Origin of the sequence: Sphingobacterium sp. LRF_L2, assembly GCF_965644235.1 — a bacterium.
Taxonomy (GTDB): Bacteria; Bacteroidota; Bacteroidia; order Sphingobacteriales; family Sphingobacteriaceae; genus Sphingobacterium.
Map to the genome: position 1 here is coordinate 1 of NZ_CBFFRI010000006.1, position 230,686 is coordinate 230,686.

At 40.2% G+C, this 230,686-nt stretch carries 171 protein-coding genes, 1 tRNA gene and 1 pseudogene; 118 read left to right on the forward strand and 55 right to left on the reverse strand.

The features are described 5' to 3' along the window. From ACSZOX_RS12985 to ACSZOX_RS13020, 8 genes are all read right to left on the reverse strand, one after another. Positions 1-222: hypothetical protein (locus ACSZOX_RS12985; RefSeq protein WP_437920432.1), on the reverse strand; the 222-nt coding region annotated here is incomplete at its 3' end. 47 nt (positions 223-269) lie between these two features. Then, on the reverse strand, positions 270-1,625 hold the full coding sequence (locus tag ACSZOX_RS12990) for an HTTM domain-containing protein (protein WP_437920434.1): 1,356 nt from the start codon (positions 1,623-1,625) through the stop codon (positions 270-272). Between the two features lie 554 nt (positions 1,626-2,179). Beyond that, positions 2,180-2,770 carry a sigma-70 family RNA polymerase sigma factor gene (locus ACSZOX_RS12995; RefSeq protein WP_437920436.1) on the reverse strand — a complete coding sequence of 197 codons (591 nt, stop codon included), beginning with the start codon at positions 2,768-2,770 and terminating at the stop codon, positions 2,180-2,182. A gap of 620 nt (positions 2,771-3,390) precedes the next feature. Continuing rightward, on the reverse strand, positions 3,391-4,224 hold the full coding sequence (locus ACSZOX_RS13000; protein ID WP_437920437.1) for a hypothetical protein: 834 nt from the start codon (positions 4,222-4,224) through the stop codon (positions 3,391-3,393). Positions 4,225-4,240: 16 nt separating this feature from the next. Further along, positions 4,241-5,932 carry a RagB/SusD family nutrient uptake outer membrane protein gene (locus ACSZOX_RS13005; RefSeq protein ID WP_437920439.1) on the reverse strand — a complete coding sequence of 564 codons (1,692 nt, stop codon included), beginning with the start codon at positions 5,930-5,932 and terminating at the stop codon, positions 4,241-4,243. 8 nt (positions 5,933-5,940) lie between these two features. Continuing rightward, a complete protein-coding gene (locus ACSZOX_RS13010) occupies positions 5,941-9,420 on the reverse strand; it encodes a TonB-dependent receptor (RefSeq protein WP_437920440.1) in 3,480 nt (1,159 codons plus the stop codon). Positions 9,421-9,605: 185 nt separating this feature from the next. After that, entirely contained in the window at positions 9,606-10,799 is a 1,194-nt protein-coding gene (locus ACSZOX_RS13015) for a FecR family protein (protein WP_437920441.1), read from the reverse strand. Between the two features lie 334 nt (positions 10,800-11,133). Further along, positions 11,134-11,760: a Crp/Fnr family transcriptional regulator gene (locus ACSZOX_RS13020; protein ID WP_437920442.1), complete on the reverse strand. Its 627-nt coding sequence runs from the start codon at positions 11,758-11,760 to the stop codon at positions 11,134-11,136. A 598-nt stretch (positions 11,761-12,358) separates the two neighbouring features. Here ACSZOX_RS13020 and ACSZOX_RS13025 point away from each other — a divergent pair. The 13 genes from ACSZOX_RS13025 (at position 12,359) to ACSZOX_RS13085 (ending at position 26,903) form a co-directional block, all read left to right on the forward strand. Next, on the forward strand, positions 12,359-13,318 hold the full coding sequence (locus ACSZOX_RS13025) for a DUF5106 domain-containing protein (RefSeq protein WP_437920443.1): 960 nt from the start codon (positions 12,359-12,361) through the stop codon (positions 13,316-13,318). 220 nt (positions 13,319-13,538) lie between these two features. Then, the gene (locus ACSZOX_RS13030; protein WP_437920444.1) at positions 13,539-14,666 is read left to right on the forward strand and encodes an MraY family glycosyltransferase; all 1,128 of its coding nucleotides are present in this window, start codon (positions 13,539-13,541) and stop codon (positions 14,664-14,666) included. A 997-nt stretch (positions 14,667-15,663) separates the two neighbouring features. Then, the gene (locus ACSZOX_RS13035; protein WP_437920445.1) at positions 15,664-15,861 is read left to right on the forward strand and encodes a hypothetical protein; all 198 of its coding nucleotides are present in this window, start codon (positions 15,664-15,666) and stop codon (positions 15,859-15,861) included. A gap of 12 nt (positions 15,862-15,873) precedes the next feature. Continuing rightward, positions 15,874-17,481 carry a hypothetical protein gene (locus ACSZOX_RS13040; protein ID WP_437920446.1) on the forward strand — a complete coding sequence of 536 codons (1,608 nt, stop codon included), beginning with the start codon at positions 15,874-15,876 and terminating at the stop codon, positions 17,479-17,481. Positions 17,482-17,937: 456 nt separating this feature from the next. Next, complete coding sequence (locus ACSZOX_RS13045; RefSeq protein ID WP_437920448.1) at positions 17,938-19,146, forward strand: MraY family glycosyltransferase; 1,209 nt, start codon at positions 17,938-17,940, stop codon at positions 19,144-19,146. Positions 19,147-19,170: 24 nt separating this feature from the next. After that, positions 19,171-20,130 carry an NAD-dependent epimerase/dehydratase family protein gene (locus ACSZOX_RS13050; protein WP_437920449.1) on the forward strand — a complete coding sequence of 320 codons (960 nt, stop codon included), beginning with the start codon at positions 19,171-19,173 and terminating at the stop codon, positions 20,128-20,130. Positions 20,131-20,132: 2 nt separating this feature from the next. Then, positions 20,133-21,671 (forward strand): hypothetical protein, encoded by a 1,539-nt coding sequence (locus tag ACSZOX_RS13055; protein WP_437920451.1) that lies wholly within the window; start codon positions 20,133-20,135, stop codon positions 21,669-21,671. 13 nt (positions 21,672-21,684) lie between these two features. After that, a complete protein-coding gene (locus ACSZOX_RS13060; RefSeq protein ID WP_437920452.1) occupies positions 21,685-22,593 on the forward strand; it encodes a polysaccharide pyruvyl transferase family protein in 909 nt (302 codons plus the stop codon). Between the two features lie 113 nt (positions 22,594-22,706). Then, on the forward strand, positions 22,707-23,294 hold the full coding sequence (locus ACSZOX_RS13065) for a serine O-acetyltransferase (protein WP_437920454.1): 588 nt from the start codon (positions 22,707-22,709) through the stop codon (positions 23,292-23,294). A 7-nt stretch (positions 23,295-23,301) separates the two neighbouring features. Continuing rightward, on the forward strand, positions 23,302-24,237 hold the full coding sequence (locus ACSZOX_RS13070; protein ID WP_437920455.1) for a glycosyltransferase family 2 protein: 936 nt from the start codon (positions 23,302-23,304) through the stop codon (positions 24,235-24,237). A gap of 4 nt (positions 24,238-24,241) precedes the next feature. After that, a complete protein-coding gene (locus ACSZOX_RS13075) occupies positions 24,242-25,186 on the forward strand; it encodes a glycosyltransferase family 8 protein (protein ID WP_437920456.1) in 945 nt (314 codons plus the stop codon). Next, positions 25,183-26,031 carry a beta-1,6-N-acetylglucosaminyltransferase gene (locus tag ACSZOX_RS13080; protein ID WP_437920457.1) on the forward strand — a complete coding sequence of 283 codons (849 nt, stop codon included), beginning with the start codon at positions 25,183-25,185 and terminating at the stop codon, positions 26,029-26,031. Before ACSZOX_RS13075 ends, ACSZOX_RS13080 begins: the two co-directional genes overlap by 4 nt. 5 nt (positions 26,032-26,036) lie before the next feature. After that, positions 26,037-26,903, forward strand: a complete 867-nt coding sequence (locus tag ACSZOX_RS13085) for a beta-1,6-N-acetylglucosaminyltransferase (RefSeq protein WP_437920458.1) — start codon at positions 26,037-26,039, stop codon at positions 26,901-26,903. Between the two features lie 768 nt (positions 26,904-27,671). Here ACSZOX_RS13085 and ACSZOX_RS13090 read toward each other — a convergent pair. After that, entirely contained in the window at positions 27,672-28,607 is a 936-nt protein-coding gene (locus tag ACSZOX_RS13090; protein WP_437920459.1) for an Rpn family recombination-promoting nuclease/putative transposase, read from the reverse strand. Between the two features lie 749 nt (positions 28,608-29,356). On the opposite strand from ACSZOX_RS13090, the gene ACSZOX_RS13095 reads away from it, so the two are divergent. The 13 genes from ACSZOX_RS13095 to ACSZOX_RS13155 all read left to right on the forward strand — a co-directional run bounded on the left by ACSZOX_RS13095 (position 29,357) and on the right by ACSZOX_RS13155 (position 44,948). Beyond that, a complete protein-coding gene (locus ACSZOX_RS13095; RefSeq protein ID WP_437920460.1) occupies positions 29,357-30,358 on the forward strand; it encodes a glycosyltransferase family 2 protein in 1,002 nt (333 codons plus the stop codon). A gap of 5 nt (positions 30,359-30,363) precedes the next feature. Continuing rightward, entirely contained in the window at positions 30,364-31,647 is a 1,284-nt protein-coding gene (locus ACSZOX_RS13100; protein ID WP_437920461.1) for a hypothetical protein, read from the forward strand. Further along, the gene (locus ACSZOX_RS13105) at positions 31,644-32,801 is read left to right on the forward strand and encodes a glycosyltransferase family 4 protein (RefSeq protein WP_437920462.1); all 1,158 of its coding nucleotides are present in this window, start codon (positions 31,644-31,646) and stop codon (positions 32,799-32,801) included. The genes ACSZOX_RS13100 and ACSZOX_RS13105 overlap by 4 nt, the downstream gene beginning before the upstream one ends. A 28-nt stretch (positions 32,802-32,829) precedes the next feature. After that, positions 32,830-33,945 carry a glycosyltransferase gene (locus ACSZOX_RS13110; protein ID WP_437920463.1) on the forward strand — a complete coding sequence of 372 codons (1,116 nt, stop codon included), beginning with the start codon at positions 32,830-32,832 and terminating at the stop codon, positions 33,943-33,945. A 412-nt stretch (positions 33,946-34,357) separates the two neighbouring features. After that, positions 34,358-35,476 carry a glycosyltransferase gene (locus ACSZOX_RS13115; RefSeq protein WP_437920464.1) on the forward strand — a complete coding sequence of 373 codons (1,119 nt, stop codon included), beginning with the start codon at positions 34,358-34,360 and terminating at the stop codon, positions 35,474-35,476. A 115-nt stretch (positions 35,477-35,591) separates the two neighbouring features. Further along, the gene (locus ACSZOX_RS13120; protein WP_437920465.1) at positions 35,592-36,041 is read left to right on the forward strand and encodes a S24/S26 family peptidase; all 450 of its coding nucleotides are present in this window, start codon (positions 35,592-35,594) and stop codon (positions 36,039-36,041) included. A gap of 4 nt (positions 36,042-36,045) precedes the next feature. Beyond that, entirely contained in the window at positions 36,046-36,315 is a 270-nt protein-coding gene (locus ACSZOX_RS13125) for a PqqD family protein (RefSeq protein WP_437920466.1), read from the forward strand. Continuing rightward, the gene (locus ACSZOX_RS13130; protein ID WP_437920467.1) at positions 36,315-37,415 is read left to right on the forward strand and encodes a nucleotidyltransferase family protein; all 1,101 of its coding nucleotides are present in this window, start codon (positions 36,315-36,317) and stop codon (positions 37,413-37,415) included. Before ACSZOX_RS13125 ends, ACSZOX_RS13130 begins: the two co-directional genes overlap by 1 nt. A gap of 3 nt (positions 37,416-37,418) precedes the next feature. Next, on the forward strand, positions 37,419-39,047 hold the full coding sequence (locus ACSZOX_RS13135) for an ABC transporter ATP-binding protein (protein WP_437920468.1): 1,629 nt from the start codon (positions 37,419-37,421) through the stop codon (positions 39,045-39,047). Next, positions 39,048-39,986, forward strand: a complete 939-nt coding sequence (locus ACSZOX_RS13140; protein ID WP_437920470.1) for a hypothetical protein — start codon at positions 39,048-39,050, stop codon at positions 39,984-39,986. A gap of 175 nt (positions 39,987-40,161) precedes the next feature. Beyond that, positions 40,162-40,959 (forward strand): polysaccharide biosynthesis/export family protein, encoded by a 798-nt coding sequence (locus ACSZOX_RS13145; RefSeq protein WP_437920471.1) that lies wholly within the window; start codon positions 40,162-40,164, stop codon positions 40,957-40,959. Positions 40,960-40,967: 8 nt separating this feature from the next. Then, positions 40,968-43,367, forward strand: a complete 2,400-nt coding sequence (locus ACSZOX_RS13150; protein ID WP_437920472.1) for a GumC family protein — start codon at positions 40,968-40,970, stop codon at positions 43,365-43,367. 372 nt (positions 43,368-43,739) lie between these two features. Beyond that, on the forward strand, positions 43,740-44,948 hold the full coding sequence (locus ACSZOX_RS13155; RefSeq protein WP_437920473.1) for an OmpA family protein: 1,209 nt from the start codon (positions 43,740-43,742) through the stop codon (positions 44,946-44,948). Between the two features lie 387 nt (positions 44,949-45,335). On the opposite strand, the gene ACSZOX_RS13160 is transcribed toward ACSZOX_RS13155, so the two are convergent. Both ACSZOX_RS13160 and ACSZOX_RS13165 read right to left on the reverse strand, forming a co-directional pair. Then, positions 45,336-47,090 (reverse strand): hypothetical protein, encoded by a 1,755-nt coding sequence (locus tag ACSZOX_RS13160; protein WP_437920475.1) that lies wholly within the window; start codon positions 47,088-47,090, stop codon positions 45,336-45,338. 32 nt (positions 47,091-47,122) lie between these two features. Beyond that, positions 47,123-47,311, reverse strand: coding sequence for a hypothetical protein (locus ACSZOX_RS13165; RefSeq protein ID WP_437920476.1), 189 nt, complete (start codon positions 47,309-47,311; stop codon positions 47,123-47,125). Between the two features lie 1,450 nt (positions 47,312-48,761). On the opposite strand from ACSZOX_RS13165, the gene ACSZOX_RS13170 reads away from it, so the two are divergent. From ACSZOX_RS13170 to ACSZOX_RS13185, 4 genes are all read left to right on the forward strand, one after another. Beyond that, on the forward strand, positions 48,762-49,952 hold the full coding sequence (locus ACSZOX_RS13170; RefSeq protein WP_437920477.1) for an OmpA family protein: 1,191 nt from the start codon (positions 48,762-48,764) through the stop codon (positions 49,950-49,952). A 527-nt stretch (positions 49,953-50,479) separates the two neighbouring features. Beyond that, positions 50,480-53,455, forward strand: coding sequence for a sensor histidine kinase (locus ACSZOX_RS13175; RefSeq protein WP_437920478.1), 2,976 nt, complete (start codon positions 50,480-50,482; stop codon positions 53,453-53,455). Positions 53,456-53,462: 7 nt separating this feature from the next. Continuing rightward, entirely contained in the window at positions 53,463-54,257 is a 795-nt protein-coding gene (locus tag ACSZOX_RS13180) for a hypothetical protein (protein ID WP_437920479.1), read from the forward strand. 6 nt (positions 54,258-54,263) lie between these two features. Then, a complete protein-coding gene (locus ACSZOX_RS13185; RefSeq protein ID WP_437920480.1) occupies positions 54,264-54,923 on the forward strand; it encodes a response regulator transcription factor in 660 nt (219 codons plus the stop codon). A 19-nt stretch (positions 54,924-54,942) separates the two neighbouring features. Here ACSZOX_RS13185 and ACSZOX_RS13190 read toward each other — a convergent pair whose 3' ends face one another. After that, positions 54,943-56,034 carry an ATP-binding protein gene (locus ACSZOX_RS13190; protein ID WP_437920481.1) on the reverse strand — a complete coding sequence of 364 codons (1,092 nt, stop codon included), beginning with the start codon at positions 56,032-56,034 and terminating at the stop codon, positions 54,943-54,945. Positions 56,035-56,753: 719 nt separating this feature from the next. Here ACSZOX_RS13190 and ACSZOX_RS13195 point away from each other — a divergent pair. After that, positions 56,754-57,536: an SDR family oxidoreductase gene (locus tag ACSZOX_RS13195; RefSeq protein WP_437920482.1), complete on the forward strand. Its 783-nt coding sequence runs from the start codon at positions 56,754-56,756 to the stop codon at positions 57,534-57,536. Positions 57,537-57,842: 306 nt separating this feature from the next. Then, on the forward strand, positions 57,843-59,147 hold the full coding sequence (locus ACSZOX_RS13200) for a rhamnogalacturonan acetylesterase (RefSeq protein ID WP_437920483.1): 1,305 nt from the start codon (positions 57,843-57,845) through the stop codon (positions 59,145-59,147). A gap of 165 nt (positions 59,148-59,312) precedes the next feature. Here the strand turns inward: ACSZOX_RS13200 and ACSZOX_RS13205 are convergent, their stop codons facing one another. Continuing rightward, entirely contained in the window at positions 59,313-60,701 is a 1,389-nt protein-coding gene (locus ACSZOX_RS13205) for a Gfo/Idh/MocA family protein (protein ID WP_437920484.1), read from the reverse strand. Positions 60,702-61,420: 719 nt separating this feature from the next. Between ACSZOX_RS13205 and ACSZOX_RS13210 the strand changes: the two genes are divergently transcribed. From ACSZOX_RS13210 to ACSZOX_RS13305, 20 genes are all read left to right on the forward strand, one after another. Continuing rightward, on the forward strand, positions 61,421-65,956 hold the full coding sequence (locus ACSZOX_RS13210; protein WP_437920485.1) for a gliding motility-associated C-terminal domain-containing protein: 4,536 nt from the start codon (positions 61,421-61,423) through the stop codon (positions 65,954-65,956). A 28-nt stretch (positions 65,957-65,984) separates the two neighbouring features. Beyond that, a complete protein-coding gene (locus ACSZOX_RS13215) occupies positions 65,985-66,893 on the forward strand; it encodes a PorP/SprF family type IX secretion system membrane protein (RefSeq protein WP_437920486.1) in 909 nt (302 codons plus the stop codon). Positions 66,894-66,936: 43 nt separating this feature from the next. Further along, complete coding sequence (locus ACSZOX_RS13220) at positions 66,937-69,153, forward strand: fasciclin domain-containing protein (RefSeq protein WP_437920487.1); 2,217 nt, start codon at positions 66,937-66,939, stop codon at positions 69,151-69,153. A 22-nt stretch (positions 69,154-69,175) separates the two neighbouring features. Then, positions 69,176-72,448 carry a SusC/RagA family TonB-linked outer membrane protein gene (locus tag ACSZOX_RS13225; RefSeq protein ID WP_437920489.1) on the forward strand — a complete coding sequence of 1,091 codons (3,273 nt, stop codon included), beginning with the start codon at positions 69,176-69,178 and terminating at the stop codon, positions 72,446-72,448. 10 nt (positions 72,449-72,458) lie between these two features. Then, positions 72,459-73,925, forward strand: coding sequence for a RagB/SusD family nutrient uptake outer membrane protein (locus ACSZOX_RS13230; protein ID WP_437920490.1), 1,467 nt, complete (start codon positions 72,459-72,461; stop codon positions 73,923-73,925). A gap of 7 nt (positions 73,926-73,932) precedes the next feature. After that, positions 73,933-75,744, forward strand: a complete 1,812-nt coding sequence (locus ACSZOX_RS13235) for a fasciclin domain-containing protein (RefSeq protein ID WP_437920492.1) — start codon at positions 73,933-73,935, stop codon at positions 75,742-75,744. A gap of 17 nt (positions 75,745-75,761) precedes the next feature. Beyond that, positions 75,762-77,219 carry a fasciclin domain-containing protein gene (locus ACSZOX_RS13240; RefSeq protein ID WP_437920493.1) on the forward strand — a complete coding sequence of 486 codons (1,458 nt, stop codon included), beginning with the start codon at positions 75,762-75,764 and terminating at the stop codon, positions 77,217-77,219. A gap of 12 nt (positions 77,220-77,231) precedes the next feature. After that, entirely contained in the window at positions 77,232-80,408 is a 3,177-nt protein-coding gene (locus tag ACSZOX_RS13245; RefSeq protein ID WP_437920494.1) for a SusC/RagA family TonB-linked outer membrane protein, read from the forward strand. 10 nt (positions 80,409-80,418) lie between these two features. After that, positions 80,419-82,254: a RagB/SusD family nutrient uptake outer membrane protein gene (locus tag ACSZOX_RS13250; RefSeq protein WP_437920495.1), complete on the forward strand. Its 1,836-nt coding sequence runs from the start codon at positions 80,419-80,421 to the stop codon at positions 82,252-82,254. Positions 82,255-82,523: 269 nt separating this feature from the next. Continuing rightward, positions 82,524-83,873, forward strand: a complete 1,350-nt coding sequence (locus tag ACSZOX_RS13255; protein WP_437920496.1) for a glycoside hydrolase family 88/105 protein — start codon at positions 82,524-82,526, stop codon at positions 83,871-83,873. An 818-nt stretch (positions 83,874-84,691) separates the two neighbouring features. After that, positions 84,692-86,236, forward strand: a complete 1,545-nt coding sequence (locus tag ACSZOX_RS13260) for a carbohydrate-binding domain-containing protein (protein ID WP_437920497.1) — start codon at positions 84,692-84,694, stop codon at positions 86,234-86,236. Between the two features lie 213 nt (positions 86,237-86,449). Next, positions 86,450-87,430, forward strand: coding sequence for an aldo/keto reductase (locus ACSZOX_RS13265; RefSeq protein WP_437920498.1), 981 nt, complete (start codon positions 86,450-86,452; stop codon positions 87,428-87,430). A gap of 12 nt (positions 87,431-87,442) precedes the next feature. Continuing rightward, positions 87,443-87,592 (forward strand): hypothetical protein, encoded by a 150-nt coding sequence (locus tag ACSZOX_RS13270; RefSeq protein ID WP_437920499.1) that lies wholly within the window; start codon positions 87,443-87,445, stop codon positions 87,590-87,592. 58 nt (positions 87,593-87,650) lie between these two features. Next, positions 87,651-88,004 (forward strand): VOC family protein, encoded by a 354-nt coding sequence (locus ACSZOX_RS13275; protein WP_437920500.1) that lies wholly within the window; start codon positions 87,651-87,653, stop codon positions 88,002-88,004. A gap of 326 nt (positions 88,005-88,330) precedes the next feature. Continuing rightward, the gene (locus ACSZOX_RS13280) at positions 88,331-91,021 is read left to right on the forward strand and encodes a hypothetical protein (protein WP_437920501.1); all 2,691 of its coding nucleotides are present in this window, start codon (positions 88,331-88,333) and stop codon (positions 91,019-91,021) included. A 348-nt stretch (positions 91,022-91,369) separates the two neighbouring features. Next, entirely contained in the window at positions 91,370-94,483 is a 3,114-nt protein-coding gene (locus ACSZOX_RS13285; protein ID WP_437920503.1) for a SusC/RagA family TonB-linked outer membrane protein, read from the forward strand. A 15-nt stretch (positions 94,484-94,498) separates the two neighbouring features. Then, positions 94,499-95,890, forward strand: coding sequence for a RagB/SusD family nutrient uptake outer membrane protein (locus ACSZOX_RS13290; RefSeq protein ID WP_437920504.1), 1,392 nt, complete (start codon positions 94,499-94,501; stop codon positions 95,888-95,890). Between the two features lie 42 nt (positions 95,891-95,932). Further along, complete coding sequence (locus tag ACSZOX_RS13295; protein ID WP_437920506.1) at positions 95,933-97,342, forward strand: sulfatase family protein; 1,410 nt, start codon at positions 95,933-95,935, stop codon at positions 97,340-97,342. Between the two features lie 11 nt (positions 97,343-97,353). Then, the gene (locus ACSZOX_RS13300; RefSeq protein WP_437920507.1) at positions 97,354-98,781 is read left to right on the forward strand and encodes a sulfatase; all 1,428 of its coding nucleotides are present in this window, start codon (positions 97,354-97,356) and stop codon (positions 98,779-98,781) included. Positions 98,782-98,973: 192 nt separating this feature from the next. Further along, on the forward strand, positions 98,974-100,350 hold the full coding sequence (locus tag ACSZOX_RS13305) for a sulfatase-like hydrolase/transferase (protein ID WP_437920509.1): 1,377 nt from the start codon (positions 98,974-98,976) through the stop codon (positions 100,348-100,350). Between the two features lie 42 nt (positions 100,351-100,392). Here ACSZOX_RS13305 and ACSZOX_RS13310 read toward each other — a convergent pair whose 3' ends face one another. Further along, complete coding sequence (locus tag ACSZOX_RS13310; protein ID WP_437920510.1) at positions 100,393-103,557, reverse strand: hypothetical protein; 3,165 nt, start codon at positions 103,555-103,557, stop codon at positions 100,393-100,395. Between the two features lie 158 nt (positions 103,558-103,715). Further along, complete coding sequence (locus ACSZOX_RS13315) at positions 103,716-104,261, reverse strand: hypothetical protein (RefSeq protein WP_437920511.1); 546 nt, start codon at positions 104,259-104,261, stop codon at positions 103,716-103,718. A 176-nt stretch (positions 104,262-104,437) separates the two neighbouring features. On the opposite strand from ACSZOX_RS13315, the gene ACSZOX_RS13320 reads away from it, so the two are divergent. Both ACSZOX_RS13320 and ACSZOX_RS13325 read left to right on the forward strand, forming a co-directional pair. Continuing rightward, positions 104,438-105,310 carry a helix-turn-helix domain-containing protein gene (locus ACSZOX_RS13320; RefSeq protein ID WP_437920512.1) on the forward strand — a complete coding sequence of 291 codons (873 nt, stop codon included), beginning with the start codon at positions 104,438-104,440 and terminating at the stop codon, positions 105,308-105,310. 77 nt (positions 105,311-105,387) lie between these two features. Further along, a complete protein-coding gene (locus ACSZOX_RS13325; RefSeq protein ID WP_437920513.1) occupies positions 105,388-105,831 on the forward strand; it encodes a DUF983 domain-containing protein in 444 nt (147 codons plus the stop codon). Positions 105,832-105,983: 152 nt separating this feature from the next. On the opposite strand, the gene galE is transcribed toward ACSZOX_RS13325, so the two are convergent. Both galE and ACSZOX_RS13335 read right to left on the reverse strand, forming a co-directional pair. After that, positions 105,984-107,012: a UDP-glucose 4-epimerase GalE gene (gene galE, locus ACSZOX_RS13330; protein ID WP_437920514.1), complete on the reverse strand. Its 1,029-nt coding sequence runs from the start codon at positions 107,010-107,012 to the stop codon at positions 105,984-105,986. Then, positions 107,012-108,004, reverse strand: a complete 993-nt coding sequence (locus ACSZOX_RS13335) for a UDP-glucuronic acid decarboxylase family protein (RefSeq protein ID WP_437920515.1) — start codon at positions 108,002-108,004, stop codon at positions 107,012-107,014. Before ACSZOX_RS13335 ends, galE begins: the two co-directional genes overlap by 1 nt. Positions 108,005-108,063: 59 nt before the next feature. Here ACSZOX_RS13335 and ACSZOX_RS13340 point away from each other — a divergent pair, with 59 nt between their 5' ends. The 3 genes from ACSZOX_RS13340 (at position 108,064) to ACSZOX_RS13350 (ending at position 113,144) form a co-directional block, all read left to right on the forward strand. Further along, positions 108,064-109,311 carry a 3-deoxy-D-manno-octulosonic acid transferase gene (locus ACSZOX_RS13340; RefSeq protein WP_437920516.1) on the forward strand — a complete coding sequence of 416 codons (1,248 nt, stop codon included), beginning with the start codon at positions 108,064-108,066 and terminating at the stop codon, positions 109,309-109,311. 173 nt (positions 109,312-109,484) lie between these two features. Further along, entirely contained in the window at positions 109,485-110,561 is a 1,077-nt protein-coding gene (locus ACSZOX_RS13345) for a glycoside hydrolase family 76 protein (protein WP_437920517.1), read from the forward strand. A 120-nt stretch (positions 110,562-110,681) separates the two neighbouring features. Further along, complete coding sequence (locus tag ACSZOX_RS13350) at positions 110,682-113,144, forward strand: glutaminase domain-containing protein (RefSeq protein WP_437920518.1); 2,463 nt, start codon at positions 110,682-110,684, stop codon at positions 113,142-113,144. 94 nt (positions 113,145-113,238) lie between these two features. Here ACSZOX_RS13350 and ACSZOX_RS13355 read toward each other — a convergent pair whose 3' ends face one another. The 8 genes from ACSZOX_RS13355 to ACSZOX_RS13390 all read right to left on the reverse strand — a co-directional run bounded on the left by ACSZOX_RS13355 (position 113,239) and on the right by ACSZOX_RS13390 (position 126,011). Further along, complete coding sequence (locus ACSZOX_RS13355) at positions 113,239-114,687, reverse strand: glyceraldehyde-3-phosphate dehydrogenase (protein WP_437920519.1); 1,449 nt, start codon at positions 114,685-114,687, stop codon at positions 113,239-113,241. A gap of 143 nt (positions 114,688-114,830) precedes the next feature. Next, positions 114,831-115,967, reverse strand: coding sequence for a radical SAM family heme chaperone HemW (gene hemW / locus ACSZOX_RS13360; RefSeq protein WP_437920520.1), 1,137 nt, complete (start codon positions 115,965-115,967; stop codon positions 114,831-114,833). Between the two features lie 90 nt (positions 115,968-116,057). Beyond that, positions 116,058-116,630 carry a hypothetical protein gene (locus ACSZOX_RS13365; RefSeq protein WP_437920521.1) on the reverse strand — a complete coding sequence of 191 codons (573 nt, stop codon included), beginning with the start codon at positions 116,628-116,630 and terminating at the stop codon, positions 116,058-116,060. Between the two features lie 4 nt (positions 116,631-116,634). Beyond that, positions 116,635-119,058, reverse strand: a complete 2,424-nt coding sequence (locus ACSZOX_RS13370; RefSeq protein ID WP_437920523.1) for a zinc-dependent metalloprotease — start codon at positions 119,056-119,058, stop codon at positions 116,635-116,637. A 22-nt stretch (positions 119,059-119,080) separates the two neighbouring features. Further along, a complete protein-coding gene (locus ACSZOX_RS13375) occupies positions 119,081-120,508 on the reverse strand; it encodes a RagB/SusD family nutrient uptake outer membrane protein (RefSeq protein WP_437920524.1) in 1,428 nt (475 codons plus the stop codon). An 11-nt stretch (positions 120,509-120,519) separates the two neighbouring features. Next, positions 120,520-124,128, reverse strand: coding sequence for a SusC/RagA family TonB-linked outer membrane protein (locus ACSZOX_RS13380; protein WP_437920525.1), 3,609 nt, complete (start codon positions 124,126-124,128; stop codon positions 120,520-120,522). Positions 124,129-124,185: 57 nt separating this feature from the next. Continuing rightward, positions 124,186-125,337 carry a FecR family protein gene (locus ACSZOX_RS13385; protein ID WP_437920526.1) on the reverse strand — a complete coding sequence of 384 codons (1,152 nt, stop codon included), beginning with the start codon at positions 125,335-125,337 and terminating at the stop codon, positions 124,186-124,188. 77 nt (positions 125,338-125,414) lie between these two features. Continuing rightward, positions 125,415-126,011 (reverse strand): RNA polymerase sigma factor, encoded by a 597-nt coding sequence (locus ACSZOX_RS13390; protein WP_437920527.1) that lies wholly within the window; start codon positions 126,009-126,011, stop codon positions 125,415-125,417. 222 nt (positions 126,012-126,233) lie between these two features. On the opposite strand from ACSZOX_RS13390, the gene ACSZOX_RS13395 reads away from it, so the two are divergent. From ACSZOX_RS13395 to ACSZOX_RS13420, 6 genes are all read left to right on the forward strand, one after another. After that, positions 126,234-126,836, forward strand: a complete 603-nt coding sequence (locus ACSZOX_RS13395; protein ID WP_437920528.1) for an RNA polymerase sigma factor — start codon at positions 126,234-126,236, stop codon at positions 126,834-126,836. Positions 126,837-126,907: 71 nt separating this feature from the next. Beyond that, a complete protein-coding gene (locus ACSZOX_RS13400; protein WP_437920530.1) occupies positions 126,908-127,885 on the forward strand; it encodes a FecR family protein in 978 nt (325 codons plus the stop codon). Between the two features lie 112 nt (positions 127,886-127,997). After that, on the forward strand, positions 127,998-131,489 hold the full coding sequence (locus ACSZOX_RS13405; protein WP_437920532.1) for a SusC/RagA family TonB-linked outer membrane protein: 3,492 nt from the start codon (positions 127,998-128,000) through the stop codon (positions 131,487-131,489). Positions 131,490-131,500: 11 nt separating this feature from the next. Then, positions 131,501-133,021 (forward strand): SusD/RagB family nutrient-binding outer membrane lipoprotein, encoded by a 1,521-nt coding sequence (locus ACSZOX_RS13410; RefSeq protein WP_437920533.1) that lies wholly within the window; start codon positions 131,501-131,503, stop codon positions 133,019-133,021. A gap of 17 nt (positions 133,022-133,038) precedes the next feature. Then, entirely contained in the window at positions 133,039-134,559 is a 1,521-nt protein-coding gene (locus ACSZOX_RS13415; protein WP_437920534.1) for a DUF5689 domain-containing protein, read from the forward strand. Then, on the forward strand, positions 134,559-135,422 hold the full coding sequence (locus ACSZOX_RS13420) for a glycerophosphodiester phosphodiesterase family protein (protein WP_437920535.1): 864 nt from the start codon (positions 134,559-134,561) through the stop codon (positions 135,420-135,422). The genes ACSZOX_RS13415 and ACSZOX_RS13420 overlap by 1 nt, the downstream gene beginning before the upstream one ends. A gap of 61 nt (positions 135,423-135,483) precedes the next feature. On the opposite strand, the gene ACSZOX_RS13425 is transcribed toward ACSZOX_RS13420, so the two are convergent. The 4 genes from ACSZOX_RS13425 to ACSZOX_RS13440 form a co-directional block, all read right to left on the reverse strand. Then, positions 135,484-137,349 (reverse strand): M1 family metallopeptidase, encoded by a 1,866-nt coding sequence (locus ACSZOX_RS13425; RefSeq protein WP_437920536.1) that lies wholly within the window; start codon positions 137,347-137,349, stop codon positions 135,484-135,486. A gap of 15 nt (positions 137,350-137,364) precedes the next feature. Continuing rightward, positions 137,365-137,805, reverse strand: a complete 441-nt coding sequence (locus tag ACSZOX_RS13430; RefSeq protein ID WP_437920537.1) for a hypothetical protein — start codon at positions 137,803-137,805, stop codon at positions 137,365-137,367. Between the two features lie 67 nt (positions 137,806-137,872). Continuing rightward, complete coding sequence (locus ACSZOX_RS13435) at positions 137,873-139,315, reverse strand: WG repeat-containing protein (RefSeq protein ID WP_437920539.1); 1,443 nt, start codon at positions 139,313-139,315, stop codon at positions 137,873-137,875. A 140-nt stretch (positions 139,316-139,455) separates the two neighbouring features. Continuing rightward, on the reverse strand, positions 139,456-140,304 hold the full coding sequence (locus ACSZOX_RS13440) for a M23 family metallopeptidase (RefSeq protein WP_437920540.1): 849 nt from the start codon (positions 140,302-140,304) through the stop codon (positions 139,456-139,458). Positions 140,305-140,437: 133 nt separating this feature from the next. Here ACSZOX_RS13440 and mutY point away from each other — a divergent pair, with 133 nt between their 5' ends. The 16 genes from mutY to groL all read left to right on the forward strand — a co-directional run bounded on the left by mutY (position 140,438) and on the right by groL (position 155,241). Next, a complete protein-coding gene (mutY, locus tag ACSZOX_RS13445) occupies positions 140,438-141,499 on the forward strand; it encodes an A/G-specific adenine glycosylase (protein WP_437920541.1) in 1,062 nt (353 codons plus the stop codon). A gap of 9 nt (positions 141,500-141,508) precedes the next feature. After that, on the forward strand, positions 141,509-141,955 hold the full coding sequence (gene ssb, locus ACSZOX_RS13450) for a single-stranded DNA-binding protein (protein WP_437920543.1): 447 nt from the start codon (positions 141,509-141,511) through the stop codon (positions 141,953-141,955). Positions 141,956-142,031: 76 nt separating this feature from the next. Continuing rightward, on the forward strand, positions 142,032-143,069 hold the full coding sequence (gene pheS / locus ACSZOX_RS13455) for a phenylalanine--tRNA ligase subunit alpha (protein WP_437920544.1): 1,038 nt from the start codon (positions 142,032-142,034) through the stop codon (positions 143,067-143,069). A gap of 2 nt (positions 143,070-143,071) precedes the next feature. Beyond that, the gene (locus tag ACSZOX_RS13460; RefSeq protein WP_437920546.1) at positions 143,072-143,488 is read left to right on the forward strand and encodes a hypothetical protein; all 417 of its coding nucleotides are present in this window, start codon (positions 143,072-143,074) and stop codon (positions 143,486-143,488) included. Positions 143,489-143,491: 3 nt separating this feature from the next. After that, positions 143,492-144,073 (forward strand): TetR/AcrR family transcriptional regulator, encoded by a 582-nt coding sequence (locus ACSZOX_RS13465; RefSeq protein ID WP_437920547.1) that lies wholly within the window; start codon positions 143,492-143,494, stop codon positions 144,071-144,073. 155 nt (positions 144,074-144,228) lie between these two features. After that, a complete protein-coding gene (gene rlmD, locus ACSZOX_RS13470) occupies positions 144,229-145,638 on the forward strand; it encodes a 23S rRNA (uracil(1939)-C(5))-methyltransferase RlmD (RefSeq protein WP_437920549.1) in 1,410 nt (469 codons plus the stop codon). 11 nt (positions 145,639-145,649) lie between these two features. Continuing rightward, positions 145,650-146,042 carry a hypothetical protein gene (locus tag ACSZOX_RS13475; RefSeq protein WP_437920550.1) on the forward strand — a complete coding sequence of 131 codons (393 nt, stop codon included), beginning with the start codon at positions 145,650-145,652 and terminating at the stop codon, positions 146,040-146,042. Positions 146,043-146,132: 90 nt separating this feature from the next. After that, positions 146,133-146,867 (forward strand): hypothetical protein, encoded by a 735-nt coding sequence (locus tag ACSZOX_RS13480; RefSeq protein ID WP_437920551.1) that lies wholly within the window; start codon positions 146,133-146,135, stop codon positions 146,865-146,867. A gap of 95 nt (positions 146,868-146,962) precedes the next feature. After that, positions 146,963-147,652, forward strand: coding sequence for an OmpA family protein (locus ACSZOX_RS13485; RefSeq protein ID WP_437920552.1), 690 nt, complete (start codon positions 146,963-146,965; stop codon positions 147,650-147,652). Positions 147,653-147,987: 335 nt separating this feature from the next. Beyond that, positions 147,988-149,421 (forward strand): tRNA (N6-isopentenyl adenosine(37)-C2)-methylthiotransferase MiaB, encoded by a 1,434-nt coding sequence (gene miaB / locus ACSZOX_RS13490; protein ID WP_437920553.1) that lies wholly within the window; start codon positions 147,988-147,990, stop codon positions 149,419-149,421. A 21-nt stretch (positions 149,422-149,442) separates the two neighbouring features. Beyond that, a complete protein-coding gene (locus ACSZOX_RS13495; protein WP_437920554.1) occupies positions 149,443-150,702 on the forward strand; it encodes a sigma 54-interacting transcriptional regulator in 1,260 nt (419 codons plus the stop codon). A 14-nt stretch (positions 150,703-150,716) separates the two neighbouring features. Further along, positions 150,717-151,235, forward strand: a complete 519-nt coding sequence (locus ACSZOX_RS13500; RefSeq protein WP_437920556.1) for an LptE family protein — start codon at positions 150,717-150,719, stop codon at positions 151,233-151,235. Between the two features lie 5 nt (positions 151,236-151,240). Beyond that, complete coding sequence (locus tag ACSZOX_RS13505) at positions 151,241-152,653, forward strand: hypothetical protein (protein WP_437920557.1); 1,413 nt, start codon at positions 151,241-151,243, stop codon at positions 152,651-152,653. A 12-nt stretch (positions 152,654-152,665) separates the two neighbouring features. Next, entirely contained in the window at positions 152,666-153,025 is a 360-nt protein-coding gene (gene secG / locus ACSZOX_RS13510) for a preprotein translocase subunit SecG (RefSeq protein WP_437920558.1), read from the forward strand. 210 nt (positions 153,026-153,235) lie between these two features. Continuing rightward, positions 153,236-153,511, forward strand: a complete 276-nt coding sequence (locus ACSZOX_RS13515; RefSeq protein ID WP_380906188.1) for a co-chaperone GroES — start codon at positions 153,236-153,238, stop codon at positions 153,509-153,511. Positions 153,512-153,603: 92 nt separating this feature from the next. Continuing rightward, positions 153,604-155,241, forward strand: a complete 1,638-nt coding sequence (groL, locus tag ACSZOX_RS13520; protein ID WP_437920559.1) for a chaperonin GroEL — start codon at positions 153,604-153,606, stop codon at positions 155,239-155,241. Between the two features lie 140 nt (positions 155,242-155,381). On the opposite strand, the gene ACSZOX_RS13525 is transcribed toward groL, so the two are convergent. After that, the gene (locus ACSZOX_RS13525; protein WP_437920560.1) at positions 155,382-156,194 is read right to left on the reverse strand and encodes a zinc-dependent peptidase; all 813 of its coding nucleotides are present in this window, start codon (positions 156,192-156,194) and stop codon (positions 155,382-155,384) included. 88 nt (positions 156,195-156,282) lie between these two features. Between ACSZOX_RS13525 and ACSZOX_RS13530 the strand changes: the two genes are divergently transcribed. From ACSZOX_RS13530 to ACSZOX_RS13595, 14 genes are all read left to right on the forward strand, one after another. Further along, on the forward strand, positions 156,283-156,801 hold the full coding sequence (locus ACSZOX_RS13530; RefSeq protein ID WP_437920561.1) for a CD225/dispanin family protein: 519 nt from the start codon (positions 156,283-156,285) through the stop codon (positions 156,799-156,801). Then, a complete protein-coding gene (locus tag ACSZOX_RS13535) occupies positions 156,802-157,191 on the forward strand; it encodes a DUF2752 domain-containing protein (protein WP_437920562.1) in 390 nt (129 codons plus the stop codon). A gap of 94 nt (positions 157,192-157,285) precedes the next feature. Beyond that, on the forward strand, positions 157,286-157,675 hold the full coding sequence (locus ACSZOX_RS13540; protein ID WP_437920564.1) for a hypothetical protein: 390 nt from the start codon (positions 157,286-157,288) through the stop codon (positions 157,673-157,675). A gap of 154 nt (positions 157,676-157,829) precedes the next feature. After that, positions 157,830-158,924: an efflux RND transporter periplasmic adaptor subunit gene (locus ACSZOX_RS13545; protein WP_437920565.1), complete on the forward strand. Its 1,095-nt coding sequence runs from the start codon at positions 157,830-157,832 to the stop codon at positions 158,922-158,924. Between the two features lie 24 nt (positions 158,925-158,948). Further along, on the forward strand, positions 158,949-162,116 hold the full coding sequence (locus tag ACSZOX_RS13550) for an efflux RND transporter permease subunit (protein WP_437920566.1): 3,168 nt from the start codon (positions 158,949-158,951) through the stop codon (positions 162,114-162,116). Continuing rightward, positions 162,109-163,548: a TolC family protein gene (locus tag ACSZOX_RS13555; protein WP_437920567.1), complete on the forward strand. Its 1,440-nt coding sequence runs from the start codon at positions 162,109-162,111 to the stop codon at positions 163,546-163,548. Before ACSZOX_RS13550 ends, ACSZOX_RS13555 begins: the two co-directional genes overlap by 8 nt. A 232-nt stretch (positions 163,549-163,780) precedes the next feature. Further along, entirely contained in the window at positions 163,781-164,527 is a 747-nt protein-coding gene (locus ACSZOX_RS13560; protein WP_437920568.1) for a LytR/AlgR family response regulator transcription factor, read from the forward strand. After that, positions 164,524-166,452, forward strand: a complete 1,929-nt coding sequence (locus tag ACSZOX_RS13565) for a sensor histidine kinase (protein WP_437920570.1) — start codon at positions 164,524-164,526, stop codon at positions 166,450-166,452. The genes ACSZOX_RS13560 and ACSZOX_RS13565 overlap by 4 nt, the downstream gene beginning before the upstream one ends. Before the next feature lie 1,018 nt (positions 166,453-167,470). Further along, positions 167,471-168,847: an IPT/TIG domain-containing protein gene (locus ACSZOX_RS13570; RefSeq protein WP_437920571.1), complete on the forward strand. Its 1,377-nt coding sequence runs from the start codon at positions 167,471-167,473 to the stop codon at positions 168,845-168,847. 17 nt (positions 168,848-168,864) lie between these two features. After that, positions 168,865-171,933: a SusC/RagA family TonB-linked outer membrane protein gene (locus tag ACSZOX_RS13575; RefSeq protein ID WP_437920572.1), complete on the forward strand. Its 3,069-nt coding sequence runs from the start codon at positions 168,865-168,867 to the stop codon at positions 171,931-171,933. Between the two features lie 5 nt (positions 171,934-171,938). Beyond that, the gene (locus ACSZOX_RS13580) at positions 171,939-174,017 is read left to right on the forward strand and encodes a RagB/SusD family nutrient uptake outer membrane protein (RefSeq protein ID WP_437920574.1); all 2,079 of its coding nucleotides are present in this window, start codon (positions 171,939-171,941) and stop codon (positions 174,015-174,017) included. Between the two features lie 27 nt (positions 174,018-174,044). Beyond that, a complete protein-coding gene (locus tag ACSZOX_RS13585) occupies positions 174,045-175,046 on the forward strand; it encodes a DUF4973 domain-containing protein (RefSeq protein ID WP_437920575.1) in 1,002 nt (333 codons plus the stop codon). A gap of 171 nt (positions 175,047-175,217) precedes the next feature. Next, on the forward strand, positions 175,218-175,673 hold the full coding sequence (locus ACSZOX_RS13590) for a hypothetical protein (protein ID WP_437920576.1): 456 nt from the start codon (positions 175,218-175,220) through the stop codon (positions 175,671-175,673). A 24-nt stretch (positions 175,674-175,697) separates the two neighbouring features. Next, positions 175,698-176,255 carry a hypothetical protein gene (locus tag ACSZOX_RS13595; protein WP_437920577.1) on the forward strand — a complete coding sequence of 186 codons (558 nt, stop codon included), beginning with the start codon at positions 175,698-175,700 and terminating at the stop codon, positions 176,253-176,255. Positions 176,256-176,396: 141 nt separating this feature from the next. On the opposite strand, the gene ACSZOX_RS13600 is transcribed toward ACSZOX_RS13595, so the two are convergent. Then, a tRNA-Glu gene (locus ACSZOX_RS13600) sits at positions 176,397-176,468 on the reverse strand. A gap of 118 nt (positions 176,469-176,586) precedes the next feature. Between ACSZOX_RS13600 and ACSZOX_RS13605 the strand changes: the two genes are divergently transcribed. After that, positions 176,587-179,067: a family 20 glycosylhydrolase gene (locus tag ACSZOX_RS13605; RefSeq protein WP_437920578.1), complete on the forward strand. Its 2,481-nt coding sequence runs from the start codon at positions 176,587-176,589 to the stop codon at positions 179,065-179,067. On the opposite strand, the gene ytxJ is transcribed toward ACSZOX_RS13605, so the two are convergent. The 4 genes from ytxJ to ACSZOX_RS13625 all read right to left on the reverse strand — a co-directional run bounded on the left by ytxJ (position 179,054) and on the right by ACSZOX_RS13625 (position 181,769). After that, positions 179,054-179,386, reverse strand: coding sequence for a bacillithiol system redox-active protein YtxJ (gene ytxJ, locus ACSZOX_RS13610; RefSeq protein WP_437920580.1), 333 nt, complete (start codon positions 179,384-179,386; stop codon positions 179,054-179,056). The genes ACSZOX_RS13605 and ytxJ overlap by 14 nt on opposite strands. Before the next feature lie 3 nt (positions 179,387-179,389). After that, positions 179,390-180,118 (reverse strand): hypothetical protein, encoded by a 729-nt coding sequence (locus tag ACSZOX_RS13615; protein WP_437920581.1) that lies wholly within the window; start codon positions 180,116-180,118, stop codon positions 179,390-179,392. 345 nt (positions 180,119-180,463) lie between these two features. After that, positions 180,464-180,952, reverse strand: a complete 489-nt coding sequence (ribH, locus tag ACSZOX_RS13620; RefSeq protein WP_437920808.1) for a 6,7-dimethyl-8-ribityllumazine synthase — start codon at positions 180,950-180,952, stop codon at positions 180,464-180,466. A gap of 148 nt (positions 180,953-181,100) precedes the next feature. Beyond that, complete coding sequence (locus ACSZOX_RS13625; RefSeq protein WP_437920583.1) at positions 181,101-181,769, reverse strand: tetratricopeptide repeat protein; 669 nt, start codon at positions 181,767-181,769, stop codon at positions 181,101-181,103. 183 nt (positions 181,770-181,952) lie between these two features. Between ACSZOX_RS13625 and ACSZOX_RS13630 the strand changes: the two genes are divergently transcribed. Continuing rightward, positions 181,953-183,164, forward strand: a complete 1,212-nt coding sequence (locus tag ACSZOX_RS13630) for an alanine dehydrogenase (protein WP_437920585.1) — start codon at positions 181,953-181,955, stop codon at positions 183,162-183,164. A gap of 7 nt (positions 183,165-183,171) precedes the next feature. Beyond that, a complete protein-coding gene (locus tag ACSZOX_RS13635) occupies positions 183,172-184,020 on the forward strand; it encodes an alpha/beta hydrolase (RefSeq protein WP_437920586.1) in 849 nt (282 codons plus the stop codon). Between the two features lie 11 nt (positions 184,021-184,031). On the opposite strand, the gene ACSZOX_RS13640 is transcribed toward ACSZOX_RS13635, so the two are convergent. The 6 genes from ACSZOX_RS13640 to ACSZOX_RS13665 all read right to left on the reverse strand — a co-directional run bounded on the left by ACSZOX_RS13640 (position 184,032) and on the right by ACSZOX_RS13665 (position 189,368). After that, positions 184,032-185,084: an ABC transporter ATP-binding protein gene (locus ACSZOX_RS13640; protein ID WP_437920587.1), complete on the reverse strand. Its 1,053-nt coding sequence runs from the start codon at positions 185,082-185,084 to the stop codon at positions 184,032-184,034. Positions 185,085-185,187: 103 nt separating this feature from the next. Continuing rightward, positions 185,188-185,982, reverse strand: coding sequence for an outer membrane beta-barrel protein (locus tag ACSZOX_RS13645; protein WP_437920588.1), 795 nt, complete (start codon positions 185,980-185,982; stop codon positions 185,188-185,190). 55 nt (positions 185,983-186,037) lie between these two features. Then, on the reverse strand, positions 186,038-186,784 hold the full coding sequence (locus ACSZOX_RS13650; RefSeq protein ID WP_437920589.1) for a hypothetical protein: 747 nt from the start codon (positions 186,782-186,784) through the stop codon (positions 186,038-186,040). After that, positions 186,781-187,314, reverse strand: coding sequence for an RNA polymerase sigma factor (locus ACSZOX_RS13655; RefSeq protein ID WP_437920590.1), 534 nt, complete (start codon positions 187,312-187,314; stop codon positions 186,781-186,783). Before ACSZOX_RS13655 ends, ACSZOX_RS13650 begins: the two co-directional genes overlap by 4 nt. A 74-nt stretch (positions 187,315-187,388) precedes the next feature. Next, a complete protein-coding gene (tsaE, locus tag ACSZOX_RS13660; protein ID WP_437920591.1) occupies positions 187,389-187,799 on the reverse strand; it encodes a tRNA (adenosine(37)-N6)-threonylcarbamoyltransferase complex ATPase subunit type 1 TsaE in 411 nt (136 codons plus the stop codon). A gap of 12 nt (positions 187,800-187,811) precedes the next feature. Next, on the reverse strand, positions 187,812-189,368 hold the full coding sequence (locus ACSZOX_RS13665) for a PglZ domain-containing protein (protein WP_437920809.1): 1,557 nt from the start codon (positions 189,366-189,368) through the stop codon (positions 187,812-187,814). Positions 189,369-189,666: 298 nt separating this feature from the next. Between ACSZOX_RS13665 and ACSZOX_RS13670 the strand changes: the two genes are divergently transcribed. The 7 genes from ACSZOX_RS13670 to ACSZOX_RS13700 all read left to right on the forward strand — a co-directional run bounded on the left by ACSZOX_RS13670 (position 189,667) and on the right by ACSZOX_RS13700 (position 196,136). Beyond that, a complete protein-coding gene (locus ACSZOX_RS13670; protein WP_437920592.1) occupies positions 189,667-190,905 on the forward strand; it encodes an HD domain-containing protein in 1,239 nt (412 codons plus the stop codon). 49 nt (positions 190,906-190,954) lie between these two features. Beyond that, positions 190,955-191,998, forward strand: a complete 1,044-nt coding sequence (gene lpxD / locus ACSZOX_RS13675; protein ID WP_437920593.1) for a UDP-3-O-(3-hydroxymyristoyl)glucosamine N-acyltransferase — start codon at positions 190,955-190,957, stop codon at positions 191,996-191,998. A gap of 23 nt (positions 191,999-192,021) precedes the next feature. Next, on the forward strand, positions 192,022-193,419 hold the full coding sequence (locus ACSZOX_RS13680; protein ID WP_437920594.1) for a bifunctional UDP-3-O-[3-hydroxymyristoyl] N-acetylglucosamine deacetylase/3-hydroxyacyl-ACP dehydratase: 1,398 nt from the start codon (positions 192,022-192,024) through the stop codon (positions 193,417-193,419). Between the two features lies 1 nt (position 193,420). After that, positions 193,421-194,218, forward strand: coding sequence for an acyl-ACP--UDP-N-acetylglucosamine O-acyltransferase (lpxA, locus tag ACSZOX_RS13685; RefSeq protein ID WP_437920595.1), 798 nt, complete (start codon positions 193,421-193,423; stop codon positions 194,216-194,218). A gap of 14 nt (positions 194,219-194,232) precedes the next feature. Next, positions 194,233-194,856, forward strand: a complete 624-nt coding sequence (locus ACSZOX_RS13690; RefSeq protein WP_437920596.1) for an ABC transporter ATP-binding protein — start codon at positions 194,233-194,235, stop codon at positions 194,854-194,856. Between the two features lie 71 nt (positions 194,857-194,927). Next, the gene (gene efp, locus ACSZOX_RS13695; protein ID WP_437920597.1) at positions 194,928-195,488 is read left to right on the forward strand and encodes an elongation factor P; all 561 of its coding nucleotides are present in this window, start codon (positions 194,928-194,930) and stop codon (positions 195,486-195,488) included. Between the two features lie 66 nt (positions 195,489-195,554). Beyond that, entirely contained in the window at positions 195,555-196,136 is a 582-nt protein-coding gene (locus ACSZOX_RS13700; protein ID WP_437920598.1) for a 5-formyltetrahydrofolate cyclo-ligase, read from the forward strand. 57 nt (positions 196,137-196,193) lie between these two features. On the opposite strand, the gene ACSZOX_RS13705 is transcribed toward ACSZOX_RS13700, so the two are convergent. Both ACSZOX_RS13705 and ACSZOX_RS13710 read right to left on the reverse strand, forming a co-directional pair. After that, on the reverse strand, positions 196,194-197,489 hold the full coding sequence (locus ACSZOX_RS13705; RefSeq protein WP_437920600.1) for an HAD-IB family phosphatase: 1,296 nt from the start codon (positions 197,487-197,489) through the stop codon (positions 196,194-196,196). Between the two features lie 24 nt (positions 197,490-197,513). Beyond that, positions 197,514-198,482 carry an SDR family NAD(P)-dependent oxidoreductase gene (locus tag ACSZOX_RS13710; protein WP_437920601.1) on the reverse strand — a complete coding sequence of 323 codons (969 nt, stop codon included), beginning with the start codon at positions 198,480-198,482 and terminating at the stop codon, positions 197,514-197,516. Between the two features lie 113 nt (positions 198,483-198,595). Here ACSZOX_RS13710 and ACSZOX_RS13715 point away from each other — a divergent pair, with 113 nt between their 5' ends. Then, positions 198,596-199,783, forward strand: a complete 1,188-nt coding sequence (locus tag ACSZOX_RS13715; protein WP_437920602.1) for a formimidoylglutamase — start codon at positions 198,596-198,598, stop codon at positions 199,781-199,783. A gap of 27 nt (positions 199,784-199,810) precedes the next feature. Beyond that, on the forward strand, positions 199,811-201,127 hold the full coding sequence (locus ACSZOX_RS13720) for a DNA recombination protein RmuC (protein WP_437920603.1): 1,317 nt from the start codon (positions 199,811-199,813) through the stop codon (positions 201,125-201,127). Between the two features lie 13 nt (positions 201,128-201,140). Here ACSZOX_RS13720 and ggt read toward each other — a convergent pair whose 3' ends face one another. Continuing rightward, positions 201,141-202,835: a gamma-glutamyltransferase gene (gene ggt / locus ACSZOX_RS13725; protein ID WP_437920604.1), complete on the reverse strand. Its 1,695-nt coding sequence runs from the start codon at positions 202,833-202,835 to the stop codon at positions 201,141-201,143. 260 nt (positions 202,836-203,095) lie between these two features. Between ggt and ACSZOX_RS13730 the strand changes: the two genes are divergently transcribed. Next, a complete protein-coding gene (locus ACSZOX_RS13730) occupies positions 203,096-203,857 on the forward strand; it encodes an endonuclease/exonuclease/phosphatase family protein (protein ID WP_437920605.1) in 762 nt (253 codons plus the stop codon). A 60-nt stretch (positions 203,858-203,917) separates the two neighbouring features. Here ACSZOX_RS13730 and ACSZOX_RS13735 read toward each other — a convergent pair whose 3' ends face one another. The 3 genes from ACSZOX_RS13735 to ACSZOX_RS13745 form a co-directional block, all read right to left on the reverse strand. Then, positions 203,918-204,244 carry a nucleotide pyrophosphohydrolase gene (locus ACSZOX_RS13735; RefSeq protein WP_437920606.1) on the reverse strand — a complete coding sequence of 109 codons (327 nt, stop codon included), beginning with the start codon at positions 204,242-204,244 and terminating at the stop codon, positions 203,918-203,920. A gap of 29 nt (positions 204,245-204,273) precedes the next feature. Then, complete coding sequence (dtd, locus tag ACSZOX_RS13740) at positions 204,274-204,732, reverse strand: D-aminoacyl-tRNA deacylase (RefSeq protein WP_437920607.1); 459 nt, start codon at positions 204,730-204,732, stop codon at positions 204,274-204,276. 173 nt (positions 204,733-204,905) lie between these two features. Further along, complete coding sequence (locus ACSZOX_RS13745) at positions 204,906-207,368, reverse strand: TonB-dependent receptor (RefSeq protein ID WP_437920608.1); 2,463 nt, start codon at positions 207,366-207,368, stop codon at positions 204,906-204,908. Between the two features lie 382 nt (positions 207,369-207,750). On the opposite strand from ACSZOX_RS13745, the gene ACSZOX_RS13750 reads away from it, so the two are divergent. From ACSZOX_RS13750 to ACSZOX_RS13760, 3 genes are read left to right on the forward strand one after another with little or no spacing between them, the layout of a single operon-like run. Continuing rightward, the gene (locus tag ACSZOX_RS13750; RefSeq protein WP_437920609.1) at positions 207,751-208,920 is read left to right on the forward strand and encodes an amidohydrolase family protein; all 1,170 of its coding nucleotides are present in this window, start codon (positions 207,751-207,753) and stop codon (positions 208,918-208,920) included. A gap of 34 nt (positions 208,921-208,954) precedes the next feature. Further along, the gene (locus ACSZOX_RS13755) at positions 208,955-209,233 is read left to right on the forward strand and encodes an acylphosphatase (RefSeq protein WP_437920610.1); all 279 of its coding nucleotides are present in this window, start codon (positions 208,955-208,957) and stop codon (positions 209,231-209,233) included. A gap of 6 nt (positions 209,234-209,239) precedes the next feature. After that, positions 209,240-210,742, forward strand: coding sequence for an MATE family efflux transporter (locus ACSZOX_RS13760; RefSeq protein ID WP_437920611.1), 1,503 nt, complete (start codon positions 209,240-209,242; stop codon positions 210,740-210,742). Between the two features lie 13 nt (positions 210,743-210,755). On the opposite strand, the gene dusB is transcribed toward ACSZOX_RS13760, so the two are convergent. Both dusB and ACSZOX_RS13770 read right to left on the reverse strand, forming a co-directional pair. Further along, positions 210,756-211,751, reverse strand: a complete 996-nt coding sequence (gene dusB / locus ACSZOX_RS13765) for a tRNA dihydrouridine synthase DusB (RefSeq protein WP_437920612.1) — start codon at positions 211,749-211,751, stop codon at positions 210,756-210,758. 118 nt (positions 211,752-211,869) lie between these two features. Then, the gene (locus ACSZOX_RS13770; protein ID WP_437920614.1) at positions 211,870-212,439 is read right to left on the reverse strand and encodes a DNA-3-methyladenine glycosylase I; all 570 of its coding nucleotides are present in this window, start codon (positions 212,437-212,439) and stop codon (positions 211,870-211,872) included. 61 nt (positions 212,440-212,500) lie between these two features. Here ACSZOX_RS13770 and ACSZOX_RS13775 point away from each other — a divergent pair, with 61 nt between their 5' ends. The 7 genes from ACSZOX_RS13775 to ACSZOX_RS13805 all read left to right on the forward strand — a co-directional run bounded on the left by ACSZOX_RS13775 (position 212,501) and on the right by ACSZOX_RS13805 (position 220,108). Next, entirely contained in the window at positions 212,501-213,421 is a 921-nt protein-coding gene (locus tag ACSZOX_RS13775) for a DUF4271 domain-containing protein (protein WP_437920615.1), read from the forward strand. 11 nt (positions 213,422-213,432) lie between these two features. After that, entirely contained in the window at positions 213,433-214,200 is a 768-nt protein-coding gene (locus tag ACSZOX_RS13780; protein WP_437920616.1) for a uroporphyrinogen-III synthase, read from the forward strand. Positions 214,201-214,515: 315 nt separating this feature from the next. Then, on the forward strand, positions 214,516-215,799 hold the full coding sequence (locus ACSZOX_RS13785) for an SUMF1/EgtB/PvdO family nonheme iron enzyme (protein WP_437920617.1): 1,284 nt from the start codon (positions 214,516-214,518) through the stop codon (positions 215,797-215,799). A 33-nt stretch (positions 215,800-215,832) separates the two neighbouring features. After that, positions 215,833-216,477: a gliding motility protein GldL gene (gldL, locus tag ACSZOX_RS13790; protein WP_437920618.1), complete on the forward strand. Its 645-nt coding sequence runs from the start codon at positions 215,833-215,835 to the stop codon at positions 216,475-216,477. Positions 216,478-216,512: 35 nt separating this feature from the next. Further along, the gene (gldM, locus tag ACSZOX_RS13795) at positions 216,513-218,036 is read left to right on the forward strand and encodes a gliding motility protein GldM (protein ID WP_437920619.1); all 1,524 of its coding nucleotides are present in this window, start codon (positions 216,513-216,515) and stop codon (positions 218,034-218,036) included. 18 nt (positions 218,037-218,054) lie between these two features. Further along, a complete protein-coding gene (gene gldN, locus ACSZOX_RS13800; RefSeq protein WP_437920620.1) occupies positions 218,055-219,089 on the forward strand; it encodes a gliding motility protein GldN in 1,035 nt (344 codons plus the stop codon). Positions 219,090-219,235: 146 nt separating this feature from the next. Continuing rightward, positions 219,236-220,108 (forward strand): cupin-like domain-containing protein, encoded by an 873-nt coding sequence (locus ACSZOX_RS13805; protein ID WP_437920622.1) that lies wholly within the window; start codon positions 219,236-219,238, stop codon positions 220,106-220,108. A 105-nt stretch (positions 220,109-220,213) separates the two neighbouring features. Here the strand turns inward: ACSZOX_RS13805 and trpC are convergent, their stop codons facing one another. The 5 genes from trpC to trmD form a co-directional block, all read right to left on the reverse strand. Then, positions 220,214-220,999 (reverse strand): indole-3-glycerol phosphate synthase TrpC, encoded by a 786-nt coding sequence (gene trpC / locus ACSZOX_RS13810; RefSeq protein WP_437920624.1) that lies wholly within the window; start codon positions 220,997-220,999, stop codon positions 220,214-220,216. 19 nt (positions 221,000-221,018) lie between these two features. Then, positions 221,019-221,594 carry an anthranilate synthase component II gene (locus tag ACSZOX_RS13815; RefSeq protein ID WP_437920625.1) on the reverse strand — a complete coding sequence of 192 codons (576 nt, stop codon included), beginning with the start codon at positions 221,592-221,594 and terminating at the stop codon, positions 221,019-221,021. 40 nt (positions 221,595-221,634) lie between these two features. Then, on the reverse strand, positions 221,635-221,820 hold the full coding sequence (locus ACSZOX_RS13820; RefSeq protein WP_437920627.1) for a hypothetical protein: 186 nt from the start codon (positions 221,818-221,820) through the stop codon (positions 221,635-221,637). Next, a complete protein-coding gene (locus ACSZOX_RS13825; RefSeq protein WP_437920628.1) occupies positions 221,817-223,220 on the reverse strand; it encodes an anthranilate synthase component I family protein in 1,404 nt (467 codons plus the stop codon). The genes ACSZOX_RS13820 and ACSZOX_RS13825 overlap by 4 nt, the downstream gene beginning before the upstream one ends. 444 nt (positions 223,221-223,664) lie before the next feature. Beyond that, a complete protein-coding gene (gene trmD, locus ACSZOX_RS13830) occupies positions 223,665-224,342 on the reverse strand; it encodes a tRNA (guanosine(37)-N1)-methyltransferase TrmD (protein ID WP_437920629.1) in 678 nt (225 codons plus the stop codon). A gap of 701 nt (positions 224,343-225,043) precedes the next feature. Between trmD and ACSZOX_RS13835 the strand changes: the two genes are divergently transcribed. Together ACSZOX_RS13835 and ACSZOX_RS13840 are read left to right on the forward strand one after the other, a co-directional pair. Beyond that, positions 225,044-228,136 carry a SusC/RagA family TonB-linked outer membrane protein gene (locus tag ACSZOX_RS13835; RefSeq protein WP_437920630.1) on the forward strand — a complete coding sequence of 1,031 codons (3,093 nt, stop codon included), beginning with the start codon at positions 225,044-225,046 and terminating at the stop codon, positions 228,134-228,136. 11 nt (positions 228,137-228,147) lie between these two features. Continuing rightward, positions 228,148-229,563 (forward strand): RagB/SusD family nutrient uptake outer membrane protein, encoded by a 1,416-nt coding sequence (locus tag ACSZOX_RS13840; RefSeq protein ID WP_437920631.1) that lies wholly within the window; start codon positions 228,148-228,150, stop codon positions 229,561-229,563. A gap of 530 nt (positions 229,564-230,093) precedes the next feature. Here ACSZOX_RS13840 and ACSZOX_RS13845 read toward each other — a convergent pair. After that, positions 230,094-230,390 (reverse strand): annotated as a pseudogene (locus tag ACSZOX_RS13845) (TonB-dependent receptor); the annotation flags it as partial. Positions 230,391-230,686: the final 296 nt, after the last annotated feature.

Genomic DNA, 230,686 nt, shown 5'->3' on the forward strand with positions numbered 1-230,686 from the left:
TTTCTTTTTTCGAAATAGAAAGATCTTTTGCGAGGAGATGATCTCATCGTTGGTCACCCGTGTAGACTGTTCGCGAATAAGTATCCAGTTTGATACATGTTTTTTTAATAGTTCATATAATCTTCCAGATTCAAGATGAAGGCAGTAATCCGCAACAAAACGTGCAGACATCTGGGAAATAGATCTGTTGATATAAAGAAAGCAGAAATTTATACGACTCATATAGAGAACAGGATTAGAGCGGAAAATGGATTGCTATTAAGGGTTTCCTATGGGTTGGCTGGTTCTGGGAGAATCCACCCCTGATGGCCAAAATAATTCCATTTGGTATTCGCAAGGTCAACTTCTTTGTTTATATAATCACGAAATGGCCCTCTGTTGATGGAGACTTGTGACTCCACATACACTTCGACATCTTTTCCTTTCTCCGCCTGGGTCTTCCTCAGATATTGAGCAAACTGCCATATAGCGTCTGGTCGGGTAACAATCCGTTTCCTTTGGAGAGGAGTAAGGTATGTGCTTAGATCAACAGCTGTGTATTCTTGTGTTGTCCGGTCAAGCATATAAAATGAAGTTTTTGCTGACTTTGAACGCAACATCATTCTCCACGAAAGCCTATGCCCCTCCTCCGTCCAAAGCACATCACCGGGAATAAGCCAGTGCCGTAAGGGCAGGTAAATTTGCCATGCTATATAAAATGAAAAGATGATAGTAAAAAAAAGTCGACTTACTTTATCCGCTTGCGGCAAGTTGCCTGGTTCCGTTGTCATAAGTACTTGTTTTCCGGGAAAAAAAACTCTACGGATGGTTTCGGGCGGAAAACAGAATAAGCCCAGGGAAAGTGCGAAAAAAGGGAAGATGCCGATATGTAAGGTAATCGAATTAAAAAGATGGAAAAATACCGCTGCTACAAAAGCATATATCCGCGTTCTTTTCCACAAAAGTAGAGGGACAATAAGAAGGTCAAATCCGAATCCCAACCAAGAAAAAATCTGTGAAAATTTATGTGAACGCAAGCATTCCGTTAGGGAGTTCCATCCGATCCTATTTTCGAGCCATGCCGCCATACGACTATATCGTATCATTAAAAAGTCCCCGTTCAACCATCCCGGGTATAGCTTGGCAAACGCGGCAAAGGTGTAGACAATGAACATCTGAAGGATAAAGATCAAACGTGTCCAAAAATAGGTATACGTGGATTTTATAGAAGGCCATAGGCGTGCGTCAAAAGCATAATATCGGTTTGCAGGAATGAACACCATGAACCAGGCAACAAGCATGATGAGGTAGTAATGGTTATTGTAGTGTTCTTTCTGCATAAGGTAGACCAAGGACCAACCGAGAGCGAAGAGAATAGTGGAGACCCGATAAAAAGCTCCCAGAGAAATGAACAGTCCCAAAAGTCCGATAAATCCGTAAATATAATACATGGTTTCGCCCAACAAAAAATTAGTCCATTCAAAGCCGATGAAGGTAAATGTGAACCTAGGGGCAACTAAAGTTTCAGTCACCCAGCCTGTGGCGAGTGCACCCCAGCATTCGACAGTCATCAATAAGCCGAAAAATATCCGGAAAACAATGATCTGGGCATTGTCAATTTTATGGAACAGAATGTTGCTAACCATATCTATGTGTAAGTCTAAGACTCCATATGAGTCAAAAGCGATTCGAAAAAGATCTTCATATAGAAGATCTGCTAAAGCTATTGAGATTTACGATATAGACCAAAGGAAGCTGCTTATTTTAATGTTTTTTCACAATTGATCGTCATCTTGCTTTGTATGTCGTGTTTATTGTTTTTAATTGCAAACTAGGCTTTATGAATGGCCTTGTATGGCCAACCGTTAAAGTTATGTTAAAGACTGTTCGCTAGACAACTTTATCGTTCCAATAGCGTTATATTTGTATATTCATAATTTAGGTTAATAATTGGTTAGTTAGTTAAAAATCCTGAAGCTCCCCGCTTCAGGATTTTTTTATTTTGGGGCAGAAATAACGCTACTAATTTCTTGATACTTGGCAGGATCTTTTTGTATTAGATGCAGTCAGAAATGTATGTACTAATCTCTATTTCAATTTTTTTACTAAAACCTTCTTGTCCATTTTATAATGGAAATAGTACGAAAATGTCTCATTAATTTCTCAGGGGATCGATCGATGTTAATCGACAAATGTATTTTTAAAACTGATGGATATCCAAAAAGAGAAGAATAGTAAGGTGGTGCAAAGAGAGTTTCTTTTGTATAAACACTTTTTTGAGTGCCGCAATTGCTTTGGATCGTGCAAAATATACGGTATTGCTTGTCGTACCTAGTTCTTCACAGATTTCTTGTGTATCCTTACCTTCGATAATTGACAATTGAAAGATAGCTGCTTGTTGTTTGGGAAGCTTTCGGACTTCCTTGACAATGAGTTCAATCAATTCCGTGTAAATAATTTTCTTTAAGATATCCTGATCAGAGGAAGCGATATCCATCGTGGCGGCTTCTTCGTGTTTGTATTTTTGCCTGCTGTGTTTCAGGTGATCCAAGCAATCGTTTTTAACAACTAAATATAAGAAAGATCGGAGGCTCTCACTACGTTGAAATTGTGTCCTTCGTTCCCAAAGTTTGACAAACGCTTCTGAAACAATGTCGGAACTCGCAGCACTGTCTTTGATTATTTTATAGGCAAAGAAATGTAACGCTTGGCCGTACTGATCCATAAAAAAACATAAAGCCGTTTCTCTGCCAGCATGTAAATCAGAAATCTGTTTGTCGAATGTATCCATTTACCGAGAGGTTTATAGCACATGGTTATACACAAACTTAATGTAAATTGTGTAAAATAAAAAATGCTTTTTCGATTTATTAGGTATTGGTTACGAAGTGATAGGAGAGTTACAAGGTTACGTTTGTTGTAAAGTCGTTAAATTGTAAAGTTGTGAAGTCGTTGGTTGGTATAGGTTACGAAGTTATGGAAGAGTTACAAGGTTACATTTCTTGTAAATGCGTAAAGTCGTGAATTCGTAAAGGATGAATAATTGCACAAACTATCCTTAACGATCAATGTCGCCTTGAAACCTTTGCAATATGTAGAATTTTGCCTTCGCACGGACTTATCCTGCAAAGGTTCCCAGCGACGAGTTTTATGAATTCGTGTTTGTTTTTTTTTGTATTCATGAGCTCCCTTCGGTCGGTTTGGTTCTTTTTTTAAAAAAAGAACTGGGCTGTCCGCCCATAGAGGACAAAAAGAAACCTTGCTCCGGCTTGAGGGGCAAAAGAAAAGAACTTTGATGTTTATGAACTCGTGTTTATTCATGATCTCCCTACTGTCGGTTGGGATCTTTTTGTAACAAAAAAGGCGCCGACAATACATCGGACGCCTCAAACCAACTAGTAAAACAATAGATTATTCTGCACGGAACACCCAAAACCACGATTCATTTCCTGCCTCAGTAGATGTACTAGCAGAGTAGGAAAGAACCATTTGTTCTTCGTTTATGATCATAAAATCGTACTCATAAACAAGTGCGTTGCCTTCATTCGGTGATATTCCACATAGCATCGTAACGTTTTTAGTCGTTAATTTTCCGATAGTCCAGTTTGTGCCATCCTTTAATGTTATTTTTTTTGTCATATCAAAAGCGAAAGTGCCATTTTCGGTATCCCCTGTTGATTTGATCTTTGACAATTTTGCGCCACGCAAAGAAAATACCATTTTTGCACCAACACCTTCTCCAGGCGCTTGTCCATCAACATCGGAAGCTGTGAGTGTCCACCATGCAGGAGCTGTACTTTGAAGATAGCCACCGTTGCCCCAAACGGCAGGTTTACTCGTGTCCCAAACCCAGGTCTTATCGGTTCCATCTGTCAAGAGTCCCCATTCGAGCGGTACCTCAAAAGTGAGTTCATCCACCTCGACTTGTAAGGTTTTAGTGATTTTGGTTCCATCGGGATTCAAACCCGTGAAAATAATCTCATTGTTGCCGGTAGAGACAAGGAGAACGGTATCTGTTTTCTTTTGTGTTAACCCTGTTCCGTAATCCCAGGTAGAAAGTACAGGGCTTTTATTGTCCAAAATGACTTTATTGCTCTTTTTACCATCGACAACCAAAGATGTTGCGGTGATATTTAATTGCTCTGCCGTAATGGCTGAACCAAGTTCCAATCGGTCTTCGATGGGATTACATCCTGCAAACAGTAGGATAAAAAAGACCGTTGTTATATGCTGTAAATTTTTCATGTTCAATACAATTTAGTTACCAGCCTGGAAATTCATGAGTTGATTCGCCCCAACCTTTGTTCTGCGTTAACACACCGTCAGATAGTGAGATTTGCGATGTCGGAATCGGCCAAAATCCCCCGGTGGCTTCATAGCGGGCACTGTATCCACCGCCGAAAGCACGCATTTGGGTGTCAATACCTTTGTTTTTGATGGCGACTCCTTCTTGGCGTGCCAGTGCGGTTGAAGCGTCATGCCAGCGCATCAAATCGAAGTATCGAAGTCCTTCAAAAGCAAGTTCCCAACGACGCTCGCGTTTTAAAGCCGCTAATGTATAGGCCACAGGTGATAGGTTAACACGAGCTCTCACACGATTCAGATTCGTGTTTGTTTCGCTCAGTTCAGCATGCATCAGCAAGACATCTGCAAAACGGATCAGTACCAAATCTTGCGTATGCGCCCGCTGATAATCAGACAACGCTGCATCAGCCAAAACGGCATAGGAAGGAATCAAAGTCCCTTCACTATAAGCTGTCACTGCAATATATTTCTTTTGCCAGTAACCCGTTTCCTCCATTTGATTGTCCGCGCCATAGATGTAGGAGTCTAAGTCATTTTCTACATCAATGATAGAGCCTGTCCGCCGAATGTCTGTGGGTTCTGCAGTCCGCCATTCGTTCCAGAGTACCGTATTTACTGGTCCTGCACCCCATCCTTGACCAAAAGGAAAGGTGTTGGCTTGTCCATTGTTGGAACGCAAGCTTGAATGTAGGTTCATTTGGTTGGAATAGCCCAACATATAAGTATCACCCCAGTCTACGAGTGTTCCAAACTTTACAGCAAAAACAGTTTCTTTGTTACCATCGCCCGCATAGAGCAGATTGTTTTCCTGTGCATAAGGATAGTCAACCTTTGTATATTGATTGGTGTAAGGCCAAAGGTTTCGAAAATCACCGACGAGGTCATGTCCCGAGTTGGTAATACAATCTTCAAGCCAGCTGATTACTTCCGACTTACTTACAGTACCTCCGGAAGCCAAAGGAAGCTCCGTCTTGTTGTAGTAACCTGTATAAAACAGAAATACCCGTGCGAGCAAGGCCTCAGCGGCCCATTTTGTAGCATGCCCAGAAGCGACACTGCTATAAACGCTCGAAGGCATAAGTTCAATAGCCATTTTGAGATCCTCGGCGATAACGGCATAGGTTTCGTCGGCACTCGATTTTGGAATATTGCTTACCGCAGTGGAGGTGACAAGTGGAACCTCACCAAACAATTGGGAGAGTTCGAAGTAATAAAGTGCGCGTAAAAAGTACACTTCGCCGAATGCTTGGTTTTTCTGTTCGTCATTTGTCCAGCCGCTCACCTGATCCAAGGTTTCCAAAGCTGTGTTGGCCCGAAATATTCCCTGATAGCGTGCGGTCCAAAACGTTAGAAAGCGATCCGGTTGTGTATTCATCAGGTGATCCAGTCCTTGCATATCGCGGTCATTTTCTCCGCCCCCACCAAAGCGGTCATCCGAAGCGAGTTCGGCCATATAAAAATGAGAATGCTGAACATTCGTGATAGCAGCATTTAAACTGGAATAAATACCCGTAAGCATACTATTCGCATCTGCGACCGTAACGGGGAAGTTGCCGGTATTTTTTTTGTCGTAGCTTTCTGAGTCCAAGAATTTTTCACAGGATGTCAATAATCCCACAAAAAATATAAGTATGATGATCTTCTTCATGTCTTCCATTAAAATTTAAGGTTTAAACCAAACATTACGGTTCTTGGCTGCGGATAGAATCCGAGGTCAATACCGCTCACCCACGATTCATCATAACCGTAACCAATCTCAGGGTCCATTCCACTGTATTTTGTGAAGGTAATTAAGTTCTGTACAGTCGCATAGAACCGAAGTTGGCTGAATGGCATATTTTTCCAAATCGTCTTCAAATCGTAACCCAAAGTAACATTCTGAATTTTTACGAAATCACCGTTTTCAACATAGATGTCCGAAATATACTGGCTGTTGGTATGGCTGCCGCTGGTTAATCGCGGAAGTTTATTCGAAGTTCCTTCACCATGCCACCTATCGAAGATCTCCGTTGTATAGTTCTGTAGGGGACTATCTGCGAATGATCGGTAGGACTTTGCAATTTGATGACCGAAAGAACCAATAGCTGTTACCGATAAATCGATGCCTTTATATCCCGCATTTAAGTTTAAGCCTCCGCTAAAATCCGGATGTGGATTACCGATCATCACTTTGTCATCATCGGTAATTGCGCCATCGCCGTTCGTATCCCTAAAAATTACATCGCCAGGCTGTGCATTGCTTAGTACCCCCAACCCCGATGCACGTAATGCATCGATCTGTTCCTGTGTCTGAAAGATTCCATCGGTTTTAAATCCATAAAAATAGCCAATAGGATAGCCCTCTTGTGCGCGGTACATTTCTTTTGTTCCCTGGCTTAATACGTCGGTCGCTCCATGTATAATACCCTCGTCATTGGCTATGCGGAGCACTTTATTTTTATTGTATGCGCCATTGATACCAATGCCATAGCGAAAGTTACCTTTGGTGTCGTTCCAATTCACGCCAAATTCAATCCCCTTATTTTCTACATCGCCACCGTTAATGTAAGGTGCTGAGGTTCCGTATATTGCTAGGACAGGAGCCTGAACAAGCCAATCTTTGGTCGTCTTTCTATACCAGTCGAACACCACCGATAGTTTATTGTCGACAAAGCGAGAATCGAAACCGATATTTAATTGTTCGGAGGTTTCCCAACTGATATCTGGATTAGCGAGAATATCAGGGTAAGCACCACGTATCAACGTATTTTTATTGTTGCCGAAATAATAACCGTTTTTTACATCAATAGCTACTGTAGCCAAATATTGAAAAGGATCAATATTTGCGTTACCATTTTGCCCCCAGCTTCCCCGCAATTTCATAAAGTTCAGCCAACCGTTATCTTTCAAGAATTCCTCATTCGTCATGATCCATCCGGCAGAGGCCGAAGGAAAGTAACCCCAACGATTCCCTTTCGCAAAGTTGGACGATCCATCAGCACGCAAAGTAAAGGAAGCGATATAGGTCTCGTTGATGTTGTAGTTGGCCCTTCCGAAAAAAGAGGCAATGGAAAACAGTGGTAAGTGGGAACCTCCTACTGTAGGAATATAGCCTTCATAGCCTTGGCCGTTCCCTACCCAAGCTTTATCCCATTCTCCGGGAAACGAAGAGTTTGCGGTGGTCACACTGAGATTCTCACCTAAGCCATTTTTTTCGATCGACTGCCCAATAACCATATCCAATTGGTGACCGCTTGCGGGAGCCAATTTGTAGCTCAAGGTATTTTCCCAAAGTAGACTATGTCCCAACTCTTGGTTCTGCGAGATTTCATCGACAGCGTTTGCCACGGTAGTCGATAGATTGTACACGGGTGTATATTGTCGATAAGACGAAGCATTCAGCCTGTATCCGAAATTCGTCTTAAAAACGAGGTCTCGCAGAGGTTGGATTTCCAAATAAGCGTTTACAGATAAATTATGAGCCTTGCTCAGATTCTGGCCACGGCGATAATACATCTCTGCAATAGGATTGGCCGTTGCCCCATCAAAATTCCATTGATCCGCAGTTTTGCTCGCCCGGTCATAAAATTCGCCATTTTCATTATAAACAGGTAACAGCGGATTTCCCACCAGCATGTTGTGAATATCATTCCAGTAAATATTGCCGATGCCAATCCCCGAACGTTTGGTGGTGCCATAGTTTACATTTTCGCCAAATTTGATGATATTGTATTCATCGTTTTTCAGGAGGATATGTTCTGAATTAATCCGAGCAGTATGGCGTTTGAAGTTGGGCTCTGCAGGAACGCCCATGATACCATCACGGTCCGTGATCGAGTAACCGATCGAGAAACGTGACATTTCTGTTCCCCCCATCATATTGATGGATGTGTTTTGTAGGATAGCATTGTCGTTATGAATTTCTTTGAGCCAGTTGGTACCGTTCCATGTGCCGTTCATGATTTGTTCATACTGTTTTGGGATTAAGTTGGCCCAATCGTAAGGTTCGGCACCTTCATTGAATCGTCGTTCGTCCTGTATGGCCATGTACTCCTTTGCCGTTAGGAGTGACGGAAGTTTATATGCGTTTTGAAAACCTAGATAGCTATCCAGATGTACCGCCATTTTTCCTTCCTTTCCTTGTTTGGTAGTAATGAGGACGACCCCGTTTGCTGCCCGCGATCCATAGATTGCAGCGGAGGCGGCATCCTTTAAGATATCTATACTTTCAATATCGGAAGGGTTCAGCATATTGATATCACCATTGGGCACGCCATCGATTACATATAAAGGAGAGGAGCTCCCGATGGTACCCAATCCACGAATGGTTACTTTGAAACTTTCTCCCGGCATACCTGAACTTTGGGTAATCTGAACACCTGGCGACTGGCTTTGCAACGATTCTAATATACTCGGCGAACTTAGTTTCTGTAGATCTTCGCCCTTTACTTGTATGCTAGCGCCTGTCGTCAGTTTTTTCTTCTGTGTACCATACCCGACTACCACAACCTCATCAAGGTCGCCAGCATCAGCTTTCAACGTAATCTTTACCGTCTGCTGATCGCCAATATTAATTTCGGACGATATGAAGCCAATGTAAGAAACTTGGAGGACCGCATTTCTGCTTTCTACCGATAGGGAGAAACTACCGGTTGCATCCGTTGAGGTGCCCTGTGTCGTACCAAGTATTTTAATGGAGGCTCCTTGAATAGGCTTCCCTTGTTCGTCGCTTACCGTACCTTTCACGATCCGTTGTTGTTTAACGGCAGTACTTTCAATAGACGGATTGGCTTTTCCTGTCCGACGGAGAATGATTGTGCCTTCCGAGATCTCCCAAGATATGGGCTGGTTGGCTAATAGAGTGGTCAAGGCCTTTTCTAAAGGCACATGCTTGAGGTCCACAGTGAGCTTCGTACTGGCAATGTCTTTCCCATTCAATAGGAATGGCATGCCACTTTGTTTTTGGATGGACTGCATGACTTGAACAAGCGGCGAATTGACCGCTTTTAAAGATACTTGCTGTGCAAATCCACCAGCGGTGAGCTTAAAGAAACTCAAGACGGTGAGTAAAATGGTTAATTTCATAAGGATAACCCAGCGTTTTATTTTCAGACAGGCAGTTTTACTGCCATCATCATTCTGTTGTATAAAAATCATATTTTTGTACAATTAGGATTTGGTAATGAATAAGGGTTTATAATTTCTAATGTGCTTCTTCAGCCAGTCCATATCGACCGAACATGGGTGTACGAGACCCTGTTCGGTTTTTTTAGGACTGCTTTTGTCTCCTTATGTCGGATAGGTAGTTGTTCTGTTTTTCATTGCTCTTCTATTTATGTTTATTATTGGATTACAATTAAGTTTGGAGGCCTGTTTCCTCGCTGTTGAAGTTTAAATTTGACGCCGCTTTTTTCGATAATTCGTAGCGCCTCTTCCAGATTTTTATCTCGCCCGATTTCTCCATAAAAATAGGAGGGGGCTATCTTTCCCTGATACGTAATATCAATAGCGTACCAACGGCCAAGTGATTTCATGAGGTCATGCAGTTCCGTTTCATAAAAAAGGAATTTGTTTGCTGTCCATGCAATAAACTCATGTACATCCACCTCTTTTTTCTGGATACGACCATATTGGCTTATTGCCTGTTGATTGGGTGCTAAGTTCAACTGTTGCCCAGCTGTTTCTACATTGACAGATCCTTCCACTAGTGTTGTTACTGTTTGGATATCATCAGGATAGGCAGAAACATTAAAAGATGTTCCTGTGACCTCAATTTTTTGATCTTTACAGTGGACTTCGAATGGAACCCGTTTGTTGTTTTCACTCACTTTGGCCACATCAAAATACGCTTCGCCTTCCAGTTGAACCTCACGTCTGTTCTTTTCGAAGACCAGTGGATAAACGAGTTTCGACTGCGCATTCAGCTGTATCTTGCTGCCATCTGACAGGGTCACTTTATATTTGCCGCCCTTAGGCACAAGAATGGTGGCCATGGTATGCTGTAAGGAAAGGAGATCTTCCGTTAATAGCGGTGTCCCGTCAGAGTAAGTCAATTTCTTATCAAAAATAATCCCATCTTTATCATTACGGAGATTAATTTTCTTACCATTAGACAACAACAGTTCTGCTTTGTTCGTGCCTGCTTGTACACTTGATAGATCCAGTTCTTTTCCTTCCTGCTCTTGCTGGCGGAATTGGAAATAACCAAAGAGAGATACGGCAAGTAATAAAGCCGCAATCGCAGTAAACAGAAAATACGGTCTGTTGGCTTTGCGTAAGGGCTGGTTCTTTTGCTGGATTTTACGAAGAGTGTCCTCCTGAAGTCGACTTAGCCAAGCCTGACCGTCATCTTGATGCAGCGCAAGCCACGATAAGGCGTCCTCAAAAACTTCTTCTCCCGTAACAATTTTTTGAAAGAATATTTCATTTTCGGATGATTCTTGTCGCCACCGATCGAGCACATCAGATTCTTCCGAACTCAGTTTCCCTTCGAGATAGTGTTTGATCAATCTGGTTAGTACAGATGTAGACTCCATTGCGTGTTTATATTGGGTTATTGTTTCTATAACGACGAAGCCTCGTTAATCTTAGTAAAAAAATAAATTTTATTTTTGGACTTTACAAATCAATCACACTTTCTTCATATCCCCTTAATATCAGGTTAATACTGGATTTATATACGGACTACGAGAATCTGTTAACTAAACTAGGATTTTGTATCCACGCCTACGATAACCTTTATAAAAAATTACAACAAAAAGTACTGACGCCTCAACTGCGGCAGATACGCAAAAAAGCCAATGTTAAATCACAGGAATACCGTGTTCTTGCATTGTATTTGGACGAGATGCGTTCTTCTGGGTGAATTTTCTAACTTTTAGCGGATTTTCCTCGGATGCGGCTGAGTGTCTCTAATTTCATATTGAGATAAGAAGCGATATACTTTAACGGTACACGGCCTAACAGTTTAGGGCGTGTTAATGTAAATCGGTTCAGACGTTTTTCTGCGGAAGGTAATCGGCATAAAAAAGCCCTCTCATCGGCATCCCGATAATACAACTCTAAAATCTTTCTCCCAATAACATTGGCTTCATGAAAACGTTCATACATTTCGTCAAGAGATGCTCGTGAGAAAGCAATTAATTGTGTGTCCTCTAAAGCTTGTATGTACTCTTCTGTTTCGATGTCTAATCCAAGATTTCTAACGCTGCCAACGATATTTTGTTCGTCATTGAGCCAAGTCGTAATATCTTGTCCTTCTATCCTGATAAATCCACGAACTAATCCACGGACGATAAAATATAAAGTTTCGACATTGTCAATTGGACTTCTTAAGTATTTTCCTTTTTTAACGTCAATGTAACCGCTATTCTCGGTGAGGTATTGCTGAGCAGGAATAGATAAGGGGTGTATTTGTTGAAAAAAGCTGACGATTTCGTTGTTTTTAGCAGTTTTTTTAGTTGACTGACCTTTTTTGGCTTTGCTTTTTGTCTTCATTTGTACTAATGAACGCAAAACTACAATTATTTGTTTTACTATTTGGTATAAAAATGTAAAGTCGTTGGTACTAATTACAAAAGTGATGAGGAATTTATAACGTTACATTTGTTGTGAATTCGTTTTTTTTTTATTCATGAACTCCCTACGGTCGGCCCAATAACTATTTTTATTATCATGCCAGATTGCATAGTACGCAGTATCGTTCGAACCATGTCGAAATTTCTTTTGAAATCAGACATATTTTTTTATCATTTTTTAATTAAATGTTGATTACAATATAGAATAAAAATATTTTTTTAAAAATTTGGTTTACAGGTGTTTGTGTTTTTTTTTGTTCAACTTTTTTGTTTTTTTATGAGAGGGAATATAGCTCGTTAAATATTTTTGTTGAAAATTGTGGGTGATTTGTCGTAAATAGTATCTATATTCGTAAGTATAAGGTTTATGATAAATGTTGCTTATGAAATTTTCAAACCTTTTCTGTCGGAAACACTAAAGTGTTGGTTACTTTTTATTAACAGATAATAAACACAGTTTGTGAATTCTATTTGAGGTGGAATGTTTATTTTCACACTCATTGATGTATAATGGATTTATGGCATATCTGAAAAGTCAGTTTATAGTGGATATTGTACTTACTTTTAGAAGTGGTTGTTTTGTTGCTCTGGCAAGTTGTTATTGTCTATTTCTATCTTGTGGAGAGAGGCGTACGGCTGATAGCAAAGAGTCTCAGCAAAGCCCTCCATCGGCTGCAAAAATAGAAAAGACGATTGAAGTCGGCGATGGCTCGGTTTTAAAGCGGTATTGGTCGGGCTACGATTTCGGTAATGCCGAAAATATCAACAATCCTGAAAAAGGGGAGCAAGCTTTAGTAGATTTTATCAACTTGTTCCCACAGACCTCAATCGAAGATGTTTCTTTGGCTATTAAATCCATGTTTTCGCAAGCGAAACATTCGCCTAAGGCAATTGACTTCCTGAAGAAACAAACGGAAAAATATTTGTATGATCCGAATTCTCCGATGCGAAATGATAGCTATTATGAACCAGTACTAGAGTATTTGCTAGATTCTGCTCGCCTCGAGCCAGCGGATAGGTTGAGGATGGAAGCGCGATTAATAATGATCCGGAAAAATAAACCAGGTACTGTAGCGTCAGATTTCTCGTATGTGTTGGCGGATGGGACAAAGGGAAATTTGCATAGTTTTGAAGCACAGACGACCCTGTTATTTTTTTATGAGCCCGGTTGTTCCCATTGTGAAGAAGCTATTGCTCAGTTGAAGGATCTTACTTTTTTTAATGAATTGATATCGAGGAAGCAACTACGTGTTTTAGCTGTTTATCCTTTTGGTGAAAGATCTATCTGGAAAGACTATCAAGCCAACCTACCATCGAATTGGGTGAATGCCTTTGTGGACAAAGACGATATGTTTATTAATGAAAAATACGATTTAAAAGCTACGCCTACGATTTTTCTGTTGGATGATAAAAAGCGAGTAATCTTGAAAGATACCGATGTTCAACATATACTCGCATATTATGCAACGATAAATTAAATTGTAGTTTTTGGGCTACAAATAAAATGTTTATGAAACGTTTAATAAGGTTATGAGGATAAGGAGGGGTATCTTTGGTTCGATTTGGTCATCTGGGAGACCTAATTCGATTTATAAGCTTATTAAATCCGCGTCTACCTATACCGCAATCTATCGAAACTTCAGTTTCTTTAAAAGCGTAGCAGATGCGTGATGAAGAAAAAAGAGAAATAAAGTGTAAATGAAGCTACTTGTCATTATAGTACCGTTTTTAATCGCTGTCTTTTTAGGGCGGATAATTATCCCTTTTATTCTTTTCGTTTCCTACAAAAAGCGATTATTCGATCCTGTTGATCCACGGAAATTTCATCAAAAAATTATTCCTAGGTTAGGAGGTGTGTCTTTTGCACCGGTACAATCTTGTCTTTTTATTATCTCGGTAATAGTTCTTTATAAAGTCAATTTCGTGCCTCTGGGGATTGACACCTCAGAAGTGTTTCCTATGTTTATGCTTCTGTTATGTGGGCTTTTTATCCTCTTTCTTGTTGGCTTGGCAGATGATTTGGTCGGGGTGCATTATCAGTGGAAATTTATTGCCCAAATCATTGTTGCTTGTTTATTTCCTCTTTCTGGATTATGGATAAACGATATGTATGGCATTTTGTTTATCACGTATTTGCCACCTTGGATCGGAATGCCTCTAACTATATTTGCTGTAGTATTGATTATTAATGCTGTCAATTTGATTGATGGAATTGATGGTCTTTGTTCGGGATTGATTATGGTCGGTTGTTCGTTTTTGGGTATATTGTTTATTCACTACGAGGCATGGCTTCATGCTCTTTTCGCCTTTATCACAGCAGGTGTTTTGTCTTCTTTTTTTTATTATAATGTTTTTGGAGCATCCAAACGGAAGCGACGGATATTTATGGGAGATACAGGAAGTTTGACCCTTGGATTGTCTATTGCCTTTCTGTCAATTAGTTTCGCAATGAACAATCAGGCTATTAAGCCTTTTTCTGAAGGAGCAATCGTTACGGCCTTTTCCACCTTAATAGTGCCTGTTTTTGATGTGACACGTGTTCTCTTCGTGCGCTGGCGCGATGGGCAGCCTTTATTTAAAGCAGACAGAAATCATTTGCATCATAAATTTTTACGTACAGGTATGTCTCATCATATGGCCATGATATCCATTTTGGCCTTAGCTTTATTCTTCTGCGTTTTTAATTTTGTAGCGGTGCAGTATATTAGCAATAATGTCGTTGTTCTATGTGATATTCTGCTATGGATAGGTTTTATCTTTGTATGGAACGCAGTAGAAAATCGTAAACGAAAAGCTCGTTCCCGTAAGCTTGAAGTCATCAAGTAATAATTTCTAGTGCAGGAAATACGGATAGCAGAGGCGTCATGAATGCCTAAATAAAGATAAATTTATAATTACTTTTTTCTCTTAAGTAACTAGATCTTTTAACTTAAAGTTACTTAGGCGGGTTTGAAGTTCAAACTACTATTGGACTTGATACAAAAAACGAAGCAAAACCGACCGCAGGGAGCTCATGAATACAAAAAAACAAACACGAATTCATAAAAAATCAAGGCTAGGTTCTTTCTACTATCTTTTATCGTAAATTCTTAAACGAAACAAACTCGCTTCGCTCAGACAGTGTTTCGTTCTTAACAGAATTTCCTGATCCAAGATTTCCGTAGAAATAACCAAGGCCGTTCTATTAGGTAATCGCTTCGCAAAAACTCATCTACTTTTTTACAACTTTACGAATTCACGACTTTACAACTTTACTACGGATGTAACCTCATAACTCCGTCACATTGTAATCCATGTCAATCAATATACCTTGTAGCTAAAAATCTACTTAATTAAAAAATGTAGTACCTAGCCATCAGTCGGTTTTCCTTTCGAATAAAAAAATATTTGATATTTGAAGCAGCCATCTCTCTGCTTTTTTAACTGTTGTTTTTATTCCTTTTAATACTTTAATCACATTTAAAACTGGTTTTTTGAAAGATAATTCCAATTTGTGTGTGATTTTTTCTGTTGATATAAACATGATATATATCAAATAGCGTATGGTGTCTGTGAACGTTTTACATATTTGTAGTTTCGTAGCTACATCATGATTTTACTTTAGTCTACCAAAGATCTACTTTTGTGCACTGATGATGTGGTGATGGATTTGAGATCATTATATGTTTTAAAAATGATTTTCATCACTTGCAAATTCAAAAAAAGACGCATACTGCAGATGTGTTTTAATTTTTAGTTTAATTTTTTAAATAGTCTTGATTTGGAAATTCGGGTAAGGGATAGTTTGCCTTCAGACCAAGATTTACATGCAAATTGAAATAAAATGAAAAACATACAAGTTACAGTAAGCAATAAAAAAAGACCTTATAAGGCACCGATTATGGAATATTATAACATTGAATTAGAGTGTTCCATTGCTGCGGGGTCAGCATTTGTAAATCCTACAGGGCCAAACGGGCAAGCAGAAATATACCAAGAATGGGATGTTGATGTGGACGATAATAGAAGTATCAATTTTTAAGAAAGTCTATCTATGAAAACGGAATATAAAAATAAATTGAAACAGGAAACCATAAGAGTATTTTTGATCATTGGGGTGATTACGGCGATGAGTTTTGCAATGGTTTCCTGTAGCTCAGATGGTGTTACCGAAGAGTATGGCGAAGCGGTTTTGTCAGTAGATTTAACTGGAATTAGCTATGAACAAGAAGAGGAGGGAAATAACGATAATCAACAAGGAGTGAGCGATGGAAGGCAAACAATTTTAAGCCAACCGGCCGTGCTCGCTTTTAATAAAGAATATTCACTAGTTGCGAAGTTAAGCGTTGATACAACTTCGACTGCTACAGTAAACAAGAAGATCAGTTTGAAAAGTAGCAGCTTAAAGGCAGCGACGACAACCGTCACAAGTCCGTTGACAAGTGGGGTTCAATATCGTATTGTGGTTTATGATGAATCGGGTAATTATGTAACGGATAAAGTATATACTGTTGGTACGACGACATCCGAAACATTAAGTTTAATGTCGGCGACTTTGTATACGTTTATCTGCTATTCGATAAACAGCACTTCGGTTCCGGATATCGATAGCCAGAAAAATTTGAGCGAAGTTAGCTTATCATCGTTGAGTGGTAGTGCTGATTTTACCTATTGCAAAGTGGTTAAATCTTTAAGCAAAGGAAATAATACATTGCCCATTGTGTTGAAGCATATGTTTAGTCAGATTACAACAATGATAGATGCCTCTGCATTCGGAACAATTACAGCCTGTCAGGCAACGATAGGGGGGCACTATTCTACGGTTAATGTGAAATTGACGGATGCGAGTATTACGTATAATGGAACGGTTACAACAACACCTGTTCAATTTAGTAGTTTAGGAACTACGAGCATAACAAGCGTACCTACGATCATCAGTCACCCTGAGACTACAGCGGGAGTATTAACAATTTCTACGATGACAGCTGGAGGTGTTGTGCGCAGTGATATGTCTGTCGAGAATGTAAAGATAAAACCAGGCGTTCGCTATAATTTGAATCTGACATTAGAGAAAAATGGGATCAGTATGGGAGGATATACATGGGCACCGGCAAATTTGGTTTATAATGGTGGGAGTTATGGATTTGCTGCTAACCAAGGTGTTTATGGCGATCATTGGCAAGCGAATGCTTTACTCCCGATTAATCAAGGAACAGGTAGTGTAGGAGGGCAAACATACGATCTAGCGAAAGACCCTTGTGCGAAAGTGACAACGTACGGTGGAAACTGGCGGACACCTACAATGGCGCAACTGCAGTCGATCACAGGGAGCTACGCTGGTGAAAAGCCAATCTTCCATGTAAACTACACGCCTACAACCACTCGGGCGAGCTATAATGGCGTTGGAGGTCTTTTCTTGGGAACTACTTCACAGCCGGCTACTGCAGATCTTGATAACTATATCTTCTTGCCTTATGCGGGCGAAGGAGGATGGGATCAAGTGGTTAATAACCAAGGGAACATGGGGACATATTGGACGAACACACCAAATGGTGGGGCAAACATTGAACGGTTCCAATTTAACACAGGGAGTATCACCTGGCCTTACAGTAGTCAATATCACGTGTACGGCGGTAGTATCCGTTGTGTAAAAGCACAATAATACCTTATTTTCATATTACATATAAAATAAAAGCGCGGACTTTCGTTAGTCTACGCTTTTTTATTTAGAGTGACATCTTACCCTAGAGCATATCATGTGTTTTATGTCTTCTTTCCTTTGTCTACATTTCTTTGGATCACGTCGATCTCTTTTTTTAAATTTTTATTGCTTTTTTAAGAGTTATTGACTCTTAAAAAAGCAAACGTAAATTCCTGTAGACAGCTGTTCGTTAACAGGCAGAATGTCATTAAAAAAAAGTCGGAATATCGTTGAAAATTGACGTCCACTACAGTGTTGTAGTAGATATTCTACAACACTGTAGTGGACGCGCTACATTAATTTTTAAATACCCCGAAATCCTTTGTCAGTAAAGGGATTGCACGTATTTTTGAATCATAATCAAACATCGGTTGGGAAGGATGAATGACACATCTACGACATTGAAAAAATAACAACATGAAAACGCTACTTATAATTGTTCCATTCTTGATCGCTCTTTACGTAGGTCGGTTAATTATACCTTACATCTTTTTGGTATGTTACAAGAAAAGGTTGTTCGATCCAATCGACAAGCGTAAGTCGCATCTGACTTTGGTTCCCCGTTTGGGCGGTGTAGCTTTCGCTCCGGTACAAAGTTTTTTGATGACCTTGGGGGTTGTTATTCTCTACAAATTCAATTTTGTGGATTTGGGCGTAAATACGGCTGCAGTACTACCGATGTTTCTCCTTTTGATCTGTGGTTTAGTGATGTTGTTTTTGGTTGGTATTGGCGATGATCTTGTTGGAATAAACTACAAATGGAAGTTTGCTGTTCAGTTGATTGTAGCTTCTCTTTTCCCTTTATCAGGTTTATGGATCAATGATTTTTATGGTGTATTTTTCATTGGACAATTGCCTGCTTACGTCGGTATGCCGTTGACTGTGTTGGTAGTGGTCTTGATAATCAATGCAGTCAACCTTATTGATGGTTTGGATGGATTATGTTCGGGATTGGTAGCTACCGGTAGCTTAGTGTTGGGGGTAATGTTTGCAATTCACGGGGCATGGTTGCATGCAATGTTTGCTTTTATCACAACAGGGGTGTTGATTCCTTTCTTTTACTTCAATGTATTTGGTATCAATAAACGCAGACGTCGTATTTTTATGGGGGATACAGGAAGCTTAACTTTAGGCTTGTCGATTTCCTTCTTGGCTATCAGTTTCGCAATGAATAATCCTTTGATCAAACCATTTTCTGAGGGGGCAATTGTTGCAGCATTCGCGACACTTATCGTTCCTGTTATGGATGTGCTGCGTGTGATCTTTGTAAGATACCGTGCAGGTAAACCATTGTTTATGCCAGATAGAAGCCATATCCACCACAAATTATTAGGATTAGGATTCTCACACAGACAAGCAATGATGACCATTGTTGGTGTAGCGATGTTCTTTGCCATCTTCAATAGCATAACTGTAAATCATATCAGTAACAACATCGTTTTAGTCTGCGATTTGGTTTTGTGGTTAGGGTTTCACTTCGTGTTGAACAGAATCGAAAATATCCGCATGTCAAGACAAGTGGAGCAGCTTTTGGCACATGAAATTAAATTGTCGAAAACTGAAAAGAATGAATTAAATTTACGGAAGATAAGTGTAAAAGAACTTCAGTTGGAGAACATACACTAATCCTGTAATTTAACATACTACCTTATGAACATTACACTAATTGGTGGCTCTGGTTTTGTCGGAACCCGTCTTATCCAAAATTTGCAAAAACAGGAAAGCCACAAATTACTGAATATTGATAAAAACAACAGTGAACAGTTTCCTTCCATCACGCATATTGCGGATGTAACGGATCTAGAGAGTATTCAGGCTTTGCTGCCCGAGACAGATGTGGTTGTATTGTTGGCTGCGGAACATCGAGACGATGTGTCGCCTACGACCTTATATTATGATGTCAATGTCGGCGGAATACGAAATGTGTTGGCAGCCATGGAAAAGCATGGCGTGAAGCATCTTATTTTTACCAGTTCGGTGGCGGTCTATGGCTTAGATAAAGATAACCCTGATGAAGATCTTCCAGCTGATCCTTTCAACCATTATGGAAAAAGCAAATGGATGGCAGAGGAAGTGTTGCAAAAATGGCATTTTGACCATGCCGATTGGAATATCCAGATTATTCGTCCAACGGTCATCTTTGGTGAAGGAAATCGTGGAAATGTCTGGAATCTTTTGAACCAGATTGCTTCCGGTAAATTTATGATGATCGGCAAAGGAGCCAACCGTAAATCGATGGCTTATATAGGGAATATCGTAGCCTTTATCGAGTTTTTGATTGCAAAGAAAAACAACGGTTATTGGGTTTATAACTATGTAGATAAGCCCGACTTCACCACCAACGATTTGGTATATCATACGGGTAAGGTATTGGGAAAAAATATTTCTTCACGCAAGATTCCGTATTGGTTGGGCATGTTGGGAGGTTATGGGTTTGATGTGCTGGCTTGGCTGTTGCGAAAAAAATTGCCGATCAGCTCCGTGCGTGTCAAGAAATTTTGCGCAGTTACGCAGTTTGATTCCAGCAAAGCGATGTCTTCTGGTTTTGTTCCTCCATTTACAATGGAAGAAGGGTTGAGACGCACGCTGCAATCGGAGTTCGGGAAATAGAAATGTCTTCCTCATCGACTAATACACGAATAGCTAAAAATACGTTTGCATTGTATCTGCAGATGTTATTTAGCATGCTCGTTGGCTTGTATACATCCCGCGTGATTTTAAACGTGCTCGGGGTGGAAGACTTTGGTATATTTAATGTCATAGGTGGTGTAGTCGCCATGTTCGGCATACTCAATTCTGCGATGTCTTCTTCTACAAGCCGGTTTATTACTTTCGAATTAGGACATGAAAATCTCTCCAGACAGCACGATGTTTTTTCGACGGCGCTTGTGATTCATTTCGCCCTCGCACTATCCGTCGTTATGATCGCAGAACCCGTGGGATTGTGGTTTCTGGAGAATCATCTTACAATTCCTGTTGCGCGCATGGACGCTGCTATTTGGGTTTTCCATGCTTCACTGTTTATCGTTTTCTTTTCCATCTTGAATGTACCTTTCAGCGCTGCGATTATAGCCCATGAAAAGATGGGGGCATTTGCTTACTTTTCTATTTTAGATATATCTTTAAAGTTGGCAATTGTTTATATTCTCCAGATCATTGATTTCGATAAGCTAAAGATTTATGCAGCACTATTGCTTTGTACTCAGCTTGTTTTGCAAACTATCACCTTCTTCTATTGCATTAGAAATTTTCCCGAGGTGCGAGGGAAATTGACATGGAAAAAGGATGCGGCAAAGGAAATGAGCTCTTTCGCAGGTTGGAGTATGTTTGGAGATTCCGCGGTATTGATGTTTACGCAGGGATTGAATATTTTACTAAATATGTTCTTTGGTGCTCCGGTTAATGCCGCGCGGGGAATAGCAACACAGGTGCAAAGTGTGGTAACGCGTTTTATCGGAGGGTTCCAGACGGCCTTGAACCCTCAGATAATAAAAAGTTACGCGGCAAATGACCTCATTTATATGCACAAGCTGATTTATGCTAGTTCAAAATTTTCTTTTTTTTTGTTGCTTATATTGTCTCTACCGGTTTTTTTTGAAGCGGAGCAGCTTTTAGTCTGGTGGTTGAAGATTGTCCCCGATCATACCGTTAACTTTGTTCGGATTATGTTGCTTATTTCCCTTGTTGATAGTTTAGCAAATCCGTTGATTTTTTCAGCAAAGGCAACCGGCAAGATTAAGAAATACCAAGCGGTATTGGGGACATTGTTGTTGCTTGTCGTGCCTATAAGTTACCTGTTTCTTTGGTTAGGTTATCCACCAGAATCTGTATTTGTTGTTCACCTTGTAGTTACTGTTATAGGCCAGATCGTGCGAGTAGTACTCATCAAACCCATGATCAATTTCCGGCTAAAAGATTATATGCAGTTCGTTGTTTTTAAATGTAGTTTAGTGTTGCTGCTTGCGCCGATTTTACCGCTAATTTCTTATCTTTATATTAATGATCTTGTAATACGCTTTTGGCTTGTTCTTCTTTGTTCTTTGTTTTCTGTTCTGTTTTCTATTTATATAATGGCACTGAATAAAACGGAGAAGACGCTGATTAAAGATTTTGTTTATTCTAAGGTTCGTTTCCTTGGAAATAGTCAATAATAAAAGCTAGCTTATGAAAAAAATTAATTTGATTTATTGGAATAATGATAATTTCGGTGACGCGTTAAGCCCATTGCTTATTGCCGAGCTATCTGGTATGCAAATTCAGTACAAGAATATAGAATTATCTATATCAGATAGAATGCGTATTCTATGGAAATCTTTCATTTCTTTGCGATTTGAAAACCTAAAAACTATAATTTTTCCTTGGGAAAATACTGTTGTAGGTATTGGTTCGGTGATCGGATGGGGTAACGATAGATCCTCTGTATGGGGGGCTGGATTCATGAATAATTTTAGTCCTTTTAAAGGAGGTAAGATATTCGCTGTCAGAGGTAAGTTAACAGAACAAAAATTAATTGATCTAGGTTGCCCTACAAACAGTGTTTATGGAGATCCTGCTTTATTGCTGCCTCTGTGGATACCAGAGCCCTTAGTGTCTCAAACAAAAAATATTGGCATCATTCCTCATTGGAAAGAAGTTGATGAATTTATAGCGTTATATGGAGATCGGTATCTTATTATAGATCTGCGCACAAGAGATATAAAAGACGTCATTGATAAAATATGCTCTTGCAAATATATTTTGTCGACTTCATTGCATGGTCTTATTGTTTCGCATGCCTATAAAGTGCCCGCTTTATGGATTAAAAAGAACTATATTGATACAGACGGATTCAAATTCCACGATTATTTTAGTTCGGTAGATATTCCTTCCTATGAGGGATTTGAAAATATAGAACAAATTTTAGGAGTTGAAACTGTTTTAGAAACCTTCTTTGAAGAAAATCGAGATAAAGCGCTTATTAATAATTCGCTCGAAAAAATACAAATAGCACTTCTAAAATCTGCGCCATTTCCGTTGAAAAAAAAGTATGAGGACGTTAGAAATTGTCTTGAAGAAAGTGCTCGCAGGTCTTAATCTAAAGAATTAGTTGAACTTAACGTTATATATGTCTTATATTCGTTGCTAAGGATTTTTGCTAGATAAATAAAAGCTATCGATAGTTCTAAATTTCGATCCTACTAAAAATTATGATGGATATGGTTGATTTGAATCAGTCTGATAAGTCGTTCAAACTAAAAGTCGTCTTGTCAGAATATCTTGATGCTGATAGAATGGATTATCTTCCTTTTTTATCGAAGGGATATATAATGGATTGGCTTCTGCAATCGGAGCAGTATTGGCTACGCCGTTTTGTTAGAGCTTTACGAAAAGAAGAATATTATACCTTTTATAAGCCTAACAAGCTTCTTAGGTATTATTACGCTCGAAAGAAAAATAAGTTGGGTCGTCAATTGGGGTTCTTTATTCCTGCTGGCTGTTTCGATTCAGGTCTAAAGATATACCATTATGGATCTATTTTGATTAATCCCAAAACGCGTGTTGGAAAAAATTGCACAATACATGGTAACTGTTGTTTAGGAAGCAAAGGGACATTTCCTGATGATTCGCCTATAATAGGAGATAATGTAGATATTGGTCAGGGAGCGCAAGTTCTCGGAGGAATTACTATTGCTGACGGAGTCCGCATAGGAGCGGGAGCTATAGTAACTAAATCAATTTTAGAGTCTAATGTAACTGTTGTAGGAATTCCTGCGCGAATTGTTAAATCAGATTAAAAGAAAAATGATAGATTCCAAATTAATATCTTTTGTCTTGCCTGCCTATAAAGCAACATTTTTTCAACAAGCAATAGCGAGTATTCTTGCGCAAACGTACACAAATTTTGAACTGATCATTGTAGATGACCAATCTCCGGAGGATTTGCAAGCGATAGTCAATATTTTTGATGATTCGCGTATTCGTTATTATAAGAATGAAAAAAATATTGGAGGGAATAATTTGGTGGCCCAATGGAATCATTCTATTACTTTTGCAAAAGGAGAATACCTTGTTTTGGCTGCAGATGATGATCTTTACCATCCAAATTTCTTAAAAACCTGTGTTGATCTAGCTATCAAATATCCCGATGTAGACATTGTAAGGTCGCGTGTAGAGCAAATTGATGAAGAGAATGGGCTTTTGGGAATAGACGGAATACTACCGGAGTTTTGTAGTAAATATGCCTTTTTAAAATATTGGTTGGATGCAACAGCTTTTACCTGTATTGGAAACTTCCTTTTTAGGACTTCTGTTATTCAGGCAAAGAAATTTATTGATTTTCCTTTCGCTTTTGGGTCGGACACAGCTACTGCTATTATGATGGCGGAGAATGGAATAGCAAATACGGCAGAAATGTTGTTTAGTTTCCGTATTTCCAGTGTTCACTTATCAAGTAACAAAGGTAAACTTATGGAAAAATTGGAAGCAAATACGTTGCTTTTTAAATGGCTTAAAAATCTGAATTATGAAATACCATTTAACAAGTATGATTTGCTCGATTATCAACAAACGCAATGGGCTAATTTGTATGCGAAGTGTAAGTATGATTATTATAATTTAGTAATTAGGCATTTTTCCTTTAGGCAACTATTTGTTGTAAATAGATGTGTATTATTGTCGTCAAAGGACAGATTGATTATGAAAATCCGGTTTATTGTTGATAAAATTTTTAGAAGATAAATAGGTGAAAGAAATAGAATTTGATGTACCTGTTGTTGTTGCTTTTACGCCGAATTATTTGGTTCCCGTAGCTACCTGTTTACTCTCGGTCTTGGATAATTCTGATAGTTCGGACAGCTTCCATTTTATCTGTCTACTTACGAAAGAGCTTTCAGATAGGCATCAACAAGAATTAAAAAAATTAATCGGTGAACGTAGTCAATTTTCTTTTATCGATCTAAGTGGAGAACTCAACGATATTTATGTAGACGAAAAATACACCGTGGCTGCATCTTACCGTTTACTATTACCGGACTTACTTCCCGATTATGATAAAGTTTTATACATCGATTGCGATATGGTTTTTCGGAATAATTTAGCGGAGCTTTATCGGCAAACAGATATCACGGAGTATTATATGGCGGGGGTTGTAGAGGCGACATTACCTTTCCAATTAAAACATATGCAGGATATTGGTTGTGAGCCTGGTTCATACATCAATTCTGGATTGCTTTTAATGAATCTAACTTTACTACGAAAGGATAATATGGTCGAACGATTCTTAGAAGCCTCTAAAGTGGAGGGGCTTGAATTCCCGGATCAAGATGTAATCAATCAATTATGTAAGGGACAAATCTTAGGTTTGGAACCCTATTGGAACAGTATAAGGACATTTCTGTTGCCACAATATAAAATTGATTTTCTAAAATTTTATACAGCATCCGATTGGAAGCAGGTCCAAGAACGAGGAAATGTACATTACACGGGGCCAAAACCTTGGCATACATTTACAGTAGCTTTTGATCTATGGTGGGGCTATTACGAGAAGCTTCCGAGATATTTTAAAGAGTTGATACCTATTCCTGCAAAGATTAACCTTCTGGCTAGGGTTTACAGAACTACTTTAGGTAAGCTTATTCTAGATTCAGCTAAGGCGTTTTATAGAATATTTAAGCTAAAAGTAGGATGAAGCACGCTTACCTGATTATGGCACATAATGAATTTGCGGTTTTACAACAATTAATAATTGCATTGGACGACCCACGAAATGATATTTATGTTCATATAGATAAGAAAGTTAGACAATTGCCCCATCTGAAGAGTTTACATGCAAACTTGTATGTGTTAGAAAACCGAGTAGATGTACGCTGGGGATCGGTTTCACAAATTAAGGCAGAATATGTACTTTTTGAAGCGGCTTATAGTAGGCAAGAATACGATCGTTATCATTTGATCTCTGGAACGCATTTACCGATAAAAACTTCAAAAGAGATTATAGATTTTTTTACAGTTCACAGAAATGAACAGGTTGTGAGCTCCATGTATACGAATGCTTATGAGGTGAATATGAAATTGGCCAGATTCCATTTTTTTTTAAACTATTTTCGAGAAGGAAATAGTTTCCAGAAAAGATTCGCTAATTTTCTTTGGAATGTATCCTTGAAAATGCAGTATCTTCTTCATATTCAGAAAACAACTCCTAAAGTAACTATAAAAGCAAATAATTGGGTCAGTTTAACCCATCAGGCTGTAGGCCATTTGCTTAATCAAAAGAAAATAGTTTTCAACGTTTTTAGGTGGTCATTTTGTGGTGATGAATTTTTGGTACCTTATTTATTTGAAAATAAAGAATCTGAATACAAAATTTTAGACTATAGTAAACTACTCTATAACGATTTTCAAGGAAGTAATCCGAGAGTGTTAACAATGGATGATTATGAATTTCTTTGTAATTCCGACTATTTGTTTGCTAGGAAATTTAGTAGTAATCATATCGATCTGGTATACAAAATTGTAGAAAAAGTAAGGGTTTAAGAGAAATGAAGCACGCTTATCTTCTATTAGCACATAATGATTTTGCTGTTCTGAGCTGCTTATTGGAGGCGTTAGACGATTCCCGTAATGTAATCTATATCCATTTTGATAAGAAACTGTTCGAACTTCCAGCTCTTGAATTGCGGAATGCGGAACTATACGTATTAACTGAGCGTGTCGATGTACGTTGGGGCGATGTTAGTGTGGTAGAAGCTGAACTAAATTTATTTGCAGCTGCGTATAAAAATGGGCCTTACGGACATTATCATCTCTTATCGGGGGTTGATATGCCATTACAGTCACAAGATGCTATTCATCAATTTTGCATAGAAAATTCAGACAAACAGTTTGTTGGCTTTTCGCATGGAGATCAGATCACACATATTACTCTGAAGGTACAGCGATATCATATTTTTCCGAAATATTTTCGTTCATCGGGATCAGGATTCGATTTTTTACGTAAGGCTCTGCGTTTTCTTACATTGCGCTTGCAGTTTCTGTTAGGAATCAAGCGAAACAAAAGTATCGAGTTTAAGAAAGGTACACAATGGGTCAGTTTGACAGATGATTTTGTGAATTATCTATTGTCTCAACGTAAACTTATATTAAAACAATATAGATATACCTTTTGTGCAGATGAAATTTTTGTGCAGACCGTTTGTTGGAACTCGAGGTTTCGGTCGCAGATCTTCAATCTGGAAAATGAAGGCCTGGGGAGCCAAAGAATGATTCGATGGCGCGATAATCGAATTTATGACTGGGGGATAGACGATCTGGAAGAACTTAAAAAATCAGATTTATTATTTGCGAGGAAGTTTAATGGTAGAGAATTCGAGGTTGTGAAATGTCTACTTCGATACCTTAAATCTTAAGTTATAAATGCTTTAATCGATTAATAGGGGTTTTAGTCTTGCTTATAAATTTCCATTATAATCCCTTTTGCGAATCTCTCTTACAAAAAAACTTAATACAAAACATCAGATTTGTGCCAAAATTGAGGGGGGGCAAAATTTTTTTGGCACGAATTTAATGTTTTTTTGCTTTAAAAATAGCTTGCTTTTAATTTAAAAACAGCTTTGAATGTTGTTTAAAGGATGTTGTTTGTCTAATAATTTTAGTTTATCTAAGGAAGAGCAACTCCTGTGATTTGGGCAAAACCTCCTGTGATTCTAGGCAAATCACAGGAGGTTTTGTTTTACTCTGGCGTAGTCTTGTCAGGATCACATGTTGTTCTATTTTAGATAGAACACTGTCTAGATAACATCCAATATAAGAAAGATCGCATTCCACCTCCTGCTCTGCTTTTGTAAAGTTACGTAACTGCACGTAAATAAATTCCAGATCTTCGTAGAAAGAACTAAGGCCGTTCTTAAAAAGAATCGCTTTGCAAAAACTCATCTACTTTCTTCACGAATCAACGACTTCACGACTTTGCATCTTCACAACAAATGTAATCTCGTAACCTATCTATTGGTTCGTAACCAATACCAATCAATGACTTTAAAACTTCACGAATCAACAACAAAGTAAACTCGTAACTCTTTTACTTTGTAACTTATATACCAACTTTCTAAAAAGCAAAAAATGCTCTTCTTATACAGAAAAGCATTTTTTTTACTATAACAGTTTTTAAACTGAATTTAGTTTAGATTTTCAATTTCTTCTATGGAAAGACTGCTTGCTTTCGCTATAACTTCCACCGCGACATTCAGTTTCTTCAATTCAACAGCCATAGTTCGCTTTTCTTCTTCTTTTCCTTCTTTGCGTCCTTGTTCTAGTCCTTGTTGAAGCCCTTGTTCTAGTCCGCGTTGAAGTCCTTCCTGGGCCTGCCGAAGGGCAGCACGCTCTGCTGTGATGCGGATACTTTCTGCGTCACGTTTATCTTTTAAACTCCATTCATATGCTCTCATATCATCTACTGTTAGATTTGAAACTGCTCCTAACTCAAAGATAAGTCTAAACACGCGCTTATCCAAGAACTTAGGCATTTCATTCAACGCATTCATGTGCTTAAATAAATACAACCACATATCCATCGTGCTTTTTACCTCAGCACCTTTTTTGTTAAAATTGGGTAGGCACAACAGTTTGTAACCTAATTTATCGTAAAAGATCTCTTTACTATCTTTATCGCACAAAAGCACGTCATTATAATATTTATCAGGAAGGCTTCCCTGCAAAGAAAAATCTAAAATACCGATCAGATAAACCTCTGGTAGCTCATAACTATTTCCCAGAGGTCCTCTTGGCACTAAGCTATGGATAAGCCGGGAGCTGTAGTAAACCATGCGATCTTTGATAAACTCCTGCGCAAGCTGCTGCATCTCGATAATAAAATGGCTGTTATCCTCGCTCGTGCAGTACAGGTCAAAAATAACCTTACGTCCACCCTCCCGCTCCGCCTGTCGTTCAGTAGCGCGGTAGTCCAGATCCTTGATTACCTTTTCTCCACCGAAGAGGCTGTTCAGAAAGGAAATCAGGTTCTGCTTACCCTGTTCATGACCAAAATAAAGCTTCCAGCCAAAATCAGTACATATATCTACGTACTTCCCTAAAAGATTGTTTTGTGTTTTCATTTGAGCATAATTATCACCGCTATACCTGTACATCAAAATAAGAGCAGATAGTAAACGGATCGTTGTTATAAATGGTCGTCAAGAATAATCGTTCTGCTTGCCCATAAGAGCATGAGAACATCATCAGACTGTACAATTGATTTTCGGAACTAAAGATCAGAAATAAAAAGATTAAAAGCTAATATTATTAGTTTTTGATGGCTTTTTTTTATAAAGTTTTGCCCTTCAAGCCGAAGCAGGCTTTTTTTGTCCTTAGCCAAAACAGGGCTTCTCTTTGTCCTCTATGGGCGGACAGCCCAGTTCTTTTTTCCGAAAAAAGAACCAAACCGACCGAAGGTAGCTCATGAATAAAAAAAACACGAATTCATAAAACTCGTCGCTGGAAACCTTTGCAGGGCAAGTCTGTGCCAAGGCAAAGTTCTACATATTGCAAAGGTTACCTTCGGTGAGCTCGCAAGCTCGGTTTCAAGGCGACATTTACTGTCAAGGATTTGTAGTGCAATTATTCATCCTTTACAACTTTAAGACTTTACAGAATATGTAACCTAGTAACTCTTCCATCACTTCATAACTAATACCTACGACTTTATAACTTTACGCATTAACAACTTTACAAAAAATGTAACCTTATAACTTTCTTATCACTTCGTAACTAATATCAACGACTTCACAACAAAAAATAATTATCTTAGCTATCGCATAAATATTGATCTATTGAAGTGTAATTTGTCTCTAAATGAGCAAGTAATATGTTAAAGAAATATCCAAAAGTATCTATCATTATTCCGGTGTACAATGCTGTTAATACGTTACCCACTTGTTTGGACGCGTTGCGTGCACAAAGTTATCCTGTATTAGAGTTTATTTTTATCAACGACTGTAGTACGGATGCTAGTGTACAGCTTCTGGATGCTTTTGCTGCAGATTATTTAGAGGAAGGAGAACTTGACGTTAAAGTATTGCATCATACGAAAAACCAAGGCGTAGCAGTGGCGCGTAATACCGGGCTGAATGCCGCTACGGGAGACTTTCTTTATTACGTGGATGCTGATGATAGTTTGGTGCCAGATACCATAACGTTAGCTGTAGAAAACGCCGAAAAAACCGAGGCCGATATCGTTGGGTTTAATTGGTTCTTGACATTCGATAAAAACGAGCGTAAAATGAATCAACCTGCATTTAACACGCCTTGGGATGCGTTAGAGAAAATGATGCAGGGTACTATGCGTTGGAATCTTTGGCTGTTTTTGGTGCGACGTTCACTTTACGAAAACAATCAAATTCGTTTCACACCCAATATGAACATGGGAGAGGATTTATTGGTGATGGTCAAATTATTTGGAGTGGCTGAGAAAGTAGCCTATATAGATGAAGTATTGTACCGTTATCGGCAATCAAATAGTGCTTCACTAACAAAAACATATTCTATAGATCACATCCAACAGGTCACCGCGAATGTGAAAGAAGTAGAAGCATTTTTAATAGATAGTCCTTATGCGACAAAACTAGGGAACTTAATCGCCTATTTAAAGCTCAATATCAAATTGCCTTTGCTGATCTCAGACCAGACAAGCCAGTATAAACGTTGGTTAAACTGGTTCCCGGAGGCAAATGCCTTCACTATGGAGAATAAAAGCTTGCCTTGGCGGACAAGAATTTTGCAATTTGCCGCTGTAAAGAAGCAATTTTGGCTATTGAAATTATATTATTATTTTGTAATTCGCTTGGTCTATGGTGTTATTTATCGCTAGTTCACATGTTTAAACTTTTTCAATACATAGCATTAACTATTTTAGTCAGTTTATATTACTTTCCAATAGGGCTGTCGATTCTGCCCGCAAGTTTAAATACAAAGAATGTGTTGGCGCTTACAGGTATAATTTTTCTTATTTACGATTGTATACAGGTACGACGACTAAATATATCCCTTAACCTACTTGGTGCGATTGGTTTCTCTGTCGTGTTTTCGCTAATCTGTTTATTTGCCACAGACTATAATCATACGACTGATTATGCTTATGCTAGTTATTATATCTCTTTTTCAGTTTGGATTTTTGGGGCCTATGCGGTATGTGCATTGGTTCGTATTGTGCATGGAGAGGTCAATTTTAAATTAATTACCATCTATCTTACTGCCGTATGTTTTGGTCAATGTGTTGCAGCGCTAATGATCGATCGCATACCCACCTTCAAAATGTTGGTAGACAGCTACGTTAATCAAGGACAAGAATTTTTTGAAGAGGTTGATCGTTTATATGGTATTGGCGCAGCATTGGATACCGCAGGTGTACGCTTTTCATTAGTATTGGTTATGATTGCGGCTTTATTAGTTCAAGAAACGAGTATCCGTAATAATGCCGTCAAAATTGTTCTGCTTTTACTTGCCTTCTTTACTATTGTTCTGATTGGTAACATGATGGCACGTACAACAATTATAGGTTTTGCAATGTCTCTAGCGTACCTAGGGTTATCTACTGGATTACTGCAATTCGTGATCCGGGAACGATTTTTTAATTTTTTCCTGATCTTTATTCTGATATTGAGCTTAGGTATTGCTATTGCTGTATATCTTTATCAGACGGATGAAAATTTTTATCATAATATGCGTTTTGCTTTTGAAGGTTTTTTCAACTGGGTAGAAAAAGGGGAGTGGCGTACCGATTCTACCGATAAGCTTAATAGAGAGATGTGGATTTGGCCACAAGATACAAAAACTTGGATTATTGGATCTGGGCTGTTTGATAACTTTGTGTACAGTACGGATATTGGGTATTGCCGTTTGATTTTATATTGTGGGTTAACCGGGTTTTCTGTTTTTGCCCTGTTCTTTGTATACAACGCTTATATTTTTGCACAGCAGAACAAACGCTATGCGCTCATGTTCTTTTTCTTTTTGGTGATCACCTTTGTGATCTGGTTTAAAGTCGCGACGGATATTTTTGTCATCTATGCTTTATTTTATTGTATGGATGGAATAGAGACCGGTCCAGAACTTCGAACAAGATTCGTACGGACACAACCTCAAATGCAAGCGGCATGAAAATAGTGTATTGTATTTCGGCGACGCACAATTCGGGCGGTATGGAACGGGTGTTGACCAATAAAGCCAACTATTTAGTGAAAGCGGGCCATGAAGTGCATGTTATTACAACCGATCAACAAGGGAAGCCTTCTTTTTTTGAATTAGATCCACGCGTGCAATGCAACGATATTGGTATTAATTATGTAGAGAGTCAACAGCTGGGGCTTTTCCAAAAGCTCTTGCAGTACGCCGTAAAACAGAAAAAACACCAAGAACGCATAAGTGCTTTATTATGCTACATGAAGCCCGATGTAACCATTTCCATGTTTGACCATGATGTGCCTTTTCTTTGGAAAATACAGGATGGCAGTGCAAAGATTTTAGAGGTGCATTTTTCTCGCTTTAAACGTTTGCAGTATGGTCGGAAGGGGCTGTGGAAATTAGTCGATCGTTGGCGCAGTCGTCAGGACCTGAGACAGGTTGCACAATACACACGTTTTGTTGTCTTGACGCAAGAGGATAAGGGGTATTGGGGAGCGCTTCCCAATATACAGGTTATTCCAAATGCACATAGTTTTGAACCGGATAGCGTTGCTAATTTAGCAGATAAACGAGCTATTGCCGTTGGTCGATTGGACCATCAAAAAAATTTTGAAGAGTTGGTTTATGCTTGGGTGAGAGCAAGTAAAGCCTGTCCCGATTGGGTATTGCATATATTCGGCAAAGGTCCGATGAAAGAGCAACTCGAAGGGTTAATTAGAGATTTGGGGCTGCAAGATACCGTGTACATCAACGCTCCGGTCAAAGATATTACGAAAGAATACCTGAACAGTGCTTTGTTGGCGATGACTTCCCGCTATGAGGGCTTGCCAATGGCGCTTTTAGAAGCACAGGCTTGTGGTTTGCCGTTGGTGGCTTATGCCTGCAAATGTGGTCCTCGGGATATTATCCAAAACGGAGAAAACGGTTTCCTAATCAAGCAGGGAGATCGTGAAGAGTTGACTGAACACTTAATTTTGTTGATGCAAGACAGTATACTCCGAAAAAAGATGGGCGCCAAAGCAAAAGCTTTAGCCGCTAATTTTACGGAAGAACATGTGATGCGGCAGTGGCTTGATCTCTTCGAAATTGTTCGACCAAAAGTTTCCAATGCCTCGTCACCATCAGAATAATTTTATTGAACCATACCTAACTACTCCAATGGAACCAAAAACAATTGTTATATCTGCTGTCAATTTAAATCGAGGAGGTACATTGCGTATCCTACGAGATTGTTTGTCTTTTCTTTCCGAGCTGGCTGCTGCAGGGGAGTTTCGCGTCGTGGCAGTGGTATACAGCAAAGCGCTGGTTGATTTTCCGCATATCGAATATATTGAAACGCAATGGCCGAAGAAGCTTTGGCTGAACCGGCTATGGTTTGAGTATGTTTCCTTGCGCAAAATTTCTAAAACTTTGCAGCCCGTCGCCTTATGGTTTTCATTGCATGACACCAGTCCTTCCGTCTATGCGGAAAAACGTGCAGTCTATTGCCATAATTCCTTTCCTTTTTTGAAATGGAAATTAAGAGACTTATTTTTTGCACCGAAAATAGTTTTGTTTGCGCTCTTTTCACGTTTTTTCTATCAGGTAAATATCCATAGGAATGATTACCTGGTTGTGCAGCAGCAATGGTTTCGTGCGGCTTTTGTCCGTTTATTTAATTTGCAGCCTAACAAAATTGTTGTTGCGCCACCGGTGCAGGAAATTATTGCCCGTCCGTTAACGACAACTGTCGATCCACATTCTTTTTACACATTTATTTATCCAGCAATATCAGACAGCCATAAAAATTTTGAATGCATTTGCGAAGCGGTAAAGTTACTTTGGCAAGAAGGAATTCAAAATTTTCGGGTTGTATTGACTATTAAAGGCGATGAAAATGCCTACACGCGATGGTTGTACAGCAAATGGGGAACAGCGTTGCCCCCGCTCGAGTTTAGAGGCTATGCCGATCGATTGACTTTAATCCGTTATTTTGAAGAAGTGGATTGCTTACTTTTCCCATCGAAAGTCGAGACTTGGGGTTTGCCCATTTCGGAGTTTTCATTCTTTCAAAAACCAATGTTATTGGCAGATTTACCCTATGCACATGAAACAGCACAGGGGAATGAGCAGATCGCATTTTTCTCACCGGAGGATCCCAGCCAACTCGCTGCGCAAATGCGAAGCCTGATAAAGGGGGATCAAAGCTTTTTAAAAGCAATACCCCGGAAAGAAATCGCAGAACCAGTTGTACATAACTGGAAAGAGTTGTTTGCATTGTTGCTGAATACGTAAAGTCGTAGGTATTAGTTACGGAGTGATGGAAGAGTTACAAGGTTACATTTCTTGTAAAGTCGTAAAGGATGAATAATTGCACTACAAATCTTGAACATTCAATGTCGCCCTGAAACCGAGCTTGCGAGCTCACCGAAGGTAACCTTTGCAATATGTAGAATTTTGCCTTAGTACAGACTTGCCCTGCAAAGGTTTCCAGCGACGATTTTTTATGAATTCGTGTTTGTTTTTTTGTATTCATGAGCTCCTTACGGTCGGTTTTGCATCCTTTTTTTGGAAAAAAAAGGATGAGCCCTGTCCCGGCTTGAGGGACACAACTTTATCAAGAAAAAAGTAATGCCCAGCCCTGGCTAAGGACAAAAAACTTGCATTAGCTAAATGGCATGAACAATAAGCTAATTTTAATAAAAAAATGAAAATATTACAATTAGGCAAATTCTACCCCATTCGGGGAGGTGTAGAAAAAGTAATGTATGACCTTACACTAGGCTTATCCGAAGCAGGTATAGACTGCGATATGCTTTGCGCATCCACAGAAGATCATCCTAGTGAAATTTTAACGCTGAACGCGCGAGCGCATGTATTCATCATGCCAACAAGTATAAACCTTGCCGCAACGAAAATAGCACCGGCGATGGTGAAAAAACTGCGCAAAATCGCCAAGGACTATGATGTTATTCATGTACATCATCCAGATCCTATGGCTTGTTTAGCTCTTTTTTTATCCGGATATCGTGGAAAGGTCGTTCTACACTGGCACAGTGATATATTGAAACAAAAGACCTTATTAAAAGCCTATAAACCTTTGCAAAATTGGCTCATCAAACGGGCCGACAAAATTGTCGGCACCACACCGACATACGTCAAAGAGTCCCCTTTTTTAGCAAAAGTACAGCATAAGGTAGATTACCTCCCAATAGGCGTAGAACCTCTGGAGCCAAATCCAGAAATTGTTTTTCGTATCAGGCAAGAATACCCGCATAAAAAAGTCATTTTCTCGCTCGGTCGTTTAGTGAACTACAAAGGCTACGAATACCTGGTGAAAGCTGCACAATATCTACCGAACGATTATGTCATACTCATTGGAGGGAAAGGGCCTTTAAAGGAAGAGCTAGATGCGCTGATTGATAACCGCGGATTGCGTGAGAAAGTACAGCTTTTAGGATATATCTCCGATGAAGAGGCTCCATCTTATTTTCAAGCCGCCGATCTCTTCTGTTTGTCTTCTATATTAAAAACCGAAGCATTCGCTATCGTGCAGATTGAAGCGATGTCTTGTGGAAAGCCAATTGTTACCGCCGATATTCCAGGATCAGGGGTAGGCTGGGTAAACGAAGATGGTGTTTCAGGTCTGCTGGCACCGATAGAAAACGAAAGAGTTTTGGCCGAAAAAATAACGCAAATTCTAGGTAATGACCAGCTATACGAACAGCTGTCACAAGGTGCAAGGACAAGGTTTGAAACTTTATTTACCAGAAAACAAATGGCAAAGGCTTGTTTGGCTATTTATCACTTGGTATTGCAAAATTAAAAGCATTATTTTGCGGTAAATACCCTTATTTTATTTATTGGGATTTTGATAAACAATTTAGCTGTTGTTTGTGTAATTTAAAGGAACTGATAGCAACTCACGTTGGGCATTAATTTTGCAGAGAAAAATAATCATACCAAATCCGGTTTTCTTCGCTGAGGTACAGCTGTACTTGCAGCAAGGAAAGGAGGTGCTCTTTCCCATTAAAGGAAACAGCATGCGCCCTTTCTTGACGAACGGCGATAAGGTTTTGCTGGAAGCGTTGGCGGAGGATGTTTGGCCGCTGGGAAGCATATTGTTGGCAAAATGGGGAGATGATTATGTATTGCATCGACTCGTGAAGCGTAGACTAATGGAGATTGGCCTCGCGGGTGACGACAATATCGTACAGATTGAATGGGTGAAACCAGAAGCTGTGTTGGCGAAAGTGAAGGAAATACATTATACCAATAAAACCAAAAAACGGATAAATTCTTGCTCGCGGCTGTTGGGCTTAATTTGGTACTATGCCCGTCCGATTAGGCAAATTGGCCTGAAAATAAATAAGATAGTAAGGGGTAAATAAGCTTATGAAGTTACGAAAAGATTTGATCTTAAGACATATTGGTGATGATTATATTATAGTCGAACCTGGACAAGAACAGATCGACCTTTCAAAGGTATATACGTTAAATGAAACGGCTGCTTGGCTGTGGGAAGAATTAAAAAATAAAGATTTTGCTTTGGAAGATATGGTTGCCTTGCTTTGCTCGGAATATGACGTGACAGCGGATATAGCCCTTATCGATGCGAAACAACTTGTGCGGGACTTTCAGAAACAAGGCCTTATTATCGACTAATGATGCAAAACAAGAAGACCTACGATGCTTTCTTCGTACTGCTGCGTGCAGGTCTTTGGAATAGACCTATAGATGCTCTTCGCTATTTTCCATTAGAAACAACGGCCTGGGAACAACTTTTTACGCTTGCTATACAGCAAACCGTAGAAGGGTTGGTGTTTGATGGTATGCAGAAGTTGCCTAAGGAATATTTTCCACCACGTAGCCTTCTCTTACGTTGGACTGTTCGTATCGATGCGATAGAACGACGTAGCTTATGGATGAACGGTATTTTGGATGAGCAAGCCTGCTTTTTTGAAGAAAATAATATTCATGCTGTCCTATTAAAAGGGCAGGGATTGGCACAATGTTATGCGAATCCCTTGCGTCGCGTAACGGGCGATGTTGATTGGTATTTTCCTAATCTAACAGAAAATAGGATGCTATATAAAAAGCTCGAACAACAGGGAATAAAAGCAACGAAATCGGCAGGCTTTAGTTATAGCTTTTTATGGAAAAATTGTGAAACGGAAAGTCACGAGAGGCTTTTTGATTTACATAATCCATTCATTCAAAAACTATTGAGACGTCTCGAAAGGGAAGAAAAATTAAATAAACAGTTTCTCGCCTTAGACAAGAGTAAAATCATTCTACTCTCGCCACAGCTCACGTTCATTCAGGTCAATGCGCATATTCTTAAACATTTGTTGGCTTTCGGTATCGGAATACGTCAACTTTGCGATTCGGCTCGGGTGTGTTATACCTACAGTCGTGTAGTGGATGGTGAGAACTTGCGAAAGCGGTACAAACAATTAGGTATTCTCAAATGGATTGATGTCTTGCATGCATTGTTGGTGGATTACCTCGGATTGGAAGAACAGGATTTACCTTTTGAAAGGGATCAAAATATCCGCGCAGATTGGATGATGGAGGAGATTCTGGTAGCAGGAAATTTCGGTTTTCACGATCCACGTGTAGATTTAGTAAGAGAACTGCAAACAAATCGACGGGTTGATAGTTTTAAAAGATGGAAAAGCAATTTTCGTCGTTATCTGCCATATGCGCCTTATGAAGCGATGTTCTTTCCAATTATGCAATTTTATTCGCGATTATTTACATAAAGAATGGCACCTTACACGTTTACATACCAGTTGCGTTGGGCTTGGTCGTTGACACAAGGCTATCGAAAACAACTGTTGGGCTATTTTCTGCTCGAAGTGTTGGCTATTCTATTATCACTTCTATTTGTTTATTATTCTAAGCATGCCATTGATCAGGCGGTACATGTGGTGCCTGGAAGTTTACGCATAACCTTAATATTGGTGGTGGCTTCGGTGCTGTTAGGGATTATTATTCGCATGATATCCTCCCGATGGAATGAAAAGACTAAACTGAAGATGAGTTTGGAGCTTCAAGAAAAACTTTTGGACGGACAAATGCGTGCGGTTTGGAAATATGTGAAGGATTGGCATACGGGCGATTTAATGGTGCGTATACAAACCGATTCGCTGGAAGTGTCGCAAATGCTGAGCCAGTCGGCTTTATCCTTCATCCTTGTATTGGTGCGGCTTTTGGCCTCTTTTGGCTTTCTCTGGTTGATGGATCCAATGTTGGCTATTGTTATTGTAGCCATTTCTCCACTTTTTTTGTTTTCCAAGCTTTATTTTCGAAAAATGCGCCGCCTAAACAAGGAAGTTAAGGAGGCAGAGAGTAACTTTGGCAACGTAATGCAGGAAAACCTTCGCTTACGCTTATTGATTCGAGCATTAGGTCTTGTCCCTGCACGGAAGGAAAAATTGAAAGAAAGCCAAACCAAAATTTATCGATTAAAAATGGCTCAGCAGAATTTTGCGATAGGGAGCCAGACATTAATGAAATTTACGATCAACGGCGGGTATCTCTTGACTTTCTTCTGGGGGATTTACCGATTGGATGCGGGGCAGATCTCGTTCGGTACCATGGCGGCATTTCTACAGTTGGTTGGTCGTATTCAGGCACCGATTCTTCAAGGGATGTCTTTCTTTCCACAGTTTATCCGATTCCGTACAGCGGCAGATCGTTTACTAGAACTTTTTGCCGATGAAAAAGAAAATAGCAGTCAGCTGCAGCATATTGCTCATCCACGTGCAATTCGCTTAAAAGATGTCTCATTCCGCTACGAAGATAAGTTTGTCATAGAAGGGCTGGGGGGGGAAATACGTCGCGGAGAGCCCACGGCTATTATCGGTTCAAGTGGACGCGGTAAAACAACCCTGATCCGATTATTGTTGGCACTGATTCAGCCACATAAAGGACAGATTCTAATCGATGAAGAGCAAGGGACGCAGCTATTGACGAATGCACATCGAGTGAATTTTGCTTATGTTCCACAGGGAAACTCACTGTTTAGTGGCACGGTGTTCGAAAATTTGACATTGCGTCATGGAATGGATCCCAAACGCTTACATGAAGCAATTCACTTGGCTTGTGCCGAGTTTGTATATGCGTTGCCGCAGGGATTAGATACGGTTATTGGAGAGTCAGGTTTTGGGCTTTCCGAAGGGCAGGCACAGCGTATAGCCATTGCACGAGCCATGATGCAGGATGCGCCAATATGGCTTTTGGACGAAGTGACCTCGGCTTTGGATACGGAAACGGCCAATAAGTTAATGGACCGGTTGATCGAAGCGGGAAAAGATAGAATTCTTCTTTTTGTAACGCACGACCTGTATCTGGCAGAACGTTGTGCACAAACCCTCTATATGCAAGGCTAAATGAACGAAGATAAAACATATAGAACCTTTTCTCGAAAAACGCAAGTCTATCAAATTGCGGGTATTGGCTTGGAACTCACCTTCCCAGATTGTGTCGATATAAAACATGTCTTACCATCTTTTGCCGATTTTTTCGAGATAACAAAAGGTGGAGCAAGTGCAGGTGTACAGGTGGAGATTACTTTTGAAACATTTGATGAAGGCTTGCAAGATAGTACACTATTGTCCGAGGAATCTTTAGTCTGGGGGGATTATTTTCAGTTTCGCGAAACGACAGATGCCTACTTTACCTGTGTAAGCACAGGAGCACAGAAAGCTTCTTGGTATATGAAAAGTAGCAAAGACTTTGCAACGAATAGCATTTATGCCGTAGAGGAGGAGATGACAGGTACCACAGTGTTATCCTGGCTGCTGATGGTGGCTTTTGCACAAGGTGTGCTCAAGTTTTCTACCATATTGATCCATGCCTCGGTGGTCGAAGGTGAAGGAATGGCCGTGGCTTTCCTCGGAAAGAGTGGGACAGGTAAGAGCACCCACAGCAGGCTTTGGTTGCAACACAATACAGGCTTTCACTTGTTAAACGATGATAACCCTGCTGTGCGGATAGGCGAAGGAGGTAAGGTCCATGTTTACGGTACACCTTGGAGTGGTAAAACACACTGTTACCGCAATTTGGGCTTGCCGCTAGCGGCTGTCGTACGTCTATCACAAGCAAAGCAGAATCAATTTTCTTGGAAAAAGGGAAAGGAAGCGTTGATCACGTTGTTACCTAGCGGTTCGGCATTAAGATGGAATACACAACTTTTTTCGGCGATGACCTCTATTTTTCAAGTGCTCTCGGTGCAGGTGCCCATTGGGCATTTAGCTTGTCTGCCCGATGCGGCCGCCGCACGCTTGTGTTATGCACAGATTATAGAACAACATACGGTTAATGAATAAACAAATTGAAATTTACATGGGTCAAACACAAGCACGAATGACCACGAAGTAGCATCAGTGCCAGTGAAAACGAAAGTAACACGAGTAATATTCCATATGTCCATAAAAAACAAACCGAGTGAAAGGAGTTCATTTATTCCGATGAAATCTAACACTTATAAATAATAATATACTTATGAAAAACAAGGTACTTCTTCTCTTCGCCTCTTGCCTTTTCGCCTTTCAATCTTGTATTGTGCCGAAAAAAGTGGTTTATCTAAAAGATATGGAGCCCGATAAGGTGTATAACACGACGTTGGTTCCCCCGCTGCGCATTCAAAAAAATGATCGACTCAGTATACAGGTCAGTTCGAAAACACCGGAATTGGCGGTGCCTTTTAATCAGGATGGAGGTGTGTATTCTGTCAATGAACAAGGAGGGGTGACAGCGGCTCCGTCCGTAAGTACGCTAACCAATAAGGGCTATTTGGTGGACGAAGAAGGAAATATTGAATTTCCGGTGTTAGGTACTTTGAACGTTGAAGGGATGACTTTGGATGGTTTGCGAGATCAATTACGGGATCAATTAGGACAGCAACGTCTAATTAGCGACGCTGTGGTGAAGATCGAATTGATGAACCTCAAGATTACCATGATGGGGGCTATCTCTACAGTTGGGGTTCTCAATGTTCCAGATTCGCGTATTACCTTAATTGAAGCCATCACACGTTCAGGAGGATTATCAAATAATGCGAAAACAAGTAAAGTTGCTGTGATACGGGAAGAGGCAGGAGGGCGTAAGATGTACTTGAATGATATCGAAAAAATGGATATCTTTAACTCACCAACATACTACCTGCAGCAAAATGATATTGTGTACGTGGAACCTCGAACTGGAGAGATGACGCCACGGGAACAGCAGACGTTAACGTATTTTGGTATTATAACCGGGTTGACGACGATGGTCTTGACCTTCTTGAATTTAATGAAATAATTACTAGCATGAACCCTATGGACAATACGACATTTAACCCCTATATCGAGAGCAAAGAAAAGGAAGGTAAATCACTGCATCTGATCGATTTATTGAAATACCTGTTTTTGCATTGGTATTGGTTCGCTTTGTCGATATTGCTTTTTGGTGGCTATTACTATTACGAGTATAGTAAAACACCTTTTTTGTATAGCCGGGCCCAGACCATCATGATTAAGAATACAACCAATACCTTGAGTGTTAGTCGGGTGACGCGTTTGAATAATTATTATGGCGGTGTAAATGTAGCTGGAGAGATTTTGCAATTACGATCGAAAGAGCTGATGCGGAATACGATTTCCCGTTTACATGCAGATGTTGCTTATTCCATGAAATCGGGTTTACGTACAGTCGAATTGTATAAAGAATCGCCTTTTCAAGTGGAGTTCTTGGATGCGAAAATGGAGGATAACTGTACGTTTATGCTTACGGCTATTGATTCTACACAATTGCGCTTTGCTGTAGGTCAGGAAGATGGGGTAGAGAATTTTACGATGGTTCCTTTCAATAAGGTGTTGAAAACTTCCTTTGGTCGGATTCGGATTGTAGCCAATGAACATTTTAATAAAGCACTTTATGGTGAGCAGATTACGGTAACCAAAAGCCCAAGGGAAGATATGGTGGGGTACTTCTTGGGTAGATTGCTCATCACCCAGATGGAAGATGATGCGACCTTATTGCAGATGTCCATAGAAGATGTCAATGCGGAGAGGGCCGCGGAATTGCTTTCTATGTTGATAGTCGTTTACAATGAAGAAACCATTGAAGATAAAAACAGGGTAGCTAAAAATTCGGCTGAGTTTATCAAAGATCGGATTGCGATTATCGAGAATGAGTTGGGATCGGTAGAAACCAATCTAGAGCAGTTGAAAGCACGTAATGAAGGGATGGATGTGAATACAGCTACGGGAGTTTTTTGGGGGGAAAGTCGAGAGTACCAATCGGCGACTCGTGGGATAGAAACCCAATTGCGTTTGGTACAGCTGATGCGGGAACGAATTGACAATTCCAACGAATCGAGTAGCTTGATTCCTAGCAATACGGGCTTGGTAGATGAAAACATCGAAAGTCAGATTAGTGAGTACAATGGTGTAATGTTGAAACGGAACCGTTTGGTAGCAGGCAACAATTCGGCGAACCCTGTTGTGCAAGATATGGACGCAGTATTGAGCGCTATCCGCGACAATATTTACCATTCTGTTGATAATTCGATGTTGGGCTTACGCATCCGGATTCGCAACCTGCAAAAAGAAGAAGCCGAATCGCGTGCGAAAGCACAAGGCTTGCCAGCGAAGCAACGGATGATGTTGTCTATTGAAAGGCAGCAAAAGGTGAAAGAAGAGTTATACATCTTGCTTTTGAACAGACGGGAGGAAAATGCTTTAAATCAGGCCATGACAGATGACAACTTACGCGTGGTGGATCCACCATCTGGTAGTCCTTGGCCTATCTACCCAAACAAAGTGCGAAAGGTTATGACTGGGGTGGGTATTGGTGTTGTTCTTCCAACAATTGCGCTATTGCTTTTACTTTTATTAGATACGAAGGTGAATGGTCGTAAGGATATTGAAGAAGCTTTAACAGTACCTTTCTTAGGTGAAATTCCTTTTGCAAAAACAAGTTCAAAAGGTCAGGGCGATGTCGTGGTCAACGAACAAGGACGGGATCCAGTGACGGAAGCCTTCCGTATCTTGCGGACTAATATTGGCTTTATGTCCTCGGCGGATAAAGAGATTCGAGTGATTACATTTACCTCTTTTAATGTGGGGGCTGGGAAAACCTTTACGGCATTAAACTTGGCATCAAGTTTAACCTTTTTACTGCAAAAGGTCGTATTGCTGGATTTGGATTTGCGGAAAGGGACTATGAGTGATCACTTTAAATTAGGCTCTGTTAAAGGCGTAAGCCATTTCTTGTCCGACCCTGCAATTTCCTTGGATCAGATCACTTACCAAAGTTCCTTAGGGAAAGGTTTGGACATTATTCCCATCGGTGTTATTGCTCCAAATCCAGTGGAGTTGCTTTTAAGCAAACGCTTGGATGTCTTGATCTCTCAATTAAAAGAGCGTTACCGATATATTGTTGTGGATAATGTACCTATCGATTTAGTTGCAGATGCGGCAGTGGTAAATCGTATATCTGAACTAACTATCTTCGTGGTTCGTGCGGGTAAGCTCGACAGACGCCTGCTGCCCGAGATTGAGAAAATTTATAGAAAGAAAAAATTAAATAACATGGCAATTCTGCTCAATGGTATCCGGAAGCTGAAATCCAGTTATGGCTATGGCTACGGCTACGCGTACGGTTATGGCTATCAAAAAGACACCAAAGGCGCCAGAGGCTTTTTCAAACGCTTGTTTAGAAGATAGTCTCGATAGAAGAAGCGTGTGATTAAGTTTAATAATTTTTACCAACGTAACCTTGTAACTTCCACATCACTTTATAGCCTATACCATCAACGCCTTCACATATTTCCAAACGATATCACTTCGTAACTGATACCGACAGCTCTGAGCTTTTTGCAAGTTTAAACAAGTGTTTCTACTGCTCTTGTAGCTGTTCTGCTACAAGAAAAAATAATTACGCGAATGTAGTTGTAACTCGACAAATCCCCTTACACCTATTGGTTACCTTTGTTGCCATTAAGGTAAGTGTCGATCGAAGGACATAAGGATTAAAAGAGGCTGAATCGACATAAAACACTAAAAATTGAAAAACGAAAAAATCATAAAAATATATCTATGAAATCGATTCTATTAACCCTAAGTGTATCTCTTCTTGTCGGTAGTGCTGCAGCGCAGTCGACGGTATCAAAACAAGACTCTACAGTAAGTGTAGAGGTGAGTGCTGATAAACATAAAGTGGTAACAAATAAATTTTGGGATAATTGGTTTATAGGCGCAGGAGTAGGTGGTCAGTTCTTTTACGGTGACCACAACAAACAGATGAAATTTGGTGATCGGATTGTACCAGCGTATGAGTTGTATTTGGGTAAATGGTTCACACCTGGAATTGGAACGCGTATAGCAATAAATGGTTTAGATAACAAAGGGTTGACGCAATATGATCAAAGCCACTCTACAGGTGTAGTATACGATGCCTCGCAATATCTTTCTGTTCAGAAATTTCAATACTTAAATGTTCATGCTGATGTATTATTCAATGTCTCTAATATGGTAGGTGGTTATAAGCCTGATCGCTTTTATTCATTTAGTCCATATGTAGGTTTAGGTTATATGTTTACTTGGGAAGAACCGACCTCTCGTGAAATCAGTGCAAACTTAGGCCTTTTCAATAGTTTCCGATTGAGCAATGCGTGGGATCTTACGTTAGATTTGCGTGGCAGTTTGGTACAAGACCGTTTTGACGGGGAACTGGGAGGACGTAAAGATGAGGGAATGTTAACCGCTGCGGTTGGTGTTTCTTATAAATTCGGCAAACGTATATGGGGAAAAGAGAAAACAACAACGATTCGCTATACAAATGAGGCAGAGTTAGAAGCACTTCGTGATAAGGTAAACGAATTGTCGAAAGATAACAATGCATTGAAAAAACAACTTTCGGAAGCAAAGAATGGCTTTGTTACCGAGATTGTGGTGGATAAGAATGTATTGGCTGCGCCAATATTGGTGACATTCCCTATCAATAAGAGTACAGTAAGCAACGAAGCACGCGTTAACCTTGGCTTCTTTGCGAAGATTATAAAAGAAGGCGATCCCAATATGGTGTACCAGGTTGTAGGCTATGCAGATAAAGGAACAGGATCAAAAGCCACAAATAATCGTTTAAGTCGTGAGCGTGCGGAAGCTATTTATAATGTATTGGTGCGCGAATTCGGTATTAATGCTTCCCAAATTGAGGTAGACGCTAAAGGTGGTGTAGAAAACATGTTCTATGACGATCCTCGTTTGAGTAGAGCAGTAATCACGATTGCAAAGTATAAAAAATAAAGAGGCCGTTTATAAATAGATATCAAAGGATAGTATAAAGGTATAAAGGGGGCTTCAGCAAGTTTGTTCACAAATATAATAAGTGTCGATTTTCACTATTCTGTATCAAAAACGTAGAAGATCCGGAATGCTATCCATCATATTATGTGTTTTAGACTACCTGTATAGATTTTTAAAAGAAATACTGATGCTATTTTTAGTGTGCTCTGACGCTTAGATAATATTGAAAATTGAGGAAATAAAATTATCTCTGCTGCGTACGGGATTAAGGTTTCTTTTAAGGTAGGATAGATAGACATAAAAGGCAAGCTGAAAAGCCTGCCTTTTAATTAAAGTAAGATACGTTTCACTATTTATTTATTTATTTATTTATTTATTTTCGGTGCATTATATATTTCGTACGCATCGTATGTTTTTATATCCGGAGCTTAATACATCTATTCCTAGAAGATTAATGTTGATAAGGATAGTTGAGGATATTGATGTTGATGGTGAACTTTCATAAAGTTCTATCAGGCCGGTAAGCCCTCCTAAATAACGGCGATTACCAGAGCGATAATACGTTACTCCTACACCCAAAAGATTTAATAAATCGATTGTTGGATCATCACTCCATATATAAGTGTTGTAACCAGATTCTTGTATACCAAAGGATAATAAAGGTATTCCTAGTAGACTCACAGCAGGACTTTGCCCATTATATCGAAAGATTAAAGCATTACTAGGGTACGGGCTGCCTATTCCTGCGGTAGACGTATATTGCACATAATTTGATTGGAATGTTCGTCCACTTGTTGTATTGCTTAATGCCGATAATTCCGCAGGTGTAGGTGTACGCCATGTGGGAGTAGGGCTGCTTGGATATACTAAGTTGCAGGGGTCACTACTTCCTGTTGCACCTGTTGGTGTTAAGCCATGCCAAGGCCAATAGCTTTCGCGATCGGTAATTGCTGGGTTTCTGTGGTAGAAGCGGTAAGGATTATTTACTGTAGTTGAGTTTTGATACAGGTATAGATTTGATCGTGCCCATCTAACCCCCGCAACTGTCAATGCGGATTCTATCAGATCGATACGTGCTAGGCGACTTCTGCCCAAACTTGTTGTCGCTGGAACATTGAAACTGTAATTGCTAGCAGTGGTAAATGCACGTGTTTCTGTACCTGTGCCAGTTTGCCCATAGCTGTCCAAGTTGATCGTGAAATTATTGAGAGTTACTTGTAATGCGCTTATTGCCGTTGAATCTGCGGTATAAAAGAAGGCAACATTACGGTCGTTGAAGGTATATCCTGCTGGTTTCACAAAGGTTGTAACGCCAGTGGGTATGGTGCCGTAAGCAGTGAGGCCTGTCAGGGCTCCGGTGCGCAAATTGAGGATTCCAGTTTTAAAGTAGTTTCCACCAAGTGTGATTGATGCACTGCTTAAATCTGCAAACATTCCTTTGGTATTGATTTCTACACCTATACGGTTCAAACGGTGTTTGAAGACAATCCCAAGAGGCGTGTTCCCTGAATTGCTGACAGTGATCGTCCCGGTAGCGTACAGCACATCGCGGTTTTGCCCTGTTGGAATCGTAGGCATATTGTAGTCGGATACATCAGCTACTGTGGATGCATCGTTATAGGAATAAGCAATCCAACGATAAGTATCTCCTCGCACAACGTCGATTGTTAATGGTGTGCCAGATACTGCTTCTTGTGATTTAAAAAAGGTGCCATTTTGCTTGTAAAGCAAGATGCGATAATGTACAGTGCCACCGAGATTAACGACTGCAGCATAGTTATCCACACTTGCTTTGTTCGAAATACTTTTCCGGACAATAGGTTCATTCTTATACCCGTCATTCTCAAAAGTGCTGATCGCGTCAAAACCGTCATGCTGTATAACTGCGGAGGAAACGGAGTTTCTTGTGATGGTGGAGCGAGCAAGGCTCGATGTAGTGTTGCTATTGGACGGTATTATGTCGACATCTGCGACATCTTCTTCTTCTATTCCGCTTAAGCTTACCGTGAGTTGCGTTATGTCCTCCGGATTGACATCATTTAAGTTATCATTTTTGGAGCAGCTCAATAGACTTATCAATAAAAGAAAAAGGGGGAACATATTGACGATTTTCTTGCGCCATGTTGGGTAGACTTGCTTCATAATTCTCTTTATTTTTCCGTGCAAAAAATATATTAGTACTCTCCAATAGTTGATCCTAAAGTCTCGTCGGTAGCCCAGTCGTCTAACCCGGGGGTATAGGCCGAGCCTGCATTTTGTCCACCGGATACTGTTGCCGATGCCGCCGCAATGGATTGCTCCAATTCCACAATAGCAACTTCTATTGTAGGCCGCGAATACGCTTTTTTAGCTGCTGTATTCATAGTCTTAATTCAGAATAGGGTAAAAAAATAATTTTCATAAGCCAATAGCGAAAACACCCAAGGAGGCTAGTTCTAGCTATCTATTTGTTCGGAGATTATTAAAAAGGCCTAAAACGTCTTTTTTACACCATTTAGCCAAAAGAAATTGGGCCGAATGCACAGATATTGTTACTTATAAACAACAAACCTGTCTAAATTTCAATGCTAAATGACGTTTTGTAGCTTTTTTATAAAGCTCCTGTATTTTCAATTTTCATAAGCTATACCGGCTGCGTTAAGCACGTGTCTCAGAACGCTTTCGCGATCTCCGGTTTTGTCCGATATAATTTCTCGGACTTATTTGTTAATTCAGCCAATAAAGCCCTTAACACACAACACTAATTTTAAATTTCAATAAATAAGGTTACTTCACACAAAGGTTCAACTCATATTTTCCTGCGGGAAATCCTATCTTCTTTACTTTCTCTTTCTTTCGTGTATTTTATTGTTAAACGTGTATTGCGTTAGTAATCAATACAAATGTAATTAATAGTTTTATTGGTTGTAGTTTTTTCGCTACATTTTTTTTAATTTTTTTTAAATCGACAAAAAACATTCTATTGAATTATAAAATTTTGTCTTTAAAACAACTTTCTGAAGCGGGAATACTACTGTAGTCAAAGGGCTACAAGGTTAAATATACTTACTGTATTCGTTTTAATCATGCTTTTTCATCTATAAATTTGTCTCATATGTAAATAATTATTTATGAGTGTTAGATTTCATTGGAATAAATGAGTTCGTTTCACTCGGTTTGTTTTTTTAAGGTTATATGGAATGTCCGGGTTATTTTCATTCGTGTTTGTGCTTTGCAATCATGGACATTTCGTATGTTATTCAGAGCTGTCTAGAAAGTCAAGTACTTGTCGGCCCAGTGACTGTAAAAATATCTAGACTGTTGTATGCAAAAAAAATATACTGAAGCGCAAAAAGATACTATTGTGTTTGAAATCGTAAAAGGAAATCTTTATATGCATGAGGCAATGAAGAAATATAAAGTGTCCCGAGTGAGTATCGTTAAGTGGCTTAAGCTGCGTAAGCCCGAAATAGATGCATATTTTAATAAATAGAGAGTATGTTTTTTTGTCATACTTTTATTGTAAATATTGGCAATTTAATGTTGTATACCTCACAGCTTTACATATTAACAACGTTACGGCCGATGTGACCTTGTCCGTCACAATTGTAATAAAAAAAATACACGTATAAATACCTGTTTTTTGTATAGTTTAGCCTGTTTTTTGTTTGTTTTTTATTGAATATCAACAAAAATATGATTTAAGTTATTTACGGGCAGTTGTTAACTAAACTTATTTTCTTTTTTTTTGTTCTGATATTGTGGAATAAAAGGTTAGCTTATGGCCTTTCATCTACTGGAAAACAGAATAAAACTCATTCGAACTCTAATTTTATGAAGAAAATTTTAGTTGTGATCTCCATGCTTTTTAGTGTGGGCATCGCTCTCGGACAACCCGGGTCAGGAAAAGCTGATACTACGATAGAAGTCAGTACCGCGAAATATAGTGTTGTAACTAATCGGTTTGTCGATAATTGGTTTATGGGCGCTGGTGTTGGAGGGCAATTTTTCTATGGAGATCACAATAGACAGATGAAATTCGGAGATCGAATTGTTCCAGCTTTTGAGTTACATGCGGGTAAATGGTTTACACCTGGTATAGGTACGAGGCTTGCTGTCAACGGTATCCAAAATAAAGGAGTAACACAAAACGGGAGTCATTCTACTGGTGTGATTTATGACGCTTCGCAAGGGCTATACAATCAGAAATTCAACTATCTAAACTTCCACGCAGATGTGCTTTTTAACCTGACCAATTTATTAAAAGGTTATGATCCAAATTGCTTTTATACCTTTAGCCCCTATGTAGGGATTGGGTATATGATTACTTGGGAAGAACCAACATCGAATGTCGTAAGTGCTAATCTAGGGCTTTTCAATAGTTTTCGTTTAAATGATTCCTGGAATCTCTCTTTGGATATTAGAGGGAGTATGGTACAAGATCGTTTCGATGGTGAGCTTGGGGGACGTAAAGATGAGGGGATGTTGACAGCGGCAGTTGGTATTGTCTATAAGTTTGGAAAGAAGGAATGGAGTAAAGAAAAAACGACAACCATCCGCTACGACAACAGAAAAGAAATTAATGAGCTTCGTGAAAAAGTAGATAAGTTATCTCAGGATAACGCCGCTCTTAAGAATCAGTTAGCCAATGCAAAAGATACAACAGTCACCGATATTGTCATCGAAAAAAATACGCTCGCGGCACCTGTTCTCGTAACCTTTCCTATCAACAAAAGTACAGTCAGTAATGAGGCTCGTGTAAACTTGGGCTTTTTTGCTAAGATAATCCGTGCCGGAAATCCGGATCTGCGTTACCGAATTGTGGGGTATGCAGATAAAGGAACAGGGTCGGCCAGTACAAACCAACGCTTGAGTCGCGAACGTGCGGAGGCTATTTACAATGTTTTGGTACGGGAGTTTGGGGTTCCAGCGAGTCAATTGGAAGTCGATTACAAGGGAGGAGTTGATAATATGTTTTACGATGACCCAAGGCTAAGTCGAGCCGTAATAACTATAGCAAGATAAAATAAACTATTTTACAATGATGGTATTGGGTGGTTCTGTGCTGGCTACCGAGAACTAAACTGCAGGAAATGACCGTTGGTATGAATATCCCCTAGGTTAGGATCTAAGACGAAGAGAATAAAATATAGGCTTTATGGTGCTGTTTAAGAATGCTAAACTTTCCGTAGAGTCTGTACTAATTTGATGTTTTCTATTCAAAGTGCGATCGCTTGCTGTTTTTTGCATGAAAAAATAGAAACTTGTCTTAAATAATCAACTAATTAGGTCCCTTTTGCATTATTTTTCGGTGTTGTTTCTTTCCTATTGATATATATCAAAATATACAATAAAGATGCATTTTGCGCCCGCAAAAATGGCTATATTTGAAAGAGGAAACTTGCACTTTTTGCAGAGGATTTTAGAGATTTTAACATTCTTTATCGGAATATCGAACTTGTATATTTCCGGTTTTGTAATTCTTCAGATCCTGCCCGTGATTACCAATTGTTAAGTTGCCTTTCAATAGTTTTACGCTTCTTTTTTGCGTCATGGAGAAAAATACCTCGTGGAGGATTGTTATTGTTGTGCAATGCTGGCTTTTTATGCTGGGTGTATATGCCGCGCAGGCAGCAATTCCGTATCGCCACGTGCGCGTACTTGAAGGTATTGATAAGCAACATGTCATGTTCAGTACGGCCGCCAAAGATCCCATCGGGATGATATGGATGGTCTCTGGAGGAGAGGTATATCGCTACGATGGCGTAAATGTAGTTCCTTTCGCTAAACTTTATCCCGCTAAACTTCCTTTCGACGAAATTCAGGATCTGGAAATCGATCCTTGGGGTAGGATATGGATGAACAGCAGAAACGGTATGCTGGTATTCGATATTTATTCATGGAGTTTTTGTTACAATAACGCCTTTGTTCGAGGGCTTACCAAACAGAAAGCGTTAGCCTTTTGTCGTACATCCAACGCATTCTTTATAGCAACTGAAAAGGGAGAAGTTTGGCAGATTAATGAAAATCGCAGGGAGTTTTTATTTTCCTTCGATGCTGAGCGCGGATTAGGTCGGCATCCTGTAGGGCGTGTTTTTGTTGCAGATTCAGAAGCCTTATGGTTAGCCTTTAATCATAAATTATACCATTATGATCGACAAGCGGAAAAGCGTCGTCTGCATGCAATTCCTGCTCCCATTTTTGGTTTTTTGGAAGATTTACTCCCGATAAGTGGAGGGGTACTGCTGAGGAGTTACAAGAAAGGGTACTATTCTTTTGATGGAAAAACTTTTCGTTTAACAGATTTGCAGAGCGACAATGAGGACGATTTCACCAATTGGAACCATTGGTCCTTTGAGGATGGGCAACGGATACGGGTTTTTCATAAGGATGGTCAATATTTTGAGTATTCGCGTGATTTATCATTGCAGCTGTTAAAAAAAGGGACACATCGTCTGGCAGAGGGAATCTTGTATAAAAGGCTCAATGGCTGGAAGAGAGCGGGTGATGAATGGTTGTTAGCAACAGATCAAGGTTTATATGGCGTTTTTCCAGCGGATCTATCTTTTGATTTTCTGGATGTAGGGAGTGCACGGGGAATGATCAAACATCAGGGACGTTATTATATTGGAGGCTACGGGTACTTGGATATTTTGGAGGCAAATGGGGCAATGAAAACTTTTCTGGAAGCGCCTGAAAAAAACTACTATGCCATGATGACGTTGAATAAGGATACTGTTTTTATAGCCATAGAGGGAGATTTTCTAGGATATTTGCTAGGCGGAAAAATGAGTCTTGCACAATATAAAGTAGATAAATCTTATAGAGCAAAGTTTAGTACGATGTCGTATTGTCTGACATCCTACAGAAAAGATACGCTTTTGGTCGGAACCGCTAATGGTCTTTGGAAATACGCGCGAAGTTCGGGTACTGTATCGCCTTATCTGGATAGTGAAGGACATCTACTTGCGGATGGTATGCGTGTCCTATCTGTACGTTTTCAAAACAATAAGCTTACATTTACGAGTGAAGATGGCTACTTCACTTATGCGGGTAAAACCGTAAACAAAACGTATCCCGCGGATCGGTCAAAATTAATGATATATGATCATGTGATTTGTGAAGGGAAGACCTATTTGGCAACAAAGGGACGTGGGTTGGTTTTGTTAGATGGCAAAGAGATAAAAGCGTATGGCGTAAAACAGGGTTTTGCCAGTAACATTGTGTATCAGTTATGTAATCTCAATGGGACGATTTTCGCTGGTACACATACCGGATTATCCGTGAAGCGTGGAACACAGATTTACAACTACCATATCGCAGATGGTTTGCCATTTGAAGAATTTAACCATCAGGCGATTTTTTTTGATAAGGAAACAAACCGACTATATATGGGAGGTACGGGCGGTTATATGGCGTTCGATCCCTATGTTTTATTGGCAGCAGCTCAAAAGTATTTTACGCCGAAACCAACGGTATCTGCGATACATATCGGTATGCAGTCCAACCAATTCCAACATGTTTATGCTGCGACTTCCCTGAGGGATACGATTCTTTTGGCGCGACAGACGGTGATGTTTACGATGGACTTTGCAAAGCCAGATTATTACCGTCAGGGTTATGATATTTTTTATAAAATAGAACCATTGATGGATGGTTTTCAAGAAATGCCCTCGTCTTATCAAATTAACTTGTCAGGGATGACAGCGGGAGAATACAAAGTATTTATTAAAGTACAGCCTAGTAATACTGCACAGGTACAGACTTGGAAGTGGCTTATAAGGAAACAACCTGTTTTTATGGAGACGCAAGGCTTTTATATATTGGTGTTATTAGGGGTTTCTGGACTTACCGCCTATATTCTTTATGAAAGAGCACGCCGGATTAAGAATGAAAAGATTTTGAGACGCCAAATATCTATTGATTTACACGATGAAGTAGGCGGAATGCTTACAGGAATTTCTATGCAAGCTGATCTTCTAATGTTCAGTGGACAGGAAAATGCGCGTGACAGTGTATTTTCGATTGCCCAATTTAGTCGGGAAGCTATGCAAATGATGGATGATATTATCTGGTCTATTGATGCGAGAAATAATTATCAGGGGAGTTTGGAAGATCGTATAAAATTTCTCGCTTTTAACATGTTGGAACCCCTTGGTACTCAGATTACCTTTGAAGTAAATATCGAATATGAGAAACGTCTTCCGCAGGTAATTCGACAGAATGTTTATTTGTTATTTAAAGAGATGCTTCATAATATATGTAAGCACGCTGCTCCCGAAAAGGTATATATTCAGCTTGGCGTAAAAAGTGGATATCTTACGCTGGAGGTAAGCAATGATGGATTAATAGAGCAACGAAAAACACATAAACTTAGAAAAGGGCAGGGAACAAAGAATATGGAGATACGCGCAAAACAGGTGGGAGGAAATGTGGTAAAATGCCAAGAAAATGGGATGTATGTCGTTAAAGTGACAGTTCCTTTGAAAAAAAGTACCGGACTGAAATGGAAAAAACGACTTAGTTAAAATTGAAATGGAGAAAATACTGCAAAGTATCGGAATAACATTTGGCGTAATTGGTCTCCTTCTTTGTGTGGTCGGTATGGGAGTACGACTATTTAAGATCAAACAACAGGGGCTAAAGAGATCAGAAATCTTAATTTGTTTAGCGGTAGGCGCAATGGGTTGGCATGTATTTATCTACTTACTCATTTATACCGGATTGATTCGAGAACTACCTAACCTTTATAATAAAGGCATTCCGTTCTATTATTTAATAGGCCCTTCCATGTATTTTGCTACACTTTTTGCCCTATTTCCGCAACAAAATACACCTAAATTTTGGTGGGTTCATTTGCTTCCATTTATTTTAGGTCTAATCGATATTTTTCCTTATGCATTGGCTTCTTCTGTGGAGAAAAAAAATCTGTTAGAACAAATAGTGCAAGACATAAAACTGGGTGTAACACATCATTATGGCTTTATTGATCAGAAATGGCATTACATTATTCGATTTTTTCTTGCGTTTGTTTATTTGATGGCACAGTGGAGATTGCTATACATTTATGATGAGCGTTTTTCTTCTATTAGGGGTGGAGGACGCGCTTATATGCTGTTGTTTTCAACCCTCTATTCATTGTATTTGTTGATGCAAAGCGGGATGGTATTGAGTCTTCTTTTTAATCAGACGCAGTCGTCTTTTATTATGCGCGATGTTGGTCAATTGATTTGGATAAGTTTATTTTATTTTATATTTAGCCTCTGGATGTTTATAAGTGCAATTTATCAGCCGGCTAGTCATTTGGTGTTTAAAAAAGTAGAAATATAATTATTTATGGATAATACAGCGAGCGCAAAGGACACAGAGCGAAAATATAGATTAGCAATAGTGGAAGATAGACAGCATGTGTTGGATTTATTGGCTCGATTTTTTAGTGCTTCCGCATATTTTGAGCTGCAAATTGCCGCAACTTCTTACGAAGCATTAACAGAGGCTTGGAAGTCGCAACATTTGGATATTGTATTAAGTGATATAGGATTGCCGGGAAAATCGGGAATAGAGATTACTTGGTATATTAAGCGCAGGGCTCCTGAAGTCCAAGTTGTGATGTTTACGGTATTTGAAAATAAAGATGCCGTATTTCAGGCGTTATGTGCAGGAGCATCCGGTTACCTCTTAAAACAGACTCCCTTACCACAGATTGAAGAACGTTTGTTGGAAGTGATGAAAGGAGGTTCGGTTATGAGTCCACAAGTAGCACGTCTGGTTTTCGAACATTTTAACCCTTCTTTAGGAGTAAGTCGGTATGAGAAAACCGAGCAGTTAACACCCCGCGAAGTAGAAATCGTAACAATGCTTCAGTCGGGAGCTTCATATAAAGAAGTCGCAAGTCGGCTTTTTGTTAGCGTTGACACAGTAAAATATCATATACGGAATATCTATCAAAAGTTACAGGTAAGCAGTAGAGCCGAGCTAATTCTAAAATATAAGTAGGCTGGTCTATTCATGACATTTATTCTTGGATAGGGAAATAAAGGTTTACTATAGTACCTTCTCCTTCTGTACTTTGAATAGTGATATCACCGTTGATACGGTGCATAATTCGCTTTACTAAACATAATCCGATTCCTGAGCCCGGAATATCTTTTGTATTTGAAGCCCGCGCGAACACATTAAACAGCACGGGTACATCGCTTTGTGGTATACCGACTCCGTTATCTTTAATGATATAATGAATATGGTCTTTTTGTGCAGTGCTGTTGATCTCAATCTTCGGACTAGGCTTGGATATCGAATATTTGAATGCATTGCCTATGATATTAAGAAAAATCTGGTACAATAAACTCTTTTCTCCACGTAAAGAAATCAGAGACCCCATTTTAACAATGTATTGTGTTGTAGGATACAAGGCCTGTAGTTCTTGTTTTACAGCAGCAATCGTACTTCTCATGTCTACAGCCTCTTTTGAAAGATCGTAAAGTCTAACTTTTCCTAATCTAATTGTATTGTTTATAATATTTTCCATGCTTTCAACTGCGTTTAGAATATTGTCGCACCATTTGTTTTTTAGGCTGTCGGGGATATTTTCCTTTGAACGTAGGTATTGAGTGCCCATTTTGACAACCGTGAGGGGGTTTCGTAGATCGTGGGATAAGGTGTGTGTAAAGAGTTCCAACTCATTATTAAAAGATATAAGTGCTTCCTGCTCTTGTATAATGTTCCAAGCCGACTGTCTGCTTGTTACATCTGTTGCTGTATGTAGAATTGCGTATATCTTTCCATTTGTATCTAAGACAGCCTGGTATTCAAAGTCAAAATATTTAGTTTCAGTGTGTCCATCTATAGTGATATCTGCGGGGTAACTCTTTGCTTGATGTGTCCGTCCAGTTTTCCAAACAGTTCTTAAGAAATCAGTAAAACCCTGTACAGTGAAATCTGGAAATACATCTCCGAAATTTTTTCCTATAATCTGATTGTTTCGCCCCCACATTGTTAACATGGCTGTATTTGCAAAAGTGATTTGAAGATCTACACTTTCGTAAATAGCAGTTGCGACGGGTGAATGATTTACAATCTGTAAAAGTAACTCCGTATTTTTTTTCATAAGAAACTTAAGCTGAAAATGTAAATATATGTCAATTTATGTGGTTTTTAACTTTTCACTTGAAATTAAATTGTAGTTCAATGGTTCTTTGGGATGGACTGGATCAAATATTAACGAAGGCCGAGGTAATATTATTTGTAAATTACGAATTTTATCATCACATCAATTGCTTAATCTTTACGCCCTTGTCCTTATACGCTTTTTCGTTATTTATAATAGTATTTGACTATCTTATTCAATAAAAAAAAACTTTTTACATTTAACAACTAAAAAAAAGGTTTTCAAACGGGGAGAATGAAAACCTTTGCTAACCAATTATAAACCTAAATTATGATAATACAAATTTAGTATTTTCTCTTGGGATAGCAAAATCGTTTTTGTTTTTGATGTTTTTTTGACAAACAGTGCATTAGTAGGGCAGTTCAAACCTGTGGTTCCTGAATTTATTTCTCAAAATTCTAGATACAGTCAGCTCGATGGCGAACAGACCATGAACGTCTCCTTGTAATGGATCGATAGCAGACTTTTGCCGTATGTTCATTTGCACGTACTTGTTTTCTATTTGGTCAATTACTCCTAAACATGTTTAAACATTTTTTACCTAAGACAAACAATTCCCTAAAACAGAGGTTGTAACTTTATGTTCAGCAGATGGGCAAAAAAGCGCAAGCATTTTCTCTTGTTACTTTGATGTTCCTATCGGCTTAAAAAAGAACAATATGAAAAATAAAGTTATTATTGTGACAGGTGCAGCCATGGGGTTGGGCCTTGCAGCAGCAGAAGAACTTGCTGCTAACGGAGCAAAATTGCTGTTAGTGGATTACAATGGAGAGGCGTTACAGCAGGCAAAACAACAAATTCAAGCAAACTTTCCTTCCGCGGCTGTAGAAACGTATGTTGCTGATGTCGCTAAAGAGGAAGACGTGAAGGGCTATGTCGAATTGGCCAAGGAAACATTCGGACGTATAGACGGGTTGTATAATAATGCAGGAATAGAAGGTCGACAAGCTCCTTTGGTAACGTATGATTTGGATGTTTTTAAACGTGTTATTGATATCAACTTGATGGGCGTGTATTACGCGATGCGTTACGTTATTCCAGTAATGCAAGAGCAGGGCTACGGCCGTATTGTAAACGTAGCATCAGTAGGAGGGATCCGTGGCGTAGTAAATCAAACAGCGTATGTAGCAACAAAACATGCGGTGTCAGGTATGACAAAAAATGCAGCTATCGAATACGGTAAATATGGAATTTTAACAAATGCAATCGCGCCGGGCGCTATCCTTACACCGATGGTTGCCGAAGCTTTTAAACAGGTTAATCCTGCCGATCCGAAGGCTGCGGAAGCTGAATATGCACAACGTAATCCAACCAGGGCATTGGGACAACCGCAGGATGTGGCTAAACTGGTGAATTTCCTACTTAGTGACGCAAATGGTTATGTAAATGGGCAGACGATTGCCATTGATGGCGGTGAGTCAAACCTTTACGGTAACTCTTAAAATCAGGGAATCACGGTATTTTTTACTGTTTTTACTGCAACCGATAGATTATTATCGGTTGCTTTTTTTTGCTTTATTCGAGACCAGAAGGTATTTTGTTATTTTCATCTGATATGCGATGGTCTTTGGAAGACTTCGCAAAAACAAAACCTAAAAGAAACTTTTTATCGTGAGAAATGAATCGTGTACAGGTAAGTTCAGGTTGCAGGCCTATTCTTAAAAAACTATTTTAGCAAAACCAACTATGAACTCCTAAGCGAACAGGGATTTTCTGGTTAACATACATACAGATATAAAATAATGAATATGCAGGTTAAGATTTTTGGCTTAAGTTTTATCTGTTTGCTGCAGCTACAGTTGTTGCTGGCGCAACCGTTTAAGGCAACATTTTCTTTTGGAAAGGCACATCATAAAAATGATATCGTCATAAAAATACCGGAAGCTTACAGCACAAATGGTCAATATGGATTTGAATTCGATTCGGAGAAGGCTGTTGCGGTTAATAAAAAATCCTATTTGGAAGGAAATAAACCTTTTTATTTTTCGGTGAAAGTTCCAGAAGGAAATTACAAAGTGACGATTAGCTTTGTGGCAAATAAAGATAGTAGCTACCATAGTACCGTGCGGTCAGAGTCAAGACGCTTACATCTAGAGAATATCGCGATACCAACCAGAGGTAAACTAGAGAAAAGTTTTATCGTGAATATCAAGAATGCACGTATTCGCGAAGGCGAGTACGTCAAATTAAAAAAACCAAGAGAAGCGGAGAAACTCGACTGGGATGACAAGTTGACGTTGGAGTTTCAGCAAACCAACCAAATTCGTACGATTCGAGTGGAGCAGGTTGAACAAGTTAAAACCCTTTTCTTAGCCGGCAATTCGACGGTCGTGAACCAAGAAGACGAACCTTGGGCTTCATGGGGGCAGATGATTCCCCGTTTTTTTGATGCGAAAATAGCGATAGCGAACCATGCGGAATCCGGTTTGGCATTAAGTTCATTCTTGTCGTCAAATCGTTTGGATAAAATCTTAAGTTTAGCTAAACCTGGCGATTTTCTGTTTATTGAATTTGGCCATAATGACCAAAAAGAAACGGGAGCAAAAGCTGGTGCCTACAATGGTTATACAGAACGTATGCGTTTATTTGTAAACGAATTTAGGGCGAAAGGCGGGACAGCAGTTATCGTAACATCGACAGCGCGTCGTGCATTTGATGAAAATGGTCAGTTAAAATACACATTGGGAGACTACCCCGATGCGGCCCGTAAAGTAGCACGCGAATTGCAAGTGCCGCTTATCGATCTTAACAAGATGACAAGAGCCTTTTATGAAACTTTAGGCGTCGAAAATTCCAAAAAGGCATTAGTACATTACGCAGCGAATACTTTTCCTGGCCAACCCGAACCGCTACAAGACAATACCCATTTTAATACCTATGGTGCTTATCAAATTGCAAGAATGGTGATTCAAGGGATGAAAGAAGCGAATCTGGATTTTCAATCGCATATTATTGATTTTTCATCCTATAATCCGAAAGAGCCTGATCCGTTTACTTCGTGGTATTGGCCTCCGAGTGTTAGAAATAGTGTGGTGAAACCCGATGGAAATTGATACAAATTGGTCTTCATGTTTCAACATGAAGACCAATTTGTAGGTATGATCCGCAGATGGATATATTTACGCGGGTTTGGACATGCAATGTATATCTTCTTTTTTAGCTTCTCCAATCTCCAAGAAGATGAAATAACGAGGTTCTCGTTGGATTCCGTGATTCGATTATGAGCGGTTAATCTTTGGACGGATTATTGTATTTCCACCGCCTTTTAGTGTGATATCAACAGGGCTGTTATGCCTCCAAGCGCCGTTTGTGAAATCTGGAATGGATACAGTTTTGGATTTGTTAGCGACAGATTCACCGCTTAATGGTACAATACAGCTCCAGGATGCCGCATCATAGACGTCTTGATCCAAAGGTAGACCATTGCGTAGGCAGTCGATTAATCGCCAATCCATCATAAAATCCATGCCGCCATGCCCTCCGACTTCTTTCGCTCTTTCGCCGATATATTTTGCTAATTCGGGAGTATATTGCTCATAGAGCGCCTTTAGTTCTTCTTGCTTGACAAAATGGTGCCCGAAAGCGATGTTTTCTATCGGATATTTCTGTGCAAAACCTTTGGTGCCGCTTAATGTATGTAACCGGGAATAGGGTCTAGGTGAAGTGACATCATGTTGGAGCATAATAGTTTTTCCTTTTGCCGTACGAATCAGTGTTGTATTCATATTCCCACGGTACTTCTTTCCGGTAAATTGTCGAAAAAAGGAGTCATTCTGTGCTAAATCCTCGGCTTTTTTTTCCATCATAAAATCGTCGGACGACATCGAGACAAGATGGTCCATTTTGTCTCCTCTATTGATATTCAAGCACTGTGCGATTGGTCCTAGACCATGTGTTGGATAGAGATTTCCGTTAAGTTTGCTGTTTTCTCTAAGTCGCCACATATTTTCATAACCATTCTTAGAGAAGTTGAGATCGAGTAGATCATGGATATAGGCTCCTTCTGCATGAACGAGCTCTCCGAATAAACCCTGTCGGACCATATTTAAAGTCAGCATCTCGAAAAAGTCGTAACAACAGTTTTCCAGCATCATGCAATGTTTTTTTGTTACTTCAGAGGTTTTCACCACTGCCCAACAATCTTTGATATTCAATGCGATTGGTACTTCGCAAGCCACATGCTTTCCGGCCTTCATTGCGGCAATGCTCATAGGTGCATGATAATCCCAAGGTGTGCATATATATACGAGGTCCGCGCTTTCGTCTTTTAGTAGAGATTTCCAGCCATCTTCACCAACATAGGATGCTGCAGGTTTCAACCCTTGATCAATAAGTATCTTTTGCGCTTTTTCTACGCGTTCTGGATATTTGTCACAAAGTGCAATAATTTCACATCCTTCAATATAAGATAGGCGCTCAACAGCGTCTGGCCCACGCATCCCCAGTCCAATAACTGCAACCTTAACCTTATGTATTTTTGGTGCAGCATAATTACACATATTAAAAGTCTCAGTAGTAAAATTAGCACCGGCTAAAGAGGGCAATGTCACCGCAAAAGAGGATAAAAATCCGGCTTTTTTTAGGAAATCTCTTCTAGAAGTCTTCATAGTATACAGGTATATATAAAATCAATCAAAACAATATTAGAACACTTTTTTGCAAAAAGAAAATCAAAACAGAGAACAATCGTTTGAGTAATTTTTCCATGGCCTGTATTCCTCAATGAACTAGCTAAGCAAATCAACGGCTTTATAACAAAGCAGGTAGGCCTATAATTTTCAGGATAGGATTGTAAAGTCACCAAATACAGTCACGAAAAAAATTAACTAATTAAATAAATGCTTTTAGCAATGCGCGATGTAAAAGTTCTTTAATTTTTAGAGACAATCCTGTATCATGTTTTCTGCATTTGTATAGTATTTTGGCAGGATGCCACAGGTTGCCACTCCGTAGGGTTCGTGATATATTTGAAACATAGCAATACAATTAAGCCGACGAGTTAAAAAATTTTGAAGAGGAACTAGCAAGATTAACCAAAAGAAAAAGAGCTAAGTCGTAAGAATATAAGAAAGAAAATCAGCTGGAAAACTACATTCCAACTCCTTTTTTAATACATCTAACCCCGGATTTTTATTTCCGGCAGCTCACTCTTTTATCTGCTAACCAGATATATAGAAAATAGAAGTGATAATTTATAAACCGCTAAAAAAGCTTATGAACAGATAATACATGAGTACATCGAAAGTGCCTTCGTCATAAACAAAGGCTACTTGAATCACAATCAATATAATAACCAACACTAAATTTTGAAGATAAACACATATTTATGAAACGATTTCTTTGGTCAGGAATAATTTTATGTATCGCCGTTGCAAGTTTTGCCTTTGTAGCGTTGAACAAGAATCGTATTGTTCTAATTGGAGATTCAACAGTTCAGAGTGGGCAAGAAACAAGAGAAAATGGTTTGTGGGGTTGGGGATCGGCACTAAAAGAACTATATGAAACGACCGATTTGGAAATTGACAATGAGGCGATTGCAGGTACAAGCAGTCGTACATTCTATAGGGATCATTTTGCCACCGTATTGGGAGGCTTAAATTCCGGAGATATCTTATTGTTACAATTCGGACACAACGATGTAGGATCTGTTACAGGGGATGGAAAATCCAGCTTAAAAGGCATAGGAACCGATACTCGGACGGTGACAAACACAGCCGGAGGTACAGAAATTGTACGTTCTTACGGCTGGTACTTACAGCAGATGGTGCAGCAAGCAAAGGCAAAAGGTGTGAAGCCTGTTGTCGTTTCGCCTGTGCCAAAAAACAATTGGAATGAGGAGTTTATAGCACGTGATGTGGAAGAATACGCGTTGTGGGCAAAGCAAATTGCTACACAAGAAGCAGTTACATTCTTGGATTTACACAATTTAGTTGCGGATCTTTATGATCAGTTAGGGCAAACTATCGTAGATGGTTATTTCCCTTCTGATGCTTTGCATACCAATAAAATCGGTGCTACCGAAACAGCGAAAATTGTTTATCAAGCGCTCTTCGATCTGGAAATCATAGCGGATCCCTTGTTGAACACTTGGGAGTTGATAGGAGCGGAAGGACAGGTTTCTGATTTAGTCAGTACTTACCCGAATATTACCACCCGGAAAGAAGGTCAGAATATTGTTCCATACGCATCTTTTACAAATAGTGATGGCTTGATTGTCAAAAAAATGACAAGTACGGGCGTATGGGAACAGGTAGGCGGAGTTGTTTCTGCTTATAATGCTACTACCGGAAATTTTGTTCCCCAAGCAAGAGTATGGGTAGACGCGGCTAGTAAGCTCTATGTTACTTATGTGGATGGAAACAACAGCAGTAAGTTGGCTATGAAATATTGGGACGAGACAAGTAACAGTTGGCAGCCTTTAGGTAAAAATGAGGCGAATCTTTACGTAAGTCCGCAAAATGTGGCTTATGCTGCCGTAAGTCAGTTGAGAGACAACAGAAACCATGCAGTTGCTTTTGATGCGGCAAACGTTCCTTATGTAGTCTATGCGGATAATCCTTCGGCATCAGGTGGGACAGGATTTCCTTACGTCAAACGTTTTGTGAATGGCGCGTGGGAATTGGTGGGCGGAGTTGCTGCTTCAAGTTCAAGAACTATTGGTTTCTCGTTAGCTTTTGATAGCAATGGTAGCCTCTATTTATCTTATCTACCTTTAGCTACTGCTACAGCAACAGCAGCGGCAATCGAGGTTAAAAAGTATACGGAAAGTGCCGGATGGGAAACTTTTGGCACGCCGGTTTCGGGGAACGCTCGTTTTCCAACGATGGTAATCTCGAACGATATCATGCTTCTTAGTTTTATGAATACGGGAAGTAATAGTCGTGCATTTTTAGTACATGGTGCAATTGCTTCACCGGTATGGACAAGTTTTCAAGTGGCGGCACACAATACCGCAACCGATGAAAGCCTTTGGGTCGACGCTGTTGGAAACGTGGGCTTGTCATATATACAAAACTATACTACAGCACGTGTTTTTTATCTTCCAAAGGAAAAGGTGACAACAGCATTGACGGCTACGGACATGACCCAGTTGCATGCGAGTGCAACGGCTGATGGACTGGATGCGGGGGCATCGCGGATGTCAATCTATCTTTCTCAAGATGGAAAAACGTATGTCTCGTATTTGAAATCTAATTCTGCTGCGGTGGTTACACCGGTCATTCAACGTTATCACATGACTGTAGATATGACTGAGCCAGAAGAAGAGGAAGAGGAACCTGGACCTGATGAGGTCGTGACTACTCCAAAGCAGATTGAGGCATTGGATAGAGGGATTGTGGCAGTACGCGGGGGATCAGATTATGTATTGGTCAGTTGGCGATTATTGGCAAACGAGTCCATGGATCTTGGATTTAACGTATATCGCGACGGCATTAAACTCAATGCAGAGCCTATTACAAATTCAACCAATTACAAAGATGTAACCACGGAAAATGGTAAATATGTTGTTGTTCCCGTTGTTGGAGAGGAAGAAGGTGAATCGTCGTATGCTGCAGAAGTATGGACACAAGGGTTTTTGTCGATTCCATTGCAAATGCCTCCTACGGGTGTATCCAAAAATGGAACAGCCTACACGCATACAGCAAATGATCTTAGTGTGGGGGATTTGGATGGAGATGGACAATATGAAGTGATTGTGAAATGGGAACCTACCTTAAGTGGTGATAATAGCGCTGGACAACGTGGTAAAGTATATTTTGATGCCTACAAGCTCGATGGTACTAAACTTTGGCGTATCGACATGGGTATTAATATCCGCGCAGGAGCACATTACACACAATTTTTGGTGTATGATTTTGATGGAGACGGGAAGGCGGAAATTGCAATGCGTACTTCAGACGGTACAGTAGATGGTGCGGGTGTCGTTATTGGTGATGCGAATGCAGACTACCGCGAAGATAGTGGCTTTATTCTTACAGGACCAGAATACTTGACGGTTTTTGAAGGTGCGACAGGAAGAGCAATGGCTTCCGTAGACTATGTTCCGGAAAGAGGACGAGTTTCAGACTGGGGAGATGGTTATGGTAACCGTGTGGATCGCTTTGTTGCAGCAGTAGCTTATCTGGATGGTCAGCGTCCAAGCATGGTGTTTGGAAGAGGGTATTATACCCGTATGGTTCGTGCTGCTTGGGATTGGCGGGATGGCAAATTGACGCAGCGTTGGGTATTCGATACCAATACCAAAGGTAACGAATCTTACGAGCACGCCGGAAACCACCAGATGTCAGTTGCTGATGTGGATAACGATGGTAAAGATGAAATTATCAATGGAGCATCCATCATTAACGATAATGGTAAGAAATATTCCAATACTGAACGCGGTCATGGTGATGCACTGCATGTGGCAAAAATGGATCCAAATCGCGAAAATTTAATGATTTGGCAACCTCATGAATCGGTAAGCACTTACGGTGACGCAGCGATTTTGTTGCGTGATGCAAAAACAAATGAAAGTATAGTTAAGGTTGCGGCAAGCCGGGATATTGGTCGTGCAATGGCGGCGGACATCGATCCGCGTTACAAAGGGTATGAGATGTGGAGTGCGGCAGGTGGTTTATACAATGCGACAGGATTGCAGGTTTCTACTTCCCATCCTGGATCAATGAACTTTGGTATCTGGTGGGACGGTGATTTACTGCGTGAACTTTTGGACGATGTTGTGATTTACAAATGGGATTATGCAACGAATACACAAAAGCGTGCTGTAGACTTCAGTCCATACAATGTAGTTTCTAATAACAGCACGAAGGCAAATCCTGGATTAAGTGCCGATTTATTAGGCGATTGGCGCGAAGAAGTGATTTTCCGTACGGCAGATAGCAAACAATTATTGCTATTCTCTACCGGGATTCCAACGGATCATAAATTGTATACGTTAATGCACGATCCAATGTATCGTGTCGCTATTGCTTGGCAAAATTCAGGTTATAATCAGCCTCCACATCCTAGTTTCTATTTAGGCGCTGATATGGCAACGCAAGAAGCACCGAATGTAGAGCTTGTTGAATTAGAGAAGAAAGCACAGGAAATTACGTTCCCCGCGTTAAGCGAAAGTACCTATGATGTGCAGCAACTTAGACCTCAGGCTACAGCAACTTCGGGATTAATGGTGCAATACAGCAGTGATAATGCTGCGGTTGTTAAAGTGGAAGGACAGCAATTGAAATTTGTAGGCGTAGGAACGGCAAACATTACTGCGAAACAAAGTGGCAACGTGGTATGGGCTGAAGCAGAACCAGTGCGTACAACTTTAGTTGTTGATAAAGGTATTCAAACGATAAATTTTGAAACTTTGCCGACTTTGACTGTTGGCGACAAGGCTTTTGCACCCATTGCAAGCAGTAATGCAGAACTTCCTATAACTTTTCAATCGGAAGATCAAGCTTTGGCTTCTATCGTAAACAATGAGATTTTGGTACAGCAGGAAGGTCGCGCAGCAATCGTTGCAAAACAAGCCGGAAATGAGCTTTGGGAAGCGGCAGCTGATGTACGTCAAGAATTGGAAATATTAGCATTGCCGTCTATGGATGTGGTAAAAGTGATCACGCCAAATGGTGATGGCGATAACGATATCTTAATTATCAAGGAAATTGAGCGATATCCAGAAAATACATTCCGTGTTTTCAATAGACAAGGTCAACTGCTATTTCAAATAGAAAATTACAACAACAGTGATCGTGTTTTTGATGGTCGAGATGCAGCAAGAAGGCTATTGAACGATGGAACCTACTTCTTTAAACTGGAGTGGAACCAAGATGGTAAAAATCAGAACCAAAGCGGTTGGTTCTACTTGAAAAAATAAGTGACCAACAGTAATTTAAACTTAAAAGATGAAAAGCATAGGATATATCGGCCGTTTTTTTCTGCTGGCCTTCATATTAAATAATTCCCTCTTTGATGCGCAGGCGCAGCAACAATTGGGATCGTATCTTCAGTATCAACAACATCCAGAACAGATCAATCAAGCATATACATTCGCGTCCGATCAGGCAAAGTTCTACACATTGGGCCGTAGACAGTGGACAGGCATCGATGGTGCTCCTACGACCATTCTTCTGGGAGGACATGCTAAAACGAAGAATGAACGCTCGGTTTTTGGCGCGAACCTTTTGTACGATAAGGTGGGGCCTGAACGCTATACGGAAGCCAACGCATTTTATGGTTATGACTTAAAGCTCTCTGAAAATGATCATTTAGCAGCAACTGTGGGGCTGGGAGTCCGTTGGTACAATGTGCGCTATGCACGTCTTGAACAACCTGATCAGGCTTTGCGAAATGATATCGATGAGAAGGTCGGAAGTTTAAACCTTTCCTTTATGTATTACCGTCCCGAACAACTCTACATTGGCGCTACGTTGCCACGCTTAGGCGCTGGAGACTTTAAACAGGTACAGGTTTTCCGTGAAAACTATTCCGCAGTGGCAGGTTACCTGTTTGCTGTAGATGAAGGATTTCATATCAAAACAAACGCTTGGTTAGCTTGGATGGAGAATAGAGATGTGTTGGGTAACTTCTCTGCGATGGCTTTTTTCAATAGAAAATTTGGTATCGGATTGAATTATGGTACAAGCAAAGATCTTGGGTTTATCGCTTCTTTTTTAATAGACAACAAGCTGAAGGTGGGCTATGGCTATCAGGCAGGGCTGTCGAATACGAGTATGGGAGGAACAGCGAATGGTACACACGAGATATCCATCAGTTACCATATTTCACGTCTGTTGAAACCCAATTTATTATAAGGAGTTGACGAGCAAATTAGAAATTAAAGTAAATCATTTATATATGAATATTTTTAGGTTACCCCTTTGTTGTCTATTGCTTCTTTTAAGCTTAGGGAGCTGCCGCAAAGATGCGTTTGATGCATATTATGGTCGGCCCGATTGGCTCGCAAGTCCAATTTATCAACAACTGGATTCTATGGGGGATTTTAAGAATTTCCTGTATTGTATCGAGCTTTCAGGGTATAAGAACACATTGGGTTCTGCTGGATTTTGGACGGTTTTTGCTCCAACAGATGCTGCTTTCGCCACATTTATGCAAGAAAAGGGCATTGGAAGTATCAATGATATTAACAAGACAATAGCCGAGAAGATTGTGAGGATGTCAATGGCCTATGATGCCGAGCGCTTAGAGAAACTGAACGATTACTTTTCACAGCAGGGTTGGATCACAGGTTATGCTTATCGACGTCGGTCCGTTTATTACGACTTCGTAGAAGATGAAACACAGGCCAACGGAAAAGTACGAAAGATTATCTCGACCAACAGAACTGCTGATGGTCCTTATATCGAATCGGATAACAACAATAAGCACCTGACGTACTTTTTTGATACTTATATGGGAGTACGTGGCCTAGGTGCTGAAGATTACAATACCTTTTATCCACAATCGACTTATACCGGACTAAACATTGGCGAGGCTGAGATTGATCCCGATCGGAGCAATATTTTAGCAGAGAATGGCTACATCCATGTGGTGAACAGGGTTCTGTTCCCGGCAGAGAGTATCGATCAATATTTACGTGGAAAAACGGAATATAGTGCGTTTAAAGACATTGTAGACCTTTTTGCAACTTATACCTACAATGCGGATGTAACGCATCGCTACAATGTCTTGACAGGAAATACCGATAGCGTATTCGTAAAAGGTTATACGTTATTGAATTTGGCGCTAAATAATGAGAATTACATGAAAGAGGATATCAACGATGCGCAAACCAATAGTTTCTCTGTGACTGTTCCCAATAATCAAGCTGTACAAGATTTTGCTAAAAGGGTGTTGTTGAAATATTACCCCTCAGGAACAACTATTAAAGATGTGTTCTATAACAATAGCGCAATTTTGACCGAATTTTTGAATGCTCATTTTTACCAAACGCAATTGTGGCCATCTCGTTTTGAGAGTGAACAAAATAGTTTAGCCGAGACGACTAAAATCTCACGTGGGAACATTCTAGAAGCCAAATTGTTAAGTAATGGTGCCTTTTATGGCGTTGATGCTTGTCAAACAGCGAATGTATTTCAATCGGTTTATGGGAATGTGTTGTTAGACCCCAAATACAATCTCATGCAGACAGCTTTGGAGCGTTTTGGTTTAAACTTGACCCTTAAAATTCCAACACTCCGCTATATGCTCGTTATGGTGTCTGATCTAGAATTGAGTCGTATTGGTTTTGAATACGATACCTACAACACGAGTGATCCTATCCGTTACAATGGTGCGGCAGGGACACCTAAAATGCGGGAGTTGATCCAAAATCAGATTATTCCGTTGGGTAGCGAATCTATTCCTGATCTAAGTGGAACAGGACTTTTGGAAAGTTATTCCGGGGAGTATATCAAATACAACAACAATAGACTTTCTTCGAGTGGTACATTGGCAAAGACAGAGTCTAGCGAACAATTGGTAAAGATTGATTCGACGAATATAGGGACGTCTTTATCCGGCCCACTGAATGGTATCGCCGTATATAGCAGCAGGGCTTTGCAGTCTTCTGAAGTGACGGTAGGAAATTTTCTCAAAGCTTTGGGCGCAGAAAGTACGAGTTCACCGTATTACAAATTCTTTAATTACCTCGTAAATACGAGTCTTTGGTCGGCTTCTGATGGTGTGATCAGCGGGGTTGAGGTCGGCTTAAATTATACCATGCTTATTCCAAATAATGACGCTATTGATCAGGCTATAGCAAATGGTGACTTACCATCTGTAGTGAATTCGACTTCTACACTAGATCAGGATAAAGTGAAGCGTTTTATTCAATACCATATTGTGCGGAACACCTTTGCTATCGATGGTAGGAAAACAGGAACATTTCAGACGCTTTGTCGCGATGTTGCCGGGGATCTGCAAAGTATCGTTGTTACGTTGAATCAAACCAATGCATTGCAAGTGAGCGATAATGTCGGACAAACAGTATCGGCTGATGTCCCCAAAAGCAACCAGTTAGGTCAACGTATTTTGATTCACTCCCTAAATGGCTATTTGCAAAATGGAATCTAAACCAACCTTAATTATGACAAAAATGTTTAGAATAATAACTATAGTGTGCTTGCTGTTGGGGTTGGGCCAAGAAGTGACACAGGCGCAAACAGGTGATGTGCTGACAGGAAGGATTACCGATTCGCAAAGTAAAGAGGCGATTATCGGTGCCACTGTTATTTTGATGGACAAAGATAACCGGACCATTACATCTACGATGACGGATGTAAACGGTAATTACGTTTTACGTGTGACCCAACCAAACTTAAGGATTATGGTCTCTTATACCGGCTATAAGAGTTCGGCGCCTTCGGGCTTAGCAAACCGTGCGACGATTAATATTCCTTTACAATCGACTACTGCCAGTATTGAGGAAGTCGTTGTCAGTGCAAAAGGCGTAGCTGATGATGGTTCTGGCATGGGCTTATCCAAAGTACGGAATACCTCCTCTATCGTTTCGATCAACATGAAAGAACTGGAGGAACTACAATCCGCTTCTATTGACCAGGCTTTACAAGGACGTTTGGCAGGGGTGGATATCAGTACTGTATCGGGCGATCCTGGTGCAGGGATGCAGATCCGGATCCGTGGTACTTCATCCTTAAATGGTGCATCCGATCCCCTTGTGGTTATGGATGGAATGCCTTATGACATCACGATTCCGGATGATTTCGATTTCGCGACTTCAGACGATAATGCGTATGGTCAGTTGCTGAATATAGCACCTTCTGATATTCAGGATATATCGGTACTGAAAGATGCACAGGCCACTGCTGTTTGGGGTTCCCGCGCGGCAAACGGGGTATTGGTAATCAATACCAAACGTGGATCCGTAGGACCGCCTTCCTTAACTTATACCTTTAAAGGCTCTTTCTCAAAACAGCCAGGTGCTATTCCTTTATTAAATGGGGATCAGTATTCGACCATGTTGATGGAATCGTTTTACAATGCGGAACGCGTCTTCTCTAGTACATCTACTGCGGCTCAATTCCAATATGATCCAAACAATACGGCTACTTATTATAACTATAGCAACAATAGCAATTGGGTAGATGCGATTACACAATTGGGGTATTTTCAAGACCATAACGTGCAGATTCGCGGAGGAGGTGAGAAGGCTCGTTATTTAGCTTCAATCGGTTATTTTGGACAGGAAGGAACGACTATTGGTACAGGGACAGATCGTTTGACAGCCCGTGTGAACTTAGACTATAATGTGTCTGAACGTATCTTGTTTCAGTCGGATGTGGCGTACACACATACTTTGGTTGATGGATTATATCACTCTAAAGTACGCGACGTTGCCTACCGAAAAATGCCTAATCAAGCTATATGGGAGTACGATGAATACGGTCAGCTAACAGGAAATTTGTTTACACCTGTCAGTTCAGCACAGGGATCCTATGTAACCTTCTCTAGTCAAAATGCAAACTACAGTGGTACTTATAACCCACTTGCGATGCAAGAATATGCCGTAAATAAACAGTTGGGAGATTTCCTAAATCCGCGCTTTAATTTGCGCTACAAATTGATCCCACAAGTGTTGGAACTCAATACAGGGCTTACCTTAAATATCAACAACAATAAAACGAAAACATTTTTGCCACAAGCGGCAACGGGATTATTGTTTACAAATAATAGCGTAAACGCAGCATCAGATGCGGATTATGATCAATTTATTATCAACACGAAAACAAATTTACTTTATAACCCACGTTTAGGAGAAGGACATTTGTTTACGGCGAATTTGTCGTTACAAACCTTTGAGAGCAGATACACGATTCAGGGGATCACCTCCACGAATACAGCTTCTTCCTTTTTACAGGATCCTAGTATTCCTTCAAGGGTCTTAACAGGTGAAGCGAAATCGGTGACTACGCAATCGCGATCGGTAGGGGTAATGGCGCAAGGAAACTATACCTTCAAAGAACGTTATATTTTTGCGGGTAGTGTGCGGATGGACGGAAGTTCAAAATTTGGTCCCGATAACCGCTATGGTGTATTCCCAGCTGTCTCTGCTGCTTGGCGCATGGGACAAGAGAAATTTCTACGTCGATTCAAAGAGATTAATGACATCAAACTCCGGGCGAGTTGGGGACGCAGTGGTAATGCGCCCAAGAATGATTACACCTATATAAACCTATATCAATCTTATGACTATTCCTACTTAGGTGAAAATGGTGTGGGGTCAACAAATGTGGAGTTGTCCAACTTGAAATGGGAGACCGTGACACAAAGCAACTTGGGGCTAGATGTGGAAATGTTTGATAACCGTTTGATATTTGGTGGTGAAATTTACAAAAGAAGAACAACAGATTTGATGATGGATGATATTCAGGTTGCAACTTACAATGGTATCAATTCTCTGACGATGAATGTGGGCACGATGGACAACGACGGTTGGGAAGCGAGCGTGAGTTACTATCCTATCCGTAATAAAAAATGGAATGTCAATATCAACTTTAATATTGCGCATAACTCCAATGTAATACGTGAAATTTCACCTTTGTATCCGAGAGAGAATGCGAAAAATTCATTAACGAATGGTACTTTCTTTACCTATTTCCAAGAGAATAACCCTTTTGGTTCTTTCTACGGCTTTCGCTATTTAGGGGTATATAAAGACCAGGATGCGACGGTAGCCAAAGACGCGCGTGGGAATAATATCGTTAGTCCCGACGGCGACCAAGTATTTATGCGCTTCAACTATCCTACAGTAGATTATGTATTCCAGCCTGGTGATGCCATGTATGAAGATATCAACCACGACGGGGTAATCAATGAGAAGGATATTGTGTATTTGGGAAACAGTAACCCCAAGTTGACCGGTGGTTTCGGTTTCTCAGTAGGCTACAACCAAAAATGGAAACTTATTACCTTTTTCAACTACAGACAAGGGTCTGACCTGATCAACGGAACGCAGATGAATACCACCAATATGATTGGTTATAGCAACCAAAGTACAGCGGTGTTAAGACGTTGGCGTAACGAAGGCGACGTAACGGATATTCCAAGGGCTTTGTTTGGTACCGGTTATAATTCTTTGGGTTCGAGTCGCTATGTAGAAGATGCGTCTTTCTTACGCTTGCGTTCCTTAACGTTACGTTATGACTTCGATAATAATTTTTTAAAACGTGCAAAAATGGGAGCGCTGGGCGCTTATGTGACGGTGGAAAACTTATTTACCTTAACGCGGTACACTGGTCAGGATCCTGACGTGGCTGTGAAGATAACCAGCCCCTACACGACTTTGATTGATAACTCCATGACGCCTCCGTTGAAAACGGTCACTTTGGGTATAACCGCTAGATTTTAAAGAGATGAATATGAAAAAGATACATGTGATTTTATTGCTAATTGTTTTTGCTGCGAGCTTCTCTTCTTGCAGTAAATGGTTGGACTTGCAGCCACAAGACGGTATTACCAAAGATGAGTATTGGCAAACCAAAGAAGATGTACGTGCTGCTTTGTACGGTATTTACTCTTCTTTGAACAGCGGATCGGTGGAGGCCCGTATGTTTCTCTGGGGAGAGATTCGTGCCGATATGGTGGATGTTACGACATATGCTTCTGACGATTATCGTTTTGCTAAAAATGTCAATATTTTAAGTACAAATACATTAGCGGATTGGGCTGCGGTTTACAGCACAATTAATGACTGTAATTTATTGATTGATTTTGCAAAAGATGCGAAGGCTTTAGATCCGACATTCTCGGATGCTGAATATAACAGCTATTTAGGTGAGGCTTTGACCGTTCGCAGCTTGCTTTATTTTTATTTGGTACGTACGTTTCGCGATATACCATTAAAACTGAAAGGCTCTTATAAAGATAGTGACGCCTTGACCCCTACGGCTCAGGTAACCCCGGAGGAAACAATAACGCAGCTCATTTCCGATCTAAAGCAAGCACAAGGCTTGGTGCCTGATTACCATGAGGAACCAGAAGAAGGAAGTTTAACGGAAGCACCTATCAATAAAGGACGTGTTACAAAACCTGCTGTCACGGCACTTTTGGCTGATGTGTATTTGTGGAACGAGGATTACGCACTGGCGGAAGCTGAGGCGGATAAAATTCTATCGACTGAGCGTTATACCTTAATTGGACAAGCGAGTACTTTAATTTATCAAGGAAATTCTTCTGAGACTATTTTTGAGATCAGTCATGATGAGTCAGTAATGAACATTTTAATGGTGTATGTCCGCTATCTGAATCCTCCGTTAGCGGCAAATACGACATTCATTAATGATCAGATTTTTACGCCCAATATGGAAGTGGATGTCAGTTTGCGCGATACCAGAGCAGATACGTATACGGCTGCAGGGAGCATTATTAGATATGGTTCGGACTATCCGAGTTATTATAGCACGCAAATTTATCGGATTTCGGACGTGATGCTCATCAAAGCTGATGCCCTCAATGAACAGGGGAGGGGAGAAGAAGCTTTAGCCATTTTAGAAGAGTTAAGAACACAACGTCAGGCCTTGGCGGCAACAGACCCTGGATTGGATCCTGATGATGTTGGAGGGATAGGTCGCTTTATCTTGGCCGAACGCGCACGGGAATTCGCCTTTGAAGGTAAACGCTGGTTTGATCTGCTGCGTTATGCAAAACGAGACAACTATGCCAATATTGACGTGTTGATCGAATTGGTTGGTAATACGGCTGATGTATCCGTACAGCAGGCTGCAATTAGTAAAATTAGACAAATTGATAGTCACTATTTGCCTATTCCACAAAGTGAGATCAATACAGACCCATTATTAAAACAGAATCCATTTTACTTAAACTAAATATGTTATGAAGAAGATTTGGAAAACAATAGGAGGATATGCATGTTGGTGTGTGTTGGCATTGTGTTGTTTCGTTGCATGTAAGAAAGAGGTATTTAAACAAACCACAGACGATGGTGTAAATATTACGGGTTATATAGATAATAATCCGGAACAATACTCTTCGTTATCAGAAATTTTATACCGTTCGCAAACCGCGGGGTATCTAGGAGCTTACGGTACATATACGTTGTTTGCACCAGACAATGCCAGTATAGATGCCTGGATAAAAAGTGAAGGAAAAAGTTCGTTAAATGATTTTACGGACGCCCAATTGTTAGATTTTGTCAAGTATCATGTGGTACGTGATACCTTGAGTAGTGTGCGCTTTACAGATGGTAAAATCAAAACGCCAACACTCTTCGGCGAATATTTATATACAGATGTTGTGAATGGTCTTTTTCGTGTCAATAAAAGCGCTTTGATTACGAAATCGAATATCGAATGTGGAAACGGTTGGATCCACGAGATTGATCATGTGTTGGTACCTCCGCCACTTAGTTTGGCAGAAACAATTGAAGCCAATGCCGACTATTCCATATTTGCAGAAGCCTTGAAAGCGACTGGATTTTACGATACCCTTTATTTTGAGCGGGGAACGACCGTGGCTGCAGAAAAACGTTTCCAAACAGCCATTGTGGAATCGAATGCCGTTTTTGCAGATTCAGGAATCTACAATTTTGACGATTTGAAAGCGAAGTATTCGCAAACAGGGAATCCGAAAAATCCAGCAGATAGTCTCTGGTTATTTGTTGCGTATCACCTGAGTAATAATGGCTCTTTCTTGGAAGACATTATTTCGGCCTCGACAATCTACACCTTGGCACCAAAGGAGATTATCAGTACAAAGCTAAGCGGTTTACGCATCTTGTTAAACGATGACGAATTTAATGGCGTGTACGAACCGGGAGCGGAATTGATTCGTGTCAAAAGTGATGTGATGGCGTCCAATGGCGTATTACACGAAAGCGCACAGACCTTTGCTATTAAAGTACGTCAACAGATGCCAATTTACTTCGACGTAGCAACCTCCCCAGAATTGAAAGCAGCTTTGGGATCCGCTTATGGTGCTGTAAATGGCGTAATGGATTTAGTTGCCAATGGGGCTCCAATAGCGACTTCGATTGGCTTTGACAAACTGGATTATATTACCATTGCTACCAACAAATACCGTTATTATGGCGAATTAACCAATAGAAGGCCTTATGCTAATGGCGATTTATTGGATCTTTCTGTGGGAGCAGCAGCGGCGTCCAATCGACTTAAATACTTTGAATTGAAAACGCCTTATCTGGTGAAAGGACGTTATAAAGTCTGGATTTGTTATGCCCAAAATAGTAATGGGCCGCAAATGCAGGTGTCGTTTAATCCTGGAAAATCCGATGAGCAGATATTGCCTAACATCGTCTTTTTTAATCAAAGTCTGACAGCTTCGGGTGTGACAACGGCGAATATGGGATTGGCTACAGCGGATAATCTGATGTTGGCGCAGGGATACAAACGTTATATGGCAACCTCTACAGATTATAATGCAAATGGTGTCGTCGGTGTGAAAGGTACTTCGGGAACGTATGCAGATGTAAGCGTTGGGCGCTTGGCGGGTACTATTGAAGTGGGAACCACAGATCGTCATATTATTCGCTTAACAGCAGTAGGAGGATCGTATGCAAGTAACAACACTTATTTGGATATGATTCACTTTATTCCAGCGGATGATGTGGAGCAAAATTATCCGCGGTTCCATCCCTATCCAGGCGAACTGTTTTATAGACCGCAATAAGAAAGAAGAAAAAGAACATGAAAAGATTTATAAACAGTTTAATTATTTGTACGAGCCTTTGTTTAGGGCTAGTAGCCTGCTCGGATAAATGGGCAGATCATATTGGTAGTGTGGATGGCCAGAAAAATCTGTATGAGGTCTTGCAGGACGATGCACAATTTTCCGCTTTTGCCGAGCTTTTAGAGAAATCTGGCTATGCCGATGACTTGAAAGCATCTAAAAACTATACATTAATTGTTCCGACAAATAGTGCTATAGATGCGGTAAAGGCCAATTACAATTTTACCGATACAGCTGTGCTGCGAAGTTTTGTAGGGTACCATATTATTAATTCGATATACAGTGTAAATGAAACCACGGATACTGTTCGTGCGCAAAATTTCCGCGGTAAATATGTGGAGTTTATCGATGGGGCCTTTGACGATGTCGCACCGACGCTCAGCAACCAGGTAGCTGGAAATGGTATTTATCATGTGGTAGCGAAACCCTTAGAGCCGCTTTTAAATATCTATGAGTATCTAACGACGGCGTTCAATAGTACACAACAAGCACAGGCTGTCATCTCCTTTGACACATTGAAGATCGTAGATGGCAAAGAAATGACATTTTTTTCCCCATCTTGGAATCTAGAGGCACGTCAGTTTATGACACGTGAGGATATGAAATTTACCTATTTCATCGTAGATGATGAATTCTATGCGTCAGAATATGATAAGTTAGCCCCTTATTACCAAACAAGTTATGAAGAGGGGGGATTACGTCCAGATAGTACAACCAATTTTTTTACGAATAAGGCCTTGCTCCGCGATTTCATCGTTTATGGCGAATACAATCAAAATACGTTGCCTGCTGAATTGTTGAGTGTTACTGGAACCACTTTTCAGGTTGATCCCTCTGCTATTATTTCGTCGCAGAAAGTGAGTAATGGGCGTGTATTTCGCGTAAAGAAGGTGAACTCAACATTGGCAAGCCAGATTAAGGAGATTAAAGTGCTGGGCATTGAACCTGTCGGATATAAGCAGACAGATAAGAGCGATTACATTTTCTACCGTAATAAGCGAGATTTGAATGGAGAGCTTTATAATGATCTTGAGATTTATGGACATGGGGTAACCGCTTTTTACGCTAAGTATAGGGCAAAAGATGCGAATGTTATCCATTATAAAGTTTATGGTCGCGCTATTGCCGGTCTGACAGGCGATCCGCAGACAACAGCTTTCACACAGTATGTACACTTTTTTGATCCATCGCTTGTTTCCGTGAATGAAGCCGATTTATATAAAAGACCGGTTGTGAATTACTTGGACGTAAACGATACGCGGATGACATTCAATGTCGCACCCTTAAATAATGAGGAAGTTTACCTCGGTGAAGTGAGTCAAGATGAATTTGGCAGTTTACCGCTTTTGGTCATGTCCAATGGAACCGGAGCTATTATTTTAGAGTATTTACGTTTTGTTCCCATTTTACCCTAACCAAACCAACTAATGAATAAAAAGAATAAGATAAGACAAGTAGGGACCTTCCTTTTGCTCGCCACAGCAACAGTGGGAACACTTTCTGCGCAGACGGATAAGCCGTCTCCAACGAAGGAACTCGTTCAAGGGCAGGTAAAGGTCAGCGGTAAAATTATAGATAGCCGTACGGGCCAACCGGTTACAGGAGCACGTGTGACCTACGGTAAGACAATTGCCAAGATTACCGATGCGAAGGGGCAATTTGAAGTTGAACTTCCTGCAAATGCCCTTGTTATGGAGGTTTCTATGGATGGCTATACGACCAAGCAGGTTCCGGTTTTGACATCCAGCCCCATGGAGGTCGTGATTTATCCTGCGAGCTATAAATCCTTATACAAAACAACGAACACTATTTTTGGCGCAAATGGAATCCTTCAGACAACAGGAGCCGTTGAAAAACTGGATTTGAATGCTTGGGAGCAAAATTCTGAAACCTTAGACAGCTACGTTCAAGGTCGACTGGCTGGCGTTTCGGTGACAAGAAAATCGGGTACACCTGGTGTAGGAGCCAATGTACAAGTGCGTAATTTTAACTCTTTGTATACCCATAATCAACCCTTATATATTGTTGATGGGGTAGTGTACAATGCCGAATTTCTAAGCCCATCGATTACGACAGGTCATGAAAATAACCCCTTGCAGCAGATCGATGTAAGGGATATTCAAGATATCACCTTATTAAAAGATGCGGTTTCGACTTCCATTTATGGGGCTCGAGCTGCGAATGGAGTGGTAGTCATTAATACAAACCATGCAAAGGAATTGGCAACCAAAATCGATTTTCAGGCCACAGCAGGTATCAATTTAGCGCCGAAATCTTTACCGGTAATGTCGGCTTACGGTTATAGAAGTTATTTAAATGACGTGTTGGCAACCACAAGTTATACGGGTGCAGAAATTGGCAATATGCCTTTTAATAACGATAATGCAAGCTTTTCGGAATACGCGAAATACCATAATGAAACCGATTGGCAAAAAGAGATATTTAAGCAAAGTCGGGACCAGAATTACTACCTGAAGGTAACCGGAGGGGATAATATCGCTAAATATGCCTTATCGGCAGGTTATAACAATGAACAGGGCGTAATTGATAATACCAAAGCGGAGCGCTATACGGCTCGTTTTAACGGCGATATGCAGATCGGTAGAAAATTAACTGCGCAAACAAATATTTCGCTTGGCTACGGACAACAGGGACTTAAAGACCAAGGATTGTCGCCGAAAACAAATCCTATATTCTTGGCGCTGACGAAGGCTCCTTTCCTACACCCGAATGAAGTAGGGATCGATGGTAGTATTTCCCCAGTCTATGCTGAAGCTGATTATTTTGATTATAGTAATCCTCTGCAGATTATCCATAATGGTATCAATAACAAGAAGGCTTATAGATTATTGGCATCCCTTGTTTTCAACTATAAATTTAACGATAGGTTCAGTGCAACGAATCTGACAGCTGTGACTTATGATAAGGCTCAGGAGGATTTCTTTGTTCCGCGGAAAGGGGTAGCTAAGGATACGGTGAATAACACAGAGGTTTTTAGTCGTCTTGGAGCGCAAGTGGCACGTTACTTTTCCATTTCAAATGATATCCGTTTAAATTATAACCAGGATTTAGGTGACGGGAGTCAAATTCAGGCAATTGCGGGTTTTCGGTATCATACGCACGATGCAGAACAGGATTATGTATTGGGGTATAACTCAGCCACAGATCAGTTGGTCAGTATTGGAAACTCTACTGCAGCAACACGTGTGTATGGTGGACAGATCGGGACCTGGCGCAACGTAACCACGTATGCGATGTCTAACCTTACGTTAAAGAGCAAATATTTGTTCTCCGCTTCTTTGGGGATTGACGGTTCATCGAGGTTTGGCGATAAGGTCGAGTCTAGTTTGAAGTTTGGAAGCAAAGCTTTCGGTATTTTTCCTGCGGTGGGTGGAGCCTGGATCCTTTCTAACGAAGATTTCCTAAAAGCTAGTCCTGTTGTGAATCTCTTTAAGTTACGTTTGAATTATGGCTTGGTGGGTAACGATGACATTGGTAACTATGCCGCCCGTCAAAATTACGTTTCTCAGAATTTCTTGGGTGTTCAGGGTTTAGTACGTGAAGGGCTGGCGAATCCCTATCTAAAATGGGAGACCGTCGAAAAGATAAACGCAGGTATTGATTTATCCTTATTCCACGAACGCTTCAACCTGACTTTTGATGTTTATCAGCATACAACAAAAGACATGTTGGTGTACAATAAAGGAAATGCATTGGCAGGCGTAGAATACTATTTAGACAACAATGGTTCTATGCGTAATACGGGGATTGATGTCGGACTTAACGGGCGATTGATTGACACGCGTGTGAAATGGGATATGGGACTGAATTTGGGTGTTTATAAAAATCGGATGCGTTCTATCCCTGCAACAACATTTACAGAATACGCCGGTGCCACATACATAACAGAAGTGGGGTCTACAGCCAATTCCTTTTATGGGTATAAATTTGCAGGTGTTTACAGCACGCAGGCGGAAGCAGAAGCTGCGGGCTTAGGGATATTGGATGTTGCTGGAAATAAGATCCCTTTTGAAGCGGGAGACGCCAAATTTGTGGATAAGAATGCTGATGGAATTATAGACGAGAACGATCGCTTTATTTTGGGAAGTCCTGTTCCGGATTTGTTCGGCGGATGGCAGAATACGCTAACGTATAAAAATTGGAAATTTGGAGCACTATTCACCTTTAGTTTAGGAAACGAGGTCTACAATTATACAAGGTCGCAATTGGAGTCGGGCAGTACGTTCTATAACCAGACAGAAGCGATGCAAAACCGCTGGCGTGCAGAAGGACAGGTAACCGATATTCCAAAAGCTGTTTATGGGGATCCTATGGGGAATGCACGTTTTTCTGATCGCTGGATTGAGGACGGTTCCTACTTACGCTTGCGCCAGGTATCCGTTGACTATAATTTTCCCGTGAATAAGCAGATCATAAAATATATACGGGTTTACGGAACAGTGAACAATTTATTCACTTGGAGTAAATACCTGGGCTATGATCCAGAATTTGCATCCTCAAGCGATGTATTCCATCAAGGCGTTGATGTGACATTGGAACCACAGTACAAATCGTTCCAATTAGGTGTTCGTATTGGTTTATAAAATGAAGTGTATGTTAAAACTAGATAAATATGGTATAGCGTTGGCGATTGCCGCCACGCTGGCTTTTTCCTCTTGTAAAAAGATGTTGGATGTACTCCCGGAGGATCGCTTGGATCAGAGCCAAGTCTATAATACCGTGGCAGATGCCGACGCGGTTGTCTTGGGAATTTATGGCCAATTTGCGGCATTGGGCGATAAATATATTTTGTTAAATGAGCTTCGTGCAGATTTGATGGATGTAACCGCCAATGCGAATCCTTATTTACAGCAGATATCGAATCACGAGGTGACATCCGATAATCCCTATACGGATCCTACCGCATTCTACAAGGTTATTTTCAACTGCAACGATGCCTTGAAAAATTTCAAGATCATGGCAGACGAGAGTAAGATGAGTAAAGAGGAATATAATCAGCGTTATTCAGATCTTGCGGTATTGCGTGCCTGGCTGTATCTGCAGCTTGGAATTCATTACGGCCAGATACCTTATAGTACAGAAGCCATAAATGATGTTGGAGACTTGAAATTTCTAAACGAAGTGCCTAAGCTATCTTTTGATGCTTTGATCGACGCCCTGATTGCAGATACCGAAGGTTTGCCTTATTTGGAAGCTTACGCTTATCCCGAGGAATCGAGTTTGGTATTTACAACAGATGAACGTTCTACCCGCAAGATATATATCAGTAAACCGCATGTACTGGGCGAACTGTATTTATGGAAAGGTAATTATTACCAGGCCGCGTATTGGTATAAAAAAGTAATGAGTATAGAAGATGCCAATGCGAGTGTTTCTATCCGCTTTAATAATAATAGAGTGGGCTGGTATGACAGTGCAGATGCGAATATCCAAGTGTCTTTCAGTAAAAGTCAAGATGGAAGTACCTTGGTCAATTCGGTGCTCACCGGTTGGCGCAGTTTATTCGCCTTACCGAACACGAATCGCCACTGGTTTACGGAATGGAACTGGTCTATTCCGTACAGCAATTCTTTTGCCCCGAACAATCCTTTCGTAGAGTTGGCATCCAAAGCAGGGAAATATCAAATTAGACCCTCTCAAAAAGTAATGGATCTATGGGATGCACAAACGTTAACGAACGGTGTGCCTTGGGATGCCCGGGGAAAACTATCATACCAGGTCGGATTAGATGAAGAGCCTGTTATTACCAAGTTAACAGATAATTCCACAGAGGCCTTGAGTTTGTTGAACAAAAGTGGCCAATGGAATATCTTTCGTGCGGCAGGAGCACACTTACGTTTCTCTGAGGCTGCAAATCGCGACGGTCAGGGACGGGTAGCTTACGCCTTATTGAATAACGGAATCAAAACGACGTTCTATTATGGTGCGTTTACCAGTGGAGGTACGATGGCTCCAGCAAGTTATTTTGAATTAGAATCGCAAATTACACACGAAGGATTTGGCGAGAATCGGACAAATTTTTCAGCTTCTTCGCCTTATTATTTTGATGCACAAGATAACTCCAGTATTGTACGTGGCAATTGGTATAGAAATGTAGGGGTGCGTGGACGTGCGATGATGCCTGCTTTAGAGTTTGATGGAATCAGCTATACTACCGGCACCGCCAGTGGCTATGGTCGTGTAATGTCCGCTTTTAATGTGGATGTGCAGGCACTGGAAGATAAGATTATTGAAGAAGCGGCTTTGGAGCTTGCTTTTGAAGGCGAACGTTGGTCGGACCTAACCCGTATTGCCCGTCGTCGTAATGATCCTTCTTTCTTGGCCGATAAGGTTTATGAGAAGTTGCTTAAAGCAAATAACCCGAAAGCAGGAACCGTTCGTAGTAAGCTAATGGATATGAATAATTGGTATTTGCCGTTTAATTTTTAACCTGAATAAATACAAGTGAGAAAGGGGTGCAGCGTTTGGCACCTCTTTTTTTGTGCATATATTCAAAACTCGAATAGGAATTTTTTATGTTATTTGATTTTTTCAATATGGAAGAGACTCGCTTTCTTTTAATAGGAGACCGATCTGCTCCCGCATATCTATGCTAGAAAAGGATGTCATGACACCGCATAACGGTTTTTTGTGTTAGAGCTGTTATATTAGTAATCCTAACCATGCGTCATGCAAAGAGGGAATAACTTTTATAAAACATGAAGAGAACCACGATTTTATCCTTGGCTTTGTTAGCCCTTTACAGTTGTCAGCCTAAGCCTGCAGCGGAGTCCAATGAGACAAATGATGCGAATGCCCCGTTACATTTATTAAAACCGGAATATCCTGTCCGCTATGGTGAAACGACGTTGGACAGCATTAAAGCAGATATGGATAAAGTCTATGGGTATCTGGAACGTGTTACACCCGCGGCCTTGGAATCTAAAACGAATAATGAGGTCGTCGCAGATTTGGAAAAAATAGATACAGCTACCGTTTTCAAAAAGGGAGATTTTCGCTTGATCAGTTATGAATGGGGAGTGACGTATGGAGCGATGCTGCGCGCTTCCGAAGTGACGAAAGACAATAAATTTTCCGAGTACACTCACAAACGATTGGAGTTTGTTGCAGATGTGCTACCAAAATTTAGAGCGTTGGAAGCGGAACACCCTGGTTATCGTTCTCCGGTACATTCAGTCATTCATCCAATGGCATTGGATGATGCGGGAGCAATGTGTGCTGCGATGATCAAAGCACAACAGTCCGGCGTACTCAAGAAGGATATTAAAGGAATTACAGACAATTATGTCGATTACATACTCCATAAAGAGTTTCGGTTAAAGGATGGGACTTTGGCCAGAAATAGACCACAGCCTAATACGCTTTGGTTGGATGATCTCTACATGAGCTTGCCGGCCTTGGCGCAAATGGGGAAATTTACCGGCGATGCGAAATATTTTGATGAAGCAATTAAACAGTTTTGGTTGTTTACAGAGAAAATGTTTGTGCCCGAGAAAGGGCTTTATCGGCATGGTTGGGTGGAAGGTATGGATCCTCATCCTGCTTTTCACTGGGCAAGAGCAAACGGATGGGCACTGCTGACGAAAGTCGAATTACTGAATGCACTTCCGGGCGAGCATCCCGCTCGTCAAGCTTTGCTTGATCAGTTTAAGAAGCATGTAGCAGGACTTGCACCGCTGCAACACGGAACAGGTTTCTGGCATCAGCTTTTAGATAAAAATGATTCTTATTTGGAAACATCAGCGACAGCAATATATGCGTATTGTATTGCGCGTGGTATTAATGCAGGTTGGCTGGATCCAAAAGCATATGGACCGATGGTGCTCCAGGCTTGGAATGCTGTACATACCAAAATTAACGTCGATGGACAAGTCGAAGGAACATGTGTGGGGACGGGAATGGGTTTTGATCCCGCATTTTACTATTACCGTCCTGTGAATAAATTTGCGGCACATGGGTATGGTCCTGTCTTACTCGCTGCGGCCGAAGTCTATCAATTGTTGGCTGATAAAAAGTATGTCATCAACGACAGCTCTGTCCAGTTTTAGAAAAGCTGGATTCGATTGAGGCATTTAAATGGCTTTCGAAAGTGACAAAGGTGTAATATGGTTAAAAAAGGATACATTCGACACGACGATGTATCCTTACAAAGAGCTTATCTACCCTGCTCGCATCCTGTTGTCATATGACATTCTCTTCTAGGTTAAATACATAAAGACAGTTACAGCCTTTTGGTTAGCTTAGTACATAGACTTTACGTGGATGTCCGCATACTGGTTAAGGGTTTCGTATATATGGCCTCTAGAGGCCATTGAAAGTGTATTTCTGTAGTCTGACATCGAAACGATGTCAGACTACTTTGCTTCGGACGCAGGAGAGATCATCTCAATGTATATGTACACTGACTCCATGTATAAGTACATTGCGCAAAACTCCATGTAGTTTTCTAACAATTACATGAAGTTCTTTGCCAACTCCATGTAGTTTATGATTTTGTACATGTACACTGGCTCAATGTATAAGTACATTACGTATAACTCCATGTAGTTTTCTAACAAGTACATGAAGTTCTTCGCTAACTCCATGTAGTTTATGATTTTGTACATGTACACTGGTTCAATGTATAAGTACATTACGTACAACTCCATGTAGTTTTCTAACAAGTACATGAAGTTCTTTGCCAACTCCATGTAGTTTATGATTTTGTATATATACATTGGCTTAATGTACATGTACAAAATGGGGTTTTTGAAGAAGCTGACTATTTTTGTTAATTTAAAATTAAAATAATGTTAACAAAATTTGATGTTGATTAACATTGTGTTGTGCTAAATTTGAGGAAAATAACCGATTAAGATATAGTGTAATGAAGTTAAGAAGATATTTTTTTCCAGTCCTTTTCACCATTTTGTCCGTGATTTCCTGTTCAAAGGACGACAGCGTAGAGACAGAAGAAAGCGGTGAAACGATTACAACAGCAGAAGCTATCGCAATCCAATCGATAGTGACAGCCGGTACAGCAGAGGGCAATACGGCAGACGGGGCAGATGAAGATGACCTTTTGGCGAATTCTTCTTTCCCTTCTGTGGTAAAAATTACATTTGCTACGGGCAGCGCCACGGTAGATAACAGTATTTCCGGGGTAACGGTCACGACGAATGGCGCCGATGTAACGGTAAATTCCACGGCCACGGGGGTGTTGTTTGAACTGGCAGGAACCACAACAGATGGAACATTCAAACTCTATAGTGAGAAGAAATATGAGTTACTGCTCAATAACGTCAATATCACAAATAATGACGGTCCAGCTATTAATATACAATCCGGTAAAAGAGGTTTTGTGGTGCTTGCGGAGGGCTCGACAAATACATTGACCGATGGAACGACATATACGGCAAATGCCACAGAAGATCAGAAGGGCACATTTTTTAGTGAAGGGCAACTTATCTTTTCGGGGACGGGGAGCCTGCAAGTAGCCGGAAATAATAAACACGGCATTGTCAGTGATGACTATGTGCGTATTATAGAGGGAGCCATCACAGTGACTAAGGCTGCGTCAGATGGTATACATACCAATGATGGAATATTTGTGGATGGTGGAACACTCGTTATCAATGCGGACAGTGATGGTCTAGAGGCTGAAGAAGGTGGGATTATCATCAATGATGGATCACTTACCATTAAAGTCGCAGATGATGGCATTGTCGCTTCCTATGAAGAAGACGATAGCAGTATAGATCCATTTGTGACGATCAATGGTGGAGATATCACGATTGAAACGACAGGAACAGGCGGTGAAGGTATCGAGAGTAAAAGTACGCTTACAATTAATGGCGGAAATATTTATGTGAAAGCCATCGATGATGCGATTAATGCGGGTACGGCAATTTATATTAATGGCGGAAATATTGTAGCCTATAGTACGACAAATGATGGTATTGATTCGAACGGGACGCTAACAATAACTGCAGGACGCGTTTTGGCAATTGGAGCCAAAAGTCCTGAAGCGGGATTCGATTGCGATCAGAATACGTTTAAAATTACGGGGGGGTTGGCCATTGGTTTGGGAGGTAGTACCAGCACACCAACGGCAAATGCATCGACACAAGCATCTGCGATTCTTGCTGGAGCGAATGCAAACACTATCTATAGTATCTTAGATAGCGATAATAAAGAGATTCTGACTTTTCAATCGCCGGTGAGCTTTAGTACATTGGTGGTCTCCAGCGGGCAATTCGTTGTTGGAAGTAGCTACAAATTGGTTTCTGTTTCATCTGTGAATAGTGCTTCCAATTTTAATGGACTTTACCTTGGCGGATCTTTTGTCGATCCAACGGTGTCGAAGACCTTTACACTTTCTTCTTTGGTCTCTAATTTAGGCGGAAGCTCTGGCATGGGCGGAGGACGCTAAGATTTTTTATACACTGGATAGAATCGCCACCTGCTTTTTCCGAATACTATAGGCTCTTTCATCGGAGATCCGCTAAGTTATGGAAAAGTGAGGTGGCTTTTTATTGATTTTATAGTTGCCTGAGTGGATAAAGCTTAGTGGAATAAGGGTAGAAACTTTTCCGCACAGCATCTATATTTTTCTGTATATTGCAGGGAATAGATCTTGTAATATATGCCTTTTAAACCAGATAGATACACCCATATCCCTTACCGTCGCTGTGGGAGAAGTGGAATACAACTACCCGCTATTTCCCTCGGTCTTTGGCAGAACTTTGGCGATACTGACGATAAAAATGTCTTTCGGGAAACCTTGATAACAGCTTTTGATCAGGGGATCACTCATTTTGATTTAGCAAATAATTATGGTCCTCCGCCAGGATCTGCTGAGCAGAATTTTGGCGATATTTTGCGATCGGATTTTGCTGGATTCCGTGATGAACTCTTGATCTCTACGAAAGCAGGTTACACCATGTGGGATGGTCCCTATGGCGATTGGGGGAGCCGAAAATACCTTTTGTCTAGTTTGGACCAAAGTCTCAAGCGGATGCGACTAGACTATGTCGATATCTTTTATCACCATCGTCCAGATCCGAATACAGCACTCGAAGAGACAATGACAGCCCTTGATGCAGTGGTACGACAGGGAAAGGCTTTATATGTTGGATTGTCCAATTATCCTCCTGATCAAGCCCAAAAAGCAATTTCATTATTACGGGATTTGGGGACACCCTGCCTCATTCATCAGCCAAAATATTCTATGTTAGTCCGTACGCCAGAGGAGGGTTTATTGGATGTGCTGGAAAAAGAGAAAGTTGGTTGTATCGCTTTCTCTCCGTTGGCACAAGGTCTATTGACAAATAAGTATTTGCATGGTATTCCTGCGGAATCGCGCGCAACGAAAGAACACTTTTTAAAAAGTGCCACCATCACAGCAGAGCTGCTTGGAAAATTGCGGCAATTAAATGAACTCGCTTTGCAACGAGGACAGTCGCTTGCTCAAATGGCAATTGCCTGGTTGCTAAAAGACGAACGGGTCACTTCCGTTTTAGTGGGAGCACGAAATAGCGAACAACTGCTGGACTCCTTGCGAGCGGTTTCCAATACGGATTTTGAGGAGAGGGAACTAAATACTATCGAGGAAATATTGGCGTAATTATTTCAACGTATGCATGTTTTTGTAGAGAAAATACGAAAGGAGCTGCAAACTTTAGGAACAGCTGAAGGACAGGCCGCAATACAGCGTTTTCATAAAGAAGAGGTGAAAACATACGGGATTTCAATATATGCATTCTGGAAATTACTAAATTTTGAATAAATAACCTGTTCAGGCTGGTCTGAATAGAGAAATAGTTTAAAAAATATAAATTTGTGTTATGGAAACAGCAAACAAACTTCGCCACGAACAGATACAGTATATTGAATTTTTGTCGAAAGATTTAGCGCGAGCAAAGGCGTTCTATGAAAATGCCTTCGGCTGGAAATTTACCGATTATGGCCCCGAGTACACTGCATTTGAAGGCGAATATGTGGATGGCGGATTCACTGCTGGGGAGCCAAAAAATGGCAGTATATTGGTAGTCTTATTTTCTGCAAATCTAGAAGATAGTAAAGAGAAGGTGATTCAGGCTGGCGGTATTCTTGTTCAGGATATTTTTAGCTTCCCTGGAGGAAGACGATTTCAGTTTACCGATCCAGATGGTTACGAACTTGCTGTTTGGGGGCTTTAATGATCGCCTAAAAACTTTAAATCTCGAAAAACTATTTTCATACGAAGCTCCCTGATGAATGGGGTGTTCAGCTATGAAAGCCTGTATCTAAGCCTCATTGATACAGGCTTTCTTTATAAGAGTTGCAAATTGTGTCAGTTTACCCTGGATTATGTAAATGATGGGCTGTGCTACGATAGGAGGAGTAGATTTTGGCATGAAATGTACCTTAATCTTGCATTGGGATTTTTTTAGAAACATGACAGTACAGGTTGCCGAATAGCGGGCTTCTTTCTATATTAATCGTGCAATTGTGAACTAAATTATAGAACAAGTCTCATCCTCCTATGGTGTCTATAGAAAAAAATCTGTTTGGCTTTCTTGGCGTAAAATTGTTATTTGTTATTGTTTTATCGACTTTAATTCATACAGGTCGTGCACAACAGCTTGATCAATTGCTGCTCGATGCAGAAGTGGTGCAGAAGAAACAGGTGCAAGAAAAATTATACCTTCACTTGGACAAGCCGTTGTATACCGTGGGCGAAACCATTTGGTTTAAAGTGTATTGTGCCGTAGGAATTGAAAATCTATTGTCTAATTGGAGTAAGATAGTTTATGTAGAGCTTATTGACCCAAAAGAAAGGAGATTGGCCCGATTGAAAATTCCATTGGTATATGGACTTGGTATTGGAGATATAACCTTGCAGGACACATTGATTGAGGGATCTTATCGCTTGCGAGCCTACAGTAATTGGATGAGGAATGATGATGAACAGTTTTTCTACGATCGTACCTTGCAAATTAGTAACGGACGATCCGATCAAGTAAAGACAATAACAAGTCGTAAGGTAGAGGGAAGCAACCAGCGGTATCAAGTTGAATTACGTGGTTTTAATGGCATTACTTTGCCAAATACAGATGTTGATATAACCTTTGCACAACCCAATAAAAAGCTGCAGAGAAAGAAGTTGCAGACAGACGAATGGGGTAAGTTTTCGTTTCTTTTGGATACTACAGATACGGAGTCGGTTATTTCCTATTCCTTTACGTCTCGGGAGGGACGTATGCTTACGAAAGTCCTGAAGCGGGAACAGCATGAAAACAGAAGACTGGTTGAAGTATTTCCAGAAGGAGGAAAGCTAGTCATGGGACAAATGAACCACGTGGGGATAAAAGCTTGCACTGGACAAGGGCTAGGGATTAAAACGAAAGTGATTTTTTTCGCAGGAGATGATAGCTTAGCTACGGCGGAAAGTAACAGTTTAGGAATGGGAGCCACCTCTTTCTATCTTGACCCTACGAGGAAACTACGCGCTATTGCCGAATTTGAAGATGGAACACAACAACAAGTGGATTTGCCCGAATCGCGGCAGTCAGGCTATACGCTACATGTGGATGAATCAAAAAATACAGGCGTATGGGCACATCTTCATTTGTCTAAAGATCTAGTCAATCACGAGACGATTTACTTTGTTGTGCATCATGCAGGGAAAGTATATGCCCGGACGCAGGCGTTGGCGGATCGTAATACATTAGACTTTTTTGCAGAGACTGACACCCTACCCAATGGGGTGTTGACCTTAACAGTATTCAATGCACGATTGATTCCTATCGTCGAACGTCCGTTTTTCCATTATGATCCAAAAAGGGAAGCACCTTTAAAGATACAGGTTGATAAGGATACCTTCTCTACGCGCGAAAAGGTGACTGTTCATCTTCGTTTGGAACAACCGGAGGGGAAAGGATTGGCAGCGGCCATTTCGGCGAGTGTTGTTCAACTTGATAAAATTGATCATTCCTTGCTAACAAATGCAGCAACTATTCAATCGACTTTGTTGTTACACTCGGATGTCAAAGGCTTTATAGAAAATCCGGGTTTCTATTTTTCAAACGACTCCATAAAAAAGACGGATTTAGCGTATCTGATGTTAACACAAGGATGGCGTAACATAGATTGGCTAACCATAGATACCAATCGCCATCTGAAGTATAAAAAAGAGGAAGGACTGACTATTAGTGGTTATACAAAAAAATTGGGACGTAGTACCCCGGAGATTGGTGCTACTGTAAGGCTTTTTCCGAAAATTAATCTGTCGAATTATAAACAGACCATTTCAAACAAAGACGGGTATTTCATCTTTGACGATTTGTTGTTTTGGGATAAGAGGGGTTATATACTGTCAGCCAAGGATGCAAAAGGAAAAAATAGAATAGATATTATTCTAGAAGAACAAGAAGTGCCAGCTTTCGGTCCCAACAGGAATAAAGCTATGGAAATAAATGATGTCAACACATTGTTCCAAACAGATGTGCAGGAAGCACAACTGTATTTTGCACAAATGGAACGTGTGGGCGCTATGGATGGTGCCATTTGGATTGATCCTGTAGTGGTGGAGCGACGAGCGAACAAAGCTGCACCAAATTCTCAGAATTTGAATAAACCTGGACATGCCGACTATGTCTACAATGAGACCGATTTTAAAGAATACAATTCGCTATCGGGGTTTATCTGGGATCGACTTTTTGGTATTATAAAATGGGATGATACAGAACAAATTCCATCGTATGCTGCTTATCTCGTTGATGGAAGAGAAGAGGATGCTGGAACTGTCGAGAGTATTCCCGTAGATGCTATTGCCAGTATTGAGGTTTTGCGGAGCGAAGTTTACACGAGTATCTATCGAGGATATACTGTTAGCGGAAGTGATGGTCTAATTTTTATCATTACGTCGAAACCTGTTCGTGAAGCTATGAGCAGAACTGCAACTCAAACAGGCCGGATTGAGTTTAATCCAGACGGGGTTCATATCAACAAGAGTTACTACAAGCCTACCTATGAAACCACCAGCGACCGATCGAAGTTTAGTGATTTACGGCGGACGATTCATTGGGAACCTAGTCTTGTCATTAATACTTCTGGTGAGACTGCATTCGATTTTTTTACGGCTGATGAAGCCGGTACTTACCTCATTGTAGTGGAAGGGCTAGATCTTAACGGCGGCATTGCGCGGAAGATAAAAAGCTTCGAAGTACGATAACCTGCTTGCGAGCAATATTTGATTGTTTTTTAAAATAATCTATAAAAATAGTAGACTATTTTAAAAATTTATATATTTGCACTATCGTATTCCATTGGCGTTGGTAGCGACTATATAAAATATTCAGCATTGAAAAATAAGTATTCCGATGAACTATATTGAAAATAACCCTTTACCGTCCTTTACACTTTCTAGTTTAAGCTCTACCTCGTTCGCTTCTTGGCGAATGTGTCATTGCTAAAATCAATACCTGTTTGAAGCAGGACTCCTCATTAAAATCAACTAAACAAACAAGTTCTCAATTGGCGTTGGCACTTGTCAATATTTACTACTAAACAAATACAGATTATGAAAAGAACGAGGATACTTCGGTATGCTACGTATTTATTGTTATATACAATAAGTGTTTGCGCAGATCAAGCCTTGGCGCAAGTAGAAACAAAACCTATCATTAACGCATCACTTACAGGTAAAGTTATTGATGCACAAACAAAAGAACCTATAGAAGGAGTTACGGTACAGCTACAAGCCGTGACACATAGCGTAAAAACAGACCGTAATGGAAATTTTCAATTTGTTACTGGCCAGAAGCTACCCTTTACATTGACACTTTCCTACTTAGGCTATACTTCTAAAACGATTGTTGTTAACACTTCGCCTACCCTTATTGAGCTGGAACAAAGTACAGAAAATCTCGATGAAGTCGTGGTTGTAGGCTATGGTGTTCAGAAAAAACGTGATATCACTGGTGCGGTAACCAGTTTAAAAGAAGCCGATTTCAACAGAGGTGCAGCTGTGACTTCGGTAGAACAACTGTTACAAGGTACTTCTGCTGGCGTGAATATACAACAGTCGAGTTCAGAACCCGGTGGAGGGGTGAATGTCCGCATTCGTGGAAACAACTCTATTAATGCAGGATCGAGTCCTTTATATGTAGTCGATGGATTGCCTATTGACAACTCGACTAATCTGACCTCCTCCTCGGGAGAAGGGGGAATTGCCAACAATCTGGTCGCTAAAAATCCGATCAACGCGATCAATCCCAACGACATTGCCTCTATAGAAGTATTGAAAGATGCTTCGGCAACTGCGATTTATGGCTCTAGGGCAGCAAATGGCGTTATCTTGATTACGACAAAACGAGGAGCTAAGGGGCAACGTAGACTCAACTATTCTCTTAATGGTGGTGTACAATCCATTGCCAAAAAGATCGATATACTCAACACCAGCGAATACATTGATGTCATTAATCAGCTAGCTGCTGAGAAAGGGCAGTCACCCGTGTTTGATGCCGATGCCATTGCGGAAATTGGCGCAGGGACGGATTGGCAGTCGGCTATTCTCCGTAAGGCTTCCATACAAGACCATAATATCTCTTTATCTGGTGGTGATGAGGGATTAACATATTTTACTTCACTAAACATTACTTCGCAGGATGGTATTGTGCGGAATACGGGAATGGATAGGTATGCGGGAAGAGTTAATTTAGAAAGCCGTTTTGCTACCAAAGGGAAATTTGGCGTCAATATTAGTACAAGCCGTATCCTGGATAACAACGCTATTGATGGAAACAGCATTAATGAATCTGCAGGGCCTATCAATTCGGCATTATTGTATGACCCTACCGAGAAGATCTACAACGATGATGGCTCATTTACACAATCATCTTTTTTGACAATCAACAACCCATTAAGCTTAATTGAAGGAATAAGCAACGAGAGTGCGACGAATCGTACATTGGGAAATCTTTTCCTCGAATACGAATTGATTAAAGGTTTGAAGGCTAAAATCAATGTTGGAGCAGATCTCTTATCACAACGTCGGGATATTTTCAACAGCAGACTTACCATCCGTGGGGCAGCACAAAACGGGATTGCTAATATCGCTAGCCTAGAGAAAAGAGACATCTTGGGTGAATATACCATGAACTACAATACCTTGCTGGGGGATAAAAATACCTTGGACGTACTTGGAGGTGTTACGTATCAAAATTTCCAAACGAAAAGATTCGTGGGCTCTATTGGCAATTTTCCTTCTGACGATTTGGAAACGAACAACCTAAGTTTGGGCGATATTGCTACCGCATCACTAAGCAGCGGAAAGGCAGATAATACATTGCTGTCTTACCTGGGGCGGGTCAACTATACGCATAATGAAAAGTACTTGTTGACGGCTTCTTTTCGTGCGGACGGCTCTTCCCGTTTTGGTGCAGATAACAAATACGGTTTTTTCCCTTCCCTTGCTGCAGGCTGGTTACTATCAAACGAATCTTTTATTCCAGAGCTATTCAATAATTTGAAATTGCGTGCCAGCTGGGGAGTAACCGGCAATCAGGATATCGGAAACTATAACTCGTTACAAACATATACGACAGGTGGAACATTTGTGTCGGGAAGTTCGTTGTATGTAGGTACTTCTCCATCCCGTATAGGAAATAGAAATTTAAAATGGGAGTCTACAGCGCAGGCAGATATTGGCGTCGATGCCTCGATCTTTAAAAATCGTCTGAACCTAACGATTGATTATTTTGTAAAAAATACCAAAGATATGTTGATTGAGCTCCCTCTTCCATCTGGGACAGGTTACAGCTCGATACTGTCGAACATAGGATCGATGGAAAACCGGGGAATCGAGTTGTTCGTGTCTGCTGATGTAATTCAAAATGAGAAATTTCGTTGGACCTCTTCGATCAACTTTACCCGTATTAGGAATAAAGTGACAGATCTTGGGGATATCAAAAGCATTATTACGGGCAATGCCTCTAATATCGGAAATGTAGCTATTATTACCGAAGGGCAGCCTGCTTTTGCTTACTATGGGTATAAGGTGACGGGTATTTTTAAGGATGCGGAGGAAGTTGCGAATAGTGCGCAAAAATCGGCTAAGCCTGGTTATCCCATCTTTGAAGACGTTAATAAGGACGGGGTGATCAATACATCGGATCAGCAAATTATTGGAAATCCATTTCCAGATTTCACATACGGCTGGCGGAACGAATTTAATTATAAGGATTTTGGATTGAGTTTTCTTTTACAGGGACAAAAAGGGGGGGATGTACTGAATGGAAATATTTTAGAAAGTATGTATCCAAGCAATTATCGTAGAAATATGCTACGCGCTACCGTTGAAGATCGTTGGACGACAGAAAATACCGATGCGAAATGGCCATCAGCACTGGAACCGACTTCTTACGGCGGAGGAAAGGTAAATACCCTGGCCTTACAGGATGCATCTTATTTACGCTTAAAATATGTACAGCTGAACTATAATGTGCCTTTGCGATCAACAAAAGCAGTTCGTCAGCTACAGCTTTACTTATCTGCACAGAACCTCTTTACCCTAAGTAAATATATTGGTTATGATCCAGAAGCAAACGCCTTAGGTACAAGCAGTGCCCGCGTAGATCTTAACACTTATCCGCTCGCTCGGGTTTGGGCAGCGGGAATCAATGTCTCATTTTAATCAACTGTTGTCATCATGAAAATTTTTAAATATACAAGTATCGTTTTATGTTCTTTATTCTTGAATGCATGCAGTTCATTGTTGGATGAAGAGCTGTATTCAGAGTTAAACGACAATTACGCGAATTCGACGGAAGGTTTACAGTCCCTATTGACTTCAGCCTATGGAAATGCCCAATTGCGAAATTATGCCTACTTTTTTACTTCGGGAATGACATCCGGAGAAAATTGGAATGAGTACGGCGCTATTGAAGCGAATTTTACACCTTTATGTAATTTTACTTGGGATAGTAATCATGCCTATTTTAGTAGTACCTGGAAGCAGCTGTATAGTGTGATCCGGGACGCAAATCTTATCCTGAAAAATACAGCAGGTTCTTCGGATCAAGAGCAGTTGATCGCTGAGGCTAAATTTCTTCGTGGTCTAAGTTATTACGTGTTGCACGACTGGTTTGGACGTTTACCTTTATACAGTAGTCCAGATGACGACTACTACCTCGCTCGATCCACAGAAGAAGAAACTATCGCATTTATTGAAAAAGATCTACGTGAAGCAGCATCCGTACTACCTGTGGAACAATCGGTATATGGTAAGGCCACAAAAGGAGCCGCGCTGAGTTTTCTTGTAAAATTATATTTGAATACCAAACAATGGCAGAAAGCTGTTGATGCAGCGAATGAGGTTGTCGCGTTGCAGCACTATACTCTTTTTGCAGATTATACGAAATTGTTCTTGATCGAAAATGAAGGTAATGATGAGATTATCTGGACAATTCAATCTACTCCGCAGCTTGGAAATCCTTTTGTTGCGAATACGTTTCCGACAGATTATCCTCATTTACCTAATCAAACGATCTATGCATCCCGCGTTTATCTCTATGACGAATTTGTCAACTCTTTTGCTGCCAACGATAAACGACGTGAATTGATTATAACCTCTTACACGAATACGAGCGGGGTGTTCACCCAATTGCTCGGCAACAACCGTTCTTATCCTGGCAAATATGAATTTGACAAAGATGCAATAGGGGCATCTTATGGCAATGATGTTCCTGTTATACGTTATGCAGATGTTTTGATCAGTAAAGCCGAGGCTTTGAATGAGTTAGAAGGCCCTACATCCGAGTCGATCGCGCTTGTCAACCAAATTCGAAACCGGGCTGGATTGGTTTCTTTAGCGCCCGGAGATTTTACCAAGGACAGTTTCAGAACGCAAATATTTAAAGAACGAAATTGGGAATTTTGGTACGAGCAAGCAAGGCGTAGCGATCAGCTTCGACAAGGCACATTTATCTCTGGCGCGGTACAGCGAGGGAAGACTGCGGCGAAGGCTCACCATGTTTTATTTCCAATCCCACAGACGGAGATCGATGCGAATCCAAACCTGATACAAAATGAGGGCTATTAAAAACTAGAAATCCAAAGACGAAAAAGGAATAAATACAGCACTATGAAAACAAGAATATTTAGTAAAAAATCGATCGCATTATTGGCATTGGCGGTGGGGTTGGTTCAATTCGCTTCTGCTCAAAGAAAAGACGGGATTGAACGACCGAATTTCATTCTCATTTTTACAGATGATCAGGGCTATGGCGATCTCGGAACTTATGGTAATCCTACGATAAAAACGCCAAACATTGACCGTTTAGCGCTGGAAGGACAGAAGTGGACAAATTTTTATGTAGCAGCTAACGTTTGTACCCCTTCGCGAGCAGGCTTGCTAACTGGGCGCTTGCCTATTCGTAGTGGTATGCAGGGGGAAAAGAAGCGTGTTCTTTTTCCTGACTCTAAAGGCGGCCTTCCATCTTCCGAAATCACTATCGCCGCATTGCTTAAGCAAAAAGGGTATCATACGGGAATCATAGGGAAATGGCACCTTGGAAGCCAGCCCCAATTTTTGCCCACTAAACATGGTTTTGACTATTATTACGGTATTCCTTATAGCAACGATATGGATCGGGTAGATTCAATTCCATACGTAAAAGCAATCACAGAACCCAAGAATGAATATTTCCAGGTGCCTCTTTTACGAAATGAGGAAGTTATAGAGAAACCTGCTATCCAAAATACGCTTACGGAACGTTATACCAAGGAGGCTGTCGCCTTTATCGCTAAAAATAAAGGTGAACCTTTCTTTCTTTATCTAGCCCATTCTATGCCGCATGTTCCTCTTTTTGCAAACGATAAGTTTAAGGGGAAAAGTGCACGAGGCATCTATGGCGATGTGATCGAAGAGATCGATTGGAGTGTTGGTGAGATCGTAGAAGCGTTGAAAAAGCAGGGGCTGGATAAAAATACCTATGTGGTATTTGTGTCGGATAATGGACCTTGGAAGATATTCAAGGAACTTGGTGGTTCTTCTGGGCCACTCTATGGCGCGAAAGGAAACAGTTATGAAGGCGGGGTACGTGTGCCAGCTATTTTCTGGGGACCGGAGCGTGTAAAACCAGGGCAAGTGACAGAAATAGGTAGTACGTTGGATGTGTTGGCGACTTTTGCGCATTTAGCACACGCTAATTTGCCAAAAGATCGCGTGTATGATGGCTACGATCTAACGCCTGTCCTTTCTGGTAAAGAACAAAAGAGCCCTCGGGAAGAGATGTTTTATTACCATGCGTCACAGTTGGTGGCCGTGCGTAAAGGAGCTTTTAAACTTTCTTTTTATAGCAACAGTGAATTTGCTTATCCTGATCAATTGAGCAAGACCGAGCAGCCGAAGCTTTTTAATTTGAATGAAGATATTGGGGAAGCAAATGATATCGCAGAGAAATATCCAGAGCTGGTGAAGGAGCTTATAAAATTAGCGGAAGATCATAGCAAAACTGTGGTACCTGTCATTAGTCAATTAGATATTCCTTAAAATTGAATGCGATGAAAAAAATTCAGGTAGTCTTTCTTTTTTTGCTGTTTGTGCATATCGCAGTTTCACAACAACGAAAACCGAATATCTTATTTATTGCTTCGGATGATTTGAATGTAGACATGCATGTTTTTGACGATCCATTTGTCAAAACGCCGAATCTGGATCGATTGTTTAAGTTAGGGGTGCGATTTGATCGAGCGTATTGCCAATACCCTTTGTGTTCTCCAAGTCGAGCGTCTCTAATGACGGGGCTACGTCCCGACAAGACCAAGGTGAAGGATTTGTTTACATTCTTTCGGGATACGTTACCCGATGTGCTCACGCTTCCCCAATTGTTTAGAAATAATGGTTATTTCACCGGTCGGGTGGGAAAAATATATCATTACGGGGTGCCAGCTCAGATCGGAACAAATGGACAGGACGATTCTTTGTCTTGGGATGTACGGGTAAATCCTATTGGTGTCGATAAGCTACAGGAACAAAATATTACGAATTACACGCCGTCGACGGGGCTGGGAGCGGCTTTGTCTTTTTGGGCGACGTCAGAGCATGATGAGGAACATACGGATGGTAAAGTGGCGATCGAAGCAGCTAAACTGTTGCAACAGCATCAGAATGATCCTTTCTTTCTCGCTGTGGGATTCTTTCGCCCACATACACCTTATGTAGCTCCCAAAAAATATTTCGACCTCTACCCTTTAGATAAGATTCAACTGCCAGAAGAGCGTACCGACGATTGGGCAAACAAGCCGATTGCGGCCAGATTTACCCAGGTAGATCACAGTGGACTTTCTGTGCAACAGCGAAAAGAGGTAACGCAGGCTTATTATGCTGCGGTGTCTTTTATGGATGCTCAAGTCGGTAAACTGTTGGATGAACTGGATCGGCTCGGGCTTACCGAGAATACGATCATTGTATTTTGGAGTGACCATGGTTATGCTTTAGGCCAGCACGGACAATGGATGAAGCAGACGCTTTTTGAACATACAGCGCGTGTGCCTTTGTTGATTGCGGCACCTCAATTGGCGCAGCAGAAGCGGACATTGAGCTCTGTAGAGCTTATCGATATTTATCCAACTTTAGCCGAGTTGGCGGGTTTATCCATTCCTTCACATGTTCAGGGAAAGAGCCTTTTGGAGATTTTGAAAAGACCGGAACTTACGCTAGATAAACCGGCTTATACGCAGATCGATAAAAATGTGAAGCAAAAAGCCTGGTATAAAAATATTGATCGGGATATCCTGGGACGTAGTGTGCGCTACAAACAGTGGCGTTATACAGAATGGAATGAAGGACGTGATGGTGCCGAGTTGTACAATTACGAAAATGATCCGAATGAATTTACAAATCTTGTAAATAATCCTGATTATGCTGAAATTGTAGAGGAATTAAAGGAATTGCTGACCGCCCAATGGAAAAGAAGCGTAACGGAATAATGGAAGTGGGAGCAGAGCAATCCCTTGATAAAAATAACGGGCTATATAATATAGTATATGAAATGTCCATGATTGCAGAACGCAAATACCGATAAAAATAAGTCAGACATTCCATATGACCTTTAAGATGCAAACCGGGTGAAACGAGCTTATTTATTCAATGAAGTTTAACATTTATAGATAAATTTACATATGATAAAACAAAGGGTCATCGTCATTTTTACGCTGTTTTTAAGCGTTTTCGTAGCAGATGCTCAGCCAGCACAAAAGCCAAATATTATCTTCATCCTAACGGATGATTTGGGATATTCGGATTTAGGTTGCTATGGTAGTCCCAATATCAGTACTCCTTTTTTGGACTCTATTGCTGCGCAAGGTGTACGCGCCACAAACTATGTTGTGACTAGTCCTTCCTGTACGCCGTCTAGGGCTTCGTTGCTCACGGGACGTTACGCATCGCGTTACAATCTGCCGCAGCCGATTGGACCAGGATCCCCACTTGGACTCCCGGACGAGGAAGAAACAATAGCAGAGCTGTTGAAACAAGCCGGATATAAAACGGGTATGGTAGGGAAATGGCATTTGGGAGATAAAAAAGATTTTCACCATCCGAATGCGCAGGGGTTTGATTCGTTCTTTGGGATGCTTTATAGTCACGATTACAGAGATCCCTATGTAAAAACCGATACAGCGATAAAGCTTTTTCGAAATAGAAGGGTAGAGGTGATTCGTCCTGATGATGCCGATCTAAGCAAGATTTACCATCGTGAAGCTGTTCAATTTATTCAACAGCAAAATAGCGACAGGCCATTTTTTCTCTATTATGCCCATAATTTTCCACATCTTCCCTTGGCATTTGCGAATAAAAGCAATAAATATGCTGATCAACAACGCGCAGGTGATCTTGGTGCTGTGTTGTTGGAATTGGATCACTATATAGCCCTATTGTGGAAAGAGGTGGAAAAGAAAGGATTGGACAAGAATACAATCCTCGTTTTTTCTAGTGATAATGGTCCATGGATAACATATCCTTCACGGATGTCTGATGATAGACATACCCGTAACTGGCACGTTGGAACGGCAGGCGTATTCCGGGGAGCTAAGGGAGATACGTATGAAGGAGGTGTTCGGGTACCCTTCATTATTTATGGTAAGGGGTTTATTCCTAAGGGGAAGGTTATTCGCAGTGCCATTAGTAATGTGGATATCTTGCCGACTTTTGTGGAATGGGCTGGTGCGAAGTTGCCTAAAAAAAGTCTTGACGGGCAGGTAATAACTACACTTTTGACGGGGAAAACGGAAGATTTAACGTACGATCATCGACCTATTTATCTTGTCAATTATGGTAAAGTCGAGGCTGTGAAAAGTGGGGATTGGAAATACAGAAAAATAAATGCGGGGATAAATCGGATTTCTGGACAGTCTTATGAAGCTATAGAGGAGTTGTTCAACTTGGCTTGGGACCCTAGTGAGCGAACAAATCTACTGCAGGAGTATCCGGAAAAGGCGCAGGAACTTAAAAAATTATATGAAGCATTTGACGGAAATTTGTCCGATGAGATCAAGTAATAGATTGCAATAAAAAAGTTCCCTGACAATCAGGGAACTTTTTTATTCGTTCTTTTCTACAGTAGTGCTGTCTGGGACGAGCGTAGCCTCATAAGCGGCTTTGTCATCTTCATCCATATCGGTATCCAAGTCTTCTTCTTTATATTTACCCAATTTGATTTTGTAATGCTCACTGGTTCCTGTAATACGCATGGGAATACCGAAAATCCCGAAAGGCGGTAACCCCAAACGGAAACCTAGATTCATTTGCCCATCCAATGTAACCTGTCCTTCAAAGCGGGGTCTGAAGCCGGCCATCTTCATTTTCGTTCGTTCGATTGTCATCACATTATTCTTGATCGATGTCTTGATGTTCACCTTTTTAACATCGGAATCCAGAAAGCTATCTTTCGAGGTCGCACTACTGATGCTGTTCAATAATTTGAAATTGTAGAATTTGATTTGCTCCAGGGTCAGTACGCCCTTACCTTGAATCGAAGGCATGATCGGCGACATCTGATCATTGAGTAATCCTCCAAGCTGATAGTTTAACGATACGATACCCTGGGCATTTTTTGCGGAGCTAACCATTTGTTGGAATAGCGGTATTTCTTTGTAGGCCCGTTGGATATCGAAACTATCGGCTTTGACCTCAAAATCGAATTTTGCCTTTCGTAGATGAAGTGGTTGATAAGCAATATTCATGTTGGTTTTTAAACCTGCCAGTTCAAAACCGGTATCGGTTATTTGAAGGGTTCCTTTCGTTAGTTTTAAGTTTCCTCGGAAGTTTTGTAGTTTCTCCTGATCATAATACACGTGGTCAACGACTCCCTTTACCTGTATATCCAAGTTTGTTGGTAGCAGTACAACTCCCGAACTATTGTTGGTACTGCTAGGACTGCCAGTACCGCTGCTGAACGCCATAAAATCATCAATACGGAGGGATGGACTTTTTAGGTTAAACTCCCCCCTGAGGACATCGCTGTCCAGTGTAAGATAATTGACGATGTTATCGATGAAGCCTTGTACCTGGAGTTGATTTTTGCCATATTTTGCTAGAAAACGATCAAATTTCAATTTCTCTTGTTCAAAAGAAAAGTGACCACTTTTAATTTCTATCGGTAAGGGGAACAATTCCGTTTCCACATTGATGTTGCCAATATCGATATAACCGCGGTTCCGCAGTCTATTATAGTTACCTCGAATAGCATCACTTTGCAAGCCGGCAAGATTCAAGTCCGTTTGCACATAGCCGTTTACGGATAGTCCGTCCGTAGCGAATAGCTGATACAAAGGACCTAAATTCAGTTTTCCTTTGGAAGTGATCGCATACTTTACATTATCAAAATTTGCCAGATCAGCATGCAAAGAAAAAGGCTCACCCGCTAAGCGGAAAGATATGGGGAGGATCTTGATATGAAGATCTTTTAATGTGCCTTTAGGACTACTTATATTCGTTTCTACCGCAATTTGTTCCACTGGAATAGGGTGTGACAACGATTTGAAATACCCATCTTGCATGTGGATCGTCGCTTGTGTTGCCGGAATTCGATGTTGCTTAAGGTTCATCCGCCCTTTTGATACGATGTCTACGAGTATATTTCCAGCAATTTCAATGCTATCAACTGGATATATTTTTTTGATGTCGCTCAGGTCAATACGGGCGTTTACGTTAGCGTCTACGTCCAGATGTTCGAAATCTTTAACGATAGCATGTCCCTTGATAAAGTTATTTAGCGCACGTATGTCCAATTCCGTTAAAGCAATCTGTGCTGTTTTAAGCTGACCGTCTTTTCCTTCTGCGGCTAACGTGTAGGAGATGTTGTCAATTGCGGCGGGCAAGTCACTTAATTTTAGATAGCCATTGCGTAGGGTATTGTTGATCGAAAATGTCGGTATGGAAGAAACATAAACTTTTTTCTTATTTCTTATGCCATAAGTAAGCGTGTCTGTGGCATATGTTCCATCAATTTTTCCTTCCAATTCTAAGGTACCCGCGAAGCTGAAAGATGGCCATTGGACAGCTTTGTACAAGCTGCCTAAGTCGATGTGACTGCTGACAGTGGAATGAATGGTGAGTGGATCCATACCTCGTATTTGTCCTGCCCCTTTGAAGAATCCATCTGCAACTTTAAAATCAAATTGTTTGAGATCGACGTTGAGGGAGTCAAGATTTAGTTGGGGAAGATCTACACGAAGTTTTGCATTCCAATCTGATAAAGGAACTTTGGCATCTTGGTATGCTAGATAACCATTGTTGATAATAATGCCTAGCGAAAGATCTGGCATTTCGTTCTGTTCGACAATATAATCGCCGACCAAATTCATAAAAACTTCGGAAGTACCTTGTACTTTGGTATCCTTCAACCATTCGGCATAATTTGCTGGAACCAGCGACAAGAGTTCGCTTAAGGTACTTTCCTGGGATTTTAACTTGAAATCCAAATGATATCCGTTCGACAGAAATGCGAAGGCTCCTTTGAATTGAACAGGTAGTTTGTTTATCTTTATGTCGTTACGCTGGAAAATAAAGGAGAGATCATTGGTGTTTACCTGGGTCAGTAAGTTCGCCGCGATACTTTTCTTATCAATATATTGTTCCCCATCGAAGTTGAATGAAAAAGAAGCAATCTGTGCGTTTGTCTGTAGGTCAAACAGCCCTGTAGATAAGTCTCCACGGCCTTCGTAATCAAAATCCTGCGCCGAAATTTCCAAAGGAATGGAAGCATCCTGATAGAGGAGATCAATATTCTCCAATTTAATTAAGCGAAATTTCATCTGGCTATCGGAAGAAGAATCTTCAGATTTCGTAGACCCGTCGGTTTCACTAGCGTATATATTGTAGTTTGCTGCACCGGTAGAATCTACCATTACATGGATATGACCATCAGAAATAATAAATTTGTCGAGAACTACTTTAGACTGCAGTAAAGAAAGCAGGTCTATCCCTACACTGATTGCTTTTGCTTGAAGGAGTGTGCTATCTTGAAAAGGTGCGGATCCTTTGACATGCACATCTTCAAGAGCGGCAGTCAACGAGGGGAAATGTCGAAAAAAGCTCAGGTTAATTGTCGAATAGTCGACCTGTCCTTGGATGTTTTTGTTAATGAGTTCCTTTACGGTTTTATTGATTTCCTCTTTAAAAAATAGAGGAATAAGAACTAGTGCTAACAGCACAAAGCCAACAAGGCCGGCTAATGTAATGGCGAGGCGTCTGGCAAGAGACATGATTTTTTTTGATGACACAGATACAGATTATTATCAAGTACAAAGTTGCGAATTATTATTGTAAATGAACGTTAATAAAGCTAAGCTGTAGTGCTTTGCTGACAATGGCCTTAAGCCTTCGTGGCAACGCTTCTGTGCATCGAGGTCTCAAAAATAGATCAATATAGATCGTAATCGGTGGCAAAATCCAAGATCTGCTGCATGGGGGTATTTAGATCGAATTGCAGATCTTCGTGCAGCCTATCAAATTTATTCGTTGTGGTCTTTATGCGGGATTTGACATAATCACGCAATTTAAGTGCCGTATGTATTGCTGAACCTTCGAAAAGACGAGGATACCGGGCGAAGGCTTCTTGGAGAATATACAAACGGCCCTCAATCTCACTGTATTTGTCTTTCGTTACTTTTTCATGTTCGTTGATTATGCCACTTGCTTGCCGAAGTAAAGCGTGTAGACCTTTGTAGTGACTATACATAGGCACATTTTTTATCGTAATCCTCGTCTCCGAAAAAAGTTCTTCCAACTGTTGTTTTAGTTTCTCTATACGTTCTTCCAGATCGCTTTTGTCTTCCAACAATTGAAAATGAAGCTGCTTCATAAGCATCTTATCTTTGCCGATTAGGCGGACAAGCAGTTTATCTTTTTCTTTTTGAGGAAGATGCAAAATAGCATCCTTTAAGTCGGGTTGTTTATGTAAAGACATATGCTAACTTATTAGACGTAATTTTTACCCTAAGGCAACATAAATAAAATTAGTGTAAAGTTAGGAAACTGGGAGCCATCGTAAAAACTTTTCTTACCTAACCTCTATCAGTAAAAAATACCATAAATTCGCTGAATTATACCATTGTGCGTGGGAATATAGCCTTATCTTTGTGTATGGCTTCGAGAATACCTATAATAGAGCAATGTACGGTTTCGAATAGTCTTCATCAAGGGGATATCATGGTCGAAGATTTGGCGGGGTACTTGGCACGTAATAAAAATCTCATTTTCCCCCATCGCCATAATTTTTACCATTTTCTACTATTTACACAAGGGCAAGGAAAACACAGTATTGATTTTGAAACATTTCAGGTAGAGCCTTGGCAGATTTATTTTATGTCACCTGGACAGATTCACACCTGGGATTTCGAGGGCGATGTCGACGGTTATGTTGTCAATTTTGATCAGGATCTTTTCAAGAATTTGCTTGTTCGCCCTGAATATATGCATGCATTCTCTTTCTTTTCTGGATTGGTCAAGGATGAGGTCTTTGTCGTGAAGGAAGAGGAACGAACTGCTGTTCTAACAATTTTCTCTCGTTTGCAGCAAAATCAGCGTGATTTGGAATTCGCCAAAATTTCGTTGCTTTACCTTTTTCATGTACTGGAGAAGCAACGAGACCCACGGTCTTTCGATAAGGGGACTTTGTATAATCATACGTTGTTGCGGAATTTTTTGACGTTGATAGAAGCTCATTACCGAAAGCTCAGATTACCGAAGGAATATGCGGCTTTGCTGTACATAACCCCAAATCACTTAAATGCCCTCTGTAAAGAAGCGTTGGGAGTATCAGCAGGAGAACTCATTCGGAAAAGGGTGCTGCTGGAAGCGAAACGGCTCTTGGTTATTCAGGATTATGCGGTAGCGGATATTGCCTATGAGCTCAATTTTAATGACAATTCTTACTTCACCAAATTTTTCAAAAAACTAGAAGGACAAACACCAGAGGAGTTTCGGAAAAATACAGATTTAAAAAAACAGCCTTGATTCTTTGGCAGCACCAACGGTCGAGATAGTTTTTGGCAATAATAAAAAATACACTTTGATACAAAAGGAAGAGAAAAATGGAAAATAGTAGAACATTGACGATCAGTAAATTCCAGTCAGCAAGAGCGTGTAAATGTCCGCGCTGTAGAACAGGAAATATGTTTCAAGGCAGTTTGCTACGTTTGAGTCAAAAAATGTATAAAACCTGTCCACATTGTAAATTTAAGTTTGAAATGGAACCTGGGTTTTTCTACGTATCGATGTTTGTGAGTTATGCATTGAATGTGGCGGAGTTTATCACCGTCTGTATTGCAACGTATGTTTTGTCGGGACAGTCTGAATCTCCCTGGGTGTATCTCATTGCTTGTTGTGCCGTTGCACTTCTACTGGCAGGTTTTAATTTTAGATACTCAAGAGTGATACAAATGTATTGGTTGACTCCTAATTTAAGCTTCAATCCCAAATATTATAGCGATCAATACGAGGAAAGCCAAAAGGCAGAAATAGGGGTGGAGTCTTAGTAAAGCAGGGATCGAACTGTTGCATTCTTAAAAGGGAGATTGCTGTTACTTGTTCGTCTTTTCTAAAATCGTAAGAAAGGATTTAGAATATAAACTGTATCATTTTAAAGCTTATCCATAGCATATGGATAAGCTTTAAAATGATACAGCTGCTATCCAATCGGATTTTCACTTAAATATTTTTCCCAAGCCCAGGCAGAAGACATCATATCGTCTATGCCGAGACTAGCTTGCCATCCTAATCCTGAGGCAGACTTGTTGACATCGCCCCAAACCTGAACAACATCACCTTCTCGACGAGGTCCTACGCTATAATTGAGCTTTTGGCCAGAAGCTTTCTCGAACGCTGCAATGGCTTCTAACACAGAATAACCTTTACCTGTTCCGATGTTGAACACGTCATATTTGCCATTTGGATTACCTTTTTCTAAAAGCCGAATAGCCGCTACATGTGCTTTTGCTAAATCGACAACGTGGATGTAATCGCGTACACAAGAACCGTCAACGGTATCATAGTCTCCACCAAATACGGTTAATTTCTCGCGTTTTCCAATAGCAGTTTGTGTAATGAAGGGCAGTAAATTCTGTGGAACACCAAGTGGAAGCTCGCCAATTAATGCAGATTCATGTGCTCCAACGGGATTAAAATAGCGAAGAGCAATAACTTGATAGTTGGCATTCGCTTCTGCTGTTTCAGCTAAGATTTCCTCGGCAATTTGTTTGGTGTTTCCGTAGGGTGAGGTTGCTTTTTTGACCGGTGCAGCTTCTGTAACAGGTAGTACATCAGGTTCACCATAGACCGTACAGCTGGATGAAAACACAAAGTCAATTTTTTTCCCTTGATAAGCTTGTAGCAAATTGATCAGCGAGAACATATTGTTACGGTAATACTTCAGGGGCTTTTCTACGGATTCGCCGACAGCCTTGGAAGCCGCAAAATGGATAATTCCTTGAATGTCTGTGTTGTTCTTAACAAATTCAAGAACCTTCGCTTCGTCACATAGATCGAATTGGTGAAACTCCGGTTTAACGCCGATAATTTTCTCAATTTGATCTAAAATCTGAAGATTGGAATTTGACAGGTTGTCAATGATGATAGGCGTATAACCTGCATGATGTAACTCTACTACCGTGTGCGACCCAATGTATCCCGTTCCACCGGTAACTAATATTTTGCTCATTATCGTTGATTATAATATGTGAAATCTTTTTGTTTTAATTCTTCTGCTGGCAGTGATCGGTAATAATCGATAGTGCGTTGAAGCCCTTCCTGCCGATTGATTTTCGGCGTCCAGTCAAGTAGGCGTTTTGCTTTTTCAATATCGGGACGACGTTGTTTGGGATCGTCTACGGGAAGCTTTTCATAGATGACTGTGGAAGCATTGCCCGTAAGCGCAATAATTTCTTTTGCCATGTCGTTCATGGTCATCTCATCCGGATTGCCAATATTCATTGGAAGGCTGTAGTCGGAGAGCAGTAAGCGGTAAATCCCTTCAATTTGATCCGAGACATAACAAAATGATCGCGTTTGCGTACCATCTCCAAAGACCGTCAGGTTCTCTCCTTCTAATGCTTGGGCAATGAAAGTGGGCAGTGCTCTTCCATCATTCAGACGCATTCTGGGTCCATATGTATTAAAAATACGAACAATTCTGGTCTCCAAACCGTGAAAATTGTGGTAAGCCATGGTGATGGCTTCTTGAAAACGTTTGGCTTCGTCATATACCCCGCGTGGACCTACAGGATTTACATTTCCCCAATATTCTTCCGACTGTGGAGATACTAAAGGATCACCGTATACTTCTGACGTAGAGGCAACCAATATCCGGGCAGACTTGCTTTTTGCTAATCCCAATAGATTATGAGTACCTAGAGAACCGACTTTCAACGTTTGTATTGGAATGCGTAGATAGTCTATTGGGCTGGCAGGTGAGGCGAAGTGCAGCACATAATCCAGTCTGCCAGGCACGTGGACAAATTTAGAAACGTCGTGTTGATAAAATTCGAAATTCGGTAATTTAAAGAGATGGGATATATTACGAAGATCGCCGGTAATCAAATTGTCCATTCCAATAACATGGAAACCTTCTAAAATAAAGCGATCGCAGAGATGAGATCCAAGAAATCCGGCTGCTCCGGTAATAAGTATTCGTTTCTGTTCTTCTGTGTTCACAAAGGCTTGGAATGGATAAAGTTTAATATCTTTGACGAATATAAGGATATTTTCTCAATATGCGTTTGTTATACGACTTAGGAATTGGCTTTTATGTCTTGATTTTGCGACTTTTATCTCCTTTCCATACGAAAGCGAGACTTTGGGTGCGGGGGCGTAGTGGTATTTTTGAGAAGATAGCACAAGCATTGGAAAAGGATATAAAACCCATTTGGTTTCATTTTGCATCCCTAGGCGAATTTGAGCAGGGGCGTTCCGTTATGGAACAGATCCGAAAGAAATATCCGCAAGAAAAAATACTGATCACTTTCTTTTCTCCCTCAGGTTACGAAATACGCAAAAATACAGCATTGGCTGATTATGTGTTTTATCTGCCCGTGGATACCGCACGAAATGCGAAGAAATTTTTAGCACTTGTGCAGCCTAAATTTGCGGTTTTTACGAAGTATGAATATTGGTATCATTACTTCCGTGAGTTGAAGCGTCGCGGTACTCCTTTATTCCTTGTGTCGGCTATTTTTCGTGAAGAACAGATTTTTTTTAAATGGTATGGCGGTTTCTTCCGTCGTATATTAAAAGATGTCTCCTTCTTTTTTACGCAAAACATCGATTCTGTATATTGGCTGAAAGCTATACATATTAAGCAGGCTGGATTAGCGGGCGACACCCGTTTTGATCGCGTGGCAGCCTTAGTAAAACAACGACGCACGATAACGGAAGTCGAACGCTTTATAGGACAGACGCAAGAGGTTCTGATCGGAGGGAGTACTTGGCCGGAAGACGAGCAGCTTTTTGAACAATGGCGGATGCAATCGCCGAACTGGAAGGTTATTCTTGCGCCTCACGAAATCGACGAACAGCATCTTACAAACATACAGCAACGTTTCCCTGATGCACTTTTCTTTTCTCGATTTTCTACATACGCTGACGAGCTGATAGCCGATGCTAAGCTACTGATTATTGATAACATTGGTATGCTTTCCTCTTTATATGGATATGGAAAGATGGCTTATGTTGGTGGTGGATTTGGCGTTGGTATACATAATACGCTTGAGGCTGCAACCTATGGAATTCCGGTGCTGTTCGGACCGAAATATGCGAAATTTCAAGAAGCCAAGGATCTGATCGAGATAGGAGCAGGGTTTAGCGTAGGAAATGTTCAGGAATTTCGTGCCGTATTGCATGCATTAACAGATCCGCAAAAATACAGTACGTCCAGCGTTAATGCACGCGCGTATGTGCAGGAAAAGGCTGGGGCTACGCAAATTGTCATGAAGTATCTGGAAGCTCAACAGTTACTATCCTAAATTATAAGGGAACATCTTCTTGTTTTATTATTTCATTGCTAATTCGTATTAGCTTATTGCATTTTTTAGTCAAAAAATAGCATAATCTGTTCAAAATGAGCCTTTCTGGCCTTCTTCTTAAATGAAATATTATTTTAAATTTTACATTTGAGCCAATCAATAGTAGGCCCGTTATGCGTAAGTTATTTTTTTTGTTGCTGTTTTGCAATGCGACCTATTTGTCTGGACAGGATGCTGGAGAAATTCTGAAAGCTTTTAATGCGCAGTATCTTCATCCCCAAAGGCAGATCTATATGGTCTATCCGCAGTCGGATAAAGTCGCAGCCATTTGGACACAAGCTATTTATTGGGACGTTTTGATGCGGGCTTATAAAAATACGCCAGACAAGGAGTCCGCTGCTCTTTTGAAGTCTGTGTACGATGGAAATTATAGGCAATATGATGGATTCAATTGGAACAATACGGATGTTTGGTTTATCTATGATGATATCCAATGGTGGGTGATTTCGCTGGCGAGAGCCTATCTGCTGACGGATGACAAAAATTACTTAGCCCAGTCTATTCTTGGGTTTGATCGGGTATGGAATGGGAGTCCAAAAGTAGCTGATAAAGGAGCATTTGATGTGCAACATGGAGGAATGTTCTGGGGATGGAAGAGCGATCAGCGGGGTAAGACTGCTTGTATTAATTACCCTACGGTGGTAGCAGCGTTACTGTTGTATGAAGCGACAAAAGATGAAGCTTATTTAGATAAAGCAAAGGCGATTTATTCCTGGTCAAGGAATAATCTATTCGATCAGAAATCCGGTAAAGTCGGTGACCATCAAGTGCCAGGACAGGCTACGAACTGGACGGTCAATCTGTACAATCAAGCAACTTGTATAGGTGCTGCTGTGCTGCTTTATGAGCAATTGCATGAACAGTCTTTTCTAGATGATGCCATACGGTGTGCGAACTACGTGAAGGATGAAATGTGCGATAGAAACGGCGTACTCCCTTATAAAACGGGAATTGAGCAAGGTATTTATACGGCTATATTTGCCGAGTACATGACGATGTTGTTGCCCCACGACAAGAACGATGTGTATAGAAAATGGTTGGAGAAAAATGCACATTTGGCGTGGAAGAACCGGAATAGTGAGGGGATTATGGGAAAGGATTTTAATGCGATACCGGATAGTAAGACTGAAGTTTATGATGCAAGTTCGGCGGTCGCTTTGTTTCAGATTTTAGATGAAGAAAAAAGATAAGGCAATACCTCTGTATCGTTCATCTCGATATACATGCTACAAGACCTTTAAAAAACAAACCGAGTGAAACGAGCTCATCTATTCCAATGAAATCTAACACTCATAAATAATTATCTACATATGAAAAACATTGTACTGGCTTTATCTGCTGTAGTCCTAAGTTGGAGCACTTCCTTTGGGCAAGGGCAGCAGAACAGTTTGCGTGCACCAGCGTATCCCTTGATTACGATAGACCCGAATATGAGCGCATGGTCTCCTGCAAATAATCTTTATGAAACCTCTGTCGCGCATTGGTCGGACCATCGAAACTTACCGTTGATAGGCGTATTGAAAGTCGGTAAAACCCTGTATCGTTTTATGGGTGTGGAAGAGCTCACTACGTTACCTATTGTCCCGAATGGGGAAGATCAGCCTTGGCCTGCCCGATACACGACGATAGCTCCACCCGAAAATTGGAATCGTCTAAACTTCGACGATAGCAAATGGCAGACGGGAAACGGCGTTTTTGGGACGGTGGAAAATGAACCGCATAGTAAGACCAACTGGACGACCGATAAAATCTGGGTACGTCGGGATGTTGAGTTGTCTGAGAGCTATGCGAATCGTACGCTCTATTTAGAATATGGACATGATGATGATGCCGAATTTTTTGTAAATGGTATTAAGGTGGTTTCTACGGGACAGGCTACAGGAAAGAACAGACGTGTGAAGCTCAGCAAGGAGGTTCAGAAATCATTGAAGAAGGGGAAGAATGTGATTGCTGCCTATTGTTATAACCGGGGAGGAAATGCTTATCTCGACTTTAGTCTGCAAGTGGAAAGTCAAGAAAAAAAATACTTCGAAAAAGAGGCTAAGCAACTTTCCGCTGATGTGCAGCCTATGCAAACCATTTATCGCTTCGAATGTGGTGATGTGCAGCTGAAACTAAGTTTTACAGCGCCGTTGTTTTTGGACGATTTGGCACTGTTGGCACGTCCTATTAATTACCTAAACTATGAGGTGACGTCGTCGAAACCGCAAGATGTAGAGATTTATTTTGAAGCGGCACCTCACTGGGCATTGAATCTTCCTTCGCAAGAATCAACCAGCGAGACGTATGAAAAAGACGGAATTCTTTATGTGAAAACAGGTAGTAAAGCTCAAAATATGTTGGGGAGAAAAGGAGATCATGTGCGGAACGATTGGGGGTATTTTTATATGGCTGCTGAAGAAGGTAATACGACGGCACAAGTCGGAACTTCTGGTCTATTGCGTCAAACATTCGTAACAGGAAAGTCGGCAAATTTACCCCTGACCAACGGTACACAGCTTGCATTGACACAAAAAGGAAAAATATCAGGCGTCTGGAAAGGGAAAATCGCAATCGGTTATGACGATGTATTCGCTATACAATACTTTAAAGAAAATATACGCCCGTATTGGAATCGCGATGGTAAACAAACTATAGAAGGACAATTTAAGAAAGCATTCAACGAATATGAAACGATCAGCAGTAGGGTAGGGCAGTTTGATCAGATATTTATGCAGCAGTACAGCGCTTATGGTCGCTCCTATGCAGAACTGTGTGCCTTAGCTTATCGTCAATCTATTGCGGCTCATAAGCTGATCGAATCTCCAAATGGAGAGCTGTTGCTCTTATCGAAGGAAAACGATAGCAATGGATCTATTGGAACTGTTGATATCACATATCCTTCTGCGCCTTTATTCTTATATTATAATCCCGAATTGGCAAAAGCATTGATGAATTTTATTTTTTACTATTCTGAATCCGGAAAATGGCCAAAACCTTTCGCCGCACATGATGTAGGCACTTATCCCATAGCAAATGGGCAGACCTATGGCGGGGATATGCCGGTCGAGGAAAGTGGAAATATGCTTATTTTGGCCTATGCTATTGCACGTACCGAAGGTAATGCGGCTTATGCACAGCAGCATTGGAATGTATTAACGACTTGGGCTGATTATTTGGTGGAAAACGGGTTGGATCCGGAAAACCAATTATGCACGGATGATTTCGCTGGACATTTTGCCCATAACGCGAATCTTTCTGTTAAAGCTATTTTGGGGATCGCCTCTTATGGTTATTTAGCGCAAATGTTAGGTCGAGATCAAGTGGCTGAAAAATATCTTAAGACGGCAAAAGAAATGGCTACAAAATGGGAAAAAATGGCGAATGATGGGGACCATTACCGTTTAACTTTTGATAAGGCGAATACGTGGAGTCAAAAATACAATCTGGTCTGGGATAAATTGTTAGGGATGGATATTTTTGACCGTCAAATATTTGAAAAGGAGATTCAATACTATCTTGGTAAACAGAATAAATATGGATTGCCATTGGATAGCCGTGAAACCTACACAAAATCGGATTGGATTCTTTGGACAGCCACTTTGGCCAACGACCAAAAAACTTTTGAAGCATTCGTGAATCCTGTACATGCCTTTATGAATGAAACGGTAAATCGTGTGCCAATGTCAGATTGGATTTTTACGGATAAGCCTGAACGACGTGGTTTTAAAGCCCGAGCGGTAGTGGGTGGATACTTTATTAAAATGTTGGAAGATAAATACAAAACCAATTAAGAATTACAATATAAAAGCAAGAGGCTATCTAGATGATAAGCCTCTTCTTTTGACCTAAAAAGGTCTATATAGAAAATTGAAAATTGGACTTTGTTTAATAGTAAAGGAAACCATGGACACCAGCTAGATGACGTGCTAGCCGTATCACTTGTTGGGTATATCCATATTCGTTGTCGTACCAAACGTAAATGACGATATGTCTGCCATCCCGCGAAACAAGGTTGGCGGGAGCATCAATGATAGCACATGCCGTCATACCGATAATATCCGAAGAAACGAGGTCCCTATTCTCTTCATATTTAATTTGTTCCACGAGGTTGCCTGTTAATGCAGCTTCCCGTAGACGATGATTCAATTCAGCCAAGGTGCACGGACGTTCGATCTCAAGTTGTAAAATGGCTAGCGAGCCATTAGGTACGGGAACGCGTATCGCATTTGCTGTAAGTTTACCTGCTAATCCAGGAATTACCTTCGCAATGGCATCTCCCGCCCCTGTTTCTGTGATCACCATATTTAAAGCTGCGGCACGTCCTCGTCTGGATTTTTTATGCATATTATCCACAAGATTTTGGTCATTGGTATAGGAATGTATGGTTTCAATATGGCCTTGGATAATACCAAACTGTTCGTCAATAACGGCTAAAACTGGTGCTATTGCATTCGTTGTACACGAAGCAGCGGAACATAAGCTCGTTTGCATAGGATCTGCTAGTTCGGTGTTTACACCAAATACGATATTCGGTATGCCTTCTCCTGGGGCCGTCAGTAAGACTTCGCTTACTCCGTTTGCTTTCAGGTGCCGCGCGAGTTCGTTGTGGTTGCGAAAAGCACCGGTATTGTCAATGAGAAGTGCATCTTCGATTCCATATGCGCTATAATTCAACTCTTCGGGGGCTGTACTCGATAGGAAGTATACCGTGGTTCCGTTAATTATTAAAGCATTTCTGCTGGCGTCTACTTCGATAACCCCTTCAAATTCGCCGTGGATAGAATCGCGTTTTAATAAATTGGCGCGCTTTTCCAAGCTGTTGAGGTCGACTTTATCGCGGGTCACAATGGCACGTAAACGTAATTGTTTTCCCGATCCTGTCTTCCGCATAAGTTCTCGTGCAACTAATCTTCCTATGCGGCCAAATCCATAAAGGATAACGTCTTTAGGCTCAAAAGGATGCTGGTGAATAACTGCTGCTAATCGTTTTTGAATAAAGAAGCGCTGTAAATCAGGATCGTTTGTCTCTTCTCTGATTTGTAGGGCTAATGTCCCGATGTCGATGTGCGCAGGAGGGAGTTCCATCCTTGCTATAATCTCGGCAACGAACAAGGTTTCTGTGATGTGGAGTTCTTTGTCGAGTAATTCACTGCAATGCCGATGGAGTTGAAGAATAGTGTTGATACGGGAATCAACAAGTGGATTGCGAAATAAAACAAGCTCAACAGCGCGGTTGCACGAAAGCTGGCTCACAATTTCGATCAGACGTATTGTGGCATTTTGTTGGTCGTTGTAACTTTTGATCTGCTCGTCAAAAGTAAGCGTTTGTACCATAATTCGAATATAAATGATTATGATGCAAACTTAGATATTTTGAAGAGTAAAAAGATTATTTTTTTAAAATTTGATAATTTATATCGGCTTAAACGGTTTTATATTTTGTTTTTCGTAAAATAATAGCTAATTTATTGTTATTTTTATTTATCTTCTACCAAAAGGAAAAATTCAGATGCAATATAATCTGCTAATAATTTTCCAGCAGGGGTTAATCGTAAAAAACGATCTTCAAGCAGTTCGAGTTCGTTTTTGTCCATGAAGTGCTGTGCTGTTTGTTGAAAATGTTGTTGGATTTCGGTTCCGAAGTCGTCTTTTATTTTAACGAGATCAATGCCCCACATTGTACGTAAAGACGTCATCGCGTATTCATTTACCCGATCTTCCAGCGTTAAGTATTCGGTTTCATGGAGTGTATTGCCTTGAACAATACTTTCGATATAGCGTGCATTGTTGGCAATATTCCACCCTCTAGAAATACCATTAAAAGAGTGTGCGGAAGGACCAATTCCGAGGTAGTGTTTACCACGCCAATAATTGGTATTGTGTTTGGCGTAGTATCCATCTTTTGCAAAGTTGGATATTTCGTAATGCTCGAAACCATGTCTGGTTAATGTTTCGATTAACATCTGCATTTGCTCGGCACTTTGTGATTCCTCTACCGGAGCGCTTTTCCCCTGTCGGATGAAATGGGCAAGGGCAGTTTTGTCTTCTACGGTCATTGCATAAGAAGAAATATGGGGAACGCCAAAGTCTAGCAATTGTTGCATGTTTGATGTCCATTTTTCATCCGTTAAGAGGGGGTATCCGTAAATAAGATCTGCTGTAATATTTTCAAATCCGGCATCTTGAACGCGCTTGATGGCTGATTCGGCTTCGCTTGCGTGATGCGCACGGTTCATCCAACGCAGGTCTTCCTCGAAGAATGACTGCACACCGATGCTGAAGCGGTTGATTGCCGTTGTTCTTAATGATAAAACTTTCTCCCGGTTTAAGTCGTCCGGATTTGCTTCCAATGTAATTTCGACGTCCGGCGCTATGGTAAAATAACGGGATACCTTTTCAATCAATCGGTCGATTTCTGACGCCTGTAGCAATGAAGGTGTACCTCCTCCAAAATAGATGGAATGGACTTCGCGATCTAAAAGATAATTCTCCCGTTGTTCGATTTCTAAAGATAAGGCATGTAGCATTTCCTCTTTATTCCGTAATGAAGTACTAAAATGAAAGTCACAATAGTGACAGGCCTGCTTACAAAACGGAATGTGGAAATAAATCATGCTGCAAATATAGGAAGGTTTTTATTAGTTCATTGGAAAAGAAAAAGCAGAAGTTTTCTTCTGCTTTTTCTTTAAAATAAAGAGAAATCACTAATGACAGCAAGCTTCCACTTTGTAATCTTCTTCGGTTAGTCCCTTCACCACGGTGCCACATTTTGGCATAATTTTGGGCGAAAAAGGATTAAAAATGGCTTTTTCTTCACTTACCCAATATGCTTCCTCCATAGGGCAATACTGTAGATAGATGGGATCTTCCGCAAATTTCATTTTCTCGATAAGCGACCACATCTGTGTGCCCATTTCGGAAATTGATGCTTTGGCATCTGCAACTTTCTTTACTTGTTGAAGTTGTTCTGCGCTGATGCGAAGCGAGTCCCTGACTTTTTTTAAGCGAGCCATATCTTCAAATACGAGACCTTTCAAACGTAAAGTTTTGATCTCGGCTTGAAATTGTCCGAGCGAGGTTTTGAAGCTTTTTATGTCATTTTTTGCAAAGGCATCTTTCGTTTGTAGATAAGCCGTGAGCAATCGTTCCCGTTGCTGGAAATCGACACTGTCTGTGGACTGTGCTGAGGCACAACTTGAAAAGGTAAGTAGGAAGCAAATCGCGATTGCAGATCCTGTCAATAAGGTTTTTTTCCAGATGTTCGTTTTCTTATTCATCCTATTATTTGGTCTTTTTTTCTTGAATACGTTTTATCTCTTGAAGCACGTTGTTGAAATGTTGCTTGTCAATTGCATTTTTTGAATTGGCAGCAAGCTTTTCTGCTGTACGTTGCAAGCTCACTAAAAATGTTGTGGCATAAAGTTGAATGTCGCTGCGCTGCGCCTGTACTAAAATTGCATTGTCATTGCCAGCACGTGGATTGATTAAGACATCAATCTTTTCGAGAAAGTAACGCTGTTGACTTCTTTTGTAAGCATTTACACGGTTATCCGTCGTCATTCCTGTCCACACACCAGCAGCGATATCTTTTAAATATTCATCGATAGGGTAAGTGACGTCGGTTTCAAAAGACTTCATGTAAATATTTTGCATCATGCCCGGACTCAATAACATGTTGAGCATCTGCTCCTGCTGGTCGAGAATTTCTTTGTCAATATCTTTACCGATATATTGTTGTATATCGTCTGGATAAAGCCACATTGGAGGGGTGAATACATTGTCGTTCACATACTGTACGGCTGCTTTCACTTTTGCGCGTGGAACAGCTGCATAGACAGGGCCTTCTTCGTTTCTATTTTTCTCGGTCACATAACGGCTTCCAATATTTTTTAGTACATGGTAAAGATACCTATTAAACTGTGCGCGTACGGCTTTATGCATGTCTTTAAGATTGCTATAGTCGTCGTTCGGTGTTGCGGTCCATTCGACCAGATGTGTGATGACCCGCTTTAGGTTTTTGATACCGTAAGTACTTGCTAACATCGAGTCATCGCCAATGTCTTCTTTTTGACTTCGAGGATCCTCTCCGTTACCTTCGCCCCCAAACCATAATTTGGGATTAGCTGTTAGACTATCGGTAACCTGCTTGATGAGGAAATCTTGTTCCGCATAAGCGTCTGCATATTGTGGTAAGTACTGATATCCCCATTGTATAGCCCATTTGTCGTAGATGCCGATGCGTGGATATATTCCTGCAAGGCCGATATTGTCTTCGGGTTGGGCAACATAGTTAAAACGTGCATAGTCCATAATAGAAACAGTATGTCCGTGCTGCTCTACCCAAGCCTTATCGCGTAATTTTTCTACGGGTGTTTGGCTGCTGGCACCCATATTATGACGGAGACCTAAGCTATGTCCCACTTCATGCGATGAAACAAAGCGGATCAGATCGCCCATTACCTCGTCGTCTAAGTCCATTTTTTGCGCGCGTTTATCCAACGGACCTATCTGTACCATAAACCACTGCTGCAAAAGCTTCATCACATTATGGTACCAGCCTACGTGGCTCTCTATAATTTCTCCGCTACGTGGATCGGAGATTCGAGGTCCATAAGCGTTTGCTTTTTCAGAGGCAAAATAGCGTATAACGGAAAATCGTGCATCTTCAAGGCTCATGGTGCTGTCGTTTTCAGGCCACTCTTTTCCTATGATTGCATTTTTGAATCCCGCTTGTTCAAAGGCCTTGTTCCAGTCGTTTACCCCTGCAATAAGATAAGGACGCCACTTTTTAGGCGTAGCAGGATCGATGTAGTACACAATCTGTTGCTTAGGCTCTACCAACTCGCCTCGTCTGTAACGATCCATATCGGCTTCTTTTGGCTCCAAGCGGTAACGCTGTATGTAATTGTATACCTCACTTCGTTGTTTATTGTCCGAGAACAAAATAAACTTGTTGGCAAAGTAACCTACGCGGGTATCAAATAAACGTTTCTGCATAGGAACTTTTGGTAGGAGCACCAACGATGTATTGACCGTAAATGTCTGTGCTCCTACGGCGATAGATGGAGACGAAGTGGTATAGGTTTTTGTAGTCTGCACCTCCAGATTGATCGGATAGGTCCGCATATCGATGATGAAAGAACGGTCATCGGCCAAGGAGCCTAGTTTATTTTCCGTTTTTATGCCGTTCGCTAAGGATAATACACTGTTGTCTTTCTTAAACAGGTCTGTGACCTCCACGAGGTAACTGTTGTTGTCGCGGTTGGTACCTTTAATGTCTAAAGCACTGATGATGGGATGTTGTTGTGACTTTTCTAAGGCCTGAAAAATGGCATCTTCCGCAGGAGCTTCTTGCCTATAGTCTACAGATCGTAGAAAGAGGCGATTGGCGTTTCCTTTTTCAAAGTAAATCGTTTGTTCGTTTAGTTTTTCGCCACCATACAACGGAAAGCCGGCAGGCGTGGCAATCAATCGTGTTACCGTCAAGAAGTAACGATTCAGTAAGGTATCTGGGATTTCCAGATACCATTTTTTTTCCGATTCGTATACTGTAAAGACCCCTTGGCGTTGCAAGGATGCTTTTTTTATGATTTTTTCGTAATCATTTTTTTGGTTGCCACTACTATCGGCGGCGACGGTCAATGCCGAGGCATGCGATAGCGAGAAACCTAAGGCAAAGCATGTAATTAAAGTTTTAAACATCATATTTTTTGAATTCGTCATTTAATTAAAAGGGAACAACCTCGTCCGTATTTAATCGTATGTTTGGATTTTTTTCCATAACATCCAATGGAAAAGGTATAATGTACATGCGGGAGTTCGGTGCTAATGTGTATGTTTCTTGAGGAACCGCTTGACTCACAATCGGAAATTTACGCTCGATTGTTTTTTGATAATCCGATTCTATATTCAATCGTTTTAAATCGAAGAAACGGTGGAAACCGAAAGGTAGTTCCTTTCGACGTTCGTTGATGACGAGTTCCATCGCTTCCTTACGTGTGCTTGGGACCGATAATGTTGCTGCATCTCCCGCAATACGTGTTTTGCGTAAAATGTTTAGTGTTGAAATTGCTTCCGCAAAGTTGTCTTCCCGAGCATAGCATTCCGCAAGCATCAGATATAATTCCGGTGTTTTGATGCCTACAGTAGGAAAGAAAAATCGAGTATATGTCATACTGTAATAAGATGTTCCCGCGGCAGCATCTTGCAGACTGTTGTTTGTTGTGTTGAAAAATAAGGTAAATCGCTTATCGTCTGCTGATTTGAACATATTAGTGAGTTCCGGGCTAATAATATAACTGTAGCCAAAATTCATTTCGTTGTATCCCGTCATGTACATGTAGCTTAATACTTCTGGGTTACTTGCCGCAGGCACATTTACTACTGTAGGTCCTCCTTGGGCAGCAAGTGCAACCATGTCGAGTAAGTTATCGTTGTAGCTCAATGCTTTTTGTGCAGCAGTCTTGGCTTCGGCAATCTCCCGCTTAAACAAATGTACTTTAGCTTTGAAAGCCCATGCAAAAGCGAGGGAAGGATGGTACACATTACCTGGTGTTTCCTGTAAATAAGGTATGGCTTCGTCAATATCCTGCTGGATAAAATCGTAGACTTTCTGTACGGTGGATTTTGTAGGTATGGCCTCTAAATCATATTTATCCATGATACAGATTCCGCCGTCGGTAGCCGCCGTGCTGGCATCATAAGCTTTTGCATAGACGTTGACCAACAGAAAGTGATCAAATGCCCGGAAGATTTTGGCTTCGGCCTTAGCCAGTTGTTTTAAGTCAGCATCGCCTGTACTTTCGTCGACCAAACTGATGATGTTGTTCCACTGACCAATGTATTTGTACGTCTGGTTATACATCGATGACGAATTAAGTCGGCTGACACGGTCGGCATCATCCTGAAAAAGAAAGTTAATGGTGTTGATGTTTGGGGTCACACCAATTACGTTCGATTCTTTCATCCATTGGTCATCTACCAGGTACTGAAAATTATTGATGGGGTAAGCCCGATTCGGCCAAGCCACCAGCTCATAAAAATCTTGGGTACTACTCACCAATTGGGAACCGGTAGGTGTAATGTCGAGGTAATTGTCGCAGGAGGACAAACCTAATATACCGAGAAAAAAGAATCCTATTTTAGAAAGTTTCATGACTTGTGAGGTTAAAAGTTTACAGAAAAACCGAATAAAAATGTTTTTGGAATGGACAAACTACGGGTGCCGCTGTTTACGGAATAAGCCTCTGGATCAATATCATTCCCTGCGGCACTCCAATACCAAAGGTTATTAACTTGGGCCGTTAGTTTCGCAGCACCTAAGCCTGCGCGTTGCACTAAGTAACGAGGTAGGTTGTAGCTCAAGGAAACATTACGTAGTTTTATGTAATCTGCATCCCGTACATGGATGTCTGCATTTTTCCACATCGACCCAGAGTTGCTGGCATAGGTTAGGTTGTTTTGTGCATAATCTACAAGTAGACGTGGGTAATCCGCATCGGTACCTTCTGTCCATCGGTTCACAAGTTTTTCATTAAATAATTCGTCACTATTGATATCGATAACATCTAAACGTAGTTTATTACCGCCAGAGAAAACAAACATGGTCGATAAATCAAAGGCTTTGTAACTGATGCGCTGTGTAAAGGAACCGTAGTACTTCGGCGTTAGTGACCCCATATTGACGAGTGCATCTGCTGAGGTGATTGTTTTTGCAGCTGTTGGTATGCCGTTCTCATCAAAGGTGACATTGACGTTGCCATTTTCATCGTAGAAATAAGGATAACCTTCTACCATTCCAGCATAACGATATGCCATAAGGGAGTTTAAAGCTTGGCCTTCAAAGAAATAATTGGATGGTGCAGAAACATAAGATGTGGCAGTAGATGCTGCTGTAGTTACTTTTTCTACAGTATTGGTGTTGTGGGCATAGACCAGGCTGGAGGTGAAACGCCAATCTTTGTTTTTAAACCAGGTGCCATTGATATTGAATTCGATACCTTTATTGCGTAAAGCACCTGCATTTAGTGTACGCGAAGTCGCTCCTACAGTGGCGTCAAGTGCAGTAGTAATAAGCAAATCGGTACTGTAACGGTTGTAATAGTCCACACTACCTGTCAGTCGGTTGTCAAATAAGGCATAGTCTACCCCCATATTCCAGGTGGCTGTTTTTTCCCAGCGTAATTTAGGATTTGGAAGATCGCCAATTTCCAGGTATTGGAGGGCGGTGTAGAGTTTATCGGATTTCCATTTCGCTGTTGAGTAGGGGGTAGAGTTCTGATCGACATTGCCCGTAATACCGTATGTCAAGCGAGCTTTCAATGCGTTCAACCAGCTGATATCCTGCATGAAATATTCATTGCTGATGTTCCAGCCAGCACCTAATGACCAAAGAGGACGGTATTTATATTTTGGGTCTACACCAAATAGATCGGCCTGATCCACGCGAATGCTACCGGTTAAATTATATTTGCCATCGTAGGTGTAACCTCCATTTGCGTAAGCGGAAATATAACGATGACGTGTGGAGGATAAAGTGGTTAAAGCAGGATTGCTCAATTTGATGTTTGTTCCATAAACATAACTGCTATAGCCCGTCTCGATGGCGTTGGCCCAATTGATATTGATAGATGATAATGTGGTCGTATTGTAGCCATACAACAGCTGTTGTATGCTGACAGGACTTTTTGTTTGACGCATTTCGAAACCAGCCAATGCAACAACCTGATGTTGCCCACGAGAACCAAAAGCACGATCAAAGTTCAACTGTTGGCGGAAGTTGTAGTTGTATTTTTTCTGGTTGATTTGGTAAAAACGACCTCCAGAAGGTAGGTTTGCGGTGTAAGCACTGGTCGATGAATTGTAGGAGACCAAGCCGTTATAAGCCATGCGCATCATGTAATCGTCTTCGTCATAATAACTATTACTTTCGGCTTGATTCAACTCGTAAGAGAATTGTACCTGATAAGAAAGTCCTTTGTAGATGTCTGCTTTCCAATTGGTGAAGGCTCGTAGACTTAACGCATTACCGTGACTCATTCCTTCGTCTAGGGCGTCTAAAATGTTAAAATTCGTGCTTTTTAATACACTGTTTGCTTCGATCTGTTCTGCGATCAAGCCGTTTACAGCACTGGCACCGCTGACAGCGCTAGCGAGTTCCACATAAGGACTACTGATACGATTTCCGTTTTCGTCGAGTATGCGCACGTACCGTTCTTGCAGCTGCATGTTATTATAAGCACTTTCAGTCTCCTGACCGGAAGAATACGTTCCGTTTAGACCTATGGTTGCTGTCAACCACTTATTTAAATTGAATGAAGATTTTAAATTCAGATTGAAACGTTGATCTTCATTGTTGCGTACTCGTGCGTTGGACTTATCATAATTGAATGATACATAGGTATTGCTGCGGTTAGAGGCCTGAGAAATACTGGCGTTATACCGTTGGCGACTTTCATTTTGCCATACCAAGTCGCTGTATTCTTGGTAGTAATCGTTATTTTTCCATGTAGCAATGGTTTGATCGTATTGTGTGCTGCTTATTTCTCCTATAGCCAACTTCCTGTTGAGGTTGAACAATGGCGAATAATATTTTGGATTCCCTCCCAAAGAACCGTAGGTATTAAAAAGAGTGGTGGCATCTCCATTCGCTTTGGCTAGATCTCGGTTGTATAAATCTTGTTCAAAGTCGATGAGGTCGGATGTGCTTGCATAGTGCATTTTGCTGATATCAGGCTTTCCAGAGATGAAGAAATCTGCATTAGCTGAAACTTTTACACCTTGTCCTTTCCCCCCTTTTGTGGTGACAACGATGACGCCATTCGCTGCACGAGCACCGTAGATGGATGCTGCTGCCGCGTCTTTGAGTACTGTGACAGATTCTACATCATAGGGGTTGATATCGGAAAGTGTAAATTCCGTAGGCAAATTGTCGATAACAATCAGAGGAGATGTCCCTACATTATTGGAATACGTTGCTACACCGCGTAGAATAGGTTGGTCGGCATCAGCACCATTTACATTTTTTTTGTACATCAAACCCGATACCTGCCCTTCTAAGGCAGATAATAGATCAACATTAATATGTCTATTTAGTTGCTCGTTATTGACATGTGTATAAGATCCTGTTGATCGTTCCTTACTTATTTTTTGGTAGCCAGTAATCATGACCTCATTCAGCATGGATTCTTTTAATGATAGCATTATTGCTACAGGTTTTTCTGCCAACTGAGGAGAGGTATGGAGACTGCGTAAGTTGTAGGCTACGTGATGAAAATATAGGGTCGATTTATTTGTACTTGCTTCAATCTCAAACTCGCCATTTTCGTTGGATACAGTTTGTGAGCTTAGCTCATCGGTATGAACAGATACGCCCGGAATCGCTTTGCCTAAGCTGTCAAGTACGCGTCCCCGGACGATATAACCATCCTGTTTTGCGCTCTTTTTTGGAAAAAGTATGATCCGTTTTTTCTCTATTCGGTAGAGAAAAGGTTGATCTTGAAATAACGTCGCTAATGCTTCTTTAAGCTCTAAGCCTTGTAAATGGGTCGTTATCGACTTTGTCTGACGAAGGAGGTCGGCATCGAAAATAAACTCGTAACCATATTTTTCAGAAATCTGCTGAATAACCTCTTTTACAGGTTTATTCTGAAATTGTAGGTCAATGCGCTGCGCATGGGCAGGAACCTGTTTTAGAAGGCAGGTAAGGAAGAAAAATCCAAACAGATAGCTGCGTCGAAATCTGTTGATGTTTCGTTTTTGGTTTAGGTTAAACATGTTGTGTTGTTAAAATTTGTACAGTGTTTGATTTTGTTGTTTGTTTTCATTGGAGGTTTAATTCTCCATTTCTTTTTGTTCATGTACGGAAATCTTTCCGTTCTCGAAGCTGTAAGAAAGATTGCTGGTCTCTCCCATTAAATTCAAGACCTCGGAAAGCGGAAGATTTTTATTAATCTTCATGTATATTGTTTTATTTTTTGGCATGTCTTGAGTATCGACTTCGATATTGTACCAACGGGCTAAATCCATTAGGATCTTCGAAATCGGTTGGTCTTCATAGGCGAAATACCGGTCTTTCCAGGCTACCGCCTGCTTGGTACCACTACGTACCAAGGTAATTCCTTTAGCGTCACTCAAGGCTTTTTCTCCAGGAGAAAGGATGATCCTTTCTTGTCGACCTTCTTGACTTAAGGCTATTTTTCCACGAATTAGGGATGTTTCGACCTGTTTATCCTCTGGATAGTTCCGGATGTTGAATTGTGTACCCAATACCTCCACGATGCTGCTGCCTGCTTGTACGCGGAATGGACGGTTTGAATCGTGGGCGATATCAAAGAAACCTTCGCCCAAGAGAGCGACCTTGCGTTGGTTTTGTTCAAACGGTATTTTCAGTGTAAGTGTGGAATGTGCGTTGAGGGTGACTGCGGAACCGTCGTCTAAAATTAATTGGAAATCCGAACGATCGGTATAAAATGTTTGTTCTGTTGGAGTGAGAGCTTCTTCCTTAGCAGATAAACGAAGCGTTTGGCTATCGACAAGCTGATAGGTGATTTGATCGGATGTCCAAATGGAGTCGGCTTGCTTATCAATTGTAAACTGCTGCCCTTTTGCATTTCTAACAAATAAGCTTGGTGAGGGTGCCAAGATATCTTTTGCTGTTTTAGGGCTTCGTGAAAGAAAAAGAAAATAGAAACCGAAGATCACGAGAAGCGAGGCTGCAATCGAAAAGCAAATTGATTTCCAATGAATAATGCGTGCGGGAGGTTGGAAGGTATAATCCATCAATTTCCCTTGAACACGTTGTAAACTTAACTCCAGATGGGTGTCAGCATAATCCATTTGCTCTTCGTCAAAGCCTAAGTGGATGAGTTCTTGTAGTTCCTCTGCAGTTGCTTGTTCAAAAAATTGAAAGAGTATATCGAGCTCAATGCGCGAGATATTACCTTGCAGGTAACGGATGTAAATATCAACTATTTTTGTGGACATATATTAATAGATACGCAGTGTTTGGGTAAAAACACTATGGACTTGTTAAAAAAAATAAAGATTTTTTAACAATAAATTTATTTTAACACGAGGGCTACGATGAAAAGTAAAATTTCGTCGTAATGCTCTTGTATGAATTTTCGAATTTGTTGATTACTTTTCAGCAGCATATTGCTGATTGTTGAAGTAGAGAGGCCTAATAGTGCTGCTGCTTCCTCGTAACTCTTGCGCTGGATTTTGCAGAGGTCGAATACCTGTCGCCGTCTTTCCGACAACGAACTAAGTGCGCGGTTAAGCAGTTCTTCCTGCTTATCTCTCAAATCGCCCTCCATGTCGAGATGATAAAGCTCCTCGAAATGTTGATAGAGTTGTTCTTGTAAGCGCTGATCTTTGGCAACTTGTCTGTAGTAACTGTAAACCGTATTTCTTGCTATGGTATATAACCAGGCTTGAAACGACTGTGTGGGGTCAAGAGAGACTCTGTTGTCCCATACTTTCATAAAGACGTCTTGTAGGAGTTCTTCGGCGATGTCTTGGTCTTTGGCCATTTTCAAAATGTGCAAAAAGAGTTTACGACTATAGTGGTTGTAAATTCGATTAAAGGCATCTGGGTCTCCTTGTTTTAACAAACAGATTAGGGTGTTTTCATCCGTGTTATGATATGAATTAGACATCAATGTTGTTGAACCAAAGCACGTTGAGCGTGCTGAAATTGTGCAAAGATACTGCTTTGAAAATAAAAATTGAAATGTTTAATGTGGCTTTGCTGCTAAGTTATCTATCTTTTTTAAGAATGTTACAGAAAATTGAATGAGATAAACTGAGCTAGAAAAATAGTGATCTTTAATTGCTGTTAATATTAGCTTAATCTTGAAAGCATATCTTTGGACTCTATCATGCAGGCGTTAAAACATATCACAGATGATGAGGTTCTCAGCGGATTGCGAACTGGTCGGGACGAAATGTTTTCTTACATTTTTAATACTTACTGGGAGAGCCTTTTTCGGGAAGCCTACTACAGGCTTAAAAGTCACGACGAGGCACAGGATCTTGTTCAAGATATCTTCACCGATTTCTGGCAGCGACGCAAGGATATTGTGGTCTCCGCATCGATTTCGGCGTATTTGCATGGGGCCTTAAAGCATCGAATTATCCGCCATATTAGTAGATCTCGCTTGCATCAACATGTTGTGGAACATTTGTTGTATCAAATGACTGCTTTTGAAGATAGTATAATGGATATTATTGCTGTTGGTGAAATTCAAAAGACATTGGAGGAAGCGATCTCTTACTTTCCAGAAAATATGCAACAGATTTTTCTACTGCGGAGCCAAGATTTTACTATTAAAGAAATTGCTGACACCTTAGGTCTGTCCCCACAAACTGTGAAAAATAATAGCACTGAAGCGTTGAAAAGGCTGAAACAGGTTCTTGCTGAAAAGCATCCAGATGTTTCTTCTACGCTGTATGTATTTCTGTTGCTGTTTATGAAAAGTTAACAAACCGATAACAATTTATTGAAGTACTTTCGCCGCTTTCGTTGCACTATAGCTATGAAAAACGGAAGAAAGTGAAGTTTACACAATTAAAGAAACTATTAAAAAAATACCTGTCCAGCAGGGGAACCACAGCCGAGCGCCGTGTCGTTGATATCTGGTATGAATCCTTTTCGCAGAGAAAGGAAGATGTCCCAATTTTGGATGACGCAGAGACAAAGGAAAATCTTCGTAAACAAATTTGGGCAAATTTACCTATTTCCTTTGCGAAGCCTTCTTGGCGATCGAGACACAAAACCTTCTTGTTTAGCTGTGGTGCAGCCGCAGCACTTACACTTTTTTTTTTCGGGGGATATTTATTGTTACGTAATCAGGAGAACCTGGAATTGGATGCATCAAAAGTGCAACTTTTGGAAGCTTTTACCTCTGCTACAGTTGGTCAAGAACGAAAATTGGTCACATTGCCTGATAGTTCCAAGGTTTGGTTAAATGCAAATTCTTCGTTGGCGGTAGAGGCGGGGTACGGTGTAAACGGCCGATTGGTAAACCTGGATGGAGAAGCTTTTTTTGATGTCAAGCCAAATGCCCAGCAACCATTTGTTGTGAAAACGAGACACTTAAAGGTAAAGGTCTTGGGGACCGCTTTTAATGTAAGTGCTTACAAAGGTGTTCCAAGGACGCAGGTGGCTGTTGAACACGGAAAGGTTGCCGTTTGGGATAAAGAGGGAGGGCAATTGCATAAACAATTGACAAAAGGAGAGTCGTTAATTTATGACAGTGATTTACATCAGATTGATCTATCCGATATAGAGGGCATAGGTACTTGGCGTACTGGGCATGTCATATTGGAACGAGCAAGTTTTCAGGAGCTTTCGCGGACAGTGTTTAATATATATGGTGTTCAACTGACAACCCAACGTAAAGAACCAAAAAGTTATTCTTACAATCTCGAAATTTATGCTAGCCATTCGCTGGCACAAACTATGGATATTATTTGCAGCATGCACCGATTAAAATATAGGAGGGAAAAAGATGAAATAGTGCTTTACTAATCAAAAAACAGATGCCTAATAGGCATCTGTTCAATTTCGTTTGGCCAAGCTATAGCTTGAGACCCTTTGCCTGGCCACGTCGCTTAATATGAATTACTAAGACAATAAAAATATGAATAAAAAACTATTGTTCATACGAATAATGATGCGTACGACAATTATAATGTATTTGATAGCCCTCACTGTGGCGCAATTGCTATTTGCAGGGCCTTTAAAAGGTCAGATCCACAATCGTAGAATTGACTTTTCCGTCAGTGATATGACGTTGTTTGCCGCGATTAAGAAATTACAGGTTGAACAAGAATTAGATATTGCTTTTGATGATAAAGCGCTCAATTTGGATCGTATACGGGTAAAAAACAAAACCTTTAGCGGGACCTCTATTGCGGAGGTTATGAAGAGCTTGTTTCAACAAACGGGTATCACATTTGAAGAAAAACAAACCGGTACAATTGTGTTGAAGAAAGAACAGAAGCCTGCGCGTATTGGTGGAACCGTGAAGGATGAAAAGGGCGAGCCTTTAGTCGGTGCTTCCATCCAGGTTGTAGAGCTGAGTAGAACGATCATTACAGACGCGAATGGAAATTATAGCTTTACAGCCAAACCGGGCAATTATACATTGATTGTACGGTATATTTCCTATGAAACGAAGAACAGAGGAAATATTACTGTTGCTGAAAATGAGACTAGGGAGGTGAATTTTGTATTAACTCCGGTTACGGATGAAATTGATGAAGTGGTTGTTACGGCACTTGGAATCAAACGTGAAGAAAAGGCACTGGGTTATGCCGCAACCGTTGTCAAAGGCGAGCAATTTACAGATGCGCCTTCGAGTAACTGGATGGATGCGTTATCTGGAAAGGTTGCTGGGTTGAATTTAGTTCGTTCCAATGCAGGGCCCGTAGGTTCTTCAAAAATTATTTTGCGCGGTGAAACAAACTTAACCGGGGATAACGAAGCGTTGATTGTTGTGGATGGAATCGTTATTAATGCGGGGTCTGGCCGTCGTACAGCTAATTCTTCAGACGCAGTTTATGGTACAGGATCGGATAACATGCCTGCTGATTATGGTTCTGGAATGGACGATATTAATCCAGAAGATATCGAAAGTGTTACGGTTTTGAAAGGAGCGGGAGCTGCAGCTCTATATGGACAACGTGCCGCAAATGGAGCGATTATCGTGACGACAAAATCTGGCGGTCGGAAAGGAAAAGGTTTGGGGATAACATTTAATAGTAACACCTCTTTTGAATCGGTGAATCGTTGGCCGGATTTACAGTACGAATATGGGCAAGGGCTTGCAGGAGCAGCGCATTACTCGTATGGTGCTTCAACAGATGGTGCGAGTACCAGTGGTACAAGTTCGGCTTATGGTCCTAAATTTGATGGGCAATACTTTTATCAATATGATCCGGTTACCCAGGCCGTTGGTACCGAACGGACAGAATGGAAAGCTTATGACAATATCACAAGCTTTTTCGATGTAGGGCGTACACTAAACAATTCTGTGACCATCGATGGTGGGACAGATAAAACTTCCGCCCGCTTTTCTGCTACAAATGTAAAGAACAAATGGATTGTGCCTAATACAGGTTATGACCGAAATACAGTGGCTCTTTCGGTAAACTCAAAAGTTTCCGAGAAGCTTACCATAAGTTCAAAGGTCAATTATAACAACCGTTGGAGTGATAATTTACCAGGGTCTGGTTACGGAAACCAATCCTTGATGTATTGGTATATATTTTGGCAGCCTAGTGCAGATGTAAATTGGTTGAAAAATTATTGGGTAAATGGCGAGGAAGATGAGAAAATTAAATATCCTTTCAGTTCGTACCCCGAGAATCCCTATGCGGTTTCTTATGAATTCATCAACCGAAATAATAGACATAGCTTCACCGGGAATGCGATGGCTAATTACCAGTTCACGAAACACTTCAGTGCTCAGATTCGGGCAGCAATGGATTTTTCAAGCGAAAATCGTGCGCAGGAACGTCCTTACGACTCCGGATCAAAATTAGCGGAAGGAAGTTACCGCACGCAGGAGATCTTTTCAAGAGAGACAACAGTAGACTTTTTGTTAAAGTATGCAAATAAGATTAATGAAGATTTTGATATTTCGGCGACAGCAGGTGGAAGCACGCTTTCGAACGAATACCGACGTGAGTCGTTAACTTCGGATGGTTTATCCTATCCAGGTATTTTCAACCATGGAAATTCCAAATACGGTGTAAAGGCGGCACAGGATTTACAGCGTTTTGAAACGAACAGTTTTTACGGTCTCGTGACGGCGGGTTATAGAGATTTCTTATTCTTGGATGGAACATTTCGCTATGACTGGACAAGTACATTAGCAACACCTGATTATCCGGATAAATCTGTCGGTTTTTTCTATCCTTCTTTGAATGGTAGTTTTGTCTTTTCAGAAATTGCAAACTTACCTAAGTTTATTAATTACGCTAAATTACGGGCATCCATAGCAGGTGTCGGCTCGGGGGTTAAGGAACCTTATAAAACCCGGTTTGCTTATGAATCAGCAAATAGTTTGCTTGGAGGATCATTGAAAAACCCTACGGATTTACCGAATCCATTAATTAAGCCGTTGAAGACAATGGCAATGGAAACGGGGCTAGAATTGCATATGTGGAAAAACAGACTTGATTTGGATATTGCTGTTTATCAGAATAATACCTCAAGTCAGCATTTAAATCGAGTGGTAGATGCTGCTTCAGGTGCTAGACATTACCTAATTAATATGGGTGAAGTCCGGAATAGAGGTTTTGAAATAGGATTAAATACGAAGCAAATCCAGAATAAAGAGGGATTCAACTGGTCCTCTATGATTACGTTTACGACTAATAACAATAAAATCCTGCAACTGGCAGATAGTTCATTGGTGCTCCAGCAGCGTTCCGTAGGATCTGGACAGATCGTGGCTTTCGAAGGAGGTGGTATGGGTGACCTTTTCGGCCTTGGATATCAACGTGCGCCAGATGGTCAAGTTGTATATGACGAAAGTACAGGGTATGCGAAAATCACGGAAGAAGTGATATTTCTAGGTAATACTTTACCGAAAGGTAAAGCAAGTTTCGGTAACACGTTTTCTTATAAAGGAATTCGTTTAAATCTACTTTTTGATACCCAATGGGGGGCGGTAGGCCATTCCTTGACGCATTATAAATTAGCAGAACAAGGAAAAACAAAAAATACATTACCGGGGCGCTATAGTGGTATTATTGGCAATGGAGTGATCCAAAATGCCGATGGTACCTTCCGTAAAAATGATGTGATTGCAACCAATATCGATGAATATTACCGTTCGCACTATGGTGCGGATAATGCCGAAGGAAGCACCTATCCCACGGACTTTATTAAATTTAGAGAAGCACGTTTAGACTATACTTTTAAGACGAGCGTAGTCGCACGTTGGGGATTGCAAAGAGCAACGGTTGGTGTCTACGGACGAGATCTTTTCATCTGGTCGAAATGGCCTGCTTTTGATCCGGAATTTGGTACGTTAGATGGATCGGATATCGTAAAAGGATTTGAAATTGCGCAGTTTCCGAGTACACGTACTTTCGGTTTTAATTTGGTTGTTGGATTTTAGTTTGCATAGCAATGAAAAAGAAAAATATATTTATAGCCTGTCTAAGTCTTTTGTTCTTAATGCAGGCCTGTGATAAAGGGTTTCAGGAATTGAATACGAATCCTACTACAACAACGAATGCCTATCCCTATCAATTTATGGCAAATGCGTTGATCAATTCGGTGACTTATAACATGAATAGGAATAGAAACTTTACCAATGAATTAATGCAGGTAACGGTGTCTATTGGTGATGGTGATGGTAAGGTTTTTCGTTATGATTTTCGCCGAAGTTGGGCAGATTACCTCTGGAATGGACACTTTATAGAGTTGTCGAATTATAAGGATATGTATACAAAGGCGCTTGAACCGATAAATTTCAATCGTTCTTATCAGGGTATTTCGTTGATTTTACAAACATGGACATATTCTATATTGACTGATATGTATGGTGATATTCCGTATTCACAGTCGAACCTTGGACGTGATTCTCTTTTGTTTGAGCCTAAATTTGATGCGCAGCAGGATATTTATGTGGATATGTTTAATAAGTTGGATTCCGCCAATACATTGCTGAAATCTGGTGATGCAATTGAGGCTACACATGATCCGATTTATGGTGGTACGGTGGCGAATTGGCGGAAGTTGGGTAACTCGTTGTTCTTACGATTGCTGTTACGTGTTGCGCATAAGCCGGAAGTTCAGGAATATGCGACAGCGAAGATTAAGGAAATTTTGGAAACCAATGCGTCTAATTATCCGATTATTGCCAGTAATAGCGAATCGGCCATTCTCCGTTGGACAGGTGAAGGTGCTTATGTGTCGCCTTATGTAAGTACAAGGGTGCAAGATTTTAGAGCGGTGTCTCTTGCGGAATTTTTCATAGACTTTTTACGAAACACGAATGACCCTCGCATTAATATTCCTACTTATGGCACTAGTGGGGTAAATCGATGGGGAATTGCGCCTGTTTCAGGCGATTACGTTGGTGTGCCGAGTGGTTATGCGGCAGGATCGGAAGACTACAGCAAGATGTCCTATTTTTATTCTTCGGATCAGAATAGTGGGGTAAACAGTTTGCAGACGGAGTCGCAAACGGGAATCATCATGAATTTTGCCGAAATACAATTTATTAAGGCGGAAGCAGCGTTGAAAGGTTATTTTAATGGGGATCCAAAAACATACTTCAACAGCGGTGCAGAAGCAAGTATTACGTTATGGATACCAACCTGGGCGGAAGGTATTGAAAATCATTTAACGGCCTCGGACGTTGCTTGGGATGATAGTGAATCGTTTGACGATAAAATGGAACGTATTCATATGCAGAAGTATATTGCTTTATTTTTGGTCGATATGCAACAATGGTATGAATATCGTCGTACAGGACATCCTGTTTTACCAAAAGGAGCAGGTTTGCAAAATGGTGGAGAAATGCCATCGCGTATGTATTATCCTGTATATGTCCAATCGTCGAACCCTGTGAGTTATAATGAGGCTGTTGCACGGCAAGGTGCAGATGCAATTAATACGAAGGTCTGGTGGCAAAAACCGTAACTGTAAAGAAAGTAAAAATGAAAACGTTATTTAATAGTATATTTCCGCTTTTAATCACCTTATTAATCGCTGGTTCCTGTGCAGAAACGAATTATCCTGGAGGTGAGGTGAGTCCATATATCGGTATTTACGATGTACGTAATTTGTATAAAGGAGAACCGTTAAATCTGAATTTGGAATCATTAGAAGGTTCGCAAAAACTTGCTGCGACTGTAATATCGGACCATAGTGGTGGAAATTTGCCAAGTGGTTTGCTGATTGTACAAGATAGACGGCGATTGGATTTTCAACGGGGTATTTCGATTCCACTTGGTGATGCTGCTGCAAACTATCAGCCGGGAGATTCTCTAATCATCGATATTGATGGCGGTGTTTTAAATCGAGTTGATGGTATTCTTCAGATTTCTAATATTTCGGAAGATAAAATAAGCAAAGTCGGACAGGTGGATGTTTATGTTACACAGGTGAATGTTGCTAAAATTATTGCAAATCCAGGCAATTATGAAAGTACGTTGGTGGCTATCGTAAAAGGAGGCTTTGCATATACTCCGACGGAAGGGCAGGTGCTGTCAGGTGATCAGGAAATCAATGACGGTTTTGGTGCTATTACAGTACGGACGGATGCACAATCGGATTTGGCAAACCTACCACAGTATAAAATGGCAAATTATTACGGTATTATCTTTACTGAATTGCAAGGAGATAGCTTAGTACCTTATGAAAAGTTAAGAATAGCATCGGATTTGGTCGAGCTGAAATCGGAATATAAAACACCGAAAGCGATTATTACGGGCTGGTCAAATGATCCACAAGGAACGGATGCTAACAATGAATATATGCAGTTTATGGCAACAGAAGATATTGATTTTTCCAAGACACCATTCGCGGTAGTGACTACGAATAACGCTAATGCATCTACGCCAACAGGTTATCCGCAAAAAGGATGGGCTACTGGAGGAGTCCGCACCTACAAATTTAACCTGACATCGGGGACGGCTAAAAAGGGAGAATTTTTTTACGTGGGTGGTTCAAATAAATTGATTATGAGTACAGGCTCTACGAGTATTGCACATGCGAATTGGATAACGGCATATGCCTATAATACAAATGATGGTTTTGATTTTGGTACGAAAACAACCAATTTATTAGCAAATAGTGGTAATGCTTACGGTATTGCAATTTTTCAAGGGACCACCGTAGATGTTAATTCGGTGCCCGAAGATGTGATGTTCGTTGCGACGGGAGGAAGCTTAACTGGAAACGGTTATGGGTACCGCATTACAAATAATGATTTCTATGATATTATAAACCCGTTGACATTGAGCGAACAGCCGTTTTATCAGTCGGGAGCAAATACCAATGCGATGACCTATAACACACCGAGTGATGCGGGGTATTTCAACTTTATGGGCGGCGTTTTTAATCTTACCCTTGGACGTTGGACAACAGCTCGTGTGAAGTATGCGCCGTTACTGACCAAGCAGTCTACATTAGAGGAGATCGAAAATCCGGAGTTTACAACAAAGTTGGTCGACTGATGAAAGGACGCTTTATTTTTCTTCTGAACATCCTAGCTTGTCTAGGATGTTTTGCACAGGTAGATACGACAATCTATGCACATCGCGGTTTTCGCGGTTTATCGCCGGAAAATACCATTCCAGCGATGTTAAGAGCTCTTGATTTGGGGGCTGACGTTTTAGAGATGGATATCGCCTTTTCGGCGGATAAGCAAGCTATCGTATCGCATGACCCTTGGATGGATAGTTTGATCACTTCGGATCCGCAGGGAAGAGCCATTGCGAGCGGTAGGGGCTTGCCATTGTACGAGATGGCCTATGCTGCAATTCGTGCTTATGATGTAGGCTCGAAGCAACATTCTGATTTTCCAAAACAGCGGAGTGTAAAAGCTTATATTCCGAGGCTTATCGACCTTATCGATTCTGTAGAACAGCATGCAAGAGAAAAAGGCTATACGAAACCTTGGTATAGTATCGAAACCAAGACATCGAAGGCTCGAGACCATAAAGCCCAGCCGGCTCCGGAAGAGTTTGTTAGGCTCTTGATGCAGGTTGTTGAGGCGAAAGGTATTCGCAAGAGGGTTATCATCCAATCTTTTGACGAACGTACGTTAGAAATTATTCACCGTGATTATCCCGATGTGCTCACCATGATTAATATTGGAAAAGGAACATTGGAAGAGAATTTGGCAAGGTTAACATTTGTTCCTGACTTTTATGCACCTATTCCACAGCTGATAGATGAGGCACTTGTGCAAGCATGTAAAGAACGGGGGATAAAGCTTCTTTGTGGGAATGTGAATGATAAGCAAGAAATAGATCGCGTATTGAACTTAGGCGTAACAGCGTTCTGCACAGATTATCCTTATACAATGCTGCCTTAAAAAGACGTGTTTTATATATAGCCTCCTGTGTCTCGCGAAGGAAAACACAGGAGGCTTTTTTTTACCTTGGGTAGCTGTTGTCAGCAGATTCTACATCTGCTAAACGCTGTGTAGGATCTATCGTTACTTTTTTTGGTTTTTTTTGCAACTTGATGCTGTAATGCGGATTTGTCCAAAACCAATCTTCCAGCACAGTACGTTTTATACCATTGTAGATGGAAAAAACTTCCTCTGGCTTCTGGCCGCGCATTTCGCGCAATGGAATGTAAAAAAGTTCCTTTGATCCATCTTCATATTCCACCAGAAGGTCGATAGGCATTGCTAGATTCGATTTGTTCGTTAGTTTTATTTCGTTGTTGTTTACTTCTTCAATGCCATAATCAATCGTCCGTGTCGTGTTGATAAATACATTAAAGTACCATTTTAGGTTGATTCCAGAAACTTCTTCAGCAACACGTTTGAAATCATTGGGTGTTGGGTGTTTGAATTTCCAAATTTCATAAAATCGAATAAAGGTTTTCTGTAAATTTTCTTTTCCGATGATGTAGCCGAGTTGTTCGGCTAGCACTTGACCTTTGTTGTAGGCTTCGTTGCTATAGGCATAATTTGTATTGTAGTAGTCTGCAAGGAGACTCATGGGTTCTTCTTTGCCTGATAATGCTAGTTTGTAGTATGCGCGGTAGGCATTGATGACGGGATTTGTTTCCAGTGCTCCTTTTTTCTCAAATAGATTTTGAAAGGCTAATTCTTCGATGTAGCTTGTAAATCCTTCATCAAACCATTCATCTACAGTTTCGTTGATGCCAAAGAGATGTTGGTACCACGAGTGTGCTGCTTCATGAAAGATAACGCCAACTAAGCTTTTTATTTCACGACCACCGGTGATGAGTGTGGCCGTTCCATATTCCATTCCGCCATCGCCACCTTGGATGATGCTGTAAGTAGGCCAAGGGTAGGCACCGAAATGCTGAGAACAATAATCGAAAAACTCTGTCGCTAGACCTAAAGCTGTTTTCCAGTTTTCTTTGACCTCTTTATTTGTTGGAAGAAAGACGGTGTACACTTTAACACCTCCTTTACTTTCTGCCGAGTCTACAGCAAACTTAGGGTCTGCTGCCCAAACAAAGTCGTGGATGTTTTCGGCTTTGAAGTTCCACGTCGCTTTTCCATTTTCTGTTTTTACTTTGGCTTTCTTATCATATCCTTTTACTTGTGTTGGATTTTGCAATTTACCCGATGCACCTACTACGTAATCTTTATTTATATGGATAGTGACATCAAAATTGCCAAAAGGAGCAATAAATTCTCTCCCTACATATTCGTCAAGATGCCATCCGAAATCGTCAAAATGGGCTATCTTGGGATACCATTGGGCCATGGAAAGTGCGACTCCTTCTTTCGAATTACGACCACTGCGACGTATCTGTTCAGGTACTTGTGCTTCCCATTTCAGGTGAAAATTAGCCGTTGTTCCTGCGGCAATAGCTTTTGGAAGTATCACTTCCAAAATGGTGCCGTCGTTATGAAAAATTGCAGCTTGCCCATCAATAGTCAGCGATTTTACGTGTTGATAACCTATTTGTTCTGGTTTTAGCGACGCAATGCGGCTCTGGTATGTTGGTTTTTCTTTGGTACCAAGATTGACGACCATACGGGAGTCGGGGTCGACAATGTTCGCTAAACGGTAGTCCATCATACTGCCCGGTTGGAAAGCATTAAAATACAGGTGAAAGTACACTTTGGTCAGGGCCTGGTTGGAGTTATTATGGTATTGCAAAGACATATCTCCGTTATAACGATACGTTTGCTCATCTACGTCTATGTCTATTTTGTAATCTACTGCTTGCTGCCAATAACCCGCTCTTTGTGGAAAAAGTGGACTGTTTAAAAGCATGAAGAGAGATAGAAAAATTAATTTTTTGATCATTTTTTCTTGGGCTTTTTACATGTAATAATATTCGATGTCTCGGGTTTTAAGTGCATGCAGAAGTGCGTCGAGATCATCCGCTTTTTGGAATAATTTGTTTCTCCAATACCTTTTCGGTATTCTACTACTTTTGCAGAAAATCATGAGGAGATTTCCGCCAGAGCGAGGGAGGTTCCGGATGTATTTTATGTCGCTAAGTGTAAGCTGTTCCTCTTTTTCGTTATGGAAACGGATGCTTATCTGATCTGAACCTATGGTCCAGTACGAGGTGTTTCGGCTCCATTTTGTTGCCCCAAACAAAAGCAAGGGCAGACTAACTAATACCAAAAGAATTTTTAGAATTTCATCGACAGTTAATCGAGATGCTAGGGCTGTCACAAGGCAAACTCCAACCAATAACAAGAGCATGTATTTGCCTCGATGTAATGTCGCAATATGAAACGTCTCATCGGTCATGTTGCCAAAAATAAGAAAGAGCAACCAAATAGTTGCTCTTTTCGTTAATTATCACGAGTTATTTACGTTAATCGTTTTCATCTATCTGAACGAATTCGCCTGAGATGTTGATGTATTTTGTTTCGCCATCGTTTGTTTCGCTCACGGAGGCGACGCCATCGTAAAATGGTGTGGCATAGGTATACTTGAAAGGAATAACGGTCTTTCCCTCCGCTGTGATGTAGCCATATTTACCTTCTTCTGTTGCCAGAAGGAAATTGTTTTGGTTGGCAAATGTCAGATAGTTATAGCCTTTAGTCATTTTTCGCTGACTTTTGATGTCGACTAGGTAATAAAGATCGTTTTCTAGAACAATCGCATACTGACTATTGTATTCCTGTATTATCGTGTATACGGCCGGTAATATGATTTGCTCTCTGTTGTTAATTAATCCACTATGATCAGCGATGGAAAATATAGCATAACCGTCTACAAAATGTGTTAAATAATCGTATTTTGGGGGGATGACAATGTGTTTCTGAAAATCCATGAATCCTAATTTTTGATTTTCTGCGAATAGAATAAACGGCTGTTCATTATCTATATCTAAAAAATCCCACTCGCATGCAAATAGCTCTTGTCCCCGAATGTCAATGATGCCGTACTGGCCCTCGGGATTCACGACAACAGCATAATCTCCTTTAAATTCGCCTATGGATGAATATTTTGCTTCAACAATTTCATTTTCATCGGCATCTTTAATGCCCAGTAGATCACTTTCTCCGTCTTGAAAGAGGTAAAGTTCATGTCCTATTGGCGTATCAGTGAGGTCATATTCTTCCGTATCCACTATCGTATAGTTTTCTGGGATAACAAATAGTTGTGGGGCAAAATCAACCAATTGAACATTTGTCGCGATCATTCCTAATTCTGCCGTTTGGATGGCTAGAGCTGCTCCTGGTATGTGATTTAGGTATGTATAGTCTCCCCATGAAAACGAAGGAAGTTTTTCGGTATACCACACGTTAATTGTGCTAGGTGTGTTGGTTTCGCTATCGTATACCGATTCTGAAACCTCTACTAAGGCAAGTTTACAGGTATAACCTGCTATATTTCTTGTGCTATCTCTGATAAGCGTTATTGGAAAATTCTCAGTAAGCTCGCTGCTTTCTTGATTATCTTCGTTAGCAGGAATGGAGGTTTCCCAATATTGTTGTAGGGAAGGATATAATACAAAGGATTGTCCCGTTTCTTGATGGATGATTTGCGTATTTTCGATAATAGCGATATTCGTGCTAATACGTGCCAACTGCCCGTTCACCCAGGCTTCAATCTGGGGTTTATCATGATCTGGTTCGCCTTCAGTTATTACTTGAAGCAATGAAGATGATAAGAAATCATTTGTAGGATCTACCAATTCTACAAATTCTTTTGGAATTTCCAATTTGTAGTCTATTTTGAAAATCTTTTCTTGAGCGAAGGTGTTCGATACCAAGCTGAAGCTGAAAAATAGAGCAATTACGTTACGCATATGCCGTGTGTTTAATAAGGCAAATGTCTGAAAAAACTTTTATGATTTCATAACATAATGATAGTTATGAAAAGTAAAGAGGAGCTTAAAAATAGTTCAACAGTTTGACGAGGGCTGTTTTTGCTAGTGTTGCTAATTTATTAAAGTGTGAAATATTTCTCGGGATCAAGCTTGTGGTCGTTTTGGATGACTTCATAGTGCAGATGCGAGCCTGTACTCCGTCCTGTACTTCCGAGTAGTCCTACGATTTCTCCTGCCTCAATGCGTTCACCTTTCTTAACGCGGGTTCTTGTAAGGTGTGCATAGCGTGTTTCGTAGCCGTTGTTGTGTTTTACCATTACCACGTAACCATAGTCTCCTTTATAACCCGCAAAGGTTACCTGTCCTTTTGCGGTTGCTTTTACAGGGTCGCCAGTTCGTCCCTTTAAATCGACTCCTGCGTGCATTTCTCGACCCCGATTGGTAAAGGGGTTTCGTCGGTAACCAAAAGGTGAAGTAATGCGCCCTGCATGTGGTCTTCCCAAAGGCATACCTTCGAGCTTGGCTTCTAGGTTTTTTAGTTGTTTTTTGTAAAAAACAGATAACTCGACGAGGTTTTCTTCTTTTTCAATAGGCCCACCCACATTTTTTATTTTTATTTCTTTAAGGCCTCGGCGTCGCATTTTTTGGTTAATTCTTTCCAATGTGCTGTCGATGGAATTAAAGGACTTTTTCATCTCCTCGGTGGTTAGCTCATTGTTCGCCCCATCTAATTCTAGGCGTTTTTTCTGCTCGTTTAATAAATTTATTTTTTTGTCGTATTGAACATATTGTTCATTTGTTTGTTGTCTAACAAAGAAGATTAAGGAAATGATAGCAAGTGTAATCAGGGTTAATAGAAACCCTGTAATCTTCTTCCAATGTAAGACAACTACAGTTGGAATTTGCAATCTCTTAGTAGATGTACCATCCTGTTCAACGAAAAGCACGGCTGTTTTTTTCTTTAGCATAGCGTCAATAACAAAAACTCACTTATGATACGGAGCACAAAGGTAATTCTTCAAGAAGTTTATCTTCAATATTTTACGTTTTTTAACATTTTTAACATTTGAATTTATCGTGAAAAAATAAGCACCTTTGCGCATGTCGTTTGCTTCAAAACTGATGGAATGGTATGGGAAGAATGGGCGTGAATTGCCTTGGAGAAACATACAAGACCCCTATATAATATGGCTTTCTGAAATTATACTACAACAGACGCGTGTAGAGCAAGGGTTGCCGTATTTCAATAGGTTTTTGGAAGAATTTCCTATTGTAACAAAATTCGCGCAAGCGGAGGAAGAAGTTATCTTGCGTTTGTGGCAGGGTTTGGGATATTATTCGCGGGCTCGCAACATGCACAAGGCGGCGAAGATGGTGTTGACGAAGTACGATGGTGTGTTCCCGAGTCGTTATGATCAGGCATTGCAGTTGCCCGGAGTAGGGGAATACACGGCTGCTGCTATTGCATCGTTTTCCAGCAACGAACCTAAAGCGGTTCTTGATGGGAATGTTTTTAGGGTCTTATCTCGTTTCTTCGGTATTGCTGAGCCAATTAACTCCACGAAAGGGAAGAAACTCTTTGCGGAGATTGCTGCGGAAATGTTGGATAAAGAGCATGCGGGGACCTATAACCAGGCGATTATGGATTTTGGAGCGCTGCATTGTAAGCCTAAAGCTCCATTGTGTGATACTTGCATATTTCGTTTGGAGTGTGTGGCTTTTCAGCAAGGTCGTGTTGATGTATTGCCTGTTAAGTTGAAGGGAAAGGCAAGTAAAAATCGTTATTTCCATTATTTTATTCTGTTGGAGGATGATAAAATTTTAATGTCTAAACGAGAGGAAGGCGATGTTTGGGCAAATCTTTATGAATTCCCGCTGATAGAGACGCCGATAGATATGGAGGTTGATGCACTGCGTGTTACGTCCTTGTTTTTGAATTACTTCGATCAGCAGGTCTTGCTGGAGCCTTTGGAAGGACCTGTCAAACATGTGTTGAGTCATCAAAATATTTATGCTCGATTTTATATCGTTCGTTCAATTAATTCTTTAAAAATTAAAAAAACGAATTGGGATTATTATTTTTTCGAAAAAATCGATACTTTAGCTAAACATAAACTTATATTTTCTTTTCTTGAAAAGAACAAGCAACTAATCAAGTCCTAAATTGTAATTATGGCTAGTGTTAATAAAGTTATTTTAGTGGGACATCTAGGCAAAGATCCCGAAGTACGTTATCTCGATGGTAATATTACCGTTTGTAGTTTTCCTTTAGCAACTTCTGAAAGTTATACCAAAGATGGTGTGCGCATGCAGCATACAGAGTGGCATAACATTGTCATGTGGCGAAATCTGGGTGAAATGGCGGTTAAGTATTTGAAGAAAGGTAAGTTAGTTTATATCGAAGGGAGGTTGCGAACACGCAATTATGAGGATAAAGAGGGGCATCGCCGCTTTGTTACCGAGATTGTTGGGGAAAACTTTAAACTGCTTGGGCGTCCGTCCGATTTTGGACAGCAAGTTAAATCTTCTACGGTAGAAAATACTGCCGAGGACGTTGAAAAGGAGCAGGACGTTGATTTTATGGAAAACGATAATGATACGGATGGCTTACCATTCTAATTCTAGGTATTCTCTTCTTCGTAAAAATAAGTTGGTCTGGACATAACTTTTAATATTTTGCTGTATCTTTGGCATTATGTTGCAGGATAAAATTAAGCAGTATACAGAAGAGATTGCGCAATTCCAACCTACGTCAGCTGCTGATGTGGAAAGTTTTCGTTTGAAGTTCTTGGTTGCCAAGGGGATTGTCAAATCCTTGTTCGATGAGTTTAAAACGGTTTCTCCTGAGGAGAAACGGGATTTGGGAAAAGTCTTAAATGACTTTAAACAACTGGCTGAACAACGGTTTAGTGAGGCACAGGCACAATATGTAACAACGACAAAATCGCAACAGCGTGAAGAGGGCGACTTGACCCTTCCTGGTGAAGGTTTTCAACTGGGGTCTAGACATCCGCTATCTCTCGTACGTAAAGAAATCGTTGAGATTTTCAAGAAATTAGGCTTTATCGTTGCCGAAGGGCCTGAAATAGAAGATGACTGGCATAATTTTTCTGCGCTTAATTTTCCGCCAGAGCATCCCGCTCGAGATATGCAGGATACTTTCTTTGTGGAAAAGAAGGAGGGAAATGATATCGCGCTTCGTACCCACACTTCTTCTGTTCAAGTACGATTAATGGAAATGGGAAAACCACCTTTCCGCGCAATTATGCCGGGGCGTGTGTATAGAAACGAAGCTATTTCGGCTCGTGCGCATTGTTTCTTTCATCAAGTAGAAGGGCTTTATGTCGACGAAAATGTATCCTTTGCTGACCTGAAACAAACACTTTATCATTTTGTGCAGGAATTATATGGAGAGGGGACAAAAGTACGTTTCCGACCTTCTTATTTTCCGTTTACAGAGCCTTCTGCGGAGATGGATATTTCTTGTACTATCTGTAAGGGAGATGGTTGTCAGTTGTGTAAGCACTCGGGGTGGGTAGAGATTTTAGGATGTGGAATGGTGGATCCCAATGTGTTGGAGAATTGTGGTATAGATAGTAATAAGTATTCTGGTTTTGCCTTCGGTATGGGGATAGAACGGATTACAAACCTGAAATATGAAATCCGAGACTTACGTCTTTTCTCTGAAAATGATGTTCGGTTTCTTTCACAGTTTGAAACAGAAATTATTTAATAATGAGCACAAAAATCGTTTACATCTTCTTTTTTGTATCGATTTTCACTTTTCAAGGATGCGGTTCGGGAAGCTGTAACGTGGTTCCGGACCGTTCGTTTACAACGAATATTAACCAAGCTGAGCATCTTTCCGTTTTTTCCACCAATGGATGGGCTTATGCAGATGGAGGCTACGCTGGATTAGTTGTGTATAATACAGGGACGCAGGCTAAGCCTCAATTGATTGCTTATGATCGGTGTAGTACCGTGAATCCCGATGCGGGTAATAAGGTGAAAGTGGAAGGGCAGCTCATCGTGGATCCAGTATCGGGTGCTAAATGGTTACTTTTAGATGGATCTCCAGCAGAAATTGCAGAATGCCCATTAAAGCCGTATTCTGTTGGACAGAACGGCAATGTTTTTTATGTTCAAAATTAATTTATGGAAACAGATAGCGTCATATTATCCATAAAAAAATCAGCTCGTGAGCTTTTTAGACGCTATGGTTACAATAAAACCAGTGTGAACGAACTTGCAAAGCAAGCCCATATTGCTAAGGCTACATTTTATAAGCATTTTGCCAGTAAGGAGTTGATTTTGCATGCCGTATTGATGGATTATATTCAGGAAAATGTACAGGATATCCTAGATAAGAATGTGAGAGAAAAAGACCTTTCTACTTTTCTTGCCAATACGATATTACGTGTCAGCCGAGTGACGTATACCGTGTGTAATGAATTTGTTGGTTGGGAATTTATTCGTGAGTCAGCAAATGCACAGGAGTATCTAAAGACGCTTTCCGACGATCTAGAGTTTCTTTTACTGAGTTCGTTTATTCAGAATGAAACTATTGCACATGCAGTTCCTGAAGAACGATTGACATTTTTGATTAAGTCAAGTAAAAATATTGTCTTTTCGTTTGCATTCACCGGAGTAACGGAGGGTGACGTGCGAAAAAATTTCATTTCTTTTCAAAAGGAAATTCTTCCTTATCTTGTTCAAGCGACCTTGTTAGAAGGTTGATCGCCATGTCGGCAGGATTTTGAAATACCTCATAAAATTTTCTATATATGTGATAGCTGTTAAATAAATGGCTGTGATCTCTGCTGTCTAGGAAAGTTCCTGATGGTTATGGTGAACATATAGTTTCAGAAAAAAAGCGTATTTTTGCACCTATTATGGGTAGAAGAATTCCACAGGATAAGAGGTTTATCTCCGATGTGAAGATTATTGATATTGCAGAAGAAGGCAAAGGTGTAGCGAAACAGGATGAGCTGGTGATGTTTATCGATCAGGTTGTTCCGGGCGATGTTGCGGATATCGAACTGCAAAGGAAAAAAAAGAATTTTGCAGAAGGTCGGTTGGTTAAACTAAAGGAAGCTTCTCCTTATCGTATCGACCCTTTTTGTCCTCATTTCGGGGTGTGCGGAGGTTGCAAATGGCAGCATATGGACTATAATGCACAGCTGTTATTTAAGCAACAATATGTCGATAATGCATTGCGACGGTTGGGGAAAGTTGATACAGCATCGATGGAACCTATTCTTGGTTCTGCCGAAACCTCGTATTATCGAAACAAGCTTGAATTTACGTTTTCTAATAAACGCTGGTTGACTTCTGTGGATGAAGAAGTCTTGCCGGAAAGTATGAATGCTTTGGGATTTCATGTTCCTGGACGATTTGATAAAATATTGGATATTGACCACTGTTTTTTACAACAGGATCCGTCGAATAAAATCCGAAATAGCATACGCGACTTTGCGCAAGAGAATGGCATGTCTTTCTATGATTTGAGAGCGCATGAAGGAGCCTTACGTAATGTGATTATCCGGACGGCTTCTACTGGGGAAATCATGGTTATTGTGATTTTTGCCTACCCTACTGAAGAGCAGGTTGAAGCCTTGATGGAACATGTGCAACAGGCGTTTCCTGATTTGGCTTCTTTACTTTATATTGTGAATCAAAAACGAAATGATACTATTTTTGATCAAGATATCCATGTATATGCCGGTCGTGATTTTATCTACGAGGAGATGGAAGGCCTGAAGTTTAAGGTTGGTCCGAAATCTTTTTATCAGACAAATTCTGCTCAAGCGTATCAATTGTATAAGATAACGCGCGAGTTCGCTGATTTACGAGGTGATGAACTCGTGTATGACTTGTATACTGGGGCCGGAACAATTGCAAATTTTGTTGCGCGTTCGGCGAAACAAGTTGTTGGAGTAGAATATGTTCCTTCGGCGATTGAAGATGCGAAAATCAACTCTCAGATTAATGATATCCATAATACAAAGTTCTACGCTGGTGATATGAAGGATGTTTTGACTGGCGATTTTATTGCAGAACATGGAAAACCGGATGTCGTGATTACAGATCCTCCGCGTGCAGGTATGCATGTCGATGTGGTGCAGCGGATTTTGGAAATGGAAGCTTCAAAAATTGTGTATGTGAGTTGCAACGCGGCTACACAAGCGCGAGATTTAGCGTTGTTGCAAGAGAAATATGTTGTCAGCCGAATTAAGCCTGTTGATATGTTCCCGCAAACGCAACATGTGGAAAATGTGGTTTTATTGACTTTACGTGATTAATTTTTAGTGTTTTGGATATAGAGGATTTGATGCATGGTGGCGCTTCAGATAAAGAAATGAAGCAAAATAGCCCTTTGAAAAGTTTAAAGTTGGATCTTGATTTCTATCGGGAATCGATTAAAGAGGTGGCTGCTGAAATGATGGCTGAGGGGTATACGCTCTATCCGATATTTGTAGCGCATCAGCATGAAGTGGCGTTGGGGGAGATGTTGTTGGATAGGAACGAGTTGAATACACAGTGGAGTATTCAGGTGAGTTCCTTGGAAGAATTTGTAGATAGAGGTATTGTGAAAGAAGAACGCAAGGATTATTTTATCAAGAACTTTAAATCGGCAAATGATTATATGTGTCTCTTCGTTATCGTTCCAGAAGGCGCTAATTTTGTTTTTTTTCCGTACGCATAGTTGTAAATCAGATTTATGACTTTTTAACATTGCGTAGTCTAAACATTTGTTATTTTTAGCCAAATGTATTTAAGAGTTAAACATATAATCTTGCTCATAAGTTGTGCTTTCCTTTTTTTGGGAGGTATCGAAGGGGCTATTGCACAAACAGGCGGTGTTTCTGGTATTGTGGTGGAGAAAGGTGGTAGCACAAGGCTCGGAGAAGTGAATGTTACAAATATTCGTACCAAGCGACGAACCCAGACGAATACCTTTGGTGTATTTATTATCGAGGCTTCGGTAGGCGATAGTCTCTCTTTTTCGAAGACGGGGTATGGGCCTATAAAGACGGTTTTGTATACGAGTGAGGATATTTTGATTGAGATGCAAGCGGGCCTAACATTAGAGACAGTCGTAATTAGCCGTCGAAGCAAAGAAGCGGAACTGCGAGACTTTATGGATGATTATGCAAAAAAGGGTGTGTATAACGGTGGGAAGAACAGCGTCGGGACCTATATAGGTAGTCCTGCAACAGCACTTTATAATCTTTTTGGTCGCGAAGCAAAAAATGCGAAACGTTTTTCCAAAGTGATGGATCGAGAGTTGGAGGAGACGAAAGTAGACCGTGTATTCAATAAATCTTCTGTAGGGGCTTTGACAAACTTATCCGGAGACGATCTCCAATCGTTTATGGATCTCTATAGACCTTCTGCCGCACTTGTCGAACGTTGGGGGCAATATGATTTTATGAATTATGTAAAGACTTCTTTTGAATCATGGGAAAAGAATGGACGACCAAAATCATCCCGATTACCTAAACTCGAAATTCCTCCACAAGAAAAATAAATGTCTTCACTTTTTTTCTGAAATGTTCTTGGTATTACTAGTTTGGCATTCGCTTTGTTTAATATTAATTAGAAAAATTACTAGAATAGAACGTTATGAAAATGAATAGAAAATTAGCTATATATGGCTTGTCGATGGCAACATCAGCGATGTTGTTTGCGAGTTGTTCTACTATACAGAATACAAATAGTACGACAAAAGGAGCTGTTATCGGTACCGCAGCAGGTGCAGGCTTGGGTGCTCTTATTGGTGGTAAAGCTGGAAATACAGCGGTAGGTGCTATAGCCGGTGCCGCAATTGGTGGTGTTGCAGGAGGATTGATTGGAAAAAAAATGGATAAGCAAGCCAAAGAAATTGAAAATACAGTAGCAGGAGCGGAGGTGATCAAGGCAGATGAAGGTATTATTGTTAAATTTGACGAAGGTATTCTTTTTGATTTTAATAGTTCTACATTAAAATCAGCTGCTAAAACAAATATCGGTAATTTAGTCGCTACATTAAATAAAGAGCCGAATACGGAAATTTTGGTTATTGGGCACACTGACAATGTTGGTACGCTAGCTGCAAACCAAAAGGTATCTGAGTCTCGTGCTGCATCTGTAAAAGCATATGCTGTATCTCAGGGATTGAGTAGTATTCGGATTCGTACAGAAGGAAAAAACTATTCTGAACCTCTTGCGTCAAACGATACGGATGCCGGACGTGCTGAAAACCGTCGCGTTGAAATTGTAATCGTAGCGGGAGATAAAATGGTTCAGGAAGCAAAAGCAGAAGCTTCTAATTAATTAAGGTGTTTTCGTCGTCAGAGTGCATCAGAAAGTGTTGACGTAAGATTTTATCAGCTGACGACTGAAATACATTCAGATAAAAATAATAAATTGTTTTTCTTAGAGGGAGCTGTTCTTTGGGGCAGCTCTCCTCTTTTTGTGAAATTCGATTCTTTTGCCAGCTATCGTAGTAGGAAATAAATAGGCTAGAATAGGATTTATTTCTATAGGTTGTCCTGGGATTTTTTCCCGGAACCAAGAGTGTGATGTAGTGTTAAATTTTGGTCAAGATCTGCCAAAGTGTCATCGATTTAAGTTTTTATTGTTAGCTTTGTAGTCTTTGAAATAGAATAATGCTAGAATTAGAACACAGTACGAAAACGCATGATGAATCCCGTCAGGGAGAAGCGTTGGACATGTTGCCAACCGGTCAATCTACTGGAAGGAAGTTGTATATCGAAAGTTATGGTTGTCAGATGAATTTTTCTGACAGTGAGATTGTAGCCTCCATATTGGTGGATAAAGGGTTTGAGACGACGAGAGATTACAAAGAGGCGGATGTTGTATTTATCAATACGTGCTCTATCCGAGAGAATGCTGAACAACGTGTGCGGAACAGGTTGAAGGAGTTTGAATCGGCTAAAACTAGAAATCCAGGAATGATTGTCGGTGTCTTAGGTTGTATGGCAGAGCGTCTGAAATCAAAATTTTTGGAAGAGGAAAAGTTGGTTGACGTCGTTGTTGGACCTGATGCTTATCGGGATTTGCCGAACTTGATTGACCGTGTCGATGATGGCAGTAAAGCGGTAAACGTTTTACTCTCTAGGGAGGAAACTTATGCGGATATTAGCCCTGTCCGGTTGAATTCCAACGGTATATCGGCATTTATTTCCATTATGAGAGGATGTGATAACATGTGTTCATTCTGTGTTGTGCCATTCACTCGGGGGCGTGAACGTAGTCGTGACGTGCATTCGATCGTGAAGGAAGCACAAGATCTATTTAATGCAGGTTATAAGGAAGTGACTTTGTTGGGGCAGAATGTAGATTCCTATAAGTATACACCAACCGTGGCAGAGGGAGAAGAAGCTCAGCCTGTTGTAAATTTTGCTCATCTCTTAGCTCTTGTTGCAGAAGTTAGTCCTGAATTGCGGGTGCGCTTTTCAACTTCACATCCAAAGGATATTACGGATGAGGTGCTGTATACAATGGCACGTTATGAAAATATTTGTAAATATATCCATCTTCCCGTGCAATCCGGAAATAGTCGGGTTTTGGATTTGATGAATCGTACATACGATCGTGCCTGGTATATGGAACGTGTAGATGCGATTCGTCGTATTATTCCAACCTGTGGTATATCTACGGATGTTATTACTGGTTTTTGTACGGAAACAGAGGAAGAACATCAGGAGACATTATCGATGATGGATTATGTGAAGTATGATTTTGCGTATATGTTTGCTTATTCCGAGCGTCCAGGTACATTGGCTGCCAAACGCTATGAAGATGATATTCCAGAGGATGTCAAGAAAAGACGTTTGACTGAGGTTGTTAATAAGCAACAGGAACATAGCTTTTATCGTTTGCAGAATTTCATTGGGAAGGTGCATCGCGTATTAATTGAAGGCTTCTCTAAACGTTCGGACTTAGATTATTGTGGGCGTAACGATCAAAATACTATGATTGTTTTTCCTGTTGATGCGCGCTTTAAACCTGGACAGTACGTTAATGTATTGGCAGAGCGCAGTACGTCTGCTACTGTTATGGGACGAATAGTGGATTAAAAATAGGAAAAGAGAACTATCGTGGATATTCAAGATATTAAAAATAGATTTGGAATAATTGGCAATTCACCCTTGTTAAACCGTGCTATTGACGTGGCAAAACAGGTAGCTCCCACTGATATTTCTGTTTTAATTCAGGGGGAAAGTGGTTCCGGTAAGGAGGTTTTCTCTCATATCATTCACCAGCTAAGTACGAGAAAACATGGCTCTTTTATCGCAGTTAACTGTGGAGCGATACCTGAGGGAACCATTGATTCCGAGTTGTTCGGTCATGAGAAAGGATCTTTTACGGGGGCTCATGAAGCGCGGAAAGGTTATTTTGAAGTGGTAGATGGGGGGACGATATTCCTGGATGAGGTTGGAGAATTGCCATTAGGAACGCAAGCTCGTCTATTACGGGTATTGGAAACTGGTGAGTATATTCGGGTGGGTTCTTCGAAAGTGCAAAAAACAAATGTTCGTGTTGTTGCAGCTACGAATGTTGATGTTTACGAAGCTGTTAAGAAAGGTAAGTTCCGTGAAGATCTGTATTATCGTTTAAATACGGTTCCTTTAAAGATTCCTTCCTTGCGAGAACGTAAGGAGGATGTCAATCTACTTTTTCGTAAATTCATTGTTGACTTTTCGGACAAATACCGTACACCCGGTATACAATTGACACCTGATGCGCAAGAGCTGCTGATGAATTACAATTGGCCAGGGAACGTTCGGCAATTGAAAAATATCGCTGAACAGATCGCCGTATTGGAGCGTGAACGTGTGGTGAATGCTTCCATATTGTCGAAGTATCTGCCTGTTGAACAGGTTTCTTCGCTTCCTGCTTTAGTCAAAGAAGGAGGTAAGGAGGACTTCTCAGAGCGGGACTTGCTTTACAAGGTGCTCTTTGACATGAAGAAAGATATGGTGGATTTGAAGAAATTGGTTGTGGAACTTTTGCAAAATGGAGTCAATTCGGGTACATTTGAACAAAATTCTCCCTATATTAACCAACTGTATAATGAGGTGACGCCTTCTCCGGCTTATATTGGTGAAGAGGTAAAGCCACCTACATTGACCATTCATAATCCGAATCAGGTGGCGAAGGCAAGCAATGATTATATGCCTTACGAAACACAAGATGCGGAAGAGGTAGAGGAATCACTGTCTTTGGTTGACAAAGAGTCGGACCTCATTAAAAAAGCCCTTAAGAAGCATAAAGGAAAGCGGAAGGCAGCAGCTCGTGAGCTAGGTATTTCAGAACGCACCTTGTATAGAAAAATAAAAGACTTAAATTTAGATTAATAAGCGCGTTATTTATGCAAAGAATTTTTTCCGTTTTTTTGCCGATGGCTGTTGTACTGTGTTTCTTCTTTTCGGGCTGTGGCGTGAACTATAGCTTTAGTGGTGGTTCCATTCCCGAGAATATGAAAACGGTGAATGTTCAGTTTTTTGAAAATATAGCTCCTATGGTATATGCTACACTTAGTCAGAACTTTACAGAAGGCCTGAAAGAACGTATTCGTAGTCAATCTCGTTTAAGTCAAGTGAATGGTGAGGCGGATGCCATGTTTGAAGGTGTTATTACAGGATATGACATTACACCGGCAGCGGTGGAAGCGAACTCCGATCGTGCGGCCTTAAATAGGTTAACCATCACGGTGAAAGTGAAGTATACGAATAGACTAGATGAAACGGGAGAGAGTAGTTTCGAGCAATCATTCACACAGTTTCAAGAGTTTTCAGGGACCGTGACAGCACAAGAAGCAAACTTGAATGCGGCTATCATCAAATTATTAACGGAAGATATTTATAACCGCGCATTCGCAAACTGGTAGTATATATGGAAAATCAAGGACGATCGGTAGCGTATTTGTATCATCAGGCTTTGGTGAACCCCAACGATTTGACAGCAGATGACTTTGGATTTTTACTGGCTAAGTTTCCCTATTCGCAACCGTTACATTTTGCATTCGAACGACGTAAATTTCTTCAAGGTGAGCTTAACAATTTGGGAGGAAGTGCTATTCTTTTGTCCGCTAGCCCCAATTGGTTGTACGAATATGTACAGATGCCAGTTGTCGAATCACCGTTTGTAGAAGTTCAGGATGATGATTATGTTCCTTACAAGGAAGGAAGCTTGCAAGAGCTTACAGGGGAAATTACAGACGTTGCTATCGATTCTGCTCCAATCGTAGAAGAAGCTGTTTTGAATCCATCGAATACTGATCTTTCGAACGACGCTATTGACTTTGATGTAGTGGTAACTGACGAGCTGGTTGTTGCAGAAACTGAAGATACGCAGGAAGAGTCAAATCAACAGCAAGAAGCGAGTGGGATAGAGGAGGAATCTGTCTTTGTTACGGAAGAAGATAATGTTGATGTAGAGGAAGCACCTTTGGATGCCGTAATAAGTTCTTCGGAGCTTCAGGAGCAGCATTTGGAGAATGTAGAAGAGACGGATGTTGATGTGCCGATTGTTGAGCGCGAGGAGGCTAGGCCTGATGAAGAAGCAAAAGGTTTATCTGTTGGTCTGGATTCTGTGCATACGACGGAAGATGAGGACGAAAGGAATGCGCTAGAGACGTTGGTAATTGAAGGTATAGGGGGCGGGGATTATTTTGCCCTCCATGCAAAGAATTTACAATGGGAAAATGAGAAGAGTGAGGATATTCCCGAGGAAATCGTTTCAGGGGAGGAGGAACAGGAAAATAAGGAAGAAGATGATATAAGTTTGTATAACGACGATCTTATGCCTTATAGTTTTAGATGGTGGCTACACAAAACACGTTTGGAATATGCAGAAACGTATCAGCCTTTTGTCAATCCGTCATTAACTGTTAATAAAAAATCTGGTTTTGATCCTATTGAATTTGATCGTGTGGTTTTAGACCAACAGATTCGAGAGAATATTATACATTTTCAAAGCCCAGAGGATAAACTCAGTGAAGAGGTCAAACAACGCACTGTAGATTACAATAGAAATGACAAAACTGCGGAGGTGATTGAGCGCTTTATTCGGGAAGAACCTCAAATTCAGCCACCTCCGGCGGATCAGTTGAATATGGAAAATAAGGCGCGTAAAAGTTCTGAAGAAAAGTTTGAACTGGTAACGGAAACGCTAGCGCATATTTATGCGGGTCAAGCGATGTATGTCAAAGCTATTGAAGTGTTTAAAAAATTAATTTTGAAGTTTCCGGAAAAAAAATCGTATTTTGCGAGCCGAATTAAAGAATTGGAAGAAAAACTATATTAACGAAATAAAGAAATGCAAACATTTTTAATTATCCTGATCGTGTTGACTAGTTTGTTGTTAGCGCTTATTGTGTTGGTGCAAAATCCAAAAGGAGGAGGTTTGTCATCAGGATTTGCTGGGAGCTCAAATTTGATGGGGGTGCAACGTACAGGAGATTTTTTAGAAAAAGGTACTTGGGGATTAGCTATTGCCTTAATGGTTTTTTGCTTAGCTATTAATATCGTTGGACCTTCTGCTGGGAAAAGAGCTGGTGGTTTAGGTGATCAAATAGAGGCACCTGCGCAAAGTTCTCCTTTAAACTTGAATACAAATCCGGTTCAAGAACAGCAAGCGCCTGCTACTTCAGCAACGCCTGCAGATTCTTCAAAATAAATCAAACACTGTTTGTAAAAGTAACGAAGCCCCGTATATCATACGGGGCTTTTTTTGTGGTGACAGGATGACATTCTGATTTTTTTTGACTGTCAATTTTTAGCTTGTGATGTGAAAAAATGGCAACAAATTCGCTTTTTTCTTCTTTGGCATAATTGGTGATAAGAGAACAAGAGTATTAAACGTTAAAAAGATAAAACTAAAATAATTATGGCATTAAGTATTAAACCTATCGGAGACAGAGTCGTGGTAGAGGCGGCTCCAGCAGAGGAAAAAACAGCATCGGGTATTTATATTCCAGATACTGCGAAAGAGAAGCCTTCTCAAGGTACAATCGTTGCAGTAGGAACAGGTAAACCAGAAGAACCTCTTACTGTTCAAGTAGGTGACAAAGTTTTATATGGCAAATATGCTGGTACAGAAATCACTTATGAAGGTAAAGAATATTTAATTATGCGTGAATCAGACATCTACGCAGTGTTGTAAGTCTAGAGTATAAAAAAATAAAAAAGAAGAAATGACAAGAAGTCAAAACTTAGGTTTCGATGGAAAGGTCAAAAAATCTAAAACTATAAAAAATGGCAAAACAAGTAAGATATAATGTTGAAGCTCGTGACGCACTGAAAAAAGGTGTAGACACATTAGCAAATGCAGTAAAAGTAACTTTAGGTCCTAAGGGTCGTAATGTAATTATCGAGAAAAAATTTGGTTCTCCATTGATTACAAAGGATGGTGTATCCGTAGCGAAAGAAATTGATCTAAAGGATGCTTTAGAAAATATGGGTGCACAGATGGTGAAAGAAGTGGCTTCTAAGACTGCAGATCAAGCTGGTGATGGAACTACTACAGCTACAGTGTTAGCACAAGCTATCATCGCTCCAGGATTAAAATCCGTTGCAGCTGGTGCAAACCCAATGGATTTAAAACGTGGTATCGATAAAGCTGTTGCAGCGGTAGTTGGTAATTTGAAATCACAATCTCAAGTTGTCGGTGCTGATAACAACAAGATCAAACAAGTTGCTACAATTTCGGCAAATAACGACGATGTTATCGGTTCTTTAATTGCTGAGGCAATGGAAAAGGTGGGTAACGATGGCGTTATTACTGTAGAAGAAGCAAAAGGTACAGAGACAGAGGTTAAAACTGTAGAAGGTATGCAATTTGACCGTGGTTACTTGTCTCCTTACTTTGTAACGAACTCCGATAAGATGGAAGCGGAGTTAGATAGTCCTTATATTTTGATCTACGATAAAAAGATCAGCAATATGAAGGAATTATTGCCGATTTTGGAGAAACAAGTTCAAACGGGTAAACCTTTGTTGATTATTGCTGAAGATTTAGATGGTGAGGCTTTAGCTACATTGGTTGTTAATAAAATCCGTGGTTCTCTGAAAGTTGCTGCTGTTAAAGCACCTGGCTTTGGCGATCGTCGTAAAGCAATGTTGGAAGATATCGCTATCTTAACTGGAGGTACTGTTATTTCTGAAGAGCGTGGTTATAAGTTGGAAAATGCAGAACTTTCTTACTTAGGTCAAGCGGAGAAGGTTGTTATCGATAAAGATAATACAACGATCATCAACGGTTCTGGAAATGCAGAGGACATCAAAGCTCGCGTGGCACAAATTCGTTCACAAATCGAAACGACTACTTCTGACTACGACCGTGAGAAATTGCAAGAGCGTTTAGCTAAGTTATCAGGTGGCGTGGCTGTTCTTTATGTAGGTGCAACTACAGAAGTAGAGATGAAAGAGAAGAAAGACCGTGTTGATGATGCTTTGCATGCCACACGTGCAGCTGTTGAAGAAGGTATTGTTGCTGGTGGTGGTGTTGCATTTATCCGTGCTACTGAAGCGCTAGCAGGTCTTAAAGGTGCAAATGAGGACGAAACCATTGGTATCGAGATTATTAAACGTGCTATCGAAGAGCCTCTTCGTCAGATCTGTAATAATGCAGGTATCGAAGGTGCTGTTGTTGTGCAAAAAGTAAAAGAAGGAACTGCTGATTTCGGTTACAATGCACGTACTGCTGTGTACGAAAATTTAATTGGTGCCGGTGTAATCGATCCAACTAAAGTTTCACGTGTTGCTTTGGAAAATGCAGCTTCTATTGCTTCGATGTTGTTAACAACAGAATGTGTATTGGCTGATGAACCAGAAGAAAATCCTGTTGCAGCTGGTGCTCCTCCTATGGGTGGTGGCATGGGTGGCATGATGTAAGATCTTCACACATTACAAAATAAAAAAGGCCTCGAACATTGTTCGAGGCCTTTTTTATTTTGTGTAGTTGCTATTCGCTGTATTGATAAAAACGTTTTGTTGTGAAGCTGCATTGAAAATTCGGATAGATCCAAGCAGCCTTAATGACGAACGGATTCATTTTCCCTGTTGTATATTTCTTCCAAAAGTTGGTATAAAATGGGGTGATCCTCTTCTAGTTTTTTAGGCTTTTGGAAGAAATATTCAGAGACGACTGCAAGAAATTCAGCTTCATTTGTAGCTGCATAATCTCGAATATCGGAACGGTTTCGTTTTATAGCTTCAATTGATCTGTGCATTTCCTTAAGCCAAGGTTTTACAAGTTCTTGAGGGATAAGATAGGAGGGAATTCCATCTATTTCACCATCTGCTTTATCAATAAGATGAACAAACTCATGGATAGCAGTGTTATGTGTCGATAGATTGTTGGAAAAGCCGGAACGGAGTGACTCCAAGGATATGAGCATTTTTCGATTCATGACACCATCGCCTACCATACCTAAGATTAATCGATCCATTGTATCTATTTCGTAGCGTTCGTTGAATGTACTTGGGTAGATGATGACTTCATCGAGATTCTCGTAAGACCACTTGTCGAAATGGAACAACGGTATGGTAGCACTGGCAGCAACGAGAATACGGTCTTGATCTGTTATTATTGCTCCTTTCTCGGGTGATATCATGGTGGTTGCCAAAAAATAAGAAACACGATCTATAAATTTGTTCCTTGCAGCCTGATCCAATTGCTGAAAAAAGGTCACTTTATCTTTTAATATACTTTCGATGTATTTCTGGTCGATTAGCTGCTTTTTTTTATACTTTTTGTTTCCTACAAATCGGAATACATACCAGATTAATAGGATACCTGCTCCTATAATGAGGATCAGGATCTCCGTTTTGCTATCAAATCTCATATTCGCTAATTTGGAAAAAAAATGCTATTTTTCCTTATTATTTTATGAGAATAAATCTGTTCTACACCATTTATATACATTTTATAAGATGCAAAAATACCATTATACCGACGGAACTAATACTTTCGGTCCTTTCAGTATCGAAGAACTGCAGAGCAAAGGTATAACAGCTGATACCTATGTTTGGACAGAAGGGATGCCTACTTGGGTTCTTGCCCGTCAGGTGCCCGAATTGACCTCACTACTTTTTTCTGAAGGTCAGCCCTATTATACCAATGCTGGGCAGGCTCCTCCTCAATTCCCACAAACTCCTCCGTCCGCTTTTGGACAAAATTTACAATATCCACCAAAAAATTATCTTATAGAAACGATTTTGACCACCATCTTTTGTTGTTGGCCGCTAGGTATTCCTTCCATTATCTACGCTTCACGAGTCGAAAAGCGGTTCTATGCAGGGGATTTGCAAGGAGCGGAAGAAGCATCTGCACAAGCGAAAAAATGGATGTGGATTAATGTAGGTGCCTGTATTGGATTGTGGCTACTTTATTTTATTATATTCGGAATAGGCATGTTTGGTGCTATAATGAGCGGGTCTTCCGATTTTTAAGTGTATAGGCAACAAGCTAAGTTATTGCTGTATGTATTTGGTGTACTGGCTTTAACTGCATTTATATATGTCTATTATACATACGATCCGTCTTCACACGGTTGGTTTCCTAAATGTCCTGTAAAAGGCCTCACCGGATTAGACTGTCCTGGCTGTGGTTCACAGCGGGCTATACATGCGCTACTTCATGGCGATTTTATGCAAGCTTTTCATTACAATGCGCTTGTTATACCTTTTATCCCATACATTGTATTAGGATTTCTTTATCGTTCCATCCGGAATCCGAGCGCGTGGACCTTAAATATGCGTAAGATTCTATTTGGTGAGTGGGCTATAAAAGTAATATTTGTGGTTATTTTGCTACATTTTTTCGTTCGTAATATGCACTGATACAGTGTTTTGTGTTATACTGACAGTGTTCTGACGATTTAAATGGGTAAAACCCATTGTATATTTGAAAAGGCGTAGTACATTTGACCTCGAAATGAGAACGTTACTATTGTTGGTTGTATCATGTTGTCTCCTCGCATTTTGGGGACGGGACATCGCTGCGATTTTTTCGCATAGCGAACAGCCTGCAGTTGAACATGCTCAACATGGCCAGTTATTTACAAAACCTCATATTGCTAAAAAGCTTCTATATAAAAAGGCGTTACCCGTTTCTAATGAGGCTAAAGATTCTTTTACGGAAACAGATGAGGATTTTAGTTATAGCAGCTTTGGCGACCTAGAGGCTAGAGCACTGTTGGTTTTTAGTTATGCCTTCATTTTAGTATGTTATCCGATTTTTACAAGAAAGCCATTACCTTTCCCTTGGCATTTTTGTCGTGTAACATCGAGTAAGTACATCTTGCAACGCGTCCTGCGTATTTAAGATCTTTTCTATTAGGTATCTTCTGTGTAAAGACAATCGTTCAGTAGTTTCTGTAGCGAGTGTTTGAAGCTACACGATTGATTGTGTTGGGTACATTTTTGCACAACATCATATCCAGAATTAATCACATTATCCATAATTCAACATTAAAAAAATGAAAAGATTCAGTGCGACTATGCTGCTGGGTTTGGCAGCAGGTGTAAGTTTTTACAGTTGTACAGCGAGTAAAGCTGAAAAAGTAGAAGAAGTAGCAACTTATCCAGTGACTACAGCCGTTCAAATAGATACGTCATTTGTCAAAGAGTATGTCTCTCAAATACGATCGGTTCGAAACATTGAAGTTCGTGCGCTTGAGCGAGGTTATTTGGAGAAGGTTTACGTAGACGAAGGGCAATATGTTAAAGCGGGACAGTTGTTGTTTCGCATCATGCCAAAATTTTATGAAGCGGAATTGACAAAAGCGCAGGCAGAGGCAAAAGCAGGTGCTATAGAATTGGAAAACAGCAGGATGTTAGCTGACAAAGATATCGTGTCGAAGAGTGAGTTGGCACTTGCGCAGGCAAAGTTAGAGCGTGCAAATGCCGAAGTAGCATTAGCTAAGTTTCATGTCACTGCTACCGAGGTGCGCGCACCATTTGACGGGGTAATCGATCGCCTGCCGCTAAAGTTAGGTAGTTTGGTAGATGAAGGCGATTTATTGACCAGTCTATCTGATAACAGCGATATGTTTGCTTATTTTAATGTGTCGGAACCTGAATATCTGGAGTATCAATCCACTATTCAGAAGAATAAGGAAAAAGAACAAGTAAGCCTATTGCTCGCTAATAACAAGCCGTTAGCCTATAAGGGAATTGTGGAAACGGTGGAAGGGGAGTTTGATAACGAAACGGGAAATATTGCATTTCGTGCTCGTTTTCCTAACCCGGATCGGTTGTTGAAAAATGGCGAAACTGGTAAGGTTCAAATGACGGTGCCTCTCCATCAGGCACTTGTTATCCCACAAAAAGCAACTTATGAAATTCAGGATAAGCATTATGCTTATGTTGTTGATGCACAAGGGAATGTTCATTCTCGTCTTTTGGAAATCAGCAATGAAATGCCTGACTTATATGTTGTCAGTTCAGGGCTTTCTGATAAGGATCAAATTTTGCTTGAAGGCGTGCAAAAAGTGAAAGAGGATGATCATATTCAAGTGAAGAAGATCAATGCTCGGGATGTGCTTTCTAAGCTCCGTTTAAAAACAGAGTAATGTTAACTATGCTATTGAATTGTTATGTTTTCTAAATTTATAAGAAGGCCTGTATTATCTATTGTCATTTCATTGATAATCGTATTTTTAGGTGTTATTTCGTTAATTAAGTTACCAGTAACCCAATTTCCATCGATATCGCCTCCCAAAGTTAATGTGACGGCAGAATATCCTGGAGCCAACGGCGAACTCATGGTGAAATCTGTACTCATCCCTTTGGAGCGTGCTTTGAATGGCGTTCCCGGGATGAAATATATGACTTCCGACGCTGGAAATGATGGTGAAGCCTCTATTCAGGTTGTTTTTAATCTCGGCACAGATCCCAATCTAGCCGCAGTGAACGTCCAAAATAGGGTGTCCTCTGTTGTCAATAAACTTCCTCCTTTGGTGGTTCGTGAAGGAGTGAAGATTACCCGAGAAGAGTCCAATATGCTGATGTATATTAACTTATATAGCACAGATCCACATGCAGATCAAAAGTTTCTCTTCAACTTTGCAGATATCAATATCCTTTCAGAGTTAAAACGTGTAGACGGTGTTGGTGTGGCTAATATATTGGGAAACCGCGAATATGCTATGCGCATCTGGTTGAAACCTGATCGCATGATGGCTTATAAAATCTCTGCAGATGATGTGTTGAAAGCTTTGGATGAGCAGAGTTTGGAAGCATCTCCTGGACGTGCAGGGGAAAGTTCGGGTAAAAGATCGCAATCTTTTGAGTATGTATTGAAGTATTCGGGACGTTTCAACAATAAAGAACAGTACGAGGATATCGTGTTGCGTGCTGATGGAAATGGTGAAATCCTGAGGTTGAAGGATGTAGCAACAGTGGAATTTGGAAGTTCGATGTATGATTTATATTCTACATTAGACGGTAAGCCTTCCGCGGCCATTGTAGTTAAGCAATCGTATGGTAGTAATGCGAGCGAGGTGATCAAAAATATCAAAGCAAAAATGGCTGAGATTAAGGGGACAACCTTTCCTAAGGGAATGAACTATGAAATTAGTTATGACGTCTCCAAGTTTTTGGATGCGTCGATGGAAAAAGTGGTTCATACGTTACTTGAAGCCTTTGTTTTGGTAGGTATTGTGGTCTTCCTTTTCTTAGGAGACTGGCGTTCTACACTCATACCGGCAATGGCTGTACCGGTTTCGTTGATAGGAACTTTTGCTTTTATGCAGATGTTCGGTATCACGCTCAATCTGATTTCGTTATTTGCATTGGTGATGGCTATTGGTGTGGTAGTTGACGACGCAATTGTGGTGATCGAGGCGGTGCATGCAAAGATGGAGGAAAAACACTTGTCGGCACTGAAGGCTACCGAAGAGGCTATGTACGAGATTAGTGGTGCGATTATCGCAATTACGTTGGTGATGGCAGCGGTATTTTTACCTGTTGCTTTTATGTCGGGGCCAGTAGGTATTTTTTATCGACAGTTTTCTATTACGATGGCTATTTCCATTCTCTTGTCGGGCGTTGTGGCATTGACTTTAACACCTGCATTATGTGCTATGATCTTAAAGAATCAACACGGCAAAAAGCGGAAGAAAACATGGTTGAATAAAGGTCTTGACGGTTTTAACAATATGTTTGAAGTAGGTTCGAAGCGTTATCACCGTCTCTTGCGTCGCGTGACTAATAAGCGGGTATTAACTTTCGGGCTGTTAACAGGCTTCTGTGTTGCTGTTTTCTTTTTGAATAATAGTCTGCCTTCCGGATTTATTCCAAATGAAGATCAAGGAATGTTCTATGCCGTTATCCAAACTCCTCCGGGCTCTACTTTGGAACGTACCAATCAAATCGCAGAACAGTTGCAGTCTTTAGCTGAAGATATCGAAGGTGTGCAATCTGTATCCTCTATTGCGGGATATGAAGTGCTTACCGAAGGAACCGCTGCAAACTCGGGAACCTGTCTTATCAATTTAAAGAGCTGGGAAGATCGGAAAAATTCTATTCAAGACGTAATTAACGAACTTGAGAAGCGTGCTAGTGGTATCTCAGGTGCCACAATTGAATTCTTTCAACCTCCAGCGGTTCCAGGTTACGGTGCTGCGGGTGGCTTTGAATTAAGGTTGCTGGATAAGACAGGAAAAGGAAATTATCAAGAAATGGAAAAAGTGAGCCACGAATTTGTGGAGGAATTAAGTAAACGACCAGAGCTTTCATCTGTCTTCACCTTTTACAGTGCTAGTTTTCCACAATATATGTTGAAGATTGATAATGATATCGCCCAACAGAAGGGGGTTACTATTGAAAATGCAATGAATACGTTATCAACATTGGTTGGTAGTAATTACGAGACAAGTTTCATCAAGTTTGACCGGCCTTACAAGGTGATGGTACAGGCTTTACCTGAATATAGGGCACTTCCGGAAGATATCTTGAAGTTGTATGTGAAGAATGATAAAGAAGAGATGGTTCCTTTTTCAGCTTTTATGAAAATGGAAAAGGTTTATGGCCTTTCTGAAATCACACGTCATAATATGTACAACTCTGCTGAAATTAGTGGAGCAGCGGCGCCCGGATATAGTAGTGGCGCGGCGATTCAGGCGATCACGGAAGTTGCCAAAGCAAAGCTGCCTCGCGGTTTTGGTATCGATTGGGCAGGTATTTCGAAGGATGAGGTCGCTCGAGGTAATGAAGCACTGTATATTTTTGCTATTTGTCTCGTGTTCGTCTATCTCGTGTTGGCTGCGCAGTATGAGAGTTTTATTCTGCCATTGCCTGTGGTATTGTCACTGCCTGCTGGAATTTTTGGAGCCTATCTGTTGTTAAAAATCGCGGGGTTAGAAAACAACATCTATGCACAGGTGGCACTGATCATGTTGATAGGTCTGTTGGGTAAAAATGCTGTGCTTATTATTGAGTTCGCTGTGCAGAAACATCGCGAAGGAAGTTCGGTGCTGAAGGCGGCTATCGAAGGTGCCAGTGTTCGTTTTAGACCAATCTTGATGACTTCCTTTGCGTTTATCGCTGGACTTATTCCATTGGTTTTTGCGACGGGTCCGGGAGCAATTGGGAATAGGACGATTGGTACGGCTGCAGCTGGAGGGATGTTGTTGGGTACGGTGTTTGGGCTGATTATCGTTCCGGGGCTCTATTATATCTTTGGAAAGATCTCCGAGAAGCATATGTTGGTGAAAAAAGAAGAAGAGAATCCATTAACGGAAGAAATTGAACATCATGTTTAAAAGGAAAATAAATGTAGGCAAGGTAGTGCCCATGGTGGGCATTGTCTTGCTAGCGGTAAGTTGTAAAGTGCCAGCTATTGTTGATCATAAACCATCGACTGTGGTGCCCGAAACTTTTGATGTGCCTACAGATACGGCTACTGTGGCCAATATTCCCTGGAATCAGTTTTTTACGGATCCTTATTTACGGGACTTGATTGATACGGCGTTGAAAAATAATCAGGAATTGTTAATTACGTTGCAGGAAATTGAGATTGCGAAGAATGAGGTGCATATGAAGGAGGGAAACATTTTGCCGACCGTAGGAGCACGTATAGGTGCAGATGTCGATAAAGTAGGACGTTATACGAGCCAGGGAGCTGGAGATGCATCTACCGAAATAGAGCCCGGTCGAGAGATGCCTGATCCTTTGCAAAATTATGGTGCACAACTGTATGCCCATTGGGAAGTTGATATCTGGCGTAAATTAAGAAATGCAAAATCGGCTGCAGTGAGTCGTTATTTGTCTACGGTGGAGGGAAAGAATTTCGTGTTGTCTAATTTAATTGGGGAAATTGCTAATTCATATTATGAGTTGATTTCCTTAGATAGTGAACTGGATGTTGTGCGTCAGTCTATCAAATTGCAACAGGATGCTTTAACTGTTGTTAAATTACAGAAGGAAGCCTCTCGAGTTACTGAATTGGCGGTACAGAAATTCCAGGCGGAGGTCTTGAAATCCCAAAGCTTAGAGTTCGATATTTTACAACAGATTAAGGAAGCGGAGAATAAGATTAGCTTTCTGATCGGAGGATATCCAAAACATATAACGCGCGAGCATACGAATCTTCTAAACATAGGAACATCGATTGTGCACGCTGGTATGCCCTCTGAATTGTTGGCCAATAGACCGGATATAAAGCAGGCTGAATTAGAATTGGAAGCGTCCAAACTGGATGTGAAAGTGGCTAGGGCTGAATTTTATCCTTCTTTTGATCTATCTGCAGCAGTAGGCTTGGAAGCGTTTAAGCCCAGTTATTTACTGAAGTTGCCTGAGTCTCTTCTGTATTCTTTGGCTGGCGACTTGGCCGGTCCACTGATCAATCGTAAGGCTATTCAAGCGGAGTTCGCTAATGCTGATGCGCGGCAATTGCAAGCGATGTACAATTATGAACGTACCATCTTAAATGCGTATTTGGAAACATCGAATCATCTCTCGAAGATTAATAATCTGGAGCAAGGTTTTGATTTGAAGAATAGGGAAGTTGAGGCATTGACAAAATCAATTGCTGTATCGAATGATCTTTTTAAATCTGCACGGGCCGACTATTTGGAGGTATTGATGACGCAGCGCGACGTGTTGGAAGCTAAATTAGAGTTGATCGAGACAAAAAAACAGCAATTGATGACGGTTACGAATGTATATCGCGATCTTGGTGGGGGTTGGAAATAAGGTTGTGATTATCCAATATCGTGTTGTGTAAGCGATATTAGTGTTGAAATTTGGAATTCGAGCTGCCAGAAGATTCTGACGGCTCGAATTATTTTAAATCTTTCGGCTACATAAGTTACTATTCTTTTTTCTTTTTATTAGCGAATCATAAAAGTTTGGCAAACGTATTGTAAATAAAGATGGCAGCCCTGTAGGCTATTTTATTAAATTTATTGCAAACTTTTTGGAAAAAATGATATCAGTTGTTGTTATAGAAGATGAACCGGCTATTCGCAAAGAAATTATTTATTTACTCGAACAGGAGCCTGACCTGGTTTTATTGGGATGGAGCGATAGTGTACGTACGGCAATAAGTTTGTTGGAAGAACATCAGCCCGATGTGGTGTTGATGGATATCCAGCTTCGTGACGGCACAGGATTCGATTTGCTAAAGAAAATTGAACCTATCCCGCAAAATATTATATTTATTACAGCATATAATAATTTTGCTATTAAAGCCATAAAATATGGCGCATTGGATTATTTACTTAAACCCATTGATCAAACGGAGCTTAAAGAATCCTTATCGCGTTTTCGAAGACGACGCGAGAATAATCCGCAATGGATGCAACAGCTTTCTTTGACGCAAGAGTCACTGTCGAGTGATAAGGAATTGCCGGAGCGTATCGCTCTTAATTCAGTGAATAATGTACGCATTATTTCCGTAACGGATATTGTGTATTGCAAAGGCGACGGCCCTTATACGTTTTTCTTTCTTCAAGATGGGCGTAAGGAATTGATATCGAAGCCGCTTAAGTATTATGAAGAATTATTGCCAAGTCCTTATTTTCTGCGGACACACCAATCGTATCTGGTCAATAGACGTTATGTTTCTGGAGTGAACCGTTCCGAATATATCATTCTGAAAAACAACGAGGAGATACCTATTTCTTTGCGGCGGAAGAATTTTGTGCTTAACCAACTTTTTCCAAAGCAATGAAGTACGGTTTAATTTTTACATTCGCTTTTGTGTGGTTGGGAGGATTGATTTCCTGTAACGAAGAGAGTAACTTCTTGTCCAAAGAATGGAAATCTGTTCCTGAAGAGATTCGGCGGTTATCGACGGTGGCGGTCACACGTTCTAATCAGGATTCTCTTTTGCATGCTTGGATGGAACTTATGCAAAGTCCTATCTTAAAGAACGATACGGTGAGTGCTGTAAAAGTAGACTATAATGTAGCGCGATTATATGCGATGCGGGGACAGGACTCTGCTGAATTTTATGTACAACGGGCTTTAGATTATATCGAACCTACTGAAGGAAATCTGGAAGACAAGGCATTGGTTTATAACGGTATGGGGAATATTCGGAGTTTGGTAGCAAATAATCATGAAGCAAATTACTATTACAATAAGGCCGCAGCTATTGTGTTATCCGACGATTCTATTCAACTTTCTGCCGAAGCGAAATCTGCTATGTTGCTTTCTGCTGCACAAAGTAATGAGATGACTTTTCAATACGATTTAGCGGATAAGATGAACCGTGCAGCTTTGCCACTTATTAAAGATGTGCCAGAGGGGCATATTAATCATCAGCGCGTGTTGGTACAAATGATTCAAATGTTGAGTGCAACGCGGGCTCCTTCGGATAGCATTTTACCTTATCTACATCGCCTGGAGGAATTGCATCGTAATCACCCCGATCGGTATAATGTCAGCTTTCTCTATGAATCTAAAGAAAAGTATTTTGCTAGGACCACGTTGCAAGATTCTTTGTTACACTACCAGCTGCTAAAAATAGATACGGATGAGAAACTATATCAATTGGATAGTTCGGCTGGAATCCACATCAACAATTTATTAATTGCTTATTGCAATGCAAGTCACTCTTATATCGTATTGGAAAAAGTTGATCAGGCAAACAAGATTCTAAAAAAAGCAACAGATCTGCGTAGCCATCACCAAAAAATGATTTATCCCAGTAATGAGATTGATTACCAAAATAGTTTAGCAGCTCTTTACAAAGCACAGGGAAAGAAAGACCAAGCAATTGCGGTGTTGTCTTACACTGCGTCACTCCAAAAGGCGATATATGAGACAGAGAATACGCAAGCTGTTGCCGAGATGAGTTCCTTGTATCAGCTACAGGCTAAAGATCGTTCGATAAGAACACTTCATGAGAATATCAAAATTGATAAATTGCGATTGCAGAAAAATAGACTATTGCTAGCGGTGTCTATTCTTATAACTGTGCTATTGAGTATGTTGTTGCTATTTTTCTATTATACTTACCGACAACGGCGTCTTCAGCAAGTAAAGGAAAAAATTATATTACAACAGCAACTTTTGCGTACGCAAATGGAGCCGCATTTTATTTTCAATATCTTGGCCGCCGTACAGAGTTTTATCCGAATGGATAGAAAGGAGCAAGCGATAAAATATCTTAATCGTTTCAGCCGTCTTTTACGAAGTAGTTTGGAATTAAGTAGGGAAAATTTGGTTCCACTGAATGAGGAAATAGAAACACTTGAAAACTACATCAACCTTCAACAAATGCGATTTGAAGATGCGTTTAGTTATTCTTTACAACAGCCATTCGAGCAAGATCTAAGTGCGGTTATGTTACCTCCTATGCTTGTTCAGCCTTATGTTGAGAATGCAATTCTACACGGCGTTGATATGGATAAAGGCGGAGGGCACGTGGCTGTGGAGTTTTCGTTCGAGGCAGATGATCTCTTAAAAATAAGAATTGCAGATACAGGTAAGACGGATGAAAGGGCCTCTGAATTTACACATCGATCGTTGTCAGGGGCTATTAGTCGCGAGCGTATACAGCTTTTAGGGAAACAAGCAAGCATCTCTATGACCTCGTCTACCAATGGAGGGACTGTTGTGGTATTGTGTATTCCTGTTGTAAAAGCTTAAAATGCTTTTTTGAATTGAAAAGGACGCTTTAAACTATTTTTTACGTATTCTAGCCGTTTTGATCGGTCTTTTATTCCTCATTGGTGTAAACTAAGCAGTATTCAGTTCTGAGGGTAGGAGGTTGTTGACAAAAAAGCTTCCTATAAAAGAAACCGTTTCGTAAGTAATTATGGGACGGTTTTTTAAGCGCTTACCTAGCGATATTTTCGATCATATTCGCTTATCTAAAATAGCCGTTTAAAACCGATGCAGAAAAAAAAATAAAAAGCATACTGATACTGTAAATGTAAAGGGTTTTGGTTAGATATATACGTTTTTTTATTAAAATGCTTATTAGTGATATAAGGTGGTTGTAAAATTATAATAACTTATGATTAACACTTGTAAATTTTTGGTTTAATATATTTATTGTAATTATATGTATGCATTCCTAATTATTTTTTATTAAAGGTTTTTTTAGTATTCTTTGGTTTTGCTTTTTTTTGTTCTCAAGTCTGCAGAACTCGGTTTCAGGTTTGTTGCTTAAAAATGATGATCAGAAATGGGCGTCTCTTATCTTGAAAATTTCATTTTTGAAACTATAGATGATACAATAACGCAAAAAAATGATACGATTAAGCAATTTAATGCTTTGTTTTTTGGCTAGAATTGTAATGTTGATTCTTTGCGCTGTAGGCTAATGAATAAACGCGAATAGACTAACTATATAAATCTAATAATTCAATTTTTTATGAAAGACATTAACGCAAGCTGATGACGTTTTTTTAGTAAAGTACTATTTTCTGATTGGAAGATCATAGGTGTTTTACGAGATATAGGTCCATAAATTTTGTTTAAAGCGAGAAAATGAAAGCATTAAATAATGCTTATGGGATTTTTTTGCTCAAAAAATAGGAAAGAAGCGATAACTAGGGAGTCGTACTTTAAGTTATAAACCTTAAAACCAATAATCAATAAAACTAACAGATCCGATTTCGGTCGGGGTAAAGACCACATATTTATGAAAATAAAAAATAGAATGAAAACCAGATGCTGGCCAATCCAAGGGATGTTGGCGGTGTTGATCATGCTTTTCTTTGTGCAGTGTAAAGACGACAACGACGGACAACAAGAAGTTGGGTATGATCCTGCTAAACCAGTATTGATAACAGACTTTTTTCCAAAGGAAGGTGGGGCAGGGAGCAATCTTGTTATTTATGGAGATAATTTTGGGAATGATCTCTCAAAAACGAAAGTAGTCATCGGAGGGAAAACCGCTAAAGTTATTGGTGTGAAAAATAATAGTTTGTATTGTGTTATCCCAGAGAAAGCTTACGACGGTGATATACAGATAAGTCTGCTTGGTGAAAATGGAGACGAAATTGCACAGGCAGCAATTGAGGAAAGATTCTCTTACACAAAGAAATGGCTTGTTTCCACTTTCTTGGGGAAGTATTATGAAGTCAGTAACAATCGGGAAAATAAAGAAGGCCCGTTTAACGACTGTGGCGCATTTGAAGGCATGCTGTGGTTTACCTTCGATCCAAAGAATCCGAACCACCTCTATTTTACGGCTGATACAAAAAACTCGCGTCTTGTTGATTTCGAAAAAGAATATGTCGGTTATTTCAGAACGGGGCTAGATCGTGTTTCTATTTTTAATTGGCGAATAGATGGGAATCAAGATATGATTGTTTCCCATAACCAGACGAGCGATACCCGATATGGGAACTACATTTTCTCGCGTCAATCCAACTTTGCTCAAAATACCCCTATTCCGGTTTATGCACGTGGGGTGAACGGAACGATGGTTCATCCAAAAAACGGGGAATTGTATTATTCCCGGTATAGAGCAGGTGATATACGTCGTTATGATTTTGAAAGTCAGGAAGATAAATTAGCTTTCGCTAATCCTTATAGCGCTGTGGCTGTATATATGGTTGTCCATCCGTCGGGTGATTATGCTTATTTACTTGAGTATGAGAGACATTATATTATGCGTACCGATTATGATTATGAACGAAAGATATTTACGACTCCGTATACTATTGCAGGCACAGCGAGTACAACAGGTGGTTATGCTGATGGAGTAGGTACGAATGCTTTGTTGAATAACCCTGTACAAGGTGTCTTTGTAAAGAATCCAGAATATGAGGAGTTTGGTGGCGATCAGTATGATTTCTATTTCTGTGATAAGGGAAACCATGCTGTGCGTAGAATGACACCGCAAGGTAGGGTAAGTACATTCGCGGGACGTGGTAATAATGGTACAAGTGGCTATGTGGATGGTGATTTGCGGACGGAAGCTCGTTTTTCTAGTCCGCAGGCCATCATTTATGACGAATTGCGGGAATGTTTTTATGTGGGAGATACCGGCAATTGGATTATTCGGAAAATAGCTAAAGAAGGGGAGTAACCAATAATATTGATCTTATGATGAAAAGAATTATTTTACTAAGCTGTATCGTGTTACTTGGAAGTATTTTGCCGGTTTTAGGACAGGAGCAGGTAACTGTAACAGGCTTGGTCACGAATGCCAATAATGAACCTCTTGCTGGGGTAAATGTTGCAATAAGCAACACGCCTGGATTGGGAGCTATCACTGATCCTGGAGGTACATACAGTATCAAGGTTAAGCCTTATCAAACGCTGGTGTTTACTTATATAGGTTACGACAAGGCGGAAGTGCTACTGAAAGAGCAACGTGTAGTCAATGTAACGATGAAGGAGGCGGATGGAAGTGTCATTAATGAAGTTGTTATTACAGCTACAGGAGCACAGAAAAAGATAGCAGTAACAGGAGCGATTACTACAGTGGATGTGGAGCGTCTGAAATCTAATCCTTCAACCTCAATGGCGGATGCCTTAGCGGGTGTTGTTCCTGGTGTTATGGCTATGCAGACCTCCGGACGTCCAGGTGCTGTGTCGGAGTTTTGGATTCGAAGTGTGTCGACTTTTGGCGCGAATAGCTCTGCCTTGATTTTGATCGATGGGTTTGAACGTGATATGAATGAAATAAATGTAGAGGATGTGGAGTCGTTTTCTGTTTTGAAAGATGCGTCTGCCACAGCGATCTATGGTAGTAGAGGGGCGAATGGTGTACTTTTGATAACGACGAAGCGGGGAAAGGAAGGTAAAATTAATATCAATGCGAAGGTAGAGGGGTTCTATAATACATTGACAAAACTTCCTGAATTTGTTGATGGATACACCTACGCTTCTATGGCTAATGAAGCGAAAATTGCCCGCAATCAAGAACCCCTTTTTTCTAATGCAGAGCTTGAGGTCTTGCGACTAGGGTTGGATCCAGATCTTTTTCCTGATGTCAATTGGATGGATGTATTGTTGCGAGATGGTGCGAAGAGTCAACGTAGTAACATCAACATGAGTGGCGGCGGAAAGACCGCTCGTTACTATATCTCTGGAAGTTATCAAAACCAACAAGGGATGTATAATGTTGATGAGGCGTTGAAAAATTATAATACCAACGCAAATTTTAAAAAGTATACTTATCGCTTGAGTGTTGATATGGATATTACCAAGACAACTCTATTGCGTGCTGGTGTTTCGGGATCTTTGCGTAAGCAAAATGATGCGGGTGTAGGCACAGATGCTATATGGACTGCGCTTATGGGATATAATCCTATAATAGCTCCAATGGTATATTCCGATGGAAGAATTCCCGCCAACGGTAACGACAACGGAGATCGGTTTAATCCTTGGGTGCAAGCTACCATGACGGGATATAAAGAAACTTGGGCTAATAATATACAAACGACCCTAAACTTAGAGCAAAAATTAGATTTTGTGACAAGAGGACTCCGATTTGTCGGACGTTTTGGCTACGATACGACCAATGAGAATTGGATAAGGCGTTACAAGTATCCAGAGCTTTGGAAGGCGAATCGCTACAGGAATACGAATGGTGAACTTATTTATCAACGTATTACGGAAGAAATGCAGATGACGCAGACCTCGGGATCTGAAGGCGATAAGCGCGAATTTTTTGAGTGGGATCTCGTTTACGATCGAGGTATTGGTAATCATCATTTCGGGGGGATTGCTAAATATACGCAGCAAGCGAAGGTGTTTACGCAGAATATCGGAACAGACCTAAAGAATGGTATTGCGCGCCGCAACCAAGGTTTGGCGGGACGTGTGCACTACAACTGGAACTCACGTTATTTCATAGATTTCAATTTTGGCTATAATGGATCCGAGAACTTTCATAAAGATAATCGGTTTGGTTTCTTTCCTGCTATTTCAGGAGCATGGAATATTGCTGAGGAGCCAATCATTAAACAGCTAGACTGGGTAAACATGTTTAAAGTTCGCTTTTCTTACGGAAAGGCTGGTAATGATAATCTAGGTGATATTCGTTTTCCTTATTTGTATACCATTGAGCAAATGCTAGGTGGAGGGTACAATTTTGGAGATTATGAATCGTCAAATATTTGGGATGGAATGCGTTATTCCTCTATAGCCTCTCGGAATGTTTCGTGGGAAATTGCCACCAAGCAGGATTTAGGTATCGACTACTCGTTTTTTAATGATAAGTTCAATGGAACGGTTGATTTTTTTCACGAACGAAGAGAGGGGATTTATATGAATCGTAACTATTTGCCTGGATTTGTTGGCCTAGAAAGTGCTCCGGCTGCAAATGTTGGAGAAGTCGTTGCGAAGGGGTTTGATGGTAATTTTACCTTAAAACAAAAAGTTAAGGAAGTGAATTTGACCCTGCGCGGGAACCTAACCTATAGTAAGAATGAAATCATTGAACGTGATGAGGAGAATACCATTTACGGGTATAGACTGGAGGAAGGACATCGTGTCAACCAGGCCAGAGGACTAGTGGCTTTGGGGCTATTTAAAGATTATGAAGATATTCGTAATAGCCCACGTCAAACCTTTGGGGAGGTAATGCCTGGCGATATCAAATACAAAGACATCAATGGTGATGGTATTGTAGATAACAACGATATTGCTTCTATTGGTGCTACAACGAGACCCAATCTCATTTATGGATTTGGCCTTTCTGGTAGTTGGAAAGGGTTAGATATTAATGCCCATTTTCAAGGAGCAGGGAAGTCGACCTATTTCATAGAAGGTTCCACGGTATACATGTTTAGTACAGGTGATGGTTGGGGGAATGTGTTAAGTGATATGGCTAATGGTAATCGGTGGATTTTAGGTGAAAACGAAGATCCTAATGCTGATTATCCACGTTTAACTTATGGGGCGAATGCAAATAATAATAGACGTTCAACTTTTTGGCTTCGTGACGGCTCTTATTTACGACTAAAAACGATGGATATAGGTTATTCTCTTCCTAAAACGTTGGTCAATCGAGCACATTTGAATAACGTTCGGATATTCTTCGTTGGCACCAATCTATTGACATTTTCAAAATTCAAACTATGGGATCCTGAACTGGGCAATTCCACAGGGAAAGAGTATCCGTTGAGTAAAACATTTTCTTTAGGAATCTCTGTTAATCTTTAATATGTATGAAAAAAGTAGCTATAATTTTATTCGCTTTGGGCTTGATCTTCATGGGGGGCGGATGTACGAAATACTTGGATTCGGATTACTTGTTTGACGAACGTATGACAACCGAAGATGTGTTTACTAATTCGGATTATGCAAATCGTTGGTTGGCACGGGCTTATTATTTTCTAGGAACTAACGTGATGCAAGATGTGAGCAGTAAGAAAAGTGTGCCCTTTAATTTTGCCGACGATATGTATTATGGGGACGAAAATGATGAGTATAAAAGATGGAAAAATGGGCAATATGATGAAAATGGCTTAGGTGGGGAAAGTAAATCGATATGGGTAACAGCTTATCAGGGAATTCGTCAGGCTTCTGTTTTTTTGAATAATATTGATATGAACACGGAGTTTTCAGAGGCTGCAATAACCGATATGAAAGCACAAGCACGTTTTCTGAGGGCTTATTTCTATTGGGTGCTGATGCGGACCTACGGTCCTGTTCCGATTGTTCCGAGTGAAGGAATTGATTATACGTTGGATTACGATGCTATTGCGCAAGCCAGAAATACTTATGAAGATTGTGCGGTCTATGTAGCGACAGAGTTGGCAGAATCGGCAAAGGGGCTTGCTACTCAGCGTGGAACGGAGCAGATTGTCCGCCCAACGCGCGGGGCGGCGTTGGCTTTGCGTGCTCGTGTGTTACTGTTTGCTGCAAGTCCTCTTTTTAATGGAAAAGCTCCAGCGGATGTTGCAGCGGCTATGGTTGATAAAAAAGGAAATAGATTGTTGTCTGCAAATTATGATGAATCGAAGTGGGCAAGAGCTGCAGCGGCCGCTAAGGATGTAATGGATTTGGGGAAGTATCGTTTATACGTGGCCTATAAAAAAGAGGTGGGTGATATTGCTTATCCTGCTACGGTAACACCGCCGTTTGATGCGAATTTTTCTACAAATGCTTGGCCTAATGGATGGAGTGATATTGATCCTTTTGAGTCTTACCGAGCGTTATTTAATGGAACGGTGAATGTCGCCGAAAATCCAGAACTGATCTTTACACGTGGTCAGAACCAAGGTGGAGAGGGGATTAAAGTGTTGGTGCTTCATCAGCTTCCTCGTCTGGAAGGAAAGGGGTATAATTCGCATGGTATGACACAGAAGCAGATTGATGCTTATTATATGAATGATGGAAGTGATTTGCCAGGAATGAACGATATGTATCAAGGTCGTTCAGGGTATGCCGGGCGTTATAATACGCAGGCGCGTGCCTCTGGCTTTGTGCAGACTGCTGAATTGGGGAGCTATCCCGAGCTAGGGAGCTTGGGGGTTGGTGTGCACAAGCAGTATGTACACCGGGAACCTCGTTTCTATGCTTCTGTTTCTTACAATGGCTCTACTTGGAATTTTTTAAATGCCTTACAAGAAAATGATGAAGTCAAGAATGTACAGATTTATTACTATCGTGGAAATCCGAATGGTTATAAAAATACAACCTATTGGCCTCGCACGGGGATAGGTATCAAAAAATATGTTCACCCAAATGATATCAGTAATGTTGCGGTTACCGCGTATGACCAATCGCGGATAGAAGACAAAGTGGATCCTGCCATTCGTTATGCTGACGTGCTGTTGATGTATGCTGAGGCACTCAATGAATTATCTGGTTCTTATAATATTGAATCTTGGGATGGTAGTAAAACGCATAGCATAACGCGTAATGTAGCGGAGATGAAGCAAGGAATTCAACCTATCCGTATTCGTGCAGGGGTGCCTGACTACAGTGATGAGGTGTATGCTGATGCGGATAAGTTCCGGATTAAACTGAAGCGGGAACGCCAAATTGAGTTGTTTGCAGAGGGACACCGTTATTTTGATCTTCGCCGTTGGACAGATGCGCCAACGGAAGAGGCTGCTCCAGTTTATGGCTGTAATGCTTATAGTACTTCTGCACAGGCCGAACTTTTCCATATGCCGGTAGAGATTCCATCTTTGCCATCGATATTCACCCTGAAGATGTGGTTTTGGCCTATTCATTACGATGAGTTGCGACGGAATAAAGAATTGACACAAAATCCGGGTTGGACAAATCCGGAATAGGTAAGTAATTAAGTAGCAACAATGATTATGAAATATATACATATTCTATTTTTGGTAATAACTACGGCTATTTGTAGTATTTCCTGTAATAACGAGTGGGAAGATGAACAGTATGAGCAATTGGTATCTTTTAAAGCGGAACCGAATGATCAAGGTGTAACCCCAGCTTATATCCGTTATAATCCCAATGGAAAGGTTCGATTTGATTTACCGGTGATTATTAGTGGTTCTACACCAAACGTGCAGGATCGTATGGTGAGATTGGGCCTAGATTCGGATACGTTGGCAATCTTAAATCGGGAACAATATGGGGAACGTTCGGAGCTCTATTTTAGACAATTGGAAAGTCAGTATTACAGTATGCCCGACCAAATCAAAGTGCCGGCTGGACAAAGTGCTGTAACTGTTCCTATTGAATTTTCGTTGGGTGATTTGGATCAAGTCGATAAGTGGGTGTTACCTTTGCAGATTTTACCTGATGTATCGGGAAATTATCAGGTTAATCCACATAAACAATTTCGCCGTGCGATGTTGCGGATCACGGCATTTAACGATTACTCGGGAACTTATGGTGGAACATTGTACAAAATATTCCTTGATGGGAATACGAGTGAACCACTTACCCTAAATACGCATCGTACGTTTGTGGTAGACGAAAATACAATTTTCCTATATGCTGGAATACGGGATATTGATTATCGAGATCGGAAGGATTATAAAGTTTTTATTCGTTTTACCGATGAGATTATCGATGTGCAGAAGAGAAAGTTAGAGATATGGAGTGACAATGCTGAGAATAATAAGTTTAAACAAGGTAGCGCACAACCTTATTATATCATTGATGAGGAATGGGATCCCCAGCTTCCTTACATGAAACATATCTATATTACGTTGTATCTCTCGTATGAGTTTGAAGATTATACCACAGTGCCCGGACAGCGATTGAAATATACGGTGGATGGGACCTTATCTATGCAGCGTGATCTGAATACGTTGGTTCCGGATGAAGACCAACAGATTCAGTGGTAGGTTAAGGAGGTAATGATTAGGGCTTGAAGTATAGAAAAGGAAAAGCGTCCGTCGCTTTTCCTTTTTTATTGTATGTTTAGAACAAATACCGCAAATGGGGTATTTGAGTGCTTGTTGATTCTTGCTTTCTTTGTGGCTTGTCTATGTTGCCTTGTATATTAACTTTGTGTCATGTCCGATAAACTCCGTTTTCAAGATGAGAATTTACGAGCTTCTGATTTCTATAATGAAGTTTGGGTGCATTGTCCGATGTGTCGTAAGAAGGCGATAGCTACTGGGCTTGTAGATGAGGTCGAGGCGAGGTTGTTTTGTGAATACTGTGGTTTGCATCAAAGAAGATCTCGTGTGGTTTATTTTGGAAAGATTCGATCGGTTTGTGTATTAGCGGCTCACACTTATTTTGATGCCGAACTCTGGCTACAGCATCCTTTCAAAGGTGAAGTATTTTTTGCTTATAATGGTCATCATTTGAATTACCTAGAGGCTTATATTGGAGCTAAATTGCGGGAACATAAAGATCGTACGTATTTCACACTATTGGAGAAATTGCCTAGGTTTTACCATAGTGCAAAAAATAGAGCAGCTCTTTTAAAGATTATCTTGAAATTGAGACAAAAGGCTGTTTAAATTTTTATTGCTGATGAATAGGAGATGAAAAAGATGGTTTATAAAAATAACAAGCACGGACTTTTATTTATCCTAATGATGTCGCTAGGGACTTCGCTTTTTGGTCAGGAGTTGGGGGGATTATATAAGGGGAAAAGAATGAGGCCACCAATTGTGGAAAGACGGGATACTGCAGGTGTTATCCCTTTTGATTTAGCAAAACATGTTGAGTTGCTTTGTTACAACAATCGGATGGCTTGGTGGGCAGATGCTTTTGTTGGGCCTTCTCCATTGATTTTTAATGGAAGACTTATGGTACCTGCGGATAGTATTCTGTCGAGAGTTATATTGGGAGATAGTTTAAAACGAGAGTGGAGAGCGGCATTATATGAGGACCAGCTTTGCGCCGAACGTATGGTTGCTGGGTGTTATGAACCACGACATTTATTAGTGTTTTATGATGAATATAATCTCGTCGTGGGTGCTGTTGAAATTTGTGTAACCTGTTCTGGTGGTTATAGCAGCAATGGTCTACGTGATATTGTTTTTTGTCCTGACCGTATGACGGTATTGAGCTATTTGGTGCGTATTTCGAATTTGTAGTTTTCTTTCATCTGCTAGGTAGGCGTATCTATTCCACCGACTATTTCTTTGTGTAACTAAATTAAGTGATTTTTGTAAATTTTGGTCTGCGATATGAAAACTAGGTTGAAAAAAAGCGACTCTTTTGAAGTCGCTTTTTTGTAGCCCGTAGGGGAATCGAACCCCTGTTTCAAGAATGAAAATCTTGCGTCCTAACCCCTAGACGAACGGGCCTTTCTGTGTTTCGGTGTGCAAATATAGAAAGGATTATTTATTATCCAAAATTTTTTTAAAAAAAAATAATACGAAGAAAAATCTTACTTTTAGATTCATTTCAAAGACTAGACTAGACATGACGAAAACAAAAGGAATCTTGAAGTTGATGGCCTTAGGCTTATCGATGTTGGGAAGTTATTCCGTTTTTTCCCAAGAGGTGGCGCCTGTTGCACTACATTGGCATAAGACGTTGGATTATAATGGTGTTGATAAACTAGACCTAAAATTGGTGTTGAAGAATGTGGGCAGTAAAGCTCTTCTGTTGGCGGAGAAGGATCTTTGGTTTAATGCAATTTTCCCTATCTCAGAAAAGAAAACGGATGTTTACGAGATTTCTAACGAGAATGGTAACTTGTTTAGAATTAGATTCGCTGACGGTTTGCAATTAGCAATACGTGATTCTCTAGAAGTAACCTATACATCGAAGTATCCGATTTTAAATGTTTCTAATGTGCCTAATGGTTTTTATTTACAGAGTCGGACAAATCCGAACGAATATTTATCCGTTTCATTAGAAGCTAGTCCTTTGCAGCTCAGTGTAGAGAATGTAAATAACTATTGGTCGCAATTATATATGAAAAATGCATCGCGTCAGGTCTCTACAAATAGCCATACCATATTGCCTACACCAAGTTCATTAAAAGAAAGGAAAGGTAAGTTTACATTGCGTGGGCAAATTACATATTGTATAGATCCTTCATTTGAAGGAGAGCTGCCTAATTTGGAAGCATTTGTCTCTCGGTTTAAGCATATCAGTTTTGTTCGGAATGCTGGAAAAGGAGGACTTGAAATTAAAAAGGTGACTACTTTGGGAAAAGAAGCCTATAAACTCTATATCACTAAAAAAGGCATCGTTATAGAAGCGACTGATCCTGCGGGAGTCTTCTATGCAATACAATCCCTACAGTCTTTATTAGGGGTGTCAGACTTTGAAGCACTGGAGGTCGAGTTACCTATACTTGAAATTTCCGATGAGCCACGATTTGCTTACCGTGGTTTCATGTTGGATATTGCGCGGAATTTTAAAGACAAATCGACGATCCTCAAGTATTTGGATCTGATGGCTCGCTTTAAGTTGAATACCTTCCATTTTCATTTTATTGATGATGAAGGTTGGCGCATTGCTATTTCTTCGTTACCTGAACTCACCGAAATCGGGGCTAATCGTACACCGGAATTTTTGACAAATAAAGGCATACAACCTGCTTATGGATCAGGAGCTGAAAAGCTGGAAAAGGATTTTCTGACACGGGAAGACTTTATTGAAATTCTCCGTTATGCGAAACAACGTCATATTACTGTGGTGCCGGAAATCGAGACTCCTGGGCATGCGCGTGCATCTATTAAAGCGATGGAGGTACGCTATCATCGGTATATGGAACAAGGAAATCGAACAGAAGCTGAACGCTACCTGCTGCATGATTTCGATGATCACTCTGTATACAGTTCTGCTCAATATTGGACCGATAATGTGATGAATGTTGCATTGCCATCTGTGTATAGTTTTATCGGTGTGGTATTGGATGAGTTTAAGTCTATGTACACAGCCGCAGGATTGAAATTGAATAAAGTATCCTTGGGGGGAGATGAGGTACCCTCTGGGGCTTGGGAACATTCACCTAAAATTAAATCGTTGATGGATAGTTTGCAACTTAAATCTGTTTACGAGGTATGGCCTTATTATATTAAGCGGGTGAATGAACTTTGTGAGGATCGAGGATTACAAATGGCTGGTTGGGAAGAGATGGGGATGGTAAACAGGGGAAATGGCATGGAGGTTAATGAACAGTTGGCAAGTACAAATATACAATTGGATGTCTGGAACAATCTGATTGGTGGAGGACAAGAGGACTTGACTTACAGATTGGCTAATGCCGGCTATCAAACGGCTTATATCAGTGCTAATAACAATTATTTTGATATGGCTTGGGATACGAATTTTGCTGAGCCAGGGTTAAAATGGGCAACTTATGCAGACCTTTACCAGTCTTATACCTTTCTTCCGGCAAACTTCTTCGGAAGTATACATCAAACTGTGAATGGTTCGAAATATAAGACCGGATATTTTAATAATAAGGTTCGGCTCAATGAAAAGGGCAAATCAAACTTGTTAGGCGTAAAAGGTGGGCTGTGGGCAGAGACCGTAGCCACAGAGGATCGGTTGGATTATATGGTCTTTCCTCGCTTTTTCGCTTTGGCAGAACGGGCGTGGGCACCAGAAAAATCGTATGAGTCTGATGCTGTATTAGATGTGGACGCCTTCAATCGCGATTACAGTTCGTTGTTGAATAAAATTGGGTTTAACGAATTGCCTAAGTTAGCATCTTCGGTTAAGTTTCGTCTGCCTGGAGTAGGTGTGAAAGAAGAAAAAGGGAAGCTCTATGCGAATACAGAATATCCTGGATTTAACATTTACTACACGGAGGACGGCAGTAGCCCTGCCTTATCCAGCATCCGCTATACAGATCCAATAAAAGTCGCTAAAGGGCAGATTTATAACTTCGTAGTTATCGATGCCGAAGGGCGAAAAGGAGTTGTTTCCGTTATTCAGAAATAAAAGGGAGAATCTGCTTTAACTCAATGTCCTGATGAGAAGCATGGAAAAGACATGAGTCTCCTTTTAATACGAGTAATTGAGGAGATTCGTGTCTCACGTCCCAGTGTTGGGCTATATAGTCTGAAACATCTCTTAAGCGAATGAGATCAAGGAGGTATATGGGCATATCGGGTGGGAGTAGGTGGAAATCATACTCCAACGAGCGGCGCGCCATACTGCTCACGGAACAGCGTGTACTGTGTTTGAAGATAAAAAAAACTTGGTTTTTTTGAGAAAGTTCTTCTAATTCGACAATGGTTGATAATGGTTTCCAGCTCATTTTTTATAAATTTGAAAATTTAGAGTCTTCCATCTCGGTAAATGCTGCCACCGTAGTAAAGGATGTACTCTTGTCTTGATTGTTCATGCTTTTAAAAGTTGTGGGTAAGAATAATCCTCCTCCAATGTCTTTATAGCCATTAATATAAAACTCATTCCCGTCATTGTCTACTAATTGCTTGATGTATCCTGTTTCGTTGTTAAAAAAAACTTCCCCTGAAAGGGCATTGTCTTTGAGTTGAAAAGGAACGGCCTGCAATTTTTCTGCATTTACAATTTTTAATGTTGATTTACCTGTTTTAGTCTCAGGTTTATCCATTAGGACTGGAAGGAAAAGAAAATTTACATCTTTTTTGAATTGCTCATAGATCTTTAAGAAGCTATCGTTTGTGGTCGTATTTGTAAGTTTAACTTCTTCACCGTTATTGTAGAACCGTATCAATTTCTGGTTTTTGAAATTGAATAAAACCACCACATTGTTGCCATCGGCTGATTTTCCTTCGAAACGCACCTGCCCTGATTGTTTATTGATAAGGAATTTTCGAGCACCTTGCAGATATTTCGCTTCGTTGCCATTGGCAGTAAAAAGAATATAGTTGGTATTGTCCCACTTTGTTTTTCCTCCAATACCTTTCCATAACGCGGAAACCGATTCGTGATTGCCTTGCGCCTCTACTATTATTCCGCTTAGGATATAGATTCCTAGTAGAATGATTTTTAGGAATGTTTTCATAGTAACTTCCATAAGTAAACTGGCTTCGTTTCTATTTGGGTAAAGAGAGGAAGCTCAGCTTATTTTTTTTATCTTATTTTGACCGATTTTTTTTCTTTGGGTACGTACTGTAAGCTGCACACTGTTTCTGTGAAGAACAAGCAGCTAAAATAGTGCTTCCTAGAAAAAAAATGCCGATTAATACTATAAAATAGCGTTTCATATCTAAATCATTATTTATTCATGTGTACTGCTTTTAAAAGTAGTCTTGCGCTCTTTGTCGATCTGCGTATTGGGTTCTTTTACTAAAGAACCCAATACGTTCTCGTATGATTTAAGCTACTTATAATACCGTCAGAAATACGTTTAATATTTCTGACTGATAAGTCCCATTTGGATTGCCGTGATGGCCGCTTCTTCCCCCTTGTTCCCATGTTTTCCTCCAGCACGATCTAATGCCTGCTCTTGATTGTCTGTTGTTAGAACGCCAAAAATGACTGGTTTGTTGTATTTCAAAGCTACATTTGCAATACCATTGCCTACGGCGTTACAGATAAAGTCAAAATGTCTGGTTTCTCCTTGAATGACACATCCCAAACAGATCACGGCGTCGATGCTCTCATCTCTTAACACAATATCTGCTCCCGCTATAAGTTCGTAACTTCCAGGGACGCGGACAACCTCAATGTTGCTTTCTAAAGCGCCATGTGCGACTAGACCTGTCACGGCCCCGTCTAAAAGCGCTCCGGTTATTGTTGCATTCCATTGTGCCACCACAATGGCAAATTTTAAACCTTTAGCATTTCCGACCTCTAAATGAGAGAAATCCGATAAATTTTTCAAACTACTTGACATGCGGGCAAAGATACGCAAAACTTTCATGATTCCATTGAGTGAACAATCTTGGCGCGAGTTCATTACATCAATTATATAAGAACCTGTTCGAGCAAAAAAAAGCTGCTTTTCTTACAAAAGCAGCTTTGATATATTTTTTTTTATCGCCTTATTGTTTGGCTTGTACCCTTGCCAATGGACCATCTATCATATTGGCTTCTGGACTTTCTGGGTAATCAGATTTTATTGTTTGGTAAGCTTGTTCTGCATTTTTGAAATCTTCCAACGCCTCATATACTAAGCCTAATTTTTTTAAGAATAAAGGAGTCGTGTATGAATTTTTACTTTTATCAGATGCTTTTTTGTAGTAGTCTGCTGCTGATTTATAATCTTTAGACTCTGAATAGGCATCTCCAATTAATCCTGTTACCAATGGGTCAAGAATTTCACTTCCTGTATCGGAGTATTTTTGTAGATATTTGATGGCGTCTTGTAAGTTTCCTTGACGTAAAAACAATCCACCTAAATAAGCATTTGCAATGTTTGCAGATTTTGTGTTTGAATATTCGTCTGCGATTTCTTTGAAACCAAGAAATGAACCGTCGCCATTAATAGCTTTAGCTTGTAACGAATCAATCATGGCATATTCTTCCGCTTTATAAATTTGGTTGGAAGCCTTTTCTGCGCGCGGCGCTAGATATAGTTTTTGATAACCTAAATACAACAATATCAAGACGATGATACCGCCAACAATGAAGATTATGCTTTTTTGATTGTCCTGAAAAAATGAACCCGATGATCTTTTAGGTTCTGTTGGATTTACATTTGTGTTTGACATCTGTTATTATCGTATAATAAATATGGAACGCAAAATTACACTTTTAAAAGTTTAATACAAGCTTTATAAAAAAAAAGGAAGATGGGAAAATGAGATTTTGGTAGAAATGTAAATTTAAATATTATCAAATATCAAGAATAATCTCTAAATTCACTAGTTTAAAAATTGGATGTGATTGATAGCATGAATGATATATCGAAAATTGCGCAGAAGGCCATATTTCAAACGCAAGAGGCTTTGGCAACGGTGGGAAAGACAAATAATACACTAAAGATCGGTGTGCCAAAGGAAATATCGTTCCAGGAAAAGAGAATTCCGTTGACCCCTCTTTCTGTGGCGCTGTTGGTAGAATATGGTCATGAAGTCATTATCGAATCTGGAGCAGGAGAAGCTTCAAATTTTTTAGATAGGCATTACAGCGAACAAGGGGCAAGGATTACAGGCGACAGGCAGCAAGTATTTCATTGTGATATTTTAATCAAGATTGCAAGCCCGACTTTAGAAGAAGTGGGGTTGATGAAAGCAAAGCAGGTTCTATTGTCGTCTCATCAGCCATCTTTAATGGATCTGAAAGTGCTGCAAAGTTTGATGCGGAAGCAAATCACGTCATTGTCTTACGAGTATTTGAAGGATGAGGGAGGCCATCTTACTGTTGTACGTGCGATGAGTGAAATCGTAGGTGCTACCTCAGTGCTGATTGCTGCAGAATATCTGAGCAATATTTTCGATGGAAAAGGATTAATGCTAGGCGGTGTGACGGGGGTACCCCCAACGGAAATGGTGATTATAGGTGCTGGAACAGTCGGTGAGTACGCAGCTCGAGCTGCGATAGCACTAGGGGCACAAGTGAAAGTCTTCGATAGCTCTGTGTATCGGTTGCGTAGATTACAAAATAATGTGGGTAGTCGGGTTTTTACATCGGTTATTCAGCCTATCGTTTTAAATAAAGCTGTTCGGTCCTGTGACGTGGTTATTGGTGCCGTTCGAGCAACAAATGGCAGATCTCCTTGTATTATATCGGAGGATACCGTGTCGAAAATGAAACCTAATTCGGTTCTTATCGATATCAGTATAGACCAAGGAGGCTGTTTTGAAACATCGGAAGTTACAACCCACGACAAGCCGACATTCCGTAAATATGATGTGATTCATTATTGCGTGCCAAATATTGCATCTAGAGTAGCGAGAACTGCGACTTATGCGTTGACAAATATCTTTACACCTTTGCTTTTACAAATTGGCGAGTGTGGAGGCATGAATAATATGATCTGGTCGGACAAATGTATCCGGAGTGCCATTTATCTTTATCAAGGGATGTTGACGAACAAAGATATTGCGGAAAAATTTAATTTACCTTCTAAAGATCTAGACTTAATTATTGTAGCTAATCAATAATATTATTATGCGATTTATATTTTCATTTTTATTTGTTGTGTTGTTAAACTATTACACGCTGGCTCAAGATAAAGTAACACTTTATGAGCAAATACCGAATGTAGCATCAGCTGCTGAAAAATTAGGAGATGCTGATATCCCTGTTTTATATCGATATGAAATAAAAGGCTCGGATAAAGCTGTATTAATTATTCCGGGAGGGGGATATGCTCACGTTGCTATTGATCATGAAGGGCACGCTGTGGCGAAAGAATTTAATAAGCAGGGATATAGTGCTTTTGTACTTTATTATCGGTTGCCGAAAGATCAAACCATGAAAGAACGGAAAATCGGCCCCTTGCAAGATGCGCAACGCGCTATGCAGTATATCCGTGAGCAGTACGCTTTTAAAAAGGTGGGCGTCCTTGGTTTTTCTGCAGGCGGACATTTGGCCTCTACGCTTTCAAACCATTTTGATGATGTAAAAATCGAGAATTCTAAGAATACTCGATTAGCGCCGGATTTTTCGGTTTTAGTTTATCCAGTAATATCGATGGATGATGCAATCACGCACAAAGGTTCAAAAAAGAATCTTATTGGGGCAACCCCGACAGCGGATGATCAAGCTTATTTTTCATTGGAAACGCAAGTTTCTGAAAAAACGCCGCCTACATATTTGGTGCATGCCGAGGACGACTCCGCTGTGCCGATTGCCAATTCGCTACGTTACAAAGAGGCTTTGGATAAATTTGGAGTCTACAATGGCATTTTTTTCTATAAAACAGGAGGACATGGCTTCGGTTTAGTGAACAAGACCGATGCTGGAAAATGGTCTGATGCCATGTTTGTTTGGTTGAAAAGCTTAGGGGATAAGTAGTATTTGGTATCCTATTGAATAAATTGGATATACTTTGCAATAGTGATATCCAATTTACTTCCGATTATCATATCTGATACAGGGTGCATAATGGCATGTAATGTCAGTCCATTGCCATTAGACATCACGACCTCTTTATAAAAACCCCGAAATCTAATGTCGGTTACCTGATAGTTTCCATCGATCTTCTGTTGGAAAATAATATCCTCTTGGTGTATACCAATCGGGGCACTGGCTGTAATACCCAGGACGGATGCTTGTTCACGAGATAAGATATTACTTTTTGCCAAAAGTTGCGCTGTATAGCTATGTTTTGGTGTATAATATAATTGTTGAGGAGAACCTTGTTCTACAATCTTCGCATTTTTCATAACAATAAGCTCGTCTGCCATCGCAAGGACCTCTGTTGGATCATGTGATACCAAAATAATTGTCAAGCCGGTTTCTTCAACGATATGCTTGATGTCTTGTTGTAGTGCATCCCGAAAGGCAGCATCAACTTGATTAAAAGGTTCGTCCATTAAAAGCACCTCGGGTTCGTTTATCAAAGCCCGTGCAATAGCAACCCTTTGCTTCTCTCCACCGCTGAGGTCGGCTACCCGTTGTTGTGCAAGGTGATCGATTTTTAATCGCTCTAATGTCTCCCTTGTTTTTGATTCTTTACGGGAAAGGTTGGTATTGGGCAGTTGTGAGGCAACATTGTCCCATACTTTTGCGTATAGATTGAGGTCGTCAAATCCCTGCGAAACCAATTTCATCGCATCATGGCCAGGTATAAGCTTATCTTTTCGAGTAGGGACAAGCCAACCTTTATATCTTACTTCTCCATTATTGGGTTCTAGGAGGCCATAAATCAGTTTCAACAAGGTGCTCTTTCCGCTACCTGACTCCCCAATGATAGCTGTTATTTTATTTTCTTGAATACCGAAATCTACCTGGTTGACAGCGACGACTTCTTGTTTTGCCATGAAGATGTGCGAGAGCTCTTTCCCATGAATCAAGGGAAGGCCTACTTGCTGTGTATCGGTTGGGATATATTGACAGGAATAGGATTGTTGTACCATAAGATAAAAAATGCCGAACAACGTGTTCGGCACAAAAGTACGTATTTATATTTTAAGGAATTGGGATTTCGGAGGTATACGTTCTTTAGGTGTTCAATCTGCTTTAGAATCCTAAGGTAAGTCCGAAGGTAAAGTTATTTACGTTGGCTTGTGCAGGACTGTTTTCGAACATGTCGTTCAGGTAATACTTGGCAAATACCCCTACACAGTCGAAGCCTACTCGGGCAAATACTCCATATTGGAAACTGGCTAGATTATAGTTGTCTTTATATTTTTGTTTACCGAGCTCTTCACTTTTAAGCCGTTGTGTTCCCTTTAATAAGATGCCTGTCATTGCTCCGAATGCGAATTTCGCCCGGTCGCCATGACGATTTTTCCGACTTCTTAATTCGAAGGTTAGTGGTAGGCGAAGGTATGTGGATGTGAAAATGTTTTTATCATACTGTATGTCGGAATCTGCGTAAGATAGTGGAGTCGCTTCCGTATCTAAAATAATATTTTTTTTCAACCGTAAATAATTCCATTCGAAACCTGTAGAAAGGTAAACTTTCAGTATGTCGTTAAAGCGTAGTCCAATCTGTGCTAGATCAAAGCCGAAATTTGACGCTTTCTTGTAATCTAAAAATTGATTGTCAGCAGATAGCGTAAAGCTACCATCGTCGATAAGGCGCGAAAATCCCCAGTCTATGCGTGAAAAAGTCAATCCGCCGAAAATGCGGGGATATTTAATTTGTTTACCATCATCGTCATAGTCTTTCTTTCCGATTGTTGGTTCGAGATCAAAGTTTTTGGAGTTCACAATGCTGTCGGATTCGACTTCTTGCGCGACTGTGTTGGCGTGGAAAATGATTAGTAAACCAAATGCAGCAAGTATGTTTTTTGATATAAGATTTTTCATATGTGTAATTGTTTGAAATACGTTTTGTTTTAGTGCTAAGTCTCGTTTAATAATGTTATTTTCTTTTCTTTGTTCGGTTTCTTACAAATGTATTGTATACATCTATACGCAGAGAGCCTTCATCGTCGTTGCTAAAATGAACCGTTTTCGTTTCATCTGGATTGATAACATCCGAAATTTTGTTAAGTAATCCGGATACTAATCCATTGTTTTGTGTTGGACGGGCCACAGCAAGCATGGTATCTTCCTCCTCTAGATTTTCTATGAGAGGTTGTATGGGGTCGATTTCGACAACACGGTAGGTAATATGTTGAGGCACATCGGCAGTCCTGTTGTAGGTTGGCTGTTGCAATTGGGCCACTTCGATTTCTAACCGCATGAGCTTCTTCTTCTCGATTTCATTTGGCGACGAGTTCTCGTTTTTCAACGCAGGACTTTCTCCAGAACTTGAGGATGGTAAACTCTCTCTGGTTTCTTCAGGCATTTTAGGCGTTTCTTCTGCTAGCGTCAAGGGGACTGATAAGGGTTGTTTTACGGCATTCTCTAGTACCTTCGGTTGCTGCGCTAAGCGGGGCATTTCGTCGGTTCGGAAGTCAGTGTTGAAATAGTGAAAGGTCCCCCAACTGATAGTGCCAATCAATACACAGGCTGCTGCATAGGAAATCCAGCGTCTGCGCCACAATGGAATGACTTTTTCACGGTCTAATTCGTCCGATATTTTCTTCCAAAGATCTTGATCGGGTGATACCTCTTTATCTTTTAGATAGTCACTAAACAACTTGTCTATTTGTTTGTCATTCATATCTCTAGATCCTCCATTTTTAACAATTTATCTTTTAACCATTGTCTCGCTCGAGAAAGTTGCGACTTTGAATTGCCCTCACTGATGGATAGCATTTCTGCAATTTCGCGATGCGAGTAACCTTCTATCGCGTAGAGATTGAAAATCGTTCTATAGCCAATAGGAAGGCTTTTTATCAGTGTCAGTAAGTCGTTGTACAAAAGGTTGTCTTGACTGCTGTCCGTAGACGGAATTGTATGGTGTTGTTCGTCTACGGGCTCCAGATAGGATAGATTGTTCTTTCGATGATTTTCAATAGCCGTATTGACCATGATCTTCCTTATCCATCCTTCTAAAGAACCTTTATTTTCAAAATAATGACACTTCTGAAAAACTTTGATGAATCCCAGTTGCAGAATGTCTTTTGCTGCGGCTTCATTAGGAGCGTAGCGAATACATACGGCATACATTTTTTTGGACAACAGCTGGTACAGTTGAAATTGAGCTTTTCTGTCTCCTTTCAGGCATTTTGTCCAAATGATATCCAACATATTTGTTTCCTGGGTTAATCAGTCTTTATAAGAAAGACGAAGGAAGAAGGAAGAAGGTTGCATGGATGCGAAAATTATTTTGCAATAATTTTTCGGACGGTGGGATCTAGGATTTCAATATGAATCTGTCGAGCATCTAAAGGAAGTAAATTAGGGATTTTTTCAGGCCACTCGACAAAGCAATAGCAACCGCTATAAAAGTATTCTTCATAGCCTAAGTCCAGTGCTTCTTCCTCATTCTTTAATCGATAGAAGTCAAAATGATAAATAGGGCCTGAAGCGGAGGCGTATTCGTTGACTATGGAGAACGTGGGGCTGGAAGTGCTATCGCTTACCCCTAATTCCTGAGCAAAAGCATTAACGAGTGTCGTTTTCCCTGCCCCCATATTGCCACGAAGTAGAAAAATTCTATCCTTTAGATAATGATTCAGGATCATTTTCGCTGCGTTAGCTAGTTCTGATATGTTATTAACTAGGATTTCCATGGCCAAATTTATTTATTTTGGCGAATAAACAGCGTAAGGTATTATCATTTCTTCCAGAGAAATTCCTCCATGTTGAAAAGTACCATGGTAGTAGTTGACAAATTGATTGTAGTTGTTTGGGTAAACGAAATAATAGTCATCCTTGGAGAAAACAAAAGAGGAACTTACATGAAGCTTTGGTAGTTGGGCATCATGAGGGTTTTTTATCGTAAAAACCTCTTTCGCATTGTAATTTAAGTTTTTTCCTTGCTTATAGCGAAGATTCGTATTGGTATTTCGATCACCTATAATCTTGCTCGGACGTTTCACTCGGATGGTTCCGTGGTCTGTTGTTACAATAATCTTTACATTGCGTTGCGCTAGCCATTTTAGTGCCTCCAAGAGTGGTGAATGCTCAAACCAAGAAAGTGTAAGAGAGCGGTAAGCACCCTCATCATTGGCTAATTCGCGGATCATAGCTACATCTGTTCTGGCATGCGAAAGCATATCCACAAAGTTGTAAACAAGTACATTTAAGTCGTTTTGCATGAGATTGTTTAATGCATCTAATACATCTTTACCCTGATCCAATGTTAATATTTTATGGTAAGAGTGTTTAATGTCTCGACGGTACAATCGACTGATCTGATCTGCCAAAAATTTATCTTCGTGCATGTTTTTTCCCCCTTCATCGTCGTCATTTTGCCAAAGTGACGGAAAGCGTTTTTCCATTTCCAAAGGAGTTAATCCGCTGAAAATTGCATTTCTTGCGTACTGCGTCGCTGTAGGGAGAATGCTGAAATATGCTTCTTCTTCCTCCAGTCTATAATAGTCCGTTATCACTTCGTTGATCACTTTCCATTGATCATAACGTAGATTGTCAATTAAAAAGAAAAATGTAGGACGTTCCGACTGTAGCATGGGAAATACCTTCTTCTTAAAAAGTTGATGGGATTGCATCGGACCATCTACCTTATTTTGAATCCAATTGATGTAATTTTTTTCGATGAATTTGGAAAACAATGCGTTAGCATCTGCCTTTTGCATGGTTAGGATCTCATGCATGCCTGCATCCTCTAGCTTTTGTAAAGATAGTTCCCAATATACTAGTTTTTTGTAAGCTTCGGCCCATTGCTTATGGTCCAGGTCGTCAGCTATGGTCATGCCCAAGTTTCGGAATTCCTGTTGGTATGCCATGGACGTTTTTTCGCTTACTAGGCGTTTGTTTTCGGTGAATTTTTTTATCGTTAGAAGAATTTGTTTGGGATTGACCGGTTTAATGAGGTAATCATCGATCTTAGAACCTATAGCGTCTTCCATCAAATGCTCTTCTTCATTTTTTGTTACCAACACGGTTGGGATTGTTGGGTTGATGGTTTTCAAGATCGCCAAAGTTTCCAATCCGGTTTTTCCTGGCATGTTTTCATCTAGGAATACGAGGTCGAAGGGTTCGGATTGAAAGGCCTCTACTGCATCATTTCCATTATTGACCGTTTTCACACGGTAGCCGCGTTCTTCGAGTAGCATAATATGGGGACGTAAAAACTCTATTTCGTCATCAGCCCATAGAATATGTATCTTGTTTATCATCATAGTGGTGTCTCTCGACCTTCTTAGCTTAAAAAAACTTCTTGGCAGTATGCCTCTAAAATTTGAATCAAATACTAAAATAGTCAGAAGGGAGTTTTTTACTTTATTTTTAACATAAATTAACTTCAATCTCCTTATCTTTGCGCTAATTTTAAACTGGAAAAATCGCCTGATAACGAGCGGTGAAATGTATCTTAGATGAAGGAACTGAATACGTTGTATTCTTTTGACAACAACTCAAAATACATTGTTTATTAGGTTCAAAATTAAAGATAATAATTATAAAAGGTAGTCAGAATTGAATAAGAAAAAGATAATTAATGACCCAGTTTACGGATTTGTATCAATTCCGTCGGCATTTATTTTTGATCTTATCCAACATCCGTTTCTTCAACGGTTGCGCTTTATAAAACAGGTGAGTATGACTCATCTTGTTTATCCAGGGGCATTGCATACCCGATTTCAACATGTAATCGGTGCTATGCATCTCACTTGTTTAGCAATTGACACCTTGCGGAGTAAAGAAGTTTTTATTACGGCAGAGGAAGAAGAAGCTGTATTGGCCGCCATATTATTGCACGACATTGGACATGGCCCTTTTTCACATTCTTTAGAGCACACGTTAATAGAGGGCGTTTCACATGAAATGATTTCTTCACTACTCATGGATAAACTGAATTCTGCGTTTGGAGGAAGATTGACGCTAGCGATTACCATTTTTAACGATCATTACCCTCGTAAATTTTTTCATCAGCTGATATCAAGTCAACTTGATACGGATAGGATGGATTATTTAAATAGGGATAGTTTCTTTACCGGAGTGTCTGAAGGTGTAATTTCTTTTGATAGAATTATCAAGATGCTTAATGTCCATGACGACGAGTTGGTGCTAGAAGCGAAAGGAATCTATTCGGTCGAAAAATTTTTGATTGCTCGCCGCCTGATGTATTGGCAGGTTTATTTGCATAAAACAGTGATTGGGGCAGAACAGATGTTAATTAAGATTCTCTATCGTGCAAAAGAACTTAGCATGCAGGGGAAAGAACTGTTTGCGACGAAAGCTCTACGTCATTTTTTGATCAACAAGATTGATGTTCATAATTTTTTAGATACACCTGATCACTTGGCTTGGTTTACACGCCTAGATGATACCGATATCATGTCTGCAATCAAAGACTGGGTTTACGCAGAGGATAAGGTTTTGAGTACCTTGTGCCAAAAGTTGATGAATAGAGATCTGTTAAGAACAGAGATTAGGAATACAGCCTTCTCTACGGAGGAACTGGAGGATGTAAGAAAGCGAGTTAAAGTTCATTTTGACTTGAGTGACGATGAAATAGATTATTTTGTCTATACACAAACGATTCAGAATAGTGCCTATGATACCAAAAATAATAATATAAAGGTATTGAATAAGTTCGGTGGAATACAGGATATTACAGAGGCATCTGATTTGTCTAATTTGGAAGCATTAGCGAAGCGTGTGGTGAAATATGCGATATCTTATCCAAAGGAAGTTGGATTCCCACTACGCTAAGGTTAATAATTTGATAAAAAATAATTAAGAAAAAGTATACATTTGTAAAATGCAATTTACTGCAAATCAAATAGCAACATTGTTGGGAGGCTACGTAGAAGGAGATCCGGATGTCATTGTAAATCAGTTGTCTAAGATTGAGGAAGGAAAGGCCGGTTCTTTGGCTTTTCTATCCAATCCAAAATATGAGCAATTTTTATATGATACGGAGGCGTCGGCTGTAATTGTCAACGAAGATTTACTCTTACAGCGAGAGGTTTCGACCAGCTTAATTCGTGTTAAAGACGCGTATTCGTCTTTTTCCGAGTTACTTCGTATTTATCACCAATTGAGAAATGAAAGGAAAGGAATCGAAGAACCTTCTTTCGTTCATGAATCTGCCAAAGTAGGTGAGGAGTTGTATCTTGGTGCATTCTCCTATATTGGACGGGATGTTACCATTGGAAATCAAGTGAAAATTTATCCACAGGTTTACATTGGTGATGGTGTCATTATTGGTGATCATGTGACGCTCTATCCAGGGGTTAAAATCTATTACGATTGTGTCATCGGTAATGATGTCGTGATACATAGTGGTGCTGTCATAGGAAGTGATGGATTCGGTTTTGCACCACAAAAGGATGGAACCTACAGTAAGGTACCTCAAATTGGAAATGTGATCATTGAAGACGACGTTGAAATCGGTGCAAATACCGTTATTGATCGAGCTACATTAGGATCAACTGTTATTCGCAAGGGCGTTAAATTGGATAATTTGATCCAGATAGCACATAATGTGGAGATTGGTGCAAATACCGTTGCTGCAGCGCAAACAGGTATTTCAGGCAGTACAAAAATCGGTGAAAATGTTGTGTTAGGTGGGCAAGTAGGTGTTGTTGGACATATTCAAGTTGCTTCTGGCTCACAGATTCAAGCCCAATCTGGTATCAATCGGTCTATCGATCAGGAAAATAAGAAGTGGGGAGGCTCCCCTGCAATATCTTATAATAGCAATTTACGTTCGCAGGTGATATATGTTAAGTTGCCTCAGCTTGAAAAGCGTATTGCAGAATTGGAAGCTAAGCTAAAGGATTTTTATGATGAAACTCGATAAACTTGATCAATAGAATGTTGGATATGAATGTAAAACAAAGGACAATATTGTCTGAGATATCTATTTCGGGGATAGGATTACATACGGGGAAAGCCGTTAATATGACGATCAAACCTGCAGCAGAATTTCATTGGTATAAATTTAAACGAGTTGATATAGAGGGGAGCCCTATTGTTGCAGTTGATGCAGATAATGTGTCTGATACCTCTCGGGGGACTACAATTACCCAAAATGGCGCTTCGATAAGTACGATAGAACATTTGATGGCAGCTTTAGTTGGGCTGCAAATCGATAATGTCCTTATTGAAATTGATGGTCCTGAGGTGCCTATCTTAGATGGAAGTTCCAAGATTTACGTGGAAAAGCTTCTGGAAGTTGGGTTTATTGACCAAGATGCTGATCGTGATTATTACGAGATTAAAGATAATATTTCTTATGTAGAGAAGGATCGTCGTGTAGAGATTATTGCCATGCCTTTGGATGGTTACCGCTTGACTTGTATGATTGACTTTAACTCTCCGGTGTTAGGTAGCCAACATGCATCTATAAGTAATATCACTGAATTTCAAAATGAAATCTCTGCTTCACGGACTTTCTGCTTCTTGCATGAATTGGAAAGCCTTCTGAATCACAATTTGATAAAAGGAGGAGATCTTTCTAACGCTATTGTTATTGTCGATAAAGAAGTTAGTAAAGAGGAGTTGGATAAACTTTCCGGTTTATTTAACAAATCTGTTGAGGTCGCTAACGAAGGAATTTTGAATAATATTCAACTTCGCTACCAGAATGAACCTGCACGTCATAAGTTACTTGACATGATTGGGGACCTTGCATTGGTAGGACGTCCTTTGAAAGGTCATATCATGGCCGCTCGTCCTGGTCATGCTGCTAACGCTGCTTTCGCAAAAAAGATAAAAGCACAAATAAAAAAAGATAAGAATCGTAAGAATATGAAGGTGTATAACCCTAATATGACGCCAGTTTACGATACCGTGCAGATTATGAATATTTTGCCTCATCGTCAACCCTTCCTGATGATTGATAAGATTTTGGAACTCTCCGATACGCATGTGGTGGGTTTAAAGAATGTAACTATGAATGAAGATTTATTTATGGGGCATTTTCCAGGATCTCCTGTTTTTCCTGGTGTTTTGCAGATTGAAGCTATGGCGCAAACAGGTGGAATCTTGGTTTTAAATACGGTTCCTGATCCACAAAATTGGTTGACGTTGTTCCTAAAGATTGAAAATGCTCGTTTTAAGAATCAGGTAACCCCCGGAGATACCATTATTTTCAACTGCGAATTGTTGGAACCTATTCGCAGAGGCATTGCACGCATGAAGAGTGTAGGTATGGTGGGAGATAAAGTAGTTAGTGAAGCCGAATTGATGGCTCAAATTGTAAAAGTAAAAGATAATTAACATGATACAACCGTTATCATACATACATCCCGAGGCGAAGATCGCTCAGAATGTGGTGGTAGAACCCTTCTCAACCATTCATAAAGATGTCGAAATCGGAGAAGGAACTTGGATTGGATCTAATGTGACAATCATGAACGGTGCTCGAATAGGTAAAAATTGTAGAATCTTTCCAGGAGCAGTTATTTCAGGAGAGCCTCAAGATTTAAAGTTCGAAGGTGAGGTTACAACAGCAGAAATCGGAGACAATACAACCATTCGTGAATGTGTAACGATCAATCGTGGAACAAAGGATCGCTACAGGACTGTAATTGGGAAAAATTGTCTTATACAGGCTTACAGTCATATTGCTCACGATTGTTTTGTAGGCGATAATTGTATTTTTTCCAATTCAAGTACACTAGCAGGACATATCACGGTAGGTGATTATGTCGTGTTAGCGGGAATGGTTGCCGTACATCAGTTTTGTAAAATAGGTTCTCATGCATTTGTTACTGGTGGAACCTTGGTGCGGAAGGATGTACCTCCTTTTATAAAAGCTGCACGTGAACCAATTTCCTATGCTGGAATTAACTCCGTAGGCTTACGTCGCAGAGGTTTTACTGCGGGGCAAATTACTGAGATACAAGATATTTACAGGGTGTTATTCGTTCAGAATCGGAACTTAACGAAAGCACTTGATTTGATTGAAGCGGAATTTGCACCAACGGAATTGCGGGATGAAATTTTATCTTTTGTTCGCAATTCGAACAGAGGGGTTATAAAGGGTTTTAATCAGGGACGAATCTCTACACTTTAACAGAAGGATATTTATTGAATATAACTTTACTTAATTTAGGTCGTCGGTATAACAGGGAGTGGATTTTTCGACATGTCGATTATTCCTTCTCGTTAGGAAAAAAGTATGCAATTCTTGGACCCAATGGTTCCGGTAAATCTACGCTACTGAAAACAGTGTCGGGGAGTTTATCTGCCAGTGAGGGTGAGATACAATACCGTGATCTTCAACATCAGGTTATTTCAGTTGAGCAAATTTTTCAACTTTTAAGTATTGCTGCTCCTTATATTGAACTTGTAGAAGAGTTGACTCTACGTGAAATGATCGAATTTCATTTCCGCTTTAAATCCTATTTAAAGGGCTTTGATTTTGACAGCGTGGTAGAAAGGATGAATCTACATAAAGCTCTTGATAAGGAAATCCGTTTTTTCTCGTCGGGGATGAAGCAACGTGTGAAATTGGCTTTGGCTTGTTGTTCTGATACCCCGATTGTGCTATTGGATGAGCCAACGAGTAATTTAGATCTAGATGGTGAAGCTTGGTATTTATCATTAGTAAATGAAACCTGTGGTGTAGATCGTCTTTTATTGATTGGATCAAATCAAGAGAAAGAATATGCATTTTGCGACGAGTTTATTCATGTTCTTGATTTTAAATAAGAAAGAAACAAAGGTTTTATAAAAGCCGTATATTTTGTAGTTTTGTAACGCTAAAATTCAAAAAGATTGTTATGTCAAAAGCATCTGAAGTAAAATCAGGAAATATACTCCGTTTTAATGGGGAGCTAGTTGCTGTGGAAGAGTTTATTCACCGTACACCGGGGAACTTACGTGCCTTTTATCAGGCTCGTATGCGTAATGTACGTTCCGGTAAATTAGTAGAATATCGCTTTAGAACGGATGAAGAAGTAGAAATTGCTCGCGTAGAAACAAATGATTACCAATATCTTTATGATGAGGGTGATTTCTTTGTGGTAATGGATAATGCGACTTATGACCAATTTAACATTCCTAAAGGATTGTTTGGTGATACAGCCCGCTTTCTTAAAGAGGGAATGAATGTTATTATTGCGTTTGAAAGTGATGAGCCTATCATGGCACAGGCACCGACGACGGTAGAATTGGAAATTACATATACGGAACCTGCGGTAAAAGGTGATACATCGACGAATGCATTGAAGTTAGCAACAGTTGAAACTGGTGTTGAGATTCGTGTACCGTTGTTCATTAATCAGGGAGACCGAGTGAAAATTGATACACGTACGGGAGATTATATCGAACGCGTGAAATAAGGCTTTAGGTTTAGGTTGATTATTCGGTCTTGTTAGCTGCTCAAGCGCAAGACCGTTTTTTTTTTCATGATGACAAAAGATGCATTAAGAAAGAAATATAAGGAATTGCGTAGGGAATTGAGCGATGTTGATTTCGTGCGATATAACCACGAGTTATTCTTTCGGCTTCACGATATGGATTGGCAAGGAGTAAGGTACTTACATTGTTTTTTGCCGATTATTCGTCATAAAGAACCAGATATGTGGCATTTTATAAGGTGGATGAATACCCATCATCCACAGGTCAATATCGTGGTGAGTGCAAGTAACGTGGCTGACTATTCCATGTCGCACTTTTTATTTTCGGAACATCTTGAATTTGTCGAAAACGAATGGGGAATTATGGAGCCTGTCCGTGGAGATGTTGTGCCTGAACGGTTGCTAGATATGGTGTTAATTCCTTTGTTGGTTGCGGATACTCTAGGTAATAGAGTGGGCTATGGGAAGGGATTTTACGATCGATTTTTAGCCAAATGTAGACCTGATTGCAAAAAAATTGGACTTTCTTATTTCGAGCCGGTAGATCGAATTGATGATGTTGGTCCATTTGATATCCCCTTGAATGTGTTGGTGACACCGGAAAACAAATGGGTCTTTTCAGAGAAGTAGAAAGAATCGCTTATGTACCATGTTGAAGATCTCACAGGCGATTCTTTCTTATGCTTTTTACTTATATAGAATTCTGAACTTAATAGTGTTCTCGATCTGCTTCAATTGCTTGAGGATATTTTTATCGTAAGCGGTGTGAATATCGGTTACGGCATAGCCAATTTCACCTTTTGTCATCAGAAATTGCGAGATGATGTTGATGTCATTTTCTGCATAGACATTGTTGATCTGCGCCATAATGCCAGGCACATTCTTATGGATATGTAATAAGCGATGAGCTTGCGTGAGGCGAGGAAGGATTAGATTTGGGAAATTTCGACTCATGGACGTATCTCCGTTATTGATGAAATCTGCCATTCGCCGAGGAATAAATTCTGAATTTCTCTTTTTATTTTTCTTATCGTCAAATATTACAATACCTTTCTCGAGACATATCTGCTTGTTGATATGCCCTTTGACATCTCCCAAGAAACCTATGGTTTTTAATTTATCAGCTTTTGATAATTGTTCATCGTCAATTGAAATCCCATCAGCAAGGAGTAGTAGACCTACGTCCTTTGTGTATTTTTCTTCGAATGAGTCTTTGATTCGCACAGAGAATCCATCTCGTTTCAGGATGTGCACCGCTATTTCGGGAACCTCACCGATGATAAGGCATAGGATTCTATTCTTTGGATAGGATATTGCGCGAGGTAGATCGTTTACATATAGAAATTCGTCGAAGCTAGGCGTAATGTGATCGGCTTTTTCCGTAACACTTTTACGCGATATGTTTTCCGTGAATGCGAAAAATTTTTCGATTAGTCCAGATTCTTTTAATTGAAAATCGGAATAACCATCGCCTATACCGAAAATACGTCCATCGATTTGTAGCTCCTTCAATAGTTTTACTTTTCCTCCCTCATCTGAGAGTGGGTTGGATTCGTCGTATCCTATGATATTGCCCTCATCGTCAAATTTAAACGTATTGGCGTAGATGTTTTCCTTCTTGATATGATATGGGGTTACGACAGGAGTAATGAATTCTTTGAAACCTCCAGAAACAATCCAAGCTGTATCTTCATTTTTCTTGAAAAAGTCTTTGTTGCGATCGAAGGAACGAGATACTTTTTTCTTTAAATGTGAAACGAGCTTATCGAGATGGCTCTTGTTCGCATTTAGCAATTTTACTCGGCCAGCAAGACTTTCTCTGAAGGAAATCTTTCCCTCCATAGCAAGATTGGTGAAATCCTCTATTTGTTGATAAATAACTTCCCTGTCTGGATGACCTTCTAGCGAAATTCTTGCTAGTTCGTCCAATGCTTCGACTTGTGTAAATGTACTATCGAAATCAATGATGTAGTAATTTTTCACAGTTTGTTTAGTTTGATTTTCTGATTACGGTTTATATTCTAGACTCATTTCTTGCAAAGTTACATCAACTGGTTTGAAATGATATCCTGTAGTGTCTGTTATCTTTTGGTTTGAATAAGCCCATTTCGCGGCGGATGCCCTTGCGGCATCTTTGGTGAGTGTCGGACGTTTTCCCCTTATCCAGGCTAAGCATGTGGATGCCCGCCATGCAATTTCCAGTATAGCCTGTTTTGCTTCTATCGTTGGGGCAGGTTTGTTGATAAGACGGGCAATACGTTCCAATAGACTTTTATTCGTCAAATTTTCACTGTTAAGAATGAATCGTTCTCCAGAGATATGGGATTGCGCCATTAAAGCGATCATGATGCGTGAAACGTCCTCTACATCTACGATTCCTACCGTTCCAGGAGGATAAATTTTTAGGCCGCGATTAACCATATCGAAGATTACCTTTGACGCTTTCTTTCCTGTTCCCAGACCCATAATGACCGAGGGATTGACAATGACAGCGTCTAGTCCCTCTACAATGCCCCGCCACACTTCCATTTCGCTTTCATATTTGGAAAGTGCATATTTGGAAATGTAGGCACCTTCATCCCATTTGGTGTCTTCAGTGATCAACTCGTTTGCTTTGCTTGGACCAATGGCGGCTATAGAACTCACATGGATAAGTCTTGCACCATGCTCGAGACAGAGATTTACGATATGCTTTGTTCCTTCGATGTTGGTATGTAGCATATCATCCCAATCGGCCTTTTGATACGAAATTTTTGCAGCACAGTGATAAACCTCTTTTACTTCCGAAAATAAATCTGCAAGTGCAAAGTAGTCGGTTACGTCTGCATCGAACCACTGCACTAACGAAGAAGATCTTAATATATCGGGTATATGTGATGCTGCACGTTTTATTGCAATGACAGCAACGCCTTCGTCAACCAAAAATTTGATCAATGTAGATCCCAAAAAACCTGTTCCACCTGTTACTAATACCACTTGCTAACTTATTGTTGAAAACTTATTCTTTCCAAAAATAGCTTAATAAATGCATATTTGCGAAATACTCAGTACATTGTTTCTTTTTTTGTCACATTCATACCCAGTATTCTATGTCATTAGCTGATTTTTTTTCTCCGATTTCTATAAGTGATTTTTGCTCTGGAACGGATTTTTACAGTTCTCAATTTGGAAAATCTATTGCCGCTTATGAAGAATCCTTTCCAGATCTACAAAGCCCAGAACTAAAACCTCATCTTGTTTTGATTGGTGTAGAGGAGGAGAGAGTTTCTGTTAACAATATGGGAACGAAGAAGTCTCCGGATGCAGTACGGAAATATTTGTACAACTTGTATCAGGGTGATTATCAGGTTCGTATAGCAGATCTTGGCAATATACAAGCTGGGGCAACGGTGCGCGATACTTATGTCGCCTTGAAGACTGTTGTAGAGGAACTTATTAAGTTGGATATGACACCAATCATAATAGGCGGAGGTCAGGATCTTACCTATGCACAGTACATGGCCTATGAAGGCTTGGAGCAAAGGGTAGAAGTGGCTGTCATTGACGCTAAGTTTGATCTTGATCAGGAAAACGGAGAGGAGACAGCATTAACATCGAACACTTATCTTAATCATATTATCTTACACCAACCTGATTACCTGTTCAATTTGAGTAATTTGGCTTATCAAACGTATCTGGTCAGTAAAGAGTCTGTTAATATGTATGACAAGCTTTTTTTTAGCACGATGCGTATTGGTATGATGGCTGGACGCCTTGATCAGGCGGAACCGTTGATAAGAGCGGCTGATATGGTGAGTTTTGATATTGGGTCCATCCGGGCATCAGAAGCCCCAGGAAATGCTAATGCATTTCCAAATGGATTATATGGTGATGAAGCTTGTCAACTAGCGCGATATGCGGGGATGTCCGATAAATGTTCTTCCATAGGGTTTTATGAATATAACCCTACATTTGATCCAATGGGACATACGGCGAGCCTTGTTGCACAAATGATTTGGTGTTTTATCGATGGTTATTATAATCGAAAAAATGATGCGCCTTTGGTTCCAAAATCGGCTTATATAATTTATCGAACTACTTTGGAAAATGATGATTACGAACTTGTTTTTGTGAAAAGTAAAAAATCGGACCGTTGGTGGATGCAGGTTCCTTATTTTGGATCAAAATCAATTAATGAACGATATTATTGGGTGCCTTGCCGTTATGAAGATTACCAACAGGCGGTTGCAGGGGATATGCCTGATCTCTGGTGGAAAACACATCAAAAATTACAATAATAATTAAACAAGAAGGAGTTGATATTGATGGAAGTCGTTCTATTTGTAGTTATTGGGACTTTAGTTGTGTTATTGTTGGTGTTGGTTCGAGCGAATGGGCAACGGGTAGCCCGGGTAGAGTTCGAGCAATTGAAGCAACAGTATAATCTAGCGTCAATGGAGCTGACGAAAGTTCAAGAGCGTGAAAAGATGCTTCACGAAAATAAGCTAACGTTGGAACAGGCACTGGAAAGAGAACGTAGAGAACGTACTGCTGTAGAGCGTACATTAGAAAGTACCCATGCCTATCTTCAGGCGCAACAGGAAAAATTCCAGCAACAACAGGAAGAAATGGCACGTCTTCGCGAGCAATTTCACTTGGAATTCCAGCATATGGCAAACCGTATTCTGGAGGAAAAAACAAAGAAGTTTACCGATCTTAATCAACAGCAAATGGATCAGATCCTGAATCCGTTAAAAGATAAAATAAAGACATTCGAAGAGAAGGTGGAGCGGACGTATCAGCATGAATCTGCGGAACGTAATGTGTTGAAGGGAGTCGTTGAGCAACTTATGCAGCAGAGTCTGCTGATAAAAAATGAGGCAAATAACCTGACAAAGGCGTTAAAAGGTGATACAAAAAAGCAAGGCAATTGGGGGGAGATTATTTTAGAAAGAGTGTTGGAAAGATCGGGGCTAGTTAAAGATCAGGAATACCGTCTACAAACGGTATTCAAAGAGGAAGATGTTCGAAAAATTCCAGATGCAATTATTTTGTTGCCCGATGAGAAACATCTGGTTGTTGATTCAAAGGTTTCACTGGTGGCTTACGAGCGCTGGGTGAATGCGGAAGAAGAATTAGAACAAGCGCAATATTTATTGCAACATGTGCGGTCGATTGAAAGTCATGTGCGGGAACTTTCTGCGAAAAATTACCAAGATCTGTACAGTATACATTCCCCGGACTTTGTATTACTTTTTATGCCCATAGAATCGGCGTTAAGTTTGGCCGTGCGTGAGAAGCCTGATCTGTTCTCTGATGCTTGGGATAGAAGAGTAGTTATTGTAAGTCCATCTACATTATTGGCTACTTTACGCACAATTGCGAGTATTTGGGTACAAGAGCGGCAAAACCGTAATGTATTGGAAATTGCAAAAGAGGCAGGCGCTTTGTACGACAAATTTGTTGGCTTTTTGCAAGATATGCAGCAGATTGATGCTTATTTGCAAAAAGCAACGGAGAAACATCAAGATGCAATGAAGAAACTTTCGAGCGGAGCCGGTAACGTCATTCGAAAGGTTGAGAATCTGAAAGTGTTGGGTGCTAAAGCAAATAAACAAATCGATACGCGTTTCTTGGATTAAGCGACGTGGCCGGCTAGTAGCCTGCCGCAAAGTCATCCCCGCGCGGATCTGCACCCGTCTGTAGCTTACCATTGGGAAGCACGAGAATATTTTCCATACGTCCAATGTTTCCTCTTTTATAGATTGAATAGCCATCTTTTTCTAGACTTTCTCGTGTAGTCGGGTTTACTGCATGTTCTTCCACATCGATACGATCTGGTTTCCATTGGTGGTGGAAGCGTGGCGCAGATACAGATTCTTGGGCATCCATTCCAAATTCGACGACATTTAAAATGCCTTGGAAAACAGAAGTGATAATGGTGGAGCCCCCAGGTGTCCCGATAACCATCTTCAGTTTGCCGTTCTCTTCTACAATCGTTGGAGACATTGCACTGAGCATTCGTTTATTCGGTGCAATGGCATTGGCTTTACCACCTAGTAGTCCATATAAATTAGGAGTTCCTGGTTTTACAGAAAAATCGTCCATTTCATTGTTCAGAAGGAACCCCGCACCTTCTACCCATACACAAGAACCGTATGATCCATTGAGTGTTGTCGTCAGAGATACGGCATTACCCGCCTTATCTACGATACAAAAATGTGTTGTTTCCTCCGATTCGTAACCTGGAAATTTGGTGGCTTGTACGGCAGAACTTGGAGTGGCCTGTTGCAGGTTAACCTTGGCCATACGTTCTTGATTGAACTTTCTATCTGTCAGATTTTCTACAGGGACAGTATAAAAATCGGGATCCCCTAAGTGTGTAGCACGGTCGGCGTAGACCCGGCGTTCCGACTCAACCATTGCTCTAATGGTACTATCCGACTGAAATCCCCATTTTGCCAGCGGGTAATTTTCTACCGATTGAAGCAAGGCTAGTAGTGCAATACCTCCGCTCGAAGGAGGAGGCATAGAAATGATCTTATAGTTTTTATATTGTCCTGCTATTGGCGCCCGCCATACGGCATTGTAATTTGAAAGATCTGCATGAGATATGATTCCATTACCACGTTTCATTTCGGCCACGATGAGGTCTGCTGTTTTTCCTTCATAGAAACCTTTTGCTCCTTGGTCGGCAATACGCTGTAGCGTCTCTTTCAGTTGATTTTGTACAAAGATATCACCTGTGTTCCACGGTTTTTCGCGAACTATAGCGGGATTTTTTTGATTTAACTTCCTGAAAATAGCCTGATGTTCATTAAATTCCTTGGCTTGCTGTTCGGTGATAGCAAATCCCTTTTCAGCTAAAGCAATAGCCGGATTGAGTAGGCTGCGCCAAGGTAATGAACCAAGTTTTTTATGCGCTTCTTCCATTCCTGCTACCGATCCAGGGACGCCCGCGGCTAAAGATCCATATAAGCTAAGGTCGGTTATAGGATTCCCCTGGTTATCTAGATACATGTCGCGATGCGCACTTCCTGGTGCTTTTTCTCTGAAATCCAATGATAATATGTCACCTTGATTACTGCGGTACACCATGAATCCACCGCCACCAATGTTTCCAGCATTTGGATAAACTACTGCTAAAGCAAATTGCACAGCGATGGCAGCATCGATTGCATTTCCTCCTTTTTGGAGAATTTCTACACCTACTTGAGAGGCGAGTGGATGTGCGGTAATAACAGCTGCATTGTTGAACTCTTTTGCAGCGGTTCTGGTGCTTTTATTTGACTGAACAGCACAAGAAATAAATAGAAATAAAATAGCGGAGAAAGATAAGCGTATTTTCATGAAGTAAACTTAGATATTTTGACTTTTAAAGCAAAATTATACCTCTACTTTGAAGCTTGAATTGAAAATTTCTTACGAAATAAATTTATTAGAAGTGCCATTCACAATTTATTTGGGAGAGATGTTGTGGTTTTTTCGTATTAATAGGCTGAAATTAGTAACTTTAGCATAGTGGGAAGGATGGATTGTTTGGAATGGTTCGTATGCGTGCTATCGGAAAAAGTGTTAATCAATTTTACCATATTTAGGGAATCAGCAACATGAAAAGAATAATTCTATTTACTTTTTTTATCGTGTGTTCTGGATTGCTTTCGGCACAGGACCTTCGTATTCTTTCTTTTAATATACATCATGGTAATCCTCCCGCTGAATCGGCTAAAATTGATTTGGACCGTATTGCTGCTGTTATAAAAGATGCTAAGGCAGATATTGTCGGGATTCAAGAGGTCGATATTCGAGTTTCACGATCGCAGTTTGTTGATCAAGCCCGTGCGTTGGCAATGCTTACCGATATGTATTATTATTTTGCTAAGGGTATCGATTTGGAAGATGGGGAGTATGGTACCTTAATCCTTTCAAAGCATAAGATTGTAGGTAATAGGCGGTATGATTTACCTATGTTGGAAGCTAGTGAAAACCGCTGTTTAGCCATTGTAGATATTGAATTGTCGAATAAGAAGGTAATTTCCTTTGCGAACACGCACCTGGATTTAAAGGAGTCGAATAGACTCGCTCAAGCGAGATATATCACAGAATTAGGCGACTGGTATGATCGGCCGTTAATTTTGGTAGGTGATTTTAATGCATCTCCTGATAGTGAGGTTATAAAAATACTTGATGAGTATTTCGTACGAAATACGAGTACCAATGGGCCAACACATCCAAATATCGACCCAACAGTAGAGATTGATTATATTACTGTCGGCAAGCATACTAAATTCTCGTGGAAAACTTATAAAAGGCTGGCCGAAAATACAGCTTCTGATCATTTGGCATTATTTGCAGAAATAGAAATCAAGTAATACCTTTTATGGTATAAAAATGCCTAATTAATGCCGTCCGTACTACTGAAAATGTATACCCTATTTTAGTTTTTCATTGTTTTTATGCCTATCTGCATCACGGATCGACTTCTTTTCAAGGTTTTTGTGAAGAGCTTCGGTTAGGTCTATACCCGTTTGGTTTGCTAGGCACATTAAAACAAAAAGTACGTCAGCCATTTCATCGCCCAAATCAACATCCTCATCCGATTTTTTAAACGATTGTTCTCCATATTTTCTCGCCATTATCCGAGCAACTTCCCCCACTTCTTCCATTAGAATGGCTGTGTTCGTGAGCTCGTTAAAGTAGCGTATACCTGTGCTGTTGATCCATTTGTCGATAATGTGTTGTGCTTCCTTAATTGTCATAATGTAAAATAGATGATTAAAATACCGTATTAAAAATTCTCTTTATCTTTTGTATTCATAACGATCGTTACCGGGCCATCATTTCGAAGGTCTATTTTCATATCTACTCCAAAAATTCCCATTTGTACTTCTTTGCCTAATAGAACGCTGAGTCGTCTCCCCATGTCTAAATACATAGGTTTGGCGATGTCGGGCTTTCCGGCGCGAATAAAAGATGGACGATTTCCTTTTTTCGTTTGTGCAAAAAGAGTAAACTGTGATATTAATAGAATATTTCCACCAATATCTTGTATGGATTTATTCATCAATCCCGCTTCATCAGAGAAGATTCTAAGGTTTACTAATTTTTGAGAAAGCCACTCCATATCCTCAGTACTGTCTAGCTCTTCAACGCCCAATAATACCAGTAATCCTTGTTCTATTTTTCCTGTGCACTGTTCATCGACGGTACAACTTGCAAAAGATACGCGTTGTATAACTGCTCTCATACTGCAAATTAAAAAGTAAAAAATGAAAATAAAAAGAGTAATAGGTAAATGCATGTCATTCGATAACATGTGTTGAAAGCGGCCCCTCGCAATTACGGGTAAAGATGGTATTTCATTAGAACGGAGCCACTAATCAGCGGCTCCGTTCTAATGATCAAGCTTTGCTTGGTTGACTAAAATCTTAAATTTAAACCTAACATGTAGTTTGTGGTGGCCTGTGGGTAATAGAAATTGTAGTAACTCCGGTTGCCTGAGGTATCCATCGACCCCCAAGTATATCCTGATGTTTCATATTTTGCGTTAAAAATATTGTTGATTTGTAAAAGGATATCTATATTCTTTAGTCCAAACGCGGATATGCTGTATTTTGTGCCAAAATTAGTGACTGTAAAAGGGTCTATACTGCGGTCATTTGAGCTTGTATTATCGAGGAAAAGCCTAGATACGTATTTGCTACGAAGACTGAATTCTAGATTTTCCAGAGGTCTATAAGCAAATTCATTGGATAAAATGGTGGAAGCAGATAGCGCAATGTCGGTTTTGTCGTATTTGATTTCCTTCGTTTCCACAAAATCCCAGTTATCATAAACATCGACGTATTCCGTGAAATTTTTTATTTTATTTTCACTAAAAGCTGCTGTTGCTCGCCAGGTAAATTGCGAAGTGATGTTCCACGCTGCATCGAGCTCTAATCCTACGCGGTAGCTATCAGGTACGTTTTGACGTATGGTTCCTCCGACATCGTTGATTGCACCTGTAGGGATCAGTTGATCTTTGTAAAGCATCGCATAAAGATTTGCACCAATGTTTACATTGCTGCTGCTGTAACGGTATCCGCCTTCAATATTCTGCATACGCTCAGGACGAGGAAATTCGCTGAGGGGATTCTCTACATAATCTTTTCGTATAGGTTCTTTGTTCGCATATGCATAAGAAAGATAAGCGTTACTTTGCGAAGAGATCAGATAAGTCATCCCGAATTTCGGGTTAAAGAAATTCAAGTTATCGCTCAGGTCAATGTTTTTTATTTTATCGTCGTTTCCTGCCGTCTTATAATTTACATTACGGTATTGAAGATCCAAATTAAAGAGCCATTTGTTTAGGGTGTAATCCATCTTTCCGTAGACACTGAAATCTGTTTTCTTAGCATCGTTGAAATAGTATTTGTCGCCTAGTTCGCTATTTGAAGCATATCGAGCCCAAATTACTTCTCCATAATGATCACCTTTATATTCGTTGTATGCACCGCCAAAGGTGAATTTTAGATTCGTAGAAGGCGTATAGTTTAGCGCATAGGTTGTGCCATAAAAATGATTGTCCAACCATCTTCTGCGGATTAAATCTGACGATGAAATAGTTTCACCTCCAATTGTCAGCTCATCCATGCCATACTTAGAGAAATTGTCCTGAGGGCGGTATTCTTCGTAGTAACCTGCGCCACGCGTGTAGTGTAATGCTACACTGAAGTTCAGCACGTCGCTGATAAAGTTATTGTAATGCAGGCGTGCGTGGGTCTGTGTATAATTATCCGTTTGGTTATCGTATGTGTAGTAGTTGTATGTCCGGTCTGCGTTCATTAAGCGGCTATATTCGCTACTGCTTTCATCGAAACCAAAAGCGTTAACGGCGTAGTCGGCCAGTTTACTTCTGTCTCCTTTGACGAGAGGTTCTGGAGTGCCGTACCATGCTTGGTAGGTTTTCTCTTTTCCGGAAAACAGAGTAGCCTTTAAGGTCTGCTTTTTACCATAAATACCGCCATCGACATAGAACGATTTAAGATCAGAGCTTGCACGATTAACATAGCCATCCGATGCGATACGTGATAGTCGGGCATTAAAAGCATATCGACCATCGATCAGTCCTGTTCCAGCTTTTAATGTATTTTTCCATGAATTGTAAGAACCATAAGCGTTATTCAACTCTGCATAAGGTTTCTCATTGAGCGCCTGCGTTTGGATGTTGAGGGATGCTCCAAAAGCTCCGGCTCCGTTTGTTGATGTTCCGATACCGCGTTGAATCTGAATGTTATCTACACTAGAGGCAAAATCTGGTAAATTCACAAAAAATGAGCCCATACTTTCTGCGTCATTCAGCGGAATTCCATCTAATGTAACATTGATACGCTCATTATTGGATCCCCGGATAGTCATATTGGTGTAGCCAATTCCATTTCCGGCATCAGAACCTATGATAATGGAAGGAGTTTGGTCCAGCAAATAAGGGATATCTTGTCCTAGATTGGATTTCTCGATAGTTTGTCTATCCAGATTTTTAAACGTTGTAGATGCATTATTTTTTGCCCTAGTTGCATTTACCAGTACCTCTTCTGTTCGAATAGTGGTTGGGCTAAGCTGTAGTTGAATATAGCTGTCAGGCTGTAGTTGGATTACCGTATCTTTGGCGATATACCCCAAAAAAGAAGCTGTAATTGCATACTTTCCGTTTGGCAGGCGACTGAATACCGCTATTCCCTGTGTATCTGTTTGCTGCGAAAATAATTGTGTTTTGCGTACATTCACAGAGGCATTGCGCAGTGGCTGCTTTTGCTCGTTAAGCACTTCTACACGCAGTTGCTGTTGGCCTACCGCAAGGCTGGACATGGCTACTAACGCCAGTGTCGCAAATGATTTCATCATGATATTGAAACTTGTATTTAAGTTAAACAAACTATTACCAGGGGTCAGCAATAGCGTCTCATTTAACTAACCTTTTCCCTACGCCAGCATTATCTGGATCAGGTGCGTTCCTAAAAAAAGAAACTGGGTATAATCTCAGCCTGTGTTTGTGTTTTAAAACAAGGCACCCCTTTCGATACGGGCAAAAATAAAGAATAATTTGAGAAACGCAAATTATTTTTTTTTAAACAGGGTAAAAAAATTTTTTATTATTAAAAATTACCGTTGTTTAGATGAAAATTATAAATTAGCAGATGTATTTTCTCTAAATACTTTAACAGAACGGTATCATGGCTCCATTTTTGATTCGTTCTAGTGACACAAAATTAGTTTACGTAGGGAGATGAGGTTTATTTCAGCAAATATTGTTGTTCCTGTCGTTGGGAACTTTATAAAAAAAGGCGTCGTAGCAATCGATGAGTCGGGACTTGTTACAGGAATCTATGAAGATGATGATATCACAGTCCGGGATGTTCAGAAGGAGTATTATGATGGTGTCCTTATACCTGGATTAATAAATGCCCATTGCCATATTGAACTGTCCCACATGCTGGGAAAAACACGGAAAGGTATGGGATTACCACGGTTCTTGTCTGAAGTTATGAAAATGCGTAATTCGGATAAGAATCAGATTCTGGCAGAGATTAAGGCTGCCGATCAACGGATGTATGATCAGGGAATTCAGGCTGTTGGAGATCATGTGAACACGGAGCTATCTGCAGAGGTAAAGGCTAGTAGCCGTATTGTTTACCATACCTTTGTGGAAGTAATGGCTATGGTGAAAGAGGATATCCAACCGAGGATCGATCGTGCTCGGGATGTAGAGTTCTATTTTGATGCAAATCACACTTCAATCACGCCACACGCTCCTTATTCCTGTTCTAAGGAATTATTTAAAGCTTTTCGTAAAGCCGTTCACGAAGATAATATCTTAAGTATTCATAATCAGGAGAGCGAGGAAGAAAATAAGCTGTTTCGCTATAGAGAGGGGGAGTTTCTGGCGTTTTATGAAGAAATGGGATTAAATGCAGAGGCGTTCAAGGCTCAAGCTCGAAATTCCGTGCAATCCTATTTGCCCCATCTACCGAAGAACAACCGTATTATTTTAGTGCATAATACCTTCACTTCATTGAAAGATATAGACTTTATCAATCGCCAAACCCGTGATGTGTATTATTGTGTTTGCCCCAAAGCGAATCTATACATTGAAGATAAACTTCCGAAGATATTGAATTTTGTTCCGGATTCTGAACGTATGGTTATAGGTACGGATAGTCTTGCTTCTAATGATACATTAGATATTTTGGAAGAGATGAAGGTTCTTTCAGCCAACTTCCAACAATTGGATTTTACGCAACTGTTACAGTGGGCCACATTGAATGGTGCCAAAGCTTTAGGGCTATCTGATGTTATGGGGTCGATAGAAGTAGGGAAAAGGCCAGGACTTGTGCTGCTGGAAGGGATGAACAATCTGCGTTTGAATGATCGTGTAACCTTGCGAAGAATAGCCTAGTTTCTTCGGTAATTCTTCTGTACATTTGTTACTGATGAAGCATTTGAATATACAGGTGGTCGGAAAAGTACAAGGCGTCTATTTTCGCATGACATGCAAAGCGGTTGCAGATCAATTGGGCGTAAAAGGTTTTGTGATGAATCGTCCAGACGGCAGTGTTTATTTGGAAGCAGAAGGTGATGCTTTTGCATTAGCCTCTTTGTTGGAATTTTGTGCAGAAGGTCCGGATGATGCTGATGTGACCAGCATTTCGAAAGAGGAAGCTCCGCTAAGAAACTTTAAGAATTTCGAAGTAGTAAAAAAGATCAAATAAGTTTTCGTGTCGTCCATTAAGAAATTTGTTAGTGATACCGTGATATATGGTTTGACAACCATCATATCGCGTATGATTGGTTTTTTAATGACACCTATTTATCTTCAGCGGTTTAGAGATGCGGCTGAGTATGGTGTATATTCCAATTTTTATGCTTGGGTGTCGATGTTAAATGCCATTCTCGCATTTGGGATGGAAACAACCTATTTTAGGTATCTTCAAAAGGTGGATAGCAAAGATAAGGACCGCGTTTTTAACAATAGTTTTTTTGTGACTGTCGCGACGTCAATTCTTTTGTTGTTGACTGTGTACCTCTTTACTGATCCTATTGCACGATGGTTTGCCGATGGCGGAGACATTGCTTCGTATACCAAGTATATTAAATATTTTGTCTTTATTTTGGTGGCTGATGCCTTGGCGGTAGTTCCCTTCGCTAAGCTAAGAGCTCAAGGGCGTCCTATTCGTTATAGCTACCTCAAGTTTATCAATATTTTTGTAAACTTGGCATCTATTCTATTTTTTATTGTCTATCTGCCATCGTCGATAAAGACTTCCTCTTTTTGGTTTGATATTGCAGGAGATTGGTACCAGGAAGGACTTATTGGTTTCGTTTTTATATCCAATTTGTTGGCGAGTGCCATTACTCTTCTGTTACTTGTGCCTGAATTACTAACATTGAACTTACGCGTAGATCGCGTGTTGCTCAAAAGTATGTTAGGGTATAGTCTTCCAATTCTTGTTGCTAATATATCTTTTATTATCAATGAGAATTTAGATAAAATGATCTTTCCTAAACTGTTGCCTGGAGAAGAGGGATTAACTCAACTGGGAATCTATAATGCTGTGGCGAAGATTGCTATTTTTCTCAATCTTTTTGTGACAGCTTTTCGGCTTGGTGCCGAACCTTTCTTTTTCTCGTATGCAAAGAATGAAAATGCGCCGAAAACTTATGCGAAGATTATGCAGTACTTTGTCTTGCTCATGGTGTTTGTCATGATCGGGTTGACGGTAAATTTAAGTTGGTTGAAATTCTTTATTAAGGGGAATGAACTCGCACCGGAGGAGTACTGGACAGGTTTGCATATTGTTCCTATTTTATTGTTCAATTTTGTTCTTTTAGGTATTTATATGAACCTCTCTGTTTGGTATAAATTGACCGATCATACCCGGTATGCGCTTTACATAGCTGGAATAGGCGCAGCGGTTACCATTTTGTTGAATATCCTGCTTATACCGACGTATTCTTATCTTGGAGCAGTACTTTCGACAACGGTGGTATACGTTATCATGATTAGTTTATCACTTTTTTGGGGGCAGAAGTACTATCCGGTTCCATATCCATTTTTGAAGATATTCGGTTATCTTGCCGTAGGATTGTTGATTTCGTTCAGCAGTTTCTTTATTCTTGATAGCAATCCTTGGATAGGAAATGTGATGTTATTGATTGTTGTACTGGGTGCACTCTTTGTAGAGCGAAAAAACCTAGAAACTTTGTTGAAAAGAAGATAGAAGTTGCTTCGAATTAAGCAACTTCCTCAGCAAATTTATCTTTTATTTCTTCCAGTACATCGAGAATATCCTGTTGATTTTGTAATCCCACCAACTGCATACGGTATTCTTTAAAATTAGGTATTCCCTTAAAGTAATTGGCGTAATGTCTGCGCATTTCGAATATACCTGTTTTATCACCTTTCCATTCGATGGATTTGTTGAGATGCGTGCGACATACTTCAACGCGTTCAGCAATAGTGGGGCCTTCAAGACGCTCGCCTGTTTCAAAAAAATGCTTAATTTCCCGGAATATCCATGGGTAGCCTATAGAGGCTCTTCCGATCATAATACCATCTACTTCAAATTCTTGGCGCCAAGCCGCGGCTTTCTCTACAGAGTCTACATCGCCATTGCCAAAAATAGGGATATTAATCCTTGGATTACGTTTTATGTCGCGGATCATGCGCCAGTCGGCCTGGCCTTTATACATTTGAGATCTCGTCCTTCCATGTATAGCGAGTGCTTTAATGCCTATATCTTGAAGCCGTTCGGCGACTTCATAGACATTTTTCGTGTTATCGTCCCATCCCAATCTTGTTTTAACGGTAACTGGGAGATGAGTAGCTTCAACGACGGCCTTTGTCATGGCAACCATTTTATCGATGTCTTGCAGCAACGAAGAACCAGCACCTTTACAGACGACATTTTTAACAGGACAGCCGTAGTTAATATCAATAAGGTTTGGCTTTGCAGCTGTACAAATTTCCGCTGATTGGCGCATGTGTTCGATATCTGAACCGAAAATCTGAATTCCTATAGGACGCTCGTATTCAAATATATCCAGTTTTTGCAAAGATTTAGCTGCATCACGGATCAGTCCTTCAGAAGATATAAATTCAGTATACATCATATCTACACCGTTCTGTTTGCATACATAACGGAAGGGAGGATCACTTACATCTTCCATCGGAGCTAATAGTAGCGGAAATTCGCCCAAATCAATATGTTCACCAATCTTAACAGCCATCTTACCAATTTTTTACAAAGGTAATAAAAAATGAAGTTTTATATTCGTCTACCCCATGTCATAATGATTGGCGCTGATATCGGTACTTTCGAGCGCGTGGTAGTCGTGTAGAAAAAGTTTAATTTTTGAAGGTACAATGATTGAGATGGTCATTGACCATGCCTACAGCTTGCATGAAAGCGTAGCAAATGGTTGTTCCGAAGAACTTGATGCCCCGTTTTTTTAGATCCTTAGCTATGGCGTCGGATTCGGCTGTGTGAGTAGGCGCTGATTTCATTTCGTTCAACGAATTTACTATAGGCTGTTGATTTGGCATAAAGCTATAGAGATAATTGTAGAATGAACCAAATTCTTGTTGTATATCTATAAAGAGCTGTGCATTTTTCACTGCTGCTTCAATTTTTCCTCGATGCCTGATGATAGAAGGATCGCTGACCAATTCGTCGATTTTTTTCTGGGAATATTGTGCCACTTTTTTGTATTGGAAGTTGCTGAAAGCCTTTCTGTATCCTTCTCTGCGTTTGAGTATCGTTATCCAGCTTAATCCTGCCTGAGCCGATTCAAGAATAAGAAATTCAAAAAGAATATCGTCGGAGGTGACTTTCTTTCCCCATTCTTCGTCATGGTACTTAACATATAATTCATCTGTTCCACACCAAGGACATCTCACAATTTCAGAATGCTTCATGTTTTCGTTTTTTACCTGCTAATAATATTTTAACTTTACGGCAAAGTAAGAAAAAAATTGAATGTATCTATTAAAGTCTATTCTGTTAATTTGTGTGTTCTGTTATTGTAGTTTACTAGGTTTTGGACAGGTAGATACAAGCAGGAGCGCGCTAGAAATCGATAGTGTGCAGCGAGCAGAAAGGGATGATTTTAATTACGTTTTTCCTTCCGCAGCGCGGCCTCATCAACTTTTAGACCAATTGATGTTAGAATTGATGGAGCAGAGTACGAACTTTCAGAAAGCTTTTGAATCGATGCAAGCAAAGGCTGCCTCGGAAGATACCTGGATGGGGCAAGCCAAGGTGGAGCGACCATCGTGGGTATTATTGTGTGTTTTTATACTCTTTTTAGCGATAGCTTTGATTCGGTTGTCTTTTCCCGGAGATTTTGCGATGATTGTCGAAGCCTATTTTAATGAGCGAACACTGCAACAGGTTAGTAAAGAGGATAATATGCTAACCTCTTGGCCATACGTTTTTTTGTATTTAATATTTAGTTTGGCATTAGGATTGTTTATTCTAGTGGCTCAGTCTGCATTTGTACAGTTCGATGTTTTAAACTGGAAGAATTATTTTCAAACGACCTTGTTTGTTTCTTTTCTTTTTATTCTCAAGATATTGTTGATTCGTTTTATATCCTTTGTGTTCGAAATTGGACGTTTGGTAAGAGAATATGTAACGGTTTTGTATCTCGTATATTTCAATAGTATGCTTTTTCTCATGCCTTTTCTTCTAGGCGTAACACTGGTTCCTACGAAGTATTTTAATTTTTTGTTAATTTTATTTAGTGTTGTTGTATCTATATTGTTTATATATAGGTTTTTACGTACTGCGTTTCGACTTTTTGGAAATCTAAAGTTTTCAGTTTTTTATTTAATTCTGTATCTTTGCGCACTTGAAGTCGCGCCGATTTTGATATTGGTAAAAACACTGAGCAATTAAAAAAGTTGAATATGCAAGTAGATGTAGCAAGAGCCAAGAAGGTAAAAAGCATTTTAGTTACCTTGCCAAAACCTGAGAATGATAAATCGCCTTATTTTACATTGGCGGATAAATATAATCTAAGGCTTGATTTTAGAGGTTTTATTCACGTCGAAGGCGTTTCAGCAAAAGATGTGCGCAAAGAGAAGATTAATTTTGCAGATTTCTCAGCGGTTATTTTCACAAGTAAAAATGCTGTAGATCATTTCTTTCGAGTGTGTGAAGAAATGCGCTATGAAGTATCCTCTGAGCTGAAATATTTTTGTATCTCTGAGGCTATTGCATTATACCTTCAGAAGTATATTCAGTACCGCAAGCGAAAAATTTTCTTTGGGAAGCAAACCGCCAAGGATCTGGAAGATGTGTTGAAGAAACATAGTAAAGAGAAGTTTTTGGTTCCATGTTCTGATGTTGCCAACGAAGAAACGCAAAAGTGGCTGCAAGATAATGGTTACGATTTTACACCTGCTGTTCTTTTTAAGACCGTAATCAGTGATATCAAAGATTTGGAGGATGTATTTTACGATGTCATTGTGTTTTTTAGCCCTTCCAGTGTACAGTCTTTGTATGAGAATTTTCCTGATTTTAAGCAAAATAATACACGCATAGCAGCATTTGGAGCAACTACACAGCAAGAGCTTTTAAAGCACGACTTGATTTTAGATATCCCTGCCCCAACGCCTGAAGCACCAAGTATGACTATGGCTGTTGAACAATATATTAAAGTAGTTAATAAATAAAAAAGGTACTTTTTATTGGTAGGTTTGTGTAAAAAATATCATTTAAGTTTATGAAGCGATTAGGGCTATCTGGCCTAATCGCTTTTTTTTTAGTTAAATATGAAAGGTTTTAATTGTGAGGCGATTCACATGTATTTGAGTGCTATTTATAAAAGATTTAAATTATCAGAAGAAACGGTATTGTGAGTTTTTCTGTTCCAAAATTTTTGTTTACTGGTCAGTAACCTGTTTAATTTAATAAAGGACTTGTAGAAAATGATTCTTTATTTATATCTTTAAGAGTTTTAAAAAAAATGAGATAAATATCGTGTACGTATGAAATTTAACCGATACCTATTTTTGTTATTCCTTCTTTTTACAACAATTTATGGTTGTAAAGGTCCAACGAATTCAGGAGAGTTGGTGGGCGTTAGACTTAATAAGCTCAAAACGAATACTGTCCCCTATGGTATGGTGTTAATTCCTGGAGGTACTTTTATTATGGGGCAATCGGATGAAGATATTACTTTCGCACAAACAGCTCAGAATAGGCAGGTGACAATAGCCTCTTTCTATATGGACGATACGGAAATATCGAATAGCGAATATCGTCAGTTTGTGAACTGGGTGCGTGATTCTATTCTTATTTATAATTTTTTAGGAGACGATAGCTATTTTGTCAGTAATGCGAATGGCGATCGCCATATTGATTGGAAGAAGGTAAATAGTAATTCACCTTGGAAGTCCAAAGAAACGACTTCGCAAGAACGATTAGCCAGTATGTTTTATCAAGGTGAAGATCGGATCTTTGGTAAGAATGAGTTAGATGTTCGGTTGTTGAGGTACCATTACGAGTGGTATGATTTGCGATCAGCTACTGCTGCCAAAAATGATAGATCAAAATCTCGTTCTGATTTTATCATTCGGGATACTATGCTTATCTACCCTGATACAACAGTATGGCTGAACGATTTCAGTTATGCTCAAAATGAACCAATGGTGGAGGGGTATTTCTCTCACCCATCGTATGACGACTATCCGGTTGTAGGGATTACGTGGCGACAGGCGCAGGCTTTCAACAACTGGCGGACCCGTTTGTTCAATAATGCAGCAGCAAGTAACAAACAGGTGGAGCGGCTCCCTTACCAATTGCCATCGGAAGCAGAGTGGGAATATGCTGCGCGAGGAGGAAAAGTCGGTACACAGTTTCCCTGGGGTGGCCCTACCGCTCGCAATGCCAGAGGCTGTTTAATGGCAAATTTTAAACCCGGAAGGGGTAACTATATGGATGATGGTGCGGCTTATACTGCTCCGGTTTATTCGTATTGGCCTAATGATTTTGGTTTGTACAATATGGCGGGAAATGTTGCGGAGTGGACCCAATCTAGCTACAACGAATCTGCGAACTCTTTTGTACATGACATGAATCCAACGTATACATATTATGCGAAAGCGGGAGATCATGAAGCATTAAAACGTAAAGTAATCCGTGGCGGTTCCTGGAAAGACGTTGGTTTCTTTCTTCAAAATGGATCCCGTCAATATGAATATCAAGATACAGCGAAATCCTATATCGGTTTCCGTTCCGTGACACGCTATGTGGGCGTTTCAAATCGATAACAACAATTCTAAACTTTTATAACAATCTCAACAATGGCAAAGAAAAGAAAATTTAAATTAGGCATAAACACACTAATAAATTGGGGCGCGTCGGTCGTGATTGTCGGCTTGATGTTTAAAATTCTTCATTTTAAAGGAGGGGAGTGGATGATTGGAATCGGATTGGCAGTTGAGGCGTTACTTTTCTTTATCATGGGATTTATGCAATCCGAGCCGGAGCCTGATTGGACACGTGTATATCCAGAACTGCAAGAAGATTTTAACGGAGAGCTTCCGGTACGTGGCGACCGCACGGTGGCCTTAGCTCAGCCAGTAGCTTTGGGAAATACAGCAGCATTAGATAAACTTTTACAGGACGCGAAGATTGACGAAAACCTGATAGGCAATTTAGGGGATGGTCTTCGTACCTTCAGTGATAAAGTTGCTTCTATTGCAAAAGTAGCGGATACAGCGACTGCAACGAATCAGTTTGCAGACAAGCTGAATGCTGCTTCTACGGGAGCAGCTCAGTTAAGCCACGCTTTTGAGCGGGCGGCAGCTGATTTACAGACATTCAATGAATCGTCTGCAGATATGCAGCAGTTTAAAGAGCAAGTGAGTACCTTCAATAAAAATTTGTCCTCGCTTAATGCAATCTATGGTAACATGTTGTCTGCCATGAACGCTAACCGCGCTTAATGTCCGATCAATTTTATTACTGAAGAAATTAAATTATGGCAGGTAAGAGAGAAACGCCTAGGCAGCGGATGATCGGAATTTTATATTTAGTGTTGCTGGGTTTGGTGGCGTTAAATGTAAGTGATTCCATTCTCGATGCGTTTAAGAACCTAGGAAATAGCTTGAACACATCTACACAGAATACCCAAGCAGGTATTGATAATATGTTTCTCGCTTTTAGAGAGACAAAACTTAAAGAAAATCCGGAGCGTGCACAGCCTATCTTGAACAAGGCGGAACAAGCACGGTCTTTAGTTCAGCAGTTAACGAGTAAGGTTACAGAATTAAATACCCTCTTGACAAGTGAAGGAGGAGGTCTTGATGAGGAAACGGGCGACGTAAAATATAGAAGTTCTACTGATATTTCTGCGCGGCTGATGATTAATGAAGGTCGAGGGAAACAACTTCGGGATCTCATTGTATCGACCAAGTCTAATTTGTTGAAGTTGACGAATAATGAGATAGATCTATCATTGGACGCTGCTGACCCAGCTCCACGTGGTGGGGTTAAGAAATCTTGGGAAGAAGCAAGCTTTGGTGATGGTATTCCTTTGACGGCAGCGATTACGGCATTAGAGAAGATCAATGCTGATGCGAAAAATGCAGAATCGGCGGTTGTTAAACATATCTTTGGAAAGATGGATCAGGCGGTTGTCAACTTAGATAAATTTGCAGCAGTAGCAGTAGCGCCCACATCTTATTTAATACAAGGTCAGCCTTACACTGCTAAAGTGTTTTTGACTGCTTATGATTCAAAAGCTTCACCACAGATTTCAGTTGGAGGTAGCAATTTGACCGTTTCAGATGGGCAAGGTCTTTACCAGGTAAATACAGGATCACCGGGAGTGTATACTTGGCAAGGAACCATTCGTGTGCAACAAACGGATGGTACGGTAAAAACGTATCAAACGGAGCCGATGACTTATCAGGTTGCTAAGCCTTCTGCTGTCGTGTCACCGGATGCGATGAATGTATTGTATATTGGAGTAGATAATCCGATCTCGGTATCGGCCCCCGGTATTCCAAGTGAAAACTTAGTTGTAGCGGGTACAGGTGTGTCGATTAATAAAGCGGGAAATCGTTATAATGCTCGTGTCAGTAGTACAGGGGAAGCAACCATCAACGTGTCCGCTAAAATTGATGGCAAGACACAAAATATAGGAAGTTCAAAGTTTCGGGTAAAAAGGATTCCAAAGCCAACAGCCCGGGTCGCTGGAAAAACAGGAGGCCGTATATCAGCAGCACAATTGCGTGGACAAAATGTGCTGTCTGCGTCTTTAGAAAATTTTGAGTTTGATGCGAAATTTCAAATTTCGCGTTTCAATATGTACATAGCAAAACCAAGAGTTGATCCTATTGGTCCTTATCAGGCTTCTGGTGCATCTTTTTCTGGACAGATGAAGACTGGCCTGGGCGCGGTTACTGCTGGATCGGTAGTCATGATCTATGACATTGTGGGTGTTGGGCCCGATGGTGTTGCACAGAACTTGGATCCGATAACATTCCAAGTAACGAATTAGTCTTAAAAAACTGGAGATATGAAGAAGATTATATTTTCCTTAGTGGCGGTGTCCTGTTCTCTTGCAAGTTTTGCTCAGCAGGAGAATCTTTCCAATAGCACCAAGCCTATCCATGCGGAGGAACCTCCCGTGGATGGTTATGTAGCAAAATCAGATATAGAAAATAGAAAGGTTATTCCTTATGCTGCCATAAGGCAGACCGATATTGCTTATTCAAAAAGAGTTTGGCGAGAGATTGATTTGCGTGAGAAAATGAATAAGGCTTTCGCATCTCCAAAATCCCGATTGATAGATATTATTATTGCAGCTGTCATGAATGGAGAGCTCACAGCCTATGATCCTACACCTACGGAAAATGATCCCAACGGTGATAGCTTCAAGAATATTCTGCCAGCAGATCAAGTGATGGCTCGTTTTGGAGGCGATAGCGTATTGGTCGAGGAGTTTAATGAAAATAATGAGGTCATTTCTTCACGGTACGAATCCAGATCTTTTAGTGGTGAAAATGTGATTAAGTTTCGAATAAAAGAAGATTGGATATTTGATAAGCAGCGATCGATATTTGAGCCTAGAATCGTAGGTATAGCGCCATTAATCGTTCCGCAAATCCCGGGAGCGGATATGGGTAGTTCTGTTACAGCTTCCAGTGGGGAGGGACAATCTGCAAATTTTGATCCTTTTGATCCCTTTGCTGTTCAGCCTGAACAACGAAGCCAAGAAGTGGCGCAGCAAGATGTTCCTGTGGCAACGCCTACTTTCGATACTGGTTTTGTTCCTTCTGTAGATCCTACGCCTGCATTTTGGATTTATTTTCCAGAAGCAAGGCATATTCTAGTCAACAAGGAAGTTGTTAATCGGAACAATGATGCAACAGGTTTAAGCTATGATGATGTTTTTATAAAACGTATGTTTGCAAGTTATATCGTCAAGGAGTCGAATCCGGAAGATCTGCGTATTAAAGATTTATTGAGTGATGGAGTAGAGCGACTATACGAGTCTGAGCGCATCAAGAAAGCCTTGATGGATTACGAGCAAGACTTGTGGTCATATTAAAATTGATTGTGACCAATATCATATATCGTTTGGGATATTTCTTTTAAATTGCGCTTATTTAGAAAGAATAAAAATAAGCTAAATAAAGCGATTTAATAGGAATATTTTTTTTTATGTTTGTAGGAAGTTGTTAAGTATAAACACGAGTGAAACTAAAACCGGTAGATAGTATATCAGGAGTGGCTCCACAGGATTTTGTTCGGGATTATCTAAACAGAGGACAGCCTGTACTTATTAAGGATTTTATCAGTAAAGATAGCCCTTGTTGGATGAAATGGAGCTATGACTATTTCAAGGAAATAGCTGGTAGTGAGCAAGTAGACATATATGGTCGTGAAGAAGAATCGCAAAATCATGCTGCGAGTCCGCCAATTGGCCGAATGAGCTTTGGCGAGTACCTGGATAAAATTAGTAATGAGCCTACAGAATTACGGCTGTTCCTTTTCAATTTGATGAAATTGCGTCCTGAATTGAAAAAGGATGTGATTTATAACGATGTTACTGGAGGAAAAGTATTGCAGTGGTTGCCTTACATGTTTTTTGGAGGTGAGGGTTCGGCCACGAGAAATCACTTTGATATCGATATGTCGCATGTCTTTATCTCGCAATTTCAAGGTTCAAAGCGTATCTGGCTTTTTCCGAATAACCAGTCGGATCTGATGTATAAGCTTCCATATAATTTTCATAGTATCGCTAATCTGAAAACGAGTAGCTTGGAGGAATATCCTGCATTGAAGTTATTAGAAGGCTATGAAGGAATTATCCATCCTGGGGATACGTTGTATATGCCTGCCGGTTGGTGGCATTATATCCAATATGAAACCGAGGGATATTCTATTTCTGTCCGTGCTCTGGCCAATTCGGTAAGTGAAAAACTGAAAGGAGCCCGAAATTTATTTATCACAAGGCATTTCGACGATACGATGCGGAAGATCTTTAAGGATAAATGGTTCAACTATAAAATAGAAACAGCTAAGAGACGCGCAAGTCGTGCTTTACGCAAACGCTCAAAAAAATAAAGACAAAGAAACTTCTATGAATTTATCCGCTTTGCGAATATTCATAGAAGTTTCTTATAACTGAGCTTTTTGATAGGTATCAGTTGTGAAGGCATTTGCGGAAAGTTATTTTAGCTTCTCCACAAATTTTTTGATGGATGCGGATGGATCTTCTGTTTTCATAAAATTTTCGCCAATAAGAAATCCCTGAAATCCTGCCATTTTAAGTTTTTTAATGGTATCTGTATCCGAGATGCCACTTTCTGAGACCTTGATATAGTTATCTGGAATCTTGGTTACAAGGTCGTAGGAATGCGCTAGATCTACGATGAAATCTTTGAGGTTTCTATTGTTGACGCCTATCGCATCAATACTGTCAAAAAGGCTCCGCTTTAATTCCTCTTCGTTGTGCACTTCCAAGAGTACATTTAGTCCAAGAGACTTTGCGTAGTCTGCAAACTCTTCAACCTCCTTCTCCTTTAGACATGCCGCAATCAATAAAATAATATCAGCACCGTAGGCTTTAGCTTCAGCGATCTGGTATTTGTCTACGATAAATTCCTTACGGAGTAAAGGAATAGTTAAAGCAGCTCTTGCCTGAGTTAAGTCCGCTAGAGACCCTTGGAAGAAGTCAGGGTCCGTCAAGACCGATACCGCGGAAGCTCCAGCTTCTTGGTAACCTTTGACTACATCTTCTACTGTAGAATGTCCATTAATTAAACCTTTTGACGGTGAGGCCCGTTTAAACTCTGCGATGATTCCAGTACGTTGTGGATCCAAGAAAGATGCTTTAAGCGAATAGCAGTTTCGGGCGAATAGGGGGTAGCCTTCAAGCTCCTCCAGAGATACTTTGGATTTCGCTTCCGCGACTTCAACTCTTTTTCTGTCGACTATTTTATCAAGTATGGTCATTGTAATATGTGTCAAAAAATTAGGAATCTAACCAGTTTTTAATCAATAACTTTCCGTTAGTCGTTAAAACGGATTCCGGATGAAATTGCATGCCGCGTACATCGTGTGATACATGACTCAACGCCATAATTACACCGTCACCGTCCACAGCTGTTATTTTTAAGGAAGGAGGTAAGGTATCTCTATCAACCGCCCAAGAATGATAACGGCCAATTTTGGCGTCTGTAGGGAAGTCATTGAATAATCTTTCGTTACTGTCCGTCACGATAATATTCGTTGAAACACCATGTAGAGGTTTGGGCATGTTGTAAAGTGTACCTCCATAAACCTCGGCTATAGCCTGCTGTCCTAAGCAAATGCCCAAAATACTTTTATTGGCGCCATATGTCCGAATGACATCCATTAATAATCCAGCTTCCTCAGGAATTCCCGGGCCTGGAGAAAGAAGGATTTTATCATAGGCTTCCACTTCTTCCAGTGCAAATTTGTCGTTCCGTACGACGAGATAGTCTCTTCCAAGTTCTTGTAATAGATGGACGAGATTATAGGTGAAGGAATCGTAATTGTCGATTACCAATATTTTTTTTGTACTCATGGCCTTACTGCTCGTATCAAAAGTTGTTGATTGTTGTAGATTATTTTTGTGTGAAATTATTCAGCTCGCCAGTGTGTGCCTCCTGTATTGCTCCGCCGCATATCTGTTGTTCTTTCGTCAAGTATTGCTCCCGTAACTCCTGGAGTTCGCGTATCCGAATCTCAATGGTCTCTATAGACGTTTGTAAATGAGATGCCGTCGTGCAATATTCAAGCGGTCTTATCATAATGTTTCTGCAATTTCTAACGCACGTCTTAATGCCGCGATTTTATTATTAACTTCCTGCAGTTCCTTTTCTGGATCAGAATCCAAGACAATTCCCGCTCCAGCCTGGTAGTGTAGCACATTTCGTTTACTGAGAAAGGAGCGTATCATAATAGCATGGTTGAAATCACCATTAAATCCCATATAACCGAGTGCTCCCGAATAGAATGAACGCTGTAATCCCTCGTATCGATCGATTAATGTTAGTGCCATATGCTTAGGCGCACCCGAGAGTGTACCAGCAGGATAGGTGTCGCCCACGACTTCGAATGAATTGACATCTTTGGACAGACGGCCAGATACTTTGGAAACCAAGTGGATAATATGTGAATAATATTGCGCCTCTTTGTAAGATTTTACTTCTACTTGGGTACAGTGTCGACTTAAATCGTTTCGCGCCAGATCCACCAGCATCACATGTTCCGCAGATTCTTTTGGATCGTTTTTAAGTTCCTCTGCGATTTTTTCATCGAGTTCCATATCACCTGTACGTTTAAATGTACCTGCTATAGGGTAGATGGTCGCTTCTCCTTTTTTTATGGTAAGCTGTGCTTCTGGTGAGGAACCGAATAACTTAAAGTCGCCATAGTCGAAGTAGAAGAGGTAAGGCGATGGGTTGACCGAGCGCAGGGCTCTATATACGTTAAATTCATCTCCTGCAAAAGGAGTGGCAAAGGCGCGGGAAGGCACTATTTGAAAAACATCGCCGCGTCTGATATGGACTTTCATCTTCTCAACAAGCTCTTTGAATGCCTGATCAGACATGTTAGAGGTTTCTTCACCTTGACGAGAGAATTGGTATTCGGGAAAGTTCTTATTCTGTATCAAATATTCCAGCCTATCGAGATCGGATGGCTCGTCCTCGAGTAGGTTTTCAAAGATGTACAATTGATTTCTGAAATGATCTATAGCGATTACATAACGGTATACGTGATACTGAAGATGAGGGATATCGCGTGCCGGATCCGCTTCTCGGGTTAGGGTGATATCTTCGAAGTGTTCGATGGTGTCGAATGTAAAATAGCCAAATAATCCGGAAGAAATAACATTGACTTCTGGAAGTATGGTTTGGGAAAACTGACTACGGAAATTGGATACTTCTTCTCTAAGGTTTAGCGTATCAGCATTCTTGTAGTTAGCTTCTTGTCCAGGATAGGCAATCCGAAGCTGGTCGTTTGTTAAGGTGATCCCCGCAATTGGATCGCAACAAATGTAGCTTATATTGTTGTCTCGGCTGTGGTATTCCGAACTCTCTAGTAGTAAAGAGTTTGGAAAAGTATCGCGTAAACGCAGATATATACTCACAGGTGTCGTCGTGTCGGCGAGTATTTTTTTGTAGTTCGTATGAAGTTTATAAGACATTTTCTGTGCTATAAAATGTTAGAATTCAAATGTAGTAAAGTATAGTGTTGTTATTGTTAAGAATGCGAAAATAAAGCCTAGTCGCGCCTACTATTTCTTTTGGTGCAGATTGCAGTATGTTCAAGAACCGATTTGATAAGTTTCATCGTTTTCAATTTTTCGTTTTCGATGGGTAAGTTTTTTAAAATCATTTCTATTTATTTAAACTTTATTTTATACCAAATAAAAAAGCCCGACATATTATTGTCGGGCTTGCTTTCACAATGGTTTTGGTTGATTATGAAATATTGTATAACATACCAAATTTGCTCCCGACGCTATTTGCTTCGAGCCACCACCAACTTGTATGTAATTTTCTTGTTGTCATTTGTACACCGCAAATTTATAATTATTTTTTGTTTGTCAAATTTTTTTTGATAAAAAAACAATAAATACAGTAAATTATTAATCATTCAGCAAATCGGGACGCCGTTCTCGTGTCCGTTGTAATTGCTGCTCGTCTCGCCAAGAGGCTATCTTTGCTTCGTGTCCACTGAGCAAGACGTCTGGAACCCGGTGTCCCCGCCATTCGGCAGGCCTGGTGTAGATTGGGGCGTCGAGCAAGCCATCTTGAAAAGAGTCTGATAAAGCAGATGTTTCATCCGATAATACACCAGGAATCAATCGGGCGATAGCGTCTACTAAGATTGCTGCAGGAAGTTCGCCGCCTGATAGTACGTAATCGCCAATGGAAATCTCTTTTGTAACAAAAGCATCTCTGATTCTTTGGTCGATACCTTTATAATGACCGCAAAGTATGATGATGTTTTGGATAGAAGAAAGCTCGTTGGCAATCTGTTGGTTTAGTGTTTCCCCATCAGGCGTCATATAGATTACTTCGTCGTAGGAACGTTCACTTTGAAGTTTTTCGATGCAAGCAGCGAAAGGTTCAATCTGCATCACCATGCCCGAACCACCTCCGTAAGGATAGTCGTCTACGGATTTATGTTTGTTGTTTGCATAGTCCCGCAAATTGTGAACATGTATATCGACCAAGTCTTTCTTTTGTGCCCGTTGCAATATGGAATGTGCAAATGGACTTTCTAAAAGGCCCGGTAGAACAGTAATAATATCAAAACGCATGATGCAAAGATAGGAAGAGTTCTTTGGATATTTTGCAGTATTCTTTCTAAGGACTAGTTTGTTCCGTCGAGGGATCTGTTGCGGTTGGACTATTAATTCATTTTTTTGTAAGAAAAATAGTGAGATAAGTATATTGTTACAAATCATTCCATTTATTCAGAATAAAATTTTTTTATCAATTTTTGGAATTTTTGATTAAAGGGTTTTTGTAACAAATGGCGTCATTATTATGTTAACGAATGTGATGTGTCAATCTTTAGTTTATTGTTAAATTTCCAATAATTAATTGAATAAAATTTTAAAAATAATTCCGTAACAGAATTTTCTGTTACGGAATTATTGTAACATTTTTTATGTACATCATTATTTAGAATATGTAAAAACAAGTTTTTATATTCTGTTTTTTATATTGTTTTTAGAATAATATTTCGAGTTGTTACTTATGTGTGATCTAATTGCTAAATTTTTGGTTTTGCTATTTTGGTAGAAAATATGTTTCAAATTTGATTTTTTAACTTTTTATACGGTTTTTTATTTCAAAACTTGCAATAACAACTTTATGCGTCTATATTTGCTCTCCGTTTTAACAAAAATTAACAAAATGTTTTAACGATTTTTAACAGTCAATATTTTTTCCTATTATTGAGACTAATAACCGAGAATTTATTGATAATTAATAATAACTAAACAAAACAATTTCTATGAAACAAAAATTACTCAGTTTAATTTTTGTGTGGACGAGCCTAATAGGGCTGTCGTTTGCGCAAAATCGTCAGGTGAGTGGTAAAGTTACTTCTGCTGCGGATGGTTCGCCATTAGGAGGCGTATCTGTGGCTGTTGTTGGAACTTCTAGTGCATCACAAACTGATGCTTCGGGGAGTTACTCCATTCAAGTATCGGGTGCAGATGCGGTATTGTCTTTTACTTATGTGGGATATGCCAATCAAAGGGTTTCTGTAGGGAACCAGTCTTTTGTAAATGTTCAACTTATTGGAGATGAGGAAACATTAGAGGAGGTGGTTGTGACAGGTTATTCAACAGTTTCTAAGTTAAAGTCCACATCATCCTCTTCTGTTGTAAATTCACAAGCGTTAAACAATGTTACACTTCCTGATGTAAATCAGATGTTACAAGGTAATGCTTCAGGTGTTACTGCTTCAGCAAACTCTGGACAGCCTGGGTCGCGTACTGAGGTTAGGGTTCGTGGTATTGGCTCAATTTCTGCATCTTCAAGCCCACTATATGTTTTAGATGGAGTTATTATGACAACTGGGGATTTGACCCAAAATACCCCAACGCAAGACGTTATTTCCAGCCTAAATCCTGCTGATATCGAGAATATAACTGTCTTAAAAGATGCTGCAGCTACCGCAATATATGGAGCTAGGGGTGCCAACGGGGTTATCGTTATCACTACTAAGTCAGGTAAATCAGGTCAGAGTAATCTTACTCTAAATGCCAAATTTGGTGGTGGAGATGTTGCTGGTAAAATAGATTTAATGAATTCTTCTCAGTTACTTAGTTATCAAAGAGAATTAATGCAGGCAGCAGGAATGACTGACGAGCAAATTTCTTTAAGAAGACCAGATTTTTTGCAGAATACAAGTACTGATTGGTATGATTTAGCATTCCAGTCTACTAAGAACCAAACGTATAATTTGTCTGCTTCTGGAGGAAATGATAAAACAAAGTATTTTGGTTCAGGAGAATATTTTGATCAACAAGGCGGGTTAATTGGTAGTCACTTTAAGAGATATGGAGCTCGCTTAAACGTAGATCATAAGTTGTCTGATAAATTTGACTTAAGTTTCAAGATCAATGGGTCTTATACTGACCAAAGAAGTGCAAACGCTGGAAATGGATATGCATCACCTCTCCTACAGATGTTTTTTAACACTCCGTACATACCTGCTTACAATTTAGATGGTTCTTTATCAGACGGTTTTAGTGATGGACAGGCTGGTACTTCAGGATATGAGCCGTTTTCATCTATTCCATCTACGTACAGACCTACACTTATTGGAGGAAATTTTCTGCATACGGTAGAGAATGACTATAACCGTAACAATAATCTTTATAATTCCTTCAATGGAGCGATGGGATGGAATATCATCGACGGTTTAAGATTTGTAGTAAGAGGAAACGCTGAAATTATCAATATTGAAGAGAAGGTTTGGTGGGATCCTATAAGTTATAACGGAAGTGATTACGAAGGGTTATTACAAAATAGCAATATTAAAAATATTAACCTTTTGACTAATCAACTATTAACCTATGATAAGACATTTGGCGGCGGACATAGTATAAATGTCTTGTTAGGTAATGAGTTCCAGAAAAATGATTATACCTGGACCTATTTTGCAACAGAGGGGTTTGCAACTAGTGAACTTCAGCAACCAGGTGTTGGTGCAAAGCCATTAGATAAAGATGGTAATCGGGAACAATTTGCTTTCCATAGTGTGTTTGTGAACGCGAATTATGATTATAATGCCAAATATTTTGTTGGAGCGAGTTTACGTAGAGACGGTTCATCACGTTTTCCTTCAGATAGTCGTTATGGAACCTTCTATTCTGGTAGTCTTGCTTGGCGTGTTAGTGAAGAGCAATTCCTGAAAAATGTTACTTGGATTAACAATTTGAAATTGAGAACAAGTTATGGTCGCATGGGGAATGCGGATTTCTTATTTACAAATCGGAATTACCCTTTCAGTGCTCTTTATGGCTTTAATGCAGTTTACAACGACGAGAGTGCTGTTGTTGCGAGCCAAGTTGCAAATCCTAATTTTACTTGGGAAAAAACAAAAATGTTTGATATTGGGGTGGATTTTGGATTGTTCGGACAATATTTAAGTGGATCTGTGGAATTTTATGATAAGAGATCAGAAGCATTGATATTACAGGCTCCTTTATCAGGTACCACAGGTTTTTCGACAATTAATTCCAATATCGGATCTATTTTGAATCAAGGTTGGGAGGTAACTTTAAGTTCAACACCTGTTAAAACAACTAATTTTAGTTGGTCAGTTGATGGCAACTTTGCAACGTTGAAGAATCGAGTGTTATCACTTGTTAATGATTCGCCAATTACTCCAACATCGAATTCTAATCAAAGAATAGAAGTTGGACACTCGATCGCAAGTTGGTATTTACAGGAATGGGCTGGTGTAGATTCAGAAACAGGTGCTCCACAGTGGTATGATGCGGATGGAAACGTAACAAGTACGTATGCTAATGCAACTAGAAGATATGTTGGAACAGCTTTGCCAAAGATAACTGGTGGTTTGACAAATAGATTCCAGTATAAGGATTTTGATTTGTCATTTTTGATCTCTTTTAGTGCTGGAAATAAGGCGCTAAATAGAACTAGACAATACTGGGAAAATGATGGTAACTCTTCAAATTATAACTTTGGTGTAGATGCTGCTGATAGATGGCAGAAGCCTGGTGATATTTCTGACAAGCCAAAAGCTGTTTGGGGAAATAATAGTCTTTCCAATTCAATTTCTACAAGATATTTAGAAGATTTAAGTTATGTTAGATTAAGAAACGTGAGATTTGGTTATAGCTTGCCTTCATCCTTGATAGGTAGAATCGGTGCTAATCAAATCAAGCTTTATGCGCAAGCAGAAAACCTTATTACTTTGACAGGTTATAAAGGTTTTGACCCAGATGTTAATACAGCGCCATTAGCGCCAACAAGTACATCTAGTGTAGCGACATCTAATTCAGGTGTTGATTTTTTTCGGTATCCGACTGCAAGAATTGTAACTTTTGGTGTAACCGCTTCATTTTAGACTATTGATTTATGAAAAAATTTAATAAATATATTGTTCCATCGATGCTTGCTTCAGTTCTACTTTTGAACAGTTGTAATAGTGCTTTGGATTTGAAACCGCAAAACTCTTTGCCAGAAGAATCTGTCGTAAACGAAAAATACGCTCGTCAATTAATAAACGGTGTATACGAACAAATGCAGGTTGTCGGTTATTATGGGAAGGATTTTCAAGTTGTTTCTGAAGTTATTGGAGATAATGTTAAAATTACATCTGCGAATTCGAATAGATACTTAAATGAATTCCGTTTCTTGTGGAACCCGACGTTGTCTAGCCAAGGTGCAACATGGACGGCTATATATAAAACTATTTATGCTGCAAACGTAGTTATAAATGAACTTCCTGATACTGAAGAAACAACTCCATATAAAGGTGAAGCATATTTCTTGAGAGCCCTCGCTCATTTAGATGGCGCTAGAATATTTGCTCGACCATATACAAATGTCAATGCAAATCCGACGGGTGCAAATACTGGTATTCCTGTCGTTCAGGAGACGGTTAAAGACCCTGCTAATTTTAAGCCTACGAGAAATACTTTAGCTGAAACTTATGAAGCTATAATTAGTGATCTTAAAAAAGCTCAAGAATTAGCCCCTGATATGGAAAACGGTAGTACAGAGGTTTACAGAGGTTCTAAAGATGCAGCGACAGCACTTCTTAGTCGTGTATATCTTTATATGGGAAAATATGATGAATGTATTACTGAATCTAATAAAATAATTGCAAAATATCCTTTATGGACTGCTGCAAATATTGCAACCGCATATAGTGGCAATAACACTTCGGAAGAGATTTTTTCCCTAAAATTCAAATCTACTGAAAATCGTGGTGCGGATAACTTTGGACAAATGTATAATCGTCCAGGAGTTGGATATGGAGATATACGGCCAACAGATGCATTTTTAGCACTGTTATCGGAAAATGATACTAGAAATACTTTTATTGAAAGTAGAGACGGAGCTTATTTTCTAACTAAGTTCGCAGGTAATACTGTAGAAGGTGGAAATGGACTTGTAGATATAAAGATACTACGTATTGCGGAAGTTTATCTTAATCGTGCGGAAGCATATTCTGAGCTAACTTCTCCAAATATAGCCTCTTCACTTTCTGATGTCAATGAACTCCGTACCAATAGAGGCTTGTCTTCACTTTTAACAATTAGTTTAGCGGCTTTGAAAGAAGAGATTAAGTTACAAAGGAAGTTGGAATTTATTGGTGAAGGATTTAGGGGGACTGACATCTTTAGAAAGAATGATACAAGGACTATTGTTGATGAAGATGCTCTTTCTAGTTCACCGATCGCACCAGATAATTTTAGGGTGGCTTTCTCTATTCCCGTAGCTGAAACGGATGCAAATCCGAATATTGTTCAGAATACTGGATATTAATAAACTCATTTTCTTGAGAGACCACCTTATAATTTATAAGGTGGTTTTTTTTGGAATTTATCCAATGCGACATTTAATTATCATAAATGACGAAAGGGGAGCAAATTATTATTTCGCTCTCCTTTTTAATTTTTCTGTATTTGCCGATTTCCTTGCCATTATACTCCATCAATTTTAGGTTAGTCCCCTGTTGACGAGTTAAGTGGTCATTCGATATAGGAATATTATAAGACTTTGGGCCTTTCCAGTAGATGATTAAATAATCGGCTTCAATTTTTTATAAATGTTTTGTCTATACTAGAGAGAAGAAAACGGAATAGTGATAGATTCGGTATTTAAAAAATCGATTGTGAGCTTTCTATTTATTGATCGTGTATTTTAAAATGATAAAATTGAAGGAAATGTGTATTGATAGGGAGTTGTTTACCTGAGTATGTTGACCGTTCTGTCAGTTCTTTTGGTATAAAAAAGCTGTTTTAAAAGATCTCTCCGTAATCCTTTAAAACAGCTTTCAATAGTTCTTTATAGCTTCAGTTAAAATTGTAAGAGAAATTTGCTACAATATTAAGAAGTTTTTGTCGATTGGCTGTAGTGTATCCAATCCAGTAATGTTTGTTGGTTAAATTATCTCCTTTTAGTGCAATTCTAAATTTGTTAAAATCATAAAAGGCATTGGCATTCATCATGAAATATGATGGAAGTTCGAAAACAGCAGATGTGGTGTTAAAAATGCGATTAGCGTTCGCGTAGTTTCCGCCAACGCCAAAACCTAGTCCCTTAATTGGACCGTCAACGAATTGATAGTTTGCATAGAAATTAGCTAACCAAGGGGATGAAGCCGTATTTGGCCTTCTATTTTAAGACAGTATTGTCTGTCGTTTTTGTATATTTTGAATCGTTATAACTTAATCCAGCCATAACAGAAAATCCTTTTCGGGAATTCCTATTTTCTTTTTCTAATCTTTCTTAAGAGCTGTTAAGCATTTACCACATTTCAGGTTGGGATGTTTGTTGTTTAAATGATTCGTATAATTCTCAATAGATTATACCTTATACCTTGTCGTAAAAGTTTTGAATTTAATTCGGATTACTGCCTGTCTATCTTTTTTTCGAAATTTCGATT

Bases quoted from the DNA above. Each gene is read 5' to 3' on its own strand.
- ACSZOX_RS13055 (WP_437920451.1), top strand. From the start codon at position 20,133: ATGTCTTCCTCATCGACTAATACACGAATAGCTAAAAATACGTTTGCA.
- ACSZOX_RS13340 (WP_437920516.1), top strand. From the start codon at position 108,064: ATGCGTTTGTTATACGACTTAGGAATTGGCTTTTATGTCTTGATTTTG.
- ACSZOX_RS13160 (WP_437920475.1), bottom strand. From the start codon at position 47,090: ATGAAGCAAGTCTACCCAACATGGCGCAAGAAAATCGTCAATATGTTC.
- ACSZOX_RS13820 (WP_437920627.1), bottom strand. From the start codon at position 221,820: ATGATAAGACCGCTTGAATATTGCACGACGGCATCTCATTTACAAACG.
- ACSZOX_RS13280 (WP_437920501.1), top strand. From the start codon at position 88,331: ATGGTGTCTATAGAAAAAAATCTGTTTGGCTTTCTTGGCGTAAAATTG.
- ACSZOX_RS13545 (WP_437920565.1), top strand. From the start codon at position 157,830: ATGAAAAGATTCAGTGCGACTATGCTGCTGGGTTTGGCAGCAGGTGTA.
- ACSZOX_RS13210 (WP_437920485.1), top strand. From the start codon at position 61,421: ATGAAACGATTTCTTTGGTCAGGAATAATTTTATGTATCGCCGTTGCA.
- ACSZOX_RS13130 (WP_437920467.1), top strand. From the start codon at position 36,315: ATGATGCAAAACAAGAAGACCTACGATGCTTTCTTCGTACTGCTGCGT.
- ACSZOX_RS13165 (WP_437920476.1), bottom strand. From the start codon at position 47,311: ATGAATACAGCAGCTAAAAAAGCGTATTCGCGGCCTACAATAGAAGTT.
- ACSZOX_RS13430 (WP_437920537.1), bottom strand. From the start codon at position 137,805: ATGACCGATGAGACGTTTCATATTGCGACATTACATCGAGGCAAATAC.
- ACSZOX_RS13775 (WP_437920615.1), top strand. From the start codon at position 212,501: ATGTATCTATTAAAGTCTATTCTGTTAATTTGTGTGTTCTGTTATTGT.
- ACSZOX_RS13025 (WP_437920443.1), top strand. From the start codon at position 12,359: ATGGCATATCTGAAAAGTCAGTTTATAGTGGATATTGTACTTACTTTT.
- ACSZOX_RS13190 (WP_437920481.1), bottom strand. From the start codon at position 56,034: ATGAAAAAAAATACGGAGTTACTTTTACAGATTGTAAATCATTCACCC.
- ACSZOX_RS13755 (WP_437920610.1), top strand. From the start codon at position 208,955: ATGAAGCATTTGAATATACAGGTGGTCGGAAAAGTACAAGGCGTCTAT.
- pheS (WP_437920544.1), top strand. From the start codon at position 142,032: ATGTTGCAGGATAAAATTAAGCAGTATACAGAAGAGATTGCGCAATTC.
- ACSZOX_RS13665 (WP_437920809.1), bottom strand. From the start codon at position 189,368: ATGATAAACAAGATACATATTCTATGGGCTGATGACGAAATAGAGTTT.
- ACSZOX_RS13170 (WP_437920477.1), top strand. From the start codon at position 48,762: ATGAAGAAAATTTTAGTTGTGATCTCCATGCTTTTTAGTGTGGGCATC.
- ACSZOX_RS13425 (WP_437920536.1), bottom strand. From the start codon at position 137,349: ATGATCAAAAAATTAATTTTTCTATCTCTCTTCATGCTTTTAAACAGT.
- ACSZOX_RS13090 (WP_437920459.1), bottom strand. From the start codon at position 28,607: ATGAAAACACAAAACAATCTTTTAGGGAAGTACGTAGATATATGTACT.
- ACSZOX_RS13615 (WP_437920581.1), bottom strand. From the start codon at position 180,118: ATGAAAACATTCCTAAAAATCATTCTACTAGGAATCTATATCCTAAGC.
- ACSZOX_RS13155 (WP_437920473.1), top strand. From the start codon at position 43,740: ATGAAATCGATTCTATTAACCCTAAGTGTATCTCTTCTTGTCGGTAGT.
- miaB (WP_437920553.1), top strand. From the start codon at position 147,988: ATGCTAGAATTAGAACACAGTACGAAAACGCATGATGAATCCCGTCAG.
- ACSZOX_RS13230 (WP_437920490.1), top strand. From the start codon at position 72,459: ATGAAAAAGATACATGTGATTTTATTGCTAATTGTTTTTGCTGCGAGC.
- ACSZOX_RS13645 (WP_437920588.1), bottom strand. From the start codon at position 185,982: ATGAAAAATCTTATATCAAAAAACATACTTGCTGCATTTGGTTTACTA.
- trmD (WP_437920629.1), bottom strand. From the start codon at position 224,342: ATGCGTTTTGATATTATTACTGTTCTACCGGGCCTTTTAGAAAGTCCA.
- ACSZOX_RS13605 (WP_437920578.1), top strand. From the start codon at position 176,587: ATGACGAAAACAAAAGGAATCTTGAAGTTGATGGCCTTAGGCTTATCG.
- ACSZOX_RS13575 (WP_437920572.1), top strand. From the start codon at position 168,865: ATGATGAAAAGAATTATTTTACTAAGCTGTATCGTGTTACTTGGAAGT.
- ACSZOX_RS13220 (WP_437920487.1), top strand. From the start codon at position 66,937: ATGAATATTTTTAGGTTACCCCTTTGTTGTCTATTGCTTCTTTTAAGC.
- ACSZOX_RS13105 (WP_437920462.1), top strand. From the start codon at position 31,644: ATGAAAATAGTGTATTGTATTTCGGCGACGCACAATTCGGGCGGTATG.
- ACSZOX_RS13555 (WP_437920567.1), top strand. From the start codon at position 162,109: ATGTTTAAAAGGAAAATAAATGTAGGCAAGGTAGTGCCCATGGTGGGC.
- ACSZOX_RS13440 (WP_437920540.1), bottom strand. From the start codon at position 140,304: ATGCTAAAGAAAAAAACAGCCGTGCTTTTCGTTGAACAGGATGGTACA.
- ACSZOX_RS13195 (WP_437920482.1), top strand. From the start codon at position 56,754: ATGAAAAATAAAGTTATTATTGTGACAGGTGCAGCCATGGGGTTGGGC.
- galE (WP_437920514.1), bottom strand. From the start codon at position 107,012: ATGAGCAAAATATTAGTTACCGGTGGAACGGGATACATTGGGTCGCAC.
- ACSZOX_RS13215 (WP_437920486.1), top strand. From the start codon at position 65,985: ATGAAAAGCATAGGATATATCGGCCGTTTTTTTCTGCTGGCCTTCATA.
- dusB (WP_437920612.1), bottom strand. From the start codon at position 211,751: ATGGCTGTTAAGATTGGTGAACATATTGATTTGGGCGAATTTCCGCTA.
- ACSZOX_RS13585 (WP_437920575.1), top strand. From the start codon at position 174,045: ATGAAATATATACATATTCTATTTTTGGTAATAACTACGGCTATTTGT.
- ACSZOX_RS13825 (WP_437920628.1), bottom strand. From the start codon at position 223,220: ATGTCTTATAAACTTCATACGAACTACAAAAAAATACTCGCCGACACG.
- ACSZOX_RS13460 (WP_437920546.1), top strand. From the start codon at position 143,072: ATGAGCACAAAAATCGTTTACATCTTCTTTTTTGTATCGATTTTCACT.
- efp (WP_437920597.1), top strand. From the start codon at position 194,928: ATGTCAAAAGCATCTGAAGTAAAATCAGGAAATATACTCCGTTTTAAT.
- ACSZOX_RS13325 (WP_437920513.1), top strand. From the start codon at position 105,388: ATGGAAAATAGTAGAACATTGACGATCAGTAAATTCCAGTCAGCAAGA.
- ACSZOX_RS13000 (WP_437920437.1), bottom strand. From the start codon at position 4,224: ATGAAAAATTTACAGCATATAACAACGGTCTTTTTTATCCTACTGTTT.
- ACSZOX_RS13315 (WP_437920511.1), bottom strand. From the start codon at position 104,261: ATGTCTTTACATAAACAACCCGACTTAAAGGATGCTATTTTGCATCTT.
- ACSZOX_RS13310 (WP_437920510.1), bottom strand. From the start codon at position 103,557: ATGTCTCTTGCCAGACGCCTCGCCATTACATTAGCCGGCCTTGTTGGC.
- ACSZOX_RS13020 (WP_437920442.1), bottom strand. From the start codon at position 11,760: ATGAAGACAAAAAGCAAAGCCAAAAAAGGTCAGTCAACTAAAAAAACT.
- ACSZOX_RS13485 (WP_437920552.1), top strand. From the start codon at position 146,963: ATGAAAATGAATAGAAAATTAGCTATATATGGCTTGTCGATGGCAACA.
- ssb (WP_437920543.1), top strand. From the start codon at position 141,509: ATGGCTAGTGTTAATAAAGTTATTTTAGTGGGACATCTAGGCAAAGAT.
- ACSZOX_RS13115 (WP_437920464.1), top strand. From the start codon at position 34,358: ATGAAAATATTACAATTAGGCAAATTCTACCCCATTCGGGGAGGTGTA.
- ACSZOX_RS13720 (WP_437920603.1), top strand. From the start codon at position 199,811: ATGGAAGTCGTTCTATTTGTAGTTATTGGGACTTTAGTTGTGTTATTG.
- gldM (WP_437920619.1), top strand. From the start codon at position 216,513: ATGGCAGGTAAGAGAGAAACGCCTAGGCAGCGGATGATCGGAATTTTA.
- ACSZOX_RS13715 (WP_437920602.1), top strand. From the start codon at position 198,596: ATGTCATTAGCTGATTTTTTTTCTCCGATTTCTATAAGTGATTTTTGC.
- ACSZOX_RS13175 (WP_437920478.1), top strand. From the start codon at position 50,480: ATGGAGAAAAATACCTCGTGGAGGATTGTTATTGTTGTGCAATGCTGG.
- ACSZOX_RS13630 (WP_437920585.1), top strand. From the start codon at position 181,953: ATGAATGATATATCGAAAATTGCGCAGAAGGCCATATTTCAAACGCAA.
- ACSZOX_RS13295 (WP_437920506.1), top strand. From the start codon at position 95,933: ATGAAAACAAGAATATTTAGTAAAAAATCGATCGCATTATTGGCATTG.
- ACSZOX_RS13125 (WP_437920466.1), top strand. From the start codon at position 36,046: ATGAAGTTACGAAAAGATTTGATCTTAAGACATATTGGTGATGATTAT.
- gldN (WP_437920620.1), top strand. From the start codon at position 218,055: ATGAAGAAGATTATATTTTCCTTAGTGGCGGTGTCCTGTTCTCTTGCA.
- ACSZOX_RS13590 (WP_437920576.1), top strand. From the start codon at position 175,218: ATGTCCGATAAACTCCGTTTTCAAGATGAGAATTTACGAGCTTCTGAT.
- ACSZOX_RS12990 (WP_437920434.1), bottom strand. From the start codon at position 1,625: ATGGTTAGCAACATTCTGTTCCATAAAATTGACAATGCCCAGATCATT.
- ACSZOX_RS13225 (WP_437920489.1), top strand. From the start codon at position 69,176: ATGTTTAGAATAATAACTATAGTGTGCTTGCTGTTGGGGTTGGGCCAA.
- ACSZOX_RS13540 (WP_437920564.1), top strand. From the start codon at position 157,286: ATGAGAACGTTACTATTGTTGGTTGTATCATGTTGTCTCCTCGCATTT.
- ACSZOX_RS13435 (WP_437920539.1), bottom strand. From the start codon at position 139,315: ATGCGTAACGTAATTGCTCTATTTTTCAGCTTCAGCTTGGTATCGAAC.
- ACSZOX_RS13065 (WP_437920454.1), top strand. From the start codon at position 22,707: ATGATGGATATGGTTGATTTGAATCAGTCTGATAAGTCGTTCAAACTA.
- lpxA (WP_437920595.1), top strand. From the start codon at position 193,421: ATGATACAACCGTTATCATACATACATCCCGAGGCGAAGATCGCTCAG.
- ACSZOX_RS13370 (WP_437920523.1), bottom strand. From the start codon at position 119,058: ATGATGTTTAAAACTTTAATTACATGCTTTGCCTTAGGTTTCTCGCTA.
- ACSZOX_RS13290 (WP_437920504.1), top strand. From the start codon at position 94,499: ATGAAAATTTTTAAATATACAAGTATCGTTTTATGTTCTTTATTCTTG.
- ACSZOX_RS13650 (WP_437920589.1), bottom strand. From the start codon at position 186,784: ATGAATGACAAACAAATAGACAAGTTGTTTAGTGACTATCTAAAAGAT.
- ACSZOX_RS13200 (WP_437920483.1), top strand. From the start codon at position 57,843: ATGCAGGTTAAGATTTTTGGCTTAAGTTTTATCTGTTTGCTGCAGCTA.
- ACSZOX_RS13320 (WP_437920512.1), top strand. From the start codon at position 104,438: ATGGCTTCGAGAATACCTATAATAGAGCAATGTACGGTTTCGAATAGT.
- secG (WP_437920558.1), top strand. From the start codon at position 152,666: ATGCAAACATTTTTAATTATCCTGATCGTGTTGACTAGTTTGTTGTTA.
- ACSZOX_RS13140 (WP_437920470.1), top strand. From the start codon at position 39,048: ATGAACGAAGATAAAACATATAGAACCTTTTCTCGAAAAACGCAAGTC.
- ACSZOX_RS13070 (WP_437920455.1), top strand. From the start codon at position 23,302: ATGATAGATTCCAAATTAATATCTTTTGTCTTGCCTGCCTATAAAGCA.
- ACSZOX_RS13680 (WP_437920594.1), top strand. From the start codon at position 192,022: ATGAATGTAAAACAAAGGACAATATTGTCTGAGATATCTATTTCGGGG.
- ACSZOX_RS13365 (WP_437920521.1), bottom strand. From the start codon at position 116,630: ATGAATAAGAAAACGAACATCTGGAAAAAAACCTTATTGACAGGATCT.
- ACSZOX_RS13180 (WP_437920479.1), top strand. From the start codon at position 53,463: ATGGAGAAAATACTGCAAAGTATCGGAATAACATTTGGCGTAATTGGT.
- ggt (WP_437920604.1), bottom strand. From the start codon at position 202,835: ATGAAAATACGCTTATCTTTCTCCGCTATTTTATTTCTATTTATTTCT.
- ACSZOX_RS13515 (WP_380906188.1), top strand. From the start codon at position 153,236: ATGGCATTAAGTATTAAACCTATCGGAGACAGAGTCGTGGTAGAGGCG.
- ACSZOX_RS13410 (WP_437920533.1), top strand. From the start codon at position 131,501: ATGAAAAAGAAAAATATATTTATAGCCTGTCTAAGTCTTTTGTTCTTA.
- lpxD (WP_437920593.1), top strand. From the start codon at position 190,955: ATGCAATTTACTGCAAATCAAATAGCAACATTGTTGGGAGGCTACGTA.
- ACSZOX_RS13815 (WP_437920625.1), bottom strand. From the start codon at position 221,594: ATGAGTACAAAAAAAATATTGGTAATCGACAATTACGATTCCTTCACC.
- ACSZOX_RS13465 (WP_437920547.1), top strand. From the start codon at position 143,492: ATGGAAACAGATAGCGTCATATTATCCATAAAAAAATCAGCTCGTGAG.
- ACSZOX_RS13505 (WP_437920557.1), top strand. From the start codon at position 151,241: ATGGAAAATCAAGGACGATCGGTAGCGTATTTGTATCATCAGGCTTTG.
- ACSZOX_RS13530 (WP_437920561.1), top strand. From the start codon at position 156,283: ATGCAAAAATACCATTATACCGACGGAACTAATACTTTCGGTCCTTTC.
- ACSZOX_RS13730 (WP_437920605.1), top strand. From the start codon at position 203,096: ATGAAAAGAATAATTCTATTTACTTTTTTTATCGTGTGTTCTGGATTG.
- ACSZOX_RS13270 (WP_437920499.1), top strand. From the start codon at position 87,443: ATGCATGTTTTTGTAGAGAAAATACGAAAGGAGCTGCAAACTTTAGGA.
- ACSZOX_RS13500 (WP_437920556.1), top strand. From the start codon at position 150,717: ATGCAAAGAATTTTTTCCGTTTTTTTGCCGATGGCTGTTGTACTGTGT.
- ACSZOX_RS13240 (WP_437920493.1), top strand. From the start codon at position 75,762: ATGAAAAGATTTATAAACAGTTTAATTATTTGTACGAGCCTTTGTTTA.
- ACSZOX_RS13100 (WP_437920461.1), top strand. From the start codon at position 30,364: ATGTTTAAACTTTTTCAATACATAGCATTAACTATTTTAGTCAGTTTA.
- ACSZOX_RS13135 (WP_437920468.1), top strand. From the start codon at position 37,419: ATGGCACCTTACACGTTTACATACCAGTTGCGTTGGGCTTGGTCGTTG.
- ACSZOX_RS13835 (WP_437920630.1), top strand. From the start codon at position 225,044: ATGAAACAAAAATTACTCAGTTTAATTTTTGTGTGGACGAGCCTAATA.
- ACSZOX_RS13375 (WP_437920524.1), bottom strand. From the start codon at position 120,508: ATGAAACTTTCTAAAATAGGATTCTTTTTTCTCGGTATATTAGGTTTG.
- dtd (WP_437920607.1), bottom strand. From the start codon at position 204,732: ATGAGAGCAGTTATACAACGCGTATCTTTTGCAAGTTGTACCGTCGAT.
- ACSZOX_RS13745 (WP_437920608.1), bottom strand. From the start codon at position 207,368: ATGATGAAATCATTTGCGACACTGGCGTTAGTAGCCATGTCCAGCCTT.
- ACSZOX_RS13030 (WP_437920444.1), top strand. From the start codon at position 13,539: ATGAAGCTACTTGTCATTATAGTACCGTTTTTAATCGCTGTCTTTTTA.
- ACSZOX_RS13050 (WP_437920449.1), top strand. From the start codon at position 19,171: ATGAACATTACACTAATTGGTGGCTCTGGTTTTGTCGGAACCCGTCTT.
- ACSZOX_RS13275 (WP_437920500.1), top strand. From the start codon at position 87,651: ATGGAAACAGCAAACAAACTTCGCCACGAACAGATACAGTATATTGAA.
- ACSZOX_RS13265 (WP_437920498.1), top strand. From the start codon at position 86,450: ATGCCTTTTAAACCAGATAGATACACCCATATCCCTTACCGTCGCTGT.
- ACSZOX_RS13040 (WP_437920446.1), top strand. From the start codon at position 15,874: ATGAAAACGGAATATAAAAATAAATTGAAACAGGAAACCATAAGAGTA.
- ACSZOX_RS13750 (WP_437920609.1), top strand. From the start codon at position 207,751: ATGAGGTTTATTTCAGCAAATATTGTTGTTCCTGTCGTTGGGAACTTT.
- ACSZOX_RS13150 (WP_437920472.1), top strand. From the start codon at position 40,968: ATGAACCCTATGGACAATACGACATTTAACCCCTATATCGAGAGCAAA.
- ACSZOX_RS13770 (WP_437920614.1), bottom strand. From the start codon at position 212,439: ATGAAGCATTCTGAAATTGTGAGATGTCCTTGGTGTGGAACAGATGAA.
- ACSZOX_RS13245 (WP_437920494.1), top strand. From the start codon at position 77,232: ATGAATAAAAAGAATAAGATAAGACAAGTAGGGACCTTCCTTTTGCTC.
- ACSZOX_RS13700 (WP_437920598.1), top strand. From the start codon at position 195,555: ATGATGACAAAAGATGCATTAAGAAAGAAATATAAGGAATTGCGTAGG.
- ACSZOX_RS13095 (WP_437920460.1), top strand. From the start codon at position 29,357: ATGTTAAAGAAATATCCAAAAGTATCTATCATTATTCCGGTGTACAAT.
- ACSZOX_RS13010 (WP_437920440.1), bottom strand. From the start codon at position 9,420: ATGATTTTTATACAACAGAATGATGATGGCAGTAAAACTGCCTGTCTG.
- rlmD (WP_437920549.1), top strand. From the start codon at position 144,229: ATGGGTAGAAGAATTCCACAGGATAAGAGGTTTATCTCCGATGTGAAG.
- ACSZOX_RS13250 (WP_437920495.1), top strand. From the start codon at position 80,419: ATGTTAAAACTAGATAAATATGGTATAGCGTTGGCGATTGCCGCCACG.
- ACSZOX_RS13780 (WP_437920616.1), top strand. From the start codon at position 213,433: ATGCAAGTAGATGTAGCAAGAGCCAAGAAGGTAAAAAGCATTTTAGTT.
- ACSZOX_RS13085 (WP_437920458.1), top strand. From the start codon at position 26,037: ATGAAGCACGCTTATCTTCTATTAGCACATAATGATTTTGCTGTTCTG.
- ACSZOX_RS13635 (WP_437920586.1), top strand. From the start codon at position 183,172: ATGCGATTTATATTTTCATTTTTATTTGTTGTGTTGTTAAACTATTAC.
- ACSZOX_RS13565 (WP_437920570.1), top strand. From the start codon at position 164,524: ATGAAGTACGGTTTAATTTTTACATTCGCTTTTGTGTGGTTGGGAGGA.
- ACSZOX_RS13185 (WP_437920480.1), top strand. From the start codon at position 54,264: ATGGATAATACAGCGAGCGCAAAGGACACAGAGCGAAAATATAGATTA.
- ACSZOX_RS13735 (WP_437920606.1), bottom strand. From the start codon at position 204,244: ATGACAATTAAGGAAGCACAACACATTATCGACAAATGGATCAACAGC.
- ACSZOX_RS13395 (WP_437920528.1), top strand. From the start codon at position 126,234: ATGCAGGCGTTAAAACATATCACAGATGATGAGGTTCTCAGCGGATTG.
- ACSZOX_RS13840 (WP_437920631.1), top strand. From the start codon at position 228,148: ATGAAAAAATTTAATAAATATATTGTTCCATCGATGCTTGCTTCAGTT.
- ACSZOX_RS13525 (WP_437920560.1), bottom strand. From the start codon at position 156,194: ATGAGATTTGATAGCAAAACGGAGATCCTGATCCTCATTATAGGAGCA.
- ACSZOX_RS13570 (WP_437920571.1), top strand. From the start codon at position 167,471: ATGAAAACCAGATGCTGGCCAATCCAAGGGATGTTGGCGGTGTTGATC.
- ACSZOX_RS13550 (WP_437920566.1), top strand. From the start codon at position 158,949: ATGTTTTCTAAATTTATAAGAAGGCCTGTATTATCTATTGTCATTTCA.
- ACSZOX_RS13355 (WP_437920519.1), bottom strand. From the start codon at position 114,687: ATGGTACAAACGCTTACTTTTGACGAGCAGATCAAAAGTTACAACGAC.
- ACSZOX_RS13655 (WP_437920590.1), bottom strand. From the start codon at position 187,314: ATGTTGGATATCATTTGGACAAAATGCCTGAAAGGAGACAGAAAAGCT.
- ACSZOX_RS13080 (WP_437920457.1), top strand. From the start codon at position 25,183: ATGAAGCACGCTTACCTGATTATGGCACATAATGAATTTGCGGTTTTA.
- ACSZOX_RS13015 (WP_437920441.1), bottom strand. From the start codon at position 10,799: ATGGAGTCTACATCTGTACTAACCAGATTGATCAAACACTATCTCGAA.
- ACSZOX_RS13305 (WP_437920509.1), top strand. From the start codon at position 98,974: ATGATAAAACAAAGGGTCATCGTCATTTTTACGCTGTTTTTAAGCGTT.
- ACSZOX_RS13300 (WP_437920507.1), top strand. From the start codon at position 97,354: ATGAAAAAAATTCAGGTAGTCTTTCTTTTTTTGCTGTTTGTGCATATC.
- ACSZOX_RS13560 (WP_437920568.1), top strand. From the start codon at position 163,781: ATGATATCAGTTGTTGTTATAGAAGATGAACCGGCTATTCGCAAAGAA.
- hemW (WP_437920520.1), bottom strand. From the start codon at position 115,967: ATGATTTATTTCCACATTCCGTTTTGTAAGCAGGCCTGTCACTATTGT.
- ACSZOX_RS13415 (WP_437920534.1), top strand. From the start codon at position 133,039: ATGAAAACGTTATTTAATAGTATATTTCCGCTTTTAATCACCTTATTA.
- ACSZOX_RS13625 (WP_437920583.1), bottom strand. From the start codon at position 181,769: ATGTCAAACACAAATGTAAATCCAACAGAACCTAAAAGATCATCGGGT.
- ACSZOX_RS13390 (WP_437920527.1), bottom strand. From the start codon at position 126,011: ATGTCTAATTCATATCATAACACGGATGAAAACACCCTAATCTGTTTG.
- ACSZOX_RS13285 (WP_437920503.1), top strand. From the start codon at position 91,370: ATGAAAAGAACGAGGATACTTCGGTATGCTACGTATTTATTGTTATAT.
- ACSZOX_RS13385 (WP_437920526.1), bottom strand. From the start codon at position 125,337: ATGTCCACAAAAATAGTTGATATTTACATCCGTTACCTGCAAGGTAAT.
- ACSZOX_RS13045 (WP_437920448.1), top strand. From the start codon at position 17,938: ATGAAAACGCTACTTATAATTGTTCCATTCTTGATCGCTCTTTACGTA.
- ACSZOX_RS13350 (WP_437920518.1), top strand. From the start codon at position 110,682: ATGAAAAACATTGTACTGGCTTTATCTGCTGTAGTCCTAAGTTGGAGC.
- ACSZOX_RS13255 (WP_437920496.1), top strand. From the start codon at position 82,524: ATGAAGAGAACCACGATTTTATCCTTGGCTTTGTTAGCCCTTTACAGT.
- ACSZOX_RS12995 (WP_437920436.1), bottom strand. From the start codon at position 2,770: ATGGATACATTCGACAAACAGATTTCTGATTTACATGCTGGCAGAGAA.
- ribH (WP_437920808.1), bottom strand. From the start codon at position 180,952: ATGTCAAGTAGTTTGAAAAATTTATCGGATTTCTCTCATTTAGAGGTC.
- ACSZOX_RS13205 (WP_437920484.1), bottom strand. From the start codon at position 60,701: ATGAAGACTTCTAGAAGAGATTTCCTAAAAAAAGCCGGATTTTTATCC.
- gldL (WP_437920618.1), top strand. From the start codon at position 215,833: ATGGCAAAGAAAAGAAAATTTAAATTAGGCATAAACACACTAATAAAT.
- mutY (WP_437920541.1), top strand. From the start codon at position 140,438: ATGTCGTTTGCTTCAAAACTGATGGAATGGTATGGGAAGAATGGGCGT.
- ACSZOX_RS13005 (WP_437920439.1), bottom strand. From the start codon at position 5,932: ATGAAGAAGATCATCATACTTATATTTTTTGTGGGATTATTGACATCC.
- ACSZOX_RS13260 (WP_437920497.1), top strand. From the start codon at position 84,692: ATGAAGTTAAGAAGATATTTTTTTCCAGTCCTTTTCACCATTTTGTCC.
- ACSZOX_RS13145 (WP_437920471.1), top strand. From the start codon at position 40,162: ATGAAAAACAAGGTACTTCTTCTCTTCGCCTCTTGCCTTTTCGCCTTT.
- ACSZOX_RS13235 (WP_437920492.1), top strand. From the start codon at position 73,933: ATGAAGAAGATTTGGAAAACAATAGGAGGATATGCATGTTGGTGTGTG.
- ACSZOX_RS13580 (WP_437920574.1), top strand. From the start codon at position 171,939: ATGAAAAAAGTAGCTATAATTTTATTCGCTTTGGGCTTGATCTTCATG.
- ACSZOX_RS13595 (WP_437920577.1), top strand. From the start codon at position 175,698: ATGAAAAAGATGGTTTATAAAAATAACAAGCACGGACTTTTATTTATC.
- trpC (WP_437920624.1), bottom strand. From the start codon at position 220,999: ATGACCATACTTGATAAAATAGTCGACAGAAAAAGAGTTGAAGTCGCG.
- ACSZOX_RS13785 (WP_437920617.1), top strand. From the start codon at position 214,516: ATGAAATTTAACCGATACCTATTTTTGTTATTCCTTCTTTTTACAACA.
- ACSZOX_RS13035 (WP_437920445.1), top strand. From the start codon at position 15,664: ATGAAAAACATACAAGTTACAGTAAGCAATAAAAAAAGACCTTATAAG.
- ACSZOX_RS13380 (WP_437920525.1), bottom strand. From the start codon at position 124,128: ATGTTTAACCTAAACCAAAAACGAAACATCAACAGATTTCGACGCAGC.
- ACSZOX_RS13640 (WP_437920587.1), bottom strand. From the start codon at position 185,084: ATGGTACAACAATCCTATTCCTGTCAATATATCCCAACCGATACACAG.
- groL (WP_437920559.1), top strand. From the start codon at position 153,604: ATGGCAAAACAAGTAAGATATAATGTTGAAGCTCGTGACGCACTGAAA.
- tsaE (WP_437920591.1), bottom strand. From the start codon at position 187,799: ATGGAAATCCTAGTTAATAACATATCAGAACTAGCTAACGCAGCGAAA.
- ACSZOX_RS13060 (WP_437920452.1), top strand. From the start codon at position 21,685: ATGAAAAAAATTAATTTGATTTATTGGAATAATGATAATTTCGGTGAC.
- ACSZOX_RS13345 (WP_437920517.1), top strand. From the start codon at position 109,485: ATGCGTAAGTTATTTTTTTTGTTGCTGTTTTGCAATGCGACCTATTTG.
- ytxJ (WP_437920580.1), bottom strand. From the start codon at position 179,386: ATGAGCTGGAAACCATTATCAACCATTGTCGAATTAGAAGAACTTTCT.
- ACSZOX_RS13405 (WP_437920532.1), top strand. From the start codon at position 127,998: ATGAATAAAAAACTATTGTTCATACGAATAATGATGCGTACGACAATT.
- ACSZOX_RS13110 (WP_437920463.1), top strand. From the start codon at position 32,830: ATGGAACCAAAAACAATTGTTATATCTGCTGTCAATTTAAATCGAGGA.
- ACSZOX_RS13420 (WP_437920535.1), top strand. From the start codon at position 134,559: ATGAAAGGACGCTTTATTTTTCTTCTGAACATCCTAGCTTGTCTAGGA.